General features: G+C 68.8%; 200 protein-coding genes and 1 tRNA gene (1 of these 201 cut by a window edge). 110 read left to right on the plus strand and 91 right to left on the minus strand.

Going from position 1 to position 223,614, the window contains the following annotated elements:
- Positions 1-107 precede the first annotated feature (107 nt).
- The 12 genes from ACE3SG_RS05220 to mobA are packed head-to-tail and all read left to right on the plus strand — an operon-like array spanning position 108 to position 11,230.
- Positions 108-341 carry a formate dehydrogenase gene (locus ACE3SG_RS05220; RefSeq protein WP_374562939.1) on the plus strand — a complete coding sequence of 78 codons (234 nt, stop codon included), beginning with the start codon at positions 108-110 and terminating at the stop codon, positions 339-341.
- Positions 342-389: 48 nt separating this feature from the next.
- Entirely contained in the window at positions 390-3,383 is a 2,994-nt protein-coding gene (locus ACE3SG_RS05225; protein ID WP_374562940.1) for a formate dehydrogenase subunit alpha, read from the plus strand.
- Between the two features lie 12 nt (positions 3,384-3,395).
- Positions 3,396-4,040 (plus strand): formate dehydrogenase FDH3 subunit beta, encoded by a 645-nt coding sequence (fdh3B, locus tag ACE3SG_RS05230; protein WP_374562941.1) that lies wholly within the window; start codon positions 3,396-3,398, stop codon positions 4,038-4,040.
- On the plus strand, positions 4,037-4,324 hold the full coding sequence (locus ACE3SG_RS05235; protein ID WP_374562942.1) for a hypothetical protein: 288 nt from the start codon (positions 4,037-4,039) through the stop codon (positions 4,322-4,324). The genes fdh3B and ACE3SG_RS05235 overlap by 4 nt, the downstream gene beginning before the upstream one ends.
- Before the next feature lie 18 nt (positions 4,325-4,342).
- Positions 4,343-5,464 (plus strand): formate dehydrogenase subunit gamma, encoded by a 1,122-nt coding sequence (locus ACE3SG_RS05240; protein WP_374562943.1) that lies wholly within the window; start codon positions 4,343-4,345, stop codon positions 5,462-5,464.
- Between the two features lie 12 nt (positions 5,465-5,476).
- Positions 5,477-5,878 carry a hypothetical protein gene (locus ACE3SG_RS05245; protein ID WP_374562944.1) on the plus strand — a complete coding sequence of 134 codons (402 nt, stop codon included), beginning with the start codon at positions 5,477-5,479 and terminating at the stop codon, positions 5,876-5,878.
- A gap of 9 nt (positions 5,879-5,887) precedes the next feature.
- Complete coding sequence (locus ACE3SG_RS05250; RefSeq protein WP_374562945.1) at positions 5,888-6,781, plus strand: formate dehydrogenase accessory sulfurtransferase FdhD; 894 nt, start codon at positions 5,888-5,890, stop codon at positions 6,779-6,781.
- A 10-nt stretch (positions 6,782-6,791) separates the two neighbouring features.
- Complete coding sequence (locus ACE3SG_RS05255) at positions 6,792-7,325, plus strand: DUF3305 domain-containing protein (protein WP_374562947.1); 534 nt, start codon at positions 6,792-6,794, stop codon at positions 7,323-7,325.
- On the plus strand, positions 7,322-7,918 hold the full coding sequence (locus ACE3SG_RS05260) for a DUF3306 domain-containing protein (RefSeq protein WP_374562949.1): 597 nt from the start codon (positions 7,322-7,324) through the stop codon (positions 7,916-7,918). The genes ACE3SG_RS05255 and ACE3SG_RS05260 overlap by 4 nt, the downstream gene beginning before the upstream one ends.
- Positions 7,857-9,989, plus strand: a complete 2,133-nt coding sequence (locus tag ACE3SG_RS05265) for a 4Fe-4S binding protein (protein WP_374563326.1) — start codon at positions 7,857-7,859, stop codon at positions 9,987-9,989. Before ACE3SG_RS05260 ends, ACE3SG_RS05265 begins: the two co-directional genes overlap by 62 nt.
- Positions 9,990-9,993: 4 nt before the next feature.
- A complete protein-coding gene (locus tag ACE3SG_RS05270; RefSeq protein ID WP_374562950.1) occupies positions 9,994-10,620 on the plus strand; it encodes a molecular chaperone in 627 nt (208 codons plus the stop codon).
- A gap of 4 nt (positions 10,621-10,624) precedes the next feature.
- Entirely contained in the window at positions 10,625-11,230 is a 606-nt protein-coding gene (mobA, locus tag ACE3SG_RS05275) for a molybdenum cofactor guanylyltransferase MobA (protein ID WP_374562951.1), read from the plus strand.
- Positions 11,231-11,245: 15 nt separating this feature from the next.
- Here the strand turns inward: mobA and ACE3SG_RS05280 are convergent, their stop codons facing one another.
- Positions 11,246-12,781 carry a cellulase family glycosylhydrolase gene (locus ACE3SG_RS05280; protein WP_374562952.1) on the minus strand — a complete coding sequence of 512 codons (1,536 nt, stop codon included), beginning with the start codon at positions 12,779-12,781 and terminating at the stop codon, positions 11,246-11,248.
- 211 nt (positions 12,782-12,992) lie between these two features.
- Here ACE3SG_RS05280 and ACE3SG_RS05285 point away from each other — a divergent pair, with 211 nt between their 5' ends.
- Positions 12,993-13,490 carry an ester cyclase gene (locus tag ACE3SG_RS05285; protein ID WP_374562953.1) on the plus strand — a complete coding sequence of 166 codons (498 nt, stop codon included), beginning with the start codon at positions 12,993-12,995 and terminating at the stop codon, positions 13,488-13,490.
- Between the two features lie 141 nt (positions 13,491-13,631).
- A complete protein-coding gene (locus tag ACE3SG_RS05290; protein WP_374562954.1) occupies positions 13,632-14,309 on the plus strand; it encodes an energy transducer TonB in 678 nt (225 codons plus the stop codon).
- Between the two features lie 83 nt (positions 14,310-14,392).
- Here ACE3SG_RS05290 and ACE3SG_RS05295 read toward each other — a convergent pair whose 3' ends face one another.
- Genes ACE3SG_RS05295 through ACE3SG_RS05305 form a run of 3 tightly spaced genes read right to left on the minus strand, consistent with a single transcriptional unit; the run spans position 14,393 to position 19,019 of the window.
- On the minus strand, positions 14,393-16,285 hold the full coding sequence (locus tag ACE3SG_RS05295; protein ID WP_374562955.1) for a PAS domain S-box protein: 1,893 nt from the start codon (positions 16,283-16,285) through the stop codon (positions 14,393-14,395).
- Positions 16,275-18,020, minus strand: a complete 1,746-nt coding sequence (locus tag ACE3SG_RS05300; RefSeq protein ID WP_374562956.1) for a sensor histidine kinase — start codon at positions 18,018-18,020, stop codon at positions 16,275-16,277. The genes ACE3SG_RS05295 and ACE3SG_RS05300 overlap by 11 nt, the downstream gene beginning before the upstream one ends.
- Positions 18,021-18,032: 12 nt before the next feature.
- Positions 18,033-19,019 (minus strand): ABC transporter substrate-binding protein, encoded by a 987-nt coding sequence (locus tag ACE3SG_RS05305; protein WP_374562957.1) that lies wholly within the window; start codon positions 19,017-19,019, stop codon positions 18,033-18,035.
- Between the two features lie 155 nt (positions 19,020-19,174).
- On the opposite strand from ACE3SG_RS05305, the gene ACE3SG_RS05310 reads away from it, so the two are divergent.
- Positions 19,175-20,578 carry an MBL fold metallo-hydrolase RNA specificity domain-containing protein gene (locus tag ACE3SG_RS05310; protein WP_374562958.1) on the plus strand — a complete coding sequence of 468 codons (1,404 nt, stop codon included), beginning with the start codon at positions 19,175-19,177 and terminating at the stop codon, positions 20,576-20,578.
- A 268-nt stretch (positions 20,579-20,846) separates the two neighbouring features.
- On the plus strand, positions 20,847-22,580 hold the full coding sequence (locus ACE3SG_RS05315; RefSeq protein WP_374562959.1) for a hypothetical protein: 1,734 nt from the start codon (positions 20,847-20,849) through the stop codon (positions 22,578-22,580).
- A gap of 84 nt (positions 22,581-22,664) precedes the next feature.
- Here the strand turns inward: ACE3SG_RS05315 and ACE3SG_RS05320 are convergent, their stop codons facing one another.
- Positions 22,665-23,765 carry a hypothetical protein gene (locus ACE3SG_RS05320; RefSeq protein ID WP_374562960.1) on the minus strand — a complete coding sequence of 367 codons (1,101 nt, stop codon included), beginning with the start codon at positions 23,763-23,765 and terminating at the stop codon, positions 22,665-22,667.
- A 173-nt stretch (positions 23,766-23,938) separates the two neighbouring features.
- The gene (gene glp, locus ACE3SG_RS05325) at positions 23,939-25,225 is read right to left on the minus strand and encodes a gephyrin-like molybdotransferase Glp (RefSeq protein ID WP_374562962.1); all 1,287 of its coding nucleotides are present in this window, start codon (positions 25,223-25,225) and stop codon (positions 23,939-23,941) included.
- 121 nt (positions 25,226-25,346) lie between these two features.
- On the opposite strand from glp, the gene ACE3SG_RS05330 reads away from it, so the two are divergent.
- From ACE3SG_RS05330 to ACE3SG_RS05345, 4 genes are all read left to right on the plus strand, one after another.
- Positions 25,347-26,072 carry an ABC transporter permease gene (locus ACE3SG_RS05330; protein ID WP_374562964.1) on the plus strand — a complete coding sequence of 242 codons (726 nt, stop codon included), beginning with the start codon at positions 25,347-25,349 and terminating at the stop codon, positions 26,070-26,072.
- A complete protein-coding gene (locus ACE3SG_RS05335; protein WP_374562965.1) occupies positions 26,069-26,821 on the plus strand; it encodes a phosphate ABC transporter ATP-binding protein in 753 nt (250 codons plus the stop codon). The genes ACE3SG_RS05330 and ACE3SG_RS05335 overlap by 4 nt, the downstream gene beginning before the upstream one ends.
- Entirely contained in the window at positions 26,818-27,663 is an 846-nt protein-coding gene (locus ACE3SG_RS05340; RefSeq protein WP_374562966.1) for an extracellular solute-binding protein, read from the plus strand. Before ACE3SG_RS05335 ends, ACE3SG_RS05340 begins: the two co-directional genes overlap by 4 nt.
- Positions 27,664-28,183: 520 nt before the next feature.
- The gene (locus ACE3SG_RS05345; protein WP_374562967.1) at positions 28,184-29,551 is read left to right on the plus strand and encodes a neprosin family prolyl endopeptidase; all 1,368 of its coding nucleotides are present in this window, start codon (positions 28,184-28,186) and stop codon (positions 29,549-29,551) included.
- Between the two features lie 85 nt (positions 29,552-29,636).
- Here the strand turns inward: ACE3SG_RS05345 and ACE3SG_RS05350 are convergent, their stop codons facing one another.
- Positions 29,637-31,217: a dipeptidase gene (locus ACE3SG_RS05350; protein ID WP_374562968.1), complete on the minus strand. Its 1,581-nt coding sequence runs from the start codon at positions 31,215-31,217 to the stop codon at positions 29,637-29,639.
- Between the two features lie 63 nt (positions 31,218-31,280).
- Entirely contained in the window at positions 31,281-31,994 is a 714-nt protein-coding gene (locus tag ACE3SG_RS05355) for a GntR family transcriptional regulator (RefSeq protein WP_374562969.1), read from the minus strand.
- Positions 31,995-32,084: 90 nt separating this feature from the next.
- Between ACE3SG_RS05355 and ACE3SG_RS05360 the strand changes: the two genes are divergently transcribed.
- From ACE3SG_RS05360 to ACE3SG_RS05370, 3 genes are all read left to right on the plus strand, one after another.
- Entirely contained in the window at positions 32,085-32,213 is a 129-nt protein-coding gene (locus ACE3SG_RS05360; RefSeq protein ID WP_374562970.1) for a hypothetical protein, read from the plus strand.
- Positions 32,214-32,681, plus strand: coding sequence for a GNAT family N-acetyltransferase (locus ACE3SG_RS05365; RefSeq protein WP_374562971.1), 468 nt, complete (start codon positions 32,214-32,216; stop codon positions 32,679-32,681).
- Positions 32,682-32,836: 155 nt separating this feature from the next.
- Positions 32,837-34,012 carry a DUF1566 domain-containing protein gene (locus ACE3SG_RS05370; RefSeq protein WP_374562972.1) on the plus strand — a complete coding sequence of 392 codons (1,176 nt, stop codon included), beginning with the start codon at positions 32,837-32,839 and terminating at the stop codon, positions 34,010-34,012.
- Positions 34,013-34,066: 54 nt separating this feature from the next.
- Here ACE3SG_RS05370 and ACE3SG_RS05375 read toward each other — a convergent pair whose 3' ends face one another.
- The 4 genes from ACE3SG_RS05375 to ACE3SG_RS05390 form a co-directional block, all read right to left on the minus strand.
- Positions 34,067-35,080, minus strand: a complete 1,014-nt coding sequence (locus ACE3SG_RS05375) for a hypothetical protein (RefSeq protein ID WP_374562973.1) — start codon at positions 35,078-35,080, stop codon at positions 34,067-34,069.
- A gap of 38 nt (positions 35,081-35,118) precedes the next feature.
- Positions 35,119-35,292, minus strand: coding sequence for a hypothetical protein (locus ACE3SG_RS05380; RefSeq protein WP_374562974.1), 174 nt, complete (start codon positions 35,290-35,292; stop codon positions 35,119-35,121).
- 27 nt (positions 35,293-35,319) lie between these two features.
- Positions 35,320-36,108: a hypothetical protein gene (locus ACE3SG_RS05385; protein ID WP_374562975.1), complete on the minus strand. Its 789-nt coding sequence runs from the start codon at positions 36,106-36,108 to the stop codon at positions 35,320-35,322.
- Between the two features lie 980 nt (positions 36,109-37,088).
- Positions 37,089-37,937 carry a LysR family transcriptional regulator gene (locus ACE3SG_RS05390; protein ID WP_374562976.1) on the minus strand — a complete coding sequence of 283 codons (849 nt, stop codon included), beginning with the start codon at positions 37,935-37,937 and terminating at the stop codon, positions 37,089-37,091.
- Between the two features lie 146 nt (positions 37,938-38,083).
- Between ACE3SG_RS05390 and ACE3SG_RS05395 the strand changes: the two genes are divergently transcribed.
- Complete coding sequence (locus tag ACE3SG_RS05395; protein WP_374563328.1) at positions 38,084-39,055, plus strand: zinc-dependent alcohol dehydrogenase family protein; 972 nt, start codon at positions 38,084-38,086, stop codon at positions 39,053-39,055.
- A 42-nt stretch (positions 39,056-39,097) separates the two neighbouring features.
- On the plus strand, positions 39,098-39,925 hold the full coding sequence (locus ACE3SG_RS05400; protein WP_374562977.1) for an SDR family NAD(P)-dependent oxidoreductase: 828 nt from the start codon (positions 39,098-39,100) through the stop codon (positions 39,923-39,925).
- A gap of 157 nt (positions 39,926-40,082) precedes the next feature.
- Here the strand turns inward: ACE3SG_RS05400 and ACE3SG_RS05405 are convergent, their stop codons facing one another.
- Together ACE3SG_RS05405 and ACE3SG_RS05410 are read right to left on the minus strand one after the other, a co-directional pair.
- A complete protein-coding gene (locus ACE3SG_RS05405) occupies positions 40,083-41,015 on the minus strand; it encodes a hypothetical protein (RefSeq protein WP_374562978.1) in 933 nt (310 codons plus the stop codon).
- Between the two features lie 141 nt (positions 41,016-41,156).
- Positions 41,157-41,924: a DeoR/GlpR family DNA-binding transcription regulator gene (locus tag ACE3SG_RS05410; protein WP_374562980.1), complete on the minus strand. Its 768-nt coding sequence runs from the start codon at positions 41,922-41,924 to the stop codon at positions 41,157-41,159.
- A gap of 93 nt (positions 41,925-42,017) precedes the next feature.
- Here ACE3SG_RS05410 and ACE3SG_RS05415 point away from each other — a divergent pair, with 93 nt between their 5' ends.
- From ACE3SG_RS05415 to ACE3SG_RS05430, 4 genes are all read left to right on the plus strand, one after another.
- Positions 42,018-43,184 (plus strand): MFS transporter, encoded by a 1,167-nt coding sequence (locus tag ACE3SG_RS05415; RefSeq protein WP_374562981.1) that lies wholly within the window; start codon positions 42,018-42,020, stop codon positions 43,182-43,184.
- 105 nt (positions 43,185-43,289) lie between these two features.
- Complete coding sequence (gene arsA / locus ACE3SG_RS05420; protein ID WP_374562982.1) at positions 43,290-45,056, plus strand: arsenical pump-driving ATPase; 1,767 nt, start codon at positions 43,290-43,292, stop codon at positions 45,054-45,056.
- Between the two features lie 377 nt (positions 45,057-45,433).
- Positions 45,434-46,078 carry a LysE family translocator gene (locus ACE3SG_RS05425; protein ID WP_374562983.1) on the plus strand — a complete coding sequence of 215 codons (645 nt, stop codon included), beginning with the start codon at positions 45,434-45,436 and terminating at the stop codon, positions 46,076-46,078.
- Positions 46,079-46,121: 43 nt separating this feature from the next.
- On the plus strand, positions 46,122-47,363 hold the full coding sequence (locus ACE3SG_RS05430; RefSeq protein WP_374562984.1) for an aminotransferase class III-fold pyridoxal phosphate-dependent enzyme: 1,242 nt from the start codon (positions 46,122-46,124) through the stop codon (positions 47,361-47,363).
- 30 nt (positions 47,364-47,393) lie between these two features.
- On the opposite strand, the gene ACE3SG_RS05435 is transcribed toward ACE3SG_RS05430, so the two are convergent.
- Positions 47,394-48,068 (minus strand): TetR/AcrR family transcriptional regulator, encoded by a 675-nt coding sequence (locus tag ACE3SG_RS05435; protein WP_374562985.1) that lies wholly within the window; start codon positions 48,066-48,068, stop codon positions 47,394-47,396.
- A gap of 155 nt (positions 48,069-48,223) precedes the next feature.
- On the opposite strand from ACE3SG_RS05435, the gene ACE3SG_RS05440 reads away from it, so the two are divergent.
- On the plus strand, positions 48,224-49,783 hold the full coding sequence (locus ACE3SG_RS05440; RefSeq protein ID WP_374562986.1) for a methyl-accepting chemotaxis protein: 1,560 nt from the start codon (positions 48,224-48,226) through the stop codon (positions 49,781-49,783).
- 111 nt (positions 49,784-49,894) lie between these two features.
- Here ACE3SG_RS05440 and ACE3SG_RS05445 read toward each other — a convergent pair whose 3' ends face one another.
- Positions 49,895-53,242 (minus strand): S41 family peptidase, encoded by a 3,348-nt coding sequence (locus ACE3SG_RS05445; protein ID WP_374562987.1) that lies wholly within the window; start codon positions 53,240-53,242, stop codon positions 49,895-49,897.
- A gap of 292 nt (positions 53,243-53,534) precedes the next feature.
- Here ACE3SG_RS05445 and ACE3SG_RS05450 point away from each other — a divergent pair, with 292 nt between their 5' ends.
- Both ACE3SG_RS05450 and ACE3SG_RS05455 read left to right on the plus strand, forming a co-directional pair.
- Positions 53,535-57,416: a PAS domain-containing protein gene (locus ACE3SG_RS05450; protein WP_374562988.1), complete on the plus strand. Its 3,882-nt coding sequence runs from the start codon at positions 53,535-53,537 to the stop codon at positions 57,414-57,416.
- A gap of 59 nt (positions 57,417-57,475) precedes the next feature.
- Positions 57,476-58,600: a substrate-binding domain-containing protein gene (locus ACE3SG_RS05455; protein WP_374562989.1), complete on the plus strand. Its 1,125-nt coding sequence runs from the start codon at positions 57,476-57,478 to the stop codon at positions 58,598-58,600.
- Between the two features lie 46 nt (positions 58,601-58,646).
- Here ACE3SG_RS05455 and cadR read toward each other — a convergent pair whose 3' ends face one another.
- A complete protein-coding gene (cadR, locus tag ACE3SG_RS05460) occupies positions 58,647-59,102 on the minus strand; it encodes a Cd(II)/Pb(II)-responsive transcriptional regulator (RefSeq protein WP_374562990.1) in 456 nt (151 codons plus the stop codon).
- Between the two features lie 62 nt (positions 59,103-59,164).
- Between cadR and ACE3SG_RS05465 the strand changes: the two genes are divergently transcribed.
- The gene (locus ACE3SG_RS05465) at positions 59,165-61,471 is read left to right on the plus strand and encodes a heavy metal translocating P-type ATPase (RefSeq protein WP_374562991.1); all 2,307 of its coding nucleotides are present in this window, start codon (positions 59,165-59,167) and stop codon (positions 61,469-61,471) included.
- A 28-nt stretch (positions 61,472-61,499) separates the two neighbouring features.
- Here the strand turns inward: ACE3SG_RS05465 and ACE3SG_RS05470 are convergent, their stop codons facing one another.
- The gene (locus ACE3SG_RS05470; RefSeq protein WP_374562992.1) at positions 61,500-62,387 is read right to left on the minus strand and encodes a LysR family transcriptional regulator; all 888 of its coding nucleotides are present in this window, start codon (positions 62,385-62,387) and stop codon (positions 61,500-61,502) included.
- Positions 62,388-62,481: 94 nt separating this feature from the next.
- Here ACE3SG_RS05470 and ACE3SG_RS05475 point away from each other — a divergent pair, with 94 nt between their 5' ends.
- Positions 62,482-63,627, plus strand: coding sequence for a branched-chain amino acid ABC transporter permease (locus tag ACE3SG_RS05475; protein ID WP_374562993.1), 1,146 nt, complete (start codon positions 62,482-62,484; stop codon positions 63,625-63,627).
- 54 nt (positions 63,628-63,681) lie between these two features.
- Positions 63,682-64,125, plus strand: a complete 444-nt coding sequence (locus ACE3SG_RS05480; RefSeq protein ID WP_374562994.1) for a hypothetical protein — start codon at positions 63,682-63,684, stop codon at positions 64,123-64,125.
- Here ACE3SG_RS05480 and ACE3SG_RS05485 read toward each other — a convergent pair whose 3' ends face one another.
- Positions 64,126-65,133 carry an XdhC family protein gene (locus ACE3SG_RS05485; protein WP_374562995.1) on the minus strand — a complete coding sequence of 336 codons (1,008 nt, stop codon included), beginning with the start codon at positions 65,131-65,133 and terminating at the stop codon, positions 64,126-64,128.
- Between the two features lie 241 nt (positions 65,134-65,374).
- Between ACE3SG_RS05485 and ACE3SG_RS05490 the strand changes: the two genes are divergently transcribed.
- The 7 genes from ACE3SG_RS05490 to ACE3SG_RS05520 all read left to right on the plus strand — a co-directional run bounded on the left by ACE3SG_RS05490 (position 65,375) and on the right by ACE3SG_RS05520 (position 72,442).
- The gene (locus tag ACE3SG_RS05490) at positions 65,375-65,845 is read left to right on the plus strand and encodes a (2Fe-2S)-binding protein (protein ID WP_374562996.1); all 471 of its coding nucleotides are present in this window, start codon (positions 65,375-65,377) and stop codon (positions 65,843-65,845) included.
- 10 nt (positions 65,846-65,855) lie between these two features.
- A complete protein-coding gene (locus tag ACE3SG_RS05495; RefSeq protein WP_374562997.1) occupies positions 65,856-68,207 on the plus strand; it encodes a xanthine dehydrogenase family protein molybdopterin-binding subunit in 2,352 nt (783 codons plus the stop codon).
- A 23-nt stretch (positions 68,208-68,230) separates the two neighbouring features.
- Positions 68,231-69,019: a xanthine dehydrogenase family protein subunit M gene (locus ACE3SG_RS05500; RefSeq protein WP_374562999.1), complete on the plus strand. Its 789-nt coding sequence runs from the start codon at positions 68,231-68,233 to the stop codon at positions 69,017-69,019.
- Between the two features lie 60 nt (positions 69,020-69,079).
- The gene (locus ACE3SG_RS05505) at positions 69,080-70,012 is read left to right on the plus strand and encodes an AAA family ATPase (protein WP_374563000.1); all 933 of its coding nucleotides are present in this window, start codon (positions 69,080-69,082) and stop codon (positions 70,010-70,012) included.
- A 317-nt stretch (positions 70,013-70,329) separates the two neighbouring features.
- Complete coding sequence (locus tag ACE3SG_RS05510; RefSeq protein WP_374563001.1) at positions 70,330-71,583, plus strand: VWA domain-containing protein; 1,254 nt, start codon at positions 70,330-70,332, stop codon at positions 71,581-71,583.
- Positions 71,574-72,116 (plus strand): CoxG family protein, encoded by a 543-nt coding sequence (locus ACE3SG_RS05515; protein WP_374563002.1) that lies wholly within the window; start codon positions 71,574-71,576, stop codon positions 72,114-72,116. The genes ACE3SG_RS05510 and ACE3SG_RS05515 overlap by 10 nt, the downstream gene beginning before the upstream one ends.
- Before the next feature lie 134 nt (positions 72,117-72,250).
- Positions 72,251-72,442, plus strand: coding sequence for a CsbD family protein (locus tag ACE3SG_RS05520; RefSeq protein WP_374563003.1), 192 nt, complete (start codon positions 72,251-72,253; stop codon positions 72,440-72,442).
- Between the two features lie 60 nt (positions 72,443-72,502).
- Here ACE3SG_RS05520 and ACE3SG_RS05525 read toward each other — a convergent pair whose 3' ends face one another.
- From ACE3SG_RS05525 to ACE3SG_RS05540, 4 genes are all read right to left on the minus strand, one after another.
- Positions 72,503-73,297 (minus strand): LytR/AlgR family response regulator transcription factor, encoded by a 795-nt coding sequence (locus ACE3SG_RS05525; RefSeq protein WP_374563004.1) that lies wholly within the window; start codon positions 73,295-73,297, stop codon positions 72,503-72,505.
- Complete coding sequence (locus ACE3SG_RS05530; protein ID WP_374563005.1) at positions 73,294-74,370, minus strand: sensor histidine kinase; 1,077 nt, start codon at positions 74,368-74,370, stop codon at positions 73,294-73,296. The genes ACE3SG_RS05525 and ACE3SG_RS05530 overlap by 4 nt, the downstream gene beginning before the upstream one ends.
- A 113-nt stretch (positions 74,371-74,483) precedes the next feature.
- Positions 74,484-75,359 (minus strand): DUF2306 domain-containing protein, encoded by an 876-nt coding sequence (locus ACE3SG_RS05535; RefSeq protein WP_374563006.1) that lies wholly within the window; start codon positions 75,357-75,359, stop codon positions 74,484-74,486.
- 170 nt (positions 75,360-75,529) lie between these two features.
- Positions 75,530-76,654, minus strand: a complete 1,125-nt coding sequence (locus ACE3SG_RS05540) for a DJ-1/PfpI family protein (protein WP_374563007.1) — start codon at positions 76,652-76,654, stop codon at positions 75,530-75,532.
- 144 nt (positions 76,655-76,798) lie between these two features.
- Here ACE3SG_RS05540 and ACE3SG_RS05545 point away from each other — a divergent pair, with 144 nt between their 5' ends.
- From ACE3SG_RS05545 to ACE3SG_RS05560, 4 genes are all read left to right on the plus strand, one after another.
- Positions 76,799-77,788 carry a GlxA family transcriptional regulator gene (locus tag ACE3SG_RS05545; protein WP_374563008.1) on the plus strand — a complete coding sequence of 330 codons (990 nt, stop codon included), beginning with the start codon at positions 76,799-76,801 and terminating at the stop codon, positions 77,786-77,788.
- 117 nt (positions 77,789-77,905) lie between these two features.
- Complete coding sequence (locus ACE3SG_RS05550; protein ID WP_374563009.1) at positions 77,906-78,772, plus strand: alpha/beta hydrolase family protein; 867 nt, start codon at positions 77,906-77,908, stop codon at positions 78,770-78,772.
- A 2-nt stretch (positions 78,773-78,774) separates the two neighbouring features.
- Entirely contained in the window at positions 78,775-80,238 is a 1,464-nt protein-coding gene (locus ACE3SG_RS05555; protein ID WP_374563010.1) for an RNB domain-containing ribonuclease, read from the plus strand.
- Between the two features lie 74 nt (positions 80,239-80,312).
- Positions 80,313-81,206, plus strand: coding sequence for a hypothetical protein (locus ACE3SG_RS05560; RefSeq protein ID WP_374563011.1), 894 nt, complete (start codon positions 80,313-80,315; stop codon positions 81,204-81,206).
- Positions 81,207-81,222: 16 nt separating this feature from the next.
- On the opposite strand, the gene ACE3SG_RS05565 is transcribed toward ACE3SG_RS05560, so the two are convergent.
- Both ACE3SG_RS05565 and ACE3SG_RS05570 read right to left on the minus strand, forming a co-directional pair.
- Positions 81,223-81,687 (minus strand): SRPBCC family protein, encoded by a 465-nt coding sequence (locus tag ACE3SG_RS05565; protein ID WP_374563012.1) that lies wholly within the window; start codon positions 81,685-81,687, stop codon positions 81,223-81,225.
- Between the two features lie 23 nt (positions 81,688-81,710).
- The gene (locus ACE3SG_RS05570) at positions 81,711-82,337 is read right to left on the minus strand and encodes a LysE/ArgO family amino acid transporter (RefSeq protein ID WP_374563013.1); all 627 of its coding nucleotides are present in this window, start codon (positions 82,335-82,337) and stop codon (positions 81,711-81,713) included.
- 159 nt (positions 82,338-82,496) lie between these two features.
- Between ACE3SG_RS05570 and ACE3SG_RS05575 the strand changes: the two genes are divergently transcribed.
- Positions 82,497-82,964, plus strand: coding sequence for an Lrp/AsnC family transcriptional regulator (locus ACE3SG_RS05575; RefSeq protein WP_374563014.1), 468 nt, complete (start codon positions 82,497-82,499; stop codon positions 82,962-82,964).
- 65 nt (positions 82,965-83,029) lie between these two features.
- Here ACE3SG_RS05575 and ACE3SG_RS05580 read toward each other — a convergent pair whose 3' ends face one another.
- The 7 genes from ACE3SG_RS05580 to ACE3SG_RS05610 all read right to left on the minus strand — a co-directional run bounded on the left by ACE3SG_RS05580 (position 83,030) and on the right by ACE3SG_RS05610 (position 88,808).
- Positions 83,030-83,485: a chromate resistance protein ChrB domain-containing protein gene (locus tag ACE3SG_RS05580; RefSeq protein WP_374563015.1), complete on the minus strand. Its 456-nt coding sequence runs from the start codon at positions 83,483-83,485 to the stop codon at positions 83,030-83,032.
- Positions 83,486-83,502: 17 nt separating this feature from the next.
- Positions 83,503-84,111, minus strand: coding sequence for a superoxide dismutase (locus tag ACE3SG_RS05585; protein WP_374563016.1), 609 nt, complete (start codon positions 84,109-84,111; stop codon positions 83,503-83,505).
- 12 nt (positions 84,112-84,123) lie between these two features.
- Positions 84,124-85,320: a chromate transporter gene (locus ACE3SG_RS05590; RefSeq protein ID WP_374563017.1), complete on the minus strand. Its 1,197-nt coding sequence runs from the start codon at positions 85,318-85,320 to the stop codon at positions 84,124-84,126.
- Between the two features lie 21 nt (positions 85,321-85,341).
- Entirely contained in the window at positions 85,342-86,322 is a 981-nt protein-coding gene (locus tag ACE3SG_RS05595) for a chromate resistance protein ChrB domain-containing protein (RefSeq protein ID WP_374563018.1), read from the minus strand.
- 104 nt (positions 86,323-86,426) lie between these two features.
- The gene (locus ACE3SG_RS05600; protein WP_374563019.1) at positions 86,427-86,966 is read right to left on the minus strand and encodes an NYN domain-containing protein; all 540 of its coding nucleotides are present in this window, start codon (positions 86,964-86,966) and stop codon (positions 86,427-86,429) included.
- The gene (locus ACE3SG_RS05605) at positions 86,963-87,679 is read right to left on the minus strand and encodes a molybdopterin-dependent oxidoreductase (protein WP_374563020.1); all 717 of its coding nucleotides are present in this window, start codon (positions 87,677-87,679) and stop codon (positions 86,963-86,965) included. Before ACE3SG_RS05605 ends, ACE3SG_RS05600 begins: the two co-directional genes overlap by 4 nt.
- A gap of 130 nt (positions 87,680-87,809) precedes the next feature.
- Positions 87,810-88,808 (minus strand): hypothetical protein, encoded by a 999-nt coding sequence (locus ACE3SG_RS05610; protein WP_374563021.1) that lies wholly within the window; start codon positions 88,806-88,808, stop codon positions 87,810-87,812.
- Positions 88,809-88,995: 187 nt separating this feature from the next.
- Between ACE3SG_RS05610 and ACE3SG_RS05615 the strand changes: the two genes are divergently transcribed.
- The 7 genes from ACE3SG_RS05615 to ACE3SG_RS05645 are packed head-to-tail and all read left to right on the plus strand — an operon-like array spanning position 88,996 to position 94,809.
- Positions 88,996-89,415 carry an ArsR/SmtB family transcription factor gene (locus tag ACE3SG_RS05615; RefSeq protein WP_374563022.1) on the plus strand — a complete coding sequence of 140 codons (420 nt, stop codon included), beginning with the start codon at positions 88,996-88,998 and terminating at the stop codon, positions 89,413-89,415.
- Positions 89,412-90,488, plus strand: a complete 1,077-nt coding sequence (locus tag ACE3SG_RS05620; RefSeq protein ID WP_374563023.1) for an SRPBCC domain-containing protein — start codon at positions 89,412-89,414, stop codon at positions 90,486-90,488. The genes ACE3SG_RS05615 and ACE3SG_RS05620 overlap by 4 nt, the downstream gene beginning before the upstream one ends.
- A gap of 60 nt (positions 90,489-90,548) precedes the next feature.
- Positions 90,549-91,325: a VOC family protein gene (locus ACE3SG_RS05625; protein WP_374563024.1), complete on the plus strand. Its 777-nt coding sequence runs from the start codon at positions 90,549-90,551 to the stop codon at positions 91,323-91,325.
- Between the two features lie 11 nt (positions 91,326-91,336).
- Positions 91,337-91,546, plus strand: coding sequence for a dodecin (locus ACE3SG_RS05630; RefSeq protein ID WP_374563025.1), 210 nt, complete (start codon positions 91,337-91,339; stop codon positions 91,544-91,546).
- Between the two features lie 60 nt (positions 91,547-91,606).
- Positions 91,607-92,170, plus strand: a complete 564-nt coding sequence (locus tag ACE3SG_RS05635; RefSeq protein WP_374563026.1) for a cytochrome b — start codon at positions 91,607-91,609, stop codon at positions 92,168-92,170.
- A 38-nt stretch (positions 92,171-92,208) separates the two neighbouring features.
- Positions 92,209-94,011, plus strand: a complete 1,803-nt coding sequence (locus ACE3SG_RS05640; protein WP_374563027.1) for an ExeA family protein — start codon at positions 92,209-92,211, stop codon at positions 94,009-94,011.
- Positions 94,012-94,053: 42 nt separating this feature from the next.
- Positions 94,054-94,809 carry a general secretion pathway protein GspB gene (locus ACE3SG_RS05645; RefSeq protein ID WP_374563028.1) on the plus strand — a complete coding sequence of 252 codons (756 nt, stop codon included), beginning with the start codon at positions 94,054-94,056 and terminating at the stop codon, positions 94,807-94,809.
- A 25-nt stretch (positions 94,810-94,834) separates the two neighbouring features.
- On the opposite strand, the gene aroQ is transcribed toward ACE3SG_RS05645, so the two are convergent.
- The gene (aroQ, locus tag ACE3SG_RS05650) at positions 94,835-95,278 is read right to left on the minus strand and encodes a type II 3-dehydroquinate dehydratase (RefSeq protein ID WP_374563029.1); all 444 of its coding nucleotides are present in this window, start codon (positions 95,276-95,278) and stop codon (positions 94,835-94,837) included.
- 179 nt (positions 95,279-95,457) lie between these two features.
- Between aroQ and ACE3SG_RS05655 the strand changes: the two genes are divergently transcribed.
- Genes ACE3SG_RS05655 through ACE3SG_RS05665 form a run of 3 tightly spaced genes read left to right on the plus strand, consistent with a single transcriptional unit; the run spans position 95,458 to position 98,851 of the window.
- On the plus strand, positions 95,458-96,798 hold the full coding sequence (locus tag ACE3SG_RS05655) for a glutamine synthetase family protein (RefSeq protein ID WP_374563030.1): 1,341 nt from the start codon (positions 95,458-95,460) through the stop codon (positions 96,796-96,798).
- Positions 96,798-98,168: an aspartate aminotransferase family protein gene (locus ACE3SG_RS05660; protein ID WP_374563031.1), complete on the plus strand. Its 1,371-nt coding sequence runs from the start codon at positions 96,798-96,800 to the stop codon at positions 98,166-98,168. The genes ACE3SG_RS05655 and ACE3SG_RS05660 overlap by 1 nt, the downstream gene beginning before the upstream one ends.
- Before the next feature lie 11 nt (positions 98,169-98,179).
- Positions 98,180-98,851: a GntR family transcriptional regulator gene (locus tag ACE3SG_RS05665; protein WP_374563032.1), complete on the plus strand. Its 672-nt coding sequence runs from the start codon at positions 98,180-98,182 to the stop codon at positions 98,849-98,851.
- Between the two features lie 208 nt (positions 98,852-99,059).
- On the opposite strand, the gene folE2 is transcribed toward ACE3SG_RS05665, so the two are convergent.
- From folE2 to xseB, 4 genes are all read right to left on the minus strand, one after another.
- Positions 99,060-99,863: a GTP cyclohydrolase FolE2 gene (gene folE2 / locus ACE3SG_RS05670; RefSeq protein ID WP_374563033.1), complete on the minus strand. Its 804-nt coding sequence runs from the start codon at positions 99,861-99,863 to the stop codon at positions 99,060-99,062.
- Positions 99,864-99,958: 95 nt separating this feature from the next.
- A complete protein-coding gene (dxs, locus tag ACE3SG_RS05675) occupies positions 99,959-101,848 on the minus strand; it encodes a 1-deoxy-D-xylulose-5-phosphate synthase (RefSeq protein WP_374563034.1) in 1,890 nt (629 codons plus the stop codon).
- Between the two features lie 196 nt (positions 101,849-102,044).
- On the minus strand, positions 102,045-102,932 hold the full coding sequence (locus ACE3SG_RS05680; protein WP_374563035.1) for a polyprenyl synthetase family protein: 888 nt from the start codon (positions 102,930-102,932) through the stop codon (positions 102,045-102,047).
- Positions 102,929-103,174 (minus strand): exodeoxyribonuclease VII small subunit, encoded by a 246-nt coding sequence (gene xseB / locus ACE3SG_RS05685; RefSeq protein WP_374563036.1) that lies wholly within the window; start codon positions 103,172-103,174, stop codon positions 102,929-102,931. The genes ACE3SG_RS05680 and xseB overlap by 4 nt, the downstream gene beginning before the upstream one ends.
- A gap of 247 nt (positions 103,175-103,421) precedes the next feature.
- Here xseB and ACE3SG_RS05690 point away from each other — a divergent pair, with 247 nt between their 5' ends.
- Positions 103,422-104,543, plus strand: a complete 1,122-nt coding sequence (locus ACE3SG_RS05690) for an SRPBCC family protein (RefSeq protein ID WP_374563037.1) — start codon at positions 103,422-103,424, stop codon at positions 104,541-104,543.
- 33 nt (positions 104,544-104,576) lie between these two features.
- On the opposite strand, the gene ACE3SG_RS05695 is transcribed toward ACE3SG_RS05690, so the two are convergent.
- On the minus strand, positions 104,577-105,095 hold the full coding sequence (locus ACE3SG_RS05695) for a cupin domain-containing protein (protein ID WP_374563038.1): 519 nt from the start codon (positions 105,093-105,095) through the stop codon (positions 104,577-104,579).
- 243 nt (positions 105,096-105,338) lie between these two features.
- Between ACE3SG_RS05695 and ACE3SG_RS05700 the strand changes: the two genes are divergently transcribed.
- The 4 genes from ACE3SG_RS05700 (at position 105,339) to ACE3SG_RS05715 (ending at position 107,802) form a co-directional block, all read left to right on the plus strand.
- Entirely contained in the window at positions 105,339-105,602 is a 264-nt protein-coding gene (locus tag ACE3SG_RS05700; protein WP_374563039.1) for a hypothetical protein, read from the plus strand.
- Positions 105,603-105,769: 167 nt separating this feature from the next.
- Entirely contained in the window at positions 105,770-106,039 is a 270-nt protein-coding gene (locus ACE3SG_RS05705) for a hypothetical protein (protein ID WP_374563040.1), read from the plus strand.
- 132 nt (positions 106,040-106,171) lie between these two features.
- Positions 106,172-107,029 carry a DUF692 domain-containing protein gene (locus ACE3SG_RS05710; RefSeq protein WP_374563330.1) on the plus strand — a complete coding sequence of 286 codons (858 nt, stop codon included), beginning with the start codon at positions 106,172-106,174 and terminating at the stop codon, positions 107,027-107,029.
- Positions 107,026-107,802, plus strand: a complete 777-nt coding sequence (locus ACE3SG_RS05715) for a putative DNA-binding domain-containing protein (protein ID WP_374563041.1) — start codon at positions 107,026-107,028, stop codon at positions 107,800-107,802. Before ACE3SG_RS05710 ends, ACE3SG_RS05715 begins: the two co-directional genes overlap by 4 nt.
- On the opposite strand, the gene ACE3SG_RS05720 is transcribed toward ACE3SG_RS05715, so the two are convergent.
- From ACE3SG_RS05720 to ACE3SG_RS05730, 3 genes are all read right to left on the minus strand, one after another.
- Positions 107,799-108,818: a hypothetical protein gene (locus ACE3SG_RS05720; protein WP_374563042.1), complete on the minus strand. Its 1,020-nt coding sequence runs from the start codon at positions 108,816-108,818 to the stop codon at positions 107,799-107,801. The two genes, ACE3SG_RS05715 and ACE3SG_RS05720, sit on opposite strands and share 4 nt — an antisense overlap.
- A gap of 103 nt (positions 108,819-108,921) precedes the next feature.
- Positions 108,922-110,160 carry an MFS transporter gene (locus tag ACE3SG_RS05725; RefSeq protein ID WP_374563043.1) on the minus strand — a complete coding sequence of 413 codons (1,239 nt, stop codon included), beginning with the start codon at positions 110,158-110,160 and terminating at the stop codon, positions 108,922-108,924.
- Positions 110,153-110,653: a MarR family winged helix-turn-helix transcriptional regulator gene (locus tag ACE3SG_RS05730; protein ID WP_374563044.1), complete on the minus strand. Its 501-nt coding sequence runs from the start codon at positions 110,651-110,653 to the stop codon at positions 110,153-110,155. The genes ACE3SG_RS05725 and ACE3SG_RS05730 overlap by 8 nt, the downstream gene beginning before the upstream one ends.
- A gap of 49 nt (positions 110,654-110,702) precedes the next feature.
- On the opposite strand from ACE3SG_RS05730, the gene ACE3SG_RS05735 reads away from it, so the two are divergent.
- The 3 genes from ACE3SG_RS05735 (at position 110,703) to ACE3SG_RS05745 (ending at position 113,202) form a co-directional block, all read left to right on the plus strand.
- The gene (locus ACE3SG_RS05735) at positions 110,703-111,266 is read left to right on the plus strand and encodes a PaaI family thioesterase (protein ID WP_374563046.1); all 564 of its coding nucleotides are present in this window, start codon (positions 110,703-110,705) and stop codon (positions 111,264-111,266) included.
- Positions 111,267-111,346: 80 nt separating this feature from the next.
- Positions 111,347-111,814: a DUF3717 domain-containing protein gene (locus tag ACE3SG_RS05740; RefSeq protein ID WP_374563048.1), complete on the plus strand. Its 468-nt coding sequence runs from the start codon at positions 111,347-111,349 to the stop codon at positions 111,812-111,814.
- Entirely contained in the window at positions 111,811-113,202 is a 1,392-nt protein-coding gene (locus tag ACE3SG_RS05745) for an MATE family efflux transporter (RefSeq protein WP_374563050.1), read from the plus strand. The genes ACE3SG_RS05740 and ACE3SG_RS05745 overlap by 4 nt, the downstream gene beginning before the upstream one ends.
- A gap of 36 nt (positions 113,203-113,238) precedes the next feature.
- Here ACE3SG_RS05745 and ACE3SG_RS05750 read toward each other — a convergent pair whose 3' ends face one another.
- From ACE3SG_RS05750 to ACE3SG_RS05780, 7 genes are all read right to left on the minus strand, one after another.
- A complete protein-coding gene (locus ACE3SG_RS05750) occupies positions 113,239-114,801 on the minus strand; it encodes an ATP-binding protein (protein WP_374563052.1) in 1,563 nt (520 codons plus the stop codon).
- Positions 114,802-114,888: 87 nt separating this feature from the next.
- Complete coding sequence (locus tag ACE3SG_RS05755) at positions 114,889-115,611, minus strand: response regulator (RefSeq protein ID WP_374563332.1); 723 nt, start codon at positions 115,609-115,611, stop codon at positions 114,889-114,891.
- Positions 115,612-115,705: 94 nt separating this feature from the next.
- Positions 115,706-116,272, minus strand: coding sequence for a Spy/CpxP family protein refolding chaperone (locus ACE3SG_RS05760; protein WP_374563054.1), 567 nt, complete (start codon positions 116,270-116,272; stop codon positions 115,706-115,708).
- A 123-nt stretch (positions 116,273-116,395) separates the two neighbouring features.
- The gene (locus tag ACE3SG_RS05765) at positions 116,396-116,899 is read right to left on the minus strand and encodes a tetratricopeptide repeat protein (protein WP_374563056.1); all 504 of its coding nucleotides are present in this window, start codon (positions 116,897-116,899) and stop codon (positions 116,396-116,398) included.
- Between the two features lie 114 nt (positions 116,900-117,013).
- On the minus strand, positions 117,014-117,406 hold the full coding sequence (locus ACE3SG_RS05770; protein WP_374563058.1) for a hypothetical protein: 393 nt from the start codon (positions 117,404-117,406) through the stop codon (positions 117,014-117,016).
- 457 nt (positions 117,407-117,863) lie between these two features.
- On the minus strand, positions 117,864-118,178 hold the full coding sequence (locus ACE3SG_RS05775) for a hypothetical protein (protein ID WP_374563059.1): 315 nt from the start codon (positions 118,176-118,178) through the stop codon (positions 117,864-117,866).
- Between the two features lie 171 nt (positions 118,179-118,349).
- A complete protein-coding gene (locus tag ACE3SG_RS05780; RefSeq protein ID WP_374563061.1) occupies positions 118,350-119,357 on the minus strand; it encodes a LysR substrate-binding domain-containing protein in 1,008 nt (335 codons plus the stop codon).
- 132 nt (positions 119,358-119,489) lie between these two features.
- Between ACE3SG_RS05780 and ACE3SG_RS05785 the strand changes: the two genes are divergently transcribed.
- From ACE3SG_RS05785 to ACE3SG_RS05850, 14 genes are all read left to right on the plus strand, one after another.
- Positions 119,490-120,971 (plus strand): form I ribulose bisphosphate carboxylase large subunit, encoded by a 1,482-nt coding sequence (locus tag ACE3SG_RS05785; protein ID WP_374563334.1) that lies wholly within the window; start codon positions 119,490-119,492, stop codon positions 120,969-120,971.
- Between the two features lie 345 nt (positions 120,972-121,316).
- Positions 121,317-121,751 carry a ribulose bisphosphate carboxylase small subunit gene (locus ACE3SG_RS05790; RefSeq protein ID WP_374563062.1) on the plus strand — a complete coding sequence of 145 codons (435 nt, stop codon included), beginning with the start codon at positions 121,317-121,319 and terminating at the stop codon, positions 121,749-121,751.
- An 11-nt stretch (positions 121,752-121,762) separates the two neighbouring features.
- The gene (gene cbbX, locus ACE3SG_RS05795) at positions 121,763-122,722 is read left to right on the plus strand and encodes a CbbX protein (RefSeq protein ID WP_374563064.1); all 960 of its coding nucleotides are present in this window, start codon (positions 121,763-121,765) and stop codon (positions 122,720-122,722) included.
- A gap of 32 nt (positions 122,723-122,754) precedes the next feature.
- Positions 122,755-123,831, plus strand: a complete 1,077-nt coding sequence (locus ACE3SG_RS05800; RefSeq protein WP_374563066.1) for a class 1 fructose-bisphosphatase — start codon at positions 122,755-122,757, stop codon at positions 123,829-123,831.
- A 10-nt stretch (positions 123,832-123,841) separates the two neighbouring features.
- The gene (locus tag ACE3SG_RS05805; protein WP_374563068.1) at positions 123,842-124,723 is read left to right on the plus strand and encodes a phosphoribulokinase; all 882 of its coding nucleotides are present in this window, start codon (positions 123,842-123,844) and stop codon (positions 124,721-124,723) included.
- 129 nt (positions 124,724-124,852) lie between these two features.
- Complete coding sequence (gene tkt / locus ACE3SG_RS05810) at positions 124,853-126,919, plus strand: transketolase (protein WP_374563070.1); 2,067 nt, start codon at positions 124,853-124,855, stop codon at positions 126,917-126,919.
- Positions 126,919-127,635, plus strand: a complete 717-nt coding sequence (locus ACE3SG_RS05815) for an HAD-IA family hydrolase (RefSeq protein WP_374563072.1) — start codon at positions 126,919-126,921, stop codon at positions 127,633-127,635. The genes tkt and ACE3SG_RS05815 overlap by 1 nt, the downstream gene beginning before the upstream one ends.
- Positions 127,623-128,417 (plus strand): HAD-IA family hydrolase, encoded by a 795-nt coding sequence (locus ACE3SG_RS05820; protein ID WP_374563074.1) that lies wholly within the window; start codon positions 127,623-127,625, stop codon positions 128,415-128,417. Before ACE3SG_RS05815 ends, ACE3SG_RS05820 begins: the two co-directional genes overlap by 13 nt.
- 247 nt (positions 128,418-128,664) lie before the next feature.
- Positions 128,665-129,759 carry a polyamine ABC transporter substrate-binding protein gene (locus ACE3SG_RS05825; protein ID WP_374563336.1) on the plus strand — a complete coding sequence of 365 codons (1,095 nt, stop codon included), beginning with the start codon at positions 128,665-128,667 and terminating at the stop codon, positions 129,757-129,759.
- Between the two features lie 114 nt (positions 129,760-129,873).
- Positions 129,874-130,965 carry an ABC transporter ATP-binding protein gene (locus ACE3SG_RS05830; RefSeq protein WP_374563076.1) on the plus strand — a complete coding sequence of 364 codons (1,092 nt, stop codon included), beginning with the start codon at positions 129,874-129,876 and terminating at the stop codon, positions 130,963-130,965.
- A complete protein-coding gene (locus tag ACE3SG_RS05835) occupies positions 130,962-131,891 on the plus strand; it encodes an ABC transporter permease (protein WP_374563078.1) in 930 nt (309 codons plus the stop codon). The genes ACE3SG_RS05830 and ACE3SG_RS05835 overlap by 4 nt, the downstream gene beginning before the upstream one ends.
- The gene (locus ACE3SG_RS05840) at positions 131,888-132,748 is read left to right on the plus strand and encodes an ABC transporter permease (RefSeq protein WP_374563079.1); all 861 of its coding nucleotides are present in this window, start codon (positions 131,888-131,890) and stop codon (positions 132,746-132,748) included. The genes ACE3SG_RS05835 and ACE3SG_RS05840 overlap by 4 nt, the downstream gene beginning before the upstream one ends.
- Positions 132,749-132,769: 21 nt before the next feature.
- On the plus strand, positions 132,770-134,143 hold the full coding sequence (locus ACE3SG_RS05845; protein WP_374563081.1) for a DUF3138 family protein: 1,374 nt from the start codon (positions 132,770-132,772) through the stop codon (positions 134,141-134,143).
- Between the two features lie 16 nt (positions 134,144-134,159).
- Positions 134,160-135,332 carry an ABC transporter substrate-binding protein gene (locus tag ACE3SG_RS05850; protein ID WP_374563083.1) on the plus strand — a complete coding sequence of 391 codons (1,173 nt, stop codon included), beginning with the start codon at positions 134,160-134,162 and terminating at the stop codon, positions 135,330-135,332.
- A 79-nt stretch (positions 135,333-135,411) separates the two neighbouring features.
- On the opposite strand, the gene ACE3SG_RS05855 is transcribed toward ACE3SG_RS05850, so the two are convergent.
- The 7 genes from ACE3SG_RS05855 to ACE3SG_RS05885 all read right to left on the minus strand — a co-directional run bounded on the left by ACE3SG_RS05855 (position 135,412) and on the right by ACE3SG_RS05885 (position 144,051).
- Positions 135,412-136,791, minus strand: a complete 1,380-nt coding sequence (locus ACE3SG_RS05855) for a flavin monoamine oxidase family protein (RefSeq protein WP_374563085.1) — start codon at positions 136,789-136,791, stop codon at positions 135,412-135,414.
- Positions 136,792-136,842: 51 nt separating this feature from the next.
- Positions 136,843-138,345, minus strand: coding sequence for an aldehyde dehydrogenase family protein (locus tag ACE3SG_RS05860; RefSeq protein ID WP_374563087.1), 1,503 nt, complete (start codon positions 138,343-138,345; stop codon positions 136,843-136,845).
- Positions 138,346-138,552: 207 nt separating this feature from the next.
- The gene (locus ACE3SG_RS05865) at positions 138,553-139,380 is read right to left on the minus strand and encodes a helix-turn-helix transcriptional regulator (RefSeq protein ID WP_374563089.1); all 828 of its coding nucleotides are present in this window, start codon (positions 139,378-139,380) and stop codon (positions 138,553-138,555) included.
- A 35-nt stretch (positions 139,381-139,415) separates the two neighbouring features.
- A complete protein-coding gene (locus tag ACE3SG_RS05870; protein ID WP_374563091.1) occupies positions 139,416-140,897 on the minus strand; it encodes an aldehyde dehydrogenase family protein in 1,482 nt (493 codons plus the stop codon).
- Between the two features lie 16 nt (positions 140,898-140,913).
- Positions 140,914-141,267 carry a cupin domain-containing protein gene (locus ACE3SG_RS05875; RefSeq protein WP_374563093.1) on the minus strand — a complete coding sequence of 118 codons (354 nt, stop codon included), beginning with the start codon at positions 141,265-141,267 and terminating at the stop codon, positions 140,914-140,916.
- 22 nt (positions 141,268-141,289) lie between these two features.
- Positions 141,290-142,693 carry an NAD(P)/FAD-dependent oxidoreductase gene (locus tag ACE3SG_RS05880; RefSeq protein WP_374563095.1) on the minus strand — a complete coding sequence of 468 codons (1,404 nt, stop codon included), beginning with the start codon at positions 142,691-142,693 and terminating at the stop codon, positions 141,290-141,292.
- A gap of 11 nt (positions 142,694-142,704) precedes the next feature.
- On the minus strand, positions 142,705-144,051 hold the full coding sequence (locus ACE3SG_RS05885; RefSeq protein WP_374563096.1) for an aspartate aminotransferase family protein: 1,347 nt from the start codon (positions 144,049-144,051) through the stop codon (positions 142,705-142,707).
- 403 nt (positions 144,052-144,454) lie between these two features.
- Here ACE3SG_RS05885 and ACE3SG_RS05890 point away from each other — a divergent pair, with 403 nt between their 5' ends.
- Positions 144,455-146,704: an NACHT domain-containing NTPase gene (locus ACE3SG_RS05890; protein ID WP_374563099.1), complete on the plus strand. Its 2,250-nt coding sequence runs from the start codon at positions 144,455-144,457 to the stop codon at positions 146,702-146,704.
- Positions 146,705-146,896: 192 nt separating this feature from the next.
- Here the strand turns inward: ACE3SG_RS05890 and ACE3SG_RS05895 are convergent.
- The 5 genes from ACE3SG_RS05895 to ACE3SG_RS05915 all read right to left on the minus strand — a co-directional run bounded on the left by ACE3SG_RS05895 (position 146,897) and on the right by ACE3SG_RS05915 (position 154,258).
- Positions 146,897-146,988: transfer RNA gene (locus tag ACE3SG_RS05895), tRNA-Ser, on the minus strand.
- Positions 146,989-147,050: 62 nt separating this feature from the next.
- Positions 147,051-151,367 carry an SNF2-related protein gene (locus tag ACE3SG_RS05900; protein ID WP_374563102.1) on the minus strand — a complete coding sequence of 1,439 codons (4,317 nt, stop codon included), beginning with the start codon at positions 151,365-151,367 and terminating at the stop codon, positions 147,051-147,053.
- Positions 151,364-152,674, minus strand: a complete 1,311-nt coding sequence (serS, locus tag ACE3SG_RS05905) for a serine--tRNA ligase (protein WP_374563104.1) — start codon at positions 152,672-152,674, stop codon at positions 151,364-151,366. Before serS ends, ACE3SG_RS05900 begins: the two co-directional genes overlap by 4 nt.
- Before the next feature lie 169 nt (positions 152,675-152,843).
- A complete protein-coding gene (gene ispH / locus ACE3SG_RS05910; RefSeq protein ID WP_374563107.1) occupies positions 152,844-153,815 on the minus strand; it encodes a 4-hydroxy-3-methylbut-2-enyl diphosphate reductase in 972 nt (323 codons plus the stop codon).
- Positions 153,815-154,258 carry a peptidylprolyl isomerase gene (locus ACE3SG_RS05915; RefSeq protein ID WP_374563109.1) on the minus strand — a complete coding sequence of 148 codons (444 nt, stop codon included), beginning with the start codon at positions 154,256-154,258 and terminating at the stop codon, positions 153,815-153,817. The genes ispH and ACE3SG_RS05915 overlap by 1 nt, the downstream gene beginning before the upstream one ends.
- 158 nt (positions 154,259-154,416) lie before the next feature.
- Here ACE3SG_RS05915 and ACE3SG_RS05920 point away from each other — a divergent pair, with 158 nt between their 5' ends.
- The 3 genes from ACE3SG_RS05920 (at position 154,417) to radC (ending at position 157,297) form a co-directional block, all read left to right on the plus strand.
- The gene (locus ACE3SG_RS05920; protein ID WP_374563111.1) at positions 154,417-155,472 is read left to right on the plus strand and encodes a hypothetical protein; all 1,056 of its coding nucleotides are present in this window, start codon (positions 154,417-154,419) and stop codon (positions 155,470-155,472) included.
- Between the two features lie 16 nt (positions 155,473-155,488).
- Positions 155,489-156,523: a hypothetical protein gene (locus ACE3SG_RS05925; protein WP_374563113.1), complete on the plus strand. Its 1,035-nt coding sequence runs from the start codon at positions 155,489-155,491 to the stop codon at positions 156,521-156,523.
- Between the two features lie 99 nt (positions 156,524-156,622).
- Complete coding sequence (radC, locus tag ACE3SG_RS05930) at positions 156,623-157,297, plus strand: DNA repair protein RadC (protein ID WP_374563116.1); 675 nt, start codon at positions 156,623-156,625, stop codon at positions 157,295-157,297.
- Here radC and ACE3SG_RS05935 read toward each other — a convergent pair.
- Both ACE3SG_RS05935 and ACE3SG_RS05940 read right to left on the minus strand, forming a co-directional pair.
- Positions 157,269-157,946: a DUF4386 family protein gene (locus ACE3SG_RS05935; protein WP_374563118.1), complete on the minus strand. Its 678-nt coding sequence runs from the start codon at positions 157,944-157,946 to the stop codon at positions 157,269-157,271. The genes radC and ACE3SG_RS05935 overlap by 29 nt on opposite strands.
- A 142-nt stretch (positions 157,947-158,088) precedes the next feature.
- Complete coding sequence (locus ACE3SG_RS05940; RefSeq protein ID WP_374563120.1) at positions 158,089-158,607, minus strand: hypothetical protein; 519 nt, start codon at positions 158,605-158,607, stop codon at positions 158,089-158,091.
- 167 nt (positions 158,608-158,774) lie between these two features.
- On the opposite strand from ACE3SG_RS05940, the gene ACE3SG_RS05945 reads away from it, so the two are divergent.
- Positions 158,775-159,410 carry a Smr/MutS family protein gene (locus ACE3SG_RS05945; RefSeq protein ID WP_374563122.1) on the plus strand — a complete coding sequence of 212 codons (636 nt, stop codon included), beginning with the start codon at positions 158,775-158,777 and terminating at the stop codon, positions 159,408-159,410.
- A 6-nt stretch (positions 159,411-159,416) separates the two neighbouring features.
- Here the strand turns inward: ACE3SG_RS05945 and ACE3SG_RS05950 are convergent, their stop codons facing one another.
- Positions 159,417-159,947 carry an SRPBCC family protein gene (locus tag ACE3SG_RS05950; protein ID WP_374563124.1) on the minus strand — a complete coding sequence of 177 codons (531 nt, stop codon included), beginning with the start codon at positions 159,945-159,947 and terminating at the stop codon, positions 159,417-159,419.
- Positions 159,948-160,315: 368 nt separating this feature from the next.
- On the opposite strand from ACE3SG_RS05950, the gene ACE3SG_RS05955 reads away from it, so the two are divergent.
- Positions 160,316-161,998 (plus strand): glycosyl hydrolase family 18 protein, encoded by a 1,683-nt coding sequence (locus ACE3SG_RS05955; RefSeq protein ID WP_374563125.1) that lies wholly within the window; start codon positions 160,316-160,318, stop codon positions 161,996-161,998.
- Between the two features lie 98 nt (positions 161,999-162,096).
- Here the strand turns inward: ACE3SG_RS05955 and ACE3SG_RS05960 are convergent, their stop codons facing one another.
- The 4 genes from ACE3SG_RS05960 to ACE3SG_RS05975 form a co-directional block, all read right to left on the minus strand.
- The gene (locus ACE3SG_RS05960; RefSeq protein WP_374563127.1) at positions 162,097-164,592 is read right to left on the minus strand and encodes a glycoside hydrolase family 2 protein; all 2,496 of its coding nucleotides are present in this window, start codon (positions 164,590-164,592) and stop codon (positions 162,097-162,099) included.
- Between the two features lie 241 nt (positions 164,593-164,833).
- Positions 164,834-165,082, minus strand: coding sequence for an acyl carrier protein (locus tag ACE3SG_RS05965; RefSeq protein ID WP_374563129.1), 249 nt, complete (start codon positions 165,080-165,082; stop codon positions 164,834-164,836).
- Between the two features lie 21 nt (positions 165,083-165,103).
- Entirely contained in the window at positions 165,104-165,583 is a 480-nt protein-coding gene (acpS, locus tag ACE3SG_RS05970) for a holo-ACP synthase (RefSeq protein ID WP_374563131.1), read from the minus strand.
- Positions 165,584-165,741: 158 nt separating this feature from the next.
- A complete protein-coding gene (locus tag ACE3SG_RS05975; RefSeq protein ID WP_374563134.1) occupies positions 165,742-166,362 on the minus strand; it encodes an alpha/beta hydrolase in 621 nt (206 codons plus the stop codon).
- Positions 166,363-166,491: 129 nt separating this feature from the next.
- On the opposite strand from ACE3SG_RS05975, the gene ACE3SG_RS05980 reads away from it, so the two are divergent.
- From ACE3SG_RS05980 to ACE3SG_RS05990, 3 genes are read left to right on the plus strand one after another with little or no spacing between them, the layout of a single operon-like run.
- Complete coding sequence (locus tag ACE3SG_RS05980; protein ID WP_374563137.1) at positions 166,492-167,667, plus strand: acyl-CoA dehydrogenase family protein; 1,176 nt, start codon at positions 166,492-166,494, stop codon at positions 167,665-167,667.
- A 4-nt stretch (positions 167,668-167,671) separates the two neighbouring features.
- Entirely contained in the window at positions 167,672-168,589 is a 918-nt protein-coding gene (locus ACE3SG_RS05985) for an amino acid--[acyl-carrier-protein] ligase (RefSeq protein ID WP_374563139.1), read from the plus strand.
- A 4-nt stretch (positions 168,590-168,593) separates the two neighbouring features.
- The gene (locus ACE3SG_RS05990; protein WP_374563141.1) at positions 168,594-169,601 is read left to right on the plus strand and encodes a DUF1839 family protein; all 1,008 of its coding nucleotides are present in this window, start codon (positions 168,594-168,596) and stop codon (positions 169,599-169,601) included.
- Positions 169,602-169,864: 263 nt separating this feature from the next.
- Here ACE3SG_RS05990 and ACE3SG_RS05995 read toward each other — a convergent pair whose 3' ends face one another.
- Positions 169,865-170,830, minus strand: a complete 966-nt coding sequence (locus ACE3SG_RS05995; protein WP_374563143.1) for a 2Fe-2S iron-sulfur cluster-binding protein — start codon at positions 170,828-170,830, stop codon at positions 169,865-169,867.
- Positions 170,827-171,876, minus strand: a complete 1,050-nt coding sequence (locus ACE3SG_RS06000; RefSeq protein ID WP_374563146.1) for a Rieske 2Fe-2S domain-containing protein — start codon at positions 171,874-171,876, stop codon at positions 170,827-170,829. The genes ACE3SG_RS05995 and ACE3SG_RS06000 overlap by 4 nt, the downstream gene beginning before the upstream one ends.
- Before the next feature lie 106 nt (positions 171,877-171,982).
- Here ACE3SG_RS06000 and ACE3SG_RS06005 point away from each other — a divergent pair, with 106 nt between their 5' ends.
- The 4 genes from ACE3SG_RS06005 to ACE3SG_RS06020 are packed head-to-tail and all read left to right on the plus strand — an operon-like array spanning position 171,983 to position 175,170.
- The gene (locus ACE3SG_RS06005) at positions 171,983-172,687 is read left to right on the plus strand and encodes a GntR family transcriptional regulator (RefSeq protein WP_374563149.1); all 705 of its coding nucleotides are present in this window, start codon (positions 171,983-171,985) and stop codon (positions 172,685-172,687) included.
- A 26-nt stretch (positions 172,688-172,713) separates the two neighbouring features.
- Entirely contained in the window at positions 172,714-173,517 is an 804-nt protein-coding gene (locus tag ACE3SG_RS06010) for an MlaE family ABC transporter permease (protein WP_374563151.1), read from the plus strand.
- A gap of 4 nt (positions 173,518-173,521) precedes the next feature.
- Positions 173,522-174,478, plus strand: a complete 957-nt coding sequence (locus tag ACE3SG_RS06015; protein ID WP_374563154.1) for an MlaD family protein — start codon at positions 173,522-173,524, stop codon at positions 174,476-174,478.
- Complete coding sequence (locus ACE3SG_RS06020) at positions 174,475-175,170, plus strand: hypothetical protein (RefSeq protein ID WP_374563156.1); 696 nt, start codon at positions 174,475-174,477, stop codon at positions 175,168-175,170. The genes ACE3SG_RS06015 and ACE3SG_RS06020 overlap by 4 nt, the downstream gene beginning before the upstream one ends.
- Before the next feature lie 23 nt (positions 175,171-175,193).
- On the opposite strand, the gene ACE3SG_RS06025 is transcribed toward ACE3SG_RS06020, so the two are convergent.
- The 4 genes from ACE3SG_RS06025 to ACE3SG_RS06040 are packed head-to-tail and all read right to left on the minus strand — an operon-like array spanning position 175,194 to position 179,380.
- On the minus strand, positions 175,194-175,844 hold the full coding sequence (locus ACE3SG_RS06025) for a DUF2894 domain-containing protein (protein WP_374563159.1): 651 nt from the start codon (positions 175,842-175,844) through the stop codon (positions 175,194-175,196).
- Entirely contained in the window at positions 175,837-176,496 is a 660-nt protein-coding gene (locus ACE3SG_RS06030) for an OmpA family protein (RefSeq protein WP_374563161.1), read from the minus strand. The genes ACE3SG_RS06025 and ACE3SG_RS06030 overlap by 8 nt, the downstream gene beginning before the upstream one ends.
- Before the next feature lie 2 nt (positions 176,497-176,498).
- Positions 176,499-178,589 carry a DUF802 domain-containing protein gene (locus tag ACE3SG_RS06035; RefSeq protein ID WP_374563162.1) on the minus strand — a complete coding sequence of 697 codons (2,091 nt, stop codon included), beginning with the start codon at positions 178,587-178,589 and terminating at the stop codon, positions 176,499-176,501.
- Positions 178,586-179,380, minus strand: a complete 795-nt coding sequence (locus tag ACE3SG_RS06040; RefSeq protein ID WP_374563164.1) for a DUF3348 domain-containing protein — start codon at positions 179,378-179,380, stop codon at positions 178,586-178,588. The genes ACE3SG_RS06035 and ACE3SG_RS06040 overlap by 4 nt, the downstream gene beginning before the upstream one ends.
- Before the next feature lie 156 nt (positions 179,381-179,536).
- Here ACE3SG_RS06040 and ACE3SG_RS06045 point away from each other — a divergent pair, with 156 nt between their 5' ends.
- Both ACE3SG_RS06045 and ACE3SG_RS06050 read left to right on the plus strand, forming a co-directional pair.
- Positions 179,537-181,258 (plus strand): M14 family zinc carboxypeptidase, encoded by a 1,722-nt coding sequence (locus ACE3SG_RS06045; RefSeq protein ID WP_374563166.1) that lies wholly within the window; start codon positions 179,537-179,539, stop codon positions 181,256-181,258.
- Between the two features lie 287 nt (positions 181,259-181,545).
- Positions 181,546-182,499 (plus strand): LamG domain-containing protein, encoded by a 954-nt coding sequence (locus tag ACE3SG_RS06050; protein WP_374563168.1) that lies wholly within the window; start codon positions 181,546-181,548, stop codon positions 182,497-182,499.
- A gap of 124 nt (positions 182,500-182,623) precedes the next feature.
- Here the strand turns inward: ACE3SG_RS06050 and ACE3SG_RS06055 are convergent, their stop codons facing one another.
- The gene (locus ACE3SG_RS06055; RefSeq protein ID WP_374563170.1) at positions 182,624-184,123 is read right to left on the minus strand and encodes a peptide MFS transporter; all 1,500 of its coding nucleotides are present in this window, start codon (positions 184,121-184,123) and stop codon (positions 182,624-182,626) included.
- Between the two features lie 188 nt (positions 184,124-184,311).
- Here ACE3SG_RS06055 and ACE3SG_RS06060 point away from each other — a divergent pair, with 188 nt between their 5' ends.
- The 8 genes from ACE3SG_RS06060 (at position 184,312) to ACE3SG_RS06095 (ending at position 192,061) form a co-directional block, all read left to right on the plus strand.
- Complete coding sequence (locus ACE3SG_RS06060) at positions 184,312-184,794, plus strand: DinB family protein (protein ID WP_374563171.1); 483 nt, start codon at positions 184,312-184,314, stop codon at positions 184,792-184,794.
- A 440-nt stretch (positions 184,795-185,234) separates the two neighbouring features.
- Entirely contained in the window at positions 185,235-185,717 is a 483-nt protein-coding gene (locus ACE3SG_RS06065) for a hypothetical protein (RefSeq protein WP_374563173.1), read from the plus strand.
- Between the two features lie 46 nt (positions 185,718-185,763).
- Complete coding sequence (locus ACE3SG_RS06070) at positions 185,764-186,099, plus strand: hypothetical protein (RefSeq protein WP_374563174.1); 336 nt, start codon at positions 185,764-185,766, stop codon at positions 186,097-186,099.
- A 302-nt stretch (positions 186,100-186,401) separates the two neighbouring features.
- Positions 186,402-187,301: a dienelactone hydrolase family protein gene (locus ACE3SG_RS06075; RefSeq protein WP_374563176.1), complete on the plus strand. Its 900-nt coding sequence runs from the start codon at positions 186,402-186,404 to the stop codon at positions 187,299-187,301.
- A gap of 407 nt (positions 187,302-187,708) precedes the next feature.
- Entirely contained in the window at positions 187,709-188,134 is a 426-nt protein-coding gene (locus tag ACE3SG_RS06080) for a nuclear transport factor 2 family protein (protein WP_374563177.1), read from the plus strand.
- Positions 188,135-188,225: 91 nt separating this feature from the next.
- The gene (locus ACE3SG_RS06085) at positions 188,226-188,831 is read left to right on the plus strand and encodes a hypothetical protein (protein ID WP_374563179.1); all 606 of its coding nucleotides are present in this window, start codon (positions 188,226-188,228) and stop codon (positions 188,829-188,831) included.
- A gap of 48 nt (positions 188,832-188,879) precedes the next feature.
- Positions 188,880-190,100: a LanC-like protein gene (locus ACE3SG_RS06090; RefSeq protein WP_374563181.1), complete on the plus strand. Its 1,221-nt coding sequence runs from the start codon at positions 188,880-188,882 to the stop codon at positions 190,098-190,100.
- A gap of 371 nt (positions 190,101-190,471) precedes the next feature.
- A complete protein-coding gene (locus tag ACE3SG_RS06095; RefSeq protein WP_374563183.1) occupies positions 190,472-192,061 on the plus strand; it encodes a M28 family peptidase in 1,590 nt (529 codons plus the stop codon).
- Here ACE3SG_RS06095 and ACE3SG_RS06100 read toward each other — a convergent pair.
- On the minus strand, positions 192,042-193,067 hold the full coding sequence (locus ACE3SG_RS06100; RefSeq protein WP_374563185.1) for an LLM class flavin-dependent oxidoreductase: 1,026 nt from the start codon (positions 193,065-193,067) through the stop codon (positions 192,042-192,044). The two genes, ACE3SG_RS06095 and ACE3SG_RS06100, sit on opposite strands and share 20 nt — an antisense overlap.
- Positions 193,068-193,219: 152 nt before the next feature.
- Here ACE3SG_RS06100 and ACE3SG_RS06105 point away from each other — a divergent pair, with 152 nt between their 5' ends.
- Both ACE3SG_RS06105 and ACE3SG_RS06110 read left to right on the plus strand, forming a co-directional pair.
- Positions 193,220-193,471: a DUF3297 family protein gene (locus tag ACE3SG_RS06105; protein ID WP_374563187.1), complete on the plus strand. Its 252-nt coding sequence runs from the start codon at positions 193,220-193,222 to the stop codon at positions 193,469-193,471.
- A gap of 13 nt (positions 193,472-193,484) precedes the next feature.
- On the plus strand, positions 193,485-194,297 hold the full coding sequence (locus ACE3SG_RS06110) for a hypothetical protein (protein WP_374563189.1): 813 nt from the start codon (positions 193,485-193,487) through the stop codon (positions 194,295-194,297).
- Positions 194,298-194,344: 47 nt separating this feature from the next.
- Here ACE3SG_RS06110 and ACE3SG_RS06115 read toward each other — a convergent pair whose 3' ends face one another.
- Complete coding sequence (locus tag ACE3SG_RS06115; protein WP_374563191.1) at positions 194,345-196,054, minus strand: hypothetical protein; 1,710 nt, start codon at positions 196,052-196,054, stop codon at positions 194,345-194,347.
- Between the two features lie 224 nt (positions 196,055-196,278).
- Here ACE3SG_RS06115 and ACE3SG_RS06120 point away from each other — a divergent pair, with 224 nt between their 5' ends.
- Positions 196,279-197,721 (plus strand): polysaccharide lyase family 1 protein, encoded by a 1,443-nt coding sequence (locus ACE3SG_RS06120; protein WP_374563193.1) that lies wholly within the window; start codon positions 196,279-196,281, stop codon positions 197,719-197,721.
- A 295-nt stretch (positions 197,722-198,016) separates the two neighbouring features.
- On the opposite strand, the gene ACE3SG_RS06125 is transcribed toward ACE3SG_RS06120, so the two are convergent.
- On the minus strand, positions 198,017-199,897 hold the full coding sequence (locus ACE3SG_RS06125) for an ATP-binding protein (RefSeq protein WP_374563195.1): 1,881 nt from the start codon (positions 199,895-199,897) through the stop codon (positions 198,017-198,019).
- A 108-nt stretch (positions 199,898-200,005) separates the two neighbouring features.
- Positions 200,006-201,340, minus strand: a complete 1,335-nt coding sequence (locus ACE3SG_RS06130) for an NAD(P)/FAD-dependent oxidoreductase (protein ID WP_374563197.1) — start codon at positions 201,338-201,340, stop codon at positions 200,006-200,008.
- 202 nt (positions 201,341-201,542) lie between these two features.
- On the opposite strand from ACE3SG_RS06130, the gene ACE3SG_RS06135 reads away from it, so the two are divergent.
- Complete coding sequence (locus ACE3SG_RS06135; RefSeq protein ID WP_374563199.1) at positions 201,543-203,507, plus strand: AAA family ATPase; 1,965 nt, start codon at positions 201,543-201,545, stop codon at positions 203,505-203,507.
- A 50-nt stretch (positions 203,508-203,557) separates the two neighbouring features.
- On the opposite strand, the gene ACE3SG_RS06140 is transcribed toward ACE3SG_RS06135, so the two are convergent.
- The 7 genes from ACE3SG_RS06140 to ACE3SG_RS06170 form a co-directional block, all read right to left on the minus strand.
- Positions 203,558-206,968: a hypothetical protein gene (locus ACE3SG_RS06140; protein ID WP_374563201.1), complete on the minus strand. Its 3,411-nt coding sequence runs from the start codon at positions 206,966-206,968 to the stop codon at positions 203,558-203,560.
- A gap of 201 nt (positions 206,969-207,169) precedes the next feature.
- Positions 207,170-208,345 carry an FAD-dependent oxidoreductase gene (locus tag ACE3SG_RS06145; protein ID WP_374563203.1) on the minus strand — a complete coding sequence of 392 codons (1,176 nt, stop codon included), beginning with the start codon at positions 208,343-208,345 and terminating at the stop codon, positions 207,170-207,172.
- A gap of 55 nt (positions 208,346-208,400) precedes the next feature.
- Positions 208,401-209,732: a GDSL-type esterase/lipase family protein gene (locus tag ACE3SG_RS06150; protein WP_374563205.1), complete on the minus strand. Its 1,332-nt coding sequence runs from the start codon at positions 209,730-209,732 to the stop codon at positions 208,401-208,403.
- A 106-nt stretch (positions 209,733-209,838) separates the two neighbouring features.
- Positions 209,839-211,173, minus strand: coding sequence for a hypothetical protein (locus tag ACE3SG_RS06155; RefSeq protein WP_374563207.1), 1,335 nt, complete (start codon positions 211,171-211,173; stop codon positions 209,839-209,841).
- A 112-nt stretch (positions 211,174-211,285) separates the two neighbouring features.
- On the minus strand, positions 211,286-212,470 hold the full coding sequence (locus ACE3SG_RS06160) for a tetratricopeptide repeat protein (RefSeq protein ID WP_374563208.1): 1,185 nt from the start codon (positions 212,468-212,470) through the stop codon (positions 211,286-211,288).
- A 9-nt stretch (positions 212,471-212,479) separates the two neighbouring features.
- A complete protein-coding gene (locus ACE3SG_RS06165) occupies positions 212,480-214,000 on the minus strand; it encodes a glycine betaine ABC transporter substrate-binding protein (protein ID WP_374563337.1) in 1,521 nt (506 codons plus the stop codon).
- A gap of 67 nt (positions 214,001-214,067) precedes the next feature.
- On the minus strand, positions 214,068-214,550 hold the full coding sequence (locus ACE3SG_RS06170) for a VOC family protein (RefSeq protein WP_374563210.1): 483 nt from the start codon (positions 214,548-214,550) through the stop codon (positions 214,068-214,070).
- A gap of 230 nt (positions 214,551-214,780) precedes the next feature.
- On the opposite strand from ACE3SG_RS06170, the gene ACE3SG_RS06175 reads away from it, so the two are divergent.
- Positions 214,781-216,115 (plus strand): HD-GYP domain-containing protein, encoded by a 1,335-nt coding sequence (locus tag ACE3SG_RS06175; protein WP_374563212.1) that lies wholly within the window; start codon positions 214,781-214,783, stop codon positions 216,113-216,115.
- A gap of 41 nt (positions 216,116-216,156) precedes the next feature.
- On the opposite strand, the gene ACE3SG_RS06180 is transcribed toward ACE3SG_RS06175, so the two are convergent.
- On the minus strand, positions 216,157-216,369 hold the full coding sequence (locus tag ACE3SG_RS06180) for a hypothetical protein (protein ID WP_374563215.1): 213 nt from the start codon (positions 216,367-216,369) through the stop codon (positions 216,157-216,159).
- 314 nt (positions 216,370-216,683) lie between these two features.
- Between ACE3SG_RS06180 and ACE3SG_RS06185 the strand changes: the two genes are divergently transcribed.
- Positions 216,684-216,902: a hypothetical protein gene (locus tag ACE3SG_RS06185; RefSeq protein ID WP_374563217.1), complete on the plus strand. Its 219-nt coding sequence runs from the start codon at positions 216,684-216,686 to the stop codon at positions 216,900-216,902.
- A 51-nt stretch (positions 216,903-216,953) separates the two neighbouring features.
- Here the strand turns inward: ACE3SG_RS06185 and ACE3SG_RS06190 are convergent, their stop codons facing one another.
- From ACE3SG_RS06190 to ACE3SG_RS06210, 5 genes are all read right to left on the minus strand, one after another.
- Positions 216,954-218,648, minus strand: coding sequence for an ABC transporter ATP-binding protein/permease (locus ACE3SG_RS06190; protein WP_374563339.1), 1,695 nt, complete (start codon positions 218,646-218,648; stop codon positions 216,954-216,956).
- A 294-nt stretch (positions 218,649-218,942) separates the two neighbouring features.
- Positions 218,943-219,941 carry a hypothetical protein gene (locus ACE3SG_RS06195; protein ID WP_374563220.1) on the minus strand — a complete coding sequence of 333 codons (999 nt, stop codon included), beginning with the start codon at positions 219,939-219,941 and terminating at the stop codon, positions 218,943-218,945.
- A 148-nt stretch (positions 219,942-220,089) separates the two neighbouring features.
- Complete coding sequence (locus ACE3SG_RS06200; protein WP_374563222.1) at positions 220,090-220,521, minus strand: group II truncated hemoglobin; 432 nt, start codon at positions 220,519-220,521, stop codon at positions 220,090-220,092.
- A complete protein-coding gene (locus tag ACE3SG_RS06205) occupies positions 220,521-221,342 on the minus strand; it encodes a MinD/ParA family protein (protein ID WP_374563224.1) in 822 nt (273 codons plus the stop codon). Before ACE3SG_RS06205 ends, ACE3SG_RS06200 begins: the two co-directional genes overlap by 1 nt.
- A complete protein-coding gene (locus ACE3SG_RS06210) occupies positions 221,339-222,004 on the minus strand; it encodes a GGDEF domain-containing protein (RefSeq protein ID WP_374563226.1) in 666 nt (221 codons plus the stop codon). Before ACE3SG_RS06210 ends, ACE3SG_RS06205 begins: the two co-directional genes overlap by 4 nt.
- Positions 222,005-222,281: 277 nt before the next feature.
- Here ACE3SG_RS06210 and ACE3SG_RS06215 point away from each other — a divergent pair, with 277 nt between their 5' ends.
- Positions 222,282-223,151 carry a CheR family methyltransferase gene (locus tag ACE3SG_RS06215; RefSeq protein WP_374563227.1) on the plus strand — a complete coding sequence of 290 codons (870 nt, stop codon included), beginning with the start codon at positions 222,282-222,284 and terminating at the stop codon, positions 223,149-223,151.
- 68 nt (positions 223,152-223,219) lie between these two features.
- Positions 223,220-223,614 carry the 5' portion of a chemoreceptor glutamine deamidase CheD gene (gene cheD / locus ACE3SG_RS06220; RefSeq protein WP_374563229.1) on the plus strand. 310 nt of this gene lie beyond the right edge of the window, so the window shows 395 of its 705 coding nt (coding positions 1-395); it begins with the start codon at positions 223,220-223,222; its stop codon lies off the right edge, out of view.

Below are 223,614 nucleotides of genomic sequence, written 5' to 3' on the forward strand. Positions count from 1 at the left end.
GCGGGCGGCTGATTCAATGCTGCCTCAAGGGTATTTACGGGTGCTTCGGCGCCCGACACATGCAAACCTGTACATATCTGGCGGTTGCCACCGCCTGGAGGTTTGTCGTGGCTGACCCGAGCTCTCCGACCCCTGAGACCACCGCTGCACCGGCCGTGTCGCGCCGCCGCCTGTTTGCGGGCGCGGGCACCGCCGGCGCGCTGGCGGCCACCGCCGTGGCCCTGCCGCTGGTGCCTGTGGCGCCCCCGGTGGCGGCCACCGACCCGGCACCGCAATCGCAAGGTGGCGGCTACCGCCTCAGCGCCCACGTCCAGCGCTACTACCAGACCGCCAAGGTCTAGATTCACCCAGGTGCTCCGGCACGGCCGGGGCGGCCGCCAGGAGACACCATGCTGCTGACCCGCAGAGCTCCTTCAAACGACGCAAGCCCCCACCACACCGGCCCGTCCAGCCTGGTGGCCAGCCTGCAGCGCGGCGTGGCCCGCGCGATACCGACGATGGACCGGCGTGCGTTCCTGCGCCGCTCGGGCCTGGGCGTGGGCGCCGGCATCGCCGCCGGCGAGCTGATGCTGGTGCGCAAGGCCCGCGCGGCCGACGAGCCCAAGCCGGCCGATGGCGGCGCACCCAAGGTCGAGGTCAAGCGCACCGTCTGCGGCCACTGCTCGGTCGGCTGCGCGGTCGACGCGGTGGTCGAGAACGGCGTCTGGGTGCGGCAAGAACCGGTGTTCGACTCACCCATCAACCTCGGCGCGCACTGCGCCAAGGGCGCGGCGCTGCGCGAGCACGGCCACGGCGAATACCGGCTGAAATACCCGATGAAGCTGGTCGACGGCAAGTACCAGAAGATCAGCTGGGACCAGGCGCTGGACGAGATCAGCAAGAAGATGCTCGAACTGCGCGCCGCCAGCGGGCCCGACTCGATCTTCATCGTCGGCTCGTCGAAGCACAACAACGAGCAGTCGTACCTGTTGCGCAAGTGGGTCAGCTTCTGGGGCAGCAACAACTGCGACCACCAGGCGCGCATCTGCCACTCGACCACCGTCGCCGGCGTCGCGAACACGTGGGGGTATGGCGCGATGACCAACTCCTACAACGACATGCAGAACAGCAAGGCGGCGCTGTACATCGGCTCCAACGCGGCCGAGGCGCACCCGGTGTCGATGCTGCACATGCTGCATGCCAAGGAAACCGGCTGCAAGATGATCGTGGTCGACCCGCGCTTCACCCGCACCGCCGCCAAGGCCGACGAGTACGTGCGCATCCGCTCGGGCTCGGACATCCCGTTCCTGTTCGGCCTGATGCACCACATCTTCAAGAACGGCTGGGAAGACAAGAGGTACATCGACGACCGCGTCTACGGCATGGACAAGGTGCGCGAAGAAGCGCTCAAGGTCTGGACGCCCGACAAGGTGCAAGAGGCCTGCGGCGTCGACGAGGCCACCTGCTACAAGATCGCGAAGATCATGGCCGACAACCGGCCGAGCACCATCGTCTGGTGCATGGGCCAGACGCAGCACACCATCGGCAACGCGATCGTTCGCGCCTCGTGCCTGCTGCAGCTGACGCTCGGCAACGTGGGTGTGAGCGGCGGCGGCACCAACATCTTCCGTGGCCACGACAACGTGCAGGGCGCGACCGACGTCGGCCCCAACCCCGACTCGCTGCCCGGCTACTACGGGCTGGCCGAAGGCGCCTTCAAGCACTTCGCCAAGGCCTGGGACGTCGACTTCGAATGGATCAAGAAACAATACGCGCCGGGCATGATGACCAAGTCCGGCATGACGGTGTCTCGCTGGGTGGATGGGGTACTTGAAAAAAACGAGCTGATCGACCAGGACTCGAACCTGCGGGGCCTGTTTTTCTGGGGCCACGCGCCGAACTCGCAGACCCGCGGGCTCGAGATGAAGAAGGCGATGGACAAGCTCGACCTGCTGGTCGTGATCGACCCGTTCCCGTCGGCCACCGCCGCGATGGCGGCGATGCCCGGCAAGGCCGAAGACCTGAACCCGAAGCGCGCGGTCTACCTGCTGCCGGCGGCCACGCAGTTCGAGACCAGCGGCTCGTGCACCGCGAGCAACCGCTCGCTGCAATGGCGCGAAAAGGTCATCGAGCCGCTGTGGGAATCGCGCTCCGATCACATGATCATGTATCAACTGGCCGACAAGCTCGGCTTCGGCAAAGAGCTGGTCAAGAACTACAAGATGCAGAAGGTCAAGGGCATGGACGAGCCCGAGCCCGAATCGATCCTGCGCGAAATTAACAAGTGCGTCTGGACCATCGGCTACACCGGCCAGAGCCCCGAGCGGCTGAAGGCCCACATGCGCAACATGAACGTCTTCGACGTGAAGACGCTGCGCGCCCGGGGCGGCATCGACAAGGCCACCGGCTACTCGCTCGACGGTGACTACTTCGGCCTGCCCTGGCCCTGCTACGGCACGCCCGAGCTCAAGCACCCTGGCTCGGCCAACCTGTACGACACCAGCCGCCACGTGATGGACGGCGGCGGCAACTTCCGCGCGAACTTCGGCGTCGAGCGCGACGGTGTCTCGCTGCTGGCCGGTGACGGCTCGCACTCCAAGGGCGCCGACCTGACGATGGGCTACCCCGAGTTCGACCACCTGCTGCTGAAGAAGCTGGGCTGGTGGGGCGAGCTGACCGAGGCCGAAGCCAAGGCCGCCGAGGGCAAGAACTGGAAGACCGACCCGTCGGGCGGGATCATCCGCGTGGCGATGAAGAACCACGGTTGCCACCCGTTCGGCAACGCCAAGGCCCGCGCGATCGTCTGGAACTTTCCCGACCCGATCCCGAAGCACCGCGAGCCGCTCTACAGCACCCGGCCCGACCTGGTGGCCAAGTACCCGACGCACGACGACAAGAAGGCCTTCTGGCGCCTGCCCACGCTGTACAAGACCGTGCAGGACAAGAACGCCGACATCGGCAAGACCTTCCCGTTGATCATGACCTCGGGCCGGCTGGTCGAGTACGAAGGCGGCGGCGAAGAAACGCGCTCGAACCCCTGGCTGGCCGAGTTGCAGCAGGACATGTTCATCGAGATCAACCCGAAAGCCGCCAACGACCGCGGCATCCGCCACGGCGACTGGGTCTGGGTCAAGACCCCGCCGATGGCCGCGGTGCCCGAGTTCAAGGGCCTGAAGGTCAAGGCGCTGGTGACCGAGCGGGTCGACGCCGAGACCGTCTTCCTGCCCTTCCACTTCTCGGGCCGCTGGGGTGGCATGGACATGCTGCCCTACTACCCCGAAGGGGCCCACCCGGTCGTGCGCGGCGAGGCGATCAACACCGCCACGACCTACGGCTACGACAGCGTGACGATGATGCAAGAGACCAAGACCACGGTCTGCCAGGTTGAAAGAGCAACGGCATAGCAGGAGACGAACATGGCTCGAATGAAGTTCATCTGCGATGCCGAGCGCTGCATCGAATGCAACGGCTGCACCACCGCCTGCAAGGCCGAACACGAGGTGCCGTGGGGTGTGAACCGCCGCCGCGTGGTGACGCTGAACGACGGCGTGCCCGGTGAGAAGTCGATCTCGGTGGCGTGCATGCATTGCTCGGATGCGCCGTGCATGGCCGTGTGCCCGGTCGACTGTTTCTACCGCACCGACGAAGGCGTGGTGCTGCACGACAAGGACGTCTGCATCGGCTGCGGCTACTGCTCTTACGCCTGCCCGTTCGGCGCCCCGCAGTTCCCGAGCAACGGCACCTTCGGCCTGCGCGGCAAGATGGACAAGTGCACCTTCTGCGCCGGCGGGCCCGAAGAAAACGGCTCGCAGGCCGAGTTCGAAAAATACGGCCGCAACCGGCTGGCCGAAGGCAAGCTGCCGGCCTGCGCCGAGATGTGCTCGACCAAGGCGCTGCTGGGCGGCGATGGCGACGTGGTGGCCGACATCTTCCGCAACCGGGTGCTGGTGCGCGGCAAGGGCAGCGAGGTCTGGGGCTGGGGCACAGCCTACGGCAAGCCGACGCAAGGCGCGCCATCTACCCCACCGTCGACCACCGCCGCCGAAGGGGCCAAGTCATGACGCGCGTGGCCTGGCCGCTGGCGGTAGCCACCGCCGTGCTGCTGCTGCCGGCCTGCAGCGAGCATTCGCAGGGCGAGCCCGCGGCGCTGAAGAAGGCCGATGCCAAGGCCTCCAGCGGCGCCGCGGCTGCCGACAAGGCCTACATGGCCAGCGGCTGGACGGCCGGCGACGACGCGAGCTGGCAGACCCAGATCCGCGGCCGCAACCAGGGCCAGAACGAGTACGCGCGCATCACGTCGGCCACGGTCGCGCCGCCCGCCGCCGCCCCGGCCAAGGCGCCCTGACGCGCCAGGAGGCACCCCATGCGTCGCCTGATCTGCACCGTCTCGTTCGGCCTGGCCTTGGCGGCCGCGAGCGCCGGCTGGGCCCAGACCCCCGCGGCACCGGCGGCGTCTGCCGCGGCGCCGCCTGCCCCGGCCGGCCTCATTGCCGAGCCCGAGCCACTGCCCGGCGACAGCAACGCCCAGCGCGCCAAGAGCCAGCCCGGCAACAACGCGCCGATGTGGCGCGCGGTCAAAGAGACCGGCGGCACCAGCACGCTGCCCGGCGCCGAAAAAGGCGTGCTGGTGCAGCCCTTCGTGCAGTACCCCGGCTCACGCTTCACCAACGCCGGCGAGGCCTGGCGCCAGGTGCGCAACCAGTGGCTGATCCCGTATGGCGGCGCACTGCTGTTCATCGTGGCGCTGGCGATCGCGCTGTTCTACTGGCGCAAAGGGCCGCTGGGCCATGCCCCGAACACCGGCAGCACGATCGAGCGCTTCACGCCGTTCGAGCGTGCGGCGCACTGGTCGAACGCGATCGCCTTCGTCGTGCTCGCGCTGTCGGGCCTGGTGATGGCCTTCGGCAAATTTCTGCTGCTGCCGCTGATCGGCAGCACATTGTTCGGCTGGCTCACCTACGCGCTGAAGACCGCGCACAACCTGGTCGGGCCGCTGTTCGCGGTGTCGCTGGTGGTGGTGCTGCTGACCTTCGTGCGCGACAACCTGCCGCAGCGCGGCGACCTCACCTGGCTGCGCCGCGGCGGCGGCCTGATGAGCGACCGCGAGGTGCCGTCGAACCGTTTCAACGCCGGCGAAAAGCTGGTGTTCTGGGGCGGCGTGCTGCTGCTGGGCGGCATCGTCGTCGCCTCGGGCCTGGTGATGGACCAACTGCTGCCGGGGCTCGGCTACCTGCGCGGCGACATGCACATCGCGCACATGGTCCATGCCAGCGCGGCGGTGCTGATGATGGCCATGTTCTGCGGCCACATCTACATCGGCACCATCGGCATGCGCGGCGCCTACCGGGCGATGCGCGAGGGCCATGTCGACGAGGCCTGGGCCGCTGAGCACCACGCGCTGTGGCTGGCCGACATCCGCGCCGGCAAGATCCCCGCGCAGCGTTCGGCGCCGTCGGCGCGCCCCCACACCGCGCGCCCTGCCTGAAGGAGTTTCGCGATGAAACACCACACCCTGGGCCTGACGATCGTCGTGCTGTTGCTGACGTTGGTGGCCGTCTCCAGCGTGGCCAAGTTGCCCGCCCCCAGCCCCGAGGCCAAAGCCAAGGCCGACGAGGCCGCGGCCAAGGCCACCTGGTCGACCAACGTGGCGAACTACCAGCTGTGCAAGTCGATGGACAAGGTCGCCGCGGCCTACCAGGCCCAGGCCAAGGCGGCAGGCAAGCCCGCCTCAGCCCCGATGGCCACCCCCGCCTGCACCGACCCCGGCCCCTTCGCCTACGTGGCGCCGAGCGAGGCCAAGCCGCCGCTCGAAGCCTCGGGCGCCCACTCGCCGCCCAAGCCGGCCGCCGAGCCGCCCAGCACCAACAAGCCCGACGCGCAGGCCAACCCGAAGAAGTAAGCTCGCCGAATGACGACCCAGCCTCACGCTGCACCGGCTGACCTGCACCGCGCCCCGCGCATGACCGACGCGCGGCAGCCGCTGCTGCGCGAGATCGAGATCCTCGACGAGTACGGCGCCCGCCGCCGCATCCACATCCCGGCCGAGCGGCCGTTGACGGTGTTCGTCGACAAGCGCGAGCTGGTCACCTTGATGACGCTGGGCGCATGCCCCGAGCTGCTGGTGCTGGGCTACCTGCGCAACCAGCGCCTGGTCGGCCGGATGGACGAGGTCGAGTCGATCACGGTCGACTGGGAGGTCGGCGCCGCCGCCGTCTACACCCGCCACGGCCTGCCCGACCTGGCCGCGAAGACTGCCCGCCGCACGGTGACCACCGGCTGCGGCCAGGGCACCGTGTTCGGCGACCTGATGCACGAGACCGCCGGCCTGACGCTGCCGCCGCCCGAGCGCGCGCGCATCCGCCAGTCCACGCTGGCGGCCATGCTCGAGACGATGCGCCAGCAAGACAGCATCCACCGCAAGGCCGGCTCGGTGCACGGCTGCGCGCTGTTTCGCGGCGCCGAGATGCTGATGTTCATCGAGGATGTGGGCCGCCACAACGCGATCGACACCATCGCCGGCTGGATGTGGCTCCATGGCGTGGGCGGCGACGACAAATGCTTCTACACCACCGGCCGCCTGACCAGCGAGATGGTGATGAAGGCCGCCTACATGAGCGTGCCGATCGTCGTCTCGCGCAACGGCGTCACGCAGATGGGCCACGAGCTGGCCACGCGGCTGGGCATGACACTGTTCGGCCGCGCCGCGAACAAGCACTTTCTTTGCTACACCGGCTTCGAGCGCTTCGATTCAGAGCCGCTGCCCGAGCCGGCGCCGGTGCGGGTGGTGTCATCGGCCCCGTGAGCCCCCCGGCATGAGCACGGCCACTGCCTCGCCCGACACCGAGCGTGTGGTCACGCTGCCTGCCGCGGTGCTGATCGAGCGCGAGGCGCAACCCAACCGCTGGGAAGACTGGCGCTACCGGCTCGCCGGCGTCGAGCTGGACGATGGCCGCCTCGGGCCCGCGGTGGCCACCCAAGCACCCCGCGTGCTGCGCGACGATGGCCAGCACGCGCTGTGGGCCTTCACCGGCTTCGAGGTGCTGCTGCACCCCGACGAAGCCGAGGGCTACCACCTCAACCTCACGAGCGGCGCGCCGGTCTGGTTCGTGATGTGGCGCATCGACGATGAAGACCCGTCGCGCGCCTGGCCCGAGCGGGTGACGCTGTCGTACCACGAGGCCGGCCGCCTGCTCGATGCGCAAGAGCGCGTCGACAACTGGCCGCTGCCGGGTGCGCTGGTGGCGCTGCTGCAGGCCTACACCGACACCCACTACCAGCCCGAGCCCAAGCGGCGCCAGCGGCCGGCGTCGTTCTTGCCGCCCGAGCAACGCGGGGGCCGCCGATGAACGCGCCAGACGACAGCGGCTTTCTGGCCCGCTGGTCGCAGCGCAAGGTGCAGGCGCGGCGGGGCGAGCCGCTGGCGCACGAGCCGCCCGCGGCGCTGCCCACGATCGCCGACGCCGCACCGGCCGATCCACCCGCCGCTCCATCCATCACCGAGCCGCCGCCCACCACGGCGCCGACGCCACCGACGATGGACGAGGTCGCCACGCTGACACCAGCCTCCGACTTCAGCCGCTTCGTCGCCCGCGGGGTCGAGCCCGGGGTCAAGAACGCAGCGCTGAAGAAGCTCTTCACCGACCCGCACTTCAACCTGATGGACGGGCTGGACACCTACATCGAAGACTTCGGCCGCGCCGACCCGCTGCCCGCCAGCATGCTGCAGCAGATGGCGCAAGCGCGCTTCCTGGGCCTGTTCACCGAGCCCGACGCTGCGCACAGCGTCGAACATGACGCAGCCCAACCCGACGCCGGGCCCGCCCCAACCACCGCTGCCGCCCCCCATGAAGACCCTGATCTGCGACTGCAACCGCACGATGCCGCTGGATGCCCAGGCCCTGAGCCAGGCCCTGGCGGCAACGCCGGGCGCCAGCCCTGACGGCCTGCAGCACACCCACAGCCTGCTGTGCCGGCGCGAGGCCGCCGCCTTCCAGCGCGCGGCCACCGACGAACACGACACGCTGGTCATCGCCTGCACCCAAGAGCGCCGGCTCTTCGCCGCGCTGAACGAAGAGACCGCTGGCGCGCCGTCGATCACCGAAAGGCCGATCCGCTTCTTCAACATCCGCGAGACCGGCGGCTGGGCGCGCGACGCGGCGCAGGCCACGCCGAAGATCGCCGCGCTGCTGGCCGCCGCACAGCTGCCGCCGCCCGAGCCGGTGGGCACCGTCGGCTACCGCTCGGCCGGCCGCACGCTGGTGATCGGCGATGCCACCACGGCCAGCCGCGCCGCCGCGTTGCTGGGTGATGGGCTGGACGTCAGCCTGCTGGTCACCGTGCCCGGCGGCGAGCTGCCGCAGGCCCACGACCACGCGGTGCACACCGGCCGGCTGACCGGCCTCAGCGGCTGGCTCGGCGCCTTCGAGGCCGCCTGGCAAAGCCACCAACCGATCGACCTCGACCTGTGCACCCGCTGCAATGCCTGCGTCGAGGCCTGCCCCGAAAACGCGATCGACCTCGGCTACCAGGTCGATCTGTCGCGGTGCCAAAGCCACCGCGACTGCGTGCGGGTCTGCGAGGCCGCCGGCGCGATCGACTTCCAGCGTGAGCCGGTGGCGCACCGTGAGCGCTTCGACCTGGTGCTCGACCTGCAGCCCGCGCCGGCGTTCACGATGCACCAGCCGCCGCAAGGCTACTTTCATGCCGGCGCCGACGAGCGCCGCCTGTTCGACGCGGTGCTGCAACTGCGCGGGCTGGTCGGCGCGTTCGACAAGCCGCGCTTCTTTCGCTACCAGCAGCGCTTGTGCGCCCACAGCCGCAACGAGCAGATCGGCTGCACAGCCTGCATCGACGTCTGCTCGGCACGGGCCATCCGCAGCGACGCATCGGCCAAGGGCCGCTCGAAGAACGACCTGCAGCCGCCCGGCGGCATCGTCGTCGAGCCGCACCTGTGCGTGGGCTGCGGCGCCTGCTCCACCGTCTGCCCGAGCGGCGCGCTGACCTACGCCGCGCCGAACCCGGCCGACCAGGGCAAGCGGCTGCAGACCCTGCTCGCCACCTACGCACGCGCCGGCGGGCGCGATGCCGCCTTGCTGCTGCACAGCGAAGACGCCGGCCAGCACCTCATCGACGCGCTCGGCCGCGCGGCGCGCACCGACCGCAAGCTGCACGGCATCCCCGCGCGGGTGATCCCGGTGCCGGTGTGGCACACCGCCAGCACCGGGCTCGACCTGTGGCTGGCCGCGATCGCGCAAGGCGCGTCGCAGGTCTGGGTGCTGCTGACGGATGAAGAGGCGCCCGACTACCGGCGCGCGCTGGCCGAGCAGATGGCCATCGGCCAGGCCATCCTCGCGGGCCTGGGCTACCGCGGCGAACACCTGCGCCTGATCGACGCTCGCGACCCGCAGGCGCTCGACACCGCGCTGCGCGGCGCACCGGCGCAGGCCGTGGCAAAGCCGGCCACGTTCGCCACCCAGGCCGACAAGCGCTCGACACTCGAACTCGCGCTCGACCATCTGCGCCAGCAAGCCCCCGCACCGGTGCCCGACGCCATCACGCTGCCGGCCGCCGGCTCGCCCTGCGGCACGCTGCAGGTCGACACCGAGCGCTGCACCTTGTGCCTGGCCTGCGTCGGCGCCTGCCCCGAAGGCGCGCTGGCCGACAACCCCGACCGGCCGCAGCTGAAGTTCATCGAAAAGAACTGCGTGCAGTGCGGCCTGTGCGCCGGCACCTGCCCCGAGCGGGCGATCACGCTGCAGCCGCGGCTGTGGCTGGCCGACGAGGGCCGCGCGCGCAAGTCGGCCCGCGTGCTGAACGAAGCCCAGCCCTTCGTCTGCATCCGCTGCGGCAAGCCCTTCGGCACGCTGCGCGCGATCGAGATGATGCTGGCCAAACTGGCAGGCCACGCGGCTTTCCAGGGCGCGGCGGCCGAGCGGCTGAAGATGTGCAGCGACTGCCGCGTGATCGACATCCACACCCACCCCGGCGAAGTCCGGATCACCGACCTGTGATGCGATGACCGAGACGAGCGCCCTGCACTTCACCCGCCCCGACCAGGGCGAAGAACTGGCCCGCGCCGAGCTGTATGGCCTGCTCGCGCGGCTGTGGCTCGCGCCGGCGGACGATGCGCTGCTGGCGCAGTTTCGCGTCGCCGTCACCGAAGCCCCGGTGCCGGGTGGCCACCTCGAAGCGCCGTGGCACGACTTGGTGGCCGCCATGCGCGCCACCACCGCGCCACACGCCGCGGCAGAGCACGACGCGCTCTTCGGCGGCGTCGGCAAACCCGAGGTCTTTCTCTACGGCTCGTACTACCTCAGCGGCTTCTTGAACGAGAAGCCGCTGGCCGCGCTGCGCAGCGACCTCGCCGCGCTGGGCCTGACGCGCGACGCCGACCGCGGCGAAACCGAAGACCACGTCGCCTACGGCTTCGAGGTGATGCGCTACCTGATCGCCGGCGACGATGCGCTCACCTGCACGCTGGAACAGCAGCGCCGCTTCTTCCGCGCGCACCTGCAGCCCTGGGTCGAGCGCCTGTGCGATGCGGTCGACGCGCAACCGGCCGCCATCACCTGGCGCGCCGTCGCCGCGCTGACCCGCGCCTTCGTGCAGGTCGAGGCGCAGGCCTTCGACATGGTCGAATAGCGCCATGGCAATCGACAAGCAAGACATCACCGGCCTGGTGCTCGCCGGCGGCCGCGGCAGCCGCATGGGCGGTGCCGACAAGGGCCTGCAGAACCACCTCGGCATGCCGCTGGCGCTGCACACGCTGCTGCGCCTGGCGCCGCAGGTAGGGCCGACGATGGTCAACGCCAACCGCAACCTGGCGGCCTACGAGGCCATGGGCTCGCCGGTCTGGCCCGACGCGCTGCCCGACTACCCGGGCCCGCTCGCCGGCTTCCTGGCCGGGCTGGAGCGTTGCGAAACGCCCTACCTGGTCACGGTGCCCTGCGACACGCCGAACTTTCCGCTCGACCTGGTCGCCCGGCTGGCCGAGGCGATGGAGCGCGACGACGCTGAGATCGTGATCGCCACCACGCCAGAGCCCGACGGCAGCGTGCAGGTGCAGCCGGTGTTCTGCATGATGCGCACCACGCTGCTGGAGAGCCTGGTGCGCGCCACCACTGCCGGCGAGCGCAAGATCGACCGCTGGGCCAAGCAGCAGCGCTGCAGCGAGGTGCTGTTCGACGACGCCGACGCGTTCTTCAACGCCAACACGCTGGCCGAGTTGCAGAGCCTGCAAGACAAGCGTTAGCGCCGCCTGCCGCGATCAGTAGCAGGCGCTGTTGAAACGCTCGCCACCATCCCAGGCACAGCTGCCCGAGATGCACTGGTACAGGTTGTTGGCGAAGCTGTTGCTGCCGTGGTCGAAGATCTTGAACCAGCCGCCGTCGTCCCACACCGCGGTCGGCATGCCTTTGACCGAGGCATATTGGTGGTCGAGCTTCTGGTACCACAGGCGGATGTTGTTGCACTGCATCACCTGGTATCGGCTGCCCCAGCCGGTGCCCCATTCGCCGATGTAGACCGGCATGCCGCGGCCGGTTGAATTGGCCCAGCCGAGCATCGTGTCCATCGGGTTGTAGACGTCGGCGTCGGTCCAGTTGTCGGCGTAGTCGCCCTGGTTGTCGCCGTTGAACGACCACGGGTTGTAGTGGTGGAACTCGGCCATCAGGTAGGCGTCGTTGCCATTGCCCACGCCGTTCAGGTCGGGCCAGGTCTGCGCCATCTCGCCGGCGCCGAACCACTGGTTGCCGCCGATCACCACGATGCGCTGGGGGCTGACCGCACGGATCTTGGCGTAGGCCAGCGCGGTCATGTTGCGCAGGTTGGCCGGCGGCATCGCGCTTCCGTTGCTCAGGTGCGGCTCATTCAGGATCTCGAAGATCAGGTGCTGGCCCCGGTCCTTGAAAATGTCGGCAATGTCGGCCCACAGCCGCTCCAGCACCGATGCGCGGTTGTTGTCCTTCAGCGCCGATTCGTGGTGGGCGTTGATGACCACATACATGCCCGACAGCGACAGCGCGTAGTCGACCGTCTGCTTGATCTCGCCCAGGCGGGGGTGGCTGCGGTTCACATCACCCACCAGCGCGTTGTTGACCAGCATCGAGCCGTTGGTGACTTCGGTCCAGGTGATCGGGATGCGCACGTTGCGAAAGCCCTGGGCGTAGTAGGCATCGATCTTCGCCTTCGCCGCCTGGAAGTTCGGCGGGTTCTGCGTCACATCGAACATGTTGCCCAGGTTGAAGCCCTGGTGCATGTTCTTGGCGGCCGTCTGGGCCGTTTCGGCGCTGCTGCACTTGGGCACCAGCCGGAACCAGTTCAGGCTCCACCCGCCCTGCGTCACCGCGACGCCGAAGGCCTGGTCGCCCGCGCCCAGCGTCACGTCCTGCACGATGGTCTTCCAGGCCTGCTTGCCGCCGGTGCGCGGCACCTTCACCTGGGCGTAGGTGGTGCCGCCGCCGGCCTTCTCGAAGTTGAAGGTGCCGCCACCGTTCTTGCTGGCCACGCGTGCCTTGAAGGCATACGTTCCGGCGCATGGCAGGTTGACGGCCGCATAGCTCAGCCAGTCGCCGGGGTCGGTGCCGGTCACGTCCTTGCCGCCGCCCGTGTCTTGCGTGGGCTCGACGACGATGCCGTTCATGTAGGCATAACCCTCAGCCTGAACGGTAATCGCGGCGGCCTTCAAGCCCGTCGCGCAGAGTGCCAGCGCCATCAGCGCCCCAGTGCGCAGCGCGATGGCAGGCCGGTGGGGCCGGTGGGGCCAGCAAAGGCGTTGCATGAGGCCGAACTTGACAATCTTCATGGCTCTGCTCCTCGGTGCTCGGGGCTCGAGCACCGCCTCGGTCGTTGTGATGGCGCGCTTGCGGCGCCTGGGGGGCGCGGGCCGAAGGGTAGCAGGCGAACCCCTTCTTCGCCGATTTCGGCCGCGCCCCGGCCCACTTCGTCCGATCCGCCACCGGCCCATGCGCGGGCGCGAGACACTGGGGTCATCACCAACCCGCCACCGTTCACCCATGCTTGCTCGAACCGTCGCTCGACTCACGCTGTCGGCTTGTCTCGCCGCCACCCTGCTTGCCCCCGCCGCAGCCCAGGTGGCGGTCGTGGCAGCGCCGGACCATGCAGCCCTGCTCGCCAGCGCCGACCCGCAGCTCGCGAGAAACAAGCGGCTCGTCTACGACTTCTGGCGCGAGGTTTTCGAAGCCGGCCACCTCGAGCTGGCCGAGAAGTACATGGCCGAGGGCTACATCCAGCACAACCCCGGCGTGCCGACCGGCCGTGCGGCCTTCGTCGACTTCTTCGGCCAATTCAAGAAGCCGCAGGCCATCGAGGCGAAGGTCAGCGCGCCGTTGGTGTCGATCACGGCCGAGGGCGATCTCGTCGTGCTGAGCTTCGTGCGCAACATGGTGGACGCCAAGGACGCGTCGAAGAGCTACACGACCACCTGGTTCGACATGTTCCGCATCGAGAACGGCAAGATCGCCGAACACTGGGACCCTGCGGTCCGGCCTTGATCGCCTCGCCCGGGCCCACGGTGGCGACACGCCTGCGCACGCCCCCATTGGCAAGCCGGGAGACCCCGCGTACGATCAAATAACCGGGCAGACGGATACGGTTGGATCGGTGTAACTTGGCCCGGGTTGGAGGGTCAACCATTGAACTACGCTGAACAGCTTCGCGCCCCGGCCGGTGGGCATTCGACGGGTCTTGCCGTCGTCGTCACGCTTCACCTCTTGCTGGGCTGGGCCTTGCTCAACGGCCTGGGCACGCGGGTCATCGAGATCATCAAGCCACCGGTCGACATCGAGGTCGTCAAGGACGTGCAGATGCCACCGCCACCACCAGCGCCGGCACTGCCCCAGCCCAAGAGCACGGCTCGGCCGGTCTACCTGGCGCCGGTGCCCGAAGAAGTCCGCGTGTCGGCAACGCCAGAGCCGACCATCACCGCCAACCGAGAGGGCAGCAGCGACGCGCAGCCGTGGGCCGACTCGGCGACGAACACCACGCCGGTTGCGCCCCCGCAGCCCCGCGCCGTGGCCAAGCCGGCCATCGCCAACGTGCTGGCCTGCGCGCCGGGCAGCGACGACTACCCCGCCGCCGCCCGCCGCGCCGAGGCCACCGGCCTGACGCGCCTGCGCTTCACCATCGACGCGGCCGGCGCGCTGGTGCGCTCCGAGATCGTCAAGTCGGCCGGGCTCACGCGCGAACATCGCCTGCTCGACAAGGTGGCCGAAAGCAAGCTCGCCAGCTGCCACTTCACCGCCGGCGTCGACGAGAACGGCCGCGCCATCGGCGGCACCTTCGAAGTCGACTACGTCTGGAAGCTCGAGTAGCGGTCAGCCTGCCCGCCCTGGTGCCGCCGGACGCGATCCCGCGGGCACCAGGCGCTTTCCGAGAGGTCGGGCAGCCGCCCGGCTCAGGCCGCGGGCAGCTCAAGGCAGACCGACGTCCCCTCCCCGAGGCGACTCGTGATGTTGAAGCTTCCGCCCATCTGCTCCATCAGGCTGCGCGCGATGACCAGGCCCAAGCCGGTGCCGGGGATCGGCGAGCGCTCCTTGCCAAGGCGATCGAACGGACGAAACAGCCGCTCCATCGCTTCGGGCGCTATGCCGATGCCTGTATCGTCCACGTGAAGGCGCACGCGGCCAGGGATTGAAAGATCGGTTCGGCACTTCAGGCTGCCGCCTGGCTTGTTGTACTTGATCGCGTTCGAGCCCACATTCAGCAACACCTGGCGCAGACGCACGTCGTCGGCCAGGACATGAAGGCCGGGCTCGACTTCGCATTCCATGCGCACGCCATACTGACCTGCCAGCGGCGACAAAAACTCTTGCGTCTGTCGCACACTGGCCTCGATCGACACTCGCGAGACGTGCAGGTTGTTGGCCCCCGCAGACGCGCGCTGCAGATCCAGCACATCGTCGACCAGCATCAACAAGTGCTGCCCCGCCTGCAAGATGTGCTCCGTGTAGGCGGCGGCACTCGAATTTTCCCCGATGCCCTTTATCTTCATCAGTTGTGCGAAACCGAGCACCGCGTTCAGCGGTGTGCGCAGTTCGTGGCTCATGCGCGAGAGAAACTCGTTCTTCGCACGGTTTTCGGCCTCTGCAAGCTGGGCCTTCATGCGTTGCTGGGTGATTTCAGCCAACTGTTCGGCCGCCTTGCGCTGGGCTGTGAGATCGTGAACCTGGTACAGATAGCAGACCGTGTCGTCGCCCTCCCGAAGCAGCGACACGCTGACCAGCGTGGAGACCGGGAGCCCCCCGCCCAGAGGAAGGTAGCGCTTCTCGAACTGCACCACCGTGACACCGCCAATGAGCAACTCGTGCAGGCGATCTCGCTCATGTTCCACATCTTCCTGGTGAGTGAGTTCACCGTGCGAACACCCTTTGAGTCGATTCGCATCGCCGTTGAGCAATCGACACAACGCGTCGTTGACCTGGATGAAATTGCCATCCAGCGCCACCAGGGCCATCCCGAGCGGCGCGTGATCAAACGCGCTGCGAAAACGCTGTTCGCTCGCCCGCAGCCGGTCCTCATGCCGCAACCGTTCGGTGGCATCTCGCAGCACCACGGCGGCATCCAGGCGGTGGCCTCGCGCGTCATCGACGGGCGCCGCCGATTCGTCGACCGCCACCTCGTGGCCATCGCGCGCAATCAGCCGGCGCGCATGCTCGACACCAATCACCCGGCCTTCATGCAGTGCGTGCTCGGCAGACGTCTGCTGGTCTGTCGCGCCTGAAAAGTGCAGCAGGTCGCCAATCGGCCGCCCCCTGGCCTCTTCCATCGGCCAGCCCGTCAGCGCCTCGGCGGCGGCATTCATGAACCGCACCCGCGCGTCGGACTCGGTGATCACCACCCCGTCCTGCACGCAGCGAAGCGTCGAGGTGAACCACCTCTCCGATTCGCGCAGGCGCTGCTCCATCAGCGACTTGTAAAGGGCCACTTCAATCGCGGCACCCAGCTCCTTGATCTCGAACGGCTTGGTGAGGTAGCCATAGGGCCCGGTCTTCGCGGCTCTTCGAACGGTTTCTGGATCACTGAACGACGTCAAGTAGATGACCGGTGCGTTCAACTCCTGCCTCATCACCGCAGCCGCCTGCACGCCGTCCATGGCGCCCTTCAATCGCACGTCCATCAGCGTCAGGTCCGGCTGCCACTCACGAGCAAGCGCCAAGGCCCGCTCGCCGGAATCCGCAATGCCGATCACCGTGTAACCCATGTCTTGAAGCTGCATCTTCAAGTCCAGCGCAACCACGACCTCGTCCTCGACGATCAGGATCCGCGCCTGCTGATGCTCAGTGCTCATGATGGTCTTCCTCGTTCAGAAGATGCGGCACGACCAGCCAGACTGTCGTGCCCGGGCCGGACCGAAAATGGAGCTCTCCTCCCAACTGCCTAGCCAGGCTGGTGGCCAGTTGCAGCCCCATCGAGCGTGTCGACGAAGGATCCAAGCCTGGTGGCAAGCCCACGCCGTCATCGGCCACCGAGATTCGCAGGCCGCTGGGATCGCTCTCGAAAAGCACCTTGATGCAACCACGCCGGCCGTCGGGAAACCCGTGCTTGAAACTATTGCTGACCAGCTCGGTCAGCAGCAGGCCAAGGGGGATGGCGACATCCATGCTGACATCGAGCGTAGGTGCCTCGACGGTCACGCGCACTTCACTGGTCGATCGACCTGAACCCATCGTCAGCTGGTCGGCCAAGGCGCCCACGTACGCCGGCAATGACACGCCGCGGAGGCTGGAAGAGCCATAGAGCTGCTCATGAACCAGCGCCATTGACCGCACCCGCAGCGCCATGTCCTGCAGCGCCGCCCGCGCACTGTCGTCGCGAACATTGCGGCCCTGGAGACTGAGTAGGCTCTGCACCACCTGCAGGTTGTTCTTGACGCGGTGATAGACCTCCTTCAGCAACGTTTCCTTCTCTTCAAGTGCTCTAGCGAGCTTCTGCTCGCTGTTCACCCGCTCGGTCACGTCTGTCACCAGCACGAAGAAGCCGTCGACACGCCCTTGATGCTCGTCGGGGATATAGGCAGCCTGGCTGTGACGCACGACGCCGTCGGGTCCGGGAATGCTGCGTGCAAAGTCCTGTCGTTGACCGGCCAGAGCGGCGTCGATGAACGGCTTGTTCTTCTGGAACAAATCGGGGCCCAGCAAGTCAGCGAGCCTGCGACCACGGATTTCTTCGGGTGACTTGCCAAACCACCGCCTGTAATCGGCATTGGCAAAGCGGTTGGTGAGGTTGCGATCCCAATAGCCGATCATGGCCGGCAGGTTGTCGGTCACGAGCCTCAGCATGGCCTCACTGGATCTGAGGGCTGCGTCGCGCTCCTCGAGCTGGGCAGCCATTTGGTCGAAGCGGCGAGAGAGGTCGCCCAGTTCGTCCTTGGCGTTGCTGCCGGCGCGGGCCGAGAGGCGGCCGGCCGCCACCGCGTCCATCGATCGGCTCAACCTCGTCAGAGGTGACAGCACCTGTCGCGAAAGATGCCAGCCCAAGAGCCCGAATACCAGCGCCAGCAGCGATGGCAGCACGAGGGCGAGCCACATCAAACGCTGCTCGGCAGCGTTGCGCCGCAGCGTAGAGGCTCTTTCACGCTGGTAGGCATTCTCGGCAATGGTCTCGGCGCCCGTGAGGAGGCGATCCACCAGCAACTCCCTGCGCCTGGCCTGCAATGCGGAACCGCCGCTCACGTTCGACATGTCGGTCAGCTGGGCGAATGTCTCCGACAGGCTCGCCACATCGTCACCCGGGGTTTGACTGTGCTCACGCTTCATCTCCACGGCCAAGCTGGCGGCATTGGCCTGGGCAAGCAGCTGATAGCGCGCCAGCCACTGCTGCCGCGCTCGGGGTTCGCCGTACAGCAAGTAGTCCTGCGTGAGAACCAACAGCCCCGTCACCTCGCGTGCTGTGGTCGTCGCAAGTTCCTGTTCGAGCGCAACACGGCTGGCTTCCCGTGCTGACCATGTGAGCGTCACCAAGGCAATGACCCCAACGATCCCGGCCACACTCGCAAGGACGACAAACTGAGAACGTAGCCGCATGGTGCGAAGACCCTAGCGGACGATGCTTACCGCGCCGGCCCGAACGTGCTTGAGGGGCTCAGGCCGCAGATACTCGAGGAAGTTGGGGGTCTTGCCGGTGGCGAGGCCGCCGCGGACGGCCCACCGTGCCTGCCCCTCCAGGCCGGTGATCAACGACTGACGCAGCTCCAGCTCGAAGTCAATGTCTTTCAGCACCCCGTCTACGGTGGGGGTGTCCAGCGCAAGCCGGCGACGCAAGATGGCACGCGCCTCTTCTGGGCTTTCGGCAATGAACTGAATGGCCTTGTCCAGCGCGCGGCAAAGCCCTTGCAGTTCAGCGTCGCGTTGACCGTGCAGGGCGTATGCCGCCACGACGTTCCATGTATCGGTCTGCACGCCATTGCTGGGCAGCATTCGCACTTGCTGCGCTTGGTTGTTCAGCACGCTGGATGCAAAGGGCTCGAAAACGGCCAGCGCATCAACGGCGCCCGACGCCAGAGACGGCCCCACGCTGGACGACTCGACAGGGACGATCTTCACGCGCACGGGATCGACACCCGCGGTCAGCAGGCTCATCTCCAGGAAGTAGTGGGCTGAGGTGCCCACGAAAGTGCCGACCCGTCGATCCTGCAGATCGGCCACGCTGGCGATCCCGAGCCCGCGCCGCGCAATGATCTTGCTGAAGTTGTGCATCGTCGCCATCGTGGCCAGTATCGAGAACTTCGCCCCGCTCAGGCTGGCGAAGACGATGGGCGAATCGGCGCTGGTCGCCAGTTGCGCCTGCCCCTTGAGCATTCGGTCAAGGCATTGACGCCCGATATCGCAATCGGCAATCTGAAGGTCCAGCTTCTCGGCAGAGAAGTAGCCTTTTGCCTCGGCCACATAGATGGGCATGCTGAGCGGCAGCTTGGCGACGGCGAACACCAAGGCCTCGGAGGCTTGAGCAGGGGTCACACCGAAGAGTGTCGCCACGAGCGCCATTGGCGCCGGCCAGACGCCCACACCAGTCTTTGCCCGCATGTACAACCCCTACTTCATGCCATCTCATGGTCCGTCCAAAGGCGGCGGGAGAGCTTGAGGTTCGTCAATTCCGGCCAGGGAGCGCCGCACGGCTCGTGAGCTGGACAACTTGGCATGCTGTGAGACGATGCAATGATCCTGGCTTGCACACCATCATGAAAATCAGCTTCATCGGCGCTGCCCAAGAGGTGACCGGTTCGTGCTTTCTGGTCGAGAGCGGCGAACTGCGTTTTCTGGTCGATTGCGGCATGCGCCAGGGCGGGCGCGAGGCGCGCGAGCGCAACCTGCAGCCCTGGCCCTTCGAGCCGCGCGACATCGACTTCGTGCTGCTGACCCATGCACACATCGACCACAGCGGCCTGCTGCCGCGGCTGTGTGCGCTCGGCTTTCGCGGGCCCGTCTTCACGACCACGGCCACGGCCGACCTGCTGTCGGTGATGCTGCTGGACAGTGCCTTCATCCAGGAGTCGGACTGGGCCCGTGCGCAGCGCGACCATGCGCGCGGCCGCGGCCGGCCGGGCCCGGTGCCCGAGCTGCTGTACACCGTGGCACAGGCCGAAGCCTGCCTCGAACAGCTCGAAGGCGTGGCCTACGACACCGAGGTGCAGCCGCATGAGGCGGTGCGCTGCCGCTTTCGCGACGCCGGCCACATCCTCGGCTCGGCGATCCTCGAAGTCTGGGTGACCGAGCCCGACCGCACACGCAAGCTCGTGTTCTCCGGCGACCTGGGCCAACCCGGCCGGCCGGTCGTGCGCGACGCCACGCCGATCGAGCAGGCCGACGTGCTGCTGGTCGAGTCGACCTATGGCAACCGCCTGCACCGCCCGCTGCAAGAGACGATCGACGAGCTGGCGCAGGTGATCGAAGACACGCTGCGGCGCCGGCAGGGCAACATCATCATCCCGGCCTTCGCGCTCGGGCGCACGCAAGAGCTGCTGTTCCTGCTGGCCGACCTGCGGCGCCAGGGCCGGCTGCCGCCGATGCAGGTCTTCGTCGATTCGCCGATGGCCGACAAGGTGACCGCGATCACGCTGTCGCACCCCGAGTTCCTGGACGACGAGACGCGCGAGATGCTGGCGCTGCGGCGCTCGCCGCCCCAAGGGCTGAGCCTTCGTTTCACCAAGAGCGTCGACGAGTCGATGGCGCTGAACCAGATCAAGGCGGGCGCGATCATCGTCGCGGCCAGCGGCATGTGCGATGCCGGCCGCATCAAGCACCACCTTCGGCACAACCTGGGCCGCGCCGAGTGCGCCATCGTCATCATCGGCTTCCAGGCCGAAGGCACGCTGGGCCGGCGCCTGGTCGATGGTGAGAAGCGCGTCAGGCTGCTGGGCGAAGAACACGCCGTGCGCGCCAGCGTGCACACGATCGGTGGGCTGTCGGCCCATGCCGACCGCGCGGCGCTGCTGGGCTGGCTGGGCCACTTCAAGGCGCCGCCGGCCCGCACCTTCGTCGTTCACGGCGAGGCCAGCACCGCCTGCGGCTTTGCCGACACGATCGCCCAGCAGTTCGGCTGGGCGGTCGAGGCCCCGGCCGCCGGCAGCCACGTGGACCTGTGACGCCAGCGTAGGCGGGCGAGCCCCGTGCGGCACGCCGCGCCCGCAGCGGTGCGGCTTCACCGCAGCGTTGCCCGCCCCGCCCTCTCCGCACAAACCCTGTTCCTGCCGAGAGACCTCGTTACCAAATTGTGGCCAACCGTGAAAGCGGTTTCAATCAGAATGGGTCGGCCGGCCGGTAGGGCGGCCGCCTGCATCGAATGCGTCGATCGAGTGTTGGTTTGGACGAGACACGGGGCGACACGCTCGCCCGATCAAACGAGGAGAGTTCATGAACATGAGACAAGCCCGGCCGACGCATGTCGGCGGCCTGAACTGGATCTGTGCCGCGGCGCTTGCCGCGCTGTCGGTATCGTCGGCGCACGCCGTCGACCTGGGCCCCAACGTCGTGATCTTCGACAACACGATGAGCACGGCCACCGTGCAGGCCAAGCTGGACCAGATCTTTGCCCAGCAAGAGACCAACCAGTTCGGCACGCAGCGCTATGCGCTGATGTTCAAGCCCGGACGCTACCAGGTCAACGCCAACGTCGGCTTCTACACCTCGGTGATGGGCGTGGGCCAGCACCCGCAGGACGTGGCGATCGACGCGGTCACGGTCGATGCCGGCTGGTTCGGCGGCAACGCGACGCAGAACTTCTGGCGCTCGGTCGAGAACGTCAGCGTCACGCCGATCAACGGCGGCACCCGCTGGGCCGTGGCGCAGGCCGCGCCGATGCGCCGGGTCTGGGTCAAGGGCAACCTGAACCTGTCGCCCACCAACTACGGCTGGGCCAGCGGCGGCTACATCGCCGATTCGCGCATCGACGCGCAGGTGCAGCCCTACTCGCAGCAGCAGTGGTTCACACGTGACAGCCAGATCGGCAGCTGGCTCAACGGCGTGTGGAACATGGTCTTCACGGGTGTGATCGGCGCGCCGGCCAACAGCTTCCCGAACCCGGTCTACACGACGATCGCGCAAAGCCCGGTCACGCGCGAAAAGCCGTACCTCTACATCGACGGCGCCGGCGAGTACCAGGTCTTCGTGCCCTTCCTGCGCAACAACTCGGCCGGCACCACCTGGTCGCCCACCGGGCAGACGCCGGGCCAGGCCGTGCCGCTGACGAAGTTCTACATCGCCAAGCCGGGCGTTACCGCGGCGCAGCTGAACACGCAGCTGCAGGCCGGCATGCACCTGCTGTTCACGCCGGGCGTGTACCACCTGGACCAGACGCTGTCGGTCAAGAAGGCGAACACGATCGTGATGGGCCTGGGTTATGCCACGCTGATCCCCGACAACGGCGTGACCGCGATGAAGGTCGCCGACGTCGACGGCGTCAAGATCGCCAGCCTGCTGTTCGATGCCGGCCCGGTCAAGTCGCCGGTGCTGCTGCAGCTGGGACCGAAGAAGTCCGCTGGCTCGCACGCCGCCAACCCGACCTCGGTGCAGGACGTGTTCTTCCGCATCGGTGGCGCCGGTGTCGGCAAGGCCGCGACCAGCCTCGAGGTCAACAGCGACGACGTGCTGATCGACCACGTCTGGGCCTGGCGTGCCGACCACGGCACCGGCGTGGGCTGGACCACCAACACCGCGGCCACCGGCGTCATCGTCAACGGCAAGAACGTGACGGCCTACGGCCTGTTCGTCGAGCACTACCAGAAGTACAACGTGCGCTGGAACGGCAACGGCGGCCGCACCTACTTCTTCCAGAACGAGATGCCGTATGACCCGCCGACCCAGGCCGCCTGGCGCACCGGCGCCAACGGCTACGCGGCCTACAAGGTCAACGACAAGGTCACCAGCCACGAGGCCTGGGGCCTGGGCAGCTACTGCTACTTCAACGTCAACTCGTCGATCCACGCCGATCGTGGCTTCGAGGTGCCGGACGTGGCGGGCGTGAAGCTGCACAGCCTGTCGACCGTGTCACTGGGCGGTGTCGGCGTGATCGACCACGTGGTCAACAACACCGGCGCCCCGGCGCAAGGGCAGAACACCGTGCCCTCGACGGTGACGACCTACCCTTGAGCTGCCGATGAAAAAGGCCGCGGGCCGGCGGGATGCCGGGCCTGCGGCCTGCTCGAAGCCTTCAGTGCGCGTGACAGCGCGTGATCAACGCGGCGTCAAGCGAAACGAATACGAGCGGTAGTCGCTGGGATTGACGGCGGTGGCGATGATGACGCCGTTGTCGTTGATGTCACGGGCGCCGATCAGTTGACGGGCCTGGCCAAACGCGTCGACACAGCCGGCCGGGCCGACCAGCTCGTTCAGGTCGACCGGCTGCGCATCAACCGCAGCCCAGTACAGTGGCACGCCGTAGCTGGCGCCTGGCGCGAGCTCCGAGCCGATCACCACGCCTTGGGCGTTGACCGCCTCGGCATAGGTGTCGGTATCTGCCGATCGCTTGCTCATCGCGACACCCTGGTCGCCTTGCCAGGCGTAGGCCGTCCGGTGCGTGTCGCCTTGCGCGATGACCGAGCCGACGATCGTGCCCGCCGCATTGATGCCCGAGGCCGTGCCGGCGGCACCCGCTGGCAGCGGCAGCGCCGAGATCTTGTGGCCGACCCAGCGCACCGGCACCGCCCCCACCTGCCCCGCCACGTCACTGGCGCCGATGACCACGCCGGCGTCGTTGATGCCGAACGCGATGCTCTCGCCGTTCTTCTTCAGCGCGCCAAGGTCCACGGGCGCGCCATTGAACCAGCGCGTCGCGCGCCACACCAGTTGGCCGGCCAGCAAGGCGTGGCTGCGGCCGACGATCTGGCCCTTCTTGTTGATCGCCAGCGCAGCACCCCCGCCCTGGTCGCCGGCCAGGTTGGGCAGGAAGCTCATCTGCCCGTCGACCCAGGTCACGGCGCGCTCGCGGCCTCCACGTTCGTAGATGTCGCCGACCACCTGGCCGGCGTCGTTGATGTCGTTGGCATCCGAGTGGACCGTGAAGCCGCCGGCCTCGTCGTTCAGGCGCACGGCTTGCCGATCTTTGCCCCAAGTCGCCGCGCCGAAGCCGTATTCGCCCTCGTACGGCGCGAAAGCAAAGCCCACCACCTGCTGGCGGTTGTTGATGGCGCCCGCATGCATCTGCGAATCGCCGGCCGAGGCCGAGCCGTCCATCAGCGGCTTGCAGCTGAAGGTCACCGCCTGGGCCCCGCTGGACGACAGCGCCAGCAACGCGGACAGCACCGCGAAGGCACCGGTATGGATCTTCTCGTTCATTGCATCTCTCCTTGTTGGTATGCAGGCCAGGCGCCGGTCCTCTGCGACACCTAACCCTCGTTTGTGCCGGCAAGCGCCGGCCACGGGCACTCTAGGAAGCCAGGCCCCCGTGCAACACCCCTAACAAGGAAGAAGTGCGGCAGATGCCACACCCTTGGCGCGGCGCTACCGCCTCACACGAGCCCGTCGAACAGCCAGACCTCGACCCACTCGCCCGCCGCCACCGAGCCCTGCTCGTGCCCCAGCACCAGCAGCGCATTGGCCTCGCTCATGCTGCGCAGGATGCCCGCGCCCTGCGAGCCGGTCAGGCGCACCTGCCAGCCGCCTTCGGGCGCGGCTTCGACCACCGCGCGCTGAAACTCGGTGCGCCCCGGCCGCTTGCGGATCGGCGTGGCGCAGCGCGCGCTCAGCCGCGGCATCGGCGGCTGCACCGCGCCGGCCAACGTCCACAGCGCCTCTTGCGCGAAGGCGTAGAAGGTGACCAGCGCCGCCACCGGGTTGCCCGGCAGCGCGAACAGCCAGGCCGGGTCGCCGCCGTCGGGCCGCCGCAAGGGCCCGAAGGCGAACGGCCGGCCCGGGCGCATCGCGACCTTCCAGAACGCCACCTCGCCCATGCTGGCCAGCAGGTCGCGCGTGTAGTCGGCATCGCCCATGCTGACGCCGCCGCTGGTCAGCACCACATCGGCCTCGCGCAGCGCGCGGGCCAGCGTGGCCTCGAGCGCGGCCCGGTCGTCGGCCACCAGGCCGAGGTCGATCACCTCCACGCCCATGCGGCGCAGCGCCGCGGCCAGGCTGTGGCGGTTGCTGTCGTAGATGCAGCCGGCACCCAGCGGCTGGCCCGGCTCGCGCAGCTCGTTGCCGGTCGAGAACAACGCGACGCGCAAGCGCCGCATCACCGGCACCTGCGTCAGCCCGAGCGACGCCGCCAGCCCCAGATCGGCCGGCCGCAGCACACGGCCGCGCCGCAGCGCCGGCTTGCCCTGCGCCAGGTCTTCGCCCCGGCGGCGGCGGTTCTCGCCGGCGTGGATGACGCCGGCCGCGATGTGCACCACACCGCCCTCTTCGCGGCACAGCTCCAGCGGCACCACCGTGTCCAGCCCGGCCGGCATCACCGCGCCGGTCATGATGCGCACGCAGTCGCCAGCGGCCGTGGCCACCGGCGCCGCGTCACCGGCCATCACCGCGCCGACCACCCGGAAGCGGCTCTCGCCATCGGCCTGCAGCTCGACGCCGCGGAAGGCAAAACCGTCCATCGCCGAGTTGTCGTGCGCCGGCACATCGATCGGCGAGACCACGTCGTCGGCCAACACGCGGCCCAGTGCCTCGGCCAACGGCCGTTGTTCGTGGCCGCTGATCGGCGCCAGGCTGGCAGCGATGCGGGCGCGTGCTTCGGCAACGCTGATCTGCGCGTCGCCGCGGGCCAGCGGCGACGGGCCCAGTTCCGGGGTGTTGGTGGCCATGCGGCGGTTCGATGGATGACGGGTTGGCGAACATTGTGCGCCGCGGCCATGCGTGCGAGCCACGATGTATGCAACGGCCTGCATATCGTCAAGCCGGGCGCCGGCGACCCAGAATGCGCCGGTGTCCACCCTCACCGACAGCGTTCAACTCGCCGCCCAACTCGTCTGGCACGGCGATGCCGAGCTGTGGCGCATCGTCGGCCTGTCGGTGCGCGTGAGCCTGCTGGCCTGCGCGCTCGGCGCCGTGGGGGGCCTGGCGCTGGGTGCCTGGCTCGCGGTGGCGCGCTTTCCCGGCTGGCGCGGCGTGGTGTGGGTGCTCAACACCCTGCTCGCGCTGCCGTCGGTCGTCGTGGGCCTGCTGGTCTACCTGCTGCTGTCGCGCGCCGGGCCCTTGGGCGCCTGGGGCCTGCTGTTCACGCCGACCGCGATGGTCTTCGCCCAGGCGGTGCTGGTGCTGCCCCTGATCGCCGCGCTGACGCGCCGCCTGGTGCAAGACGCCCTGGCCGAAGGCGGCGACCAGCTGCGCTCGCTCGGCGCCGGCCCCTTCGCCGCCGCGCTGCTGATGCTGCTGCACGAGCGGCGCGCGGTGCTGACGATCGGCCTGACGGCGTTCGGCCGCGCGGTGTCCGAGGTCGGCGCGGTGATGATCGTGGGCGGCAACATCAACGGCGTCACACGCGTGATGACGACCGCGATCGCGCTCGAGACCAGCAAGGGTGATCTGGCGCTGGCGCTGGCGCTGGGCGCGGTGCTGCTGGGCGTGGTGGCGCTGCTGAACCTCGCGGTGGCCGCGCTGCACGGCGCCGCCCAGGCCGCCGGCCAGAGGCGCGAGGCCTGGGCCGCATGACGCGCATGCCGCCTTCGGCCACGGTGACCACGCCGCCGCTGGTCAGCCTGCAGCGCGCCAGCGTGCGCTTCGGCGCGGTGACGGCGCTGCGCGACATCGACCTGGCGCTGCACCGGGGCGACCGGCTGGCGCTGGTCGGCGCCAACGGCTCGGGCAAGACCACCTTGCTGCGCCTGCTGCACGGGCTGGTGACGCCGAGCGAGGGGCAATGCAGCCGGCATGCGCTGCAACCCGAGGGCCGGCCCGCCACCGGCGCGATGCTGTTCCAGCGGCCGTTCCTGCTGCGCCTGTCGGTGCGGCGCAATGTCTCGCTCGGCCTGTGGTTGCACGGCGTGCCGCGCGCCGAGCGGGCTGTGGCCACCGAGCGCGCGCTGCAGCGTGTCGGCCTGGCCGCGCTGGCGGCGCGGCCGGCGCGAGAGTTGTCTGGCGGCCAGCAGCAGCGCCTGGCGCTGGCGCGCGCGTGGGCGCTGCGGCCAGACATCCTGTTCCTCGACGAGCCGACCGCCAGCCTCGACCCGAGCGCCAAGCGCGAGGTCGAGCAACTGATCGAAGACTTCGCGGCCGAGGGCATGACCGTAGTGCTGGCCACCCACAACCTGGGCCAAGCCAAGCGGCTGGCGCAGCGGGTGGCCTATCTCGAGGGTGGGCGCTTGGTCGTCGAACGGCCGGCGCACGAATTTTTCAGCAACAGCAACACGCTGCCGCCCGAGGCGCAGCTGTTCCTCAAAGGAGAGATGGTGTGGGCATGACGAAGTACAACGTGATGATCAACGCCGGCCGCCGCGCCCTGGTGGCCTTGCTCGCCGGTGCACTGTGGACGGGCGCCACGGCCGCCGACGACCCGTTCATCGTGGTCGCCTCGACCACCTCGACCGAGCAATCGGGCCTGTTCAGCCACCTGCTGCCGGCCTTCAAGCAGGCCAGCGGCATCGAGGTGCGCGTGGTCGCCGTGGGCACCGGCCAGGCGCTGGACCTGGCGCGCCGCGGCGACGCCGACGCGGTGCTGGTGCACGACACCGCGGCCGAAGAGAAGTTCGTCGCCGAGGGCTTCTCGGTCGAGCGCCGGCCGGTCATGTACAACGACTTCGTGCTGATCGGCCCGCGCAGCGACCCCGCCGGCGCGAAGGGCCGCGACATCGCCGCGGCGCTGGCCAAACTGGCCACCAAGCCCGACGCGGTGTTCATCTCGCGCGGCGACAAGAGCGGCACCCACGCCGCCGAGTTGCGCTTGTGGAAGAACGCCGGTATCGACCTCGCCAAGGCCAAGCCGGCGGGCTACCGCGAGTGCGGCTGCGGCATGGGCCCGGCCCTGAACATGGCCGCCAGCAGCAACGCCTACGCGCTGTCCGACCGCGGCACCTGGCTCGCGTTCAAGAACCGCGGCGATCTCGCGATCGTGGTCGAAGGCGACAAGGCCTTGTTCAACCAGTACGGCGTGATGGTGGTCAACCCGGCCAAGCACCCGCATGTGAAGCAGGCCCTGGCCCAGCGCTTTGCCGATTGGCTCACCAGCCCGGCCGGCCAGGCCTCGATCGCGGCCTACCAGGTGGGCGGCGAACAGGCCTTCTTCCCGAACGCCAACCGGCCGTAGGGCCCCTCACGCAGCGCTGCGTCGCCCCTAGGGCCTGTTAACACTACGGAGGCCCGTGCGAACGGGTCGTGCAGGGATGCAGGGGCAAGGCGCCCGCCGCCGCCCAGGCTGCTGCCTGGGCAAGGTGGGCAACGACGCCATGCGCCCTGCACGGCCCGTTCCCGAAGGGTTGCCACCAGAACAGCCGACCGCGGCGTTGCAAAGCCTCGCCGGGGCTGAACCCGGACAGGAGCAGTCCTGAGGACTGGTCCTGCCTGGTGAAGGGACCGAGCGCCGCGAGGTCGCGGCCTGCAAGGCAGCACCCCGGCTTCGTTTTGCGCCTTGCGCTCGACTTGTTCTGGTGACAACGCATCGGGTCTCCGTAGTGTTAGCAAGCCCTAGTTCAAGGCGCGCGCATCCCCCATCTGGGTGCCCTGCCCGTGTCCGGTTTGGGCACCGTGGCTCCGTATTTGTGAAGGAGGCCGCTGACGATGTGTTGGCGGCGCTCCGAGCCTTCACATTCATTCAGGGAGCCACCTACATGACCACCTCGTTCTCTCACGCGCTGCCGCGCCGCCTGCTGCTTGCCGGCTTGATCGCCGCCGCGTTGCCGCTGGCCGCCCAGGCCGCCACGCCCACGCTGGCTGAATCTCTGTCGCAGATGGACGCCGAGCAGATCGGCAACTTCATCGGCCGGCCCGGTGCCCGCGTGCGTGACAACGCCCAGTTCGAACGCATGAAAGCCTATCTGCGCTCGCACTACGACGGCGTCGTCGCCAAGCACCACTTCGAGCTGTCGCCCGGCGAGGTGTTCGACTGTGTCGACGCATTGACGCAGCCCGGCGCGCGCCGACACGGCCTGACCGCGGCCAACTGGGTCAGCAAGCCCAGCATGCTGCCGGCCGAGCCGCTGGCCGAAGCGGGCACTGACGACACCGACCGCGCGATGAACGACCGCCACCAGCGCGACCCCGGCATCTTCCTGTCAGCGGCGAGCACCGATGTCGATGCCGAAGGCCACGCCAAGAGCTGCGCCAAGGGCACGATCCCGATGAAGCGCCTGACGCTGCCGCGCCTGGCTGCGTTTGAGTCGCTCGAGCACTTCCGCAGCAAGCGCGGGCAGGTCACCAACAGCGACGGTTGGAACACACTGGCCAGCGTGCACGAGTACGCCCATGCCTACCAGTCGGTCGCGAACTGGGGGGCCGAGTCGACGCTGAACATCTGGAAGGCGTTCACCGAACTGCCGTCGGAGTTCTCGCTGTCGCAGATCTGGGTCGTCGGCGGCAGCCCGGTCGAGACCATCGAAGCCGGCTGGCAGGTCTACCCGAACCGCGTGTCGTCGCACAAGTCCGATGCGCACCTGTTCATCTACTCGACGCAAGACGGCTACGCCAACACCGGCTGCTACGACCTGACCTGCGACGACTTCGTGCAGACCAACAGCGACGTGGCCATCGGCGGCTACTACACCAACCAAAGCCAGGTCAACGGCACGCAGTACGCCCAAAAGATCCTGATCTACAAGGACGGCACGCTGGGCCACTGGTGGATCAAGGTGGGCGACGTCTACGCCGGCTACTACCCACGCACGCTGTACGACACCAGCGGCATCCGCAACCAGGCAGCCAAGGTCGACTTCGGCGGCGAGATCATCAACAGTTCCCCTAGCGGCCGCCACACCAAGACCGACATGGGCAGCGGCTACAAGCCCGCATCCGGCTTCGGCTACGCGGCCTACCAGCGCACGATCCGCTACGTGAACACCAGCAACGTGTACACCACACCGAGCCTGACCGAGACGCGCACCAAGTCGGCCTGCTACGACATCGACGTTGCCACCAGCACCGGCGCGTGGAAGACCTACTTCTACTTCGGTGGTGAAGGCTACGGCACCGGCTGCCCCTGAGCCTGTGGCGGGGCCGGCGCAGGCCGGCCCGATCGCGTCCCCGGCAGACGGGCCTCTTGCGGCCCGCTTGCCGGGGATGCTGCATTCACACCCACCGGTTGTTGGTCAGGCGCACCAGCATCTGCTCGCGAATCTGCCGGTACAGCAACGGCAGCTCGCCCATCACGGCATGCACGAATGCCGTCGCGGCGTCGGCGCGGCGCCGCGCGTCGGGCTCTTCGGCCAGTTGCTGATCGAGGCGGGCCCAACGCGCCAGCAGCCCGGCTTCGAACGGCTCGCGCAGGCTCTGCAGAATGGGCAGCGCGGTCTGGAACTCGAGCCGCATCAGGTTGTCGACGAAGTCGATGCACCAGCGCGCCGAGGCTTCGCTGAATTGCTCAGGGTCGTGCGTGCTGAAGCTCTCGTGCACGCTGCTCGTGGCCAGCGGGATCGGCACCCAGGTGCTCACCAGCGGGTTGTCGAGGGCCACCCAGTAGACGCCGGCGACATCGTCCGGGCGGTCGCGGCGCAGTTGGCAGAAGGCCGTGTAGTGGCCGAAGTGGCGCGCCACCGGCCGCCTCGGTGTGAGCTTCAGCAGGCGCCGCAACTCGGGGCCCGGGAACGGCGTGGCCAGCGGGCTCTTGGCCAGTTGGCCCTTCTCGTCCATCACGTACCAGGCCGGCTGCTCGGTCGTGTCGTACACCGTGCCTTCGAGCGCCGAGCGGTGAAACCTGGTCAGGTCTTCGCGCGCCAATCGCCTTTCCGGCTTGGCCGACATCGGGTAAATGTCCAGCGGCTCCACCTCCTGGCCATAGGCGTCGAGCGTGCGCCAACTCTGCCCGCTCTCCAGGCGGCGCTGGGGCCAGGCCCGCAGGTTGGGAGTCACGTCGCTGTAGAAGGCCCACAGCCGCCCGGTGGCCCACTCGCGGGGAATCGGGCAGTAGGTATCGCGCCAGTTGAACCGCCGGCCATCGTCGTCGGGCCGGGCCCACCCGCGGGCCTGGGCAAAACTGCGCAGGTGTGCGCAGGCCTGTACGTTCTCGTGATCGTCGACGTCGATCTCGGCCAGCACGCTCCAGTTGGCGGCCATCAGCACATGGTCGTCGGGGATGCGGCGAGCCGCCCAGATGGCACCCGGCTCACCGCTGGCCCGCTGCCAACCCCGCCCCACGCCGACGACCTCGAAGACCCACATCTCGCCGGGATCGGCGGCGACCAGCAACTCGCTGCCATCGCCGCAACTGCTGAGGAAGCCATGGCGCTCCATCAGCTCGCCGACCAGCGCCACCGCTTCGCGCGCACGCCGGCAGCGCTGGAGCGCGAAGACCATCGCCTGCTCGATGGTCATGATCTGCTCGCCTTCGCCGCGGGGGCACTGCAGCTCCGGCCGCTGCGAGGTCGTGCTTTCGGCCAGGGCCAGCTGGTGCTCGTTGATGTGCGAGTAGGCCGAGTGGAAGTAGGCGTGCGTGTGGGCGACCTGCTCGATGTGGCCGATCACCTCGCCGTGGTGCTGCAGGTCGGGGCTGCGAATCTCTTGCAGGCCCCAATGCACCGCGGCGAGCGAGCCCGGCGCATGGTCCTGCGCGGCCACCTTGCGGATGCGGGAGTCAGGCCCGGTGTCCGAATGGGACAGCCAGGTCGAGCCGTCGGCGCTGGCCTGCGGGCCAACGGCAATGACAGTGCACATGCCGAATGTCTCCTGGTGCAAATGGTCGTGACAGAGGCCGTGATGCTAGGGCCTGTTGCACCCTCAAGCCCTGGCATCGCCGGCGTCGACGGTCGGAAATCCGACCCGCTCCATCGTCCCGATGTGGCGATTCAACAGGCTCGTCGCCCGATCTGCATCACCGGCCTTCAAGGCGTCGATGATCAGCTGGTGGTCGTGGTTCGAGCGGGGCCGCCAGCCTTTCGTCCGACCGGCGGCGAAGACGACGCGCGAGTTCGCCAGTTGCAGGTGGTCCAGCATCTGCAGCAAGCGCGGCATGCGGCATGGCGCCACCAGTGCACGATGGAATGCGCGGTTGGCCGCGTCCCAGGCCTCGAGCGAATCCGCAGCGTTGCATTGATGTTGTGCAGCCTCCAGCGCGGCAACATCTTGCTCGGTCATCTGCGGCGCCGCGCTTCGCAACGCCAAACCTTCGAGCGCGGTGCGAATCTCCACCGTCTCGCGTATCGACGCCAGGTCCAGCGGCGCGACGCGCACGCCGCGCCGCGGCAGTGCCACCACCAGCCCCTGGGCTTGCAGCCGCTGAAAGGCCTCGCGCACCGGCACGTGGCTGGAGTCGAACTCCTGCGCGACCTGGTCTTGCCGCAGCGCGCTGTCGGCCGCGATCTCGCCGCAGACGATGCGATCTCGCAAGGCCAGCGCGATGTGTTCTGCGGTGCTGGCGCGCGGCTTCCTCGGCAATCCCATCTGTAGATTATCTAGATCGATCAAACAGCTAACTTCATTGATCAGGAGCATAGACTCGATCGCACTGTTCACGCAGTCGAAGGCCGCGCCGAGTTATCTATTCTTTTCGGGCACGTGTCTTCAAGCCTCAGGAGATCGACATTGACATCGAACGACCACGTGGCGCCCCACACGCAACTGGCGGGGCTCGACCCGGCGCCCGAATCGGTGCCGATCCTGTTCAGCCAGCTCGGCCTGCGTGCGCAGGTGCTTGCGGCAGCAGAGGCCTGAATGCGCATCGACCACCTCGCCGACCATCCGGGCTGGATGCAGACCATCGCCGCCTGGCACCACGAGGCCTTCGGCCATCTCGCACCGGGCAAGACCCTGCAAGACCGATGGCTCACGCTGCAGACCACGGTGCAGCGGGACGCGCTTCCGATGTGCCTGGTGGCGCACTCGGGCGATGGCCACTTGTGGGGCTGTGCCAGCGTGGTTCGCCGCACGCTCACGCACGACCACCTGGGCCCGTGGCTCTCGGCCGTTTACGTGGCGCCAACTCATCGCGGCCGCGGCATCGCCTCGGCCCTGGCCGAGCGCGCCGCGGCCGAGTGCGCAAGGCTCGGCTTCGCCGAGCTGTTCCTCTTCACGCCACGCAACGAATCGCTCTACCGCCGGCTGGGCTGGCAGGCCTTCGATCGCACGCTGATTCGCGAAACCCCGGCGGTGGTCATGAAACGCCATGTCCGATGGCGTTGACCCCTTCGGCAGCGCCGATGAGCGGGCGCGTCATTGGCGCGCGGCTGGCCACCGCCGCACCGGTTGATCCTGCGCAATCTCCACGCACCGGGCCGGTGAGATAAGAGCCAACGATCTCGCAGCCCCCCGGTCGCGAGCAGACGAGGAGCGCCCTGATGCACCCGATCCGACATTGGCTTGCCGCGGCCGCCATCGCCGCAATGGGCACGACACCGATGGCCAGCCATGCGCAGTCGCTTCGCCCCCACCTGAACGACACGGGCCTGACGCTGTGCGCCGATCCCCTGGATCAGTGGACCCACCAGTGCGCCGGCACCGGCCAGGACGCGGCGTTCGGGCGCGACGCCACCCACCCCGGCTCGGCCGACGGCGCCGCCGGCTTCGCCTTCGTCCGGGTGTGCAACAGCGGCGAGCCAGCCGGCACCGGCGACTGCCCGGCGCGCCCGGCGCGGGGCCAAGGGCCCAACGACTGGGGCTGCAACCATGACCGGGTCACCGGGTTGACCTGGGAGCTGAAAACGGACGACGGCGGGCTGCGCGACTGGCGCCGCGTCTACACCCAACGGCAGCCGCAGGACCCGCGCTACGGCAAGCCGTCGGATGCCGCCGGCTACGTCCACGCCGTCAACCGCAGCGGCGGCCTGTGCGGCAGCAGCCATTGGCGCCTGCCCCACCTGATCGAGCTGTTCTCGCTCGTCAACATCAGCGTCGCCTACCCCGGCCCGACCATCGATTCGACGTTCTTCCCCGACACCCAGGCCGGCGGCTACTGGAGCGCTGATGGTGGCGCACCCGACATTCCAGAGGTTGCCGGCCTGGCTTGGTTCGCGTACTTCGGCACCGGCTACGTCGCGCCGTGGGGGCGCAAGGCGCGATTTGCCGTGCGCCTCGTGCGCGGCGAACGGCCGGCCCCGGAGCTCGCCCGATACGTCGTGTCCGCCGACGGCCAGGAGGTGCACGACCGCGTGACCGATCTCGTCTGGCGGCGTTGCAGCGAGGGGCAGGTGGTGCAAGGCGAGACCTGCGTCGGCTCGCCGATCACGCTCGATTGGCACGCGGCCCTGGCGCTGGCGCAGCAGGCCGGCAGTGGCTACCGGATGCCTAACTTCAAGGAGATGCTGAGCATCGTGGACACCCGGCTGACCGGCGTCTCTTTCGACGGCCGGGCCTTCCCCGGCACCCCCGCCGACATCACCTACTGGACGTCCACGACGCAGATGTTCCCCGACACGGCGTCGACCTCGCCGATCGTCTGGGCGGACTACGGCGAATCCGGGCTGTCCGATCACGAGTTCCCCTCCGCCGTGCGCCTGGTGCGGGACGGGCGCTGAAGAAGCGGCGGGAGCGGCGGGAGTAGCCTCGCGCCCCCGCCGCTCTGCCCCCCGTCAGCCCTTCTTCTTCACCCCGCTGCCTTCGGCCACCGGCCTCTGCGGTGATGCCGTGCCGAACCGCGGCACCTCGTAGGTGCTGTTGGTGTCCTTGATCTCGTTCCACCCCGGCTCGAACGAGCCCTCTTGCAGCTCGCCCAGCTTGCCCACCAGGCAGGCCTTGAGCTTGGCCACCTCGCCCGCCTTGTCGCCCTTGAAAGGCCGCGTGAAGAGCACGTTGGGGATCGCCAGCGCGTTGTTGTTGTACACACCCAGGCCGCGGTAGTTGAGCGTGCGCACGTTCATCTGAGGGCTCGGTGTCTGCACGTCGAAGGGCACCAGGGTCAGGCCCGAGTCCTGCTTGAGATGCTTGAGCGTGCCGCTTGGCCAGCCGCTCACCGAGAAGGCGGCCGCCACGCTGCCGTCGCGCACCATGGCGAAGGCCTTGCCGTCGGTCTCGACGTCGACCAGGTCCATCTTGTATTGCAGCGCCCGGTCCAATTGGCGCCCCAGCAGCTGGGCCGAGCCAACCAGGGCGACCCGGCGGCCGCGCAGGTCCGAGAGGCGCTGAATCGTGACGACCTGATCGTCCTCTTTCGACAGGCCACCCCACTTCGCCGCCCCCGTGATGCGAAAACCTCGCGACGCCGTCACCACGTGGAGGTAGTTGAAGTTCAGGGCCAGCACCCCTTGCAGGCCGTTGATGTTCTCGTCGCCCAGCTTCATCGTCGCCCAGGTGTCGATCTGTGCCATCCCGATATCGGCCTCTTTCGTCGACAGCGCGTTGAGGTTGTCCAGGCCGCCTTCGGTGTTGACCTCGCACAGCGGCACCGCCGCGCCGCAGACCGTCTTCATGTCGGCGAACAGCTTGGCGTAACCCTTGCCCAGTGCGCCGGTGGCCACCTTCAGGCCTGTGCAGGCCGCCGCGGGGGCATCGGGGTCGCGCGCGGCCTGCGCGCCGCTGGTCGCGCCGAAGACGATCAGCATGGGGGCCACCAGGCCCGTGAGGTGTTGGATGCGTGGTTGGTTCATGTGTTTTGAATCTCCTGATTGATCTGTGTCGGGTCTGTTCAGAAGTTGAACTTCTTGGGTGGTGGGTTGTCTGGCGGTGCGCTCGGGTTGGCGCTGGTGGCCGGCCCGCCGTCGGGTGTCTCGTTGCCTGAGGCGGCGGCCCGCCACAGCGCCAGGCCGAAGACGACCAGCAGCACCGCGGTGGCGCCCCATTTCAATGTGGTCCAGAACATCGCTTTCCTCCTCTCTTTCGTTGTTCGTCAGTTCTTGATCGTGTTGTGCCGGCGTGGCACCGGTTGTTGCCGCGCCGGGAGGCTGACCGTCGGCAGGCCCCATGCCTCGCCGTCCAGTGGATCGATCGGCGTGCCGATGCTCAGGTGGGCCGACTCGAGCTCCAGCTCGGCGAAGACCTGGTTGAAGTTGTCGCGCACGCTGTCGAAGGCCTCGTCGGCCAGCATCTCTTCGACCAGCTCCTGCCCGCCCGAGGCGTTGAGGCTCTTCAGCGAGGCCTGCCCGGCCTGGCTGAACTTCCACTCGAACTTCTTGTCCTCGACCTTCTCTGCGAGCAACTGCAGCGCGATCTCAGCCCGTTGCAGCTTGTCGATCAGGCGCGCGTGCGCCGCTTGCATCGCCTCGATCTGCCGCTCCTGCTTCGCGGCGTCGTAGTCGCGCCGTTGCTTCTTGCGGTCGGCCACCATCTGCTCGAGCGACTTGATCTGCGTGCCGATCGCAATCACCGAGGCCCTGAACTGCTGCACCCGTTGCGCCTTCTGCGCCATGAAGCTCTGCAGCTGTTCGATCGGGTTGAGCCGCGCCTCTTGCTTGCGCAACGCCAGCAGCTTGTTCTCCCACTTCTGCCCAAGCAGGGGCAGCGCCTGCAGCAAGCCGATGCCGACGATGCAGATGCCGCCCAGCACCAGCAGCCCGGCGCCGGCCACCGCAGCGCTCCAGATGACGTTGCCCAGCAGCCCGAGCGCGACGACGGCGGCACACGCCGCGGCAACCCGCACGCCCATCGCGCGCGTGGCAGGCTCCAGCAGCTGCGTCATGGGGTGGCTGTTCTTTCCCTCGTGATTCATGGCTTTGGTTCTCCTCCGAAGATGTGTTGTTGAAAAGTCGTGCGCACCTCGCTCGGCACGTTCGTCGCGTCGGTGCAGGTCGCGACAACGCGGACGGCGGCCCTCTTGGCGGGGCCGACATCCCATGTCCTGGTGGTGGTGCCGGCCAGGCCCTGGCATTGCGCAGGGCTGGCGGCGGTGGTGCTTCGCCTTGACGATGCGCGGATCACTCGCGCGAGGCGCGAGGCCGCGGCGGCGAAGTGGGCAGAAGGCGGGCGTGGAGCTTCGAGGTCACGTCGAGTCGCCCTCCCGGGCTCTCGCGGTGCCGTGCGCCACGCCAGTGTGGCAACCGGGTCCGGTTGCGTGGCGAAGCCTGGGCGCCGGGGTGAGAAAGTTGCTTCGAGGGATCGTCCAACGGCACTGCCTTGGCGCAACCCCTGGCCGCTCACCCCTTCGGCCCTCCCTCGGTGATGATCTTGTTATGGTTCTTGTTGTTGGTCTTCATCTGCTCCGCACTTTGGCGGCGGTCGCATGACAAAACGATGACAGGTTCAGCCTGTGCGCAACCTTGGCGTGTCGCGGCAGGCAGCACCCGCTGGGGGCTCAGAGTCCGCGCCCTCGGCTAGCAGCCGAGGGTGCCCTGCAGTGCTCGCGCTCGTGGCCGCGGCCGAACTCGCTGCGCTCACTGCGTTCGCTGCGCTCGACCAACGGCCGCGAGTCAGATGACGAGGCTCGCTGGCGCTCGCTGCCACGAACGCTGTGCGCTTCGGCGCTCCCATTCGCCCCCAGCGGGTACCGCCCGCCGCGAAGGCCACGGTGGTGGTTGTTCGCCCTGCCTTACCGCCACGGTTCTGCAAAGGGGCGGGCGGGCTGGCCGCGCCTGAAGCCAAAACCAAGCCCGCGTGAAAGCCGCGCCGTCGCGTGCCCGGAGTTGCGATGCAGCCTGTTCCGGTCCTGCTAAACCCGCCACATCAAGGTGCGTTGCCAAGCCGCTCGATCAGCAGTTCCGTCAATGCACGAAGTCTGGGAAGCCGTCGCAGATCGCGGTGATACCCCAGCCACACGTCGCGCCCGGGCGGGGGCGAATCCAGATCCACACGACGCAGCCCGGGATGGGAGTCGCCCAGCAAACAAGGGAGCACCGCCACGCCGACACCTGCAGCGCAGGCCACCGCCTGCACGTGCCTGCTGTTGCTGCGAAATGCCACGCGTCCCCGCGGGTAATGGCTGCGCAGCCAGATCGCGTCGGGCATCTCGCTGAACCCCACGTCCATGGTCACGAGCCGCTGCTCCTGGTCCGCCAGGGGCGGGCCACTCGTCGACGCATAGAGGGCATAGGACACGTGCATCAGCCGCCGCTGGATGACGTCGGGCTCGTCGAACGGCACGATGCGCACCGCCAGGTCGGCCTCACGGCGCGCAAGGCTGAAGAGCCGGGCGTCCGTGAGCAATTCGACGGTGATGCGGGGATGCAGCGTCGCGAGCTCCGCGCAGACCGGTGCGATCGCGTGCAGGCCGAACCAGTCAGAGGCCGACACGCGCAACATGCCTTCGAGGCGGGAGCCGGCACCTTCGAGTTGCCTCGAGAACGAGAGCGCATCTGCCTCCATCCGCTCCGCGTCCGCGAGTACCGAGGCTCCCTCATCGGTCAGCACGAAGCCTTCTGCCGTTCGCTGGAACAGGGCCTGTCCCAACGACGCCTCCAGCGCATTGAGGCGCCGGCCCATCGTCGGCTGGCTCTGGCCGAGCGCGCGTGCAGCCGCGCTCAGCGTGCCGGCCCGGGCGATGGCCAGAAAGACACGCACGTCATCCCAGTTCATGGCGGAGATCATACAAAACTGAATGGTAGGTCTACATTTTGGTGAATTCCCATTCAACTTCGAATGACCAACACTGGCTCACCTTCAACCGCAAACGAGGAATGTCCATGCCCGCCCTTCATGCTGCCGAGATGCGTGCCATGCTGATGCCCGAAGCCAACGCGCCCTTTTCCGCCAACGCCCTGCCCAAGCCCATCCCGCGCGCGGGCGAAGTCCTGGTCCGAATCCATGCGAGCGGCGTCAACCCGCTCGACACGAAGATCCGGGCTGGCCTGGCCACGCACGCCCGGCATCCGCTTCCGGCCGTCCTCGGCATGGACCTTGCCGGTACCGTCGAGGCCGTGGGCGAAAGCGTGGCGTCCTTCTACGTCGGCGATGAGGTCTACGGCTTCACTGGCGGCATAGGCGGTGTGCAAGGCAGTCTCGCGGACTACGCGGCCGTCGACGCGAAGCTCATCGCACGCAAGCCCGACAACCTCACCATGCGCGAGGCTGCGGCCCTGCCGCTGGTGTTCATCACAGCCTGGGAGGGCCTCGTCGACCGTGCCAACGTGCGCAGCGGCCAGAAAGTGCTGGTGCACGGCGGCGCCGGTGGCGTGGGGCACGTTGCGGTGCAACTGGCACGCGCGCGCGGCGCCGAGGTCTTCGCGACAGGCACCGCGTCCCAGGCGGACTACATCCGCTCCATCGGCGCCACGCCGATCGATTTCGAGACGACACCGGTCGAGACGTATGTAGATCGATACACCGGGGGCCACGGGTTCGATGTTGTCTTCGACACGGTCGGGGGGCCGGTGCTCGATGCATCGCTTGCGGCCGCGCGCCGCTATACGGGACACGTGGTGACGTCGCTCGGATGGGGCACGCACAGTCTGGCACCCCTGTCGTTCCGGGGAGCCACGTACTCGGGCGTCTTCGCTCTCCTTCCGATCCTGACGGGCGAGTTCCGCGAGCACCACGGGGAGATCCTGGCGGAGGCCACCGCGCTGGCGGAAGCCGGGCTGCTCAAGCCGCTGCTTGATCCGATGCGTTTCGCTCTCGATGCCGTCGACGCTGCACACGCGAGGGTCGCCGGCGGCAGTGCGCGCGGCAAGGTCGTTGTTGACGTCCTGCCGTGAACAGCATCCCTCATCCCTCATCCCGTTGAACCTGGAGGCCATATGCCGAAGACATTCATCCTGACGGGCAGTTCGCGCGGCCTGGGCCGCAGCATCGCTCTCGCCGTCCTTGAAGCAGGGCACCAATTGGTCGCGACCGCCCGCGACCCCAGAAGGCTCCAGGACCTCGTGGCGCAGTATGGCGATCGCGTCCTGCCGGTCGCCCTCGACGTGACCGACTACGCCGCGGCGCAGCGCGCCGTCGCGGACGGCGTGGCTCGCTTCGGCCGGCTCGACGTCGTGGTCAACAACGCTGGCTTTGCGAACGTGGGGGCGGTGGAGGACATGCCGCCGGCCGCGATCGAGGCACAGTTCGCGACGAACTTCATGGGAAGTGTGCACGTCATCAAGGCAGCGTTGCCTGTCCTGCGTGAGCAGGGATCGGGTCATGTCATCCAGATATCGTCCATCGGCGCGCGAATCGCGACGCCGGGCGCCGCCGCGTACTACGCAACGAAATGGGCACTGTCCGGGTTCGTGGAGTCCCTCGCGCTGGAGGTAGAGCCGCTGGGCATCCATGTGACGGCGGTCGAGCCGGGTGGCATGAGGACGGATTTCGCGAAGGACTCCTCGGTCACCCTGTATCCCTCGAGCCCCCCGTATGTGGGCACGGCAGGCGCGGTCATCGCGATGATGAGTGCGGACGGATATGCGGACGACTACGCGGATCCTGCCCGCGTAGCCGCCCTCGTCCTCTCCATCGCGGAACTGGAGAACCCGCCGGTTCGCCTGTTGGCCGGAAGTGCCGTGCTGTCGCAGGGCGTTGACGCGAATCGCGCCAGGGCCGAAGCAGACGGGGAGTGGGCGTGGCTGAGCCGGAAGGCGGATTGAGCGACGTCTGAGGTCGACAGGGGTGCGTTGCGTCGACTGCTGATGGAGTCCCTTCCCGCCGGCACCATCCGATGCGGCTGCAAGCTCACACGGGCAATCCGCCTCGCCGGCGGACAGCACCAACTCACCTTCGCCGACGGGTCGCCGACCGCCCGGCTCAGGCCGTTCGCTTGGGCCCACAGCGAAGAGCGATCAATTGCGAGCCGAGGCCGCTTCCCACGAAGACCGCGCGCCGGTTGGCCGCGAGTTGCTGCAGCCAATCGAAGGTCCCGCCATCGGCGAGCGGCAATTCTTCGTCCTCGCAGCCGGGCACGCTCACCCAGATCCCGCTCACCCAGATCCGGTAGCGCAGGCCGCCGGAGTAATAGGGGTGTTCCAGCGGGCGGTGCTCGGCATCGAGCAGACGGGCCAGGTGGTCGCCCAGGGGGCGTCTTTCGGTGGACGACAGGATTTCCACGCGCCGTTGGCCCAGGGCGTATCCGGCCTGCTCAAGCCGAGTGAAGGCCGCGAGAAGCGTGCGCACATGCAGGGCCAGCGTGTCGATCGTGAAGGCGTGATCCTTGCGCTCGACGCCTGCGCTGGCGAGGGCGAACAGCCGGAAGTGCTGCGCATAGCCTGGTTGCTTCGGCACCGGCTGTGCGCGAACCACCCGGTGGCTCGTTGCGAGGTGAACCTCCGTCTTCGGGCTCGCCTGCAATTGCTGCGCACACTCGAGCGCCAGAACGTTGGTCGGGTCGGAGACGACCTCGCTGGCCCTCAACGCCGACAGCACCCGGTTCTGATCCGTCAGCCCGACGACCGAGCATGTTCCCAAGGGCGCAACCGGCGAGACTTCGATCGCCTCGAAGCGCTCTGCGGCTGCCAGCAGGTGGCTGTCGATCGCCAGCATCGCGCGCTGGTCGACCGGCGCCGGTGCGCAGAAAGGGTCGCGCCGATATTGAGCGGCGAGGTCCTTCGCGGTGCGCGCCGAGGCGCGCGCGTGCATCACTTCGAGCAGAAGCGACTGGAGCTCCGACCCCGTGAGCCCTTCGACCAGCCGGTCGAATGTCGGTGCGCCGACGGCGTCGACGATCCAAGCGCGATGTGGCATCGTCAAAAGGATACATGCCCGTGGCCAAGGCATGGCCCAGCGGCCGAACCGCTCCCCTGCTTCGGGGGCCACGCAGTCTGCAACTTGGCGCGTTAGGGTGACATTGAATAAGTCCCCGCGAGGGCCTTGTTCGGCCTTGCCTCAGTCCGCCACCACCACCCTGACCCCCAGCGCCTCCACATCGGGCCACGGCCGGTCGCTGACCAGCGTGTGCACGTCGGGCCAGCGCGCCACGCCGAAGGGCGACACGTTGTGCAGCTTAGAGTGGTCGGCCAGTACCAGCGTGCGGGAAGCGGCGGCGATCATCGCGCGCTTGGTGGCGGCGTCGGCTTCGTCGGTGACCGTCACGCCCATCGCCAGGTCGACCGAGCAGGCGCCGGGCACGGCCCAGTCGGCGCGGCAGTTCTGCAGCATCTCGCGCGCGGCGGGCCCCCACAGCGCGCGCGACTGCGCGTGCCAGGTGCCGCCGGTCAGTACCAATTGAACGCCAGGGTCCTGGTCGAACAGGGCCGCGACGTCGAGCGAGTTGGTGATCACCGTCACCGGGCGCACCGTCAGCGCGCGCGCCAGGCTGAGCGAGGTCGAGCCCGCGTCGATGATCACCGTCTGGCCGGGCTCGATCAGCGCCGCGCCGGTGCGGCCGATGGCCCGCTTGGCATCGGCCAGCACGCCCGAGCGCTCGGCAAAGTTCAGCCGCGCCGTGTCGAGCGACACCGCGCCGCCGTGGGTCTTGTGCAGCGCCCCCTGGGCCTGCAGGTCGAGCAGGTCGCGGCGGATCGTGTGCTCGGAGACCCCCATCATTCGAGCAAGACCGAGCACTTCCACGCGCCCCTTTTCCTGCAGCTGCTTCAGGATGCGGGCGTGGCGCTCTTCGCTGAAGCGCGGCGGCAATTTCGGCTGTCGGGTCATTGCCAGATTCTACTTGGACGCGCCACCGCGCCATGCTCTAATGTGCTCGACTTTGAATGTATTTGCTCGATCATTGATGAGCAGGAGCCCCGCTTGACCGACTCTGCCTCCCCCGTCCGCCGCGCCGAGCATTGGGCCTGCGCGGCGGTCTTCTTCGTCAACGGTTTTGGTTTTGCGAGCTGGGTGTCGCGCATCCCCGCGGTGCGCGACGCGCTGCTGCTGAGCGAAGGCCAGCTCGGCATGGCGCTGCTGGCGATGGGCCTCGGCGCGCTGTGCTCGTTTCAGCTCGCCGGCCGCGGCCTGGGCTACCTGAGCGCCCGCACGCTGACGCTGGCGACCGGCTTTCTCTACTGCTATGCGCTGCCGCAGCCGGTGATGGTGGGCTCGCTGCCGGTGCTGGCGCTGACGTTGTTTCTGCTCGGCGCCGGCAGCGGCGCGATGGACGTGGCGATGAACGCGCTGGCGGTCGAGGTCGAGGCGCGGCAGGGCAAGCCCATCATGTCGGGCCTGCACGGGCTGTGGAGCGCCGGCGGCCTGTGCGGCGCGAGCCTGGGTGGGCTGATGGCGCAGCACGGGGTCACGCCGCAGAACCACATCATCGCGGTGGCCTGCGCGCTGGCGGTGGTGCTGCTGCTGGCGCGCCCCTGGCTGCCCGACCTGGCGGCCAAGCCAGCCGAAACCGGCCCGCGCTTCGCTCTCCCCGAGCCGGCCATGCTGGGCCTGGGCGCGATCGTGTCGTGCGCGTTCTTGATCGAAGGGGCGATGGCCGACTGGAGCGCCGTCTACCTGAAGGACACGCTGGGCACCACCGCCGCGAAGGCCGCGCTCGGCTACGCCGCGTTCTCGTTCGCGATGATGGGCCTGCGCCTGGCGGGCGACAAGCTGGTGGCGCGCTGGCGGGCGGCCAGCATGCTGCGGCTGGGCAATGCGGCGGCGGCCGTCGTGCTGGCGCTGGCGATCGGTACCCAGCACCCGGGCCTGACGATGCTGGCCTTCGTGCTGGTCGGCCTCGGTGTGGCGGTGGTGGCGCCGCTGGTCTTTGGCGCCGCGGCCCGGCGCTCGCGCCACAGCCCCGGCCACGGCATTGCCGCGATGGCCACGCTCGGGTATGGCGGCTTCTTGCTCGGCCCGCCAGTCATCGGCTGGCTCGCGCACCTGACCAGCCTGCGCATCGCGCTGCTGCTGGTGGCGCTGCTGGCCGCGGCGATCGCGCTGCTGTCGCGCCATCTCGACGAGCCGGCACCGCAAGCCGCCGCGTGACCCGCGCTGGACACGCCCGCGCGAACCGGTGCACAGTGGCCCGGCCGCCGGCCCCCTGTTGACTGGGCTGGCGCCCTCGAACACCCAGCGAAGGGACCCGTTGCCATGCCGATCAAAGCCCTGGGCTTGAACCAGCCGACCAGGCATTTGTTCTTCACCGGCAAGGGCGGCGTCGGCAAGACCTCGCTGTCGACCGCCACCGCACTGGCGCTGGCAGATGCGGGCAAGCAGGTGCTGCTGGTCAGCACCGACGCCGCATCGAACCTCGATGAAATGCTCGGTATCGAGCTGCGCAACAGCCCCGTGCCGGTGCCCAGCGCGCCGGGGCTGTCGGTGCTCAACATCGACCCCGGCGTGGCCGCCGAAACCTACCGCCAGCGTGTGCTGGCGCAGATGCAGGCCCACGCCACCGAGGCCGAGTGCGCCACGGTGCGCGAGCAGTTGTCGGGTGCGTGCACGACCGAGATCGCCTCGTTCGACGAGTTCTCGAGCCTGTTGGCCGGCGACGCCGCCGCGTACGACCACATCGTCTTCGACACCGCGCCGACCGGCCACACGCTGCGCCTGCTGAGCCTGCCGCAGGCCTGGAGCGGGTTCTTGAAGGACAACGACCGCGGCGCATCATGCCTGGGGCCGCATTCGGGCCTGAAGATGCAGGAGGCGCGCTTCAATGCCGCGCTCGCCGCGCTGTGCAACCCCGCGCTCACCACCATCGTGCTGGTGGCACGCCCCGAGCACAGCGCGCTGGCCGAAGCGGCCCGCACCTCGATCGAATTGCGCGCGCTGGGGCTCACCCACCAGCAGTTGGTGATCAACGGCCTGTTCAAGGCCACCGACCCCCATGACCGCGTGGCGAGCGCGATCGAGGCCCTGGGCCAACAGGCGCTGGCCGCCATGCCCGCCGACCTGCGCGCCCTGCCCCAGAGCACCGTGCCCTTGCGGGCCTTCGACACCGTGGGCCTGCCCGCCCTGCGCGCACTGCTGACCGATGCGCCACCCGCCGGCGAGCACGCACGGCCCCTGGGTGATGCGCCGCCGCTGCCCGCCGCGCACTTGAGCGCGTTGGTAGACGAGCTGGCGGCTGCCGGGCGCGGGCTGATCATGGTGATGGGCAAAGGCGGCGTGGGCAAGACGACCATCGCCGCGGCCTTGGCCATCGGCCTGGTGCAACGGGGCCATGCGGTGCACCTCAGCACCACCGACCCGGCATCGCACCTGGCCATCACGCTCGACGGCGACATGCCGGGCCTGCAGGTCGGGCGCATCGACCCCAAGGCAGAAACGCAGCGCTACATCGACAAGATCATGGCGGCCCGCTCGCCGGGGCTCGATGCGCAACAGCAGGCCCTGCTGCTCGAAGACCTGCAATCACCGTGCACCGAAGAGGTGGCCGTGTTCCACGCGTTTTCGCGCACGGTGGGCGAGGCGCGCAGTGCCTTCGTGGTGCTCGACACGGCCCCCACCGGGCACTCGCTGCTGCTGATGGACGCCACCGGCGCCTACCACCGCCAGATGACGCGCGAGTTCGAGGGCAAGGCCTCGGCGCGCGTGGTCACGCCGCTGATGCGGCTGCAAGACGCCAGCTACACCCGCATCATCCTGGTCACCCTGCCCGAGGTCACGCCGGTGTCCCAGGCGGCCGCACTGCAAGACGACCTGCGCCGCGCGCGCATCGAGCCGTATGCGTGGGTGGTCAACAAGTCCATCCTCGCCGCTGGCACCCACGACCCGCTGCTGCAGGCCCGGCTGGACGGCGAGCGGCGGCAGATGGCCCGCCTGGCCGCCGGCTTGGCGCAACGCACGTTCGCCGTGCCCTGGGTGCCGCAAGCGCCGGTCGGTTTGCCGGGGCTGTCGAGCCTGTTGGTGCCGTGAGTTCGGCGCACCGCGCGGCGGCCCGCACGGACGCTGTTATGCTGTGCCTCGTGAACACGCGCCTGCCCAGCCCGCTCTCGCTGCGACGAAACGCCCGACGACTGACCGTCGAGCGGACTCGTCCAGCCTGAACGTCGCCCCCAGCAGAACGGCGTTCACCCCCAAGGCCACGAGACCCCTCGTGGCCTTTGTCGTTTCCGGCCCGCGGTGCAGCACATCGCAACAGGCCGGGCGCGGCGGCCACGCCGGGGTCTGGTGGTTCCCTCAGCCTCTCGCCATGAAGGAACACACACCATGCCCAGCCGTCCGCGTCGGCCCGCCCACCCGACCGCTCACCCGGCCGCCCGCTCCGCCGCCACCGTCGAGGGGGCGGCACCATGAACACGGCGCTCTACCTGTCGTTCCTGGTGGCCAGCTGCGTCATCCTGGCCCTGCCCGGCCCGTCGTTCGCCTATGCCGTGGCCGTGGGCGCCCGGTCGACCAGGCGGGCCATCTTGCTCAATGCGGTGGGCATGGCCGTCGGTGGCCTGGCGATCGCCGGCGCGCTGGCCTTCGGTGCCGGCGAGTTGCTGGCCGCCTCGCCGTGGGCCGATGCGGCGCTGCGTGTCCTGGGCTGCGCCTACCTGATCGGCCTGGGCATTCGGACCTTCTTCGCGCCCGTCGCTGAAGCGGCCGACACGCCGGTGCCGGCGCCACGGGCCCGCGCGGGCGGCGCACTGCTGCAAGGCTTTCTGGTCGAGACGGCCAACCCCAAGGCGATCCTCTTTTATGCGTCGCTGATGCCGCAGTTCGTCGATCGGCAGCTCGGCCACCCGCAGCAGCAGCTGCTGGTGCTCGGCGCCAGCTTCGTCGCGCTGCAGCTGGCCTGGGACCTGGCCTTGATGCTCGGCGTGATGCGCCTGCGAACGCGCCTGCTGCGCCTGCGCTCGGCCCGCGCCCAGCGCGCCACCAACCGCCTCAGCGGTGCCACGTTCGCCGCGATGGGCGCCGCCCTGTTGTGGCACGAACACGGCCAGCCCTGAGCAGATGAACACGCCCCACCTTCACGAACCGAAAGACGCCCCGATGCTGCAGACCCTCCCGCCCGTGGCCGGCTCGATGCCCCTTGCCCCGCTGCAGGCCTTTGCCGACTTCCCGATCCACGCGCTGATGCCGTTCACGCAGCGCCCGCAGCTGGTCTTCACCGAAGGCCGCGGCAGCTGGCTGCAAGACTCACAAGGCCGCCGCTACCTTGACCTGGTGCAGGGCTGGGCCGTCAACACGCTCGGCCATGCACCGCCCGAGATCGCCGCCGCGCTGGCCGACCAGGCCGGCCGCCTGCTGCACGTGGGCCCGGGCTTGCACAACGCCCCGGCGATCGCGCTGGCCGAGCGGCTGACCGCGTTGAGCGGGCTCGGCCGCTGCTTTCTCGCCGGCAGCGGCGCCGAGGCCAACGAGGGTGCGATCAAGCTGGCGCGCAAGTTCGGCCGCAAGAAGCGCGGCGGTGCGCACGAGATCATCACTTTCCGCAACGCCTTTCACGGCCGCACGCTGGCCACGATGAGCGCCAGCGGCAAGCCCGGCTTCGACACGATGTTCGCGCCGCAGGTGCCGGGCTTTCCGAAGGCCACGCTCAACGACATCGGCTCGGTCACCGCACTGATCGGCCCCGGCACGGTGGCGGTGATGCTGGAGCCGATCCAGGGCGAGGCCGGCGTGGTCGAGGCGACCCCCGATTTCCTGCGCGCGCTGCGGCGGCTGTGCAACGAGCTGGGCCTGCTGCTGATCGTCGACGAAGTGCAGACCGGCATCGGCCGCACCGGCACCTTGTTTGCGCACCAGCGCGCCGGCATCACGCCCGACGTGATGACGCTCGGCAAGGGCCTGGGCGGCGGCGTGCCGATCGCTGCGCTGCTGGCGAAGGACGAGGTCTGCTGCTTCGAGCCGGGCGACCAGGGCGGCACCTACACCGGCAACCCGCTGGTCTGTGCCGCCGCGCTGGCGGTGCTGCAGGTGGTGACGGCCACGGGCTTTATCGACGCGATGAACGAGCGGGCCACGCAGTTTCGCGACGGGCTGGACGCGCTGGCCTTGCGCGAAGGCGGCCCGCCGTGCAGCGGCCAGGGCCTGCTGCTGGCGCTCGAGCTGCCGCAGCCCGGCCGCGCGCAGCGGCTGGCCGACGCATTGCGCGAGCGCCCCGGCCAGGGCCTGCTGCTCAACGCGGTGCGGCCCGAGCGCCTGCGCCTGATGCCGGCCCTGAACGCCACCACAGCTGAGCTGGCTTTGGCCCTCGCCTGGCTGGACGAAGCCTTGCACGCGACGGCTTGACGACCAGGGCGAGGACGGGGACGACGCCGGTCAAGCCGGGCACAGGCAGGCCCTGGCGGCATCGACGATGGTGTCCACCGTCTTGGCCCGCAGCGCAGCCTGATCGGCCCACGGGTAGCGCCGGTTGATCAGCCGCGCGTGCAAGTAGCCCACCATCATCGACATGCGCAGGTCACGCGCCAGCAGGCAGCCGGCGCGGTCGCCGCCCAGCTCGTCGGCCCAGGCCTCGAGAATGCCAAGCGACAGGTCGACGACCCGGTGGTAGCTGGGCAGGTCGGTCACGCTGGTGGCCTTGCGCGGCGCCAGCGTCTGCTCGGTCATGAAGACGAGGCGAAAGTGATCGGGGTGCGTTTCCCAGTAGGTCATCGCCGCCTCGGTGCAGGCGCGCAGCCGCGCGCTTGGCGACGCGCCGGCGGCGTCGACCGCCGCGCTGACGTCGGCAAAGACGTCTTTCATGACGAAGTCCCACAGGCCCTGCACCAGCTCGGACTTGTCGGCGAAGTAGCGGTACAGCGCCATCGCCGACAGGCCCACCGCCGACGCCACCGCCCGCATCGTCAGCGCGTTCAGGCCGTCGCGGCCGTAGATCTCGAAGGCGGCATCGAGGATCTCGCGGCGCAGCTTTTGCTGGTCGTCCACGCTGCCGCGGCGGACCCGCTCATGCCGGATCGGCCGTGCAACCGATTCCACTGTGGTCTTGTTCATGTCACAAAGACCATATCCGGCTGACATGTATGTTTACAAGTAAGTTTGTGCAGTTTTTCGCACGCTTTTCCGCCTCTCGTGGCTTGGCTTGATATCCGATAAACGAGGCTGTGCGGGTTGACCCTGATGCCCGCGTCCAACAGTCGGAGACAGAAATGGGTTTTCTTTTGAACATGAAGATCGGTACGCGGCTGAGCCTGGTGCTCGGCGGCGTGCTGTTGATGATGGCGGCGATGGTCGGCACGGGCATGTGGGGCTTGAACTCGCTGTTCAGCATGACCAAGCAAACGCTGGAGCAAGACGTGGTCCTGGCCCAGCATGCGGCCGACCTGCAGATCCTGGTGCTGCAAGAGCGCCGCTTCGAGAAAGACGCGTTCATCAACCTGGCCGATGCCGACAAGCGCAGCGGTTATGTGAAGAAGTGGAAGGACGCGGGCGCCAAGCTGCAGGCCATGCTCACGGCCATCGGCGCACTGCAACTGGCCGACGAGGACAAGCAGGACGTGGCGCGCATTGGCGAGTCGTTCAAGGCTTACGCGGCGGGCTTCGAATCGACCGTGGCCGGCATCGAGGGCGGCCAGATCGCCTCGACCCAGGACGCCAACACCGCGCTGGGCAAGTTCAAGGAAGCGGTGCACGGCATGGAGAAGGCCGTCGATGCGGTCAACGAGCGTGCGATGAAGCGTGCCGAGGCCGTCGTCGGCCATGTGGATGAAGTGCGGGGCCGCAGCGCGTCGATCCAGATCGCGCTGGCGGCTGTCGGCATGCTGCTGGCCGCCGTCAGCTGCTGGTTCGTCACCCGCTCGATCACCGGGCCCCTGAAGCAGGCCGTGACGGTGGCCGAGACCGTGGCCGCCGGCGACCTGAGCTCACGCATCGAAGCCCGCTACCGCGACGAGCCCGGCCAGTTGCTGGCCGCGCTGCAGCGCATGAACACCAGCTTGGTCGACATCGTGGGCCGAGTGCGCCATGCCAGCGAATCGATCGCCACCGGCTCGACGCAGATCGCCAACGGCAACGCCGACCTGAGCCAGCGCACCGAAGAACAGGCCAGCAACCTGCAGCAGACCGCCGCGTCGATGGAAGAGCTGACGGCCACCGTCAAGCACAACGCCGACACCGCGCGCCAGGCCACCCAGCTGGCCACCAGCGCCTCGACCGTGGCCGCCCAGGGCGGCACGATGGTCGGCCAGGTCGTGCAGACGATGGACGACATCAGCGCCAGCTCGAAGAAGATCGCCGACATCATCGGCGTGATCGACGGCATCGCGTTCCAGACGAATATCCTGGCGTTGAACGCCGCCGTCGAGGCGGCACGCGCCGGCGAGCAGGGCCGCGGCTTCGCGGTGGTGGCCGGCGAGGTGCGCTCGCTGGCCCAGCGCAGCGCCCAGGCCGCCAAGGAGATCAAGACCCTGATCGGCGAAAGCGTCGAGAAGGTGGAAAACGGCACCCGGCTGGTCGCCGATGCCGGCCAGACGATGGACGACATCGTCAACCAGGTCAAGCATGTGAGCGACCTGATCAGCGAGATCAGCAGCTCGAGCCTCGAGCAGAGCAGCGGCATCGGCCAGATCGGCCTGGCCGTGACCCAGCTCGACACCGTGACGCAGCAGAACGCCGCGCTGGTGGAAGAAAGCGCCGCCGCCGCCGACAGCCTGAAGGTGCAGGCCGGCAGGCTGGCCGAGATGGTGGCAGTGTTCAAGCTCGCGGCCTAAGGCAACGCCGAACAAGTCCCTCGCGGGGACCTGTTCAGCGTCGCCCTGAGCGCCACCCCACGAAAAAGGGCACCCTCGCGGGTGCCCTTCTGCTTGACGAAGCCTGAAGGTTCAGCGCTTCTTCAGCAGCTCGTTGACGGCCGCTTCGGTCTGCAGGTCGCGGCCGGTGGCCAGCAACGCCGGGTCGTGCGGCACCTTGATGTCCGGCTCGATCAGCGCCTTCTCCATGAACTCGCCCTTCGCGTCGCGGAAGCCGACCTCGGGGATGCCGAAGTACAGCGTGCTGTCTTGCAGCGTCTCCCACCACACGGCCGTGCCGGTGCCGGCCACCGGCATACCCAGCAGCTTGCCGATGCCCAGCTTGCGGTAGGTCCACGGGAACAGGTGGGCGTCGGAGTAGTTGCTCTCGCTCATCAGCACGATCGACGGCTTGACCCACTTGCCGGTCGGCTCCCAGCCCAGCTGCTGGCCGCGCGGCAGGAACTCGAGGTACTGCTTGCCCGACAGGAAGGTGGCCAGCTCGTCGTGCAGGTTGCCGCCGCCGTTGAAGCGGGTGTCGACGATCAGCGCCTCTTTGCCGCTGTGGCGGCCCAGCACCTCGGAGAACACGTCGCGGTAGCTGTCGTCGTCCATGCCGCGCACGTGCACGTAGCCCAGGCGGCCGTTCGACAGCTTCTCGACCATCTCGCGCTCGGTCTTGACCCAGCGCTTGTAGAGCAGCTCGTTCTGCTCGGGCAGCGCGATCGGCTTGACGACCTGCTCGAAGCGCTTGTTCTTCGCCGGGTCGAACACGCTCAGCTCGATGCGCTTGCCGGCCTTCTGGTTCAGCAGCGAGTCGACCTCGGCGCCGGCCGCGATGGCCACGCCGTCGATCTTCTCGATCACCATGCCAGCCTTCAGCGAGACCTTGGCATTGACCAGCGGCCCGCCTTCGATCACCTCGGCGATCTTCAGGCCGGCGCCGGTGTAGGCCTCGTCGTAGAACGCGCCCAATGCGGCGGTGGCGTCGGCGTCTTTCGGGTGCGGGCGGTAGCCCGAGCCGGTGTGCGACACGTTCAGCTCGCCCAGCATCTCGCTCATCGCCTCGGCGAAGTCGTGGTTGTCGGCAATGAACGGCAGCTGGCGTTCATACACCTTGCGGTAGTAGCCCCAGTCGACGCCGCCCATGTCGGCCACGTAGAGCTTCTCGCGCGTCTGGCGCCAGATGTGCTCGAACATCTCTTGCCGCTCGGCCACGCGGTCCAGCCGCATCTCGGCGCTGAACTCCATCGGCTCGGCCTTGACCTCGCCTTCTTCCTTGGGCACCTTGAACTTCTTGATGCTGCCGCTGACGAGCACGAAGCCGTTCTCGCCCTTCGCGTCGAGCTGGATGTCGACACCGTCGGGCTCGCCGCGCTCGGCCTTGCCGGCCGGGAACTCGGCCACCTTCTTGACCGCCTTCTGGCGCGGCTTGAGCGACCACAGCTCATAGGCCTCGGCCGTCTGCACGAGGTAGAACAGCGTTTCGCCGTCGGGCGTCGTCGCCGCAGCGCGCAACGGGCCCGAGTTCGGCGTCAGGCGCACGACGCGGTCTTCCAGGCCCTCGCGCTCGACCTTGACCGGCTCGGGCAGCTTGATGACGTCTTCGTCATCGTCCTTGCCCTTCTTCTTGTCGTCGGGCTTGGCCTTGTCGTCCTTCTTGTCGCCGTCTTTCTTCTCGTCCTTGTCTTCTTCCTGCTTCTTCAGCAGCGCGAACTCGCTCTTCTCCAGGTTGAAGCGGTCGAACGCCTCCTGGGTGAAGAACATCGCGAACAGGTCCAGCTGCGCCGCGCCGCCGGTGCCGTGCAGGCCCATGCGGTCGCTGTACCAGAGCATGGCCTTGCCGCCGTGGGTGAACAGCGGGTGCACGTCTTCGTAGCCGCTCTTGGTCAGGTTCAGCAGCGGGCCCTTGCCTTGCGCGTCGATCAGGCCGACCTCGTTGCTCCAGCGGTTGTGGTCGACGAAGTTGACCAGCAGTGACTTGCCGTCGGGCGACCAGTCGAACCACTGGTCGCCGTCGGCGTACGAGTAGTTCATGTTGCCCGGCAACACCTCGCGCAGCTTGCCGCTGGCGATGTTGAGCACCTTCAGCGTGGTGCGGCCTTCGAGGAACGCCACCTCCTTGCCGTCGGGCGAGTAGCGGGGCTGGAAGTTCTCTTTGCCGTTCTTCAGCAGCGTCTTGACCTGCACGTTCGAGGCGCTGAAGAAGTAAGGCGTGTCCTTCTTCTTGCCCGGCAGGTGGGCTTCGTAGAGGTTCCACGACCCGTCGCGCTCGCCGGCAAACACCAGGCGGCGGCCGTCAGGGCTGAAGCTGAGCGAGCGCTCTTGGGCCGGCGTGTCGGTGATGCGGCGGGTGTCGCCGAATTCGGTCGACGCGACGAAGACCTCGCCGCGCACGATGAAGGCCACCTCCTGCCCGTCGGGGCTGACGGCGATCTCGGTCGCGCCTTCGCTGAGCTTGACGTTCTCGATCCGGTCGACGCGGGTGTCGGCCGCGATCTGCACCGCCACCTTCCTCGGCTCGGTGGCGCCGGGCGCCAGCGTGTACAGCTCGCCGTCGTAGCCGAAGCTCAGCGTGCCGTTCTTGGCGATGCTCAGAAAGCGCACCGGGTTCTTCGTGAACTGGGTGACCTGGGTCGCCGCCTCGGGCTGGTTCAGCGGCATCTTCCAGACGTTGAACGAACCGCTCTTTTCGCTCAGGAAGTAGACCGACTGATCGTCCGGCGCCCAGACCGGGTTGCGGTCTTCACCGCCGAAGTTGCTGAGCTGGCGGTGCTGGCCGGTCTTGGCGTCATACAGCCAGATGTCGCGCGCCACCGGCGAAACGTGATGCTTGCGCCACGCGTTTTCGTAGCCCTTCACGTCTTCATAGACGAACTGCGTGCCGGCGCTGTTGAACTGACCCGCCATCGCCGGCGTGGTCAAGACCTGCGTCGGCCGCTTGCCACCGTCGACCGAGACCTTGTAGAGCTCGCTCATCAGGCCGCTGGGAAACTGCACGTTGGTGCGCGCATCCATGCGCGATGCCCTGAACAGCACCTCTTTGCCGTCCGGCGTGAACGACAGCGGCACCTCGCCGGCCGAATGCGTCGTCAAGCGGCGCGATGGGCCACCGGCCGCATCGACCACGAAGACGTCGAAATTGCCGTGCGTGTCGCTCGCATAGGCGATGCTGCGGCCATCGGCCGACCAGACCGGCGAGAAGCTGTGGTGGCCATTGCCGACCAGCAGCCTGGCCACGCCGCCGCCCGCGGGCACGACGAACAGGTTGCCCTGGAAGGCAAAGGCAATCTCCTGCCCGCTGGGCGAGATGGCCGAGTAGCGCAGCCACAGCGGGTCCTTCAAGGGGCCCAGCGGGGCGGCCGCGGCCTGCGCCTGCGTGGCCAGGGCCGTGGTGAGCATCAGCGCCGCCAGGCGGCAGGGGGTCAGTCGTCGTTGCATGGTTCTTGAGGGAGCGCCGGATTTCGAAGGGCGCCAATATGCCTCACGGCGAGGATGGAATAGACCCCGGTCCGACGAAATGCGCCTTCGCGGGGATGAACCGCCAGTGCCCCGGCGCCCCACCCCCGGGTGAACCCGAGGTTCGGTGCGCCATCGACCGTTGCTCGGGCGCCGCGCAAGCCCACGGCAGGGTGCATGGATTGAAGCCCCGGCGCACAATCACCGCAGACGCCCGCACAGACCGGGTGCCCAGGGAAGGCTGGTGCCAAGAACCGTTTTCACGCCACGCGCCGTGAAGCGCAGTTCGCCACTGCAGTGGGGGTGGCCGCCGCTGATCGCCTTTGCGGTCGCGATGACGGTCGCCGCCGGCGCGGTGATCTGGCGCGAGTTCGATGCCGAGGGCCGGCAGGCCGACGCCCAGCTGCACGCGCTGGCCGAGCTGCGCGCCACGCAGGTCGAGGCATGGGTGCAGCGGCAGATGACGCTGGCCCGGTTCCTGTCCACCGGCCCGGCGGTGGGCGAGCTGTACCAGCGCTGGACCACCCATCACGACGCCGATGCCGGCCAGCGCCTGCTGGCGCGGGCGATCGACTTTCGCCGCGCCAACGACGAAGACAGCGTGCTGATCGTCGACGGGCAGGCCCGCGTGATCGCCAGCGAGCACCCACAGGCCAACGGCAGCAGCCCCGAGCTGGGCGCCGCGTTGCGCGCCGCGCTGGCCAGCGGCACGCCGTCGCACACCAGCGTGTACCGCGAAGACGGCTCGCCCATGCCGCTGCGCTTCGACGTCGTCGTGCCGCTGCAAGACGCCGGCGCGGCGCCACCGGGCGCGATCGTGCTGCGGATCGACCCGCGCCGCGCGCTGTTCCCGATGCTGACGACCTGGCCGGTGCCCAGCACCAGCGGCGAATCGGTGCTGTGGCGCATCGACGGCGCGCTGGCCGTCAACCTCAACGACGTGCGCGGCCGGCCTGACAGCGCCGGTCAACTGACCCAGCCGGTGGCCACCTCGTCGCTCGCCGTGGCCCGCGTGAGGCGGGCCGAGGTCGGTGTCGGCCAGGTCATGCGCGCGCTCGACTACCGCGGCGTGCCGGTGCTGGCCACGGTGCGCGCGATCCGCGGCACCGACTGGTGGCTGGTCTCGAAGATCGATGTCAGCGAGGTCGAGGCGCCGGCCTGGCGCATCACCTGGTGGACGCTGGCCACCGCGGCCCTGTCGCTGTTCGGCCTGGGCCTGACCAGCCGGCTGTGGACGCAGCGCCAGGCGCTGCGGCTGGCCCACCACGACCGGGCGCAGCAGGAGGCGCGCATCGAGGCGCTGGGTCTGCTCGAGGCGATCGCGAAGAGTTCGTCCGAGGCCATCTTCGCGAAGGATCTGCAGGGCCGCTACGTGTTCGTCAACCGCGCCGCCTGCGTCGAATTCGGCAAGCGGGCCGACGAGGTGATCGGCCAAGACGATGCGGCCCTGTTCGGCCCGGCCTGGGCCGACGAGATGGCCGCGCACGACCAGGCGGCCTGGCGCGCCGGCACGCCGCAGGTGTTCGACGAGCGCCTGCCCGGCCCGAATGGCGAGCGTGTCAAGCTGTGCACCCGCGGCCCGCTGTTCGGTGCCGACGGCCAGCGCATCGGCGTGTTCGGCGTGTCGCGCGACATGACCACCGCACGCCAGGCCGAGCGTGCGCTGCGCGACAGCGAGGCCCACTACCGCACGGTCGTCTCGGTGCTGAACGAAGGCGTGCTGGTGTGCGACCCGCAGGGCGCGGTCATCAGCTGCAACCCGGCGGCCGAGCGCATCGTGGGGGCGTTGCAGCGCGACTGGCAGGGCCGCTCGGTGGTGGCGCCCGGCTGGACGCCGCTGCGCGCCGACGGCACGCCGATGCCGCCCGAAGAAACGCCGCCCGGCCGCGTGCTGAGCGGCCAGCCGGCGCAACAGGGCGTGCTGCTGCACACGGTCAGCCCCAGCGGCGCCAAGACCTGGTTCGAGGTCAGCGCCCTGCCGGTGCTGAGCCCCGACACCGGCGCGCTGATGGCGGTGGTCACCTCGTTCTTCGACGTCACCAAGCGCAAGCAGCAAGACGACGCGATCGCCCGCCACCGCGACGAGCTGGAAGAGGTGGTGGCCGCACGCACGCGCGAGCTGCAAGAGGCGGTCGAGCGGCTCGAGGGGCTGGCCCGTTTCAACCGCACGCTGACCGACACGCTACCCGGCCGCGTGGCCTATTGGGACCGCGAGCTGCGCTGCCGCTTTGCCAACCGCGGTTTTCTCGAGTGGTTCGGCCGGTCGGCCGACGAGGTGCTGGGCCACACCGACGCCGAAATCTTCGGCCCCGAGTACCGCCAGCGCAACCGGCCGCGCCTGCTGGCCGCCCTGCGCGGCGAGGCCCAGCACTTCGAGCGCGAGCAGACCACCGCCAGCGGCGAGACCGTCGTCCACCAAGTGCACTACCTGCCCGACGAGGCCACGCCGGGCCAGGTGCTGGGCGTGTGCGTGATGGCCTTCGACATCACCGCGCTCAAGCGCGCCGAGACCGAGTTGCGCAGCGCCAATGCCGAGCTGCAACGCTCGCGCAACGAGGCCGAGGCGGCCAGCCGCGCCAAGAGCGCGTTCCTGGCCAACATGAGCCACGAGATCCGCACGCCGATGAACGCGATCATCGGCCTGACCCACCTGATGTCGCACGAAACGCGCGACGTGGTGCAGCAAGAACGCCTGGGCAAGGTGGACCACGCGGCCAAGCACCTGCTGCAGGTGATCAACGACATCCTCGACCTGTCGAAGATCGAGGCCGGCAAGATGAGCCTGGAGCTGACCGACTTCGGCCTGGCCACGCTGCTGGAGCAGACGGCCGAGCTGGTGGCCGAACGCGCCCGCGAGAAGGGCCTGGCGCTGACGCTGGACACCGGCCAGCTGCCCGCGCGCCTGCGCGGCGACCCGACCCGGCTGTCGCAGGCGCTGCTGAACCTGCTGTCGAACGCGGTCAAGTTCACCCAGCACGGCTGGGTGCGCCTGAGCGGCCAGGTGCTGCTGCGGCAAGCCCAGCGCGCGCAGCTGCGCTTCGAGGTGCAGGACACCGGCGAAGGCATCGCCCCCGACCGCCAGGCCGCGCTGTTCAACGCCTTCGAGCAGGCCGACAGCTCGATCGCCCGCCGCCACGGCGGCACCGGCCTGGGCCTGGCGCTGACACGCCACCTGGCCGCGATGATGGGCGGCGAGGCCGGCGTGCACAGCGAGCCGGGTGTCGGCAGCACCTTCTGGATCACCATCTGGCTCGACGAGGCGCAAGAGCCCGCGGGGGATCTGGCCTTGCCATCGCCGATGGCCGAGAGCGAAGCCCTGCTGCGCCGGCATCACGCCGGCCAGCGCGTGCTGCTGGTCGAAGACAACGCGATCAACCAGGAGGTGGGCGGCGAGCTGCTCGACCGGGTCGGCCTGGCGGTCGAGACCGCGTCCGACGGGCGGCGCGCGGTCGAGCTGGCCAGCACCCGCGCCTACGACCTGATCCTGATGGACATGCAGATGCCGGTGATGGACGGCCTGGCCGCCACGCGGGCGATCCGCCGCCGCCTGGGGCCCGGCCTGCCGATCATCGCGATGACCGCCAACGCCTTCGGCGAAGACCGCAGCGCCTGCCTGCAAGCCGGCATGAACGACCACGTGGCCAAGCCCGTCGACCCGGCCGGGCTGTACACCACGCTGTTGCGCTGGCTGCCCGAGCGGGCGCCGCGGCCCGAACAGGCGCCCACCACGGTGCCGATCTGGCAGCGGGCGGCCGCGCGCCCGGCCCCGCAGGCGCTGCGCCCGATCGTCGAGCGGCTGGCCTCGGTGCCCGCGCTCAACCTGCCCCAGGCGCTGGACAACCTGGGCGGCAGCCCGGTGGCGCTCGAGCGCGTGCTCGCCAGCTTCGTCAAGGCCTATCGGCACGGTGTGCCGGGCCTGCTGGGCGAGCCCGCCCCCGATGCCGAGCCATGGCGCGCGCTGTGCCATTCACTGCGCGGCGCCTGCAGCGCCATCGGCGCCGAGGCCCTGGCCCGGCAGACCCAGGCGCTGGAGCAGCAACTGCAAGCCGGGCACGACCCGGCCACGCTGCGGCCCCAGGCCCAGGCGCTGCACGACGAGCTGCTGCGCCTGGCCGGCCTGCTCGATGCCCGCCTCAGCAGCGACCGGGTCAGTTAGGGCCCGCCGCCGGCCACCGGCTTCGTACACTGCGGTGAACGGGGCACGGTTATCCAGGCATGCAGTCGCGCGGCGTTCACCTTCAATACAGCTTCGAGGCCCAGGGCCAGCGTGGCGCGGCGCTGGACAACCCACTGTTCGACCTGCTCACCGCCGTGCACGAGCAGGGCTCGATCCAGCATGCGGCGCGGGCCACCGGCGCGTCTTACCGCCATGTGTGGGGCGCGCTCAAGCGCTGGGAGGGTGTGCTGGGCGAGCCGCTGGTGCATTGGGTGCGCGGCCAGCCGGCGCGCCTGACGCCGTTTGCCGAGCGCCTGCTGTGGGCCGAGGCGCGCGCCCGCGCCCGCCTGACGCCGCACATCGAGGCCTTGCGCGCCGAGCTGGAGCGCGTCGTCGCCGAGGCCCTGGACGGCAGCCAGCAGGTGCTCACCGTCTACGCCAGCCACGACCTGGCGCTGCCGCTGCTGCGTGAACAAGCGAGCGCCGCGCAGCGGCTGCACATCGACCTGCGCTTTGCCGGCAGCATGGACGCGCTGCGTGCCCTGGCCGAGGGCCGCTGCCAGGTGGCGGGCTTTCACGTGCCGCCGCTGGCCGACAGCCGGCACCTGTTTGCGCAGGCGCTGAAGCCGCTGCTCAAGCCGGGGCGGCACAAGCTGATCGGTTGCAGCCGACGCAGCCAGGGCCTGATCGTGGCGGCCGGCAACCCGCTCGGCCTGCGCAGCCTGGCCGACGCGGTGGCGCTGAAGCTGCGTTTCGTCGACCGCCAACCCGGCTCGGGCACCCGGCTGCTGACCGAGCACCTGCTGGCGCAGCACAAGCTGGCCCCCACGAGCCTGCACACCGGCGCGCCCGAAGACAGCCACAACGCGGTGGCCGCGGCGGTGGCCAGCGGCGGGGCCGATGCGGGGCTGGGTGTCGAGGCCGCGGCCCGCGCCTATGGCCTGGGCTTCGTGCCGCTGGTGCAGGAAGACTACTTCCTTGTCTGCCTGAAAGACGCACTGGCGCACCCCGGCGTCGTGAAGCTGCGCGAAGCGCTGGCCGCGCCGGCGTGGCGCCAGGCGCTGGGCACCCTGCCCGGCTACGACAGCGCCGAGGGCCCGGGCGAGGTGCTGTCGCTGACCCGTGCGCTGCCGTGGTGGCACTACCGCGCGGCCAAGGCCAAGGCCGCCGCTGTGAGCCGCTGATCCGCCGGCATGTGAATGAAGGGGTCAGTGCGCCCCGCGAAAGCGGTCAGTGCGCCCCGCGCACGTGCTTGGCGGCCGAGGTCTTGGCCTTGGCCTTGGCGACCTTGCCGGCCGCCCCGTCGATGCCCTGCAAGATGCCGCACTCGGCGATCGCATGCGGCGCGGTGCAGCGTGCGCGCAAGGTGCGCAGCTCTTTTTCCAGCGCTTTCAGCTCGCGGATGCGCCGGGCCACGTGTTCGATGTGCTCGTCCAGCAGCAGGTTCACTTCGCCGCAGTCCGCCTGCGGCGAATCCCTGAACCGCAGCAGCGCGCGCACCTCGTCCAGGGTCATGTCCAGGTTGCGGCAATGGCGGATGAAGCCCAGCCGCTCGGCGTGGGCGGCAGCATAGATGCGGTAATTGCCCTCGGTTCGCGCGGGCGCGGGCAGCAGGCCCTCTCGCTCGTAGAAGCGGATGGTCTCGATGGGTGTTCCGCTGGCCCGGGCCAGTTCACCGATGCGCATCGACAAGCCCCCTCGACACGGAAGGTGTCGCGCTTGACTCTACACCCGCTACAGGGTTTTGAATGGCGGTCATGAAGCACCAGCATCAGGGCGGCGACCGCGGTCATGCGCACCACGATCACCACGGTCATGACGACGACCACGGCCACGACCATGCACATGCCTCGCCGGCCCCTGCAGCCAGCTGCGGCAGCTGCGGCGCCGACGACCACGCGGCACCCCGCGCCGAGGCGCCGTTGCCGTCGGGTTTCACCGGCCTGCGCTTGCGCATCCCGGCGATGGACTGCGCGGTCGAAGAGGCCGAGATCCGCCGTGCGCTGGAGCCGATCGCCGGCATCCGGGGCCTGCGCTTTCGGCTGGCCGAACGCAGCCTGGCGATCGACGCCGAGCCGGTGGTGGCCGAGCAGGCGGCGGCGGCCATCCGCCACGCCGGCTTCGACGCCACGCCGTGGCCGCAGGCGCCCGCAGGCAGCGCGCAGGCCGACGACCACGACGCCACGGCCGGTGGCCTGCCGCGGCTAGTGGCAGCGCTGGCCCTGGCCGCCGCGGCCGAGTTGCTCGCGCTGGCCCCATGGACCGGCGCGTGGGTCGCGCCGCTGGGCATGGCGCTGGCCGCCGCGGCGATCGCGCTGGCCGGCCTGGGCGTGTTCAAGAAAGGCCTGACCGCCCTGCGACACCTGCGCCTGAACATCAACGCGCTGATGAGCGTGGCGGTGGCCGGCGCGTTCGTGCTCGGCCAGTGGCCCGAGGCAGCGATGGTGATGGCGCTGTACTCGATCGCCGAGCTGATCGAGGCCCGGGCCGTCGACCGCGCCCGCCATGCGATCACCGGCCTGCTGGCGATGGCGCCCGAAGAGGCCGCCGTGCGCCAGGCCGACGGCTCGTGGCAAGCCATGCCGGCCGCCCAGGTGCAGGTCGACGCCACGGTGCGCGTGCGCCCGGGCGAGCGGGTGCCGCTGGACGGCGTGGTGGTCGAGGGCAGCTCGGCCGTCAACCAGGCGCCGGTCACCGGCGAGAGCATTCCGGTCGACAAGGCCGTGGGCGACCCGGTCTTCGCCGGCACCATCAACGAAAGCGGCACGCTGTCGGTGCGGGTGACCGCGCTGGCGACGAACTCGACGCTGTCGCGCATCATCCACGCGGTCGAACAGGCGCAAGGCAACCGGGCGCCGACCCAACGCTTCGTCGACCGCTTTGCGGCGATCTACACCCCCGCGGTGTTCGTGATGGCGCTGGCGGTGGCGCTGCTCGGGCCGCTGGCGCTGGGCTGGAGCTTCACGGCCGCGGCCTACAAGGCGCTGGTGCTGCTGGTGATCGCCTGCCCCTGCGCGCTGGTGATCTCGACCCCGGTCACCGTGGTCAGTGGCCTGGCGGCCGCCGCGCGACGCGGGATCCTGATCAAGGGCGGTGCGTACCTGGAACTGGCGCGCCAGCTCAAGGCGGTGGCCTTCGACAAGACCGGCACCATCACCGAAGGCCAGCCCAGCCTCGTCAGCTGGTCGATGCTCGACCCAGCGCAAGACCAGGCGCAGGCCGAGCGGCTCGCCGCCGCGCTGGCGGGCCACTCGGACCACCCGGTCTCCAAGGCGATCGCCGGCGGCCTCACGCCCACCACCGTCGAGCCCAGGGGCTTCGTGGCGCTGGGTGGCCGCGGCGTGCAAGGCGAGATCGACGGCACCGTCTACGTGCTCGGCAACCACCGGCTGGTGCACGAGCGCGGGCAATGCTCGCCAACGCTGGAGGCCACGCTGCAAGCACACGAGAAGGCCGGCCAGACGGTCAGCCTGCTGGCGTCGGATGCCGGCGTGCTGGCGGTGTTCGCGGTGGCCGACAAGATCAAGGCCACCTCCCAGGCCGCGGTGGGCGACCTGCGCTCGCTCGGCATCACCCCGGTGATGCTGACCGGGGACAACCAGCTGACGGCCGAGGCGATCGCGCGCCAAGCCGGCATCGACGAGGTGCAGGGCAACCTGCTGCCCGAAGAGAAGCTGGGCGCCATCCAGGCGATGCAGGCGCGGCACGGCCCCACCGCGATGGCCGGCGACGGCATCAACGACGCCCCGGCGCTGGCGCAGGCCGACATCGGCATCGCGATGGGTGGCGCCGGCACCGACATCGCGATGGAAACCGCCGACGTGGTGGTGATGAACGACGACCTGCACCGCATCGCCGACACGGTGCGACTGTCGCGCCAGACACATGCGGTGCTGCTGCAGAACATCACGCTGGCACTCGGCATCAAGGCGGTGTTCTTCGTGCTGGCGGTGTTCGGCTCGGCCACGATGTGGATGGCTGTGTTCGCCGACATGGGCGCCAGCCTGCTGGTCGTGGGCAACGGCCTGCGGCTGCTGCGCGCGGCCCGGCGGTGAGCGCCCGACCCGCGCTGCCATCGCCGCCCTAACCCGCCAAGTGCTGGCCCAGGTGGTCGACGAAGGCCCGCACTTTCGGCGAGAGCTGCCGGCTCGATGGCCACAGCGCGTTGAACCGGCCGCCGGCGCTGAGTTGCTGGTCGAGCAGGCTCACCAGTTGGCCCTCGGCCAGCGCGTCGCCAACCAGAAAGTCCGGTAGGCAGGCGATGCCCAGGCCGCGCCGCGTGGCGCTGAGCACCGCCTCGATGTTGTTGCAGGCGAGCACGGTTCGCAGCCGGGCGTCGATGTCGGGTGTGGCCTGCAGCATCGGCCAGTCGAGCAGCTTGCCGGTGTTCGGGTGCCGAAAGCGGATCGACGCGTGGCCCTGCAACTCACCCACCTGCGTCGGCGTGCCGTGCCGCGCCAGGTAGGCGGGTGAGGCACACAGCAACAGCCGAAACGGCTGCAATGGCCGCGAGACCAGGCGCGAGTCGGGCAGGTCGCCGCTGCGGATCGCGATGTCGATCGACTCTTCGATCAGGTCGACGCTGCGGTCGGTGAAGTTGATGTCGAGCTCGACCTCGGGGTAGCGGGCCAGAAAGTCGGGGATCAGCGGCATCAGGAAGTGGTGGCCGACGATCGGCGCGCTGACGCGCAGCCGGCCCCGCGGCGCTTGCCGCGTGTGCACCAGCATCGCCTGCGCGTCGTCGAGGTCGTCGAGCACGCGCCGGCAGCGCTCGTGGAACAGCCGGCCCTCGTCGGTCAGTTGGACACGGCGGGTGCTGCGGTGCAGCAGCCGCACGCCGACCTCGTGCTCCAGCCGCGCCACCGCCTTGCCAACCGCCGAGGCCGAGATCTCCAGCGCCCGCCCCGCCGCGACGAAGCTGCCCAGGTCGGCCGTTTTCACGAAGGCCAGCAGGCCGCTGAGCTTGTCCATCGCCATAGATCGATCTCAATTGAAGCGAATCATTCCGCAATGAACGGATTCTGAGGCTGTTTCCGATTCATTCAGGCTCGAATAGCCTTGGTTGATGATTCCGCCAAGCAAGACCGCCCGGGCCGCCGGCATCGCCGCGCTGTTGTTGCTGCCGCTGCTGCTGCAGGCCGGCGGCACGCACTGGGTGCGCTCGGTCGACACCTGCCTGCTGTACCTGATGCTGGCGCTGGGCATGAACGTGGTGGTCGGCTGCGCCGGCCTGCTGGACCTGGGTTACGTGGCCTTCTACGCCATCGGCGCCTACCTGTTCGCGCTGTTGAACTCGCCGCACCTGAGCGAGAACTTCGCGGCGATCGGCGCGGTGTTTCCCACCGGCCTGCACACGCCGTGGTGGCTGGTGATCCCGCTCGCAGCCGTGCTGGCCGCCGTGCTCGGCATGGTGTTGGGGGCGCCCACGCTCAAGCTGCGCGGCGACTACCTGGCCATCGTGACGCTGGGCTTCGGCGAGGTCGTGCGGATCCTGATCAACAACCTGGGCGGCGCGCCCGTCAACATCACCAACGGCGCGCAGGGCGTGGGCCCGATCGACCCGATGCACCTGCTGGGGGTGGACCTGGGCCAGCCGCTGGCCATCGGCGGCCTTCACCTCGCTCCGGTCACGCTGTACTACTACCTCTTCCTCGCGCTGACGGTGGCCACGGTGGTCGTCTGCCACCGCCTGGAGCGCTCGCGCATCGGCCGCGCCTGGATGGCGATCCGCGACGACGAGGTCGCCGCCGAAGCGATGGGCCTCGACACCCGGCGCCTGAAGCTGCTGGCCTTCGGCATCGGCGCAAGCTTCGGCGGCGTGGCCGGCGCGATGTTCGCGGCCTTTCAAGGCTTCGTGTCGCCCGAGGCGTTCAGCCTGCAGGAGTCGACCTTCATCGTCGCGATGGTGGTGTTCGGCGGGCTGGGCCACATCCCGGGTGTGGTCCTCGGCGCGGTGCTGCTGACGGCGTTGCCGGAGGTGCTGCGCTACGTGGCCGGGCCGCTTCAAAGCATGACCGACGGCCGGCTCGACGCGGGCATGCTGCGCCCCTTGCTGATCGCGCTGACGATGATCGGCACGATGCTGCTGCGGCCCCGGGGCCTGTGGCCCGCGCCGGAGCATGGCGCCGCGCCTCGACGGCCGGCCGGACACCCTCGGCAGCGTGCGGGCCTGCCGGCCTATCGTTTACAGCCGCCGAGATCTCCGCAATGATGCGGCTCACGCGTCGGCCGCCGGCCGACCCGCCCGCCTCTCGAAGGAGCCCCCATGAGGCGCCTGCCCACTGCCTGTCTGCTTCTGTTGCTGCCTGCGCTCGCCGCGGCCGACGCCAACTGGCGCCGCCCGATCACCGCGCCGCAAGACTTTCTCGGCGGTGAGCCCGAGCCCGCCATCGAGTTGAGCGAGGCGTGCAAAGCCACCGTCGCGCCCAGGTTGGCCAGCGTTCGCCACGTTCGGCTCGCCGACACCGAGGTGCAGGCCCTCGAAACCTGCATGAAAGAGCCGATCGGCCAGACCGGCAAGATCATCCATGCGCTGAGGGCGGTGCGCATCGGCACCAGCGGCGGCTCGTACCAGGTCTACTTCAACAAGACCCAGGCTTTCGTCTTCCACGGCTCGTTCGACAAGCTGCCGCTGACCGACGCGATCGTGCTGGTGGCGACCGACGGCGAGATCACCGACTCGTTCGCCGACGCGGCCACGCTGGACTGATCAGACGGCGCAGCCGGCTTCCGGCGCCGCGTGCCCGTCGCCGAGGAACACCGGCTCCGGGATCCGCCAGCCATAGCGCACGGCCGTCAGCTCGGCCAGGATGCTGACCGCGATCTCGGGCGGCGTGCGCGCGCCGTTCTTGATGCCGACCGGCCCGTGCAGCTTGGCCAGCGTCGGCTCGTCGAGGCCGAAGTGTTCGGCCAGCCGCTGCTTGCGCTTGGCCTGGTTCACGCGAGAGCCAATGGCGCCGATGTAGAACGCGGTCGAGTGCAGCGCCTCCATCAGCGCCAGGTCGTCCAGCTTGGGGTCGTGGGTCAGCGCGATCACGGCGGTGTGCGGGTCGGGCTTGAGCGCCTGCACCGCGTCGTCGGGCATGTCGCGCACATAGCGCACGCCGGGCAGCGGCTCGGCCGGGGTGTATTCGTCGCGCGGGTCGCACACCGTCACCTGGTAGTCCAGCGCCTGCGCCATCTGCGCCAGGTAGTGCGTCATCTGCCCCGCGCCGACGATCAGCAGGCGCCAGTTCGGGCCGTGCGTCGTCACCAGCCGGGTCTCGTCCAGCACCACCACGTCGGCGCCTTCGGGCTCGCTCAGCGTGACCACGCCGGTGGCCAGCACCAACTCGCGCCGCACCTGCTCGCCGGCCTGCAGCAGCTTCAGCAGCGGCTCGATCTGGCTGTGGTCGGCCAGCGGTTCGAGCACCAGTTCGAGCGTGCCGCCGCAAGGCAGGCCGAAGCGCGCGGCCTCGTCGCCCGAGACGCCGTAGCGAACGACATCCGGGGCGGTGGCGAGCATCACGCGGGCCTTGGTGCGCTCGATCAGGTCGTCTTCGATGCAGCCGCCCGAGACCGAGCCGGCGATCGCGCCGTCGTCGCGCACCGCCACCACCGAGCCCACCGGCCGCGGCGCCGAGCCCCAGGTGCGGGTGACCGTGCCCATGACCACGCGGTGGCCGGATTCGCGCCACGCCACCACCTGGCGCAGGATGTTCAGATCGACGTTGTCCATGGCGCCAGTGTGGCGGATCTGCGTTGCCCGTGCAGCGCAGCGGATTCCCCAAGCCCACGCCCCAGTTGCTCCGTTCTGGAACACACCCGGGTGAAACCCTGATGCCCCGCCCCATCCCTTGCAGGACAGTGGTAGGTGTTTGTGGCACCAGCCAGCGGCGCTCCGGCTGCCTAAGATGCAGCGCACCCGGGGGCGTCCGCAGTCCGGCGTTCTTTCCTGGATGCTTGTCAAAGGAGACGACATGACCATGCTGACGCTGAAGGTCAACGGGCGCGAATTGACGCGCGACGTCGAGCCTTCCACCCTGCTCGTGCAGTTCATCCGGGAGGGGCTTCAGCTCACCGGCACCCATGTCGGCTGCGACACCGCGCAATGCGGCGCCTGCACCGTGCACATCGACGGCCGCGCCGTGAAGAGCTGCAACATGCTCGCCGTGCAAGCCGCCGGGCACGAGCTGACCACCATCGAAGGCCTGGCCGCCGCCGACGGCACGCTGCACCCGATGCAGGCCGCCTTCAACGAGTGCCACGGCCTGCAATGCGGCTTCTGCACCCCGGGCATGGTGATGAGCGCGGTCGACCTGGTGAAGCACCACGCGTGCAGCACCGACCAGGAGGTGCGCGAGGGGCTGGACGGCAACTTCTGCCGCTGCACCGGCTACCAGAACATCGTCAAGGCGGTGCGCCAAGGCGCCGCTTCGATGAAGCCTTGAGGAGCACACCATGAACGCACGTCAAGGTTTCGTTGGCCAGAGCGTCAAGCGCCGCGAGGACGCCCGCTTCCTGACCGGCACCGGCCGCTACACCGACGACATCACGTTGCCGGGCCAGACCTACGGTTATTTCCTGCGCTCGCCCTATGCGCACGCGACGCTGAAGAAGGTCGACACCGAGGCCGCGAAGGCCGCGCCTGGCGTGCTGGGCGTGTTCACCGGCGAGCACTTCAAAGATGTGGGCGGCCTGCCCTGCGGCTGGTTGATCAACTCGATCGACGGCACGCCGATGAAGGAGCCCAAGCACCCGATCCTGGCCGATGGCAAGGTGCGCTACGTGGGCGACCGCATCGCCCTGGTCGTCGCCGAGACGCTGGAGCAGGCGAAGCAAGCCGCCCAGCTGATCGACGTGACCTTCGACGAGCTGCCGGCCGTCGTCGACCCGACCGAGGCGCAAAGCGCCCAGGCGGCGCTGCACACCGAGTCGCCCGACAACCGCTGCTACCAATGGCACATCGGCGACGCCGCGGGCACCGAGGCGGCGATCAAGAGCGCGGCCCACGTCACCACGCTGACCTTCCGCAACAACCGGCTGATCCCGAACGCGATCGAGCCGCGCGCGGCCAATGCGTCGTACGACCGCGCCGGCGACAGCTACACGCTGTACGTGGCCAACCAGAACCCGCACGTCGAGCGCCTGCTGATGTGCGCCTTCGTGCTCGGCATCCCCGAGCACAAGATGCGCGTCGTCGCGCCCGATGTGGGCGGTGGCTTCGGCTCGAAGATCTTTCTCTACGGCGAAGAGACCGCGCTGGTCTGGGCCAGCAAGCGCATCAACCGGCCGATCAAGTGGACGGCCGAGCGCAGCGAATCGTTCCTGTCCGACGCGCACGGCCGCGACCACGCCACCACCGCGCAACTGGCGCTCGACAAGGACGGCAAGTTCCTCGCGCTGAAGGTCGACACCACGGCCAACCTCGGCGCCTATTTGTCGACCTTCTCGAGCTGCGTACCGACCATCCTCTACGCCACGCTGCTGGCCGGCCAGTACACGACGCCGAAGATCAGCGCCACCGTGACGGCCGTGTTCACCAACACCTCGCCGGTGGACGCCTACCGCGGCGCCGGCCGGCCCGAGGCCACCTACGTGGTCGAGCGCATCGTCGAGACGGCCGCCCGCGAGCTGGGCATGGACCCGGGCGAGATCCGGCGCAAGAACTACATCCACGAGTTCCCCTACGCGAGCCCGGTCGGCCTGACTTATGACATCGGCGACTACGACGCAACGCTGAACCGCGCCGAGCAGCTGGCCGACGTCAAGGGCTTCCCGGCCCGGCAAAAGGCCAGCGAGGCCAAGGGCCTGAAACGCGGCATCGGCTACTCGGCCTACATCGAGGCCTGCGGCATCGCGCCGTCGAGCGTGGCGGGCGCCCTGGGCGCGCGGGCGGGCCTGTTCGAGGCCGGCGAGGTGCGCGTGCACCCGACCGGCAAGGTCACCGTCTTCACCGGCAGCCACAGCCATGGCCAGGGCCACGAGACGACCTTTGCGCAGGTGGTGGCCGACAAGCTGGGCATCGCGCTCGAAGACGTCGAGATCGAGCACGGCGACACCAGCAAGGTGTTGTTCGGCATGGGCACCTACGGCTCGCGCTCGCTGGCCGTGGGCGGCACCGCGATCGTCAAGGCGCTCGACAAGGTCATCGCCAAGGGCAAGAAGATCGCCGCCCACCTGCTGGAGGCGGCCGACACCGACATCGAGTTCGAAGGCGGCCAGTTCAAGGTGGCCGGCACCGACAAGGCGGTGCCTTTCGCCTCGGTGGCGCTCACGGCCTATGTGCCGCACAACTTCCCGCACGACAAGCTGGAGCCGGGGTTGAACGAGAACGCGTTCTACGACCCCAGCAACTTCACCTACCCCGCCGGCACCTACATCTGCGAGGTTGAGGTCGACCCCGCCACCGGCGCCACGCGCATCGACAAGTTCACCGCTTGCGACGACTTCGGCAACGTCGTCAACCCGATGATCGTCGAGGGCCAGGTGCACGGCGGGCTGGCCCAAGGCATTGGCCAGGCGCTGCTCGAAAACGGCGTGTACGACAAGGAGACCGGCCAGCTGCTGACCGGCAGCTACATGGACTACGCGATGCCGCGCGCCGACGACCTGCCGACCTTCACGGTCGAAACGGTCAAGGGCACGCCCTGCACCCACAACCCGTTGGGTGTGAAGGGCTGCGGCGAGGCCGGCGCGATCGGCTCGCCGCCGGCGCTGATCAACGCGATCTGCCATGCGCTGGGCGTGAAGGACGTGCCGATGCCGGCCTCGCCCTACAACGTCTGGCAAGCCATCAAGAACAACCGTTGAACTGACAAGGAAAGGAACACACCATGCAAGCCTTTGCTTATCAGAACCCCGGTTCGGTGGCAGACGCGGCCAAGGCCGCGTCCCACGGCGGTGCCAAGCTCGTGGCCGGCGGCCAGTCGCTGCTCGCGGCGATGAAGCTCGGCCTGGCCGCGCCCGAGACGCTGGTCGACCTGGGCAAGATCGCCGAGTTGCGCGGCATCACCGTGGCCGGCGGCACCGTGACGATCGGCGCGATGACCACGCACGCCGAGGTCGCCGCGTCGAAAGACGTGCAGAAAGCCATCCCCGCGCTGGCCCAACTGGCCAGCGAGATCGGCGACCGGCAGGTGCGCAACCGCGGCACCATCGGCGGCAGCCTGGCCAACAACGACCCCGCGGCCGACTACCCCGCCGCGGCCCTGGGCCTGGGCGCGACGATCCAGACCAACCAGCGCAGCATCACGGCCGACGACTTCTTCACCGGCCTGTACGAGACCGCGTTGAAAGATGGCGAGGTCATCACCGCAGTCAAGTTCCCGGTGCCCGAGAAGGCCGGCTGGCAGAAGTTCAAGCAACCCGCGTCGCGCTTTTCCACCGTCGGCGTCTTCGTCAGCAAGGGGTCGGCCGGCACCCGCGTGGCCGTCACCGGCGCCAAGGCCTGCGTCTTCCGCGTCAATGCGCTGGAGACCAAGCTGCAGTCAAGCTGGGACGCTGGTTCTTGCAACGGTGTCTTCGTGCCGCCCGCCGACATGACGACCGACCTGCACGGCACCGGCGAATACCGCGCCGCGTTGATCCCGGTGTTGGCCGGCCGCGCGGTGGCCGCCAGCTGACGGCCCAGCGCCGTGACCCCAAACGCCGCACTCGCTGCGGCGTTTCTTTTCGCACCGCCCATGAGCCTGGACCCCACTCCCCTGCCAACCTCGATCGACGCCACCGCCGAGGCGCTACTGGCCCACGACTACGTGGCCGAGCGGGAGTTGGCCACCACTGTCTTCCTGGCATTGAAGCTGCAGCGCCCGCTGTTTCTCGAAGGCGAGCCCGGCACCGGCAAGACCGAGATCGCCAAGACGCTGGCCGCGATGCTGGGCCGGCCGCTGATCCGCCTGCAATGCTTCGAGGGGCTGGACCTGGCCGGTGCCGCCTACGAATGGAACTACGCCCGGCAGATGATGGCGATCCGCGTGGCCGAGGCCGAAGGCACGGCCGCGCACGGCCGGCTCGACGACGAGTTGTTCGGCGAGCGGTTCCTGATCAAGCGCGCACTGCTGCAGGCCATCGACCCGGCCAACCTGGTGCCGCCGGTGCTGCTGATCGACGAACTCGACCGCGCCGACGAACCCTTCGAGGCCTTCTTGCTCGAGGTGCTGTCCGACTTCCAGATCACCGTGCCCGAACTCGGCACCGTGCGCGCCGTCGAACCGCCGATCGTCGTGATCACGTCGAACCGCACCCGCGAGATCCACGACGCGGTGAAGCGCCGTTGCCTCTACCACTGGGTCGGCTTTCCGGATGCGGCGCGCGAGCGCGCGATCCTGGCGCGGCGCGTGCCTGGCGCGCCCGAGGCGCTGTCGGCTCAGATCGTGGCTTTCGTGCAGAAGCTGCGTGGCATCGACCTCTACAAACTGCCCGGCGTGGCCGAGACCATCGAATGGACACGCGCGCTGATGGCGTTGGATGCCATGGTGCTGGACCCGCAGACGGTGCAGCACACACTGGGCGTCATCCTGAAGTACCAGGACGACATTGCCCGCATGCAAGGCGGCGAGGCGGCGCGGTTGTTGGCCGAGGTGCAGGATGCGATGCGAAACGCTGGGCACGCATGAGATGAAGCCGTTCTGGGCCGAGGTGGGAGCTCGATCAGGGCGGTGGGGCACTCTGTTCCGCGAATGTCCCCCGCTGCCAGCCGCAGGCTGTCAGCTCCTCCTAATATTTCGCTGCACAGAGCACCCCACCGCCCTGATCGGGCACCGTCGTGCCTGTTCAACGAAGGGCAAACCACCGAGGTGGCCGAAGCTGTCGGGCAACCGCCGCAGCGAAATATTAGGAGGAGGGGCCGGGCCAGGCCCGGCCCCGGGGGACATTCGCGGAGGCGGTTGCCCGGCAGCTTGGGCTCGCGCCCGGCTCACCCATTGAGGCCGACGTGTTCGCGGCCACGTCCACATCAAGCCTACCCGGCCACCTCGCCGACAACGTGCTGCACTTCGCCCGCGTGCTGCGCGATGCCGGCCTGCCTGTCGGCACCGATCGCATTCAGCTCTCGCTGCAAGCCCTCGCCGCCGGGGCCCTTCAAAGCCGGCGCGATTTCAAGGCGGCCCTCGCCGCCTGCTTCATCGACCGCGCCGAGCACCGCGCGCTGTTCGACCAGGCCTTCGAACTCTTCTGGCGCGACCCCGACCTGCTGGGCCGCATGATGGCGATGCTGCTGCCCAAGGTGCATGCGCGCGACGGCGGCACCGCGCCGCTGCCCATGCAAGAAAACCGCCGCCTGGCCGACGCGCTCTTCCCGCCCGGCAGCGCGCCGCCGCCGCCACCCGCCGCGCAGCAGCCACCCGACGCGGTGGAGATCCACGCGCCCTTCACCGCCAGCGAGCGCGAGGTGCTGCGCCACCGCGATTTTGAGTCGCTGACCGCGGCCGAATGGCGCGAAGCCAAGCGCCTGGTGATGCGCATCGCCACCTTCACGCCACCGCTGCCCACACGCCGGTTCGCGCGCGACCCGCGCCCCGGCCACATCGACTGGCGCGCCAGCCTGGCCGCGATGGCCCGCCATGGGGGCGACGCGGGTGCGCTGCGCTGGCGCCGCCCGCGCGAGCAGCCGGCGCCGCTGGTCGTGCTGGCCGACATCTCCGGCTCGATGACCAGCTACTCGCGCATGCTGCTGCACTTTGCCCATGCGCTGGCCCAAAGCGACCTGCGCGTCGCCAGCTTCGTCTTCGGCACCCGCCTCACGCCCATCACCCGCTCGCTGCGCCAGCGCGACCCCGACATCGCGATTGCCGATGTGGCGCGACAGGTGCAAGACTGGTCCGGCGGCACGCGCATCAGCGAGAGCCTGCATGCCTTCAACCGCCACTGGGCGCGCCGCGTGCTCGGCGGTGGACGCGCCACCGTGCTGCTGGTGACCGACGGCCTGGAGCGTGGCGACACCACCCAGCTCGCCTTCGAAACCGAGCGCCTGGCCAAGAGCTGCCGGCGGTTGGTGTGGCTGAACCCGTTGTTGCGCTACGCTGCGTTCGAGCCCAAGGCCGCCGGCATTCGCGCGATGCGGCCGCACGTCGATCTCTTCTTGCCCGCCCATAACCTGGCCAGCCTCGAACAACTCGCCGCCGTGCTCGCCCAGGCAGGCACACGGCGCCTGCCACCTCCCTTCACCGCCCACCCCGAATGGAACTGACCAGCCAGCAAGCCCTGCCCGTGTCCCAGCAAATCGCGTGGGGCGCGTTGAACGACACCGCGATGCTGCAAGCCGCGATCCCCGGCTGCGAGGCCATCACGCCTGGCGATGGGCCCAACCAGTTCGAAGTGGCCATCATGGCCGCGGTCGGCCCGGTGAAGGCGCGCTTCAAGGGCAAGCTCAGGCTCGAAGACCTGCAACCGCCCCACAGCTACACGCTGCACTTCGAAGGCCAGGGCGGCCAGGCCGGCCACGGCAAGGGCCACGCCACCGTGCGGCTGGAGCCCAATGGCCCCAACGAGACCGTGTTGCACTACACCGCACACGCCACCGTGGGCGGCAAGATCGCGCAAATCGGCTCGCGCCTGGTCGACATGGCCGCGCAGAAGATGGCCACCGACTTCTTCGCCAATTTCAACCAGGCGCTGATCGACCAGTACGGCAGGCCCGAGGCCATAGCCCAGCCCGAGGCCGAGCCCGCCGGCCTGATCGCGCGCCTGGTGGCGTGGATCAAGAAGCTGTTCAAAAGCTGACCCGGTCGGACGCGGCCTACACAAGGCTGCGCCCCTGTCGGATGGCGGCCGACGCCCCGCCTGCCTACGATGGTTTCCAACGCAGCGCCTTGGCGCACTGCGTGTCATCGCAACAACCGACAGAGGTGAAACACATGAACAGCAACCAAGTGAAGGGCAGCATCAAGGAAGCCGCCGGCAAGGTCCAACGCAAGACCGGCGAGCTGATCGACAGCCCGAAGCAACAAGTGCAAGGCACCACGCGCGAAATCGCCGGCAAGGCGCAAAAGCAGCTGGGCAATGTCGAAGAGCGCATCAAGGACGCCGCCGACAAGAACCAGGGCTGAGCCTGAGCTGACACCCTCAAAGGCCGCGCCGAGGCGCGGCCTTTTTGCGCTTGGCCTGGCCTACATCTGCTTGAACAAATGCAGGTAACTGCGGCTGACCGGCAGCACCTCGCTGCGGCCCTTGAGGTAGATGTCGGCCGTCTCGTTCAGCCCGCGGGTCACGTGGCTGATGGCGCGCAGGTTGACGACGACCGAGCGGTGCACCTGGGCGAACTGCGTGTCGTCGAGCTGCCCCAGCAGCTCCCGCAATGGTGTGCGGATCAGGGCCTCGGCCGGCTTGCCACCATCGCCGCGCCAGGCGATCAGCGTGTACTTCTCGTCGGAGCGCAAGAAGTCGATCTCGTCGACCGCGATCATCTTCACCGTCTGGCCGACCATCGCGCGAATCCAACGCAGATGGGCCGGGGCCGCGCCGCGCTGCAGTTGCACCGCCAGCTGCTGCAGCAAGGCTTCGGTCGCCTGCGCGGGCTGGGCGGTGCCCACGCGCTCTTGCAGCCTGGCCACCGTGTCGGCCAGCCGCGCCGGCTCGACCGGCTTGACCAGGTAGTCGAGCACGCCGTGCTCGAACGCCTTCAGCGCGTATTGGTCGAACGCGGTGACGAACACCAGGTGCGCGCGGCGGCCGATCTCGCGCGCGGCTTCGACACCCGACAAGCCCGGCATGTGCACGTCGAGGAAACAGATGTCGGGCTGTTGCGCCTCATACATCTCGACCGCCTCGCGGCCGTTGCGCGCCTGCGCAACGATCTGCAGCTCGGGCCAGGCCAGGGCCAGCAGGCGCGTCAGCTCCTCGCGCAGCAGGGGTTCGTCGTCGGCGATCAGCGCCGTGGGCCGGCGTGGGGGTGATGGCGTCATGAAGTGCCTTGGTGGGCCGGAAAGTCCAGCTCGGCGCACACACCGTGCGGCACGACGCCGGTCAGGCTCAGGCGCGCGTCGCCGCCGAAGGCCAGCTGCATGCGCTCGCGCAGCGTCGACAGGCCCGTGCCCAGGCCGTCGCCGCCTGGGCGCAGCCCCACGCCGGTGTCGATGACGCGAGCGCTGCATCGCCCGTCGCGCAGCGTGATGCTCACCTCGATGCGCCCGCCCTCTTCGCTCGGGTCGATGCCGTGTCGAACGGCATTTTCGACCAGCGTCAACACGGCCATCGGCGGGCAGCGCAGGGCCAGCGCAGCATCGTCGGCGTGCAAGGTGTACTGCAGTCGGTCGGGAATGCGCATGTGCATCAGATCGAGGTAGGCGCGCACCAGTTGTACCTCTTGGCCCAGCGTGGTGGCCGGCTCGTCCAGGCGCGGCACGGCGGCGCGCAGGTAGGCGATCAGGCTGTCGAGCACGGCGCTGGCGCGCGGCGAGCCGGTGTTGACCAGCGCCCGCACATTGGCCAGCGTGTTGAACAGGAAATGCGGTTGCACCTGGGCCTGCAGCAGGCGCATGCGGGCATCGAGCGCCTGCCGCTCGAGCTCGCTGCGCTCGAGCTGAAAGGCCAGCGCCTGGTGCCGCGCCAGCGCGTCACGCTGGCGCACCATCGCCCCCAGCGCGACCCAGGGGCCGAACAGAATGCCGCTGAAGCACATCGCGAAATAGCCGGTCAGCCGCAGCTTGTCTTCGGCGAAATTCGGGTGGCCGCCGGTCGTCCAGTAGTAGGCCAGGAGGGCGCCGAACGGCACCGAGATCACCACGCCGATCAACTGCCAGACCCAGCGCGCCAGCCAGCGCGGCGGCTGCACCGGCCGTTGCTCGCACAGCCCGAACGCCAGCATCGCCACCAGGCCCACCGTGATCGCCCGGGCCACCCAGGTGCCGGCCGGCGTGGCCGAGCCGATGCTGTGCATCAACCCGATCGGCACCGCGAAGATCAGCGTGGTGCGAACCCGCTGCCAGCTGACGATGCGGCCCAGGCCACGCGGCGAAGAGGTGTCGGCGGCAATCATGCAAGGCGCTCGGGTTGGGGGCGACGCCGTGCGCACGGCGTCCAGGTCAGCCAGTAGATCATGGTCGGTGCGGCGGCACGGCCCGAGGCCAGGGCGTCTGCATCACCCGGGCCTCACATCCGGGGCAGCCACATGATCATCGTCGCCGCGCCGATGCCCAGCGCGGTCAGCAGCGTCAACGCGCCCAGGCCCGCGGCCATCGCCAGGTGGGTGCGCGGGCCGGCCTTCTCGCGCGTGCGCAGGTAGGCCTCCAGCACCGCCAGCGGCAGCAGGTACTGCGCGAAACCGAGAACGCTGAGGAAGGGGCCGGTGAAGGTCTGGGGGTCGAAGCCGGCCGGGCCCTGGTTGAGCACGATCCACGCCATCAGCCCGATGCGAAAGAACCAGACACCGCTCACCGCCAGAAACAGCCGCAGCGCCCAGCGGCGGTGCTGCTCGAAGCGCCGCGCGGCCGCCAGGCGCCACGCCATCAGCGCAAACGCGATGATCAACACGCCGTTGAGGCTGACGGCCAGGTGCTGCGGCCAGTCGCCCACGGTCTTGCGCGTTGCCACCATCCACAGCCCACTGCCGGCCATCAGCAAGGCCGAGACGACGTAGAAGCGGCCGTTCCAGCGGTGCAGCACCGGCGCACGCCGGCGCACCACCGGCAGCAGCTGGACGATGGCGCTGGCGATGATCAGCACCGTGAACAGCAGGTGCAGGCTGGTCAGCACATTGGCCGGCGTGTCGCCCGGCACCCAGCCATGCGGCAACACCTTGTTCCAGCGCTGCGGTTCGCCGGCCACGGCGGCGGCGCCATAGAAGCGCAGCACATAGGCGGTGAAGATCAGCTGGCCGATGACCGCGACCGCGCACCATGCGGTGGCGGCCCAAGGCAGCGCCCGGCCTGCAACGCGGCCCAGGGGGCCCAGGCCATCGGCAACAACGGCAGTGGCCTGGCGGCCTGCCACGCCGGCCAGCGCGGCCGGGCTGAACGAAGAGGGCATCGGTCGTCTCCTGCGGTGGGGGCACCGGCGCCTCGGGTCAGGGCCCGAGCCATCGGTGCGGCGCAGTGTGTCGACCACCCTCGTCGGCGCCAAGCCGATTCAGACCGGCCACGGGTCGCAGGGGCCGAGCCACGGTCTGCGGCGACGGGCGGCGGGGCCCGCGCGCCGCGTCAACGGGCCGGCCGCGGGTACTCGAGCTGCAGGCGCACGAAGTCGGCGGTCGTGCGGCCGTAGCGGCCAGCGATGTCGTCCAGGCTGCGGTCCAGCGCCTGGGCCGGCGCCGCAGCGAGCAGCGGTTGGCGCAGGGCCGGTGCGGCAGCCGGCGCGCCGGGCACGATGGTGATGCCCCCCAGCGAGCGGACCGGGCCCGCCGTGTCCGCCGTGGCCTCGACCTTGGTTCGCATCGTGCGCCCCCACGCGTCCACGCTCAACGCCAGCGCGATCTCGTCGACATCGGCGGCCACCGGCCATTCGACTGTGTCGTCGGTGGACAACCAGCGGTTGCGCGCAAAGACCCATGCGTCTTGCACACGCAGGTGAAAGCCCTCGCTGGCATGGGCGCTGTCCCAGCGATCGATGCCCAGCTGCGCGGCCAGGTCGATGGCCTTTTCACGCCCGCCGATCGCCTCGACCAGGGCCAGCGACAGTGGCAGCGCCGCCGTCACACCCGCGCTCGAGATCACGGTGCCATCGTCGACATAACGCACGTTTCGCAGCCACCGCGTGTCGGGGTAACGGCTTTCGCGCATCGCCTGCGTGGCCCAGTGGCCGGTCGCGCGATGGCCCTTGAACAGGCCCGCTTCGGCGACCACCAGCGCCCCATCGCAGATGCTGACGATGACCGCGCCCCGGCTCGCCTGGCCTTGCAGCCAGCGCTGCAGGCGCGGGTCGGCCACGTTTTGCTCCAGCACGGCGGGCACGACCACGTAGTCGGCGCCTTGGGCGTGCTGCTGGTCGAACTGGTCGATCGTCGCATCGGCCTGCAGCGTCAGCCCCGGGCGCATCTTCATCGGCCCGGCGTCGGTCGACACCGCCACCACCTCGGCCACGCCCGAGCGGCGCAACACCCCATAAGGCACCAGAAAGTCGACCAGCTCTGTGCCGGCGTTGTGCCCCACCACGGCCACCAACGGGCGCTCGTGGCCGGGCCGCGGCCGGTACGGCGCCACCTGCTCGGCCGCGCCGGCCGCCGGCGGCAAGGGCGTGGCCGGCAGCTCGCTGCAACCCGACAGGGCCGAGGCCAGCCACGAAGCAGCCACCAGAGAAACAAGACGCAGGCGATTCAACATCAGCATGGCACGGGCATCTCCATCATTCGGGGCCGTCGAGTCTGCCGCTGCAGGCACCGGCAGAACTGACATTCAGCCCTTGAAAACTGCCAAGCTCCGCAAAGCTGGCGCGGTCACAATGCCTCGGCCACTGCGCTTGCCACCCCGCCGATGAAACACCGCCCTGCCCGCCCCCACCGCATCGCCATCGCCGGCTTCGCACCGGCCCAGGCGCTGGACATCACCGGCCCGCTGGACGTGTTCGCCACCGCCAACATCATCGCCACGACGGCCGGCCAGCCGCCGCCCTACCAGCTGGAGCTCGCCGCCCCGCGGCGCGGCGCACTGGCCACCACCAACGGCGTGGCGATGCTGGCCACGCGCAGCCTGCGCGAGGTCGAGGCCGACACGTTGCTCGTCGCCGGTGGCCCCGGCGCACGCGCCACCATCGGCAACCGCCGCGTGGTCAATGAGCTGCGCGCGCTGAGCGAGCGCGTGCCGCGCGTCGGCTCGATCTGCACCGGCGCCTTCATGCTGGCCGCCGCCGGCCTGCTGGACGGCGCGCGCGCCACCACCCACTGGGCCCACTTCGACGAGTTCGAGTCGGCCTTCCCCGGCGTGCAGCTGGAACGCGACGCGCTGTTCGTCAACGCCGGCCGCTTCCACAGCTCGGCCGGCATCTCGGCCGGCATCGACTACGCGCTGTCGCTGGTCGAAGCCGACCTCGGCCGCCCGACAGCGCTGGAGGCAGCGCGTGGGCTGGTCGTGTTCATGAAGCGGCCGGGCGGTCAGTCCCAATACAGCGCGCAGCTGGCCGCCGAATCGGCCGCCGACGACCCGCAGCGCTTTGCGCCGCTGCTGCGCTGGATCGCCAGTCACCTGACCGCCGACCTCTCGGTGCCGGCGCTGGCCGAGCGGGTGGCGATGAGCCCGCGCAACTTCGCCCGCAGCTTCCTGGCCACGATGAAGACCACGCCGGCTCGCCATGTGCGCCTGCTGCGCATCGACGCCGCACGCCGCCTGCTGACCGACTCACGCCTGTCGATCCCGCGCATTGCCGAGCGCTGCGGCTTCGCCTCGGACGAGGCGATGCGCGTGGCCTTCCAGTCGCAGCTGAAGGTGTCGCCGAGCGACTTCAGGGCCCGCTTCGGCGGCGGCTGAGCCCCCTGCTCAGGGGTGCTATGCGACCCGGGCGGTGTGAACGGCGGCCGGTAGGCCCTGGCCGTGCGGGCGCGCCGTTTGCCCTGTGCTGCGGCATCGCCCCTCGCCGCCGCCACATTGAACAACGACGCCCCGGTCACCCACTTCAACCTGCCGGCCGACCCGCGCTTTGCCTGCGCGCTGGCCGCCCCCCAACTGCCGGCCGGCGGCCCGCCACCCGGCTTGCTGGTGACGGTGCACGACAGCACGCGCAACCACACCGACTGTGCCCGGCGGTTCGCGCCGTTCGGGCAGGCGCACCGGCTGGTGGTGCTGGCCCCGCTGTTCCCGCGCGACGTGTTCGGCGACGGCCAGGCCGATGGCTACAAGTTCCTGCGCGAGCACGACCTGCGCTACGACCAGCTGCTGCACGCGATGATCGACGAGGCGGTGCGCCGCACCGGTTGCGACGGCACGCGCTTCTTCCTGCAGGGCTACTCGGGCGGCGGCCAGTTCGTGCACCGCTACCTGCTGCTGCACCCCGAGCGCCTGCACGCCGTGTCGGTGGGTGCGCCCGGCGTCGTCACGGTGCCCGACGAGACGCTGGACTGGTGGGCCGGCGTGCGCGACACCGAGAGCCTGTTCGGCCGCCCATTCAACCCGGCCATGCTGTGCAACGTGCCGATCCAGCTGGTGGTGGGTGACGCGGACACCGAGACCTGGGAGATCCGCGTGCAGCCACCGAGCCGCCACTGGCCAGTCGACGCCGATCGCCTGCACTCGAACCGCATCGACCGGCTGCGGGTGCTGCACCGCGCGCTGCTCGGGCTCGGGGCGCACGCGCAGCTGGTGATGATGCGCGGCCTTCGGCATGGCCAGGGCCCGGGGCCGGCGGCGGCGCTGGCGCAGCGCTTCTTCGCCGCGCACCTGGTGGTTGCCAATGTGACACCGGCCGCGAAGCCCGCAGAATGTGCGCTGCCCTACCAGCCCACGGACCTTGCCTGACCATGGACGCCGCCGAACTCGCCCACATCGCCGCGCTCGAAATGCAAACCCATGGCCTGCTGCCCGAGTTCGGGCCCGATGTGCTGCGCGAGGTGCAGGCCCGCGCCGACCACATCGAGAGCCAAGGCCCCGAGCGCCATGGCGACATCCGCGACCTGCGCCAGCGCCTGTGGTTCTCGATCGACAACGACGACACGCAGGACCTGGACCAGTTGAGCTGGGCCGAGCAGCGGCCCGACGGGCAGGTGCGCCTGGCCGTGGCGGTGGCCGATGTCGACACGCTGGTGCACCAGGGCAGCGCGACCGACGCGCACGCGGCGATCAACACGACCTCGGTCTACACGGCGGCCGGTGTATTCCCAATGCTGCCGACGCGGCTGTCGAACGACCTCACCTCGCTGCACGAAGGGCGCGAGCGCCTGGCGGTGGTGGTCGAGATGGATGTCGACGGCGACGGCGCGGTGACCGGCTCGCAGCTGTACCGCGCGGTGGTCCGCAACCAGGCCAAGCTGACCTACGACAGCGTCGCCGCGTGGCTGGACGGGCAGGCAGGGGCACCGGCTGCCGTGGGCGCCAGCCCGGCGCTGCAGGCCCAGCTGACGCTGCACGACCGCGTCGCGCGTTCGCTGCGGCACTGGCGCACCCGGCGTGGCGCACTGAATGTGATGACGGCGCAGGCCCGGCCGGTGTTCGCCGACGGCCAGCTGGTCGACCTGCGCGCCGACCGCAAGAACCGCGCGAAGGACCTGATCGCCGACCTGATGATCGCGACCAACGGCGCCACCGCGCGCCACCTGGCCGACAACGGCCAGCCCTCGCTGCGCCGCGTGCTGCAAGAGCCCAAGCGCTGGGACCGGCTGGTCAAGCTGGCGGCCGAGCATGGCGCCAGCCTGCCCGCGGCGCCCGATGCGCTGGCGCTCGACCAGTTCCTCACCGCACGTCGCCAGGCCGCGCCGGCCGAGTTCGAAGAGCTGTCGCTGTCGGTCGTCAAACTGCTGGGCTCAGGGGCCTATGCCGCGGCCTTGCCGGGCGCCCCGGCGTCTGGCCACTTCGGCCTGGCGGTCAACGACTACGCCCACTCCACCGCCCCCAACCGCCGCTTCGTCGACCTGGTGACCCAGCGGCTGCTCAAGGCCTCGCTGGCCAAACAGCCTCCGCCCTACACGATCGACCAGCTGACCGTGATCGCGCAGCAGTGCACGATGCAGGAAGACAGCGCCTCGACCGTCGAGCGCCGCGTGCTGAAGGCCGCTGCCGCCTTCTTGCTGCACGACCGCATCGGCGAAAGCTTCGACGCCATCGTCACCGGCGCGGCCCCCAAGGGCACCTTCGTGCGCATCGTCTCGCCGCTGGTCGAAGGCCGCGTGGTGCGCGGCTTCGAAGGGCTGGACGTCGGCGACACGCTGCGCGTGACGCTGCGCAGCGTCGACCTCGAGCAGCGGTTCATCGACTTCGAACGGGCCTGAGCGAGGCATCGTCCGACAAAGGCTTGCGCGCTGGGCCGACCAGCGGCCTGCGCGGCGCTGCCTAAGCTGGCGGCATGACTCGCTTTTGCCCACCCTGGTTGATCGCGTGGGCCGCGCTGGCGGCGGCCGGTGGTGCGTCGGCCCAGAGCGCGCAGGCGCTGCAGGCCCAGCATGGCCAACTGCAGCAGGCGCTGGCGCAGAGCCCGTTCGAGCGGCCGCTGGTGCTGCAGGCCAATGCGTCGACCCAGCAGCCGCAGGGTGACATCTACGCCGTGCTGGACCACCCGTTCGGTGCGGTCGGCAGCGCGTTCCAGAAGCCCGCGCATTGGTGCGATGTGCTGATGCTGCAGCTCAACGTCAAGCACTGCGAAGTGGCCGAGCGTGGCGGGCAGCGCAAGCTGCAAGTCGCCATTGGCAAGAAGGCCGAACAGCCGCTGGAGGACGCGTTCCGGGTCGATTTCGACTACCAACTGCGCGCCGCGCAGGCCGACTACCTCTCAGCCGAGATCCACGCCGCAGACGGGCCGCTGGGCACCAGCGACTACCAGCTCACGCTCGAAGCGGTGCCGGTGGATGCGCGCCACAGCTTCATCCACATGTCGTATTCGTATGCCAACGGCCTGTCGGCGCGTTTGGCCACGCGGGCCTACCTGGCGACATCGGGCCGGGACAAGGTGGGTTTCACCGTCGCCCGCCAGGACGAGGCCGGCCGGCCCGTCTACGTGGGCGGCATGCGCGGCGTGGCCGAGCGCAGCGCGATGCGCTACTTCCTGGCGATCGATGCCTTTCTCGACGCCCAGTCTGCCCCGCCCGAACAGCGCACCGACAGGCGCCTGCGCGGCTGGTTCGGCGCGACCGAGCGCTACGCGCGCCAGTTGCACGAGATGGACCTGGCCGACTACCTGAAGATGAAGCGGCGCCAGCTGCAGCCCTCGTGGCTCGGCGCGTTCTACGACCCGGGCGGTTGACCTGGCCCCGCGATGGTCAGCGGATCTGCGCGGTCAGCAGCGTGGCCCGGCGCGCTGCGATCTCTTGCCCCCAGCCGTCGATCATCTCGGCGAAGCGCTCGCCCTCGAACGCCTGCAGCGCCTCGGCACCGGCCGGGCTCAGGGCCGTCAGGGCATAGCTGACCTCGACCTCAGTGCGCGCCGCATCGAGCGCGCGGCAGCGCACCTCGACCGTGCCGGTGCGTGAGCCCGGCGTGCAGCGCAGGTAGCGCGAGCGGTGTTGCGCGCGGTCGAAATCGGCCATCAGCCAGATCGTGTGGTCAGCGCCCTCGCCGGTGGTGAAGACCATGCCGGCTTCGGTGCGGCCGTCGGCTGGGTTCAGGTAGGTCGGCTGCCAGCCGTCGACCCACAGCTCTTCGCCGGCGGGCGTGAAGAACATGAAGGCCTGGTCGATGGGGGCCGCCACCACGATGCGGTGGCTGGCGTGAACGTGATGGGGCATGGTGAAGGTCAAGGTCGAAGCGATCAAGAAAGAATCTGGGCCAGTTGCCACAGCGCCAGGCCAGCCAGCAGCGCAGCCGAGCACCAGTTGACGGCGCGTTGCCAGCGCTCGTCGAACCGGTCGCGCAACAGGCCCACCACACCGGCCAGCACCAGCCACCACAAGGCCGACCCCACCAGCACACCCGAGACCATGGCCCACGGCGAGGCCGCCGGCGCGCGGCCGGCCAGGGCCCCGAAGACCGCCATGAATGACAGGATCGTGGTCGGGTTGGACAAGGTCAGCACGAAGGTGCCGGTGACGAAGCGCAGCAAGGTGCCCGGCGGTGCGTGCGCCTCGCTGCGGCGCACCGGCGGCTTGGTGGCGATGCGCCAGGCCAGCCACAACAAGAACGCAGCGCCGAACAGCCCGAGCCACAGCTTCAGGCCCAGCAACCAGGCGATCAGCCCGGTGACGCCGAAGGCGCCGATCGCGCCGTAGACCGCGTCGGCGAAGGCCGCGCCCAGCCCCGTGGCCAGGCCCGCGGCGCGGCCATGGTCGAGCGTGCGCTGGATCGCCAGCACGCCGATCTGCCCCACCGGCGCGGCGATCGACAAGCCGATCAGCAGCGACTGGGCAAACAACACGAGGGCGGGCGATGGCGTTTCCATGACCGGAATTTTCCGGGCCTGCCGCGACGTTTGCCAGCGGCCACATCAGGTGATTCGCGACACGGCTTTCGATTTTTCAGGCCAACCCGGCCATTGACCTGATGAGGCGGCGCGACAATCGGTCGCCGCGCCGCGTTGGCGCCATGGGGGACACCTGCGATGGCCGATACCCTGACCCTCGATACCAAGGCCTGGCAGCTGCTGCTGGCGCTGCAACAAGACGGCCGCGCGCCGCTGAAGACACTGGCCGCCGCGGCCGGCCTGTCGGTGCCGGCCACGGTCGAGCGGCTGAAGCGCATGGTGGACGCTGGCGTGGTGCGCTCGGTCAGCGCTGAGCTGGACGCCGCGCTGGCCGGCTACAGCGTGCGCGCGATCGTCGGCATCACCGTGCTGCAGCCGGGCAAGAAGGCCTTCATCGACAAGCTGCGCCGGGCCGCCGAGGTGCTGGAATGCCACCACGTGGCCGGTGCCGACTCGTACCTGATGACGGTGGTCACGCGCAGCCTCGAAGACCTGGAGCGGTTTCTCGCGTCGATCAACAGCTACGGCGAGACACGCACGTCGATCGTCTTCTCCACGCCGATCCCGCGCCGCGGCCTGGTGCCACCGGGCAGCACCCGCAGCTGAGCCGGCGGCGCGTCAGTGCCGGTGCCCGTGGTGGACATCGGGCACGTGCGGGTTGCGACGGGCGATCAAGCCACGACCGGTGGCCAGTTGTGGGTCTCGTCCTGGCACGAGCGGCACCAGGCGTACAGCGCGTCGTACATCACCATACCGTGGGCCAGCATCTCGTGGTCGTCGCGAAAGTTCTGCGACAGGCCCAGCGACAGCGCGTACAGCCCGGCAGACTGCGGCGTCAGGTCCAGCCGCGAGGTGTCCGCGCCGCGCACGATCGCGGCCAGTTGCTGCAGCGCCGGGTCGTCGAGCTGGTGCTTGGCCAGGAACGCGTCGAAGCTGCACAGCTCGCCAACGTGGCTCATCTCGACGCCGGGGATGTCGTAGGGCACGGCGCCGGTGGCCTCGGCCACCGCCAGCACCTCGGCGGCCGGCACGTAGAGAAACTCGGGCGCATCGTCGATGAAGCGCGCGATCAGCCACGGGCAGGCGATGCGATCGATCTTCGGGCGTTCACGGGTGACCCATTTCATGGCAGCCTCCGGTCGGTTCAGGGGGTGGGTTCACTGGCCACGACAGCGGCAAGGCGCTCGGCCACGCGGCCCCAATGCACGTTGCCCATGAACGCGTCGACATAGGCCGCAGCCTTGGCGCCGTAGTCCATGTGGTAGGCGTGCTCGTACATGTCCAGCGCGAGGATCGGCGTGGCGCCGGCCAGCAGGTGGGTGTGGTCGGCCGCCCAGTGGTTGATCAACCGGCCCTCGCGCGCCGACCACGACAGCAAGGCCCAGCCCGAGCCGCCACCCATCGCCTTGGCCAGCGCGCTGAACTCGGCACCCCAGCGGTCAACCGAGCCGAAGTCACGCTTGAGCGCAGTCGCCAGCCCTTGCGGCCCAATGGCACCATCGCCGCCCAGGCTGTCGAAATACAGCTCGTGCAGCCAGGCCGAGTTGGCGGCGATCAGCTCTTCGCGCTTCAGGCCGTTGACCATGAACACCGGCGCGGTGGCCCAGTCCAGCTCGCTCAGCTGTTTGCGGATCGCGTTCAGCCGCTTCACGGCGCCGCTGTAGTTGTTCTCGTGGTGGCTGGCCACCAGCTTCGGCGACAGGCCGTGCAGTTGGTCCAGTGCCAGGGTCAAGGGGCGGATCTGAAAGTCCATGCGAATCTCCGGTTAGACAGGTGCCACCAGCGGGTGCACCACCAGCCCGATCACGGCGGCCACGGCCACGATCACCGGCTCGGGAATCTTCTTGAAACGCCACAGCACCACGGCGGTGGCAATGGCCAGCGCGGCGGTGATCCCATCGGTGATCGAGCGCTGGCCGATCACCAGCACGGCACCGGCGATCGCGCCGATCGCCGCCGCGGTGACGCCATCGACGAAGGCGACGATGGCCGGGCGCTTGCCGTGCTTCTTGAAATAGGGTGCCGGGATCACGGTCAGCAGGTAACACGGCAGGAAGGTGGCCAATGCGGCCACCGCCGCCCCCCAGAAGCCCTGCACCAGAAAGCCGATGAAGCCGGTCGTGATGACCACCGGGCCGGGCGTGATCATCGCCACCGCGACCGCGTCGACGAACTGGCGGTCGGTCAGCCAGCCGTATTCCTTGACCACGCCGCTGTACAGGAACGGCACGATCGCCAGGCCGCTGCCGAAAACGAAGCTGCCGGCATAGGTGAAGTAGGTGGCGATCTTGGCCAGCTTGGCGGGGTCGACCGCGTCGAGCGCGAACATCGCCACCAGCGGCGAGGCCACGGCGTTGGCACCATTGCGCTGGAGCCAGGCCGGCGGCACCCGCCACAGCCAGACCAGCACCCCCGCCCCGACGAACAGCCAGAGCTCTTCGGACTGGGTGGCGACGGTGATCGCGGCGCTGACCACGAAGATCGCCCACAGCAGCTTGTCCTTGCCGATGTTCTTGGTGGTCAGCTTGTAGGCGCTCATCGCGATGATGCCGATCACCGCCGCGCCGACACCGTAGAACACCGACTGCATCCAGCCGATGCCGCCATAGCTGACGTAGGCCATGCCGATCGCGATGACCATGAAGAACGACGGCAGCACGAAGGCCAGCCCCACCAGCGTGGCACCCAGGAGCCGGTGGTGCACGAAGCCAAGGTAGATCGCCAGCTGGGCCGCCAAGGGCCCCGGCATCAGCTGGGCGATGGCCATGCCCTCTTTGTAGTCGCTCTCGCTGATCCAGCGGCGCCGCTCGACCAGGTCGCGGTACATGTAGCCCACCAGCGCCACCGGGCCGCCGAAGCCCCAGGTGCCCAGGCCCAGCATGTAGCCGACCAGCTGCCACAGCGTGTAGCTGGCCGCGCTCGGCGCTTCGGCGGGTGGGGTGGTTGTCATCGCATCACTCATCCATCGTCCTCGCCTGGTGTCTCAGGCCTTGCTGGTGCGCGAAGGGTCGCGCCCGAAATGGGCATACAGCGAATCGAGCACGGTGCCGATCTCGGCCAGCAGCGCGTCGTCGTCGTCGGCCAATCGCTCGCGGGCACCGGCCATCACCGCCTCGAAGCCCACCGCTTCGGGCACCGGCTCGCCGCCCACGTCCAGCTGGTGCACCAGCGCGCCCAACCGCAGCAGCGCCCGGTCCTCGTCGAGGCCGAAGCTGGCGAGCAGCGTCTCGAAGGTCACGCGGTCGCCCACGTGCGTGAAGGTGGCGCCGTCGAAGTCGAAGCCGAGCGCGCTCTTCGGGCAGTCGGCCGGCCGGGCCAGCCACTTGAAGCGGGCCTCGGGGTCGATGAAGCGGCGGATCAGCCAGGCGCTGGCGACGCGGTCCACCCACAGGCGGCGGCGGGTGGCCCAGGTGCGGCCGCGGTACTTGGCAGGGTCCAGCCGCAGCAGCTCGCCATCGGCTTCGTGCGGCTCGTCGGGCGAGACCAGCGCGTCGATGCGGCGGCTGAGCTCGACCCAGGCCGCTTCAGTCTCGGCACTGCTGTCGGACGGGAAGTAGTCGGTCGCCTTCAACGCGTCGTACTCGCGCTGCAGGCGCCGCTGCAGGCGCAGCAGCTCGGCCGGCGCCAGCGCAGCGAGCCCGCGGTTCGTGTCCTTCCAGGCCTTGCGCATCTCGGCCAGCTCTTCGCGGCGGTCGAACAAGGCACGGTAGGCGGCCTCATCGTCGGCCGAAGCGGGCTGCACCAGCATCAACCAGGCGGTGCCGCCCTCGCGCAGGCAGTCTTCCGCCAGTTCACGCAGCGCCTGGGGGCGCTCGTCGCCCGCGGGCAGCAGGTAGGCGCCGTCGCGCAACGCCGCGCAGCCCAGCGCCTTCAGCGCTCGCCAGATGCGCATGCGCGCCGTCGCGCCCTGCGTGGGCAACGAGACGACGAGCAGGCACCAGGCGTGGTCGCGGGCAGCAGTCATGTAGAGAATGATACATACACGTATCGATCTCTACAAAACCATTGCCGCCACCATGGGCGGGCGGGCGCCTCAGCGGTGCCCCGGGCGCTCGCCCGCGCGCCGCGTCAGGCGCCCTTGTCGATCGCCGGGTGCAGGTCTTCGAGCCAGACCACGTTGTCGGCGTATGACTGCAGGTCGGCCGAGAGGTTGGCCTGCGAGCCGCAGACCCAGACCTCCTTGTGGCGCTCGGACTTGACGTAGTCGATCGCGTCTTCGAAGTCGCCGTCGCCGGCCGCGAGGATCAGCCGGTCATACAGGTTCTGCGCCGCCAGCTTGACGATCAGCGTGGCGATGCCGACGTCGACCCCCTTCTGCACTTCGCGGTCGAACTGGTGGTTGCAGTTCACGCAGGTGAGGTGCACGTCCTTCAGCTGGTACAGCTGCACGCGGATCTTCGGCCCCCGCGGCGGCGCCGATTTCAACCAGGTGTGGAAGGCGTTGCGCGCATCGTCGGCCGGGTCGCGGGTGGAATTGAGGTAGTAGCTCTCGTGGATCGGCCCGCCGCTCAGGCGCACCAGCTCGTTCTTCAGCTTCAGGTAGTCGAACGGCCGGCTGCGGCCATAACTGAACAGGTACGCGCCATCGATGACCCAGACGGTCTTCATGAACCCTCCCCTGGCACGCCTGCGCCGGATGACTGAAGACGCTGTTGCATGGCCTGCCGGAACCGCACCACCGTCGGGCGGATCAGCGGCCGGTACAGATGGCGCAACAGCCAACCCGGCACCCATTGGCCACGCTCTTCATGGGCCACGCGTGCCCTGGGGTGGACCATGAAGCGCAGGCCGAACGGCCGGTAGTTTTCGCTGCTGCGCCAGAACTCGATGCGGCTCAGATGCTTGACGCTCTTGTAGCCGTAGTGGGCCGGGGCCACCAGGCGCAGCGGCGCACCGTGCTCGATCGTCAGCGGCTGGCCGAACAGCTGGTCCGCGAGCAGCACGTCGTCAGCCAGCAGGTCTTCGAGCGGCAGGCTGGTGCGGGCGCCGTCCTGCCCGCGCAGCACCACAAAGCTCGCCTCGGGTGCCGCGCCGGCCATCGGCACGACGACCTCGCGGTAAAAATCTGCAAAGCGGACACCGCCCCAGTGCAAGCGCCGGTGGGTCCAGGTGGTGACGCAGTGAAAGTCAGAACGCTGCTCGACGCGAGGCAGCGATGCCAGTGCCGGGCCAACGTCCACCGGGGTCTTCACATCGCCGCCGATCTGCAGCGAGACCGTGTCGATGACGGTCGGGAAACGCACCGCGAACGGCGTCAGGCCGAAGCGTGGAAAGTCTTCGGTCTCATGTTGGCCGGGCGGCAAGGTCGACCGCGTGTTCATCGGGCGACCTCGGCGCGCGTGCGGCAAGGGCGGGGGCGGCGCAGGCAGTGGCAATCAGGCATCGCCCGATGGTAGTCGCCCCCCGATGTTGGCCGTCAGCTTCGGTGCGGAGGTCTCGCCGCCCGATCGGTCAGCGCGGCTGCCCGCTCAACCAGGCCGCGCGGATCTGGCGCCCGCAGTACAGCGATTCGGCCGCCGGCGTCGCGGTCTTGTCGGCCCGGCCGAGATTGACGATGCTTTCTCGGGCCAGCACGCCCCACCAACGCTTGCCGGCGTCGATCCACGGGTAGAAGCCGAAGGCGCCGGGGCTGCTGAACGCGCCGTCGCCCACCACGGGATCGTCTTCGACCCAGTGGCCGACCGAGTAGTGCCAGCTCTCGTCCGACGGGATCGGGCTGTAGACCGCCGTCGGGCAGGTGGCCGGGTTGGTGCACACGGCATGGGTGCCAAGCAGCGCACGGATCTTCAGCTGGCCGTCGACGATGTGCTGCAGGAAGCGCCCGTACTCGGCGGCATTCGTCTTCACACCACCGGCCAGCTGCGGCTGGGTGTACTGGAACGCGGTGCCGCCCAAGCCGGCGTTGATGTGCGCGGCCAGCGCGGTGTTGTCGTCCGGGCCCAGGCCGACCAGCGTGGCCTGCTTCTGCATGTGGCCGCCGCTGTAGTAGAAGCGGCCCTTGTTCTCGGGCACGTAGCCACCGTTGTGGATGCGCCGGCTCTGGTACGACTGGCACTCGGCCACCGTCTGGTCTTTCAGGCAGCGGTCGAACTCGGTGTAGCCGCTGGTGAAGTTGAGGTAGCTCACCTCGTCGTCGGTCAGCCGCACGCCGAGCTGCTCGACCACGTAGGCGCCGTCGATCAGCTTCGAGGCAGAAGCGATCGACATCATCGTGTGGGCGCCGGGCGCCATCAGGCCGACGCGGCCATCGGTGCGTGGGCCGGTGGCGTCGCCCACCGACCAGTAGAACGGCCGGACGGCCTGGCACAAGGCGTTGTTCTCGGCCGTGCTGTGCGCAGCCGCGATGCGCTCGGCCATCGTCGGCTCGCGCTGGCCGGCACGGGCCGCGCCGCAGGCGGCCGTGGCGGCCAAGGCCAGCAGCAGGATCTTGTCAAAGCGGGTGTCGATCATCGGTGCTCCGTTCGGGGCTGGTTCGGGTGACCACACTGTGGGCCGCTTCGACCGGGCGAGGTGTCACGGGTCATGGCAATCGGTGACGCAGCCGCCGGCGCTGTCATCGTTTGTCATCAACGCGCGACCGCCGCGCCGATCGCGAGCGTCGCTTGACTTTCATTTAACCAAATCATTAAATGAAACCATGCCACCCGCCGCCGACCCGCTGAGTTCCGCCTTCGCCGCACTGGCCGACCCGACGCGCCGCGCCATCCTGGCGCGGCTGGCGCAGGGCCACACGCACGTCGGCGATCTCGCGCAGCCTTTTGCGATCTCGGCGCCTGCCGTGTCGCGCCACCTGCGCGTGCTCGAGCAGGCGGGCCTGATCGAGCGCCAGGTCGACGCGCGCTGGCGCATCTGCCACCTGCGGCCCGAGGGCTTGCAAGGTGCGCACGACTGGCTGGCGCAGTACCGCCGCTATTGGGAGGCCAGCCTCGACCGGCTGGCCGAGCTTCTTGAAGCGCCCCACCCTGCCCCCGAACCTGCGCAGGCGCCCACCCGCCCGCGCCGCCCCTCCACCCGCGCCCCGCGCACCCATGCCCCGCTGAAAAGGAAGCCGCGATGAATGCCCCGACCGAGACCTTCGAGCTGACGATGACCCGCTTCTTCCGCGCGCCGCGCGAGAAGGTCTACGCCGCCTTCGTGCAGCCGGAGTTGATGGCCGCCTGGCAGTGCCCGCGCGGCATGGCGGTGCAGGTGAGCGCCGATGTGCGGGTCGGCGGTGCCTACCATCTGCAGATGCGCTCGCGTGAGGGCCGCCAGTTCGCGGTCGGCGGCCAGTTCGTCGAGCTCGATCCGCCGGGCCGGCTGACCTACACCTGGGCATGGGAGGGCGAGCAGTCGCCGCTCGCGGGCCTGCAGACCGTGATCGAGGTCGACCTGATCGCCCGCGATGGCGGCACCGAGATGCGCATGCGCCACAGCGGCTTCCGCAATGCGATGGAGCGTGGCAACCACCGCCACGGTTGGGATTCGTGCTTCAACAAGCTCAACGACCTGGTCGACCAGCAAGGCACGGCCGGCACGCTCACGCTGCTGGGCGATGCGCGCAGCCCGTATGTGCGCACCGCGCGCATGGGCTTTGCGGAAAAGGGCGTGGCGGTCACACTCAAACCCGTCGCTGCGCATTCGCCCGAGTTGCTGGCCGTGCACCCGTTCGGCCGCATGCCGGCCCTGCTGGACGGCAAGGCCGCGATCTGGGAGACAGTCGCGATCCTGCGTTTCGTCGATGAATCGTTCGGCGACGGCCCGTTGCTCACGCCCGGCCGCATCAGCGACCGGGTGCAGTGCGACCAATGGGTCAGCGCCGTCAACTGCTACCTGTACGACACGATGGTCAGACGCTACGTGACGCAGTACATCTTCCCGACAGGCGAAGGCGGCCAGCCCGATCGCCGGGTGATCGACCAGGCCGTCAGCGAGATGCCGGCGCAGCTGGCCGCGCTGGAGAAGGTCTACGAGCGCGGCGACTTCATCGCCGGCGAAAGCCTGTCGTTTGCCGACCTGTTCGTCGCGCCGGTCCTGCACTACCTGGAGCAGATGCCCGAAGGCAAGCGCTTGTTGACCGACATGCCGAACATCCGCCGGGCCCAGGGCGTGATCCGCCAGCGCCCTAGCTTCATTGCGACCACCGCCTGACCCACATACCCCTTCCACCACCAACCGCGCCACCCGCGCCGACAAGGAAAGGACCCCACGATGGACCCGAACACCAAGACCCCGCACCTGCCCGGCAAGTTCATCTGGTTCGAGCATGTGGCGAACGACCTGGCCAAGGCCCGCGCGTTCTACGAGCCGCTGTTCGGCTGGCACGCCGAGGCGATGCCGATGGGCGGCCAGACCTACCACATGCTGATGAACGGCAACCAGGGCATCGGCGGCCTGCGCACCGCCGATGCCGGCACGCCCAACCACTGGATCAGCTACATGTCGGTCGACAACGTCGACGACGGTGTGAAGGCCGCCAGCGCCGCCGGCGCCAAGGTGGTGATGCCACCCACCGACTTCGCGCCGGTGGGCCGCGGCGCCGGCCTGGTCGACCCGACCGGCGCAGCCTTCTGCCTGTGGACCAGCGCCAACGGCGACGAGCCCGATGCCGACGTGCCGGCCGGCAGCTTCGTCTGGAACGAGCTGTCGACGAGCGATGCGAAGAAGGCCCTGGCGTTCTACGAGAAGGCCTTCGGCTACACCCACAGCACGATGGACATGGGTGAACAAGGCGCCTACTACATCCTCAACACGGCGGGCGACAAGGGCCGCGCGGGCCTGTTCCAGCCCAAGCAGCCGATGCCGACGATGTGGCTGCCCTATGTGCGCGTGGACGATTGCGACGCCACCTTCGCCAAGGCGCAGAAGCTGGGCTCGGGCTTCACCGCGATGGCGCCGACCGACATCCCCACCGTCGGCCGCATCGCGATCTTCGGCGACCCGCTCGGCGCGGCGATCGGCATCATCCAGACCGACCCGACGATGTGAAGGAGCAAGCGATGGCCAACCACGTCTACAAGCTGGTCGAGATCGTCGGCACCTCCACCACCGGCAGCGACGACGCGATCCGCAACGCGATCGAGACTGCCGCCAAGACCATCCGCCGGATCGACTGGTTCGAGGTGCTGGAGACCCGCGGCCACGTGGCCAACAACAAGATCGAGCACTTCCAGGTCACGCTGAAGGTGGGCTTCCGCGTCGAAGACTGAGCGCCCGGGGCCGGCGCCAGGGTGGGCGCAAAATCGGGGCATCAACCAGGGTCAAGACGCATGAACCAGAACGCCCGCTACGACACTGTCAGCCAGATCCTCCATTGGGCGACGGCGGTGGTCGTGACCATCGCCTTCATCCTTGGGCCAGAGCGCTTCGGCCGCCTGATGCACCAAGGGGTCGACCCCGCCACGCGCAGCGACATCGTCTGGCATGAATCCCTGGGCATGCTGGTGCTGGCCTTGACGCTGTTCCGCCTGGTCTGGCTGGCGCTGCGCCCGGCCCCGCCGCAGATCCAGATGGCCGGCTGGATGCGGCTGGCGGCCCGGCTGGCGCACGTCGCCCTGTGGGCGCTGCTCGTCGCCCTTCCCGTCACGGCGGTGCTGGCCCTGGGCGGCGAGGATCATCCGCTGACCTTGCTGGGCGGGCTGCGGGTAGACCACATGCCGGCCATCGCCGAGTCCACCATCGCCGGGCTGGCCGACTGGGGCGAGGTGCACCAGCTGCTGGGTGACGCCATCATGTGGCTCGCCGGCCTGCACGCCGTGGCCGCCCTCGCCCACCACCTGGTGCTCAAGGACGGCGTGCTCATCGCCATGCTGCCCTGGACGAAGCCTCGCTGAGCGGCCCGCGCGCGTACCGCGGGGTATCCTCCCGCCCCATGTACGCGAAGTTCTTCGGCCTGAAACAGCCGCCGTTTTCGATCGCGCCGGACCCGCGCTATCTGTTCATGAGCGAGCGCCACCGCGAGGCGCTGGCGCACCTGCTGTATGGCGTCAAGGGCGGTGGCGGCTTCGTGCTGCTGACCGGCGAGATCGGCGCCGGCAAGACCACCGTCTGCCGCTGCTTTCTCGAGCAGGTGCCGCCGCGCTGCAACGTCGCCTACATCTTCAACCCCAAGCTGACGGTGCCCGAGCTGCTGCAGACGGTGTGCGACGAGTTCCGCATCCCGCTGCCGGCGCTGCCGCCTGCGCACGAGGGCACGCCGCGGTCGATCAAGGAATTCATCGACCCGCTCAACGAGTTCCTGCTGCGCACGCATGCGGTCGGCCAGACCAACGTGCTGATCATCGACGAGGCACAGAACCTGTCGGCCGACGTGCTGGAGCAGTTGCGCCTGCTGACCAACCTGGAGACCGCCGAGCGCAAGCTGCTGCAGATCATCCTGATCGGCCAGCCCGAGCTGCGCGACATGCTGGCCCGGCCCGAGCTGGAGCAGTTGGCGCAGCGGGTGATCGCGCGCTACCACCTGAGCGCGCTCGACGAGGCCGAGACCGAGCGCTACGTGCAGCACCGGCTCGGCGTGGCCGGTGGCGAAGGCGCGTCGCCGTTCGACAAGGCGGCGCTGAGACGCATCCACCAGCTCTCGCGCGGCGTGCCCAGACGGGTGAACCTGCTATGCGACCGCGCCCTGCTGGGCGGTTATGCGACCGGCCAGGCCAAGATCGGTGTCGAGGTGATCGAGCGCGCCGCGGCCGAGGTGTTCGGTGGCCATGTCTCACCGGCATTGACCGGCTGGCAGGCGCAGGCCCGCCGCGCCGCGCCCTGGGCCGGCGGCGTGCTGGCCGGCGTGTCGATCGCAGCCGCGGGGACCTGGGTGATGCGGCCCGCCGCGACCGTGCCCGCCGCGCCCCCCGTCAAGACGGCGGCCCTGGGCGCCACGGCAGCCAGCGGCACGCTGCGCAGCGCCGCGGCCAGTGCCCCGGGCGCGACCGTGGCCAGCGCACCGGCCGTCACGCCAACGCCCACCACCGCCGCAGCCGCCCCGCCCGCCGTCACGCCCCCCACGGCCAAGCCTGCAACGCTCAGCGCCGCCGAGTTGCGCGCCACTTTCAATGCCGAGTTGCACGGCGAGGCCGACGCCTGGCGCGAGCTGGCCGCCGCATGGGGCGCCGACCTGGGCAACGGCGCCGACTACTGCGGCAGCGCGATGCGTCAGGGCCTGCCCTGTTTCAAGGGCCCCGGCAGCCTGGCCCTGCTGCGCCAGATCGACCGGCCCGGCGTGCTGGTGCTGCGCGACGGCGACAACCGCCCGTTCCACGTCTTGCTGACCACGCTGACGGCCGACACCGCGACGCTGCGCCGCGGCAAGGCCAGCGTGACCGTGCCCTTGGCCACGCTGGGCGCCGCCTGGCGCGGCGAGTTCGGCACCTTCTGGCGTGCGCCGCCGGGCTACGCCGGGCCCGGCACGCTGACCACCGCCAACTCCGAGGCCAGCGCCTGGCTGATGGGGCGCCTGGGCCAGGCGCTGCGCGGCGAGCGCCGGCCCGGTGGTGCGGCCGAGCCGGCGAGCGAGCTCTTGACGGCGCGGGTGGCCAGCTTCCAGGTCGCGCAAGGCCTGCCGCCCGATGGCGTGGCCGGCCCGATGACGGTGATGCTGCTCAACCGCGCCACCGGTGTCGACGAGCCCCGGCTGCTGCCGCCGGCCACGACGACCGCCGCCGTGGCCACGGCGCGCCGCTGACCACGCCGCCGACGCCTCTTTCGACGAATCCGATCACCCACGATGTCCTACATCCTCGACGCCCTGAAGCGGGCCGACGCCGAACGCGAGCGCGGCCAGGTGCCGGGCCTGCATGCGCAATCCATCGAGAGCGCGCCCGCCAGTGGCCGCGGCAACGGCCTGCCGCGCTGGGCGCTGGCGGCCGGCGGCGGCACGGCCTTGGTGGTGGTGGCCGCACTGGCGTGGCGCATGGGCGCCGACGCACACGCGCCGCTGCCTGCCCCGCTGAATGCACCCGACGCGACGCCAGCGGTGGCCGCTGCGCCGGCCCCGGCACAGACCGCAGCCCCGGCGCCCGCGCCTGTTCTCGCCCCCGCCCCGGGGCCGGAGCCCACCGCCGCCGCACCGGCCATCGCGCCGGCGCCCTTGCCGACACCCACCGTCGCCCCTGCGCCACCGCCGGTCGCCTACGTGGCACCACCACCGCGCGCGCCCAAGCCGGTGCGCGAGGCCAAGCCAGCGGCGCCGCGGCCCGCCCCACCCGTGCCGGCACCTGCCGTGGCACCCGCGACCGAGGCGGCAGCCACCGCACCCATCCCGCTGCTGGCCGAACTGCCCGGCTCGCTGCGCCAGCAACTGCCGAAGCTGATGGTGACCGGCTCGGTCTATTCCGAAGACGCCGGCAGCCGCTTCGTGATGCTCAACGGCGACGTGGTGAAAGAAGGCGGCCAGCCCGCCCCGGGGCTGGTGCTCGAGCGCATCGAACCCAAGAGCGCGGTGCTGCGCTTCAAAGGCCAGCGCTTCCGCCTACCCTACTGACGCCGGCCGGCCCGGCGAGACCGGGTCAGGGCTTGGCCGCCAGCCTGGCCGCGAGGTAGCGCAGCGCGGCGCCGTAGCCCATCACGCCCAGCCCCGCGATGACGCCCTCGGCAACGGCCGAGATGAACGAGTGGTGGCGGAACTCTTCGCGCTTGTGCACGTTGCTGATGTGCACCTCGACCACCGGCAGCGCCACGCCGGCCAGCGCATCGCGCAACGACACGCTGGTGTGGGTCAACCCGCCCGGGTTGATGACGATCGCCTGCGTGCCATCCAGCCGCGCCGCGTGGATGCGGTCGATCAGCGCGCCCTCGTGGTTACTCTGGAAGCACGCCGCCTTCAGGCCGAGCGCAGCCGCCTCGTCGACGAAACGGCGCTCCACATCGGCCAGCGTGTCGGCGCCGTAGATGTGCGGCTCGCGCGTGCCCAGCAGGTTCAGGTTCGGCCCGTTCAGCAAGAGGATGCTCATGGGGCGTGATGCTAATGCGTGAGGCGGTTGCAGTGGTGGCCGTGACGCTTCGGCACATCATCCGGTGGCTTGCCGACCATGCCATCAACGTGATCACACTGTCACCACCGATTCCTAATCACCCACGAAAACACGATGGTTTGTGATCACATCCATCAAGACTGGCTAAGATCGGGGGCATGAACCACGCCAGCCTCGAAGAATTCCTTGCGCGCCACCGCATCCATGAGGTGGAGTGCGTGATCCCCGACATGACCGGCATCGCCCGCGGCAAGATCCTGCCGCGCGACCTGTTCCTGGCCGCGGGTGAGATGCGCATCCCGAAGAGCGTGCTGCTGAACACCGTCAACGGCCAGCAGCCCGACAACGGCCCCTTCGTCGGCGACACCGACCCCGACATGGTCTGCCGGCCCGACCCGGCCACGGTGCGCGTGGTGCCCTGGGCGGCCGAGCCGGTGGCGGTGGTGATCCACGATTGCCACGAGTGGGACGGCCGCGCGGTCGAGCTGTCGCCACGCGCCGTGTTGCGGCGGGTGCTGGCGCTGTACGAGCAGCAGGGGCTGAAGCCGGTCGTCGCGCCCGAGATGGAGTTCTACCTCGTCGCCCGCCAGCAGAACCCGCACGAGCCGCTGCAGCCGCCGCTGGGCCGCACCGGCAAGCCCGAGGTGGGCAGGCAGAGCTACTCGATCGACGCGGTCAACGACTTCGACCCGTTCTTCCTCGAGCTGTCGCAGTTCTGCGAGGTGCACCAGTTGGGCGTCGAAACGCTGATCCACGAGGCCGGCCCGGGCCAGATGGAGATCAACTTCAGCCACGGCGAACCGATGGACCTGGCCGACCGCGTGTTCCTGTTCAAGCGCACGGTGCGCGAAACGGCGCTGCGCCACGGTGTCTTCGCCACCTTCATGGCCAAGCCGATGGAGCAGGAGCCGGGCAGCGCGATGCACATCCACCAAAGCCTGCTGAGCGCCGAGACCGACCGCAATGTCTTCAGCCATGAAGACGGTTCGGCCAGCGCGCTGTTCATGCACTACCTGGCCGGGCTGCAGACCTACATCCCACAGCTGATGCCGATGTTCGCGCCCTATGTGAATTCGTATCGCCGGCTGGCGCCGTTCATGTCGGCACCGATCAACGTGCGCTGGGGCCACGACAACCGCACCTGCGGGTTGCGGGTGCCCAAATCAGGCCCCGAATCGCGCCGCATCGAGAACCGCGTGCCGGGTGTCGACGTGAACCCCTACCTCGCGATGGCCGCCACGCTGGCCTGCGGCTGGCTGGGCATGCGCGACAAACTGCAGCCCAGCGAGCCCACGGTCAACAGCGCATGGAACGTGAGCCACGAGCTGCCGCGCCACCTGGAAGACGCGATCGAGGCGATGCGCGCCTGCGACGCCGTGAAAGAGGTGCTCGGCGCACACTTCGTCGATGCCTTCTGCGCGGTGAAGGAGCTCGAATACGCCACCTACAACCGGGTGATCAGCTCGTGGGAACGCGAGCACCTGCTGCTGCTGGTCTGATGACGACGACACCTACCCGCACCGGCGTGGCCGATGCCCGCGTGCGCCACCTGGCGCAGGCCGAGCGCGCCCGCTACGAGGCCGCCAACCCGCGCTCGCGCGCGCAGGCCGAACGCGCGGCCGAGCACCTGATGTTCGGCGTACCGCTGCACTGGATGAACGACTGGGCGACGCCGTTCCCGCTGCAGGTAACGCAGGCCCAGGGCGCGCGGCTGGTCGATGCGGACGGCCACGAGCGCATCGACTTCTGCCTCGGCGACACCGGCGCGATGTTCGGCCACTCGCCGCCGGCGGTCAGCGCCGCATTGCAGCGCCAGGCCGGGCGCGGCCTGACGACGATGCTGGCCAACGAAGACGCGGCGGTCGTCTCGGCCTTGCTGGCCGAACGCTTCGGCTTGCCGAAGTGGCAGTTCGCAATGACCGCCACCGACGCCAACCGCTTCGTGCTGCGCTGGCTGCGCGCGGCCACCGGGCGCCAGGTGCTGCTGGTCTTCAACGGCTGCTACCACGGCACCGTCGACGACGTGTTCGTCGACCTGGTCGACGGCCGCCCGCAGCAGCGCGGCAGCCTGCTCGGCCAGGTGCACGACCTGACCCACACCACCCGTGTCGTCGAGTTCAACGACCTGGCCGCGCTGGAGGCGGCGCTGGCCCCGGGCGACGTGGCCTGCGTGTTGGCCGAGCCGGTGATGACCAACATCGGCATGGTGCTGCCCGAGCCTGGGTTCTGGGAGCGGGCGATCGAACTCATTCACCGCCACGGTAGCCTGCTGGTGATGGACGAAACGCACACCATCAGCAGCGGCCCGGGCGGCTATGCGCGCGCCCACGGCCTGGTGCCCGATGCGGTGGTGGTCGGCAAGCCGCTGGGCGGCGGCATGCCGTGCGCAGCCTATGGCTTCAGCGCCGAGCTGGCGGCGCGGGCCGAGGCCGCCAAGCGCGCCGCACCGCCGGGCCATTCAGGCATCGGCACGACCCTGACCGCCAATCTGCTGGCCATGGCGGCGATGCGCGCGACGCTGACCGAGCTGATGACGCCGGCCGTGTTCGCCACGCTGCATGCGCGCTGCACGCGCTTGGCCGAAGGCTTGCGCGCGGCGATCGCCCGCCATCGCCTGCCCTGGTGCGTGACGCAGGTGGGTGCGCGCTGCGAGTTCCAGTTCTGCGCCACGCCGCCACGCAACGGCAGCGAAGCCGGCGCGGCGATGGACGATGCGCTGGAGCAGGCGCTGCACCTGTTTCTGCTGAACCGCGGCGTGATGATCACGCCCTTCCACAACATGATGCTGGTCTGCCCCGACACCACCGATGCCGACATCGACCGGCTGCTGGCCGCGTTCGACGACGCATTGGCCACGTTGACCGCGTGACGACGCCCGCGATGCCCACCGCCGACACCGACACGCCGCTGACGACCCAGCAAGACAGCATCTACGCCACGCTGCGCCAGTGGATCACCGTCGGCCGCTTCCTGCCCGGCGAGCGGCTGAAGATCCGCACGGTGGCGGCCGAGATGGGGGTGGGCCAGATGCCCGTTCGCGCCGCGCTGCAGCGGCTGGCGGCCGAGGGCGCGCTGGTCAACGTGCCGCACGCCGGCGTGACCGTGCCGAGGCTGTCACTGCCCGAGTTCGACGACCTGCTGCAGATGCGCATGCTGCTCGAAGGCGAGGCTGCCGAGCGCGGCGCCGCGCGGCTTGACGCTGCCGGCACCAAGAACCTGACGGCCCTGTGCCGGCGCATGGAGCGCGCGCTGGCCAAGGCCAACCCCAGCGACTACCTGGCCGCCAACGAAGACTTCCACGTCATGCTCTACAAGGCGGCGGGCTCACCGCTGCTGTTCGAGCTGATCGACACGCTGTGGCTCAAGGCCGGCCCGATCTCGAACCAACTCTTCGACACGCCCGACGCGGCTGCGGTGCTGAACGACGCCCACGAGGACCTGGTGAAGGCCCTGGCCCGCCACGACAGCGCGGGGGTGCGCCGCGCGGTCGAGAAAGACATCTTCGTGGCGGGGCAGTTCTTGCGGCGGCGTCTCAAGTCGAACGGCCGCTGAGGTGGTTGCGGTGGAGCGAGATCAGGGCGGCGGGCGGCTCTGTTCCGGCACGCTTTTGCGGACGTGTGCGATTCAGACCCCGGTGGTGGCCGAGTGGGGCGGGTGACTGCCGCAGCGAAATATTAGGAGGAGGGGCCGGGCTGTGCCCGGCCACGGGGGACATTCGCGGAGGCGGTCACCCGCCACGCTCGGCGCGCGCCAGCCGAGATCAACCCCGCTCGATGCGCGCCCAAGCCGAGTGGTTGTGAATCGACTCGAAGTTCTCGACATCCACCACGTAGCGGCCGATGCGCGAATCTGCGTTCAAGGCCAGCGCCACATCACGCACCAGGTCCTCGACGAACTTGGGGTTCTCGTAGGCGCGCTCGGTGACCCACTTTTCGTCGGCCCGCTTGAGCATCGGCCAGATCTCGCTCGACGCAGCCTCTTCGGCAAAGCGCACCAGCTCATGCCACTCGATCGGCGCCGTGTCGGGCGATGCCACTTCAACGCGGATCGTGACCAGCGAGCGCTGGTTGTGGGCGCCGTAGTCCGAGATCTCCTTCGAGCAGGGGCACAGACTTTTCACCGGCACGCCCACCTCGGCCCAGACCGAGGTCTTGCCGTTGCGCTTTTCGGCGACGAGCGCGCCGGCATAGTCCAGCAGGCTCTGCAGACCAGACACCGGTGCACGCTTGCGGATGAAGAACGAGAACTTGGCCTCGATGCGGCCCTCGGTGGCGTGGAGCTTGTCGAGCATCAGCGCCAGCTCACGCGACAACTCGGCCGCGTCCAGCGCCTTGTCCTGGCCGTCGAGCCAGGCGACAAAGCGCGACATGTGGGTGCCCTTCTTGTCGGCGGGCAGCGCGACGTCGAGGTTCCACAACGCGGCAGTACTTTGCTCGGCACCGGCCACCTTCAGCGTCAGCGGGTAGCGCACGTCTTTCACGCCGACACGCTGGATCGCCAGGTGGCGCTCGTCGCGTTCGCTCTGGGTGTCGGGGATGTGCAGCGCTTCGGTCGGGTGATTCATGGGGAAACAGCGGGGAATCAGCCGCGTAGCTTCGCAGCTTTCGACAGCGCGTGCTGTCGCCAGGGTGAATGCCGATCCGTGCTAGGTCCAGCCAACTAGGCGGCCGCCGGTGTCACCAGCGACAGCGGCGCGCCGAAACGCTTGATCACGGCCTGCTCGATGCCGGCAGCGTCCAGCCCGCACAGGGCCATCAGCTTGGCCGGGTCACCGTGCTCGATGAACTCGTCGGGCAGGCCCAGGCGCAGCACCGGGGTGGTCAGGCCGGCAGCGGCCAGCGTCTCCAGCACGGCGCTGCCGGCGCCGCCGGGCAGGCAGCCTTCTTCGATCGTCACGATCGCTTCGTGCGTGCGGGCCAGTTGCAGCACCAGCTCGGTGTCCAGCGGCTTGGCGAAGCGCATGTTCGCGACCGTCGCGTCCAGCTTGCCGGCGGCCGCGAGAGTAGGGTACAGGATGGTGCCGAAGGCCAGCATCGCGATGCGGCGGCCTTCACGGCGGATCTCGCCCTTGCCCCAGGGCAGCGTCGTCAAGCTCGGCTGCACCGCCACGCCGGCGCCGCTGCCGCGCGGGTAACGCACGGCGACCGGGCCTTCGTGCTTGAACGCCGTCGTCAACGCCTGGCGGCATTCGTTCTCGTCGGCCGGCGTCAGCATCGCCATGTTCGGCACGCAGCGCACATAGGCGATGTCGTAGGCCCCGCAGTGGGTGGCGCCGTCGGCACCGACGATGCCGGCGCGGTCGAGCGCGAACATCACCGGCAGGTTCTGGATCGCGACGTCGTGGATCAGCTGGTCGTAGCCACGCTGCAGGAAGGTCGAGTAGATCGCGACCACCGGCTTCAGCCCCTCGCAGGCCAGGCCGGCACCGAAGGTGACCGCGTGCTGCTCGGCGATGCCCACGTCGTGGTAACGCTTCGGGAAACGCTTCTCGAACTCGACCATGCCCGAGCCTTCGCGCATCGCCGGCGTGATGCCGACCAAGCGCTCGTCGGCCTCGGCCATGTCGCACAGCCACTGGCCAAAGACCTGGGTGAACGTGGCTTTCGGCGCGGTGGTGGGCTTTTGCAGGCCGACCGCCGGGTCGAACTTGCCCGGGCCGTGGTAGTTGACGGGATCGGACTCGGCCAGCTTGTAGCCGTAGCCTTTCTTCGTCACCACGTGCAGGAACTGCGGGCCCTTGGCGTCGCGCAGGTTCTCGAGCGTGGGCACCAGCGAATCGAGGTCGTGGCCGTCGATCGGGCCGACGTAGTTGAAGCCGAACTCCTCGAAGATCGTGCCCGGCACGACCATGCCCTTGCTGTGCTCTTCGAAGCGCTTAGCGAATTCGTACAGCGGGGTGTTCTTCAGCACGCTCTTGGCGCCCTCGCGTGCGGCGGCGTAGAACTTGCCGCTCATCAGGCGGGCCAGGTAGCGGTTCAGCGCCCCCACCGGCGGGCTGATCGACATGTCGTTGTCGTTCAGGATCACCAGCATGTCCGGCAGGCCATGGCCGCCGGCATAACCGCCGTGGTTCAGCGCCTCGAAGGCCATGCCGCCGGTCAAGGCGCCGTCGCCGATGATCGCCACCGCCTTGCGGTTCTCGCCCTTGAGCTTGGCGGCGTGCGCCATGCCGAGCGCGGCCGAGATCGAGGTCGACGAGTGGCCGACGCCGAAGGTGTCGTATTCGCTCTCGCAGCGGCGCGGAAACCCGCTGATGCCGCCCAGTTGCTTCAGTGTCGCCATCGCCTCGCGGCGGCCGGTCAGGATCTTGTGCGGGTAGGACTGGTGGCCCACGTCCCACACCAGCCGGTCGTATGGCGTGTTGAACACGTGGTGCAGTGCCACCGTGAGCTCGACCGTGCCCAGGTTCGACGACAGGTGGCCGCCGGTGCGGCTGACGCTGTCGAGCAGGAAATCGCGCAACTCGCCGGCCAGCGTCTTCAGCTGGGCGCGGCTGAGCTTGCGCATGTCCTGCGGCGTATGGATGGTCTGCAACAAGGCTTGGGTCATGGCTTGCTCGCGATCCGGCGTTGGCACGGTCGGGTCAGAGGCTGAGAGTTTTTCGGCCGTGCCCGAAAGGCGCGTCAAAACGCCCACGATCTAGACGCAAGGCACAGCCATAGCTCGGGCTACGGCGAGCATTTGCAACGACGAGTGGGGGCGTTTTGGCGTGCAAGGCGGGCATGGGCGAAAGACTCTCGGCCTCTCAGTGATGGCGGTCGACCACTTTGTCGGCCAGCCAGGCCAGGCGGTGGGTGCGGGCCAGGCCGCTGCGCTGCAGCGCAGCGTGCGCCTGCTCGCGCAACTCGTCGGCATGGCGGCGCGCGGCGGCCATGCCCAGCACGGTGACGTAGGTCGGCTTGTTGTTTTCCAGGTCCTTGCCGGCGGTCTTGCCGAGCGTCTCGGATTCCTGCGTCACGTCGAGGATGTCGTCGACAACCTGGAAGGCCAGGCCGATCGCGGCGCCGTAGTCTGCCAGCGCCTGCCAGGCCGTGGAGGTGACGGCGCCGCAGGCGGCGCCCATCAGCACGCTGGCTCGCAGCAGCGCGCCGGTCTTGCGGCGGTGCATGTCGCGCAGCGCCGCTTCGTCCAGCCGCTGGCCGACGCTGGCGAGGTCGATGGCCTGACCGCCGGCCATGCCTTCGTGGCCCGCGGCCCGGGCCAGCAGGCCGACAAGCTTGGCCTGCAGTGCCGGGGCCACCCCTTGTTCGGGCGTCAAGACCTCGAACGCCAGCGCCTGCATCGCGTCGCCGGCCAGCATGGCCTGGGCTTCGCCGTATTTCACGTGCACGGTCGGCTTGCCGCGGCGCAGCGCGTCGTCGTCCATGCAAGGCATGTCGTCGTGCACCAGCGAGTAGGCATGGATCAGCTCCACCGCGACCGCGGCGCGCATCGCGGCGGCCGACTGGCCGTCGACGGCCTCGCAGGCGGCCAGCACCAGCAGCGGACGCAGGCGCTTGCCGCCGTCCAGCACCGCGTAGCGCATCGCGTCGCCCAGGCCCGCCGGTGGGTCGGCCGGCACCAGGCTGTCCAGCGCGGTTTCGACGGCCGCCAGCTCCGAGCGCACCCAGTCATCAAAGTCTTCTGGTTTCATGTGTTCGTCCAGGGCTTTTGCAGCCCTTCCTCCAGGACCTTCACTTGGGTTTCGACGCTGGCCAGGCGATCGCGGCAGAAATCGAGCAGCACCGCGCCACGGCGATAGCCCTCGAGCAGCTTGTCCAACGGCAGCTGACCGCCCTCCATGGCCTGGACCAGGGTGTCCAGTTCCGTCAGCGCGGCTTCGTAGCTGACGGGCGCGTCAGCGGCCGGTGCTGCGGAGGGGGCGGCGCGAGGCATCGTGGGATTGTTACGAGCAAATGGCGATTGTAGTCAGCGCGTGTCACGTAAACCCGTATCCGGCCCGTCAGACAAGGCAAAAGCCGCAGCAAATTGCCCTTGGCGTGGCCCGGACCCGACAGCCCCGGCTAGAATGTGTGCCCCCGCTGCCCAACCTCACAGGTGAGAAGCGGGGTTTCATTTTTCAGACCCACCCGCGGGGCCACCGGGTGGGGGGCAGACATGCTTTTTGGAGATCCTGGGGATCATGTCGGACCTGAGCATCACGCTGGAAGCTCTGGAGCGCGCGCGCTCGCAACTCTCCGTATCCACCTATTTCAACGAGGATCTGCTCCGTAGGGAGCAGGAACTCATCTTTCAGCACGGACCGCGCTACCTGGCGCATGAACTGTCCGTGCCTGAACTGGGCGACTACTACGCGCTCCCGCAAGAAGGCGAGGGGCGCGCGCTGGTGCGCACCCGCCAGGGCGTCGAACTGGTGTCCAACGTCTGCCGCCACCGCCAGGCGGTGATGCTGCGTGGGCGCGGCAACACGCGCTCGAACATCGTCTGCCCGCTGCACCGCTGGACCTACGACCTGCACGGCCAGCTGGTCGGCGCACCGCACTTCGACCACGACCCCTGCCTGCACCTGAACAACTACAAGGTGCGGACCTGGAACGGCCTCGTCTTCGAAGACAACGGCCGCGACATCGCCGCCGACCTGGGCCAGCTGGGGCCCCGGGCCGATCTCGACTTCACGGGCTTCGTGCTCGACCACGTCGAGCTGCACGAGTGCAACTACAACTGGAAGACCTTCATCGAGGTCTACCTCGAGGACTACCACGTCGGCCCCTTCCACCCGGGGCTGGGCCAGTTCGTCACCTGTGACGACCTGCGCTGGGAGTTCGGCAAGCACCATTCGGTGCAGACGGTGGGGGTGCGCAGCGCACTGGAGCGCGCCGGCTCGCCGGTCTACCAGCGCTGGCACGACCAGGTGCTGCGCTCGGGCAACGGCCGGCCGCCCAAGCACGGCGCGATCTGGCTGACCTACTACCCGAACATCATGATCGAGTGGTACCCGAACGTGCTGACCGTCTCGACGCTGTACCCGTTGGGGGCCCAGAAGACGCTGAACATCGTCGAGTTCTACTACCCCGAGGAAATCGCCGCGTTCGAGCGCGAATTTGTCGAGGCCCAGCGCGCCGCCTACATGGAGACCTGCATCGAGGACGACGAGATCGGCGAGCGCATGGACGCCGGCCGCAAGGCCTTGTTCGAGCGCGGCGACGACGAGTCAGGCCCGTACCAGAGCCCGATGGAAGACGGCATGCAGCACTTCCACGAGTGGTACCGCCGGGTCATGGGCCTGGGCCGGCCGTCCTGGTAAGCCCCTCACGGGCCGTTCGGGGCGTGGCGCCGGTCAGGCGCTGGCGCCGCCGGCGTGGTGGGCTTCCCCTTGCCACAGGCGGTTGACCCTGCGCCAGGCGCGCACCAGCAGGTTCGGCCGGTGCAGCGTGTAGGCCTTCTTGGCGCGTGTGGGCACGTGCCAGATCGCCTTGGTGCCGGCATGGAAGGTGGCGGTGCCGCCAGGCGCGATGCTGAACCGGCGCCCCATGTATTCCACGTCGACCCGGCCCTCGAGCAGGTGGACCGTCTCGTCGCTGCCGAAATGCCACTCGAAGGTGGTCGGGCCTTCGCAGGCCCACAGGCCGCTGACCGAACTGCCGTCTGGTGAGCGCGCCAGCTCGGTGCCCGAGAACACCGGGTCTCCCGCCAGGATCCAGCGCGGATCGACATCGAACTCGCCCAGCGGTTTCTGGACCGCCCGGGTCGACGGCTGCGGGCTGCCCATCAGATAGCGGACCGATTCGTAGGCGCCCAACACCGCCACGGTCATGGCCGCGCCACCTGCGCCGGCCACCAGGGTTCGTCTTTTCATGGCCGGCGATTTTGCGGGCCGGCCGCTGTTTCAGGGGCGTGCGGCCCGCAAGCAATCGGCCGGTCTGTGCAAAGTGCACTGCGTCCAATTTCAATTCATTTGCGTATGGGCTGTAAGAACTCGGCCACCCCCGCGACGAACCGCGGCAAGGTCGATCTGGAAGCCGCTTGCGCGCTGCCGGACCGGCCGGGCTCTTCGGGGTCCCACCCGATTCATCTACCCGTCAAATCAATGGAGCTCGACATGAATCTCACCACCACCAAGTCCGGCCTGGCCATCGCCGCTGCTGCTGCCGCCCTGTTCACGCTCGGCGCCGCCCCGATGGCCCAGGCGGCCACCGACGCCAGCGTCAAGTGTTCCGGCGTCAACAGCTGCAAGGGCACCTCGGAGTGCAAGACCGCCAAGAGCGAATGCAAGGGCCACAACAGCTGCAAGGGCCAGGGCTGGGTCAACAAGAAGTCCGCCGAAGAGTGCACCAAGGAAGGCGGCACGGTCGTCAAGGGCTGAGTCTCGTCACCTGCCGTGCGTGCGAAGCGTTCGGTTGCAGCTCGCAATCTTCGAACGCACCACCCACGGCCGTCGCCCAGTACAAACCAACTGGCGTGCGGCGTGCGCCCATTCCGGGCCCGCGCCGTACCCAACGCCTCAGTTCAATTGACCACCAGGAGAAACCCATGAACATGATCAACAAGACCACCAAGTCGGGCCTCGCCGTTGCTGCGGCTGCTGCAGCCCTGTTCGCCCTGGGCGCTGCCCCGATGGCGCAAGCGGCCGAAGACGGCAGCGTCAAGTGCTCGGGCGTCAACAGCTGCAAAGGCACCTCGGAATGCAAGACCGCCAAGAGCGAATGCAAGGGCCAGAACAGCTGCAAGGGCCAGGGCTGGGTCAACAAGAAGTCTGCTGACGAGTGCACCAAGGCGGGTGGGACCATCGTCAAGGGTTGACCCCAAACAGTTGACCCCCACGCCCCCTTCCGGGGGCTGCCCCCCGAGGGGGCTCGCGCAGCGGACCGGCAGAGCCGGATCCGCGCACGCCACTTGAATGCGGCGGCTCCTGCGGAGCGCCGCGTGCAAACAATGAGCCAACTCATCGGCTTCGGCCTCGGACTGCGGACCGATCACTACGCGGACTTTCGCGCCACGCCGGCGCCGAAGCTCGGGGTCGATTGGCTCGAGGTCATCAGCGAAAACTACATGGTGCCGGGCGGCAAGCCGTTGGCGCACCTCGATGCGATCCGCCGCGATGTGCCGATGGTGATGCATGGCGTGTCGCTGTCGATCGGCGGGGCCGATGCGCTGGACCGGGGTTATCTGCGTGACCTGCGGGCGCTGGCCGATCGCATCGAGCCGGCCTGGGTGTCCGATCACCTGTGCTGGACCGGCGTCGACCGGCACAACCTGCACGACCTGCTGCCGCTGCCCTACACCGAGGCGGCGCTGCGCCATGTGGTCGATCGCGTGCTGCAGGTGCAAGACGCGCTCGGCCGCCGCTTGCTGCTGGAGAACGTCTCCAGCTACGTCACCTGGTCGGCCGACGAGATGAGCGAGTGGCAGTTCATCGCCGAGCTGGCCCGGCTCGCCGACTGCGAGCTGCTGCTGGACGTCAACAACGTCTACGTCAGCGCCACCAACCACGGCTTCGATGCCAAGGTCTTCATCGACGCGATGCCCGCCGAGCGCGTGCGCCAGATTCACCTCGCCGGCCACGAGACGGGCGACGACGGCTTCCTGATCGACACCCACGACCACCCGGTGTGCGAGGCCGTCTGGGATCTGTACCGCCACACCATCGCGCGCCTCGGCCCGGTGCCGACGATGATCGAGCGCGACGACCACATCCCGCCGCTGGCTGAACTGGTCGACGAATTGGCGCGCGCGCGGCGAGAGGCCGCGGCGGCCCTGGCCAACCGGGCGGTGCCGGAGTTGGCGGCATGAGCAATGCCGCACCCATCGATTTGCTGGACCAGCAGCGCGCCTTCGCGGCCCTGCTGCTGGCCGACGAACCACCGGCGACCACGCCGCTGCTGCGTGCCGTCAAGGGCCAGCCGCCACGCGTCGGCGTCTACCACCACGCCTACCGAGCCCGCCTGATCGAAGCGCTGCGCAGCAACCTGCCGGTCCTGCACCGGGTGCTCGGCGACGACGATTTCGCCGCGCTGGCCCTCGCCTACCTGGCTGAGCAGCCTTCGCGCCAGCCATCGATCCGCTGGTTCGGTGACGCCCTGCCCGCCTGGCTGGCCCCCCACCCCGAGGCCCTACCCCACCCGGCCTTGGCCGACCTGGCCGCGATGGAGTGGGCGCTCGGCTGCAGCTTCGATGCGGCCGACGCCACGCCGCTGGCCTTTGCCGACCTCGCCGCGTTGCCCCCCGAGCAATGGCCCGACGCAAGTTTTGCGGCGCATCCTTCGGTCCACCTGCTGGCGCTGCAATGGGCCGTCGAGCCGATCTGGCAGGCGCTGACGAATGACGAAGAGGCGACGACCGACGCGCCCGAGGCTTTGGAGCACCGCCTGCTGATCTGGCGCCAGGGTCTGGAAACCCGGTGGCGTTCGCTGCAGCCGGACGAGGCCACCGTGCTGTCAGCCTGCCTCGCCGGCGCAACCTTCTCCAGCTTGAGCGAACTCGCAGTCATCCACCACCAGGACAACGCGTCGGCCTGGATGGCCGGAGCGCTGCGACGCTGGGTCAACGACGGCCTGCTGGTCTAGCGGACGGGTGTCACCAACACCGCGACGGACGCGCCGTCGGAGCGGCGCCGCGCCGTGGCCGCAATCTGACCATACGGACTGACGTCGTTCGCCACAAGCAAGGTGTAGGCTTTTCGATCCTTGGCCCGGACCACTTCATTCAGGTCACGCCAACCGTAGCCGTTGCCCCAGTGGATCGCCGCGCGGGTTTCCGGCGCCGACGGCTTGAGCACCCAACCCACCATCGAGTCGTAGCCATGGTTGGACAACACGCAGCCTTGTGTGTCGGGCCCATACAGGGAATCCAGCAACGTGACTTCAATGGACATCTGGAAAAGCACCGGCCGCATGGCCGAACTGCCGGGGGCATCGTTGGAACAGCCGCCCACATAACCGCTCCCACGAGCGGACATGGCGATCGACGAGTCCCCTCCCGGCAAGACGCCGACGTCGACCAGCTCGCCACCGATCGAGTACAGCATCGCATGCATCGCCCCCTGTGTTGTCAGCGACGCACCGCCCACCAGCCCATCAAAAATCGACATGGCAATGGTGCGCTCACCACCCAAAGTCGGCAGGAAATGCAGGCTGTCGTCAAAGTAGAACGCCCGCCCCGCCGCGGTTTCGCCGATGACGGTTCGGCCATCTTGGTCGATCCCTCGGGCGATCCCCTTGACCAGCTTCTCGGTGGTGCCATTTCCTTGACGAATGGCCCAGTCCGCGTCGCCATACTTCGCGCTGCCTGCGTAGCTGACATAGTCCCCATTGCTTTCCATGGCCTGGTAGCTGACGGACCTGCCCTTCGGCCCCAGCTTCGTGCAGCCATCCGTGCTGCAAAGCAGGCTGATGGTCTGGCCCGTCGGCTTGTCGAGGTTGACCAGGATCCGACCGCTCCAATCGATCGCGGCCGCACGCGCCTCGCCATTGCCGGCAGGCATCTCCAAGACCTTGTAAGTCTGGCCAAAGGCACCGGCCGACGCGCCCACCATCCCCAGCAGCGCGACCGAGTGCGCGACCACTTTGACTCGAATGCTCATCGATTCCTCCCACATCGGATTGCTAACGCCGCCCTACTGGACAGCTAACGCTAATGTAGCAAGGACATCATGCAACAACCGTCGATTCGACGGTAAGCACCTGTCAAGTTGGAGCCAACACCGCCACCCGCCGCAGCGGCGCCTCGCGAATCGGCAGGTGGATCAGTGCGGCGCCCACCGCCAGCACGATGTCGATGATCCAGACCAGGTCGTAGTTGCCGCTGCGCTCGAACACGCGGCCACCCAGCCACGCGCCGAGGAAGCCGCCGACCTGGTGGCTCAGCATCACCAGGCCGAACAAGGTGGCCATGTTGCCGAGGCCGAAAAACTTGGCGACCAGGCCGGCTGTCGGCGGCACGGTGGACAAGAAGGTCAGGCCCATGAAGCCCGCGAACACCAGCACCACCACGCCGGACTTCGGCGCCAGCATGAAGGCCAGCACGCCCAGTGCGCGGGCCGCGTAGACCAGCGACAACAAGGTTTTCATGCGCCAGCGGCCCACCGCCCAACCCATCGTCAGGCTGCCGACGATGTTGAACAGGCCCAGCACCGCCAGCGCCCACGCGCTGTACTGCAGCGGCAACCCGCAGGCTGCGACCACGCCTGGCAAGTGGGTGGCCAGGAACGCCACGTGAAAGCCGCAGACGAAGAAGCCGGCCGCGAGCAGCAGGTAGCTGGGCGTGCGCAACGCCGTGCCGATCGCCTCGCGGGTCGACACCGGCTTGGTCGCCGCCGTGGCTGCATGCGCCGAGTTGCCGCGCAGCACCCACGCGGCCGGTAGCGCCAGCAGCACCAGCAGGCCCATCACCTGCATCGCGCTGGCCCAGCCCAGCCCCAGCGTCAGCGCGCCGGCCAGCGGCGCCATCACGAACTGACCGAACGACCCGCCCGCATTGACGATGCCGGTGGCCAGGCCGCGGCGGGCCGCGGGGATCAGGCGCGACGCGGCCGACATCAGCACCGCCGGCCCGGCCATGCCGGCGCCGCCGGCGGCCAGCACGCCGATCGCGAAGACCAGGCCGGGCGTGCTGCTCATCAGCGGCGTCAGCACCGTGCCGAGCGCCACCAGCGCCATGCCGGTCAGCAGCACGCGGCCCGCGCCCAGCTTGTCGGCCAGCGCACCGGCGAACGGTTGGGTCAGGCCCCACCACAGCTGGCCAAAAGCGAACGCGAGGCTGATGTTGGCCAGGCCGAGCCCGGTGCTGCTGTTGAGCGAGCCGAGGAACAAGCCCATCGTCTGGCGCACGCCCATCGTCAGCGCGAAGGTGCCGGCGGCCGCCAGCAGGATCCAGCCCCAGTGCAGGCTGGGCAGGCCGGGTGGCGCGGTGGAAGAGTCAGTCATCCTGTGCTCCGTCTTCGGGCTCATGGGCTGGCAGCAAGGCCAGGGATTCGTCGATCAGCGCATGCAGCGCGGTGACGCGCTCGGCGCCCAGTTGCACCGCCAGCGCCGCCTGCGCCTCGCGCCAGGGCACCCGGGCCTCGAGCAGCTTGGCGCGGCCGGTGTCGGTCAGGCTGACCAGGCGGCTGCGGGCGTCCACGCCGGCATTGACCGTGAGCCAGCCGGCCTGCGCCAGCGGCTTCAGGTTGCGCGTCAGCGTCGACGCGTCGAGCCCCATCGCCTCGGCCAGGTCGGCCGGGCGCACCGGCCCGAGGTGGCCGACCCGCGCCAGCAGAGAGAACTGCGTCGTCTTCAGGCCAACCTGGCGCAAGCGTGCGTCGTAGTGCGCCGACATCCGGCGCATCAAGCGGCGCAGCTTGTCGTGCGTGCAATCTTTGGGGCGCGGCGCCGGGGGTGTCGCCGCGGTGGCAGCAGGGTTGGCAATCGGCTGTGTCATGATTTATATTGCATCTGCAACTATTGTAGCTACAACAAAAGGATCACGCATGACCCCGCAGCACACCTTGGATCTGTGGACCCAGCAGTACGACGAGCTGCAGGCCCGGATGAACGCCGGCCGCGGCGCCGGCCTGGCCGCGCCGGCCGATGTGGCCGGGCTGACCGGCCTGCAGACGCTGAACGCGATGCTCGCCGGTGAGCTGCCCTACCCGCACATCGCCGACACGATGGACTTCGGCCTGGTCGAGGTGGCGTTCGGCAAGGCCGTGTTCCAGGGCACGCCGGCGCTGAAGCACTACAACCCGCTCGGCTCGGTGCACGGCGGCTGGTACGCCACGCTGCTCGACTCGGCGCTGGGCTGCGCGGTGCACACCACCATGCAGGTCGGCATGGGCTACACCACCGCCGAGCTGAGCGTGAACATCGTGCGCGCCGCATCGGCCAAGAGCGGCCCGCTGCGGGCGATCGGCCAGGTGGTGCACAGCGGGCGCCAGATGGCCACGGCCGAAGCCCGCATCGTCGGGCCCGATGGCAAGCTCTACGCGCACGGCACCACGACCTGCCTGGTGTTTCCCTTGCCCGGCGTGGGGGCCTCGGCCGCAGCATGCTGAGCGAGCGCCGCGCCAGCCCTAGAATCGCGCTCCCCTGGCTGGCCGCCCACGGCCACCAGCGCCCCACGAACCCAGCGCGCATGGCCGGCATCCACATCCATGACATCGAGCTCGCCATCAACTGGTGGCGCGAGCGCTCGCCGTCGCCCGATGGCGTGACCGCCTGCGCCGAGGTGCGCGCGCTGGCCGAGGTGTACGCCTACATGGTGTACTACCGCGAGAACGAGGCCGACGAGCACAGCATGCCGCCGAAGGCCCGCGACGCCTGGCTGGCCTGGTATGCCAGCACGCCCGACGCCCCCTGCATCGCGATCTGCTCCACCGCCCAGGGCGACGCCATCTGCAAGGGCTGCGGCCGCACCGAAGACGAGGTGCAGGACTGGCCGGTGCTGAGCCCGGGCGAAAAGCGCATGGTCTGGCGCCGCATCACGCTCGAGGCCAAGGCCTGGCGCTTCAACCGCTACGCCGAGCGGGCGCGCGCATCGACCGGATCCGACCACCCGGCTGCCGAGACGTTCCCGCCGCACCCTCCCGAAGGCGCGGCGTGAGCAGCGCCCCGGCCCGCACGATCAGCCAACGCGGCCAAGGCTTCTGGACCGACGTGCGGCGCATCACGCCGCTGGCCTGGCCGGTCGTCGTCGGCCAGATCGCGGTGCTGGCCTTCAGCACCATCGACACCGTGCTGGTGGGCCGCCACTCGCCGGCCGACCTGGCGGCGTTCGCGGTCGGGGCTGCGGCCTACGTCACCATCTTCGTCGGCTTCATGGGCATCGTGCTCGCGGTGTCGCCGATCGCCGGCCAGCTGTTCGGCGCGCAGCGGCTGGAAGCCGCCGGCGACGAAGCCCACCAGGCCGTCTGGCTGGCGCTGGTGTTGTCGGTGCTGGGCTGCCTACTGCTGCTGTTCCCGCAGCCCTTCTTGTGGGTCGCCAAGGCCAGCCCCGAGATTGCCGAGCGGGTGCGCGGCTACCTGCTGGCGCTGACCTTCGCGCTGCCGCCGGCGATGCTGTTCACCGTCTTTCGCGGTTTCAACACCGCCGTCTCGCGGCCCAAGGCGGTGATGGCCTTGCAGCTGGGTGGCCTGGTGCTCAAGTTACCGCTGTCGGCCGCGCTGGTGTTCGGCGTGCCGTCGCTGGGCGTGCCCGAGCTGGGGGTCACCGGGGCCGGCATCGCGACCGCGCTGGCGATGTGGGTGCAGGTGCTGCTAGCCGCGGTGCTGTTGCGGCGCGATCCGTTCTATGCCCCGTTCAAGCTCTGGGGCCGCGGCGTGCACGAGCCCAACCGCAAGGCCTTGTGGGGCCTGCTGCGGCTGGGTGTGCCGATGGGCCTGGCCATCCTCGTCGAGGTGACCGGCTTCAGCATGATGGCGCTGCTGATCTCGCGCATCGGCACGCTGCCGGTGGCCGGCCACCAGATCGCCGTCAACATCGTCTCGCTGATGTTCATGCTGCCGCTCGGGCTGGCCAATGCCACCGGCACGCTGGTGGCCCAGCGCATCGGCGCGGGCGACCTGGCCGATGCACGCCGGCTCGGCTGGCACGGCATTGCGCTCGGTGCGGCGCTGGCCACGGCGCTGGGGTTGTTGATCTACCTGACGAGCCAGCAGGTGATCGCGCTGTACACCACCGATGCCGCGGTGGCCGCCGCAGCGCTGCCGCTACTGGCCTGGCTGGTGGTGTTTCACCTGGCCGACGCGGTGCAGACCATTGCCGCCTTCGTGCTGCGGGCCTGGCGCATCGCCACGCTGCCGATGTTCATCTACGCCGGCACCTTGTGGGGCATGGGCCTGGCCGGGGGCTACACGCTGGCGTTCAACCTGCTGGGCAACACGCCGCCGGCGCTGCAGGGCGCGCCGGGTTTCTGGGCCGCGGCCACCTCGGGCCTGGTGGTGGCCGGCGTGGCGCTTGCGGCGCTGATGCAGCTGAAGCTCAGAGCCTGAGAGTTTTTCGGGCATGACCGAGAGACTGTCGGGCTCTCAGGTCGCCACCGGCAGCGTGATCACGAAACAGCTGCCGCCGCCTTCGCGCGCCTCGCAGCTCACGGTGCCCTGGTGGGCCGACGCGATCTGGCGCACCAGCGCCAGCCCCAGGCCCACGCCGCCTTCGCGCTCGGCATGGCCGGGCAGGCGGTAGAAGGGCTCGAAGATGCGCTCACGCTCGGCCTCGGGCACGCCGGCGCCCCGGTCGCAGACCCGCAGCGCCACATGGCCGCCGGCGGCATCGGCCAGCTCGACGCTGATCTCGCCGCCGCCATAACGGCGCGCGTTTTCCAGCAGGTTGCGCGCGGCCCGCCGCAGCAGGCGCTCGCTGCCGCGCACCCGCAGCGTCGAGCCCTGCGGCGAGGCCGTCAGCTCGGCGCCGAAGCGGGCAGCCTCTTCGGCCAGCAGGCCGGCCAGGTCCACCTGTTCGCCCAGGTCGTGCACCACGCCGGCATCGAGCCGGCTGGACAGCAGCACCTCTTCGACCAGCGAATCCAGCTCGCCGATGTTGGTGTTGATCTCGCGTTTCAGGCCGGCCAGCATCGCCGGCGGCGCGTCGTCGAGCATCGCCACCGCCATCTTCAGCCGCGCCAGTGGCGAGCGCAGCTCGTGGCTGGCATTGGCCAGCAGGCTCTGGTTCGACTTGACCAGCGCCTCGATGCGCGCGGCGGCGCGGTTGAAACTGGCGGCGACAGCGGCCACCTCGTCTTCGCCATCGGCGGCCACGCGGTGGTGCAGCGCGCCGGCGCCGAAGGTTTCGACACCCTGCTTCAAGGTCTCCAGGCGGCGGGTCAGGCGGCGCACCACCGGGTAGGCGCCACCGGCCACGGCCAGAAACAGCATCAACAACAGCGCCACCAGGCCCAGGCTGGCCAGCCAGTCGGCCGCCGGTGTCGGAACGGGCAGGCCGATCCGGAAACCGCCGCCGGTGCGCCCGGGCCCCAGGTCACCGGGGCCCCCCGGCCCGCCAGGCCCGCCCGGCCCACCACCGACCAGCACCACATCGGGTGGCGGCCCCGGCGGCGCGCCCGGGGGCAGGTCGATACGGTCTTCACCACCCACGCTGTGCACGACGACGCCCGATGCCGGCCCGCCAGGCCCGACCACGGTGCCCACGACCAGCGGCGGGCGCTCACCTTCGGGCCCCGGCTCGCCACGCTGCACGCGTGCCAGGTTCGGCCGCATCAGCCACAGCGTGCGGCCATCTTCGAGGTGGATCGAGAACGGCCGGCGCGGCCCGTTCGGGCCTTCGGCCTCGCGCCGCATGTACGACTCGGACGCGCCGATGCGCTGGCCTTGCGCGTCGTGCAGTGCCAGCGGCACACGCAGGCGGCGCGACCATTCGCGCAAGGCGTTGGTCTGCTCGTCGGTGCTGGCGCCGGGGCCGGGGATCGAGTTCTGGATCAGGTCGCCCCAGGCCGCCATCCGCTCGGTGATGATGGCCTCGGCGCGCTGGCGCTCTTGCTCGAGATGGCGTTGCACCAGCCAGCCCGACGCCAGCGCGAACAGCGCCAGCGCGGTCACCACCGTGAGCCAGATGCGCAGGTAGAGCGATTTCAAGGGCGCGGTCGGCGCCGCCGGCGCGCAGGGCTAGGGTCGTCCAGCGCCGTCCAGTTCAGGCGGCCGGGGTGCTGACACGGCACCGCCTCAATCATTGCCGGCGGATTCCTGGTCTTGCTTGCGGGCGAAGACATAGCCGGTGCCGCGCACCGTGAGCACCCGCTTCGGGTTCTTCGGGTCGTCTTCGATCACCGCGCGGATGCGCGAGACGTGCACGTCGATCGAGCGGTCGAAGGCTTCCATCGGGTGGCCCTTGAGCGCGTCCATGATCTGGTCGCGGCTGAGCACCCGGCCGGGGCTGTTGGCCAGCACGGTCAGCAGCTCGAACTGGTGGCCGGTGAGGTCGCAGCGCTTGCCGTCCAGCCGCGCCTCGCGCGCGCCGAGGTCGATCTCCAGCCGGCCGAAACGAAGCAGCTCGTCGCTCGCCGGCTCGGGCGCGGCACGGCGCAGCAACGCCTTGATGCGGGCCAACAGCTCGCGCGGCTCGAAGGGCTTGGGCAGGTAGTCGTCGGCGCCGATCTCCAGGCCGATGATGCGGTCCATCGGCTCGCCGCGGGCGGTGAGCATCAGCAACGGCAAGCGGCGGGTGCGGGCGTCGCCGCGCAGTTCGCGGGTCATCTCGAGGCCGTCGCCATCGGGCAGCATCAGGTCGAGCACCAGCGCGTCGTACAGGCCGCTGCGCAGGCGCTCGCGGCCAGAGGCCAGCGAGCCGGCGGTGTCGACATCGAAGCCATGCCCACGCAGGTACTCGCCCACCATCGAGGTCAGGCGGGAATCGTCATCGATCAGCAACAGCTTGGCGGGGCTCATGTCGGGGGCGGAGAAGGCGCCGGGGGCCCCTTCACGCGCGGCGCGCGGCGCGCGCACCGTCGTCAAAGCATACGTCATGACAGGGCCTTCGTGATCACTGCGCGGGCGCATCGGCGGGGGCGCCGGCACCCATGCGTTCGGCGTGGTGCTCGGCGCGGCGCTCGGCATGCTGCTTCATTTGCGCGGCCATCTGCTGGCGCTGCTCGGGCGTCAGCACCTGGGCCGCGTCGAGCATCGCCACGTTCATCCGCTTGGTGACCTGGTCGTGCCGGGCCAGCATCTGCTTGCGCAGCGCTTCGATCGCGGCGGGGTCGAGCGTCGGCTGGCCGAACAGTTCGACCATCCGGGCGTGGTCGGCACGCGCCGCCGCGCCAGGCGCCTTCAGGTCGGCCTGGGCCGATTGGGCGATCTTCTGCAGCTGCTCGCGCTGGGCGGGCGTGGCCTGCAGCTCGTCGAGCATGCGGTCCATCATCGGGCCGGCCAGCGGCAGGCCCATGCCGGGCATGCCGAAGCCCGGGCCGCGCTGCATGCCGGCCGGCGGCGGCGAGTCGGGGCGGCCATGGGCCGAGGCCAGGTTGACGATGCCGAACGCAGCGGCGGCCGACAGCGCCAACCCTGCGGCGATATAGCGCCAGGCGGTCGGCAGGGTGGTTTGCTTCATCACGGCTCCTTCCAGGTCTCTCGTGTCGATGAGAGGCATGGTCGGCGGGCCATGTCAGAAGCGTTTGCCGGCCCGGTAAAGAACGGTAAACCGGTCGGCCAACCGCCCGGCCTACCCTGGCGATCACGGCTTGGCCATCGACAGGCCCTGGTTGGTGCGGTAGGCCGCCACCGCCGTCTTCAGGTCGCTGTATTCCTCGCAGGGCAGAAGGCACAGCTTGTCGAGGATCTTCAGGTGCTCTTCGGCCTTCGCCAGGTTGCCCACCATCAGGTAGGCCTCGCCGACATATTCGTGTGCGCCGCGGTGGTTGGGGTCGATCTTCAAGGCCTTGGCGTAGTGCTCGAACGCCGGGTCCAGCTGGCCAGACTTGCGGTAGGCATAGGCCAGCCAGTTCTCGCCGTTCGCATCGTCGGGCGTGCGCGCCACGTAGCGCTGCAGCAGCGGGATCGCCTGCTCGAAGCGCTTGTCCTGGATGGCGCTGACGGCGTTGTTGTAGTCGGGGTCGGTGTTGGCGCTGCTGCGGCCACTGCCGCCGCCCCCTCCCCCGCCGCCACCGGCGGCGTGTGTCGTGGCAGACGCCATGGCCAGGATCAACATCATCGGCATCAGGCTGGGGCGCAATTTCATCGGGCTTCCTTCGCATCGCGGCGTGCGTGTCCAAAACGGTGGATAGGGCCACACGGCACCAGCCTCGCCGATGCCGCCAACCCGTCCGCCCTACACCGCGATCGCGACGGACGCTCAGTGAGTGCCGGTTTGCAGCGTCAGGGTTACGGCGTCGACATTGCCGTTGGCGTGGGCGTTGAACACCAGCTGCATCGCGCCATCGGCGCTGACGTAGCGATTCGGGCCCAGCGCGACCAGCCCGACCGGCGCCTGGTCATTCAAGGCCACCACTGGCCGGTGGCGCGGCCCTTCGACCATCAGGCGGCGGCCATCGGCCAAGCGATATTCACCGCGTATCGCCGCGAACTCGGCGCTGCCGATGCCCTGCGCATGGGCGGTGACCTGGATTTGCGGCCTCGACGTGGCCGAAGCCCCGGCGGACGCCGCAGCCAGGTCACCCGGTGCGGCGTGGGCGGCGCCCAGCGGCAACAGCGCCAGAGCGGTCAGCGCCAAAACAAGACGGGGCATGGGATCTCTCCTTGGCTTGAATCGAGCGCCCAGTCTGGCCACCACGCCGATTCGCGTCGCGCAGGCTGCGACAGACTGCCAAGCTGAAGGAACAGGCTGCACCGTGCCGCGCTGGCGCCCAGGCTTCGCCCCTCTTGCAACGGCAGCCCTGGTCGATATACTGTATGTCCATACAGCACTCAAGTGGCTCGCTATGCAACCCGCCTTCCGCAGCACCTACCGCCCCGCCCGCCCCGTGCAGGTTCCCCGCTGGTTGCGAAGCTTCTGGTATTGGCTTTGAGCCAACGACCCGGGCGCGGTGAGCGCCGGGCAACAGTCGGCCAGTTGGCCGTTGCGCTGGCCCTGGCCAACGCTAACCTTCGAGCTGCACACCTGCCCTGAAGGGCGTGCACCTCAAAGGCACGCAGCCCCAAGGGCCACCGTGACGAGCGAGCCTGCCTGAAAGCCTCTCAGGCTCTCAGGCCATCGGCGGCACCTTGGCGAGCGAATAGGTCCGCAGCCCCTCGTCGTCGACGCTCTGCAACTCGGCGTGCGGGCCGACCACGCGCACCTCGTCGCCGTAGATCCAGTCACCGTGGTGGTCCTGCACGCCCACATAGACCGAATGGCCACAGGCGATCAGGTTCGCGATGCTGGCCGCGCCCCAGTGCTGCTCGTCCATCAGCCCGAGCACCTTGTCGCCATCGGGCGCCAACTCCATCTGCCGCATCACCGCCTCGGTGAGCTGGCCGCCCGGTGCGGTACGGGCCTTGATGATCAGGTAGCTGCTCATGGCTGACGCTTCCTTGGTTCGAGCCTGACATTCGATCCGGCGCATGCCGCCACGACGAGGTGGTGGCCCGCCCAGTATGAACCGATCCTCGCCGGCGCTTGGGCTCGATGCGCGTGGTCTGATGTTCGATCATCTCCGAGGCCGCTTCCGCGCAAGTACCGCCCCGCAGCGTCAGGCATCACGCCGGGGCCCGCTCGCCGCGGCAGGCTCGCCGCCGTTGGCGATGGCGCCGGCGGTGGTCGACGCGCCGCGCGCCTTGAACAGCGGCGCATCGTGGGCAGACAAGAATGCCTCGCCCCGCTCCAGCATGAAATAGCGAAAGGCTTCTGCAGCCGGCGACAGCACCTTCGACGGCAGGTGCACCACGTTCCACGTGCGCAGCACCGGCGAGCCCTCTACATCGATCAGGCCGAGCACGCCGGCGCGCAGCTCCAGCCCCAGCGTGTGCAGCGAGAGGTAGGCCAGCCCCATGCCGGCCATCACGGCTTGCTTGATGGTCTCGTTGCTCGGCATCTGCATGGCCACGTGCGGGTGCACGCGGTGCTCGCGAAAGAAGGCTTCCATCCCGGCGCGTGTGCCCGAGCCCGGCTCACGCACGATGAACGGGTACGCCTGCAGCGCCGAGGCCGGCACGCCCTGCAAACCCAGCAACGGGTGCCCCGGTGGCGCCACGAACACCTGCGGGTGCGCCGCGAAGGGCTCGGCACGCGTGGCGAACTCTCTCGGCGGCCGGCCCATGATCGCGAGATCGCATTCGCCGGCCTGCAGCATCGCCACCAGCTCTTCGCGGTTCTGGCACACCGAGAGCTTCAGCTCGACCGCCGGGTGCTCCTCGCGAAAGCGCGCCAGCAGTTGCGGCACGAAGTACTTCGCGGTGCTGACCAGCCCCACCTGCAGCAGGCCGGCCTCGACGCGGCGAAACCGCGCCATCGCATCGTCGGCCTCTTTCAGCGTCGCGAGCAGCCGCTTGGCGTAGACCAGGAAGTACTCACCCGCGGTGGTGAGCGACACCTTGCGGCCTTCGCGGGCGAACAGCGGCAGCTCGATCTGCGCCTCCAGCTCTTTCACCTGCATCGTCACCGCCGGCGGCGTGAGGTGCAGCGCCTCGGCGGCGCGGGCGAAGTTGAGGTGGCGGGCCACCTCGGTGAACACGCGCAATTGGCGGAAAGTGACGTTCATTAAGGCTTCACTTAATCGTCAGCGAATAATTTCTTAATTCCATTTAATCATGAAGCTTCCTAGAGTGGGTTCACCGCGCCCCACCCGGCGCCAGCCGACCACCAAGGAGCCGCCGTGAACATGCCCGTGGACATGCCTGTCGCCCGCGACCTCGCTCGCGAGGCCACGCAGATCACCGACACCCGCCAGCGCTATTCGGCCGGGGTGCTCAAGTACCGCCAGATGGGCTACTGGGACGCCGACTACCAGCCGCGCGAGACCGACGTGTTGTGCCTGTTTCGCATCACGCCGCAGGAGGGCGTGGACCCGATCGAGGCGGCCGCCGCCGTGGCCGGCGAATCGAGCACCGCCACCTGGACGGTGGTCTGGACCGACCGCCTCACTGCCTGCGACAGCTACCGCGCCAAGGCCTACAAGGTCGAGCCGGTGCCGGGGCAGCCGGGCCAGTTCTTCGCCTGGGTGGCCTACGACCTCGTTCTCTTCGAAGAGGGCTCGATCGCCAACATGACGGCCAGCCTGATCGGCAACGTGTTCTCGTTCAAGCCGCTCAAGGCCGCCCGGCTGGAGGACATCCGCATCCCGGTGGCCTACGTGAAGACCTTCAAGGGCCCGCCGACCGGCCTCGTCGTCGAGCGAGAGCGGCTCGACAAGTTCGGCCGCCCGCTGCTGGGCGCCACCACCAAGCCCAAGCTGGGCCTGTCGGGCCGCAACTACGGCCGCGTGGTCTACGAGGGCCTGAAGGGCGGCCTGGACTTCATGAAGGACGACGAGAACATCAACTCGCAGCCCTTCATGCACTGGCGCGACCGCTTCCTCTACGTGATGGACGGCGTCAACAAGGCCAGTGCGGCCACCGGCGAGGTCAAGGGCTCGTACCTGAACATCACCGCCGCGACGATGGAAGACATGTACGAGCGCGCCGAGTTCGCCAAGGAGCTGGGCTCGGTGGTGGTGATGGTCGACCTGGTGATCGGCTGGACGGCGATCCAGAGCATGGCCCACTGGTGCCGCAAGCACGACATGGTGATGCACATGCACCGCGCGGGCCACGGCACCTACACGCGGCAGAAGAACCACGGCGTGAGCTTTCGCGTGATGGCCAAATGGCTGCGCCTGGCCGGCTGCGACCACCTGCACACCGGCACCGCAGTGGGCAAGCTCGAAGGCGACCCGATGACGGTGCAGGGCTACTACAACGTCTGCCGCGACAGCTTCACCAGGCAGGACCTGCCGCGCGGCCTGTTCTTCGACATGGACTGGGCCGACACCAAGAAGGTGATGCCGGTGGCCTCGGGCGGCATCCACGCCGGCCAGATGCACCAGCTGATCGACCTGTTCGGCGACGACGTGATCCTGCAGTTCGGCGGCGGCACGATCGGCCACCCGGCCGGCATCCAGGCCGGCGCGGTGGCCAACCGCGTGGCGCTGGAGTGCATGGTCAAGGCGCGCAACGAAGGCCGCGACATCAAGGCCGAGGGCCCCGAGATCCTGCAGAAGGCGGCGCAGTTCTGCACGCCCTTGAAGCAGGCACTGGAGACGTGGAAGGACGTGTCGTTCAACTACGCCTCGACCGACACCTCGGACTTCGCGGTGACGCCGGGAGTGGCGGCCTAGGAATACATGCGGCGAATACATGCGGCGGCGTGAGCGTGTCGAGGCGCCAGGGGGCTTCGCTCCGCTCATGTCCCCCGCCGACCGCCTGAGGGCGCTCGGCTCCTCCTAATACTTCGCTGCGCGAAGCCCCCTGTCCCCTCGACCGGCCACCGGCGTGGCTGTTGAAGGCAAGCAGTGCAGAAGCGGTGACGGGCCGAGAGTGCCGGGTGACTGGCGCAGCGAAGTATTAGGAGGAGGCAGCGGCCCTTGGGCCGCTGACGGGGGACATGAGCGGAGCCAGTCACCCGGCGATCTCGGCAAGCGCGAACGGCAGCAAGAGACAAACCCTCAACGGAGCACCAAGCCATGATGACCAACCCCACCGGCCACATCACGCAAGGCCAGTTCAGCTTCCTGCCCGATCTCACCGACGCCGAGATCGCGCTGCAGGTCGAGTATGGCCTGGCCAAGGGCTACGCCTGGAGCATCGAATACACCGACGACCCGCACCCGCGCAACACCTTCTGGGAGATGTACGGGATGCCGATGTTCGAGCTGCGCGATGCCGCCGGCGTGCTGATGGAGCTGAACGCCTGCCGCGCGGCGTTCCCCAACCACTACATCCGCCTGATGGCCTTCGATTCGACGCGTGGCGTCGAGTCGATCGCGATGAGCTTCATCGTCAACCGCCCCGCCGACGAACCCGGCTTCGGCCTGGTGCGGCAGGAAGGCCCGGGCCGCACGATGCGCTACACGGTGCATTCGTACGCCACCGACAGGCCCGAGGGCCAGCGCGCCTGAAGGAACCTGCGATGGGCCAGCCGCTCTACGCCATCCCAGGCAGCGCAGCACCCGCGCCGCTGCCGGCTGCGCCATCCGCTCCGGCCGCGCCCGCCGCGGCAGAGCGAACCGTCGCCGAGGTGCTCGCGAGCAGCCAGGTCGAGCCGGTGCTCGACGAGCTCGAGCGCGACCTCGTCGGCCTCGCGCCGGTGAAGCAACGCATCCGCGACATCGCCGCGCTGCTGGTGATCGACAAGCTGCGCTTGAACCTGGGCCTGGCCGCTCAATCCCCGAGCTTGCACATGTGCTTCACCGGCAACCCCGGCACCGGCAAGACCACCGTTGCGCTGCGCATGGCCGAGATCCTGCACCGCCTGGGCTACGTGCGCAAAGGCCACCTGGTGGCGGTGACGCGTGACGACCTCGTCGGCCAGTACATCGGCCACACCGCGCCGAAGACGCGCGAGGTGCTGAAAAAGGCGATGGGCGGCGTGCTCTTCATCGACGAGGCCTACTACCTCTACCGGCCCGAGAACGAGCGCGACTACGGCCAGGAGGCGATCGAGATCTTGCTGCAGGTGATGGAAAACCAGCGCGACGACCTGGTGGTGATCCTCGCCGGCTACAAGAACCGGATGGACACCTTCTTCCAGTCCAACCCCGGCATGGCCTCGCGCATCGCGCACCACATCGACTTCCCCGACTACGCGCACGGCGAGCTGCTGCAGATCGCCGACCAGATGTTGGCCGGCCTGAACTACCGCTTCGGCGACGGCGCGCGCGAGGCCTTCGACGACTACCTGGCGCGCCGCGTGGTGCAGCCGCATTTCGCCAACGCGCGCAGCGTGCGCAACGCGCTCGACCGCGCCCGCCTGCGCCAGGCCAGCCGCCTGTTCGCCGACCGCGAGCGCGCGCTGACGCGCGACGACCTGAGCACCATCGCGCCGGCCGACATCCGCGCCAGCCGCGTCTTCGCGGCACCCGCCGCCTGAACAACGACAAGACACCCACACGAGGAGACCCCATGCCTGCCACCCACCGCTGGACACTGACCCGCTACCTGATCGAGCAGCGCCGCCGCTTCCCACAGGCCAGCGGCGACCTGAACGCGCTGATCCTCGACGTCTCGCTGGCCTGCAAGGCCATCGCCCGCATCGTCGCGCAGGGCCGGCTGGCGCAGGCGCCGGCCACGGCCAGCGTCAACGTGCAGGGCGAAGAACAGAAGCCGCTCGACGTGACCAGCAACGAGCTGTTTCTGCGCATGAACGAGTGGAGCGGCCACCTGGCCGGCATGGCCTCGGAAGAGATGGACGAGCCGCGCCAGATCCCCGCTGCCCACCCGCGCGGCAAGTACCTGCTGGCCTTCGACCCGCTCGACGGCTCGTCGAACATCGACGTCAACGTGTCGGTGGGCAGCATCTTCTCGATCCTGCGCGCGCCGGCCGAGTTGGTCGACACGGGGCGCGACGTGGTCGAGGCCGATTTCCTGCAGCCCGGTGCGGCGCAGGTGGCCGCGGGCTACGCGCTCTACGGCCCGGTCACGATGCTGGTGCTGAGCGTGGGCGACGGCGTCGCCGGCTTCACGCTCGACCCCAACCTGGGCGAGTTCGTGCTCACGCACCCCCACATCCAGGTGCCGGCCGACACGCGCGAGTTCGCCATCAACAGCTCGAACAGCCGCTTCTGGGAGCCGCCGGTCAAGCGCTATGTCGACGAATGCCTGGCCGGCGCGGTGGGCCCGCGCGGCAAGGACTTCAACATGCGCTGGATTGCCAGCCTCGTGGCCGAGGCGCACCGCATCCTGATGCGCGGCGGCGTCTTCATGTACCCGCGCGACACGAAAGACCCGGCCAAACCCGGGCGCCTGCGCCTGCTCTACGAAGCCAACCCGATCGGCTTGCTGATCGAGCAGGCGGGCGGCCGGGCGAGCACCGGGCGCCAGCCGCTGCTGGGCGTCAAGCCGGGCGCGCTGCACCAGCGCATCGGGCTGGTCTTCGGCTCGAAGCACGAAGTGGAGCGCATCGAGCGCTACCACCACGAGCCGGCCACGCGCGAGGCCGAAGTGCCGCTGTTTGCCGCGCGCAGCCTGTTCAGAGACTGAAGGAGCGGCCATGTCAGAACGACACCCCATCATCGCCATCACCGGCTCGTCGGGCGCGGGCACCTCCTCAGTCACGCGCACCTTCGACAACATCTTCCGCCGCGAAGGCGTGAAGGCCGCGATCGTCGAGGGCGACAGCTTTCACCGCTTCGACCGCAAAGAGATGCGCGCCCGCCAGGCCGAGGCCGAGAAAGCGGGCAACGGCCACTTCAGCCACTTCGGCCCCGAGAACAACCTCTTCGCCGAGCTCGAGCAGCTGTTTCGCAGCTACGGCGAAACGGGCACCGGCACCACGCGCAAATACCTGCACGACCCGGTCGAGGCGGCGCCGTTCAAGCAGGAGCCGGGCACCTTCACGCCCTGGCATGCGCTGCCCGAGGGCACCGACATGCTCTTCTACGAAGGCCTGCACGGCGCGGTGGTCACGCCCGAGGTGAACATCGCGCGCCACCCCGACCTGCTGATCGGCGTGGTGCCGGTGGTCAACCTCGAGTGGATCCAGAAGCTCTGGCGCGACAAGAACGTGCGCGGCTATTCGGCCGAGGCGGTGACCGACACCATCCTGCGCCGCATGCCCGACTACGTGAACTACATCTGCCCGCAGTTCACCCACACCCACGTCAACTTCCAGCGCGTGCCGGTGGTCGACACCAGCAACCCCTTCATCGCGCGCGACATCCCCTCGCCCGACGAGAGCATCTGCGTGATCCGCTTCGCGAACCCGAAGGGCATCGACTTTCCCTACCTGCTCAACATGATCGACAACTCGTGGATGAGCCGGGCCAACACCGTGGTGGTGCCGGGCGGCAAGATGGACCTGGCGATGCAGCTGATCTTCACGCCCTTCATCTGGCGAATGATCGAGCGGCGCCAGCGTGCACAAGCACTGTGAGCCCCCACGCTCCCTTCCGGTCGCTGCCCCCCGAGGGGGCTCGCGCAGCGGCCCGGCAAAGCCGGATCCGCGCACGCCACTTGAATTGCGGCGGCTCCTGCGGAGCGCCTTCCCTCCCTGGAGCTGCCCATGAGTTTTGATTCCACCGAACGCGTGCTGCGGCCTGACAGCGGCCGCTTCGACCCGCTGGCCAATGCGCTGCGCGCGCTGGCGATCGATGCGGTGCAGGCCGCCAACTCCGGCCACCCCGGCGCGCCGATGGGCATGGCCGAGATGGCGGTGGCGCTGTGGCATCGCCACCTGCGCCACGACCCGGCCGACCCCGCGTGGCCCGGCCGCGACCGCTTCGTGCTCAGCAACGGCCATGCGTCGATGCTGCTCTATGCGCTGCTGCACCTGAGCGGCTACGCGCTGCCGCTGGACGAACTGAAGCGCTTTCGCCAACTTCACAGCCGCACGCCGGGGCATCCAGAGCTTGGCGTCACCCCCGGCGTCGAGACCACCACCGGCCCGCTCGGTCAGGGCCTGGCCAACGCGGTGGGCATGGCGCTGGCCGAGAAGCTGCTCGCCGCCGAGTTCAACCGGCCCGGCCACGCCATCGTCGACCACCACACCTTCGTCTTCCTCGGCGACGGCTGCCTGATGGAAGGCATCAGCCACGAGTCCTGCTCGCTGGCCGGCACCTGGGGCCTGGGCAAGCTGATCGCGCTGTACGACGACAACGGCATCTCGATCGACGGCCCGGTCGCCGGCTGGTTCGCCGACGACACGCCGCGGCGCTTCGCGGCCTATGGCTGGAACGTGATCGGCCCGATCGACGGGCACGACGTCGACGCGTTGGACGCGGCCATCACCGAGGCGAAACGCTCGGTGGGCAAGCCGACGCTGATCGCCTGCCGCACGACGATCGGCCGCGGCTCACCCGCGCGCGCCGGCACGGCCAAGGCCCACGGCGAGCCGCTCGGCGCCGACGAGGTGCAGGCCACGCGCGCAGCGATCGGCTGGCCGCATGCGCCGTTCGAGATCCCGCCCGAGATCGCGTCGGCCTGGGACGCCCGCCGGCGCGGCGCCGAGGCGCACGCCGACTGGCGCGCCCGCATGACGGCCTACCGTACCGCGCACCCGGCGCTGGCGGCCGAGCTGCAGCGGCGCCTGGCCGGCGAGCTGCCGCACGACCATGCCGAAGCGGTGTTCGGCGCAATCACCGAGTTCGCCGCGTCCACAGCGCCGGTGGCCACGCGCAAGGCCTCGCAGCAGGTGCTGGCGAGGCTCGCGCCGACCTGCCCCGAGCTGCTCGGCGGCTCCGCCGACCTGACCGGCTCGAACCTCACCGATTTCCCCGGCAGCGGCGCCGTCAAGGCGGGTCAGCTGCAAGGGGGTGGCCGCCACGTGCACTACGGCGTGCGCGAGTTCGGCATGGCGGCGATCATGAACGGCCTCGCGCTGCATGGCGGCTTCGTGCCCTATGGCGGCACCTTCCTCACCTTCAGCGACTACAGCCGCAACGCGCTGCGCATGGCGGCGTTGATGAAGCTGCGCGTGGTGCACGTCTTCACCCACGACTCGATCGGCCTGGGCGAAGACGGCCCGACGCACCAGCCCGTCGAGCACGCGGCCAGCCTGCGCCTGATCCCCAACCTCGACGTCTGGCGCCCCTGCGACGCGGCCGAAACGGCGATCGCCTGGACCGAAGCCCTCGCGCAGCGCCAGCGCCCCTCGGCGCTGCTGCTGTCGCGCCAGGCGCTGCCCGCGCAGGCGCGCGAACCCGGGCAGGTGCCGGCCATGCGCCGCGGCGGCTATGTGCTGACTGACCGGCCCGGGGCGCGCGCGGTGATCCTCGCCACCGGCTCCGAGGTGGCGCTGGCGATCGAGGCGCAGCGCCTGCTCGATGCGCGCGGCATGCCGGTGCGCGTGGTCTCGCTGCCGTCGAGCACGGTGTTCGACCGGCAAGAGGCCGCGTGGCGCGAGGCCGTGCTCGGCCGCGGGCTGCCGCGCATCGGCGTCGAGGCCGGCGTCACGCGCTGGTGGGGGCAATACGGTTGCGCCGCCGCGCTGGGGATCGACTGCTTCGGCGAATCGGCTCCGCTGGCGGCACTGGCCACGCACTTCGGCCTCACCGCCGAGGCGCTGGCCGATCTCGTGCAAGCCCATGCCGCCGCGCCGAAGACGGCGCTGATCGACCAGGGCTGCATGTGATGGCCTACGACCTCATCAGCTTCGACCTCGACGGCACGCTCGTCGACTCGGCCGCCGAGATCGCCGAGGCCGCCAACCGCGCGCTGCAAGACCACGGCATCGCCCGCCGGCCGGTGCACGAGATCACGCTGCTGATCGGCGCCGGCACACGCGAGCTGATGCTCAAGCTGCTCGCCCGCGCCTTTCTCGACCAACCGGCGCTGGCCGACCGCACCGATGTCGACGCGGTGCTCGCCAGCCTCGACAGGCACTACGCACAGACCGCCGGCAGCTCGGCTGCGCCCTACAGCGGCGCGCGCGCCGCGCTCGTGCAGTTGAAGCACGCCGGCGTCAAGCTCGCCTGCGTCAGCAACAAAGAGCTGCGCCACCTGACGCGCGTGCTGCAAGCCACGCGGCTCGACGCGTATTTCGACCTCGTCGTCGGTGGCGACAGCTACGAGCACAAGAAGCCGCATGCGGGCGTGTTGACGCGCGTCGCCCTCGAGCTGCGTGTGGACACCGCGCGCATGGCCCACGTGGGCGACTCGGCGCTCGACGTGCAGGCCGCGCGCAACGCCGGCGTTGCCGCCTGGGCCGTGCCGTATGGCTACAACGCCGGGCAGCCGATCGAAGACGCGCAGCCGCAGCGCATCTTTTGCAACCTGCTCGAAGTGGCCGCGCACGCGCTGGCGCAGCGCCGCGCGAGCCCGCTGGAGACAACGGCATGCAAGACCTGAAAGCCTTGCTCTGGGACGTGGACGGCACGCTCGCCGAAACCGAGCGCGACGGCCATCGCGTCGCCTTCAACCTCGCCTTCGAGGCGCTGGGCCTGCCCTGGTGCTGGAGCGAGTCGCGCTATGGCGAGCTGCTGCGCGTCACCGGCGGCCGCGAGCGCCTGCTGCACGACATGGCCGGCCGCACCGATGCGCCGGTGCCGCCCGCGCAGCGCGAGGCGCTGGCGCGCGAGCTGCATGCACTGAAGAACCGCTTCTACGCCGACATCGTGCACAGCGGCGCCCTGCCCTTGCGCCCCGGCGTGGCCGGCTTGATCGCCGAGGCCCGCGCGGCCGGCGTGCGCCAGGGGATCGTCACCACCACCAGCCGCAGCAACCTCGACGCGCTGCTGACCCAAGCCTTCGGCCCGCGCTGGGCGGCCGGCTTCGAGGTCACCGTCTGCGGTGAAGACGTGCAGCACAAGAAGCCCGACCCGCAGGCCTATCTCGCCGCGCTGGCGGCGCTGCGCCTGTCGCCGCTGGAGACGGTGGCGATCGAGGACTCGCCCGGCGGCGTGGCTGCGGCGCGCGCCGCCGAGGTGCCGGTGCTGGTGCCGCTCAGCCGCTACTTCGCCGACGCGATCATCGACGACGCGATCGCCATCGGCCCCGACCTGGGCCAGCGCCGCGGCTGGCGGCCCCGGCTCGAAGACGCTTGCGGCGACGGCCCCGTCACGCTGAGCGACATCGCCGCCTGGCGCGCCGAGATGAACTCGCTGTCCCATCCGCAGCCGCACCCGGCCTGACCGGCCCATCGATGAGCCCCCGTGCCTCGGCCGTGTCGACGGCCTGAGGCCGCTGGCGCCATCGGTGAGGCACTGCAACGCACCGTGATCCGCCCGCCGCGCCCTGCGGGCCGACCGTCGCCACCAGCGCTACCCCGTCTGTCCTCCAGCGGGCCGACATACAGCGCCGCGCCGCGCCTTTACCGTGAGGCACCGGCCATCGCACCACGGAGATACCCAGATGAAACTCCCGTCCGCCCGCTCGGGCATGACGCTCTTTGCCACCACGCTGCTGGCCATCTTGAGCAGCCCTGCGCAGGCTCAGGAGGAAGAGAAGGTCCTGAACATCTACAACTGGTCCGACTACATCGCCGACGACACGATCCAGAACTTCGAGAAAGAGACCGGCATCAAGGTCCGCTACGACAACTTCGACAACAACGAGATCCTGCACGCCAAGATGGTGGCGGGCAAGACGGGCTACGACATCATCGTGCCGTCGTCGAACTGGGGCGCGCTGCAGATCTTCGGCGGCCTGCTGTTGGAGCTCGACAAAGCGCAGATCCCGAACCTGAAGAACGTCGACCCCGGCATCAACGCGCAGCTCGGCAAGATCGACCCGGGCAACAAGTACCTGGTCGACTGGCTGTGGGGCTACACGACGATCGGCATCAACGTCGACAAGGTCAAGGCGGCCATCGGCGGCCCGCTGCCCGACAACGCGTGGGACCTCGTCTTCAAGCCCGAGTACATCAGCAAGCTGAAGTCTTGCGGCGTGTCGTTCCTCGATTCGGCCGACGAAGTGGTGCCCGCTGCGATGCACTACCTGGGCCGCGAACGCATCTCGAAGAACCCGGCCGACTACGCCGCGGCAGCCGGCCTGCTGAAGGCGATCCGCCCGTACGTGACGCTGTTCAGCTCGTCCGGCTACATCAACGACATGGCCAGCGGCTCGATCTGCGTGGCGCTCGGCTGGTCGGGCGACATCAACATCGCGCGACAGCGGGCGATCGACAGCAAGAACGGCCAGAAGCTGCAAGCGCTGCTGCCCAAGAACGGCGGCCTGCTGTTCTTCGACACGATGGCCATTCCCGCCGACGCGCCCCACCCCGGCAACGCGTACAAGTGGATCAACTACATCCTGCGGCCTGAGGTCAGCGCCTCGCTGACCAACAAGGTCTTCTACGCGAACCCGACCTACGGCGCCTCGAAGAAGTTCGTCAGACCCGAGGTCGCCAACAACCCGACGGTGTTCCTGTCGGAAGACAACCTGGCCAAGATGAAGGGCGCCTCCGACCAGTTGAACAACGAGATCCGGCGTCAACAGAACCGCGTCTACACCTCGTTCAAGACCGGACTCTAAAAACCAAGTGGCGTGCGCGGATCCGGCTTGGCCGGTCCGCTGCGCGAGCCCCAGAGAGCTGAAGGATCTCTTCGTGATCCTGGGGGCAGCGACCAGAGCGAGCGTGGGGCAACTATGAACGACAACGCGAAGTTCCTTCAGATCCAGGACGTGGTGAAGGACTTCGGCGGCTACAAGGCCGTCAACCATGTGAACCTCGACATCGCAAAGGGCGAGATCTTTGCGCTGCTGGGCTCGTCCGGCTGCGGCAAGACCACGCTGCTGCGCATGCTCGCGGGCTTCGAGACGCCCACCTCCGGCCGGATCGTGCTGAACGGCGTGGATCTCGCGGGCATGCCGCCCTACGAACGCCCGCTGAACATGATGTTCCAGTCGTACGCGCTGTTCCCGCACCTCACGGTGTGGGACAACATCGCCTTCGGCCTGCGGCGCGATGGGCTGCCTGCCGAGCAGGTGGCGGCGCGTGTCGAGGCGATGCTCAAGCTGGTGCAGCTGGGCCGGTACGCCAAGCGCAAGCCGCACCAGCTCTCGGGCGGCCAGCAGCAGCGCGTGGCGCTGGCGCGCAGCCTGGCCAAGCAGCCGCAGATGCTGCTGCTCGACGAGCCGCTCGCGGCACTCGACAAGAAGCTGCGCGAGGAAACCCAGATCGAGCTGGTCAACATCATCGAGCAGGTCGGCGTGACCTGCGTGATGGTGACCCACGACCAGGAAGAGGCGATGACGATGGCCACGCGCATCGCCGTGATGAGCGAAGGCCGCTTCGTGCAGGTGGGCGCGCCGAAGGCGATCTACGAGACGCCCGCGACCCGCTTCGTGGCCGACTTCATCGGCAACGTGAACCTGATGGAAGGCACGCTCGCCGTCGACGAGCCTGATCACGTGGTGGTCGAGTGCGCGGACTGCCGGCATTACGTGGGCCACGGCATCACCGGCACGGCGGGCATGCCGGTGGCCATGGCGCTGCGCCCCGAGAAGATCCACCTGAGCCCCAGCGAGCCGGCGGGCGAATTCAACAAGGCCCGCGGCACGGTGCAAGAGCTGTCGTACTTCGGCAGCTTCACGGTCTACCGCATCAAGCTCGGCAGCGGTCTGCTGATGGCCGTGAGCCAGGCCAATACCGCGCGCCACCGCGAGCACGATTTCACCTGGGGCGACACCGTGTGGGCCCAATGGACGGATGCGACGCAGGTCGTGTTGACCCAATGAGTCGAGCCGTGTCGAAGCCCCGCTTCAGAGGCGGCCGCGCCGTGGTGGTCGGCATCCCCTTCGCCTGGTTGCTGGCGTTCTTCTTCGCGCCGTTCCTGATCGTGCTCAAGTACTCGGTGTCCGAGATGGGCGCCGTCACGGTGCACGACGTGGCGACCGTCGCCGAGGGCACGGTCAAGCTGGCACTGAAGTACGCCAACTACGTCTTCATCGTCTCCGACGACCTGTACTTCAAGGCCTACGCCTCGAGCGTCAAGTACGCCGCGATCACGACCGCCTGCTGCCTGTTCATCGGCTACCCGTTCGCCTATTTCATGGCCCGCTCGCGTGCCACGCTGCAGCCGACGCTGCTGATGATGGTGATGCTGCCGTTCTGGACCTCGTTCCTGCTGCGCGTCTATGCCTGGAAGGGCCTGCTCGACGAAGGCGGCTGGGTGGCCAGCCTGCTCACCGCGCTGCACATCGACACCGTCTTGCAGTGGGCCGGGCTGATCGACGCGGCGGGCCTGTACATGCACACGCCCTTCTCGCTGCTGGTGGGCATGACCTACACCTATGTGCCGTTCATGATCCTGCCGCTGTATGCCCACCTGGCCAAGATGGACCTGCGCTTGCTCGAAGCCGCGGCCGACCTCGGCGCCACGCCGTGGGCCACCTTCTGGCGGGTGACGGTGCCGCTGTCCAAGGCTGGGGTCATCGCCGGCTCGATGCTGGTGTTCATCCCCTGCATCGGCGAGTTCGTGATCCCCGAGCTGCTGGGCGGCCCGCAGACGCTGATGATCGGCCGCGTGATCTGGGACGAGTTCTTCAGCAACAACGACTGGCCGATGGCCTCGACCGTGGCGGTGGTGCTGATCATGCTGATCGTCGTGCCACTGGCGGTCTTCAACAAGTACCAGGCCGAAGCGCGGGAGCTTGCGTCGTGAGCCGCGCAGTCTTCAGCGGGCGGTTCGCGTCCGGCTTCGGCAGGGGCTGGCTGGTGGGGGGCTTTCTGTTCCTCTACCTCCCGATGCTCACGCTGATCGTCTATTCGTTCAACAAGTCGCCACTGCCCACGGTCTGGGGCGGCTTCACGCTCGAGCTCTACGTCAAGCTGGCCAACGACGGCGAGATTCTCTCGGGCCTGTGGCTGTCACTGAAGATCGCGTTCTGGTCGGCCACGCTGTCGGTCGTGTTCGGCACGATGGCCGCGTTCGCGCTGGTCAAGTACAAGCGCTTCTTCGCCCGCACCTTCTTCTCGGGCATGGTCAACGCACCGCTGGTGATGCCCGAGGTGATCCAGGGCCTGTCGCTGCTGTTGATGCTGGTGGCGATCCAGAAGGCCGTGGGCCTGCCCGAACGCGGCTTCATGACGATCCTGCTGGGCCACATGGTGCTCGGCCTGGCCTATGGCGCGGTGGTCATCTCGGCTCGCCTGCAGGAGCTGAACCCCCAGCTCGAAGAAGCGGCCATGGATCTCGGCGCCAGGCCCTGGGCGGTGTTCTGCCTGGTCACGCTGCCGATGATCGCCCAGTCGCTCGCCTCGGCCTGGCTGCTGACCTTCAGCCTCTCGCTGGACGACGTGGTGACCTCGGCCTTTCTCTCGGGCCCGGGCGCCACGACGCTGCCACTGGTCATCTTCTCGCGGGCCCGCCTGGGCTTGAGCTCCAGCAGCATCAACGCGGTGGCCACCGTGACGATCGTCGTCGTCGCCCTCTGCGTCACGGTCGCCAGCCTCATCGTCGCCCGCGCCGAGCGCCGGCGTGCCGCCGAGATCAGCGCCGCCCAACGAGACCAGCGCTGAAGCCCTTCACCTGGAGACCCCATGAAGTACGTTCGATCGACTGCCCTGTCCGCGGCCCTCGCTGCCGCCTTTGCCGCGCCCGGCGCCCAGGCCCAGAGCAACGAGGCCTTGCTCAAGGAGCTGAAGGCGCTGCGCGCCCGCGTCGAGGAACTGGAGCAGAAGGTCGCCACGCCGCCCAAACCGGCCGAGCCCCGATGGGGCATGACGCCCGAGCAGGTGCAGGAGTTCAACCGCCTCTCGGTCAAGACCGAGGCGCTGGAGGACCAGCTCGAGAGCCAGGGCTACAAGGGGCTGAAGATCACCGGCTTCATGGAGCCGGTGTTCATCTACAACCAGCGCCGTGACCGCGCCGGCTTCCAGTTCTTGAACCAGCAGGCGGACGGCTACAACTACGACACGTCGTTCATGGGCTCGGTCTCGCTCGACCTGCTGAAAGAGACCGAGGGCGGCACGCTGTGGCACCTGACGCTGACGCCCAACCGCGGCGCCGGCGCGGCCATCGACGGCCTGAGCATCGTCCAGGAGGCCAGCGTCTCGGTGCCGCTGGGCAGCCTGCAGACGCGCCTGATCGCCGGCCAGATGCCCGACTGGTCCGGCTACGAGTACCAGCAGCCGACACTGAACCCGTTCACCACGCACAACCTGCTGTTCGACTTCACGCTGCCGGTCAGCTACACGGGCGTGGGCCTGGATCTGAAGGACGGCCAGTGGTGGGTGCGCACGGCGATCGCCAACGTCAACGCGGCGATCCGCCAGGACCATGAAAAGTCGCCGGTCTGGGTCTTGCGGGTCGACTATGCCAAGGGCGAATTCGGCGGCTGGGGCTTCGCCAGCCTGGTCGGCAAGTCGCCCAACTTCAACACCGGCGGCAACACCATGGCCGTGATGGCCGAAGCCGACGGCTACTTCATCCGCGGTGACTGGACGCTGCAAGGCCAGATCAGCGCCGGCAGGCAACAAGACGGCGCGATCACGCCGGCAGCCGATGGCCGATGGCGCGATGCCCAGTGGGTGGGCCTGTCGGGCCTGGCCGGTTATCTCTTCACGCCGCGCCTGCAGGGCCTGGTGCGCGCCGACTACATCAACAACGACAAGAACGGCGGCGGCCTGTTCACCTACAACGGCTACACCAGCGTCGACAAGACGACGGGCGCACCGATCTACGGCAACGACGACCGCAACGGCCTGGGCCCCGACCTCTCGGGCAACGTCGACAAGGGCGCCAACCGCTATGCCGTGAGCCTGGGCATGAAGTACGCTTTCGACCAGGCGACGACGCTGAAGTTCGAGTACCGCCTGGACGGCGCCGACCGCGCCGTCTTCCTGGAGGTGAAGGACGGCCGCCACAAGAAGACCAACGCCCTGCTGGGCGCATCGATGGTCGTGGCGTTCTAGCGCCTGCCGCAGCGCCATGCGACAAGGTCATGCCGAGCGCCGCCGATTCTTGACCGGCACGGCGGCGACGGCGGTCGCTGCCAGCCTTTCGAATCTGTCGCATGCCGCCGGGCAGAACAACATCCGCCTGGGCCAGTCGGTGCCGCTGAGCGGCCCCGCGCAGGAGCTGGGCATCGAGTACCAACGCGGCCTGCGGCTGGCCTTCGGCTTCGCCAATGCCCAAGGGGGCGTGGAGGGCCGGTGGATCGAGCTGGTCAGCTACGACGACCGCTACGAGCCCGAGGCGGCCCTCGCCAACACGCGCGACCTGCTCGAAGTCGAAAACGTATTCGCCCTGATCGGCTACGTGGGTGCCGAAAGCGTCAACCGCTGCCTGCCGCTGGCGGTGAGCGCCGGGCTGCCCTTCATTGCGCCGCTCACCGGCGCCGAAAGCCTGCGCCGCAGCCCGCCACGCGCCCTGTTCCATCTGCGCCCCGGCCTGGCCGCGGAAACCCGGCTGATCGCCCAGGCGATGCAGACCTTGGGCATCGCGCGTGTGGCGGTGCTGCAGCAAGACGATGCCGATGGCGCCGCCGGGGTGCTGGCGCTGCTCGAGGCCATGCATGCGCAAGGCATGCCGCTGCCGACCGCCATGGCCAAGCTCGGCCGCAATTCCACCGGCAACGTCGAACTCGGCTCGCGCGACATCCGGGCGGCCGCCGAGGTGCTGGCCGCCGCCCATCCGCAGGCGCTGGTGTGTCTTTCGGCCTATGCCACGACCGCCGCGCTGCTCAGGGCCCTGCGCGACGCGGGGTTCGCCGGCCCCTGCTACGCCACCAGCTTGTCGAGCGCGGCGGCGATCGGCCCGTTGCTCGGCACACGTGTGGCGGGCTTGTGCGTCACGCAGGTCGTGCCTTCGCCGTTCGATGCCTCGAAACCGGTGGTGGCGAGCTACCAGCAGCAATTGCGCGCGGCCGGCGGCACGCCCGAATACGTGTCATTGGAAGGGTGGATCGCCGGCCTGGCCACCGTGCAGGCCTTGCGGCGCATGCAGCGCAGCGCCACGCGCAGCGCGCTGATGGGCGCGCTGGAATCACTCGGTGGCACCGACCTCGGCGGCTTCACGCTGCGCTGGGATGCCGCACACCGGCAGGCATCCGGCCAGGTCAGCCTGACGATGCTCGACGACACCGGCCGGCCGCGCCGCTGAAGCGCGGCCCGGTGCGGCGGTGGGTGGGATAGAAGTGGGATTGAGGGCCGCGCCGACCCCAGCTCGGCGCGGCCGTGCACTACAGCGCCATGATCTGGTTGGCGGCGCGTTCGCCGGTCAGATAGGCCCCGTGCGTGGTCTGAGGGTAGTCGCGGTTGGTGTGCTCGCCGGCGAAGAACAAGCGGTTGGACACGCCGGTGGCCAATGAATCGATCATCGCCCGGGTCGAGCCCACGGCGTAGAAGGAGTAGGAGCCATAGCTGAACGGATCCTGGTCCCAGCGGGTGAGCTGGTAGTCCACCGGGTCCGGGATGTCGTTGCCGAACATGTCGCGCAGCACGGCCATCGCCGTGTCCACGGTCTGCTGGTTGGTGAGGCTTTCGGTCTGCTGCCCGTAGAAGCCGGCGGTGAAGCCGATGATCACCGGCATGCCGTGCAGGCCGGGCGAGGGGTTGAACCAGTCGTGGAACTTGCCGAGCTCGGTGGATGACGGCACGTAGGCGAGCCAGTCGGTGGTGGGCCAGAAGACATAGGGGAAGCGCAGGACCACCTTGTCGAGCACCCCGGTGCCCATGCCCAGCTTGTTGATGGCCGTCTGCTTGGCACTGGGCAGTGCGGGGCTGAAGGTGATCTTGTTCTTCTTCAGCACCCCGAGCGGCACGGTGACGATCACCCGGTCGCCGGTGAAGGTGCCGGCGTTGGTGGTCACCGTGACGCCGCTGTTGGTGTAGGCCACCTTGCTCACGATCTGGTTGAGGCGAATGTCCTGCCCTTGCGCCAGGTAGGTGATGATCGGCTCGTAGCCGGTGTCGGGCATGTAGACCTCGGGCCCGGGAAACTCCTTGCCGGTGTCCCAGTACCACGCCGAGAGTTCGGCAGTGTCGCCGGCATATTCATAGCCGCCCAGCTCGCGCATCCAGTAGTCGGACAGCCGCTTGTCGTAGGCGTTCATGTTGTTGTAGCCGATCTTGCTCTTGGTGTACTGCATCAGCGACATCTCGGTGTTCGAGTCCGAGGCGTTGCCCATCGCCGTCTCGACCTTGTCGCCGATCTTGTTGAAGTAGGTCACCTGCGAGCTGGTCATCTGCCCGCTGCCGGCGAGGTAGTTGGTGTTGCTGTTGTACGAGTCGGAAACCAGCCGCAGGCCGAGGGCCTTGGCGATCGGCGTGAGTGGGTTGCCGCTGCCCGATTCGTGGATCCAGTGGGCGCCGAGGTCCATCGGCAGGTCGGCCCATTGGTGGCTGGTGTAGCAGCGCCCGCCAATGCGGTTGCGCCCTTCCAGGATGGTCACGTTGTGGCCGTTGGCCTTGAGCACTTGGCCGGCCCGCAGCCCGGCCATGCCGGCGCCGATGATCAGCACGTTCTGCCGGGCCGCAGCCTTGGCCGCGCCAGGCATCGCGACCGCAGAGGCTGCCACGGCGGCGCTGCCCGCCAGCTGCATCAATTGACGACGTTTCATCTGAGGTGTCTCCTACCGGTGGGTATAGAAAAAGAACACGGCGGTTTCTCCCTAAGAGGCCAAGGTGTGCCGAAACACGGTGGCTTTGATTTCGGTGTATTTGTCCAGCGCGTGCAGCGACTTGTCGCGGCCATTGCCCGATTGCTTGTAGCCACCGAACGGCACGCAGTAGTCGTCGCCGCCTTCGTCCCACCCGTTGACGAACACGGTGCCGGCGCGAAGCCGGCGGGCCACCGCGTGGGCGGTGCCGAGGCTGCTGGTCCACAGGCCCGCAGCCAACCCGTAGGGGCTGTCGTTGGCCTGGCGAATGACCTCGTCCGTGTCGATGAAGGTCTGCACGGTGAGCACGGGGCCGAAGATCTCTTCCCTCACCACCGCCATGTCGCCGTGAGGGCAGAGCAGGATCGTGGGCTCGTAGTACGAGCCGCCACGGCCCACGCGCGCGCGCCGGCCGCCGCACAGCAGCATCGCGCCGTCGCGAAGGCCACGCTCGACATGGCGATGCACGGTCTCGAGGTGGGGCTCGTCCACCAGCGCGCCCATGGTGGTGCTCGGGTCGAGCGGGTTGCCGGGCACGTGGTCTTGCGCGGCGTCGACCAGCTTGGGGATGAAGGCATCGGCGATCGACGCGTGCACGAACAGGCGCGAGGCCGCCGAGCACACTTCGCCCTGGTTGCCGAAGATCGAGCCCGCGGCGTTCTCGGCGGCGGCGTCCAGGTCCGGGCAATCGGCAAAGATGATCAGCGGCGACTTGCCCCCCAGCTCGAGCCAGGTGCGCTTGAGGTTGGACTCGGCGCTGTAGCGCTGGATGGCCTTGCCCACCTTGGTGGAGCCCGTGAAGACGATGCAGTCGACGTCCATGTGCCGGCCGAGCTGCTCGCCGATGGCGGCCGGCCCGGGCAGCACCTGGAACACCCCATCCGGTACACCCGCCGCGCGGCACAGCTGCCCGAGCTTCAGGGCGGACAGCGGCGATTTGCTCGAAGGCTTGAGCAGCACGCTGTTGCCAGTGGCGAGCGCCGGCGCCACCTTCCACACCGCCATCTGCAGCGGGTAGTTCCACGGCACCACCGCGGCCACCACGCCCACCGGCTCGCGCGTGGCCAAGCCCAGCAGGTGGGGCGCAAGGGGCAGGACCTCGTCGTTGCGCTTGTCGATGGCCTCGGCATACCAGTCGATGCAGGCGGCTGAATCCTGCGCGTCTTCGATGCTCTCTGTCAGCGGCTTGCCCATGTCGAGCGTGTCGAGCAGGGCCAGTTCGTTCACGTTCACCCGAACCAGCTCGGCCAGCCTCTTCAGCGTGGCCTTGCGCTCGCTCGGGCTCAAGCCCGACCAGGCACCACGCTCGAACGCCGAGCGCGCCGCCTGCACGGCGTCGTCGACATCGCTCGGGCTGCAGGCCGTCACGTGCGTCAGCAGGCTGCCGTCGATCGGGCTGTGCTTGGCGAAGGTCTTGCCATCGCTGGCGCTGCGCCACTGGCCGTTGATCAGCGCACGCGTCTCCATGTGAAGGTCTTGACCCACGGACGGCCAGTTGGCCGGGGCGTTGTGCATCGGTGCTCCCTGGTAGCTAGAGGCCGTGCAGTTCACTGGCCTGGTGCGCACACGGTAGGGGCACGGCGCGCCGCTGTATGTCGGCCAGTTGGATGACAGACCTGGCCAGCCAGGTGAGGTCGGCCCCGGTGGCGCTATGCTCACCGGCGCCCTGCGTCGGCCCCCTTGCAGGGCCAGCGCCGGCCTATCCCGAAGCCCGGCAGCCCCTCAGGGGTTTGGCGACGTGAAGCACCAGCTGAACAACTCGCCCTTGCCGCTCACGCCGATCTTTTCGAACGCACGGGCGGTGTAGGTCTTGACCGACGAGGCTTGCAGCCCCAGGTCGTCGGCCATCTGCGCCAGCGGCTTGCCCGAGAGCACGGCCAGGCACACGTCGAACTCGCGCGGCGACAGCTCGACGCCGTGGCGTTCGAGCTGGCGGGTGAGATGCTTGCGCAGGGTCGGGTTGTGGTCGAGGATGCTCAGCCGCGCCGGCAGGATCTCGGCGTGGTTGCGCAGCAGCGGCAATGCAAAGTCCGCCATGTGGTGCAGGGCGGCTCGCTCTTCTTCGCTGAACGGCGGCTGCTGCGCGGTGCGCATGAAATAGAGCACGTAGATGAAGTCGCCGAAGGCTTCGCAGATCGCGTAGTGCTCGGGCACCAGCCCACCGTCGAACCATTCTTGGCGTGCTTCTTCGGTGCGCACCTGGTCGGGGGTGATCTGGTGGCCCCGCGTCCCTTCGAGCCCGATGACCAGCGGCATCAGCGGGTCGAGGTGCCAGTGGCTCTCGAGGTAGGTCTTGGCTTCCTGCTCCAGGTCGTCATCGGGGTAGCCGGCGCCCGAGGCCGTGCCCAGCCATTCGATGTTGACCATCTTGGTGCGGGCCGTGTTGCGGGTGTGGCAGCACAGCTCGAGACACGCCACGGGCACACGTGCGTTGAAGAACGCCCACAGGAACTGCGGAAACTCCGGGTGGCCGAGCGCCCGGGTGAGGCGAACCAGCTCGTCGAAGCCGGGCAGAAGGTGGCGGCTGGGTTCGTGGTCGGCGGTCGGCATGGCCCATGCTACCGAAGCCGACGACGATCTGCACCTCAGTTCCGGTACCAGCCCACCACCCCCGGCTGCAGGTTGATGCTCACCTGTTTGACCTGTTGGTATTCCAGCAGGCCGTTGACCCCAAGGTCGCGGCCGTAGCCGCTCATCTTGTAGCCGCCCCAGGGCGCCTCGTTGAACGTCGGGTTGTAGCAGTTGATCCAGGTGACGCCTGCGCGCAGCTCCTTGATCACCCGCAGCGCCCGCGCGCCATCGGTGGTGAACACGCCGCCGGCCAGGCCGTAGGGCGTGTCGTTGGCCATCGCGATGGCCTCGGCTTCGGTCGTGAAGGTCTGCACCGCCACGACCGGGCCGAACACCTCTTCGCGGACGATGTCCATCTCGCGCGTACATCCATCGAACACCGTGGGGCGCACGAAGAAGCCTTGCGCGCAGCCGCCCTCGGTGTAGCGCTCGCCACCGCACACCAGGCGCGCGCCCTGAGCCTTGGCGCGCTCGATGTGCGCCAGCACCTTGTCGAGCTGGGCCTGCGAGACGATGGCGCCGATGTCCGGGTTGCCCATGCCGTCGCCGATCGTCATCGCGTTGGCGCGCTCGGCGAGCCGTGCCACGAAGCGCTCCGCGATGCCGCGCTCGACGAGGATGCGTGAGCCGGCCGAGCAGACCTCACCCTGGTTGAAGAACACGCCGATCATGGCCCACTCGACCGCGCCTTCCAGGTCAGCATCGGCGAAGATGATGTTGGGCGACTTGCCCCCCAGCTCCAGGCCCACCTTCTTCAGGTTGCCCACCGCGGCCGACGCGATGATCTGGCCGGTGCGGGTGCTGCCGGTGAAGGTGAGCATGTCCACATCGTGGCTCAGGGCGAGTTCGTGGCCGGCGGCCGGGCCGGTGCCGAGCACGAGGTTGGCCGTGCCCGCGGGCAGGCCCACTTGCTCGAAGATCTCGAACAACGCCACCGCCGACAGCGGTGTGATCTCGCTGGGCTTGAAGACCACGCAGTTGCCCGCCGCAAGCGCGGGGGCGAGCTTCCAGGTGGCCATCAGCAGTGGATAGTTCCACGGCGTGATCAGGCCGCACACGCCCACGGGCTCGTGCATCGCGAACGAATGCATCGGGCCGAAACCATCGCCCACCTCGTAGACGCCGCCCTGCGGCTTGCCGATCAGGCCGGCGTAGTACCTGAAGCAGGCAACCGCATCGTCGACATCGGCGCGGGCCTCGCGCAAGGGCTTGCCGTTGTCGCGCGTGTCGAGCTCGGCCAGCTCGTCGGCACGCGCCTTGACGGCATCTGCCACGCGGTAGAGCAGCTCGGCGCGGCGCGGGCCGCTCATGCGGCGCCATTCGCCCCGGCCGTAGAACGACGCCCGCGCAGCGGCGATGGCCAGGCGCGTGTCTTCGGCCTGGCTGTCGGTGACGATGCCGATCACCTGGCCATTGGCGGGGTTGATGACCTCGCGCGTGGCGCCGCCCACGGCGGCCTGCCAGCGGCCGTTGATGAAGTTCTGGTGGATGGTCATTGGCACGCTGTTTCGGTCAGGCGATGTAGACCTTGCGCAGGGTCTCGGTCACCGTCCAGGTGGTGGCCGTGCCCGGGGCCAGGCGACCGAGGCTGCCCGCCTTCAAGTGCAGCGGCGCGCTGCCATCGGCGAACGTGACGGTGGCCTCACCCGACAGCACGATGAAGAACTCGTCGATCTCCACATCGGTGCTCACGCTGGGGGACATCTCCCACACGCCGATCGCGCAGTCACCCAGTTGCGCGAGCTCGGCGGTGCCCACCCGGGGCGTGCCGGAGACCGTCTGCTCCGCGGGCAGCGTGCGGTACGCCAGGGTCAGCCGGGCCGCGTCGACGCAGTGGTTGGCCAACAGGCGAAAGTAGTCACTCATGGTCAATGGTCAAGAGAAGGGTTCAGGAATCGAAGCCCAGGCCGAGGGCATCGAGCGTGCGCAGCAGCAGGTTGCGCCGGCCATCGCGATGGTCCGCACGGTTCAGCGACCAGCGCACGGCCTGCACCGTCGGGTAGGTGAGCGGCTCTGGCGGAAACGGCATCGGCACCTCGCGCACCATGCGCAGCCGCGTGCGCTCGGTCTGCAGCCCGTCGCTCTTGTCGAGCAGCACGTTGGCAGCGAACCGGGTGGCGCCCACGCCCAGCCCGGTGAAGCCCGCGGCGTATGACACCTTGCCGCCGCAGGCCTGGGTGAAGAAGGCGCAAAAGCGCGTGGAGGTGTCGATGGCGCCGCCCCAGCGGTGCGTGAAACGCAAGCCTTGCAGCTGCGGGAAGGTGGTGAAAAAGTGGCTGGCCAGGCGCTCGAACGATTCGCGGCGCTCGTCGTGCTTCGGGTCGACCTTGCCGCGAAAGCGGTACACCGCGTCGTAGCCGCCGAACAGGATGCGGTTGTCGCGCGTGAGGCGGTAGTAGTGGAACTGGTTGGCCATGTCGCCGATGCCCTGGCGGTTCTTCCAGCCGATGGACGCGAGCTGCGCGGCGCTCAGCGGCGCCGACATCAGCGCGTAGTCGTACACCGGGATGGTGTGGAAGCGGTAACGCCGCAGCAGCGACGGAAACGCGTTCGTGGCGAGCACCACGCGCCAGGCCTCGACGCTGCCCTGCTCGGTGCGCACGCGCATGCCGCCGGGCAGCTCTTGCAGGCCGGTGGCAGCCGAGTGTTCGTACAGCCGCACCCCGAGATCGCGCGCCACGCGCGCCAGGCCCACCACCAGCTTGCCGGGGTGGATCATCGCGGTGGTCTTGCGGCGCCATTGGCCGGACAGAAAGGTCGGCGAGTCGACCTCGGCGCGAATGCGCTCGGCGCTCAGGTAGCCTTCGCCGCGCAGCGCCTCGTCCTGGTAGGGCTCGACCGCCACCGTCAGCACGCCGGTGCGTTCGAAATCGCAGTCGATGCCATAGCGCCGGATCGTGGCCTCGATCTCGTCCAGGTTCTGGTGGCCCAGGGCCTCCAGCTGGTCGAACTCTTCGGGCCAGCGGGTGCGGCCGTTTTCTTCGCCGTGGGTGATGCTGTGGTCGCAGAAGCCGCCATTGCGGCCCGAGGCCGCCCAGCCGATCGTGTGGCCCTCGAGCAGCACCACGCTGCGCGCGGGGCTTCGCTCCTTGGCGAGGATGGCCGTCCACAGCCCCAGGAAGCCGCCACCCACGATCACCAGGTCGGCATGCTGCGGCCCCTTCAGCCGGGGAAAGCTCGGCCGCTCGTCCGCCACATCGTCGAGCCAGAACGGGCGGTTGATGCTGCCCTCCAGCGCGGCATGGATCACCTGGGCGCCGGGAGCCAGGCGTTCGAAGACAGTCTGTCGCATGGGAGAAGACATCAGGGTTGCTCGGCCAGAGCGGCGCCGAGCGCGTGCACCATCGCCTGGATGTCGCCAAGCTCGCTGACGAAGGGCGGCGCGAGCTGGATCGTGTCGCCGCCGAAGCGCACGTAGTAGCCCTTGCGCCAGCAGCGCATCGCCACTTCGAACGGGCGGCGGGTGGGATCGCCGGGCGCCGCGGCCAGCGTGATGCCGGCAGCCAGGCCGAAGTTGCGGATGTCCGTCACGTGCGGTGCGCCCTGCAGGCTGTGCACCGCCGCCTCGAAGGCCGGCGCCAGCGCACGCACGCGGGCCGGCGCGTCCTCGCGTGCCAGCAGGTCGAGCGTGGCCAGGGCGGCGGCGCAGGCCACCGGATGGGCCGAGTAGGTGTACCCGTGCGGGAACTCGATCTGGTGGTCCGTGCCGGCCGCCGCCATGAACGCATCGTGGATCTCGGCCTTGGCCACCACGCCGCCCATCGGGATCACGCCGTTGGTCATCTGCTTGGCGATGTTCACGATGTCGGGCGTCACGCCGAAGGCCTCGGACCCTGTCCACGCGCCGGTGCGGCCGAACGCGGTGATGACCTCGTCGAAGATCAGCAGGATGTCGTGCTGCGTGCAGATCTCGCGCAGGCGCTGCAGGTAACCCTTGGGCGGCACGATCACGCCGGCCGAGCCCGAGAAAGGCTCGACGATCACCGCCGCGATGTTCGACGCATCGTGCAGCGCGATCAGCTCGAGCAGCTCGTCGGCCAGGTACACGCCGTGCTCGGGCTGGCCGCGGCTGAAGGCGTTGGACGCCAGCTGCGTGTGGGGCAGGTGGTCCACCGCCACACCTTCGCCATAGAGCTTGCGGTTGCCCGCGATGCCACCGACGCTGATGCCGCCGAAGTTGACGCCGTGGTAGCCCTTGGCGCGCCCGATGAAGCGGGTCTTGCCGGGCTGGCCCTTCAGGCGCCAGTACGCACGCGCCATCTTCATCGAGGTGTCTGCGGCCTCGGAGCCCGAGCCGCAGAAGAAGACATGGTCCAGCCCCGCCGGCATCAGCCGCACGAGGCGCTCGGCCAGCTGGAACGACAGCGGCGTGCCGAACTGGAAAGGCGGCGCGTAGTCCAGCCGCGCCACCTGGCGCGACACCGCGTCGACGATCTCGCACCGACCGTGCCCGAGACCGCAGGTCCACAGGCCCGACAGCCCGTCGAAGACCTTGCGGCCATCGGCGTCGACATAGAAGCAACCGGCGGCCTCCACCAGCAGCCGCGGGTCGCGTTTGAACTGGCGGTTGCCGGTGAACGGCATCCAATGCGCCTTCAATTGCGCATCGCTGATCGAGAGCGTGGTGGGCGGCGGGGAGACGAGGTTCATGGGTGGGGGTCGTGGCCTCGGCGCGATCGGCCGGCCACTTGAAATGGATGCGTCGCCACACTGCTTCGGACCATCGACGTGTCACGGCCGTAGCGCATGACCTGCAGACATCGTCGAGTGGCCGGGTGCTTCAACGGCGTCAACCGGCCACAAGCCCACACGGTACGGGGGGGCCGCCGGGCTGTATGTCGGCCTGCTGGAGGACAGACGCGGAAGTTGAGGGGGCGACGAACAGCCCCAGAAACAACAAAGCCCCGACATGCGGGGCTTTGAGCCATTGACGGCGTACCTGGCTAGGTTTTGTCAATCGACACGCCCACACCGTCAGTGTGTGCAACGTTGGCGCTCCCGGTACTTGCGCAGTTAGCATCGGCGCCTCATCTGGCTTCCTCTGCAAACTGCCATGGCGTCAACCTGGAAATCGCTTGAAGACCACGTTCGCGGCGTCGCAACACTACGTTGGGCTGCACCTTGCAAACCGGAGCATCTCGACGGCGTGGATTTCGACGGAGTTTGCCGAGTTACGGCGGACGAAATCGTAATCATTGAGATCACGAAAGAGCGAACTCTGCAAAAGGTTAGAGACGACCTTAACAAGATTCTTCCAACGAAAATCCGACTGGCAACCCAGGGACTAATATGCAGGGCATTCATTGTTCTCGAATCGGACCCCACCGACAGCATGGTCGAAGCGGGAAGCAAGAGCCACATAACTGTCTGCTCGGCAAGCGATTTTGAGCGAGCCTTTTTTGACTTCAAGAGTTATCATGCACTCAGGAAAGACTTGCCATTCGGCAGCGCCGTCGATTCCAAAACTGGAGCAAATGACACTCGTCAATTTATTCAAGTCAAATACATCGACCCCACAAGGGATAAGAGATACGGAATCCAGGACATACGAGCCATGCTCCAGCGAGGCTCTCATGTCATTCTCTCAGGCGACTACGGAACCGGAAAGAGTCGGTGTGTTCGCGAAATATACACCCTTCTCAGTGGCGACATAAGAGGTTCAGCAGCATTCCCGTTAGCCATCAATCTTCGAGATCACTGGAGTAGTTCCAGCGCACTCGAAATCGTCGCTGGTCACCTTGGGAATGTCGGACTCGGGAATTCCGTCGACAACGTCATGAGGTTGTTGAACTCCGGCCACTTGATACTCCTACTTGACGGCTTCGACGAAATAGGCACGCAAATTCACGACACCCGAATTGAAGACAGAAAGACGCTGCGAAAGCGAGCAATTCAGGGGGTTAGGGATCTAATACATAAATCCAAGGCAGGAGTCCTCATAACCGGTCGCTCCCACTTCTTCGACAGCAGTGAAGAGATGATAGAGAGCCTCGGGCTCTTGCAGTCTCACGATCTAGCTTGCCTGGAGGTGCCGGAGACCTTCTCCGCAGTCGAAGGTAGTCAATACCTCAACGCACTGGGGATTACTGTTAGTCTGCCGGACTGGCTCCCGCGAAAGCCACTTGTATTTCAAATGCTAGTGGAACTCGACAAAGACGACACAGAATATCTATTGAGTCGCGAGTACGGGCAGTTCGAATTCTGGGCAGCCTTTATTTACGCCATTTGCCGACGGGAGTCGAAAGGCGTTGGGGACTCCATTGCCCCCCAAACCATTCAACTCATCCTTCAGTTCCTAGCTGCAAAAACACGTTATTCCAGGAGCTTTGCTGGTCGACTAACCCCTACCGATATAGATTCGGCATATCAATTGGTGGTGGGCTCAGTTCCGGACCAAAGCGGACGCCAACTCCTCGCTAGGATGTGCACCCTGGGTAGAATTGAACCTGAATCTCCAGACCGCCAGTTTATCGATCCCAACGTACTAGATGTACTCAGGGCCGACGCTCTTCTGGGAGATGTTGTCTCCATGTCCGAAGGCTCCGGGGCATCCCAGTGGATTCAGTCATTGAGCGTGCATGGAACGCTTCACGCGGCGCAAATGATCCGAGCATACGATTTGGATCAGCATTGCTTCGCCTATCTTCGAAAATTTGGCAACAGCCAAAACTCAAAAAGACTCGGGGAGATTGTTGCCGCCCTATGCTTCTTCGGCGAAGAACCACTAGATTTTAGATCGTTAACTTTGAATCGATCAGTCCTCCCCATTCTCAATCTGAGCAATCGAAAGGTCTCAAACCTAGTAATAAGAGAGTCGGAAATGGAACTCCTAATACTGGACAGATCGCCGATCAGTGATGAGGACAATTTCGTTATAGATGGCTGCATAGTTTCAACAGTTGCGGGCGTTTCCGCGCAGTCTGGACTCCCATCCTGGATAAGAGATACGGAAGTAGTGACGTTCGACCGGATGTCCAACGCTTCTCGGATAAAAGAGAGCCCTCTAACGCCGGCACAAAAGCTCTTTCTGGCAATCGTGCATAAGATATTCTTTCAGCCTGGGGCCGGACGCGAGGAGGCTGCGCTTCTCAAAGGTGGCTATGGTCAAAAGTACAGCCCCAAACTGGCCGACGCGATCATCAAACTGCTCATGAAGCGCGGCGTGGTTGAAAGATTCAAGGGAGACGACGGCTGGGTGTACAAGCCCATTCGTCGGTACACCGATCGGATGAACAAGATCCGATCGGAACTCACGTTGTCAGAAGACGAGATTTGGAAGGAAGTTTCATCAATCCCGTCTTGAGCGTCTGGGCACCTAGTTACGAAGCACCGACCAAGGCAAGCCCTATCGGTCATCCGCTGTAGGCGCGGTGTTCATGCCTCAAGCTTAGAGCGGCGGGTCTTCCGGCTCGTCGCCAAGCACTAGCCCGAACGATGGACTCTGGAGATGGGTACAAAGCAAAAACGGGCCCGAAGGCCCGTTTTGCTACTGCTATGGCGGAAAGGGGGGGATTCGAACCCCCGATACGGGAGGACCCGTATGCCGGATTTCGAATCCGGTGCATTCGACCACTCTGCCACCTTTCCTGAACTCTCTGGCACCCGTGGTCACTGGGTGAAGCCGCGCATTCTAGCCCAGATCCTGAGGCTCACTCGTAGATTGCGGCGCGGTCGTCGTCGGCGCGCATCAGCGCGAGCAATTCGTCGGCGGGCGGCAGGCGCGCCGGGCCGTCTGCGCCTTCGAGCAGCAGGTCGGCCAGCTCGCGTTTGTCGCGGTGCAGCGTGAGGATCTTTTCTTCCAGCGTGCCCTGGTTGACCAGGCGGTAGACCGTGACCGGGCGCAGCTGGCCGATGCGGTGCGCACGGCCGCTGGCCTGGTCTTCGGCGGCCGGGTTCCACCACGGGTCGGCGATGACCACGTAGTCGGCCACCGTCAGGTTCAGGCCGAAGCCGCCAGCTTTCAGGCTGATCAGGAACAGCTCGCCCTCGCCGGCCTGGAACGCGTCGACACGTTTCATGCGCTCGGCCGCTGGCGTGCTGCCGTCGAGGTACTGGTAGTGGATGCCGGCCGCATCGAGCGGCTCGCGCAGCAGCGTCAGAAAGTCGACGAACTGGCTGAAGACCAGCGCCTTGTGGCCGTTGGCGACCAGCTCGGTCGCGAGCTCGGCAAAGGCCTGCACCTTGGCGCCCTTGGCACTCAGGTGCGGGCTGACCAGGCGCGGGTCGCAAGCGGCGCGGCGCAGGCGGGTCAGGCCGGCCAGCACGTTCAGCTGGGCCTGCCCGGGCGCGTCGCCTTCCATCGCGCGTTCGGCGGCGATCAGCGCGTCGCGCCGCAGGGCCTCGTAGTGCGCGGCTTCGGTCTCGTCGGGCTGCACGCGCAAGACCAGCTCGGTGCGGGGGGGCAGGTCGTCGAGCACCTGAGCCTTGGTCCGGCGCAGCACAAAGGGCGCGATCAGGCGCCGCAGCTGCTTTTGCGCATGCTTGTCGCGCTGGCGCTCGATCGGGCCGGCGAAGCGCTCGGCAAAGCGCGCGGCGCTGCCCAGCAGGCCCGGGTTGCAGGCGCGCATGATCGACCACAGCTCGCCCAGGCGGTTTTCCACCGGCGTGCCCGACAGCGCCAGGCGAAAGCCCGCCTTCAGCGCGAACACCGCCTGGCTGCGTTTGGCCGCGGCGTTCTTGACGGCCTGCGCCTCGTCGAGCACCAGCGTGCCCCACTCGCGCTTGGCAAAGGCCTCGGCGTCGATCTGCAGCAAGGGGTAGGACACGAGCAGCAGCGTGCCGGCGAGCGCCTCGTCGATCAGGCGCTCGCGCTCACCCGGCGGGCCGCCCTCGGCATAGACCTGCACCTTGAGCGACGGCGCGAAGCGCAGCGCCTCGGCGCGCCAGTTGCCCACCAGCGACGTGGGCGCCACCACCAGTGCCGGCCCCTGCCCCGCTCGCGCCAGCAGCACGCCCAGCGCCTGCAGCGTCTTGCCCAGGCCCATGTCGTCGGCCAGGCAGGCGCCCAGGCCCGCATGCGACAGGCGCATCGCCCATTCGAAGCCTTCTTCTTGGTAGGGCCGCAGCGTGGCCTGCAGGTTGGCGGGCAGCTTGGGCACCAGGGTGCGCGCTTCGTCCAGCCGCTGCAGGCGCGCCGCGAACTCGCTGTCGAATTCGACCTGCGTGCCTTCGAGCGCCTGCTGCAACCACGGCGCAGCGACTGTCGGGATGCGCAGGGCGGCCAGCGTGGCGTTGGCGCGCTGGGCCTCGGCCACTGCGGCGAGGTCGCCCAGGCGCTCGCGCAGCTCTTGCGTCAGCGCGAGGTAGCGGCCTTCGCCCAGGGGGATGAAGCGGTTCTTCGTTGCCGCAGCGCCAATCAACTGCTGCAGCCCGAGCACCAGACCTTCATCGACCTTCAGCTCACCCTGCACGGCCAACCATTCCTGCCGCGTGTGCACGTTCAACGCCAGCTGGTTCAGCCCCGCCGTTTCGACGCGCATCGCGCGGCCTTGCGGCCAATCCAGGCTCACCGCACCGGCCAGGCGGTGCAGGGCCTCGACGACCGCGAGCGCGGCGTCGGTCTCGTCGATCTGCCACTCGCACGGCGCGCCCGGCGCCGGCACGGGCAGCATCGGGCAATCGTCGAGCACGGCTTCGAGATTTGCCTGCTCGCTGGCAAGGTCGCGTTGCACGCCCAGCGTCTCGCCGCGCAGCGTCGCCACGACCCGCGCGCGCCCGCGGCCGGGCACCAAGCGCGGGCCGTCGGCGCGGTAGTCGGCGCCGAAAGGCGCGGCCACGATGCGCACTTGCAAGCCGGTGCCGACGGGTGTCAGCTCGGCCCGCAGGCGCGCGTCGGCAGGCAGCTCGCGCGCGGCTTGCGCGGTCGCGCTGTCGTCGGCATGGATGCGGAAGTGCGTGCCCAACCCGGCCAGCACCTGCTGCAGTTGCGCGGCGCCTTCGCGAGGGATCTCCAGCCCATTCGGGCCCAGCAGCTGCGCGACACGCTTTTGTGCCGGTGTCAGCCGCACCAGCTGTGCCCGCTGCGGCGACTCGCGCAGCACGCAGATCAGGCGCAGCGCGTCGAGCTCTTTTTGCTCAGCGGCGCTGCCGGCCCAGCGCGGCGCAGCGGCGTCGTGGCCGATGTTCATCTGCGGCAGCATGCGCACACGCAGCATCTCGCCTTCTTGCACCACATCGAGCTCGGGGCCGGCTTCGGTCAGCTCAATGATCTGCTCCGGCGCATCGGCAAAGGCCACGGCCGGATGGCCGACCAGCGCGGCCACCGCAGCGGCCAGGTCCAGCCGATGCGCACGGCCATAAGCCTCTTGCCGGATCGTGCGCGCGACCGCCGCGTCGTACGGCGCCAGCGCTTCAGCACTCTGCTGAAGGCGCGCGATCGATGCTTCCTTCGGCTTGCCCCAGCCACGGGCGCCTTGCTTCTGATCGTGCGGGACCAGGTCGAGCACACGGCCATCGGCATCAACATCGAGCAGCCACAGCAGGCGGGTCGGCGCGGCCTCTGTCGCCGCCGGCGTGGTGCCGTCGGTGGTTGGCTGCAGTACGGCGCCCAGTGCGGCCAGTGCCGCCTGCCAAGGCTCTTGCGTGCCGGGCACGAAGAACCAGGCTGGCGCGCGTTCGCCGGCCAACACCTGCATGGCCGCGTCGAACTCGGCTTCGAGACGGGTCAGACCGGCGGCGCGCAACTTGTCTTTCAGACGCGCGGCCGCATCGGCCTCGGCCGGCAGCAGCGGCTCCGGCATGGCGCCCTGCTTCAACCACGCGCGCATCTGCCAGCGCCAGTAGTCCAGCGGCGAGACGTGCTTGGGTGTGGTGTAGCGGGCAGGCTGGAAGGGCTGCAGCTGGCGCGGCGCCTCGCCCTGCTGGATCAGGATCGCCAGCGCGGCGAAGCCGAAAGGCCCGTCGAGCACCGGCTCGCGCTTGCCGCCTTCGGCCAAGGCGTACTTCAAGGCCTTGGCATCGGTCGCCGGTGTGTACTGCGCCAGCAGGCACAGCACGTAGGCCATGCCCAGCGTGGGCGGCAACAGCTCGCGGCGCTTGCCGGTGGCCTGTCGCAAAGTGGCGAGCGCGGCGTCGAAGCCGGCTTCGGCCTCGGCCCAGCGGCCATCCTGCCCAGCGATCGCCGCCTGGTAGGCGGAGCGCACGGCCAGGTGCTCAGCCGGCACCGGCACCTCACCACCATCGGCCAAGGGCATCAGCGTGGCCAGGCGCGTGGTGTCGCCGGTGGCCAGCAGGTAGTCGCCGTAGGCCCAGCGCAGCAGTTCAGCGCCACGGTCGGCCGGGCCGCTGCGCGCGAGCAGCTTCTCGGTCCAGGCCTGCAGGTCCCAGGCTTCGGGGGGCAGCCAGACGCTGACCCACTCGTGCCACGCGCGCTGCAGCTGGGCGCGTTGCCAGTGCGGGTGCAGGCGCTCGAACAGCGCGTCGTCCAGGCAGTAGGCGAGCGCGGGCTCGATCAGCGTGTCGGTCTGGACACCCCATGGCATGCGCTTGTCCAGCGCTTGCAGTGCGTCGGGCGATGCGCCGCTCAGCAGCTCCAGCCGCACCAGCGCCAAGCTGGCCTCGATGCTGGGGATGCGCTCGCCGGTGATGCGGCCGGCCGCCGCCAGCGCGGGGTAGCCGTCGGCCCGCGCAAGCGCGCTTCGCAGCAGCGAGGTCTCGGCCCGGCGCAGCAGCCGCTCGTAGACCACGGGCAACGCGGGCGCCGCCACGCCCCAGAAGCCGGGCTTGCGTTCGCTGGATTCGATCCAACCGGCCTGCTGCAGCGATTGCAGGCCAGAGCGAACGCTGTCGAGCGTTGGCCGCACGGTTGCGGCCTCGCGCACACCCGGTGCGGCCAACAACTCGGCCACCCAATCACGTGGCCGGGGTGCTGCCCCCAACGCGAGCGCGGCCAGCAGGTCGCGCTCGATCGTCGTCAGCGCATCGAGCCGGCTGCGCAGTTCGGCGCCATCGGTGAACTCGCTCGTCACGCGGCCTTCAGCACGGCCAGCCCGCCCATGTAGGGGCGCAGCACATCGGGCACGGTGATCGAGCCGTCGGCGTTCTGGTAGTTCTCGAGCACGGCCACCAGCGTGCGGCCCACGGCCAGGCCCGAGCCATTGAGCGTGTGGACCAGCTCGGGCTTGCCCTGCGCGTTCTTGAAGCGCGCCTGCATGCGGCGCGCCTGGAACGCGCCCATGTTCGAGCACGAGCTGATCTCGCGGTAGGTGTTCTGCGCCGGCAGCCACACTTCGAGGTCGTAGGTCTTGACCGAGCCGAACCCCATGTCACCGGTGCACAGCAGCATGGTGCGGTACGGCAGGACGAGCTTTTGCAGGATGGCTTCGGCGTGGCCGGTCATCTCTTCCAGCGCGGCCATGCTGTGCTCGGGATGCTCGATGCGCACCATCTCGACCTTGTCGAACTGGTGCTGGCGGATCATGCCGCGCGTGTCGCGCCCGGCCGAGCCGGCCTCCGAGCGGAAGCAGGGGCTGTGCGCGGTCAACTTGATCGGCAGTTGGTCGGCTTGCAGCATCTCGCCGCGCACGGTATTGGTCAGCGAGATTTCCGAGGTCGAGATCAGGTACTGCTCGGCCTGCTCTTCGTCGCCACCGCGCAGCACCCAGAACATGTCTTCCTTGAACTTGGGCAGCTGGCCGGTGCCCTCGAGGATCTCGCGGTTGACGATGTAGGGCGTGTAGCACTCGGTGTAGCCGTGCTCTTGCGTCTGCACGTCGAGCATGAACTGGGCGAGCGCGCGGTGCAGGCGGGCGACGGGGCCCTTCATGAAGGTGAAGCGCGAGCCGCTCAGCTTGGCGCCGGTCTCGAAATCGAGGCCCAGCGGCGCGCCCAGGTCCACATGGTCCTTGACCGGGAAATCGAAAACGCGCGGCCCCTTGTCGTCAGGGCTCCAGCGGCGCACCTCGGCGTTGCCGGTCTCGTCAGCCGCCACCGGCACGCTGTCGTCCGGCAGGTTGGGGATGCTCATCAGCATCAGCGACAGCTCGGCCTGCAGGGCCTCGAGCCGCTCGGCGCCGCTCTTCAGCTCGTCGGCGATGCCGGCCACCTGCGCCATCAGGCCCGACGCATCTTCGCCCTTGCCCTTGGCCATGCCGACCTGCTTCGACAGGCTGTTGCGCTGGGCCTGCAACTCCTCGGTGCGCATCTGCAGGCGCTTGCGCTCGGCTTCGAGCGCGCTGTAGGCCGGCACATCGAGAAACGGCTGCGGGGTCTTGCGGGTTTCGAGGCGCTTGACGACGGCGTCGAGGTCTTTGCGCAGCAGGGTGATGTCGAGCATGGTGATCTCTTTCGCGAAACTGGGGCGGATTGTAGGAAGGCCACAGACCGGCTCGCCGGTTTGCGGTGCAGGCTCAGGTCGCAGGGCGGCGTGATGCCAGGTGCCAAAACGAAGAAAGGCGCCGCATGAGACTCATGGGCGCCTGTCGCAGGGGGTTGCGAAGCCGCCGTCAGGATCGAGACGAAGAGAACTCGGCCATCGACTTGTCGCCCAGGCCCATCGGCAGCGGGAACTGGATGGTTTCTTCGACGCCCGGCAGCTTGCGCACCGCCAGCGCGCCCAGCGCCTTCAGGCGCTCGACGATCGCGTTGACCAGCACCTCGGGGGCCGAGGCGCCGGCTGTCAGGCCCACGCGCGGCCGGTTGTCGAGCCAGCTTTCCTGCAGGTCTTCGGCCGCGTCGACCATGTAGGCCGGCGTGCCCAGGCGCTCGGCCAGCTCGCGCAGGCGGTTGCTGTTCGAGCTGGTCGGGCTGCCGACGACGATGACCACGTCGACCTGCGGCGCCATGAACTTGACCGCGTCCTGCCGGTTTTGCGTGGCGTAGCAGATGTCTTGCTGCTTGGGCTCGCGCACCTGCGGGAAGCGCGCCTTCACGGCCGCCAGAATCTCGGCCGCGTCGTCCACGCTCAGCGTGGTCTGCGTCACCACGGCCAGCTTGTCGGGCCGGGTGACCGGCGCGGTGGCCACGTCGGCCACGTCTTCAACGAGGTAGATGCCCTGATGCAGCTGGCCCATCGTGCCCTCGACCTCGGGGTGCCCCTTGTGGCCGATCATGATGAACTCGTAGCCTTCCTTGGACAGCTTGGCGACCTCGACGTGCACCTTGGTGACCAGCGGGCAGGTCGCATCGAAGACCTGGAAGCCGCGCTGGGCCGCCTCGGCGCGCACGGCCTTGGGCACGCCGTGGGCCGAGAAGACCAGCGTCGCGCCGGGCGGCACGTCGGCCAGGTCTTCGATGAAGATCGCGCCCTTGGCCTTCAGGTCGTTCACCACGTAGGTGTTGTGCACGATCTCGTGGCGCACATAGATCGGCGCGCCGAACTTGGTCAATGCCCGTTCGACGATCTCGATCGCGCGGTCGACGCCGGCGCAGAAGCCGCGCGGCTCGGCCAGCAACACCTCATGCGGCTGAATCGCCATCAAAGCACTCCAATCAGCCGGACCTGGAAGGTCACGGCCTGGCCCGCCAGCGGGTGGTTGAAATCGAACAGCAGCCAGTCGTCGCCGCATTCGCGCACGACGCCGGCGAAGCGGCCGGTGCCGTCGGGGGTGGGGAATTCGACCACATCGCCGATGCTGTACTCGGCCTCGGGGTCGCCATGCTGAGCCAGCAGGCTGCGCTTGACCCGCTGCAGCATCTCGGGGTTGCGCTCACCAAAAGCCTCGCCCGGCGCGAGCACGAAGGTGGCCTCGGTGCCCTCTGCCAGGCCGATCAGCTTTTGCTCGATGGCCGGCGCGAGCTGGCCGGCGCCCACCGACAGCGTGGCCGGCTGGTCGTTGAAGGTGGTGACCACGTCGGCCCCATCGGGGCCGGCGAGCCGGTAGTGGAGGGTCAGGAACGACCCTTGTCGGACGGTATTCACCAAACGATTTTACCGGCCCACTCAGCCGGCGGGCGCACCTGGAAGCCGGCCGACCTGGGCGACGCGCGCCACAGTTGCGCTGGCGCAAGGCACCTGCGCGCGACGGGTTCACATTGGGCAAGGCAGTGCGCCGAGCGCCGCGCTTTCGAGGAGTACTCATGTTGTCGTCGACCCCGAGTCGCCGTCGCCGGGTTCTGGCGCTGTTCGCTGGGCTGCTGTGCGCCGTCAGCCTGGGCGCGGCCGCCCAGACCCCCTACCACTTCACCGCCCTGCACGGCCCCGGTGGCACCGACGGCATCGCACGCGACCTCAACGGCCATGGGGCCATCGTTGGCTACGGCCACCCAGAAGACGCCCACATCTCGCACGCCATGCTGTGGCGACGGAACGCGCCGTTGGACCTTCACCAACTGGGCGTGGCCAGCATCGCCAGCGGCGTGAACCGGCTCAATGAAGACGGCGTGATCACCGGGGTGACCATCGACGAATGGCACCCCGCGCTCTGGCAGGAAGGCACCGCGGCGCTGCTGCCGACACTCGGCGGCAACCTCGGTGGGGCCAATGCGATCAACAACGCCGGCCACATCGTCGGCTACAGCGCATTGGCGGGCAACACCGCCTACCACGCCACGCGCTGGACCGGTGGGCAGCCTTTCGACATGGGTACGCTCGGCGGCGTCCACAGCTCGGCGAACGCCGTCAATGCCCTGGGCGACGCTGCGGGCTACGCCGATGCCCCCGGCAACGTGCCGCATGCCGCGCTCTGGACGGCGGACGGTGACCTCATCGATCTCGGCACGCTCGGCGGCCAAACGAGCCAGGCCACCTCGATCAACCGCAGGCGTTGGGTGGCCGGCTACAGCGAAGTCCCCGCCTACTTCACCACCCATGCCGCGCTGTGGCACGACGGCGTCGCCATCGACCTGGGCACCCTGGGCGAAGGCCGGAACAGCTTCGCCTGGGGCATCGACGCCGAGGGCACCGTGGTGGGCTACAGCCACACGACGAATCACAACCACATGAAGGACCGCCGGGCCACGCTGTGGCGCGACGGCCTGATCATCGACCTCAACTCCTGGCTCGACGATGCCACGCGCGCCGCGGGCTGGGTGCTGCTCGAAGCGCGCGCCATCAATGAAGACGGCGTGATCACCGGGCTGGCCAAGAACTCGATCACGGGCAAGGAACGCGCCTTCCGCCTGACACCCCCTTGAAGCGAGGAGCAAGACCGTGACGCGGATAGCGATTTCGATTCTGGCCGCCCTGGTCGCCGCATGGCTGCCCGCGCTCGGCACCGCAGCCCAGGCTCAGGCCTACACCTTCACCGATCTCGGCAGCCTCGAGAAATCGTTCAGCCTCGGCTGGGGCATCCAGCAGCGCGGGGCGGTCGTCGGCTACAGCGGCGTCGATGGTGGCTCGAACTGGCGTGCCACGCTCTGGCACCGCGGAAAAGCCACCGCCCTGGGCCCGACCGACGTGACGAGCCGAGCCTTCGCCGTCAACAAGCACGATGACGCGGTCGGCGAGAGCACCGCCATCGGCACCGCCAAATGGCGTGCAACCCTGTGGCAAGGCGGCACCACCACCGACCTGGGCACCCTCGGCGGCACCACCAGCCACGCCTACGGCATCAACAACGCCGGCGGGGTCGTCGGGGAAGCCAGCCTAGCCAACGGGGAAACCCACGCCACCCTCTGGGCGGGTGACGGCATCGTCGACCTCGGCACGCTCGGCGGCCCCGGCAGCACGGCGCTGGCCATCAACAGCACCGGCAAGATCGTCGGCTCGGCGATGACCGCCGACGGGCGCATCCACGCGGCCCGTTGGCGGCGGGGCCATGTCACCGACCTGGGCACACTCGGCGGCCCCTATGGCACCGCCACCGCCATCAACGACCTGGGCCAGATCGTCGGCTACGCCCAGGACGCCAGAGGCCGCTACCACGCAGCCCTGTGGGTGGACGACATCGCGTTCGACCTGGGTTCGCTGGCCGGCGACCACGGCTATGCCTGGGGCATCAACGACGCGGGGGTCATCGTCGGGCAAAGCTACCTGACGCGCAAGCCGACGCCCCGCGACAGCCGGGCGGTGATGTGGGTCGACCGCGTGATCCTCGACATGAACACCTTGCTGGACGACGCCACGCGGGCCGCCGGCTGGGTGCTGCTGGACGCGCGTGCAATCAACGACGCCGGGGAGGTGACCGGCACCGCCAAGAACACGCTTTCGGGCAAGACGCGGGCCTACCTGCTGACACCCCCTTAAGCGGGAGGGAAAGCGCCGGCGGCGCTTGATATCCTCGGCGACGCCTGCACCGGCCGCACACCTGATGACGGCCGGGCGATTGAGGGAGGATGCAACAAGATGACGATCAAGGATCTGCCGGCCGCGCTGCGGCCGCGCGAGAAGCTGCTCGCGCACGGGCCGGCAGCGCTGGCCGACGCCGAGCTGGTGGCCCTGCTGCTGCGCACCGGCATGAAGGGCAAGGGCGTGCTGACGCTGGCCGAAGAGCTGCTCGGCGGCTTCAAGGGTGTTTCCGGGCTGCTGCACACCAAGGCCGACGACTTCAAGCGCGTCAAGGGCATGGGCCCGGCCAAACGGGCCGAGATGACCGCGGTGATGGAGCTGGCGCGCCGCGCGCTGGCCCAGCAGCTGCGCCACGCGCCGGTGTTCGATTCACCCGCCAAGGTGAAGGACTTCGCCGCGCTGCAGCTCGGTGGCCTCGGCCACGAGGTGTTTGCGGTGCTGTTCCTCGACAGCCAGCACCGGTTGATCGAATGGCGCGAGCTGTTTCGCGGCACCCTCACGCAGACCAGCGTCTACCCGCGCGAGGTGGTGCGCCATGCGATGGACCTGAACGCCGGTGCGGTGATCCTGGCCCACAACCACCCCTCGGGCGTGGCCGAGCCGTCACGCGCCGACGAGTTCCTGACCCAGTCGCTGAAAAGCGCGCTGCGGCTGGTCGACGTGCGGGTGCTGGATCACCTGGTGATCGGCGTCGGCCAGGTGGTCAGCTTTGCGGAGCGAGGTTTGCTGTAGGCGAGCGGTCGCCGCGCAGCATCACCACACCGAGACCAACGAACCAGGGGATCTGGCCCAGCCCGAAGATCATCACCAGATCCTTCAGCGGCGAAAACACGGTGAGGATGCCGGCCACGCCGACGATCGCACCGAGCACATTGAGCGCCTGCGGCAGCGCGCCGGTCCGCCAGGCCACGGCACTGACCATCAGCGACCAGACGCCGCCGACGATCTCGATGCCGCCGCCCAGGCCGTTTTGCACGACGCCGACGGCCACCCAGGTGGAGACCGCCAGTGCAGGGTCCTTGGCCTGAAGCGCAGCCACCGACTGCAGGCCGCAGATGGACACCATCCCGCTCGCGATGACCAGGCCGGCCCAGATCACGCCGACGGGCGTCGCGATCTGCATCGTGGGCGATCGCTCCTTCAGCCGCTCATGCAGCGCGACCGCCAGCACCAGCAAAGCGCTGCTGGCCACGACGTAGATGAGCACGGTCCACAGCTCGAACAGCGTCCGGCGCTCCAGCACGAACGCCAGCTTGTCGGCCGCCGTCCAGCCCTGCGTGTCGCCGGGGTTGAGCCATGTCGCCATGACGGCGAAGCCGACGATGTAGGCCAGGGCTTCGACGCCCGCGGCGATGCCGCCCGCCCGTTGCAGATTGCGCATGTGCAGCTCTCTCGGTGATGGAGGTCCGCCACCTTAGTGCCACGGCGCAGCGTCATGGCGGCCGCGCGACACACTGCAGATGGGCGCGACAGACGGGAGCTGCCGCCCGCCCGGTGGCGCCCTGGTCAGAGGACGGCAGCGCTCACTGGCTGGCCTCGATCTTGAGCATCTCGAACTCGACGCGGCCACTGACCGGCTTGATGCTGACGATGCGCTGCTGGTTCGGCGTGCCGACCTTGTAGAGCTTGCCGCCCGGCTCGCCCTTGTCGTCCTTGTTGCAGGCCAGGACCTTCGTGTCCGCCGGTGGGGCGGTGGCGGGCCGCGGCCCGGTGCAGTCGAGCACGTTGCCGTAGCGGCCCATCGCATCGCGATAGAAATTCGCCACCTTGTCCACCGAATCACCGGTGGTGAACTTCATCAGCGACAGCCTGAAGCCGAGAGAGCCGCCCCACAGCGCCAGATTCAGCCCGTCCCCGTCGCCGCCCTTGTCGCGCCGGATGGTCGCGCCCGGGTACGCGGGCAGGCCGACATCAGCCACCGACAGCTTGTCGTTGAGCTCGATGCCGGCACCAGCCGCCAGTGCGCCGGCCGAAACGCTGGACGCGGCCACGGCGATCAGCGCCGAGGCCAGCATCGTGGGAAATGTGGTGGAGGTACGCATGGTGTCGGTCCGCTGGTGGTGAATCAACGCCAGCGTAGAGGCACGGCCCCGTCGCGCCCAGTGGCGCGCGACGCACTGCAGCGGCGGCCGACGGACCGCCGGCGTGCCGGAACCGGCCGAACCGACCAACGAGGGAACGCAAACGCGCCGCGACAATCGACCCCATCGTGAAGTCCAACAGCCTGAAAGACCTGGGCGCCATGCGCGACGCGATGCGCGCCGCCCAGGCCGAAGCCGCCGCCATTCGCGCGCGCGAAGCCGCCGAGGCCGCGCGGCGCGAACGCGAGCGGCATGCGTTCGCGCACGCCGTGGGGCCGGTCAAACCGGTGAAGGCCGCGCCGAAGGCCGCCCCCACCACGCCGCTGCCCACGCCCGAGCCGCGCCAGCGCGAGCTGGACGAACAGGCCGCGCTGCGCGAGGCGCTGTCGGACGAGGTCGACATCGAGACGCTGCTGCTGACCGACGACGGGCTGAGCTACCGCCGACCGGACATCGGCATCGACGTGCTGAACAAGCTGCGCCGCGGCCAATGGGCCATCCAGGGCCAGGTCGACCTGCACGGCCTGCGGCGCGACGAAGCGCGCGAGGCGCTGGCCAGCTTCATCCGCCAGGCGCACCAGCAGGGCCGGCGCTGCGTGCGGGTGGTGCACGGCAAGGGCCATGGCTCGCCTGGCAAGACGCCGGTGCTCAAGGCCAAGGTTCAGCGCTGGCTGGCCCAGCGGCGCGAGGTGATCGCCTTCGCACAGGCCCCCGGGCCGCAAGGCGGTGCGGGGGCGTTGGTAGTGCTGCTCGGCTCGAAGTAGGCGCCGTCAGGGCGCCTCGGCCACGGCCTTCAGGTTGGCCAGGCCTTTTTCGAAGTCCTTGCCGACCATGCTGTCCATGCTCGCGAACACGCCCATCAGCTTGGTCAAGTAGTCGGCCGGGCCGTACATCGCCCAGGTCACCTCGGTGCCGCCGCCTTGTGCGCTCAGAATGAAATCGGTCTGGTTGTGCGACTCGATCGGCTGCAGGAAGTCGAGCTGAATGTGGATCTTCGACGCCGGCACCGACTCTTTGATCTCCATCCGGCCGGCGCCCACGTCCTTGTTGCCCTCCCACGCATAGGTCGAACCCAGGCCCGAGTCAGGCCCGCCGAGCGTGCGCTTCATCGCCGGGTCCAGCTTCTCCCACGGCGACCACTGCGGCCAGCGATGGAAATCGTTGATCAGGCCGTACACCTTCTCGGGCGGCGCCTGGATCGTGGCCTTGCGCTCGACGCGGAAGCTGTCGGGCCGCGTGGCCGCGAACAGCAGCAGCGCGGCCACGGCAACGACGACCACGATCGCAATCTTCTTCAGCATGCTCATCCTCCTGCGGGGGTGCGCGCGGCAACGGCGCCGGCCGCATGATGCCCAAGCTTGGCGCGCTTGCCTACGCCCGACGGCCAGCGTGGCCGCGCCGCGCACCGAAGTGGACTCTTATTGGTATCTACAGCCGCCGCGCCTCACCCGCACCGTGCGAGGTCATACAAAACCATCCATTCCCATGGGTCAATGGTGAAAAGTTGAGCCACCAGCACTCGCCTGAAACGTCCCTTTACACTTCAATGGCGCCTCAACTGGTTCTATACTGGTTTTAACTGAGCCCCTTGGCGAAAGCCCCGACGCAGACTGCTGCCCGAGTCGATCGAAAGCCGACCGACCGGGTTCACTCAAAGGAGCAATTCGCCATGAACAACCCCGAGAGCGCGGCCAGGCGCTTCAGTCGCCTGGACTGGCTGGCCGTCTTGTCAGCCGCCGTGGCGGCCACCGCCACGCTGGCGCCGGCCACCGCCAGCGCCGCCGGCGCCTACAACCTGCAGGCCATGGCCCCGGCCTGCCAGCCGTGGGATGCGGCCGTTGCCTACGTCAAGGACGACACCGTCACCCGCAACGGCGTGAGCTACATCGCCAACTGGTGGACCCAGGGCGAGGACCCGGCCACCCACAGCGGCCCGGTCGGCAGCGGCCAGCCCTGGACCCAGATCGACGCCTGCTCGGGCACCCCGCCCCCGCCGCCTCCCCCGCCGCCGCCGCCCGAGCCCTGCGACCCCTGGCGCAGCGACTACAAGTACCTCAAGGGCAACCTGGTGACCGAGAGCGGTGTCGGCTACAAGGCGATGAAGAAGTCGCTCAACAAGGAGCCGGCGACCAACAACGGGCCCAAGGGCAGCGGTGAAGAGTGGATCAAGTCCGCCAAGTGCGATGGCGGCACCCCGCCCCCGCCGCCTCCCCCACCGCCGCCGCCGCCCCCGCCCGACCTGCCGCCCGAGGCGCTGAGCGCCAACCAGAACACGCGCACCTACGCCGGCTACTACCCGAGCTGGAGCGACAACTGGTTCGACGCCACCGGCAAAACGCCGGCCCAGGTCTATGCGCTCAGCAAGCTGGCCCGCATCCCCGCCAACTACAGCCACGTGATGGTGGCGTTCGCCAACCCGAACTTCTCGTGGGGTGGCATCGCGGTCAACAGCTGGTCGGGCACCGGCATGAGCTTCAACGGCCGGCCGAGCGACATCAAGGCCGCGATCGACGTGCTGCACATGCGCAACATGAAGGTCATCCTCGCCGTGGGCGGCGCGACCTACAACGACTGGGACGGGCTGGCCGGCGAAGGCCAGGCAGGCTCGGGCTCGCGCATCACCGCGCTGGCCAACATGATGAAGGACCTGGGCTTCGACGGCCTGGACGTCGACTACGAAGCTGACGCCAATGTCGACCGTTATGCCAACGCCAGCAAGGCGATGCGCAAGGCGGTGGACCTGGCCGGTGGCGGCCGCTGGTTGACGGTGGCCGGCTGGTCGACCGGTGCAGACTGCATCGCCGCCACCTCGGGCATGCCGGACTGCGCGGGCAAGCTGTCGTACTGGGGCGGCAACGCCGGCCGCGAGCGGCTGCTGGCGAAGAACTACCCCACCGTGGCGGCCAGCTTCGACATGGTCAACGTGATGTCGTACGACGCGCGCTACGAGCACTACGACGGCGTGACCGCGTGGACCGACTACCGCACGCTGTTCCCGTCCAAGACCATCGTCTCGATCGGGCTGGAGACCTCGCCCGAGGGCTGGTCGGGCGCGAACCTGGTGGTCAACGACGCCGACGCGCAGTGCGAAGGCTCGCGCAACCTGCAGAACCAGTATGGCGCGACGCTGAACCTGCCCTACTCGGTGAACCGCTACACCACGGCAGTGAAGAACAGCAACCACGCCAACCGCAATGCGCGCGACGGCTCGATGCTGTGGAGCATCTTGAAGACGGCCAACGGCAGCTGCGGCAGCGCCGCGCTGGCATCGCCCGGCACGCTGGGCAAGAAGGTCGTGCAAAACATGGGCGGCACCGACGACCCCGTGTTGCAGCAAGACGGTTGGAAGTGAGGAGAGCGGCCCGGGTGGCACCCGGGCCGCCACGAGAGGCCTGAAGAGCCAAGGGCGACCACGAGGTCGCCCTTTTTTGTGGGCGCCGCAGCGCCGGGTCAGCCGGCCTGGCGCACCGTGACCGGCACCAGGGCGTTGATCGCCGACACAGTGGCGCGCCACGGGCGACGCGGCGCGCCCACCACGGGCGTGAAGCGCAGCCGACGCTCGCCGCCGGGCGCGAGGTGAAAGCCCTCGTCGTCGGGCTGCCAGCCGTCGACCTCGAAGTGCACGAAGCGAGCGGCCGCGCGGCTGCGCACCGTCACCTCGATCACACCCTCGACCACCGGCCCCGCTTCGGCGCTCAGGCCGATGTCGCGGCGCTGCAGCGGCAGGCCTTCGACGTCGATGAAGTGCACCCGTTCGACCACGCCCTGCGGGCCTTGCCAACGCGCCACCACCACGTCGGCCGGCGGCGGGCCGAAGCGGTAGGCCCACGACAGGTCGGTGAAGCCATCGAGCCAGTCGGTGATCGCCCAGCCCTGGCTTGAGCGGGCGGGCAGTTGCAGCGCGCGCTCGCCCTGCGCCACCGGCCACTCGCCTTCGCGGTAGAGCGCCACGCTGAGCGTGCCGTCTCTGGCCTGGTCCTGCTCATTCACTGCGTGCAGCGTGAAGCCGTTCAGGCCGTCGTCGGTCAGGCCCAGGTGCAAGGGCTGGCAGACGCGGGCCAGCGCGTGGAACACGGCCTTCGGCTGGCACTGGTCGTCGAGATAACCCCAGCCGGCCCCGGCCCACAGATCGCGCAGAAACCAGACCATCGCACCACGGCACGCCGAGCCGGCACTGCGCCATTGGCTGAACGCGGCGGTCACGGCCTCGGCCGCCGCTGCCCGGCCGAGCACCAGGTGGCGCGCCGGGTCGCTCATGCGCAGCGCCATCGGGTCTTCGCCGAACAGGTGCTTGACGTAGTGGTCGCGCACGTCGTCGAAATCCCAGCCGGCGCCCAGATCACGCGGCGCGCGGGCCTTCCACAGCGGGCTGTGGGTGCGCACCGCCACGTCGCCGTTCAGCGCCCGCAGGCGGGCCAGCGTGCTGTCGGGCGGCACCTGGGCGAAGGCCAGGCACTCGGTGGCAAACCGCAGGCCGCTGGCGCGCGCATCGGCCAAGGGCCGGCGGTAGGCGCCAACGCCGTAGTACGAGGTGCTGCCGGCGTGGGGCTGGAACGGGAACGCACCGCCATGCGCGCTCGACGGCCAGTAGACGACGCCAGGCAACTGCTCGGCCACGGCAGCGGCAATGCGCTCGTGGAACAGCGGCGGCTGCCAGTACTCGCGCGACGCGCCCCACATCGCCGCCTGCTGCTCGACCTCGGAGTTGCCGCAGACCACGACCACACAGGCCCGCGCGGCCCAGGCCGGCAGCTGGCTGGCCAATTCGGCATCGACCTCGGCCGCGAAGCCGGCATCGTCGGCCGGATAGTCCATGTTGGCGAACATCAGCTCCTGCCAGACCATCAGGCCCAGCTCGTCGCAGAGTTCGAAGAACACATCGGCCTCATAGGCCATCGTGCCGCCGACGCGGACGAGGTTGACCCCGGCGTCGCGCAAGCGGGTCAGCACCTCGCGGTACTGCGCCGGCTCGGCATGCAGCTTCAGCGTGTCCAGCGGCACCCAGCAGACGCCGCGGGCGAAGACCGGCTCGCCGTTGACCTTCAGCCCCAGGCCCGTGTCGCCGGTATCGGCCTCGACCCTGCGAAAGCCCACGGCGCCGAGGTCCATCGACCAGTCGCCACCGGCCGCGCGGCCTCGCAACTGCGCCCGGTGCCGGGCCGGCTGGCCATGGGTGTGCGGCCACCACGGCTCGACCTCGTCGACGCACAGCGTGCCGTGCCATTGCGGGCTGCCGTCGACCACGGCGGCCTGCAGCGAAACCTCGTGTGTGCGGCCGCGATGTTCGAGCGCCAGCTGCAGCTCCTCGACCGCAACGCCGGCGTCGAAGCGGCAGCGCACCGTCAGTTCGCCCCGCCCGTCGACCAGGCGCGGTTGCAGCTCGACCGACGCCGGCCGCGCATCGCCGGCCGGCCGCAGCCACACCTCGCGCCACGGGCCGACCACCACGGCGGGGGGCGACCACCCGGGCGTGCGGCCCAGCAACGTGGTGCGCCAGAAGCGCAGCTGCTGCTGCGCCAGCATCGGCGAGCGCCAGCGTGGGCGCGGCTTGCGCTGCGCCAACGCGTCGGCCAGCGGGTCGAAGCGGATCAGCAGTTCGTTGCCTTGCGCGCGCAGGCGTTCGCCCACGGCCAACGCGTGGCTGCGGAACATGCTGCGGCTTTCCAGCAGCGGCTCACCGTTGAGCCACACGCTGGCGATCGTCGCCAGGCCGTCCAGGCCCAGCGTCCAGTCGCTGGCGGCGCCCGCCGGCCGGTCGAAGCGGCAGCGGTACCACCAGCACTCGCGGTCGAAATCGCGCGCCGGGCCGTCCAGGCTCCATGTGCCGGCTGCGGCCAGGGCGGCCGCCACGGGCATCGGCGCTTCGAGGGGCCGCCAGGCCGCCTCGTCAGGCACTGGGCCTCCAGGCTCGCCGGGCGCCAGCGCCCAGGCACTGGTCAGCCTCATGCGGCCTGGGTTCATTCGGCCCCCACGGCCCTGCGGGCCTCCCCCTCGAGGGGGAGCGAGCGCCTGCGGAGCGGCCGAGCGGCGGGCAATGCCCACCCCCGGGCCCTGCGGTCCTTCCCCCCGAGGGGGAGCGAGCGCCTGCGGAGCGGCCGAGCGGCGGGCAATGCCCACCCCCGGGCCCTGCGGTCCTTCCCCCCGAGGGGGAGCGAGCGCCTGCGGAGCGGCCGAGCGGCGCTCAGGCTCATGCGCCCGTCAGTTCCTCGACCGCCGAGCGGATCGCGCCGACGCTGGAGAACACGCTGCGGGTCAGCATGTGGTCGGGGAACTCGATGTCGAAGGCGCCTTCGAGCGCCAGCATCACGTTGACGCTGGCATGCGAGCTCATGCCGGCCTGGTACAGATCGGCGTCTTCGGTCAGCGACGAGGCGTCTTTGGCCAGCTTCGCGTGCTGGGCCAGGATGGTGCGGATACGGTTGGCGGTGTCGCTCATGGTCAGGTTCAAAAAGAAAAGTCAGAAATCGGAAACAGGGGTGGCAGTGGTCGGGGCGGGCCCCAACAACGCCACCACCACGGCACAGGCTTGCTCACGCTCGTGGCTGATCGAAACCGCCCACTCGCGCACGCCCACGCGCTGCGCCACCTCGGCCGCGCGGCCATGCAGCGCCAGCGCCGGCCGACCGTTGGCACCGCGAATCAACTCGATGTCGCACCAGACGATGCCGGCCTCGGGCAGGTCCAGCGCCTTGATCACGGCCTCTTTGGCCGCAAAGCGCGCGGCCAGCCGCTCGTGCAGCGCCGCCTCGCCTTGCACGGCGTGGGCATCGGCAGCCTCCTGGGCGGTGAAGAACCGCTGCAGAAAACGGTCGCCGAAAGTGCCCAGCGATTCAGCGATCGACGGCACGCTGACCGTGTCGATGCCCACGCGCACGCCGGCGGCCGGCGTCTGCAGCGCAGGCGTCAGCTGGTCAACGATGTCGGCGGCGTTGAGCATGTCAGAAAGCGGGGGTTGGAGGGCCGTGGAGCCGGCCCGCGAATGCGGCTGCAAATGATACCGGCGCATGCCCCGTCCGCGGCTCGCGCACGGGCATAGTTCACAGCCAAATGGGCTGATCCCCCACGCTTTTGGGGAGTGCTCAGCCGCCAGCCGGCTCAGCCCGCCTGAAGCGCTAGCACGAAACGCCGCAAGGCCCGCCAGACCACCAGCGGCATCTCATGACCACCGTCAAAAGGCAGCCACTGCACCTGGGCGCCCGCCGCTTGCAGCAGGTCACGCAGGCGCTCACCGGCGCTGAAGCCGAGGTCGCCATCGCTGCGGCCATGGGTGACGAGCGCCGGCAGGCCTTTCAAGCGGTCGACATGCGGCAGCCACTCATCCAGCGCGATGCAGGTCGACGACAGCAGCGCGATGCCGGCCACGTCGGGCTCGCCCTGCATCAGCAGGTGGTCCATCAGCAGCATGCCGCCCTGCGAGTAGCCCACCAGCACGAAGCGGCAGCCGGGATGCGCGGCGCGCGCGTCTGCCAGCGTTTGCGCGAGCACGGCGCGCGCGGCAGGCCGATCCTTCGGGTGACGGTCGAACAGGTCGCTGGGGCCGGCGGCCAGGCGGGCGGCGCGGTGCGCGGGGTCGACCGCCCACCAGGAATGGGTGCCGTCGTCGTTGCGCACCGGGCCGGCCGGCACGACCGTGGGCAGGCTCAGCGCAAGGGCGTCGACCATCGGCCGCAGCACGGCCGGATCCATCGTCAAACCGTGCAAAAAGACCAGCACCATCCGTTGTTCTTGGGGGGTATTTACGGCGCGAATTGTGAATCGGCTATGCGACACTTTGTTGCAGGACAGCATCACGCGGCGGTGCCGCCGATGCCGCCGCCCCTTTTCCCCTCTCGCCAAAGAAGAACCATGAGCCAGACCGCGCCCAGCTATGCCACCTTGCACGACGCCGTGCGTCGCATTGCCCAAGAGGTGGCCGCCAAGCATGCCGATGACGTCGACAGCAAGGCCCGCTTCCCCGCCGAAACCGTTGCCGCGCTGCGTGAAGCCAAGGCGATGTCGGCCCTGATCCCGAAAGACCTGGGCGGCAGTGGCCTGACGATGCGCGAGCTGGGCATGCTGGTGGGCGCACTGGCCCAGACCTGCGCCTCGAGCGCGATGGTGCTGGCGATGCACTACAACCAGTTGTGCTGTGTTGTGCGCCACCATGCTGGCAGCCCGTTCTTCAACCGCTTCATGCGCGACATGGTCGAGCAGCAGTGGCTGATGGCGTCGATCACCTCCGAGGTCGGCACCTTCGGCGACACGCGCTCCAGCATCTGCGCGGTGCAGACCGAAGGCGACCGCTTCACGCTGGTGAAGGAGGCCACCACCGGCTCGTACTGCGCGCATGCCGACGTGATCGTCGTCACCGCCCGCCGCAACGCCGAGGCCGGCGCCAGCGACCAGGTGCTGGTGCTGCTGCGCGAAGGCGACTACAAGCTCGAGCAGACCACCTCGTGGGACACGATGGGCATGCGTGGCACCTGCAGCCCCGGCTTCAAGCTGACCTCGGGTGCACCGGTCGAGCAGATCCTGCCCGAGCCCTATGGCGACATCTCGGCCGAATCGATGGTGCCGTACTCGCACATCCTGTGGTCGGCGCTGTGGTGGGGCATCGCCGCCGGCGCGCATGGCAAGGCCGCCACCTATGTGCGCGGCGTGGCCCGCAAGAACCCCGGCACGACACCGCCCACCGCGGTGGCCCTGGCCGACCTGACTGTCGAGTTGCAGACCATGCGCCTGCAGTGGCAGGCCATGGCCGACGAGTTCGACGCGATCGTTGCCGCCGGCACCGACGAGAAAGACCTGACCTCGATCGGCTGGGCGCTGAAGATGAACAGCCTGAAGACGGCGTGCTCCGACGCCGCGCCGCGCATCGTCCACGGTGCGCTGCAGATCGTCGGCATCCTCGGCTACAAGAACGACAGCCCGTTCGCGATGGGCCGCGCCTACCGCGATTCGCTTTCCGCCTCTTTGATGATCTCCAACGACCGCATCGCCGCCAAGAGCGCCGCGCTGCTGCTCGTGTTCAAGGACGAGTGACACCATGACGACCGACAAGAACTACGACCCCGCCGTCTTCTACGCCGAGCTCGTCGAAGCCGGCCTGATCTACCCGACCACGGTGAAGGGCGGCTACGGCCGCAGCGCACTGTTCGAGGACATCCTCGAGCGCTTCGACGCGCTGGTGATGCGCAACGCCGCCGGCGACGGCGCCGAGGCGATGACCTTCCCGCCGATCGTGGCGCGGGCCATGATCGAGAAGCTGGGCTACCTCGACAACTTCCCGCAGCTGGCCGGCAGCGTGCACAGCTTCTTCGGCAGCGACCTGCAGGCGCGCGAGATCTCCGAGAAGGTCAAGGCCGGCGAGCGCTGGGAGAACCTGCTCGACATCACCGAGGTGATGCTGCTGCCCGCCGCCTGCTACCCGGTCTACCCGGTGTTCAGCGGCCTGCTGCCCCAAGGCGGCCGCCTGGTCACGACGAAGAACTGGTGCTACCGCCATGAGCCGTCGGACGAGCCGACGCGCCTGCAGTCGTTCCGCATGCGCGAGTTCATCCGCGTGGGCGCGCCCGACGAGGTCGAGACCTGGCGCGACGGCTGGCGCGACCGCGCGCTCGAACTGCTGCTGGGCCTGGGCCTGCCGGCCGCCAGCGACGTGGCCAACGACCCGTTCTTCGGCCGCGTCGGCAAGATGATGGCCACCAGCCAGCGCGAGCAGAAGCTCAAGTTCGAAATCATGGTGCCGGTGATCTCGCTCGAGAAGCCGACCGCGATCTGCTCGTTCAACTGGCACCAGGAGCACTTCACCGGCAAGTACGGCATCCGCCAGGGCGATGGCGCCACGGCGCACACCGCCTGCCTGGGCTTCGGCCTCGAGCGCTGCACGCTGGCGCTGCTGAAGACGCATGGGCTCGACCCCGCCAAGTGGCCCACCGAGGTCCGCGCGCAGCTGTGGCCCTGACGACATGGCATTGAGCGACATCCGCCGCAGGGCCAGCGCCCTGCCCGGCCTCGACCCCACGAGCTACCAGCGCCATGCGCTGCACGGCGAATCGGCTCAGTGGCCCGAGAAGAACTGCTACATCGACCTGTGGATCGAGCTGGTCCACGCGATGGGCTGCGACCCGCATGCGATGCTGGGCCACACCTTGCCGATCGATTTCGAAGGCGACCAGTGGACCTTCTTCAAGCCCTCGCATGACCAGCTGCGGCGCCTGTACGGCATCGACGTGCAAGAGCTGACGATCTGGCGCCCGCTGGCCGATCATGCGCTCGAGCACCTGTCGGCCGGCAAGCTGATCAGCGTCGAGGCCGATGCCTGGTGGCTGCCGGACACCGCCGGCACCGACTACCGCAGCAAGCACACGAAGACAACCATCGTGCTGGCCGACATCGACCTCGATGCGCAGCGCCTGGTCTACTTTCACAACGCCGGCTGCTTTGCGCTCGAAGGCGAAGACTTCGTCGAGACCTTCCGGTTGAACAAGCCCGAAGACCCGGCCTACCTGCCGCTGTTCGCCGAGGTCGTCCGTTCGGATCGCCGCATCGTGCGTCCGCTGGCCGAGTTGCGTGACGCGGCACGTGCCGACCTGCGCGAGCAGTTCGCCCGCCGCCCGTCGACCAACCCGGTTCAGCGCTTTGCCGACACGTTCGAGCGTGATCTGCCGCTGATGCGCGAGCGCGGGCTGGCGCACTACCACGCGTGGGCCTTCGCCGGCACGCGCCAGGTTGGCGCCGCGGCCGAATTGACGGCCCGCTGGCTGGCGTGGATGAGCGACACGCCCAGCCCGGCACAGCAGCGCGCCATCGAGGCATTCGACCGCCTCTCGGCCGGCGCGAAGACCTTCATCCTGAAGGGAGCGCGGGTCGTGTCGTCATCGAAACCCGCCGACCTTGGCGCGCTGTTCGGCGGCATGGTCCAGGCCTGGGATGAGGGCATGGCGGCCATCGGCGAGACGCTGGCGGCGGGCTAGACGCACTGCTGGCCACGGTTGTGGCGGCAGGGCGGCGGCGGTGCCCCCGGTCGCCGTCCGCTCGCGGGCCACCGTTGGCGCGTGACGACGTCCGTCTCCATCAGCGCCGCTTGTAGCTCGCCTCGGTTGGGGCGACCGCGGCACGAGAACACGGCGCCGATCGAGAGACCCTGGCCAGCGCACCCCGGCTCCCCGCGAGCAGGGCCGCCGCTCGCGCCCCGGGCCATCGGCCCGGTCACCACGTCGGCCCGCCTTCAAAAAACTCAAAGATCCAGCACCAACCTCGCCGACTTCGCCCGCGAACAGCAAGGCGTGAACTGGTCGTTCGCTGCATGCTCCTCGGGGGTGAAATACAAATCCTTGTGGTCGGGGGTGCCACTGAGCACACGCGTGATGCAGGTGCCGCACACCCCCTGCTCGCACGAGGTCTGCACCTCGACCCCCGCGGCCGCCAGCGCCTGCACCACCGTCTTGTCTCTCGGCACGACGATGATGCGCCCCGAGCTCGCGAGCTGAACCTCGAAGCCGTCATCACCGGCCGAAGGCGCCACGTCGGCGCTGAAGAACTCGTAGTGCAGTTGTGCTTCAGGCCAGCCTCGGGCACGCGCTGTCGACAAGACCGCGTCCATGAACCCCTTGGGGCCGCAGACGTACAGGTGAACACCCGGCTGGGGCTCGGCCAACCGAGCGGCGATGTCGAACTTCTGCGCCGCCGGACCATCGTCGAAATGGAACTGCACGTGTGGCGCAAAACGCGAAGCGGCAATGCGGTCGTGAAACGCCATCCGCTCACGCGAGCGCGTGCAGTAGTGCATCTCGAACGCAGCGCCCATCATCGCCAGGCGCTCGGCCATGCACAAGATCGGCGTGACGCCGATGCCGCCGGCCAGCAGCACATGGCTGCGCGCATCGTGTGCCAAGGCGAAGTGGTTCTTCGGCGCGCTGATCTGGATCACGTCGCCCACCCGAACCTGGTCGTGCATGAAGGCCGAGCCACCGCGCGTGGCCGGGTCACGCAGCACCGCGATCAGGTAGCGGTGGCTTTCCGCGGGGTCGTTGCACAGCGAGTATTGGCGCGTCTTGTCGCCCGCCATCACATCCACATGCGAACCGGCCGAAAACGCCGGCAAGGGCTGGCCGCTCACCCCGACCAGTTCGAAGCTGCAGATGTCCAGCGCCTCGGTGGTCTTGGCGGCAACGCGCACGTGCAGGCCGCTTGCAGCGCTCATGCAGGCGTCTCCGCCGGCGTGCCCCGCTCTGCCGCGATCAAGCGGTCGATCACCTTGCGCGACTGCACGCCACCCGCATCGATGTTGAGCTTGAGCAGTGGCCGATCGGGCCAGGCCAACAGGTTCTTCTGCTGCCGCTCCAGCATCTCCAGGTCTTCACTGAATATCTTGCCCTGCCCTTCGCGAATGCTCGCGGTCAGCGCCTGGTCTTGCGGCTGGAAGCGGCGCGCCATGCCCCAGAAGTACCAGATCGAGGTCTCGGTCTCGGGCGTGATGAAGTCGACCACGATGCTCGACGCCTTCACCTTCGGGTCGGCCTCGTAGCCACCCTGCCCCGCCAGCGCCACGCCAACCTCGATCATCACGTGGCTCGGCGGCGAGAAGCGGCAGATCTGCCAGCGGTCCACCGGCTGGTCGTCGGGCAGGCCATTGCCGCGCAGCGCCATGCGCCAGAACGGCGGCGCCATGATGTTGTTCATGAAGCGGCTGGTGATCACCTCGTCGCCTTCGGTGCGCGTGTTCACCGGCGTCTCGTCGATCTCTTTCTGGCCGATGCTGTTGGCGTGCACGTAGGTCTCGTGCGTCAGGTCCATCAGGTTGTCGACCATCAGCCGGTAGTCGCAGGCGATGTGGTACAGGCCGCCGCCATAAGCCCAGTCGGGGTGGTGCGCCCATTCGAGGTGGTGGATCCTGGCCGGGTCAGCCTGCGCCGCATCACCCGGCCAGACCCAGACGAAACCATGGCGCTCGACCACCGGAAAGCTGCGGATCGCCGGGAACCCACGCACCCGCTGCCCCGGCATCGCCACCGTCTTGCCATCACAGCCCATCTCGAGCCCGTGGTAGCCGCAGACCAGCTGGCCCTCAACCACCCGGCCCAGCGACAGCGGCGCGCCCCGGTGCGGGCAGAAGTCTTCGAGCGCCGCCACCGTGCCGCCCGGCCCCCGGTAGAACACGATCGCCTCGCCGCAGATCCGGCGGCCCAGCGGCTTGCCGTCGATCTCGTCCGGCGTGCAGGCCACGTACCAGGCGTTTTTTGGAAACATCGAGGCGCTCCGTGATGACTCAAATTGGATCCAATTATCAGCATAATTGGCCATCCAATGCCAGAATACCTGCCATATTGGATCCAGCATAGCCAATCACTCCGCCATGGCATCACCCGAGCCCCGGCCCGACAGCGGCAGCGTCATCGCCACGCTGCGCCAGCTGATCGTCGACGGCCACTACTCAGCCGGCACGCGGTTGGCCGAGATCCCGGTGGCCACCGCGCTGGGCGTATCGCGCACACCGGTGCGGCTGGCGTTTCGCAGCCTGCAGCAAGAAGGCCTGCTGCAGCTCACCGGCAAGCGCGGCTTCGTGGTGCGTGCGTTCTCGGAAGAAGACGTGCACTGCGCGGTCGAGGTGCGCGGTGCGCTGGAAGGGCTGGCCGCCCGGCGCCTGGCCGAGCGCGGCCTGTCGGACGAGGTGCGGGCCACGCTGCGCGCCTGTGTCGACGAGGGCGCGCAGCTGCTGGCCAAAGGCCACCTGGGCGAAGACGACATCGGTGCCTGGGCCCAGATGAACCACCGCTTCCACCGCACCATCGTCGAATCGACCGGCAGCCAGGTGATTGCCGATGCAATCGCCCGCAACAACCACCTGCCGCTGGCGTCGGCCGACTCGATCACCATCGACCGGCAGGCGCTGGACCGCGAATACCAGAAGCTGCGCTTCGCGCAGGCACAGCACCAACTGGTGTTCGACGCGCTCGAGCGGCGCGAGTCGGCCCGTGTCGAGATGCTGATGCGCGAACACGCCTACATCGGCCTGCGTTACGCCAGTCTGTTCGGGCTCAAGCCCGCAACCACAGGCTGATCGCCACACGCCCCTATGATCGGGCCATGGGACTCACTGCCTACGAGCCCGGCGCGATGGCCGAGCTGCGCCGCGCCGCCTGGCGCTGGCTGCACGGCTGGTGGCGCATCGTCCACCTCGGCACCACGCTGATCGTGCTGGCGTTGTCGCCGGCCAGCTACGACGCCGAGCAGCGCACGGCCCTCGCGCGCCACGTCTACCTCGGCAGCGCGCCGGCGCTGGCCTGGTTCAGCGTGCTGTCGGCGCTGCTGAGCCTGATCGTGATCCGCATCGTGCTGGTCACCTCGCTCAGCTACGGCCTGTCGCAGTACGCGATCGAGATGGTCGTGCGGGTGCTGGTGCTCGAGTTGATCCCGCTGACCGCGGCGCTGTTCGCCGCGCTGCGCTGCACGCTGCCACAGGCGGCCGACGTGGCCGCCCTGCGGGCCGATGGCCGCTGGGCCGAGCTGATCGAGCAGGGGCAGGACCCGGTGCGGCGCGAGGTGCTGCCGCGCGTGGCCGCCGGCGTCTTCGCGGTGTGCCTGCTGGCCGCCGTGAGCTGCGGGCTGACGCTGGTGCTGGCCTACCTGTCGGTCTACGGCTTCAACACCACCGGCTTCGCCGCCTACACCCGCACGGTGGGCCATGTGTTCGGCCCCGCCGTCGCGCTGATCTTCGGGCTGAAGATCGTCTTCTTCGCACTCGCCGTCGCGCTGATCCCGGTGGCCTCGGTGCTCTACGATCGTCCGCACCCGCGCCTGGGGACCAGCACCGAGCTGCAAGGCCTGGTGCGCATGTTCCTGCTGATCCTGCTGATCGAAGCGGTCTCGCTGGTCGGCAACTACTACTGACGCGATGAACGAGTCACCCTCACCGCCACCGGTGCGCAACGTGGAGTTCAAGGCCCGGCTGCTGTTGCTGCTGCTGGTCACGCTGGTGGCCGGCGCTGCGGTGTACCTGATGTATGCGCGTGGCCTGTTCGAAACCACGCAACGCCTGGTGCTCGTCGCCGAAGACGCCGAGGGCGTGCGGGTCGGCATGGACCTGAGCTTCTCGGGCTTTCCGATCGGCCGCGTGCGGCGGGTCGAGCTGGGTGCCGACGGCAACGCGCGCATCATTGTGGACGTGCCGGTGGCCGACGCGCACTGGCTGCGCCAGACCAGCGTCTTCACGCTCGTGCGCAGCGTGATCGGCGGCACCAGCCTGCGCGCCTACACCGGCGTGCCGACCGACCCGCCGCTGCCCGACGGCGCCGAGCGCAAGGTGCTGATCGGCGACACCGCGGCCGAGCTGCAGCGCGTGGTCACCACTGCCAGCGAGCTGCTGCAGAACCTGAACCGCATGACCACCGAAGACTCGTCGCTCGGCGCCACGCTGGCCAACCTGAAGGACGTGACCGAGCGCCTGAAAGGCCCCAAGGGCGCGCTCGGCGTGTTGATGGGCAGCGACGAAGAAGCCGCGCGCATCGGCAAGACGCTGGACCGCACCAACGCGCTGCTGGCCCGCCTGGACGGCCTGGTCGAGCACGCCGACAGCCAGCTGTTCGGCCCGCAGGGCGTGTCGACCGACGCTCGCGCCGCCATCCGCCAGCTCGACGGCCTGCTGCGTGATGCGCGCCAGTCGCTGCAGCAGCTCGACGCGGTGCTGAAAGAGGCCGAAGGCGTGGCCGCCAACGCCCGCGTGGCGACCACCGACCTGGGCACGCTGCGCGCCGAGGTCGAGTCGAGCCTGCGCAAGGTGCAACGCCTGGTCGACGAGCTGAACCGCAAGTGGCCGTTCGCCAGCGACAACAAGGAGCTGAAGCTGCCATGAAGCGATCTTGGCTGACGACAGCGCTTGGGACAGCGCTTGGCGGCATGCTCGCGGTGGCCGGCTGCGCCAGCGGCCCCACGCCACCCGACTGGCAGGCCGACGCGCTGCAGGCGCTGCAAGACACGCAGGCCGCCTACCTGAAGGGCGACACCGCCGGTGAGGCGCGCCAGTTCGAGCGCGCCCGCGGCGAGATCGCCCGCACCGGCCAGCTCGCGCTGATGGCACGCGCCGAGCTGATGCGCTGCGCCGCCCATGCCGCGAGCCTGGTGTTCGAGCCATGCGCCGGTTATGACGCGTTGCAGGCCGATGCCGCACCGCCCGAGCGGGCCTACGCGGCGCACCTCGCCGGACGTGCGTCCGCCGCCGACCTGGCGCTGCTGCCCGAGGCGCAGCGCGCCGTCGCGGCCGCCAGTGCGAACCCCGAAGCTGCCCTCGCCGCCCTGAAAGGCCAGGCCGACCCGCTGTCGCGCCTGCTCGCCGCGGCGCTGCTGTTCCAGGCCGGCCGCGCGAGCCCGGCGACCATTCAGCTGGCTGTCGACACCGCGTCCGAGCAAGGCTGGCGCCGGCCCTTGCTGGCCTGGCTGTCGGTGCAGCGCGAACGGGCCGAGAAAGCGGGCGACACGGCCGAGGCCGCGCGGCTGCGCCGGCGCATCGACTTCGTGCTCGGCCCGCCGGTCAAACCGGCGCCGTGACCCTGCTCCGCCCTGCCGCGCCACTATGCGCGAGGGCCGTCCTTGGTCGCCACGGCGCCTGCGCCGTTGAGCTGATCGAACCACAGCAGCGCGTCGACATAGGCCATGAACTTGTCGAGGTAGCCGGGTGACAGGTCGCGCATCAGCGTGAGCGAGCGGTGCACCAGGTGGTGCGAGTTGAGTGGGCCGGCATTGCCCGGCAGCCTGGCCAGCGATTGCGCCAGCCGCTGCTCGGTGTTCAGCTTGGCCCAGGTGCTTCTGAAATAGCTCAGCGCCTTCAGCTCTGGCGGTGCCGGCAACGACGGCGCTGACACCCGGCCCGTCGCAGGGGTGGCCTCTGGCGGCGGCGCCGACCGTGCGATGTGGTCGACGAGCTCGGCCAGCGCGCTGCGCACCGCAGCGGGGTCGCCGCGGTCGTGACCGCTGGGCTCGCCCGCCGACGAAGCCCGTTCGACCAACGTGGCATACGCCGCCACCAGCCCGACGAGCCTGTCGTCGAGCAGCCGCCGCGCGTTGCCCCCAAGGCCGCTGGCCCGCCGCGCCAGCGCCTCGATGAAACGAAAGCGGACGGGGTCGACGCGGTCGGCGCCGCTGGCGCGCCACGCGGCGATCGTGGGGCCAACGTCCACGCCGCGCGCCGCAGTCACCGCATCGGCGACGCCGTCGTCACTCATGTGCTGCGGCGTTGCCACGCGATGGCCTCGGCGTCGGCGCCATCTCAACCCGCCGGTTCTTCGACCGGCCCTGCGCGTCGGCGTTCGACGCCACCGGCTGCTCGGAGCCGAACGCGGCCGCGAACACCGACGACGACGGCATCCCTTCTTCGATCAGGGCCCGCGTCACCGTCAATGCGCGCTGGGCCGACAGCTCCCAGTTGTCGGCGAAACGGCGGCTGTCGCCACGCACCTGCCGGTCGTCGGTGAAGCCGCTGACCATCAGGATCTCGTCGCGGCCATTCAGGTAGGCCGCCAGCGGGGCGGCCAGGCTTTGCAGCAGTTGCCGGCCGTCGGGCTGCAGCTCGTCGGAGCCGAGCGCGAACAACACGCTGCCGCTGATGCCGATGCGGCCGTTGTTCAGCGTCACGCGGCCAGCGGCCAGCGGCCCGGCCAGGGCTTTCTCGAGCGCTTCGAGGCGTTGTGCCTCGGCCTGCCGCTGCTTGACCTCGGCCTCCAGCTTGGCCGCCAGCTCGAACTGGATGCCGAGCGCGCACATCAGGATCAGCGCGAAGGCGCCGAGCAGCCCGGCCATCAGGTCGCCGAAGACGGCCCAGACCGGCACCGACGGCTCCATGCCGCCGTCTGCGCCCATGCTCGCGTCGTCCAGCATCGTCAGGCCTCGCTGGCTTCGGTGGTGCGGCTGCTGGCGAGCTGCTGCAGGTCGTCGACGATCTGCTTCTGCGACATGATGCTCAGGTCGATCACCTCGCGCGCCTGGGCCACGTAGTAGGCCAGTTGCTCGTCACTGCGCGCCATCGACTTGCCCAGCGCCGCCTCGATGCGCTGCAGATGCGCCACCAGCTTGTCGTTCGACTGGCTGAACAGCTCGACCGCGAAGCCGAAGGCCTCGCCCAGGCTGGACACCTCGACCGCGCTGCCGGTCACCTGCGCGGCCACGCCGGCCAGCTTCTCGGTCTGCGCCTCGACCTGCTCAGTGAAGCGGCTGCCGACACGGTCCAGCAGATCGGCCGACGTGCCGACCAGCGCGTCGATCGCCGCCCGCTGCTCGGTCGACGCGTGGTTCACCGCGTCGAGCAGCGCGCCCAGCGTTTCGAGCAGGCGTTGGCGTTCTTCCAGCATCGTGTTGTCGCGGGCCATGCTGTCGGACAGCTTCTGCCGCAGCTCGGCCACCACCTCGGCCGCGGTGCGCGGCGCTTCAGAGGCGGCCTGCACCAGGCGCGCGATCTCAGAGATGGTGTTCTTCGCGTGCGCCTCGGCCTGGGCCGACATCTCGCGCGCCGTGAGGGCCAGCGTTTCGCAGATCTGCTGCTGCTGGCCCAGCGTGCTGGCGCCGGCCTGCTGCCACTGCTGCTGCAGCGAGGTGGTCATCGCCTGCAAGGCATCGGCGAACGCCGCCAGGCGCTGCTGGTCTTGCGACGCCACCTGCGACTGCAGGTCGGCCTGCGATTGGCCCAAGCTGCGCAGCAGCGACGCCGCATGCTGCTCGAAGATGGCGGCCGCCGCGGCGAGCGCTTGATGGGTGTCGCTCGACAAGGCCTGGCTCGCCTGCTCGTGCTGCGCGAGGGCCTCGCGCCACTGGCCCGACACTCCGTCGACCGCCTGTTCGAGGCGCGCCGAGACCTTGTCCACCAGCGTGGCCGAGCGTTGCTCGAACGTCTCGGCAAAGTGGCCGAGCGAGGCGCGCAGCTCGGTGGACATCGCGGCGTTCGCCTGCCGGTGCTCGGCGAGCGCGGTGGTCCAGGTGTCGGCCGCGGCCGTGCTGCTGGTTTCGAGGCGGGCCGACAGGCCGTCCAGCTGCTGCTGCACGGTCTGGGCCATGGTGGCGTGCAGCGACGCCGCCTCGCGCGCGATGCCGGCCATCGTCGCCTCGACCACCGGCTGGATCGTGGCCCCGGCCACGCGGGCGCCTTCGGTCAGGCTCGTCTGCAACGAACGATCGACGGACGCGGCCAGCGCGACATACGCCGCCTCGGCCTGGCGATGGAAATTCTCCTGGCCGGCCACCAGCCGCTCGTTCGACACCTGGCTCTGCCGCTCCAGCGCGGCCATCATCGCTTGCAGGCCGTTGACCAGCTCGGGCATCACCTGGGTCTGCTGCTGCAGCAGCTTGAACGATTCTTCGCGCTGGTGCGCGAGCGAGAACACACGCAGGGTCGACGCGATCTTCGCGTCCAGCACCTGCGCGGTGAGCAGGCGCTCGCGCCGGCACAGCGCCGACATCAGGCCCAGCATCGCCGAGGCGGCCACGCCCGCCACCGAGGTGCCAAAGGCCAGCCCCAGGCCCTTCACCGGGGCCGACAGCGATGCGCGGATGGCCGCCAGGTCGGTCGCGCTGTCGAGCGCCGTGCCGGTGCCGTTGAGCGTGACCACCATGCCGAGAAACGTGCCCAGCATGCCCAGCAACACCAGCAGCCCGGCCAGGTAAGGCGTCAGCGCCGGGCCCGGCAGGCCCACGCGCTCACCTTCGACACGCAGGCGCACCGCGTTCTGCAGCGATGGGTCGAGCTGGTCGAGCCATGGCCCCAGGCTCGGCGGCGCGCTGGCCAGGCCTGAGAGGGCCTTCGACAACGTCGACGTGGCCTGGTGGAAGCGGTGCAGTTCCAGCGCACCCATCAGGTAGAACGCACCGACCAGCAGCGTGACGACCAGCGCCAGCGGGTTCGAGCCGATGTAGCCCGCGCCAACCCAGCCGACCACGGCCAGGCCGACAGCGAAGGCGGCGTGATGAAGAATTCTCGTCATGGCATGCGAAGGGCTTCCAACAGCCCTTCGACCGGTTGCATTCGAAGGTCCAGTTCAGCGAGCAGCACGCTGCGCATGTCCTGGCGAAAGGTGTCCAGCCAGGCGCCGGGCGGCGCCGCGCTGGGCTCGAAGGGGGCTTGGGCGACGTCGGGCGCGTTGTCGGTTGCGTCGTCGGGCACCACCGCGCTGGCTTGCGCCGCCTGGTCGGCCTGTTCAGCCTGGTACAGGCGCTTGAAGTGTTTTTCCAGCAGTGCCGGCACGGTCGACAGTAGTTGGTACTCGCGTGCGCCCAGCACCTGCTCCATCACCGCGTCGACCGCCGCCAGCTGCGCCATCGCCGCCGACCGGCCCGCCAGCCTGGCCCGCAGGCGCTCGCGCAACGGGCCGATGCCGGCTTCCATCGCCTGTTGCTGGGCGAGGTAGCGGCGGCGGTGGGGCGAGAAGTCGGCGGTGTTGGTCATCGGGGCGACATCGGTCGCGGCGTGCAGGTTCATCCGTTTCTGATCGGTGTTGGCCGCACCGTCGTCGGCCACGGCCCGCGCCAGCGCGGCCCGCACGCGCTGCACCTCGGCCTCCTCGGCGCTCACCGACGCGCGCGCGCCAGGGCGCCCCGTCGCCGGACCACCATTCAGCGCTGCAGACAGCGAGATGGCGTCGGTCCAACCGAGCCATTGGCTCAGTCGTTCGGCGAAGGCTTGTTTGGATTCAGGGGCGTCGGCGTCGGACAGACGCGCGAGCAAGCGAATGAGCGCCGTGCCGGTGAGACCGTTGCGCTGTGAGCCTCGCACCATGCAGCCAGCAGAGGTTCAGATGGAAAACCGCGCAGTCTACTACCGATCACCCGGCCGGCCTGGCTGGCCCTGCGTGGCGCCGCCCGATCGGGCCGGGTTCGCGTGATGTTCTGCCTCATTCAAAATCGCCGCCAACCACCCACGAGGCAAACCGGCATGAACACTGATTGGGCCACCCCGTTCGAGCAGGGCAACGGCAACCAGACCACCACCTGGCAGGCGTGCATCGCCTTCCACCAGCGGCTGGCGCAAGCCTTTGCGCCGTGGCTGAAGTTCGAAGAGGCGGGCCGCTCCGACGGCGGCGTGCCGATCCATGTCGGCGTGTTCTCGGCCGATGGCGTGTTCGATCCGCAGGCGATCAAGGCCGCCGGCCGGCCGGTGTTCTTCAACAACAACGGCATCCACCCCGGCGAGCCCGAGGGCATCGATGCCTGCATGGCGCTGCTGCGCGACCTGTGCCTCGACCCCGCCCGGCGCGCGGCACTCGGGCGCACGGTGCTGGTCTACATCCCCGTCTACAACGTCGATGGCGCGCTGAACCGCGCCGACACCAGCCGCGTCAGCCAGAACGGGCCCGAGGCTTTCGGTTTTCGTGGCAACGCGCGCCACCTCGACCTGAACCGCGACTTCATCAAGGCCGACAGCCTGAACGCCCGCACCTTCGCGCAGGTCTTCACCCGCTGGGACCCCGACGTGATGGTCGACACCCACACCTCGAACGGCGCCGACTACCAGCATGTGCTGACGCTGATTGCCACCCAGCCCGACAAGCTGGGCGGCCACACCGGCGCGCACCTGCGCGAGGCAATGCTGCCGGCGCTGTATGCCGACATGGCGGCGCGCGGCTTTCCGATGTGCCCTTACGTGAACCCGGTCAAAGAGATCCCGGACGACGGCATTGCCGACTTCCTGGACCTGCCGCGCTTTTCCACCGGCTACGCCGCGCTGCACCACACGATCGGCTTCATGCCCGAGACGCACATGCTGAAGCCCTTCGAGGCGCGCTACCACAGCACCCGCGCGCTGGTGGACAGCGCGCTGGCCTACACGGTGGCGCAGGGTGAGGCCATCCGCGCCGCGCGCGCGGCCGACCGCGCGAGCGTCTCGGGCGGCGCGCCGGTGGCGCTGGACTGGCGGCTCGACGAGCAGCGCAGCCGGCCGTTCCGGTTCAGCGGGTTTCAGGCCGTGTACGAGCCGAGCCGGCTCGGCACCTACCAGCGCCTGCGCTACGAGCGCAGCGCACCGTGGCAGAAGGACATCCCGTACTTCGACCGCTACGAGGCCACCGCCACCGCCACGCCACCGCCCGCCTACCTGTTGCCGCAAGCCTGGCACGACGTGGCACTGCGCCTGCAGGCCCATGGCGTGCCGCTGCAGCGGGCCGCCCGCGCCGGCCGCGTGCCGGCCCAGGCCTGGCGCATCAGCCACTTCGAAAAACGCGCGCTGCCCTTCGAAGGCCGGCATCTGCACGACGTGCTGGAGGTGCAGGCCGAATCACTGGTTGCCGAGGTCGCCGAGGGCGACTGGCTGCTGCCGCTCGGCGGGCCGCACGACCGCTTCATCGTCGAGGTGATGGAGCCCTTGGGCCGCGACAGCTTCTTTCGCTGGTCGTTCTTCGACAGCGTGCTCGACAAGAAGGAAGACTTCAGCGACTACGTGTTCGAAGACGAAGCCGAGCGCCTGCTGGCCACCGAGCCCGGCCTGCACCAACGCTTCGACGCCTGGAAGGCCGCGCACCCCGACCAGCTTGGCGACCCGCAGGCCGTGCTCGGCTTCATCTTCCTCACCGCGCAGCGTTATGCCGAGCCCGAGTGGCGGCGGTATCCCGTGCTGCGCCTGCTCGAACGCCCGGCCGGCTTGCTCACCGCCACCGCCTGACGCGCCTAACGCACCAGAAGAGCGCACAGCAACGTGCCGCGGCAGCGGGTCTGGGCACGTTCACCGCGCGCCCGCGCCGGCCCCTGCAGACAAGGGGGGCCACGCCGCGCAAGCCCGCGCGCATTGACGCAGCGCAATGCCGCGCGATGGGCCGGGCATAGAGTGCCTCGCGCACCTCCGGGGTCTGCGCCGTCGGCCCACTCCGTTCGCAGGTGCGCTGGGGAGCCAGCTTGCTCTCGTCGTTCCAGCGGAGGTACCCGATGACCCCTCTTGATTCAGCGGTTCGAATGGAACCACTCGCCACGCCCAAGCCACCCCACGCACCTCGGCGCTGCCGGCCCGCTGCGCTGGCCATGGCCGCCGCCCTGCTGCTGTTCGCCCCGCTGTGCAACGCGGGCCTGGACGACGGGCTGATGGGTTACTGGAAGCTCGATGGCAACGGGCTGGACAGCAGCGGCAACGGCAACCACGGCACCTTCCATGGCGGCGCCACCCCCACCACCGACCACGCCGGCAAGGCCGGCATGGCCTACCAGTTCGACGGGGTCAACGGCTACATGAGCGTGCCGGACTCACCCACGCTGCACTCGCTGAACCAGCGCACGCTGTCGATGTGGTTCCGCTTCGATGGCGGCAACGTGCTGAACATGCCGATGATGCACCAGGGCAGCCACGACCAGATGCCCGATGGCTGCGAGGCAACGCGTGAGTTGGGGGTCCAGTTCTACCCGCGCGACCATGCGGTTCAAACCATCTCTGCCGGTGATGGGAAGTGCCAGCGGGTGGTGGCCGGGGTGGCGCCGAAAGACCCGGCCTGGCACCAGTTCACGACCGTCATCGACCGCCTGGTGGCACACCGGATCCAGGTCTATATCGACGGTGAACTGGCCGCCACCATCGCCGACCCGTACAGCAGCTTCAACACCTCGTCCGAAGAACTGCGCATCGCGTGGACGGTCGAGGAAAGCCGCTACCAGCCTTTCCATGGCGCGCTGGACGAGGTTCGTTTGTACAACCGCGCCTTGAGCAAGGCCGAGGTGCGCGAGCTCTACGAATCCACGCTGCCCATCAGCGGCGAGGCGCACGGGCTGGGGCAGTTCGGCGTGCACTGCCTCAACCGCACCACCGGGCAAACCGTGAACATCCCGAACAGCCGCGGCCCGTGGGACTGCGCAGCGGCCGGGCTGCTCACCTCACCCGGCGACAACGTCACCGTGCGGATCCACGGCCAGGCGCAGTAAGGGGTCGCTCCCCCTGGCCACCGGCGCCGAGATGCCCGGTGGCCTGCTGGTCGAGATCAACACCCGGGCCGGCGCGCACGCCTCGGTGCGCGGCTGACCGCGCAGCACCGCCGGCCCGCTGCCCTCAGCGCGGCGCCACGGCCGGCACCGGCTCGTCGGCCGCTGGCGTGTCCTTGTCGCGGATCAGCTTGCGCAGGAACGGGATCAACACGACCAGCGCCACGCCGACCGCCAAGCTGCCCAGCCCCAGCTTCATGAACTGGTCGGCATAGGCCGGGTTGCTGGCCACGGCGGTGCTGCCGCTCGGCTCGGGCAGCATGCCCGAGAAATCACCCGCGTAGACCGAGGCCAGGCCGGTCACGAGCATCCACGCACCCATCATCACGCCCTGGTACTGGCGCGGCGCGAGTTTGCCGATCATCGCGTAGCCCACCGGCGAGATCAGCAGCTCGCCCAGCGACTGCAGCACGTAGCTCAAGAACAGCCAATGAAAGGCCACCATGCCGCGGCTGTCGGCGCTTGCAATGCCGGCCGGCAAGATCATGAAGGCCAGCCCCATCAGCAACAGCGACACCGCGAACTGCTGCGGCACATCGATCCGCCAGCCCCGCGCGCGCAGCCGCACGAACAGCACCGACATCAGCGGGCCGCCGATCACGATCACCATCGTGTTGATGTTCTGGATCCACTGCGGCGCAATCTCGATGCCCCAGACGATGCGGTCGACGTTGTTGTCGGCAAAGGTCTGCAGGCCGTTCGGCGACATCTGGTACAGCGTCCAGAACACCAGCGAGCCGATCGACAGCACCAGGTAGGCCCACATGTTGTTGCGCTCGGCACGGTCGGTGTGGCGCAGCGTCAGCCAGACCAGCACCGCGGTGATGAGCGCGCAGGTCCACTTGACCAGGTCGCCGGTCGAGTCGGGCCGCTGCAGCATGTACCAGACGACCGGCACCAGGCCGACGAGGATCGCCATGCCGGCCGCGAAGCGCAGGCGAAACTGCTGCGGCGTGGCCTGCAGCAGCGGCGTGCTCAGGTCGGCCAGCGATTTCCAGTTGAGCAGCGCCAGCACGATCGCCGCCACGTTGCCCAGCGTCGCGAAGATGAACAGCTGGCTGTAGCTTTCGGTCAGCTGGTAGTGGCCGGCCGCGGTGAAGCCGATGAAGAAACCCACGTTCATGCCAGCGTAGTTCCAGAGGAACGCGCCCTCGCGGCGCATGTCGTCCGGCGCAAAGCGCTGCGTCAGCATCATGTTCAGGCAGGTCACGTTCAGCCCGCTGCCGGTCAAGAACAGCGCCAGGCCCCAGTACAGCAGCTCGGTCGTGCCGCCCGCGATGCAGGCGCAGCCGAACACCTGCAGCACCATGCCGCCGATGAACAGGTTGCGGTTGCTCATGAAGCGCCCGCCCAGGTAGCCGCCGAACAGGTGCAGGCCGTAGTTGAAGGCGCCGAACACGCCCATGATCGCGGCCGCGTCCTTGGCCGCGAAATGCAGGTGCTTGGTGGCATAGAGCACCAGCGTCGAATACAGCACCGCGAAGCCCAGTGTCGAGAACATCTGGACGAAGAACAGCGCGCCTGAACCTTCAGGAATCTGCGCCAGGCGGCTCTTGAATGTGGTCATGGTTCCCTCCAAGGCGTGCGGCTGCGGCTGCGTGGCACACCAAAAGTGGCGCGGATCATAGCCACCGCGCGCCCTGCGCCGGCGCCGCACGAGCTAGGGTCAACCCGGGTGGAGCGTCGGCTGGCGGCCAAAATGCGGCCATCCAGATTTCGATTGGCCGCCTGCCGGCTTCATCCATGCAAGACCCCGTGTACACCGCCCTGCTCGCCACTTTGGAAGAGATGCCCAAGTTCCTGCGCCACGCGCTTGCCGGCGTGTCGCGCGAGGCGCTGCTGCGCATGCCAGCGAACGACCGCTCGCACCTGCTGGAACACCTGTGGCACACGCGCGACTGCGACACCGATCTCTACGGCTTGCGCGTCCGGCGCATCCTGCGCGAAGACCGGCCGCAGCTCGAACCGGTCGACGTGGTGGCATGGCTCGAAGCCCGGGGCTACGAGTCACGCGAGGGCGACCAGGCCATCGCCGAATTCGAGCACGAGCGGGCCAGTCTCTTGTCCGAACTGAGGGCGCTGACACCAGCGCAACTGGCCCGGGTCGGCATTCGCGCGGATGGCACCGAAGTCTCGGTCCTCGACATCATTCAGCAACTGGCGCTGCACGACCAGGACCATCGCCAGAGAGTGGCCACGATCCTGCGGGGCTTCATGGAGGCTGCTGTACCTGCATGAGGATAGGGCGACGTTGAACCAGTCCCCGCGGGGCGGCGCGTTGGCGTGCTCTGCGACGGGCTCAAGTCGACCCGTTGCAGCCAGTCGCATTGGCGAAGGCTCGGCACGCGCCGAGGCTGCCGGGCGACCGGCTCCGTTCATGTCCCCCGGCGCTGGCCTTGCGGCCATCGCCTCCTCCTAATACTTCACTGCGCCGGTCACCCGACACCCTCGTCAAATCCAGCGGGTCTGCCCTGCGTTGATGGGCCACGACGGCGCCCGATCAGGACGATGGGGCGCTCTGCGCAGCGAAGTAAAGGAGGAGCCGACAGCCGCAGGCTGTTGGCGGGGGACATGAGCGGAGCAGAGTGCCCCGTCGTCCTGATCCCGCTGCTCCCGTTGTCGCCATCGAGCGACTGCAACGGGCCACCTGCAGTCGGCCGACCGACAATCGCCGCACGATGGCTCTCTGGCAGTTTGACCTCTTCCTCATTCCGCAACTTGGTTCAGCTCCAACGCTGGGCGCCGACGGATGGGTCTTGCCCTTGGTTCCGGCACGGGCAGTTCACTCCGCCCGCGGGCTGATCTCATCGTGGCTCGGTGAGCCCCGGTTCATCTGCGAAGACATCGCCGTGTTTGGCGCCGAAACAGGCAACAGGATCGACATCCTTCCGGGGCAGGATGGTGGCGCGGAAATCTGCGCCCGCATCGACGCTCGGGCGGAAAGCCTCCAATTCTGCCGACTCCTGAACGAGCTAGCGTCAGGCCTCGATTGCAAGTTCTTCTCGCCGGAGTTCGCATGCGAGATCGGCACAGAAACACAAGACTTGGTCGAGGCGTTGATGCGCTCACGCGCTTGGAGCTATGCGTTGAGCCCTGCCGCAACGCTTCGCCGCCTGGCCAATGGACCCCAGGTTCCGCAGGCTGATAGCAGACGCTCGTGAATGTACGCAGCGCATCTGCCAAACCTCCAGCCGCTAGACTCGGCCAATGCCGCGTCGTGAAGCACGCCACCATCACCATGTGTACGTGATCGAGTTGTCCGACCGCGTGTGGAACGAGCCGAGCTTCCGCAAGGCCAACCCGGATTACCAGCTGGGAAAGCCGTTTGTTTACGTCGGCATGACGGGACTCGACCCCGACCTGCGCTTCGACAAGCACAAGGCCGGCATCCAGGCCAACCGCTTCGTCCGCGAGTACGGCCTACAACTGCTGCCGCGCTTGTACGAGGTCTACAACCCGATGCCCTACGAGGCCGCTCGTGAGATGGAAGTGGAGCTTGCGATCGGCTTGCGCGAGGCCGGCTTCGGAGTTTGGCAGGCCTGAGCGAGCCCGCAGCGACGGGGTGGCCGCGAGCATCGCAACACCGGGCTGTCGTCGGCGAACGGCAGCTTCCACGGTGATGTGCTCCGGAAGCACGCCTCCATCCCCAACCTTCTCCGCGCGGCGTCGCGATCAGCTCGCGCAGTTCGCCCCGCGTCACCGAGGGCGCGCCTGTTCGGCCTGGCCACATCGTCAATGCCGTGTGCCGCGTGATCTTGGCGAGATCGATGCAAGCATTCAGAATGGTGCCGCCCATTCGTTTGGGCTCGATCTACTCACCGCTGATTCCCTCGGAGAGAAGAGATATGCAAACTTGGACGACTTGGCGGATGGCAAGAAATGCATCCTTGGCTGGCGTATTGGCGATGCTCACCCTGTTGGCGCCAATCGAAGTCGCTGCCCAAGAACTTGTGCGCATCCCCACAATTGCCCCCAATGCCGGGCGCGACATTGTTGAGGGGTCGTTGGCGTACCCAAGTTCCGCCGACGCGGTGAAGCCGTTTCCAGCAGTGATCCTCCTTCATGCAGGCGGGGGTTGGGAAGTACCCGTCACTGGTCAGTACGCAACAGCCCTCAATCGGGCTGGATTCGTCACGCTCGAGCTTCGGCTCTTCAGGAACGAAGCCGAGCGTGCGCCTTCGCGCATGGGATATCTCCAGAATCTTTACGACGCACTTCGCTTTCTCGGCGAACAGAAAGATGTCAACGCAGATCGCGTGTCCGTGGCAGGGTACTCGTTCGGAGGGATTCTTGCGTTGACATCTGCAACTTCGTGGGCCTACGAACGATTCGCCAGGAGCACCGGTCCCAGGTTTGCCGCCCACGCTCCGTTCTATCCAATTTGCTACCAATATGCGGCGTTCGCGAGAGCCGGGCGCCCTACAGCAGACTTGCCGGCTGACTTGCTGGCCAGGTGGACCGGAGCGCCAGTTCGAATCTTTGCCGGAGGACGGGATGACTACGACGATCGAGATCCACGTGCGTGCGAAGAGTTTGTCTCTCTCATTCCCGAGCCAAATAGAGCGAAGTTTTCGGTAACCGTGTATTCCGATGCGACTCACGGGTGGGATCAACCGAACGCGACGTTTTTCGAGAAGCTGGCTTGCAAGGGGCGCGGTTGTACGAATCGCAATGTTGCGAGCCCATCGATTACAGAGAGAAGCGTCGCAGACCTGGTTGCGTTTCTAGCCGCGTTCGGCCGTTAACGCTGCGTGCCGCAGCTCAAGCGCTAGCCGCGGGCACCTCGGCCCCTGCCATCTAGCGTCAGCTCGAACGGAAGCGGCCAACGGCATCGAACGAACGAGTTGGGTCGGGTACAGCCAACCGAGGCGGGCACAAGGCGTCGTTGGCGAGCCATCCATCGGCCGGCAAGGTCCAATGGCCGGTGACAAGGTGCAGCGGCCTACGAAGTGTGGACCCTCGAATGTCCGCTGACCGCCCCCGCTGACATCCAGGCCAGTCGCGGCGAATGACTGAACCCAGTCTGCGGCAGCACCCTCCCCCTGCGCATCCGCCGATCCAGCCAAGGCCGACAGAGGCCATTGTCGAAATCGACTGCGGTCGATCGTCGTAGGGATTGGAGGCCTCTTCCTCCGTCATCCGCCCTACCCCCATGCACCCCAACGACCCCGTCACCGCCGCCCTGGCCGCCTACCGCGATGCCGTCCTCGCCAAAGATGTCGACGCTTTCTGCGCGCTCTACGACACCGACCTTCACGTCTTCGATCTGTGGGGCCAGTGGCAACACCAGGGCCTTGCGGACTGGCGCGCCATGGCCGAGGGCTGGTTCGGCTCGCTCGGCGATGAACACGTCGTCGTCGAGTTCGCCGACGTCCACGCCGACCTGGCGCAAGACCTGGCCGTCGGCCACGCGTTCGTCCGCTTCTCGGCGCAGTCGGCCCAGGGGCAGACACTGCGTTCGCTGGACAACCGCCTGACGCTCGTGATGCGCCGGCGCGAGGGCGCCTGGAAGATCGTGCACCAGCACACCTCGGCGCCGATCGAGCACGCCTCGTGCAAGGCCATGCTGCAACGTTGACGGGTTAGGGAACTCCGGCCCGGCGCCCGGGTCTGTCTGCGCTGTCTCACCGCCGCAGCGAGCGTGCATGCCCGATCACCGTCGAACCCTCGTGCCGGCGCGCGCCCGTTCGCAGAAGCTGGCGCTGTTGTTGATGATTTCGGCATCGCATGTCGGGCTCTTGTATCTGCTGCGCCAGGCCATCACCACCAAGACGGCGCCCAAGGCCCCAGAGCGCACCATCGCCTACCTCTCGCTGCCGCTGGAGCGCGCACACGCCTCTCCAGGCGCGATCCATCGGCGGCCCGTGCCTCATCGCTCCAGCCCGTCGTCATCGGCGATCACCCTCTTTCGGCCGTCGATCGATTCGCCTGCGTCGTTGGCGGCCGGCCCATCCGAATCAGGCCCGGCGTCACCCGAGCCCACTGCCCCGGCGGCTTCTGCTCCGCCGCCTGCCCTTGATCTGAGCCTGCCTGCGCGGCCAGCGCGGGCCTACCGGCCCACGCCTGCCGAACTGGCGTTGCATGACCCGCGGGCCAACACCTTGCGGCTGTCCCGCAGCGAGCGCTTCGGCATGGCCATGGGCGAGTACGAGTGCATCTTCGAGCGTCTGGAGCCCGACGGCTCGCTCACCCGCGGCCCCGGCCACAGGGCGGCCGTGCCAGGGCTCTCGCCCAATGCGCACACGGGCAAGCCGGTGATGGAGTGCGTGCCTTGACGGCAGGCGGACAATGCCCGCCCACCCCACCATTCGCCACGCCGTCGCATGCTCCACGAACCCGACCGCCACGAAGCCCTGCAGACGATCGCGTGGGACGAAGCCCGCGCGCGGCAGGAGATCGAACGCATCGTCGCCGATGCGCTGGCCCGCTTCACGCCCGAGGCGCTGTGGCCGCCGCACGCGCAAGACATCGACGCCGGCGACGACCCGCACCAGCCGTTCACGCCGCTGTATTTCGGCGCGGCGGGGGTGATGTGGGCCATCCAGTACCTGCAGGCGGTGGGCGCCGCGCCGGGCGAGAGCCGCTTCGACGAGCATTTCGGCGCGCTGATCGAGCGCAACCGTGCCTGGCTGGCCGCCTCGTCGGCCAGCGACTCGCACGCCGCTTTCCTGATGGGCGACACGCCGGTGCTGATGATGGCGCAAGAGCACGCCGCCAGCGAAGCGCGCGCGACGCAGCTGCTGGCGCTGATCGACGGCAACCTCGACCACCCCGCGCGTGAGCTGATGTGGGGCGCGCCCGGCACGATGCTGGCCGCGCTGTTTCTGCACCGGCGCTTTGGCGACCCACGCTTTGCCGACGCCTTTCGCCGCAACGCCGCGCAGCTGCGCTCGCAGCTGAAGTGGTCTGAAGAACACGGCTGCCATTACTGGGACCAGGATCTCTACGGTGGCCACTACACCTTTCTCGACGCGGTGCACGGTTTTGCCGCCACGGCCGCGGTGCTGATCCGCGGCCGCGATCTGCTGCCGGCCGAAGACTGGGCCGCCTGGCAAGACCTGATCGTCAACACCGTCGACAAGACAGCGCTGCGCGAAGACGGCCTGGCCAACTGGCCGGCCTACCTGGTCAACCCCGGCACGCGCCCGCAGAAGAAGCTGATGCAGTTCTGCCATGGCTCGCCGGGCTTCGTGATCTGCCTGGCCGACCTGCCCGATGCGCGGCTGGACGAGCTGCTGCTGGCCGCCGGCGAGGCCACCTGGGTCGCCGGGCCGCTGAACAAGGGCTCGAACCTGTGCCACGGCACCGGCGGCAACGGCTACGCGTTCTTGAAGCTGCACGAGCGCACGGGCGACGCGCGCTGGCTCGAGCGCGCCCGCGCGTTCGCGATGCACGGCATTCAACAGACCATGAACGACGAGCGGCGCCACGGCCAGCCGCGCTACTCGCTGTGGACCGGTGACCCGGGCTTTGCGGTCTACCTGTGGGACTGCATCCGCGCGAAAGCAGCCTTCCCAACGCTGGACGTCTTCTTCGCCAGCTGATCGACCACCGGGCGGCCGCAGCGCTTGCGGCCGCCTGCGGGATCGGATGGCCGCGGACCTCGGCCGTTAGGCCGAATCATCAACAGGTGTCAACAAAGGCGCGCCTTCTCTGGGCATGGCCGCTCGCATGGCGAATACTCGCGCAAACACCACCCCGCCGCGTGGACCATGCGGCAGTCCAGGACGACCTGGACAATGGTCCGGTCCTGTTCGCCGAGCCCAGTCGCTCACGCCGTTGCCGCCGCCGGCTGTTGTTGCCCCCTCCGCATGCCTTGGCCTGTGGGGGCGGCGTGGCTCGGCAGCAGCGAATCAACTGGACGCCTGGTGACCCAAGGACCTTGAAATCCAACATTCAGGAGACAAGGTTGACCATGAACCCGTTGCTTCGCCCCACCTCGGCCACCCTCTTGGCCGCGCTGCTCTGCGCCACCCACGCCTGGGGCCAGACACCCGAGCAGCCCAGCGCTGAAGCGCCCGCCACCGGCCCCACCAACAAGGAGTGCGAGGCCCGCGCCAACGACACCGTCGCCAAGCTGCTCGAGTGCATCCGCAAGGACCCGCTGTGGAAGACGCTGAGCGCCTTTCAGGACATCTCGGACGCCCATCCCGGCTCAGACGGCCACGGCAACCGCGACACCGGCACCGCCGGCTACAAGGCCTCGGTCGACCATGTGGCGGCCAAGATGAAGAAGGCCGGCTACAAGGTCACGGTCCAGAAGTACAACTACACGACCTCGGTGATCGACGGCGTGCCGCACTTCGGCGCGTCCGACCGCGAGTTCACGCTGGGCAAAGAGTGGTTCGTGGCCCGGCTGTCTGCCGGCGGCACGCTGGCCGCCCCGATTCAGCCGCTTGGTGGCACCGGCACCGGTTGCCACGCCGACGACTTCGCCGGCTTCGTGCCCGGCCACATCGCGCTGCTGCAGCGGGGCCCGTGTGCCTATGACACCCAGGTCGCGCGGTCGCAAGCGGCCGGCGCCAAGGCCGTCATCGTCTACAACAACCGCCACCAGTTACCCGCGGCCACCGAGGCCGAGGCGCTGGCCGAGCCCGCCGGTGCGGGCGGCGGCGGCGCGTTCGAGTTGCGGCTCACCACGCCGGCCACGATCCCGGTGATCGGCGCCGTCTCGTACGCGGTGGGTGCCCGCCTGGCGCAGGCGCATGCCCGGGGCGAGGCACCGCTGGCGCGGGTCGACATCCGCACGCGGGCGCAGGCCGGCGTCGACTACAACCTGATCGCCGAGTCACCGTTCGGCGACACCAACTCGGTGGTCGTCGTCGAAGGCCACCTCGATTCGATCTACGGCGCCGGCATGCTCGACAACGCCTCGGGCTCGGCCACCATCCTCGAGATCGCGCTGAAGCTGGCCAAGACGCCCACCCGCAACCAGCTGCGCTATGTGTGGTTCGGTGGCGAAGAGATCGGCCTGCTGGGCTCGCGCTACTACACGAAGAACCTGACCACCGCGCAGCGCAACCGAATCGCCTTCGATGTCGATGCCGACGTCACCGCCACGCCCAACTTCGACTACCTGGTGGCCGACCCGGCCAACGCGTCGAACGTCGACCGGTTCCCCGACAACGTGGTGCCCGAGTCGAAGATCGGCAACCAGTTCTTCGCCGACTACTTCGCCTCGGTCGGCATCCCGTCACGCGCGGCGTCGTTCGGCAACGATGGCACCGACTCCAACTCGTTCAGCCTGGTCGGCATCCCGAACACCGGCATCCTGACGCAGCAAAACTGCTGCAAGCGGTCCTGGGAGGTCGACATCTGGGGCGGCGTCACCGGCAACTACGAAGGCAAGATCCCGGGCACCGATGGCGGCTGCGTCGACCGCTCGCACCGCTGGTGCGACAACCTGTCGAACAACGACCCGGTGGTGCTGGAGGTGGCGTCGAAGGCCACCGCCTACGCGGTGTTCAACCTGGCCAACCACACCTTCACCGCCCGCCAGCGCTGAGGGCTGCGCCGCGTGGGGCCGCCACCATGCCGGCGGCCTCGGCAATGCGCTCGATCGAGCGGCGCCGCAGGGCGGGGTCGAACACCGCCGAGACGATCATCAGCTCGTCGGCCTGGGTCTCGTCGGCAAACCGCTGCAGCCCGTGGCGCACCGTGTCGACCGAGCCGACGATCGAGCAGGCCAGCATGCCGGCGGCGTGGTGCTTCTCGGCCGGTGTCCAGTAGCTGTCGATGTCGTCGATCGGCGGCGGGAACAACCCGCGCCGGTTGCGCACCATGTTCGTGAACGCCTGCTGCTGCGAGGTGAACAGCCGCCGCGCTTCGTCGTCGGTCTCGGCCGCGATCACGTTCAGGCCGACCATCGCATACGGCTTGGGCTGCCGCGCCGACGGCCGGAACGTGCTGCGGTAGACCTGCAGCGCCTGCTGCAACGCGGCCGGCGCGAAGTGCGAGGCAAACGCATAGGGCAGGCCCAGCGCCGCGGCCAGTTGCGCACCGAACAGGCTGGAGCCGAGGATCCACAGCGGCACGCGCAGCCCGGCCCCCGGCACCGCGCGGATCGCCTGGCCCTCTTGCACCGGCTCGAACAGCGCCTGCAGCTCCTGCACGTCTTGCACGAAGGTGTCGGCCGCGTGCGGGTCGCGCCGCAGCGCCTGGGCGGTGTGCTGGTCGGTGCCCGGGGCACGGCCCAGGCCCAGGTCGATGCGGCCCGGGTAGAGCGATTCGAGCGTGCCGAACTGTTCGGCGATCACCAGCGGCGAATGGTTGGGCAGCATCACGCCGCCCGCGCCGACCCGCAGCGTGGTGGTGCCGCCGGCCAGGTAACCGATGACGACCGAGGTCGCCGCGCTGGCGATACCGGTCATGTTGTGGTGCTCGGCCACCCAGTAGCGGGTGTAGCCCAGCCGCTCGGCGGTCTGCGCCAGGGCCAGGCTGTGGCGCAGCGCGTCGGCCGGCGTGGCGCCGACGGTCACCGGCACGAGATCGAGGATGGAAAGTGGTGTCATGGCCCAATGTAGGGCCAAGCCATGAACCCCACGGGGTGTCGGCCCTTGCCGATCTGTGCTTGCATTCGGCCGGCCTGGGCAGCGGGGCGCGCGAATCCTCGACAATGCGCGCCTTCGCGGCCCCATCGCGAGCTGAGCATTTCGAGGACCCCATGAGCCAAGACGACAAGACGCCCCCGCCGCTGCCCGACCACCTGTCGGTCGACCCGAAGAGCCCGCACCACGTGGCCGCCGTGTTCGAGCATGACATCGGCATCCGCTTCAACGACAAGGAGCGGCACGACGTCGAGGAATACTGCGTCAGCGAAGGCTGGATCAGGGTGCCCGCCGGCAAGACGCTGGACCGCAAGGGCAAGCCGATGCTGATCAAGCTGAAGGGCAAGGTCGAAGCCTTCTACCGCTGAAAGGCCAGCGCATATGACGAGCTCACCGAGAAGCCCCCGCACCCGGCGGCCCGCACGATCGGCCTCGACGACTGCCACCGAGCCCCACCCGCCCGAGGTATTGGCCGGCCAGGCGCCGCACGCGCAGCGCGACGGCGTCTACTTCGAATCGGCCTTCGCGAGCGCGGCCAAGAAGCCCATCGACGGCGTGGCGCTGCAGGCGGCGCTGGCCGCGCTGGGCTGGTCGGCGCTGGCGCTGGACGGTGACCCGAAGCGGCCGTCTCGAAAGCCGCAGACGCTGGAGGCCACCTGGCTCGTCAGCGCCCGGCACTCGCAGGCAGCGCTCGAAGCCGCCGTGGCGACGGCCGTGGCGCAGCTGTCGGCGTCGGACGAACTGGACGACTGGCTGCAAGACTTCACCCAGTCCGGCCAGGGCGCGAGCTTCGAGCTGGAACACTTCAAGGGCTGGTCGGCGCTGCAGTGGTTCAGGCACGAGTTCGGCGACGGTGGTGATGGCGACGACAACGGCGACGACAGCGACGATGACGCCGACGAAGACGACGACGACGACGGCGACGGCGATGACGATGGCCCCGCGGCCACCGTGCACGCCGACGCCGCGGCCACCAAGCCTTTCGCCACCTTCCCCGCCGCGTTGCAGGCCACCCTGGCCCGCTCGCGCCAGGTCTATGCGCTGCGCAGCGAGCAGGCCAGCGACGACAGCGCCGCCTGGCAGCCGGCGCTGGCCGAGGCCTGCGAGGCGATGGCCCGCGCGCTGGGCGCGAGCACCGCATCGGTCGAGCTGTTCGAACGCGACAGGCGCGACTGGGCTTACCGCATCTGGTGAGCCGCCCGGGCGGCGCGGGCCGGTGAGGCCAGGCCCGCGCGCCGGCGTCAGTAGTGCCCCGGCCCTGCGAAGTGCGGCGCGCTGCGCAGCGCCTGGGCGCCGGTGAACGGTGTCAGGCCGCCACCGGCCGGCGCGAACTTCTTGAAGTAGTCGAGCACCGTCAGGTCCTGGCGAAAGTTGTTGTCCTGCGGCAGCGGCTCGCTGATGTTGGCCGTGCAGTCGCGGCCGAGGAAGCTGCGGCAGTTTTGCTGCGCCGAGTCGCTGACCTGCGTCAGCGGGGCCCAGATGTAGCCCGCGTCGCTGCTGTCGATGATCGGCACCGAGACGTTGCCGAAGTGGTTTCCCTCGACCAGCACGCGCGCCGGCTGGTGCGCGTCCAGCGCGTGCCAGAAGCCATCATCGAAGGCGTTGTTGACCAGGTGCATCAGGCTGCTGCCGGTGCCTGCGCCCACGTCGGGCGCACGGCCCGAGAAGTGCCGCACCCAGTTGTTGGCGAAGGTGATGCTGTCGGCGTTGCCGATCAGCAGCAGGTTCCAGTAGTGCTTGCCGTTGCAGTAGGGCGAGTAGTCGTTGGTGCCGTCGAAATCGTTCCACGAGATCGTCACGTTGGCGGCCTTGCCGTAGCCCGCGACGATCATCTGACGGCCGATGCGGTTGAAGCGGTTGTGGTCGATCCAGACGCGGTCGGCATCGTTCAGCGTGATCGCATCGCCGGCGAACACCACCCCGGCGTTCAGGTCGCGGAAGGTCAGGTTGCGGATCACAACGTTGGACGCGCCGCGGCCGACGATCACGCCCTTGCCGCGGATCGTCGCCTGGTTGCCCTCGCCGACCAGCGTCTTGTTCGAGCCGATCAGCAGCGGCGTCGCGCCGGCCTTGTCGAAGGTGACATCGAACTTGGTCTTGCCGTCGCAGTGGGTGTCGGCATCGTTCAGCAAGGCCAGGCGCTCGCTCTTCATCGGCGCGGTGCACTGCGCGGTGTAGCAGCCGAGCTTGGTCTGCGTGCCTTCGCTGCCGGTGAAGTCAATCGTGCCCTTGACCTTGACGATGCGGGGCGTGTTGTCGGTGCAGGTACCGTTGCTGCTTGCGCCGCACAGCGCATCGCGCAGGCCTTGCGGGGTGGTGACCACGACCTTCTCGCCGCCCTCGCCGCCGGTCACCTGGCTGCCGAAGCCGCGTGGCACGGACGACAGCGCATCGGGCACATAGACCGTGGCGCGCAGCAGCACCGTGCCGACCGCGTTGTCGCCCACCCAGACCTTGTGCGCCGGCCCACCCTTCGGGAAGCCGCTGGGCAACTGGCCGTTCAGCTCGGTGGCCATCGGCCAGCTGCTGTCGTCGTAGCCGAGGTTGGCCCAGGGGCCGGCCGGGCCGCCGGTCTCGCTGCCCACCGCGAGCCTGGCCCGCCACAGCAGGCCACTGCCCATGCGGCCGAAGGCGCCGTTCAGGTCGGCCACCGCGAAGCGCGACTTGGCGCTGCCCGCCGTGGCCCGCAGCGCGATGGCGTTGTCGCCGATCACCAGCGCCCGCGCATAGGCCGCCAGGCGTGTCGCGTCGGCCGAGCGGCCCATGTACTGGCCGTTGATGTAGACCTCGACCTGCCCGCTGCCTTGCACGGTGATCTTGCTCTGGCCCGGGTCGAACGCGTGGGCGCCGGGCGCCAGGCCCAGCGCCGCGCCAGCCAGCACACAGGCCAGCCGGCGGCGTGGGAGCAGCCCACGAAGGCACACGATCGCTGCGCTGAAAAGTAAATCCATTTGATGAATTCGGGTTGGCCGATGACGGCGCCGACTGTAGGCGTTTGCACCCGTGAGACGTCGTAAGAGATTGAAAACATATGACTATATTGATGGCCAGCGTTGTCATTCATCGCGATACTGCGGCCGCCTCGGGGCACCCCCTCGCCAGGCATTCGCCGACGCCAGCCCACCCCACGGCGGCGGCCTCATTCATCACCCATCACAAACCCGGAGAACATTGGATGGACCATCGCCGTGAATGGCTGGTAGCCGCTTTTGGCCTCGTGGCCGCGACGCAGGTGCAAGCCCGCGACTGGCCGGAGGGCTACTCGAAGTGCGCCGACGAACACGAGACCTGCAAGGTGGGCACCGCGCCCCGCCCGGTCTCGTACGGCATCAAGGACCGCTGGGTCATCAAGACCCTGACCGGCAACCCCGTGTGCGAAACCGCCACCTTCGGCAGCGACCCGTATCCCGGCGTGGTGAAGAAGTGCGCGGTCGGGCCGATCGGCACACCGCCGCCGCCTCCTCCGCCTCCTCCGCCTCCTCCGCCCCCTCCTCCTCCGCCGCCCCCGCCCCCGCCGCAAGACGCCAGCCGTGAAGTCGCGCCCACCTCGGGCTGGGCCGGCCAGGCCGGCGGCACCGCCGGTGGCAGCAAGGCTGCCGACAGTGCGGTCTACACCGTCAGCTCACCCTACAGCCTGCTGAAGGCGCTGAAAGACCAAGGCTCGAACCCGAAGATCATCAAGGTCTCGGGCACGATCGACATGACCGCGGCTGACAACGGCGGCCCGTTCAAGAGCGGGTCGGACCAGGCGGCGCGCAACGCGATCCGCCTGCCGTCGAACACCACGCTGATCGGCGTCGGCAACAGCGCGCAGCTGCTGAACGCGACGGTGATGATCTCGGGCGTGGACAGCGTCATCGTGCGCAACCTGCGCATCGTCAACCCCTGCGACATCGCGCCGGTGTGGGACCCGAACGACGGCGACAGCGGCAACTGGAACTCGCGCTTCGACGGCATCACGGTCGACAACGCCCGGCACGTGTGGATCGACCACAACCTGTTCACCGATGCGCCAGTGACCGACGACACGCTGCCGGTCGTCAACGGCAAGACCAAGCAATGCCACGACGGCGCGCTGGACATCAAGAACGCGGCCGACTATGTGACGGTGTCGAACAACATCTTCGACCAGCACGAGAAGAACAACCTGGTCGGCTCGTCGGACAGCAGCAGCGGCGACGATGGCCACCTGGCCATCACCTTCGTGCAGAACCTGTTCCACTCGGTCGGCGAGCGTTCACCGCGGGTGCGCTTTGGCAAGGTCCACATCTACAACAACTCGTACCAGGGCAACCGCTCGGCGAGCGTCTATGCGCACGAGTACAGCATTGGCGTGGGCTACAAGGCGCGCATCATCTCGCAGGCCAACGCCTTCGACATCGGCGGCGCCAGTAGCTGCCCGCAGGTGGTCACCAACCCGGGCTCGTCGAGCAAGACCGGCGCCATCACCGACAGCGGCTCGCTGCTGAACGGCGCCGCGCTGTCGTTGTCGAGCAAGTGCAGCTTCAGCAGCGCGGTGGGCTGGACGGTGCCCTACAGCTTCCCGCTGTTGTCGGCCAGCGTGGTGCGCACCACTGTGGAGGCCAACGCCGGGGTCGGCAAGCTGACCGTCAAGTGACGGCCTGTTGAGCGCGGCGGCCTGGGGCACACCGCCCCGGGCCGCCGGCCCAAGCCCGTGGGCTCAATGGAAGAACAGGTACAGCACGATCAGCACGATGCCCGGTACGCCCAACAACCATGCGAGGAAATACTTGCCCATGATGTGCTCCGTGTCGGAAAGTGTTGAAGTGACACGAGCGTAAAAGCGGCGCGCTCAGCCGGCAGGCAGCCGGCAGCGCAAGTTGGCGTAGGACAGTGCCGATGGTGAGGCATCGCGAGGCATTGCAAAGCGCTGCGAGGCCGGGCCCCGCCGCTCACCACTTGGTCGGTGGCGGCATGCCGCGGCCCGTCCAGCGCTCGACCACCGCGGCCAGCAGCGCGGTGCTGATCGGCTTGGTGACGAAGTCGTCCATGCCGGCGTCGATGCAGCGTTGGCGGTCACCGGCCAGCGCATCGGCCGTCAGCGCCACGATCGGCGTGTAGACGCCGCGCAGGGTCTCGGCCTCGCGGATGCGGCGGGTGGCGTCGTAGCCGTCCATGCCCGGCATGTGCAGGTCCATCAGGATCAGGTCGTAGCGGCTGCCGTCGGCGGCCTCGGCGGCGGCGGCACCGTCGTTGACCACCTCGACCTTGCAGCCGAGCTTGGCCAGCATGTTCTCGACCACCATCTGGTTCACCGCATCGTCTTCGACCAGCAGCACGCGCGCGGCCACCTTGTCGGCGTCGGCCGCCGGCTCTGGCATCGGGGCCGGTGCGGCTGGCTCGGCCAACACCGGCGGCTCGGCCGACTTGCGCAGGCTGAGGTCGAACCAGAATGTGGAGCCCTCACCCAGCCGGCTCGTCACGCCGACCTGGCCGTGCATCAGCTCGACCAGATGCTTGACGATCGACAGCCCGAGGCCCGAGCCGCCGTAGCGCCGCGTGCTGGAGGTGTCGGCCTGGGTGAACGACTCGAAGACCAGCTCGAGCTGGTCGCTGGCGATGCCGATGCCGGTGTCGCGCACCGCGAAGCGCAGGTGCACGGTGTCGCCGGTCTCCCCCAGACGGGTGATCTCGAGCAGCACGCTGCCGCGCTCGGTGAACTTGACGGCGTTGTGCAGCAGGTTGACCAGCAGCTGGCGCAGGCGGATCGGGTCGCACTCGACATGGCCGGGCAGGTCGGGCGGCACGTGGCAGGCCAGCTTGACCGGCTTTTCGCGCGCCGCCACGGTCATCAGGTCGACCGCCTCGATCGCCAGCGCGCGCAGGTCCACGGCCGTGGGGTGCAGCACCAACTTGCGGGCCTCGATGCGCGAGAGATCGAGCACGTCGTCGATCAGCGCCAGCAGCACCATCGCCGAGCGGTGCGCCGTCTTGGCATAACGCCGCTGGTCAGGTGACAGCTGTGAACCCAGCAGCAGCTCGGTGGTGCCGAGGATGCCGTTCATCGGCGTGCGGATCTCGTGGCTCACCACCGCCAGGAACTGCGACTTGGCCTGGTTGGCCTGCTCGGCCTGGCGGCGCGCCAGGTCCAGCTCGACCGTCTGCACCTCGAGCGTGCGGGTCTCGTGCTCGAGTTGCTCGACCAGGTCACGCGCCGCATGCACCGCCGTGCGCAGCCGGTCGCGCAGGCGCTCGATCACCAGGCCGGTGAGGGCCAGGTAGGCCCCCAGCAGGTACATCGTGCCGGCGATGGCCAGCCGGTCTGCCCAGCCGGCCAGCGCCGGGTTGACCGCCAGCATGACCAACGAATAGCCGAGGTAGGCGCCGAAGATGACGTGGTTGAAGTACAGCGCGCGCCGAAAGCCGAAGCCCACCTGGTCGGCCACCCGCACCAGCAGAAAGAAGGCGAAGAACAGGTTCGACTGCTCGAAGTAGTACAGGTGGGGCAGCCACACCAGCACGTCGGCGTGGAACAGCAGGTGGCTCAGGTTCAGCTGGCGCCAGCGGTCGTAGCCGAAGCGCAGCACGACCCAGGCGAGCGCGGCGTACAGCAGGCTGATCGAAACCAGCATCGCCAACTGCGGCAGCGGCAGCGCCGCCGGGTTGCGCGCGTGCTGCAGCACCGCCATCACGGCGACGATGCCGAAGCCCACCGCGCGCACGGCGGGGATCTGGACGGTGTACAGACGCCGCGCGTTCTCAGCCTTGCGAGCGCCCAGCAGCGCAGCGTCGAGCGTGAAGCTGGACTCGAAGGGGGCTTCGGGCGCGTCCAAGTCGACTCATCTGCCAGGTGGTCGGCCGATGGTACGCCAACGCCTTCATCGGCGCCGGTCCCTCGCATGCGTGACGGCCGCGCATGGCCGCCACGCTTCAAACATGCCCTACAGGCGCTGCAGCGCCGCCGCCGGCGGGGTGCGGGCTTCGTCCCACAGGTCGCGTGCCTGCATCCACCAGTACGCCGCCTGCGTGGCCGCGCGCCCCAGCGGGCCACCGGCCCAGCGCAGCGGAAACGCCTGGTAGCGGCGCCACTCGTCGTCGCCCTCGGTGATCGCATTGGCCAGCAAGATCGCGCCGGCGGCGGTCTGCCCGACACCGTGGCCGCCATAGGCCGACGACATCCACAGCCCCGGCTCCAGCTGGCCGATGAAGGGCATCTTGTGCACCGCGTAGCCCATGATGCCGGGCCAGGCGAAGGCGATCTTGACCTCGCCGTGCGCACGCAGCTGCGGAAAGACGGCCAGGATGTGGCGCCGCATCAGCCGGCGCAGGCCGCGCGGCTCGCGCGTGTCGGTGGTGATGCGGCCGCCCCAGAGCAGGCGGTCGCCATCGACCACGCGAAAGTAGTCGCACGCGCGCCGGGTGTCGGTGATGGCGCCGGGCCAGCGCACGCACTCGCGCAAGGCCGGCCCCAGCGGCTCGGTCACCGCCACGTAGGTGGCCACCGGCAGCACCGAGCACGACAAGCCACCGTGCAGCGGCCCCAGGTCGGCGTTGCCGGCCAGCACCAGCTCGGGCGCCTCGACGCTGCCCTTGGCGGTGCGCGCCGTCCACAGGCCGCCCTGGCGATGGATCGACTGCACCGCACTGCCTTCGAAGACCTGGCCGCTGCGGCGCGCAATGTCGGCCGCCAGTGCGAGCGCAAAGTTCAGCGGGTGGATCTGGAACGAATCGGGGTCGTGCACTGCCTGGTGGTAGCGCGGCGTGGCCAGCACCGACTGCACCTGCGCGGCGGACCAGGGCTCGAACCGCGCCCCCAGCGCCTGCGCCAACGCCGTCACCTGCTCGGCAAAGGCCGGGCCCTGCGCGGTGCGGCAGCAGGTGAGCTGGCCACGGCCCATCAGCAGGTCGGGCCGCTGCAGCTCGTCGATCGTCGACTCGACCAGCCGCACGCCGGCCTGGCTGTGGGCGAACAGCGCGCGGGCAGCGGCCGGGCCGAGCTGTTGCAGCAGCGCGGCCGAGCTTTCGGCGAAACCCGCGCTGACGAAGCCGCCGTTGCGGCCCGAGGCGCCCCAGCCCACGCGCTGGCGCTCGAGCACCACCACCCGCCGGCCCCGGGCGACCAGCTGGCGCGCCAAGTGCAGGCCGGCGAACCCGCCGCCCACGATGGCCACATCCGCCTGCTGGCGGCCCTTGAGCACCGGCCAGGCTTCGCCATGGGTGCGCGTGGCGGCGTACCAGCTGGCCGGGTAGTGGGCGATCAGGGATGACGGAGGCATGGCCCGAATTCTCGGGCCCGCGGGGCCGAATTTTCTTCGGCGCCCGCTGCCACGGCGGCGCCCTGGAGCATTCAGCGTGCCTGGGCATGGCCGCGAGCGGCCGGGATAGTGGCCGTCCAGGCCCGTTCATCCGGCGACCACCCTTGGCGGCCCACCCGCACACTGGCTGACATCGCGATCCACGCCCTGGCCCTTTGTCCCCATGACTCTCTGGCAGAAATTTCTGAAGCACGGCCGTGCCCACCCCCGCACCGCGCTGGCCCTGGCCGCCGCCGTGCTGTCGCTGGCCGGCATGGTGTGGCTGTGGCAACACGCCAGCGCCGAAGCCGAATCGCGCAAAGACCCCGCCGCGCAACCTTTCGAGGCCGACCCCGATGCCTGGCTGAGCCGGCCGCGCTCGGTGTCCGACTTCATGCAGGCGGCCAACCAGGGCCAGCTGGCCGCAGTCGGCCTGGCCAACGGCAAGTCCGGCTTGGTGCTGTACACGATGAAGAACGGCGACAAGGCCAGCACCCAGGTGCCGGGCTGTTCGGCGCTGGGCTGCGCCGGCACCGCGCTGGACCGGCTGGGCGAGCGCAGCGCCGCGGCCGGCTTTGCGCTGGTCGGCGTCGAGATCGACGGCCGCACGCAGAGCCAGCGTGCGCTCGGCGCGATCGAGGCCGGCGTGCCCACCGTGCTGCTGGTGCTGCTGCTCGGCGGCGGCCTGCTGATGATGGCCCGGCTGCAGACCAACGCCGGCAACAGCGCCACGACGATCGCCACGCGCCCCGAGACCCGCTTTGCCGACGCGATCGGCAACGACGAGGCCAAGGCCGCGCTGAACCGCGTGAAGGCCTTTCTGCACGACCCGGCGCAGTACGCCAAGCTGGGCGCTGCGGCGCCGCGCGGCGTGTTGCTGGTCGGCCCACCCGGCACCGGCAAGACACTGCTGGCCAAGGCGCTGGCCGGCGAGAGCAAGGCCCACTTCATCGCGGTCGACGGCTCGTACTTCACCGCCACCTACTACGGCGCAGGCGTGGCCAAGGTCAAGGCGCTGTTCAAGCTGGCGCGTAAGCAGGCGCCCTGCGTGCTGTTCATCGACGAGGTCGACGGCATCGGCAAGCGGGCCCAGGGTGGCCCGGGTGGCGGCGCCGAATCGGAGATGAACCGCATCATCAACCGCGTGCTGGTCGAGATGGACGGCTTCGACGCGATGGACAACGTGGTGGTGGTCGCCGCGACCAACCACGAAGACAACATCGACGAGGCACTGCGCCGCCCCGGCCGCTTCGACATGCTGGTGCGGCTGAACAAGCCGACGCTGCCCGAGCGCGAGGCGCTGTTCGCGCTGTATCTCAACAAGGTCAGGCACGACGGCCGCGCCGATTGCGCCGCGCTGGCCCGCATGGCCACCGGCCTGTCGCCGGCCGAGATCGCCAACGTCGTCAACAAGGCCGCCTCGACCGCCGCCGAGCAAGGCGCCGACAGCGTGACCGCCGACCACCTGGTGCGCGCGGTCGAGACCCAGCTGCTGGGTGGCGACGTGTCGCCGCTCAAAGACCTGCTGACCGCCGGCACGCGCGATCGCCTGGCCTTCCACGAGGCCGGCCATGCCCTGGTGGGCCACTGGACCGGCGCCGGCCGGATCGAACGCGTGACGATCGAGCCGCGTGGCCCGGGCCTGGGCGTGACCTACATGACGCGCGAGACCGAAGACCCGCTCTTCGCGCAAGGCGAGCTGGTCAGCCGGCTGGCGATGATGCTGGGTGGCCGCGAGGCCGAGCTGATGGTGCTGGGCAGCGTGTCGTCCGGTGCGTCGGACGACTTGAAGCGCGCGTCCGAGCTGGCGATCCAGATGGTCGGCCAGCTGGGCTTCTCGGAGACCTTCGGCCTGCTCAGCATCGCTGGCGTGCCGAAAGAGCTGCTGGGCCCGGACGTGCAAGCCGGCGTGCTGAACGAAGCCCGCTCGCTGCTCGAACAGGCCCAGGCCACCTGCCGCGCGGTGCTGACGACACAGCGCCAGCGGCTCGACGCGATGGCCCAGGCGCTGCTGAGCACCGAAGTCCTGTCGGGCGATGCGCTGACGGCGCTGCTGGGTGAACGCGCGGCCCCACAGGGCGAACGCACGGCACGGCTCGGTGCGCCGGTCAAGCAGACCCTGCGCGCCGAGGAACCGATGCCGGCCTGATTACTCTTGCAGCGTGAGCATCCGCCCCGCCGCTGCCCGGCTTGGCACGCTTATGGAATGACCACCGCCTGGCCGGCAGAATCAACGATGGGTCGACCATCGAGGTAGTACAGGGTGTCCGTTTCGGACCGAACGATTGGCATCAGCTTCGTCAGTTCCCCCCCGGTGCCCGGCCACTCGGCGATCTGACGACGACAGGCGACCACTTGCAGCGCCTTAGGCAGCCAGGTGGCTGCACCGTAGCTTCGCAGGCCATTCCCCCACAGATCTCTGCCTTCATAGGACGAATCCACGAAGTCGGCAGACCTGAAGACCACCGAGCCGTCAGCTTGAACGAATGCGCCGCCGGTCAATGACCGCGCCGGGCCCACCGAAGACGTGAGGTTGGTCGCTGCGCTGACCTTGGCCTCAGACGTGTCGCTGATCCCTCGCACCACGTAGGAGGTGCTTTCGACGGTTCCCCACCCTCGCAGGTTGGTCGCGTCGGTGGCCATGGACGCGTCACGTTCAGCAAAGACGGGCGTGGGCCCGACGAAGTTCGAATACGTCGGCGAGCCAGCCATGTCGAATTGGACGGACTGGGTCTGGAAGAAGTCATGCCAGCCCGTCTGGTTGAGCACCGGGTCGCCGACCTGTCCTTTCGAATTCGAACCTTCGCCGTAGATCGCGCCGTTTGCCTTTGTCAGCACGAGGTGTTCGGCACCGGCACTGATCGCCTGAAATACGCCGGGCAACTTCGCTTCGTGGACGATGTCCGATGCATTGAGCGCGCGATCCAGTTGCGCCGGCATCGCGAGCCGATGAACAGAGCCGTCCTCGGTAAGCACATACAACAGAACCGCCGCCGGTTTGCTGTCGGCACTCGCTCGGTATACCAAGGCGGCTGCGGTCGCCCTGCCGGCGGTCGGCTGGACGATTGGCGTCACGGCACGCGCCGGGTCGTACAGGTCCTGCAAGCGGATGACGAGCAACTCTCCGAACGAGATCGCGGCCACGTACTGCGTCTCGTTGCTCACTGTCTGGCTCTGCGAGAGATCGGTCAATCCGGTCAAAAAAGGTACCTGGCGCGCCGTTGCGGCAGAGATGAAACCAGTGCGACCGATGTCATCACGAATCACGTCGTAGTCAAGAAGATGGCCAGCCGACGAAATGGCACGGAACTGGACAGTGATTCCGTGGGGACCCCACGGATATGCCAACAAGCGCTTGGCAACCGTCGCCGCACGGCCGATTGTCACGAGGCGAGACGCCGTGACGTCGCGTCCACTCGCAGCATCACGGGCCGTCGCCGTCACCGTCGCCCACGACTCACTCGCGCTGGACGGCGCGGCAACGATCGTAAGAACGTTGCCGTTGCCTGCAAGCCGCTGGTTGTTCGAAGTGAGCGTCGCGTCGCCGACCTCCTGGTCGAATTGGCGCCCCAGCTTCGAGTACCGGCCAATCACCTTGACTGTGGTCCCGCTAGGGCCAGGCTCGACGAAGTCGAAGTTGCCGGGCAATGTGATCGACGACAGCATCGGCTCCACCCATGCGATGGCCACGTCCAGATTGGCCTCCAATGCCTTCGTCACTGGGCGATCGTTGGCATCGCGATAGGTGTAGTTCAGCGACGCGGTGATCTTGACCTGCTGTGATTGCGTCGGCTTCTGTGCATACTCCCCGGCGCGGAACGATGCAGCGCCAACCGACTGCAGCATGGCGCTGTCGGCCGACACCCAGGTCGCGGTCGTTTCGTCCTGGCTGTCATCAGAATAGGTGATGAATGCCTGGTAGGTCGCAGTCGCTCCCTCGGTCAGCTCAACCGCACCATGAATGACCAGCGCTGTGGGCTCCTTGATCAGGGGCTTCACGGTCAGGGCGGTGCTCGTCACCACCGGCCCGTCGCTGTTGCCGCCATAGCTTGCCGTAACGAGAAACTGGTCGGGCGCGCGCGCCGTCTGATCTGCGTCCGGCGGAAGATAGAACGCGGCCGAACTCAGGTACCCGGTCTGCGAGATGGCAACGGCAATGCGGCCCTGAATCCCGCCCGTTTGGCGAACGCTCCAGTCGGGCGAGACCGTCGATTGAGTGCCGTCGTTCCAGTGCGCAACCGCAATCAGGTCGGCCGTCGCACCGGCCAGCAGCGTCGTGCCGCCAGTGAATCCGTTGATTTCCAAAGAAGTCACCACGCGGACGAACTTGGTGACGGTGATGTCTTGGGTCGATGCGACAGTCACGCCTTGGGACGTGAAACTGCTGCGCACCTCGATGGGTTGATCGACCGTCGGTGCACCGGCGAAGAGATGACCATCAGTACCCAGTTGCCGCACGGCCGATGCATCACCCGACCACGTCCAGGTGGCGCTGGGGGTTGTGATGGTTCCATCCGACCAGTGGACCTTGGCGGCCAGTGCCACATCGGCGTTGGCTGCCACGGTCCCCGTGTCGGCACCGGTGATCTCCAGGGACACGGGCCTCAACAAGGGCACCACGTTCAACGTGATTTCGCTTGTCAGCGTTTGAGTGCCGTCAAACCATTGAGCGCGCACGGGGATCTTTGTCGCCGCCGTCACGGCCGGCGCCACGAACTTCCCATTGGCATCGATTTGCCCGTCGCCGAGCATAGTCCAGGTAACCGGCACGACTTGGACCGCATTGTTGGTGAACGTGGCCTGTGCGGTGAGTTGCGTAGCCGAGCCTGCCGCCACGTCGGCCGTCGAGCCCAATATGGCCAGTTGCTTTCCACTCGCCCCTGCAGTGTCACCGCGTGACACCACGGCAGCGACGCCGGCAGCCACATCGGTCTGCGTGGCCAGTTCGATCCCCTCGGCGCTGATCGACATGCGGATGGGGTAAAGATCCAACAAGCGATCAACTGCATCGCCAACCGTCAGCCGCGTCGCATATGGGTCGTAGGACGGCGCAGAACCGGGCTTCGAACCGGGCAAGCCTGACACAAACGCCGGCATCAATCGACCAAGAGCCACTGCGCCGGCGTCGTGCAACGCAGTGCCGGTCAGCGCGGACTTGAACAGGCTCGGCGACGCATAGAGCGCGGCGGGGCCCTTCAGATTGTTCTGCGCCGCCAGCCTCATCAGGCTGACATGCGTCATTGGCGTAACGTTGACGCGCCCGGCAGCAGCAGCCGCCGAGTACAAAACCGTCTTGCCGTCACCGCTCGTCGCCTTGAGCACGAAGGGCGCCACCAGGCCGGTCGCGCTGACACTGAACTCCCCGCTCGTTCCGGAAATGGGTGTCGAAACGATGCGTCCAGCGCTGTCTTCAATGCTGACCGTTCCATCCATCGCTGCGCCCTGCGCTGCGATGCCATAGATCAACGGCGTATCGGGCGTGGTCGGCGGTCCCTCACCGCCGCCGCCACCACCGCAAGCCACCAGCGCGACGCTGGCTGAAGCGGCCAGAACAAGATCAAGTACCTTGCGAGCGCAGAAGCGCAACCCACAATATGCTGCTTTGGTCATCGTGGAGCGCGGTGCTTGAGCCCGCGTCGATCGTGTTGACGGCATGGCGCCGCCCACTTCACAAAGCAGTCGACTCCCCCCAAGCAAGATGTTAACCGCGCACCGCCAGGCTGCCACGCAGGTGCTGGGCGCCGTTCTGCCCAAAAGATGCAGTACCGCCCTCCGTGTCTTTCTGCTCGACCGTGACAGTTGTCGAGAAGGTCAGCCGAACAACTGCGCCAGCCGCCCCACCGCCGCTTCGGACAAGGCGCGGTCGGGCGTCGTGTCGTCGTTGCCGTAGTCGTGCTCGCCCTGTGCCTGCACCAGCAACCCTTCGCGGCGCGACACCATCACCAGGTTGTGGCCGCGGTAGATCAGGTTGTAGTGGACCTCGGGCTGCGGGACGAGCCGCGCCGTCTGGCCGCGCACCGGCACGATCGATTCGTCGCCGAACAACGCGCGCGCACCGTAGCCGGTGGCGTTGACGACCACCCGCTCTTTCAGCGCCACGAACTGGCGCGGGTGCGAGAACTCGCGCTGCTCGATCTCGCCGCCTTCGCGCAGGAAATCGTCGAACAACAGGCGCGAGTAGGTCGCCAGGTTGTAGGTCATCTGGCTGTAGCGGCGCACGTGCGGCACACGAAACGGGTGCTCGTGCGGCAGCAGCACCTGCGAGCGCGGCCAGAGTTCGCGGATACGGGACTCCAGGTCCGGGTAGTCGGGCTCGTGGTCTTCGATCGCCGGCGGCGGCAAGGGCTGGTCGAACGGCAGGTCGGACAGCAGGTAACCGTCGTGCCACGCCACCGGGTCACCCGGCAGCCCGAGCAGGCTTTGGTAGACCTTGAACGACGCGCGTGCCATCGCCTCCCAGCGCTGGGTGAATTCGGGGGTCGCATGCGCTTCGGTGCAGATGCGCGAGTCGGGTGACCACACGCCGGTGGCGGCCGACGAGCGCACCTCGGGCGGCCGCTCTTTCGCGTAGATGCGCACCCGCAGCCCGGCCCGTTGTGCCACGCGTGCGGTGGTCAGCCCGATCGCGCCGCAGCCGATGACCGCCACGTGCTTCTCGCGCGCGGCCTGAATCATCGGCAGCGCCAGCTTCGCCGAGCCCCACGAGAGCGACCAGCCACTGCCGCCGTGGCCGTAGTTGTGGACGATGGTCTTGCCATGGCGCCGCTCCGCCTCGATGCGCGGGCCTTGCGGCCTGAACGGCCGGGTGCAGACCGAGATGTCGATCAGGCGGTCTGGCCGCGCCCGCACGGCCGCCAATGGCGCCGGCGCCGCGAACGCGGGCCGCTCGCCGGCTACCGGCGCCGTATCGCCGTCGGCCCGGGCGGCGCCGAGCGGTGACAGGCTGGCCAGCGCAGCACCGCTGCGCAAGAAATGACGACGTTGCATGGAAACACCGGGATCGGAAGCGGCGCGCATTATCGCGGCGGCCCCGCCGGGCCCACTACGGCGTGGGCGCGCCGAACACCTCGAGCTCGCGGTACGGCGTGGGGCTGTCGATGCCGATGAAGCCGAACTGGCGCAGCGGCGGCTGCGTGAAGCGGAACTGGACCTTTGCCACCCGCGTGGCCAGCGGCGCGCCGCCGGTGCGCGTCAGCGTGATCTGCGACGCGCGCTCGGCCACGTTGACGAGCACGTGGTGAAAGTCACCGAGCTGGGTGAAGGTGTCGGGTGCGTCGACCGACGACCACCACACCTCGTAAGACTGGTGCGAGCGCTCGTCGCCGTTGGCGGCCGTGGGCAGGCCGGCGGCGCTGCGGATGCGGGTGAGGTCGTAGCCATTCGGGGCCTGCGCCGTGGCCAGCGTGAACGTGGTCGTCGAGAGGTAGTCCTGGTCGTTGGAGAAGGCGCCCAGTGAGCCGTCGTTGAGCAGGGCCGGCGCATGGCTGCCGCTGTAGCCGCTGGTCTGCACGCCGGCCAGGCTGGGCGAGCCGGCGCGCAGGAGGTTGGCCTGCGGCGACCACGGCGTCGACGAGGTGGTGCTGAAGCGGTCGGCCTGGTGCAGGCCCCAGAAGCGGCCCGGGTCGGGGTTCTTCGGCACCACGCCCAGCGCCATCAGCGCCTGGAACCACTGCTCGGCCATCACCGCGTAGCCTTCGGCGCCGGGGTGGATGCCGTCGGGGTTCGGGTGCGCCAGCATCGGCGTGTACAGGTCGACCAGCGACACCCGGTGGCCCAGCGCCTGGTGCCGCTCGACCAGCGCCGGGATCTTCGCGTTCAGCGCGCGGATGTAGGCCTGCGTGGTCTCGGTGGCCGGCGCGTTGGCCGGGATGATCTGCGCCACGACGATGTAGATCTCGGGGTTGAAGGCGACGATGCGCGAGACCAGGTCGTCGAGCCGGTCGACCACGCCGGGAAAGCCGGTCTTCGGGTTGCCGTAGAAGTAGTAGTTCTGCTGTGCGTCGTTGGTGCCGGCGTGAATGGTCACGACCGCCGGGTCCCAGGCCTTCAGCCGTGTCTCCAGCGGCGGCGCATTCCAGAAGCCCTTGCCCGAGGTGATCTGCTCGATGCGGTAGGCCGAGTAGCCGTCTTCGTCGTGGTCGACGACATCCACCGGGTCGCTCTGGCGCATGTTGCGCGAGCCGACGAAGTTGGGCATGCCCCAGGCGGCGGTCAGCTTGTCGAACAGCGGCTTGCGAAAGCCGCCGGTGCCGTCGCCGCCTTCGGTGATCGAATCACCGATGGGCATGATGCGCAGCGGCGCCGGCTGGCTGCGCTGGGACCAGGCGGGCAACGAAATCAGCAGCGCCAGCGCCGCAGCCAAGACACGATGCATCGGGAAGCTCCTCGCAAGCGAAGGCCCGATCGTGCCAGAGTCGCCGCCGGGCGGTCGCCCGCAGGTGCCGGCGTGGTGGCCGCTTCAGGTGCCACCCACTCGCGGGTCAGGGCTTTCGTCTCGTCGGCGGTGGCGCCGGCGCCGGTGTGCCGCCGGCCGGGCAGGTGGTGGTGAACACCCGCTGGTCGAGCACCGCGCGCACGAAAGGCACCAGCTCGGCGTAGGCCGCCTCGACGTTGTCCTTGCCCACGTCCACGCAGCGGGTGATGCGCTGCGGCACGCCGCGGTCGGCGTAGGCCTGCGCAAAGTACTGGCTGTAGTTCGGGTCGTGCAGGTCGAACATCGGCCGCGGCCCGTCGCCGGCGGGCGGGCATTTCGGCAGCTGGTCGATGTCGTAGACCGGCGGCGTGCTGGCGTCGTTGTCGTCGTCGAACTCCTGGTAGGCGCGGTTGCGGTTGCTGCTTTCGTAGCACTGCGGCTGGATGCTGCGGCCGTCGGGCTCCAGCGCCAGCGGCTGCTCGTAGGCCATGTGCACCGGCACCAGCGTGTCCAGCGCCGCGTTGCGGGCCAGCTGCACTGCGCTGCCAGGGATGTTGCGCGCCAGGTCGATGATCACGTCGGGCGCGTCCTGGTGGTACCAGTAGCGGTAGGGCTCGCCGTCGGGGCCGGTGCCCTTGACGAAGACCGGGCCGATCTCGGCTTCGAGGTAGGTCGTCTGCGCCTGCACCACGTAGGCCCCGCGCACGCTCGACGAGCGCGAGCGCCAGTCGGTGAACTCGTTTTGCGCGGGCTCGTTCAGCAGCGCGTTCAGCAGTGCCGCCGAGCCCCGGGATTGGCCGACGAGGAAGATCTTGCCGGCGTCGATGCCGAAGGTGCGGCGGTAGAACTTCAGCCAGCGCACCGCGGTGGCGATGTCGTTGCTGGGCAGCGCGGCGGTGGTGGGCGCAGGCCAGTCGGGCTTGTCATGGCCCGGTGGGCGCTTGACGATGAAGCTGCTCAGCGGGTGCCGCGATTCGAGCGATGCCAGTGCGTAGCCGGCCTCCAGCACCTTCACCAGCAAGGCGTTGTACAGCGTCGAGTCGGCGGCGATCTCTTCGTTCTGGCCGTTCGGATGGGCGTACAGCACCAGCGGGGTCGACTCGCCGAGCGGGATGTCGGCGCGGCGGTAGTAGTCGAGCCGGCGCGTCAGCGTCTGCGTGCCGGCGTCCCAGTCGTTGCCTTCGGCCCATTCGGTCCAGCTCAGCGCCGGGCCGCCGTAGCAGTAGTCGTCCCACTTGAAGTAGGCGAAGTCGCCCCGGCTGCCATGGACCAGGACCGGCGGCACCGCCGGCAACTGTGCCGGCAAGGGGTCGCAGCTGGCCCCGGCCCGGGCCGCCAAAGGCAGGCACAAGACCAGCACCACGCCGCGCAGCCACGCGCCCGCTTGCCACGATCGAGACATGTCGCACCCCCAACACCAGCGCCGGCCCTCGTTGCGGGGCCGCGGACACGGCGGCGATTCTGCCGCCGAAAGATGGCGATGGAATGCGCGCCGCCTGGGCCGGGCGGCGCAGTCAGCGCGCCGGGGCGCCCGCGGCCGCCAGCCGCTGCAGCTTCATCGCATAGGCGGCCTGCTGCTGCCGGGTGGTGCTGTTCTGCTCGGCCTCGTGCAGGTGCCTGAGCGCCTGTTCGCGCTCGCCCAGGCGCAGGCAGGCCAGCGCCATCCAGTAGTGAAATTCGTGGAAGTCGTTCGACAGCGCCAGCGCGCGCTCGAACTGCTCGCGGGCCTGCGCGTAGTCGCCGCTTTCGTAGGCCCGAAGACCCCGGTTGAAGCTGGCGAACGGTGACTTCGCGCGCAGCCGCGCCAGTTGCTGGTCGACGCTGCCGGCCTCGGCCTCACGCCCTTGGCGGTGCAACAGCAAGGCCAGGTTGCCCAGGGCTTGCGGATGCTCGCTGCGCTGGGCCAGCGCGGCCCGCAACGCGGCCTCGGCCGGCTGGGGCAGGCCGTGGCGCATGTAGACCACACCGAGCGTGTTGTACAGGTCGGCAAAACGCCGGTCTTCGACGATCGCGGCGCGGACCCACCAGTAGGCGTCGTCCCGGCGGCCACGGGCCAGCGCCTCGGCGGCCTTGTTGTTGAGGTACATCGCGACGATGCGCTCTTCGGCCACCGGCAGCGCCCGCTGGCGCTGGATGTCGGCCTGCGGCAGGAAATCGACCGTCCACCAATCGGGGCTGTGCTCGACCGTGCGCACCACCGGCACGCGCTTGCCGATCGAGACATTGACGTGGCCGACGAACAGCGCGAGGTCACCATCGCGGCCCCAGCTGTCGTCGATCTGCACGGCCTGGTAGCGCACCGCCAGCCCCAGCGCCTTGGCAAACGCGCCGGTCATGATCGCCAGCGACAGGCAGTTGCCGGCCCGCGCATCGAAGGCCTCGGCCGCGTTGCGGGTGAACTCGGCGTCGTAGTCCAACGCGAGCCGCTGGCTCGAGTACAGCGCGTCGATCAGCCCACGCTGCAGGCCATGAAGCTGGACCTGATCGTCGATCTCGTGCGCCAGGTAGCGGCGCATCTCGGCGCTGAGCGCAAAGACCTGGGCGGGCTCGACCGGCCGGCTCGGCGGCGCGAAGGCCGAGTCGACGAACAACGAGGCGCCGCCCGGCGCGGCCACCGGCAGCGGCGCGCAAGCGGCCAGGCCAATGATGGCCAGCGCCGTGGTGATCAGCGTGGCGCATCGTTGGCGCAGCGTGTTCATGGTCGTCTCCTAAACCTCGGCCAGGCGGCTGCGCCGCAGCCAGCGCTCGGCCAGGCCGAAGCTGGCTTCGAACAGCAGCGCCAATGCCGCAGCCGGCAGCGCACCGGCCAGCAGCAAGGCCTTGTCGTTCAGCGCCAGGCCGGTGACGATGCGCTCGCCGAAGCCGCCGGCGCCGATGAAGGCGGCGATCGTCGCGGTGCCGACCGAGATCGTGGTGGCCGTGCGCACGCCGGCCACGATGACCGGCAGCGCCAGCGGCAGCTCGACCACCCGCAGTTGCTGGCCGCGGCGCAGGCCCAGCGCCTGGCCCGCCAGCTTCAGCCCAGCCGGCACCTCGGCCAGGCCGGTGCAGGTGTTGCGCATGATCGGCAGCAGCGCATACAAGGTCAACGCCACCAGCGCCGGCACGGTGCCGATGCGGCCGAGCCACGAGATCAGCACCGCGAGCAGCGCCAGCGAGGGCACGGTCTGCAGCAGCCCTGTCGCCCCCAGCACGGCAGACCGCGCGCCGGCATGCGAGGCCACCGCCACCGCCAGCGGCACGCCGATCAGCACCGCCAGCAGCACCGCGGCGGCCACCAGGCCCAGGTGCTGGGCCGCCAGGCGCGACAGATCGGGGCCCCAGAGCTTGGACCAGACGCCGGTGTCGACCGGCGCACTCGTCGCCCTGCGCTGCGCCAGGTGGTCACGCGCGATCACGTCGAACGCCGCGCCCTGCAGCTCGGCGCGCGCGTTCATCGCGATCATCTGCGCCTCGCCGATGCGGCCCTCCAGCCCTTGCAGTGCGGCCCACGCCGCCGGGAACCGCTGCGGCACGTCGAGCCGGTACAGCAGCACCGCGTCATAACGCGGGAAGTGGCCGGCGTCGTCTTCGAGCACACGCAGGCCGAGGTGGCCGATCTTCGCGTCGGTGGTGTAGATGTCGATCACGTCGACCTGGCCGCCGGCGATGGCGTCGTAGGCCAGGCCATGGTCCAGCCCCGCCGGCTGCTGCGCCAGGTGGTAGCGCTCGGCCAGGCCCTGCCAGCCGTCGGCCCGGCCGATGAACTCGTTGCTCAGGCCCAGGCGCAATGCGGGTTGTGCGGCGAGGTCGCTCAGCTTGCGCACGCCCAGCCGCGCGGCGGTGTCTTCGCGCATCGCCAATGCATAACCGTCGTTGAAGCCCAGCCGCACGGCGACGCCCAGGCCCAGGGGCTTCAGTTGCTCGCGCATCGCCGCCAGCGTCATCGCACCGGGGCTTTTCAGGATCTCCAGCCCGATCGTGCCGGTGTACTCGGGGTAGAGGTCGATGCTGCCGGCGCGCAGCGCCTCGTAGACGATCGCGGTGTTGCCCAGCCCCTGCTTCACCTCGACCGCCGCGTGCGGCGCGGCGGTCTGCGCCAGCACCTGGGCCAGGATGTACGACTCGGTGAACCGCTTCGAGCCGATGCGCAGCGTGTCGCCGGCCGCGTGGGCAACGGTGCTGCCGAGCAGCCCCACCACCACGCAGGCCGCCACGACGAGAAAGGGCCGGAGCCGGCGAGCAAACATCATCATCGACATCATGCTCGCCAGCTTCGGCCAAGCGCGCGGCCGGGTCAATCCCGGCGCCGGGGCGTCAGCCGCCGCAGCCGGCGCCGTGCTGCGCCATCGCGGTCTGGAAGCGCTCCTTCAATTGCGCCGAGCTCAGGTCTTCCTTGTGCGTGGCGATCATCCAGCTGTGGCCGAACGGGTCGATCACGCCACCGGCGCGGTCGCCCCAGAACTGGTCCATCAGCGGCATCGTCGGCTTCGCGCCGGCGTCGAGCGCCCGCTGCACGATCTTGTCGCAATCGGGCACGTAGAAGGTCACCGCGGTCGACGTGCCGCCCACGCTCATCGGGCTCAATGCGCCCATCTGCGGCCGCTCTTCGGTCAGCATGAAGCTGGCCGGGCCGACCTGCAGCTGGCAGTGCACGACCGCACCGGTCGGGTCGTCCAGCCGCTCGACGATCTCGGCGCCGAAAACGCGCTGGTAGAAAGCGATCGCGTCGCTCGCGCCGCGGATCGTCAGGTAGGGGATCGCGCCGATCGCCGGCGGTACGGGGGTGGCTTTGCTCATGTTCGCTCGCTCCTGTCGTTGAATGGGTCGAAGCGCCGTGGCGCCTCATCATCACGACGAAGCTGGCATGGCGGAATCGACAGGCGGCACGCGCCGCGGATGTAACAGAGGCCACACGCATGGCGCCCGCGCGACAAAGGGGCGCCGCATCGTGCTGTACCGCCAGGGGGCCCCCGGCTAAGATCAAGCCCAGAGCCCGCCATGCCACGGGCCAGGGAGCCCAGCCGCCTGTGAACGAGACCGTCGAAGACCCCGGTCAAGTCAACCCGCACTATCTGGACCATGTGGTCGCCACCACGGCCCACCACGCGGTCGAGGTGACGGAAGACATCGTCACCGGCAATGGCATCAAGCTGATGGCCAAAGGCGCGCGCATCGACCCGGCCATGCGCGAGCGCCTGCTGCAGCACAAGCTGCAAAAGCCGCTCGAAGACTGCGTGCAGGTCGTTGGCGGCGTGGTGCCCGAGCGCTTCGGCCCGATCGCCAACGCCCTGCTGACCGAATACCCGCTGGTGGCCACGCTGTGCCAGCCCGAGGGCACGGCGCAGCCGATCCCGGCATCGTTGATGCGGCTGAAGTTGTCGGCACCGGTGCAGTCGCTGTTGACCGTCTACAGCGAGTACCAGGGCGACCGGCTGCGCCACACCGTGGGCGTGGCGATGCTGGCGATGGCGCTGGGGCGCAAGCTGGTGCCGGGCGACATCGACCGGCACCGTCTGCTGGCACTGGCCGGCCTGCTGCACGACGTGGGCGAGCTGTACATCGACCCGCAGCACCTCAAGCGCGGCACCCGGCTGGCGCCCGAGCAGTGGCGCCACATCGTCAGCCACCCGGTCATCGGCCAGCGCGTGCTGAAAGACATGGAGGGCGCGGGCGCCGCGATCGCCAACGCCGTTTTGCTGCACCACGAGCGGCTCGACGGTTTCGGCTACCCGCGCGGTGTGGCCGGCGGCGCGCTGTCGCTGGACGGCCAGATCCTCGGTGCGGCCGAGTGGCTGATGGCGCTGCTCGAATCGGGCCTGATGCCGCTGGCGCGTGCCAGCGTGGCCACCCGCATCATCCCGGGCGAGTTCAGCCCCGAGCTGGTGCAGGCCATCAGCGACGCGGCGGCCCGCAGCGACCCGAGCCAGGGCGGTGCGCCGACGCCGATGGAAGACGCGGTGCCGCGCGTGGCCCGCATTGCCGCGACGATGCGCCGTTTCGCGCAGCACCGGGGCTGGATCGAAGAGCAGATCGGCAGGTCGCGCGGCGAATTGCAGCGCGCATTGGCCTCAGGGCTGGACCGCATGCAGCGCCTGCAGACCGCGTTCTCGAGCACTGGGCTCGATGCGGCCGACCCCGAGGTGCTGCTGCGCGAACTCGCCGCGCTGCACGACCCGCAGATCCACCAGGAGGTGATCACGATCGTGCGCGAGATCGAGTGGCGCCTGCGCTCGCTGGAGCGCGAATCGCTGTTGCGCAGCGGCCTGCTCAAGCCCGAGGAAGACGCGGTGATGCACGAGCTGATCGGACGCCTGACGGGCAAGGTGGCACCGGCCGCCGGTGCCCCGCCCGCGGCGGGCTGAGGCCTTGGCCGTTCTGGCCGGCGCAACGGCCGCCACCGGCGTCAGTGCCAGGCCTGCCGGACGGCCGGGCAGCTGAACTCGCGACCGATCGCCGAGCGGGCGAAGAAGTAGTTGGCCCGGGCCCGGTCGCTCAGGCGATCCAGGTCGACCCGGCCAGCGCGGTCGCACGGAAACGACAAGCCGCGGCCTTCGTCGAACAGGTTGGCAAACCGCAGCTCGTACTGGTCGGCGTTGTGAGGCAGGCGGGTCGACATGGCGGGGCTCCTTGCGAGGCGCCGTCGCCATGAGCGGCGGCGGTGGAGTTCGGTCCGGGTCTCGATGAACGTGGTCATCGATAGGTCGTGTTTCGGTGCGGCTTCCTTACTGGGCGACGACCCCACGCGCTCACCAGCGCCACCACGGTCGCGCGTCTGTGCGTTAGGTCACACCGGAAATGAACATTTGCTGACGAATGTTGAATGATTCTGTAAGCCAAGAACGGCAAGCTGTGTGCCTGTCGACCAGCCCTCAAAAGAGCGGCTTTCCAGACCGCCTTCACACCGGTCGACAGCTTTGCCGGAGGGATGTTGTGCTTACTCGCCTCAGTGTTTCGACCGATGGTGACGACCACCAGTTTGAGCTGCGCTTCGCCTCGTTGTTCGACAAGGGCCGCGCGCTGGCCTTCCCGTGTGACAGCACCGGCCGCGTCAACCTCGACCAATTGAGCGACCGCGCTCGTAACAACTATTTTCTGGCGCGCTCGGCCATCGGCCGCGAGTTCGCCTGCCCCGACGTGCGACGACGGTAAACGTCAGCCGCGCTGCACACTCGGGGCGCAGCGGAGCCGGTGCCCGCGAGGTCAGCCGTCGAATTCGTAACCTTCGGCGTCGTGCACTTCCCAGGCGCCGCCGCCGGTGAGCTTGAGCACCTGGCTGTGGTAGCGCAGCACCGCCGCGCGGTGGGCCACGCTGATCAGCGTGGCGCCACTGTCGCGAAGGCGTTTGTACAGCGACGCCTCGCTGGCACTGTCGAGCGCGCTGGTGGCCTCATCGAGGATCACCACCTGCGGCGCGCGCACCAGCACCCGCGCAAAGGCCAGCCGCTGCTGCTCGCCGACCGACAGCAGCTTCTCCCAGTCGTGCACCGCGTCGAGCCCGCCGACGCGCTCGGCCAGGTCTTCCAGCCGCACCTGCTGCAGGATCTCGAGCAATCGTTGTTCGCCCAGCCCGGTGTCGTTGCTGGGGTAGATGAGTTGGCTGCGCAGCGTGCCGTGCTGCAGGTAAGGCCGCTGCGGCAAAAAGAACACCTGGTCCATCGGCGGGTGCTGCACCACGCCCGAGCCGGTGTGCCACAGCCCGGCGATCGCGCGCAGCAGCGAGCTCTTGCCGCAGCCGCTGACACCGGTGATCAACAGGCCCTCGCCGGGCTTCAGGGCGAGGCTCAGCTCCTTGACCAGCAGCCGCTCGGCCTGAGGCGTGTACAGCGTGACCGCGTCGAGCTTGAAGCTGTCGCCCTCACGGCTCTCGATCCACGGCAGCTCGGTCGCCGGCTCGGCAGCGCCTGGCTCTTTCAGCACCAGCTCGGACAAGGCATGCAAGCGCCCGATGCCGGCAACGAAACGGCTCAGGCTTTCGAAGTTGTCGACGATCAGCGCGACCGCGCCCAGCACCGCGGTGAAGGCGCCCGCGGCCTGCACGGCCCGCCCCACTTCGAGCTGGCCTGACAGCACCCCATCGGCCAGGATCACGCTGGGCACCACCAGCGTCAGCTGGCTGAACCCACGCTGGAACAGGTTCAGAGAACGCTGCTTCTTGATCAGCTTGGCGTAGTTGGCGAACACCGCATCGAAGCGACGCTCGATCTGCTTTCGCTCTTGCGGCTCGCCGCGGTAGAAGGCAATCGACTCGGCGTTCTCACGCACCCGCATCAGGCCGAAGCGGAAGTCGGCCTCGCGCCGCAGTTGCCAGAAATTCAGCTGGATCAGCGGCGAGCCGAAGACCCACAGCGCCACCACCGTGCCGACCGTGGCGTAGACCGCCAGAAACGCGACCAGCGTGTGCGAGATCGACCACAGCACCGCGCTGAAGGCCACCAGCTGCATGCCCGAGCCGAGAAAGATCAGCAGGAAGTGGATCGAACGGCCTGTGAAACTGTTGATGTCTTCGCTGATGCGTTGGTCAGGGTTGTCGATGTCGCCGCTGTTGTTCAGCTCGTAGTACTTGCGACCGCTCAGGTAACCGTCGAGAAAGCGGCCGGTCAGCCAGCGCCTCCAGTGGTTGGAGAACGCATCGCGCATGTAGTAGTAGAAGGCGTAGATCGGCACCGCGAACACCAGCACCATCAAGCACGCCCGCACATTGCTCCAGAAGCGCGGGCCGTCCTTGGCCGACAGCGCCGAGGTCATCTCGCCGGCCTGGTTGTTGAGCATCACCGCGAACTGGGTCTCGCCCAGCATCAGCACGATCAGCAGCGCCAGCAGGCCCCAAGCCGCTTTGCGTTGGTCGCCCAGCCAGTAGGGCTTGGCCACGCTGATGAACTGGCGCCACGCCGCCATCGACAAGCCGGGCGGGCGGCGCAAGCGCAAACGCGGCCGCACAGGCGGCGGCGGCGAGGCCGAGGGGGCGTTGGTCGCCGGTACCGCAGGAGTGGGAATGGGCATCGGAACGCCTTGTGACGGCCCTCGCATCTGGCGACATCGCCAGGGGCATCGTAAGGTCGGGCGCGCGGGGCCGGTGTCGGACGAGACGCCTGCGGTTTGTCCGATGTCAAGCGCAGAGCCGGCGCTGAGCGCAAAAAAGCCGGCCAGCCTGACGAGACTTGGCCGGCTTTTGAATCGAACCGCGAAACGTCAGGGCACCAGCTTGATCGTCGTCGAGGGAAAGTATGTGCTGAAGTCGGTTTGACCACCGAAGACTGTGCTGTACCAACTCTTGCTGTTGCCTGCAAAGTCCACCACCATCACCGACTGAAGAACGTAGTCGCCCGGCTGGTTCATGTCCTGCGAGACACGCGTCCCGAGCCGCAGGTTTGCACGGGACGCCAGTGGGTCCGTCTCGCTGCTGTTGCTCATCGTGGAGATGCAGGCGGAACTATCGATCGTGCAGAAGACGGCGCTCGCGTACTGGACACCCGACACTGCCGAGTTGCCCGCATCTGTCGCGCTGACGGCCACTTGCACGAAAGCCGGGTCGTATTCAGTTCCAGCATGAGGAATCGACAGGTCGACGCGAGGCGTCACTATCTTGCCGCTGACGAGGGTGGGCGGCGTGGTATCGAATCCCTTCTTGTTCTTGACGGTGAAGCTGACCTTGCCGAGCGTGGCCAGCGTCGCTCCATCGATGTTCTGGCCGTTGCCTGCAAAGTCTTCGATGTAGGCGCCGATGAAGGTGTAGACGCCGGGCTCCAGGAAGGCCGGGATGCCATGGGAATGCATTTTCCCGCCGAACTTGGTCAGTGGCACGAACTCCGCGAAGCTGACATCGACCATCTGGCCGCTCGGGCCGTAGGCCCAGGCATTCACCCAGCCAACGCCCGACATGTCGTCCGTTGCCTTGAATGAAACGCTCAGCGCGCTGCCCGGCACGCCGACGTCCACCAGGGCCATAGCGTCGAAGGCAGTGAGCGTGGGAGGAAGCTTGTCCAGCGTGCCGGCAGTCTGCTGAAAAGTCGAAGCCCGCCTCGCGCTCGCGCGGGCGGCGATCTGAGCGCGGATGTGTGGTGGCACGGCCTGCAGGCCGGCACCAGCGACATTGGCCGACTGAGCCGCCGGCGTAGCCTGGGCCCAGATGCATAGACCGGCGGCGAGCAGCGCTCCCGTCAGCGCGCTGCGAAGTAACTTGGAATGCATGTTGATAGAGCTTTCTTCTGATGAAGCGGGGATCCACGACGCGCCCAGCCCCCCATTTCACCGGCCATGGACGCCGCCGCTTTGTATCCCAACAAAGAAAGCGAATCACCAACAAATTGGTGAGCCGCGAGGCACCGGGCAGTTGGCTTCAACCCGCCCTATTGCGCATCCAGTCCGCCGTGTCGAACAGCGACTTCTCCAGCCGCTCGCGCAGCGCGGGCTCGACGTTGCATTCGGCCATCGCTTGGTACATGCAGGCCAGCCACTGGTCGCGCTCGATCTGGCCGATCGAGAACGGCAGGTGGCGGGCGCGCAGGCGCGGGTGGCCGAAGCGTTCGATGTAGTGGCTCGGGCCGCCGAGCCAGCCGCAGAGGAACCAGAAGAGCTTCTGCCGTGCGCTGTGCAGGTCGGAGCCGTGCACGCCGCGCAGCACCGCGTAGGCGGGTTCCAGGTCCATCAGGTCGTAGAACCGGTCGACCAGCGCTTGCACGCCGGGCTCGCCGCCGAGGCGGTCGAACGGCGTCGGGCCCGCCGGGGGCGCGTCGTCTTCGGCGTCGCGCGTGTTGTCGGCGCCGCTCATCAGGCCACGAGCCGGGTGGCCGCGGCCACCACGCCTTGGGCGGCCAGGCAGCCAGGAAAGGCTTCGAGCAGCAGCTGGCGCCGGGTCACGGCCTCGCGCACCGTCTTGTCGGTGCCGACCTCGCCGAGAAATTCGAGCTTGACCGGCGACTCGAGCCCCGGTGTCACATAGCGGTCGACCACCTGCTGCAGCTGGCCGCGGATGGTGCGGCCGTCGCCCGGGCGGGTGACCTGGTTGACCAGCAGGCGGATGTCGCGCCGGTGCTGCGTGGTGGCCAGCACCTTGATCGTCGCGTAGGCATCGGTCAGCGCGGTGGGCTCGGGCGTGGTGACGACCAGCACCTCGTCGGCCAGCGAAACGGTGTAGAGCACCACGTCCGAGATGCCGGCGCCGGTGTCGAGCAGGATGCGGTCGAACTGCGGCCGCACCTTGGCCACCACGTCGACCAGCAGGTCGCGCACCTCGGGCGTCAGGCGCGAATACTCGACCATGCCCGAGCCGGCCAACAGCACATGAAAGCCGCCGGGCGCGGGCACGATGGCCTGGTCGAGCGTGTTCTTGCCGGTGAAGACATCGTGCAGCGTGATCTTGGGGAACAGGTTCAGCACCACGTCGAGGTTGGCCAGGCCCAGGTCGGCGTCGAGCACCAACACGCGCTCGCCCTGGCGGGCCAGCGCCGCGGCCAGGTTGGCCGACAGAAAGGTCTTGCCGACGCCACCCTTGCCGCTCGTGATGGCGGTGATGCGCGCACGCTTGGGCGATGACGACGCTGGCGGTGCGGCGGCGCCCGCCGCGTCAGGCCGGCTGGCAGCGGTGTTCATTCAAATTCCCCGAAATTCGACGTGCCAAAGAGCAGACCCTTTTCTTCGGGGCTGACCAGCGAGACGGGCGTGGGCTCGAGGCAGGTGCGGTTGCGCCCTTCGGCCTTGGCCCGGTAGAGCTGCAGGTCGGCCCGCTCTTTCCACAAGGTGGCGGTGGAGCGCACCCATTGCGGCGCGTAGGCGCCCCCCACGCTGACCGTAACGCCCAGGGTTTGCGACGGGCCGATCTTGACGGACTTGGCCTCGATGCGCAGCCGCACCCGGTCGGCCACCGTCTGGCCGAAGGCCGGCGCGCAGTTGGGCAGGATGATGGCGAACTCTTCGCCGCCGATGCGGGCCGGCAAGTCCATCGGCCGCACGGTCTCGCGCAGCACGTCGGCCACCGCCTGGATGACGAGGTCGCCCACGGCGTGGCCGTGGGTGTCGTTGACGCGCTTGAAATGGTCGATGTCCAGCAGCAGCAGCAAGGCCGGCTCGCCGGATCGGGCGACGCGGTCGATCTCTCGGCCCAGCGCCGCCTCGAAGCTGCGGCGGTTGGCCAGGCCGGTCAGCGCGTCGCGGCTGGACAGGTCGCACAGCGCGTCGATCAGCCCTTGCAGCCACGCCACGCTGCCCGGCGCGCCCGGCGGCAACGGGTGCCCCGACTGCTGCAGCAATTGCATCGCCTGCTCGACGCGCAGAGTCGGCCGATCGGCTGCTGGAGGGGGGGTGGGGGCGCTCACGCGGCGTGAAATATGAAGCAAGCCTGGGAGGTTTGGCGCAGTCTAGCAGTGCGGGTTTGGGCCGCAGCTGCCGAAATAGCTGGGGGAACCGGGCTCAACTCCAGCCGCTGTTTTGGTCTGGCGTGGGCAGACTTGCCGAGGTGTCCCCCGCCCTGCCCGTGGTCCGACGCCGGATCGCGAGGCCATCGTTCAACGTAGCCGCTGCCCGTACAACAAGATGAGCTCATTGCTTGACGCCCCCAGCCGCCCCGGCGATATCGACGCCATCGACCAGGAGTTCACCTTCGCGGCGGCCGATTTCGAGCGGGTGCGCAAGCTCATCTACCAGCGCGCCGGCATCAGCCTGCACGACGGCAAGCGGGCCATGGTCTACAGCCGGCTGTCGCGCCGCCTGCGCGAAACCGGGCACCGCAGCTTCAAGGACTACCTGCAGTGGCTCGAAGGCGCCAGCGGCCTGGCCGGCGACCAGGAGTGGCAGGAGTTCATCAACTGCCTGACCACGAACCTGACCTCGTTCTTCCGCGAGGAACACCACTTCCACGCGTTTGCCGACGCGTTGCGCGGCCTGAACGCCACCGTGCGCAACCCGCGCATCTGGTGCAACGCCGCGTCGACCGGCGAAGAGCCCTACTCGATCACGATGGTGCTCAGCGAGGTGCTGGGCGCCAGCACCGGCGCCCGCCTGCTGGCCACCGACATCGACACCAAGGTGCTGGCCACCGGCCAGCGCGGCGTCTACCCGGCCGATTCGCGCGGCCTGTCGCCCGAGCGGCTGAAGAAGCATTTCATGCGCGGCACCGGCGCTAACGCGGGGTTCATCCGCGTGAAGCCCGAGCTGACCAAGATGATCGACTTCAAGCCGTTCAACCTGATGAGCACCCACTGGGCCATGGGCGAGCCCTTCGACATGGTGTTCTGCCGCAACGTGATGATCTATTTCGACCACGCCACCCAGCGCAAGGTGCTGGAGCGCATCCATGGCGTGATGAAACCGGGCGGCCTGTTGTTCGTCGGCCATTCCGAGAACTTCACCGACTCACGCGACCTGTTTCACCTGCAGGGCAAGACGATCTACAAGCGGGTGTAGCCCGGCGCCACTGCCAGCGCCGCCGCACCCGCCGTCATTCGAATATTCACGCGAACCAGGTTTCACCCATGGCCACCTTGCCTTCCGCTTCCTCGCCCGGCGCCACCCGCGTCGCGCCACCGCCCTTCAACAGCGCCGGCACCAGCAACACCCTGGGGCGCACACCGCGGCTGGACCTGCTCAAGGCCCAGGCCCGCAAGCCGGGCGAAGCGTCGTTCTTCTTCTACGACGCGCACTTCAAGAACGAAGCGGTCAAGGTCTTGCCCGGCGAGTACTACTGCGACACCGAAGACCTGCTGGTCATGACCACGCTGGGCTCGTGCATCGCCGCCTGCCTGTGGGACCGCCAGGCCCGCGTCGGCGGCATGAACCACTTCATGCTGCCCGACGGCGCCGGCGACTCGGGCCGCTATGGCTCGTACGCAATGGAACTGCTGATCAACGAGATGATGAAGCGCGGCGC

The sequence above is a fragment of the Ideonella sp. genome (assembly GCF_041914305.1).
GTDB lineage: Bacteria > Pseudomonadota > Gammaproteobacteria > Burkholderiales > Burkholderiaceae_C > Ideonella.

What these genes read in the sequence shown, in the direction of transcription:
- ACE3SG_RS05640 (WP_374563027.1), top strand. Translation starts at nt 92,209, where the DNA reads ATGTACGCGAAGTTCTTCGGCCTGAAACAGCCGCCGTTTTCGATCGCG.
- ACE3SG_RS05690 (WP_374563037.1), top strand. Translation starts at nt 103,422, where the DNA reads ATGTCGGACCTGAGCATCACGCTGGAAGCTCTGGAGCGCGCGCGCTCG.
- ACE3SG_RS05580 (WP_374563015.1), bottom strand. Translation starts at nt 83,485, where the DNA reads ATGAAATGGGTCACCCGTGAACGCCCGAAGATCGATCGCATCGCCTGC.
- ACE3SG_RS05395 (WP_374563328.1), top strand. Translation starts at nt 38,084, where the DNA reads ATGCCCGAAGCCAACGCGCCCTTTTCCGCCAACGCCCTGCCCAAGCCC.
- ACE3SG_RS05860 (WP_374563087.1), bottom strand. Translation starts at nt 138,345, where the DNA reads ATGCACAACGCCCCGGCCAACTGGCCGTCCGTGGGTCAAGACCTTCAC.
- ACE3SG_RS06045 (WP_374563166.1), top strand. Translation starts at nt 179,537, where the DNA reads ATGAACACTGATTGGGCCACCCCGTTCGAGCAGGGCAACGGCAACCAG.
- ACE3SG_RS05835 (WP_374563078.1), top strand. Translation starts at nt 130,962, where the DNA reads ATGAGTCGAGCCGTGTCGAAGCCCCGCTTCAGAGGCGGCCGCGCCGTG.
- ACE3SG_RS05335 (WP_374562965.1), top strand. Translation starts at nt 26,069, where the DNA reads ATGACGCGCATGCCGCCTTCGGCCACGGTGACCACGCCGCCGCTGGTC.
- ACE3SG_RS05555 (WP_374563010.1), top strand. Translation starts at nt 78,775, where the DNA reads ATGGACGCCGCCGAACTCGCCCACATCGCCGCGCTCGAAATGCAAACC.
- ACE3SG_RS05345 (WP_374562967.1), top strand. Translation starts at nt 28,184, where the DNA reads ATGACCACCTCGTTCTCTCACGCGCTGCCGCGCCGCCTGCTGCTTGCC.
- ACE3SG_RS05380 (WP_374562974.1), bottom strand. Translation starts at nt 35,292, where the DNA reads ATGTTCTGGACCACATTGAAATGGGGCGCCACCGCGGTGCTGCTGGTC.
- ACE3SG_RS05610 (WP_374563021.1), bottom strand. Translation starts at nt 88,808, where the DNA reads ATGATCGACACCCGCTTTGACAAGATCCTGCTGCTGGCCTTGGCCGCC.
- ACE3SG_RS05950 (WP_374563124.1), bottom strand. Translation starts at nt 159,947, where the DNA reads ATGCTGAAGAAGATTGCGATCGTGGTCGTCGTTGCCGTGGCCGCGCTG.
- ACE3SG_RS05850 (WP_374563083.1), top strand. Translation starts at nt 134,160, where the DNA reads ATGCGACAAGGTCATGCCGAGCGCCGCCGATTCTTGACCGGCACGGCG.
- ACE3SG_RS05520 (WP_374563003.1), top strand. Translation starts at nt 72,251, where the DNA reads ATGAACAGCAACCAAGTGAAGGGCAGCATCAAGGAAGCCGCCGGCAAG.
- ACE3SG_RS05305 (WP_374562957.1), bottom strand. Translation starts at nt 19,019, where the DNA reads ATGCGGGCAAAGACTGGTGTGGGCGTCTGGCCGGCGCCAATGGCGCTC.
- ACE3SG_RS05445 (WP_374562987.1), bottom strand. Translation starts at nt 53,242, where the DNA reads ATGCAACGACGACTGACCCCCTGCCGCCTGGCGGCGCTGATGCTCACC.
- ACE3SG_RS05505 (WP_374563000.1), top strand. Translation starts at nt 69,080, where the DNA reads ATGAGCCTGGACCCCACTCCCCTGCCAACCTCGATCGACGCCACCGCC.
- ACE3SG_RS05310 (WP_374562958.1), top strand. Translation starts at nt 19,175, where the DNA reads ATGAAAATCAGCTTCATCGGCGCTGCCCAAGAGGTGACCGGTTCGTGC.
- ACE3SG_RS05830 (WP_374563076.1), top strand. Translation starts at nt 129,874, where the DNA reads ATGAACGACAACGCGAAGTTCCTTCAGATCCAGGACGTGGTGAAGGAC.
- ACE3SG_RS05600 (WP_374563019.1), bottom strand. Translation starts at nt 86,966, where the DNA reads ATGAAGACCGTCTGGGTCATCGATGGCGCGTACCTGTTCAGTTATGGC.
- ACE3SG_RS06090 (WP_374563181.1), top strand. Translation starts at nt 188,880, where the DNA reads ATGCTCCACGAACCCGACCGCCACGAAGCCCTGCAGACGATCGCGTGG.
- ACE3SG_RS05410 (WP_374562980.1), bottom strand. Translation starts at nt 41,924, where the DNA reads ATGACCCGACAGCCGAAATTGCCGCCGCGCTTCAGCGAAGAGCGCCAC.
- ACE3SG_RS05615 (WP_374563022.1), top strand. Translation starts at nt 88,996, where the DNA reads ATGCCACCCGCCGCCGACCCGCTGAGTTCCGCCTTCGCCGCACTGGCC.
- ACE3SG_RS05355 (WP_374562969.1), bottom strand. Translation starts at nt 31,994, where the DNA reads ATGCTCCTGATCAATGAAGTTAGCTGTTTGATCGATCTAGATAATCTA.
- ACE3SG_RS05270 (WP_374562950.1), top strand. Translation starts at nt 9,994, where the DNA reads ATGACCGAGACGAGCGCCCTGCACTTCACCCGCCCCGACCAGGGCGAA.
- ACE3SG_RS05665 (WP_374563032.1), top strand. Translation starts at nt 98,180, where the DNA reads ATGCCCACCGCCGACACCGACACGCCGCTGACGACCCAGCAAGACAGC.
- ACE3SG_RS06180 (WP_374563215.1), bottom strand. Translation starts at nt 216,369, where the DNA reads ATGTCGACCCGCCTGCCTCACAACGCCGACCAGTACGAGCTGCGGTTT.
- ACE3SG_RS05470 (WP_374562992.1), bottom strand. Translation starts at nt 62,387, where the DNA reads ATGGACAAGCTCAGCGGCCTGCTGGCCTTCGTGAAAACGGCCGACCTG.
- ACE3SG_RS05870 (WP_374563091.1), bottom strand. Translation starts at nt 140,897, where the DNA reads ATGACCATCCACCAGAACTTCATCAACGGCCGCTGGCAGGCCGCCGTG.
- ACE3SG_RS05960 (WP_374563127.1), bottom strand. Translation starts at nt 164,592, where the DNA reads ATGAGGCTGACCAGTGCCTGGGCGCTGGCGCCCGGCGAGCCTGGAGGC.
- ACE3SG_RS05730 (WP_374563044.1), bottom strand. Translation starts at nt 110,653, where the DNA reads ATGACACAGCCGATTGCCAACCCTGCTGCCACCGCGGCGACACCCCCG.
- folE2 (WP_374563033.1), bottom strand. Translation starts at nt 99,863, where the DNA reads ATGAATCACCCGACCGAAGCGCTGCACATCCCCGACACCCAGAGCGAA.
- ACE3SG_RS05935 (WP_374563118.1), bottom strand. Translation starts at nt 157,946, where the DNA reads ATGCGCAATCTGCAACGGGCGGGCGGCATCGCCGCGGGCGTCGAAGCC.
- ACE3SG_RS06005 (WP_374563149.1), top strand. Translation starts at nt 171,983, where the DNA reads ATGGCATCACCCGAGCCCCGGCCCGACAGCGGCAGCGTCATCGCCACG.
- ACE3SG_RS06010 (WP_374563151.1), top strand. Translation starts at nt 172,714, where the DNA reads ATGGGACTCACTGCCTACGAGCCCGGCGCGATGGCCGAGCTGCGCCGC.
- ACE3SG_RS05245 (WP_374562944.1), top strand. Translation starts at nt 5,477, where the DNA reads ATGAAACACCACACCCTGGGCCTGACGATCGTCGTGCTGTTGCTGACG.
- ACE3SG_RS05475 (WP_374562993.1), top strand. Translation starts at nt 62,482, where the DNA reads ATGATTCCGCCAAGCAAGACCGCCCGGGCCGCCGGCATCGCCGCGCTG.
- ACE3SG_RS05605 (WP_374563020.1), bottom strand. Translation starts at nt 87,679, where the DNA reads ATGAACACGCGGTCGACCTTGCCGCCCGGCCAACATGAGACCGAAGAC.
- xseB (WP_374563036.1), bottom strand. Translation starts at nt 103,174, where the DNA reads ATGCCTCGCGCCGCCCCCTCCGCAGCACCGGCCGCTGACGCGCCCGTC.
- ACE3SG_RS05800 (WP_374563066.1), top strand. Translation starts at nt 122,755, where the DNA reads ATGCCTGCCACCCACCGCTGGACACTGACCCGCTACCTGATCGAGCAG.
- ACE3SG_RS05300 (WP_374562956.1), bottom strand. Translation starts at nt 18,020, where the DNA reads ATGCGGCTACGTTCTCAGTTTGTCGTCCTTGCGAGTGTGGCCGGGATC.
- ACE3SG_RS05265 (WP_374563326.1), top strand. Translation starts at nt 7,857, where the DNA reads ATGCCGCTGGATGCCCAGGCCCTGAGCCAGGCCCTGGCGGCAACGCCG.
- ACE3SG_RS05440 (WP_374562986.1), top strand. Translation starts at nt 48,224, where the DNA reads ATGGGTTTTCTTTTGAACATGAAGATCGGTACGCGGCTGAGCCTGGTG.
- ACE3SG_RS05635 (WP_374563026.1), top strand. Translation starts at nt 91,607, where the DNA reads ATGAACCAGAACGCCCGCTACGACACTGTCAGCCAGATCCTCCATTGG.
- ACE3SG_RS05285 (WP_374562953.1), top strand. Translation starts at nt 12,993, where the DNA reads ATGCTTGCTCGAACCGTCGCTCGACTCACGCTGTCGGCTTGTCTCGCC.
- ACE3SG_RS05765 (WP_374563056.1), bottom strand. Translation starts at nt 116,899, where the DNA reads ATGAAATTGCGCCCCAGCCTGATGCCGATGATGTTGATCCTGGCCATG.
- ACE3SG_RS06115 (WP_374563191.1), bottom strand. Translation starts at nt 196,054, where the DNA reads ATGGATTTACTTTTCAGCGCAGCGATCGTGTGCCTTCGTGGGCTGCTC.
- ACE3SG_RS05965 (WP_374563129.1), bottom strand. Translation starts at nt 165,082, where the DNA reads ATGAGCGACACCGCCAACCGTATCCGCACCATCCTGGCCCAGCACGCG.
- ACE3SG_RS05515 (WP_374563002.1), top strand. Translation starts at nt 71,574, where the DNA reads ATGGAACTGACCAGCCAGCAAGCCCTGCCCGTGTCCCAGCAAATCGCG.
- ACE3SG_RS05315 (WP_374562959.1), top strand. Translation starts at nt 20,847, where the DNA reads ATGAACATGAGACAAGCCCGGCCGACGCATGTCGGCGGCCTGAACTGG.
- ACE3SG_RS06200 (WP_374563222.1), bottom strand. Translation starts at nt 220,521, where the DNA reads ATGAGCGGCGCCGACAACACGCGCGACGCCGAAGACGACGCGCCCCCG.
- ACE3SG_RS06095 (WP_374563183.1), top strand. Translation starts at nt 190,472, where the DNA reads ATGAACCCGTTGCTTCGCCCCACCTCGGCCACCCTCTTGGCCGCGCTG.
- ACE3SG_RS05890 (WP_374563099.1), top strand. Translation starts at nt 144,455, where the DNA reads ATGGCGTCAACCTGGAAATCGCTTGAAGACCACGTTCGCGGCGTCGCA.
- ACE3SG_RS06210 (WP_374563226.1), bottom strand. Translation starts at nt 222,004, where the DNA reads ATGCAATTGCTGCAGCAGTCGGGGCACCCGTTGCCGCCGGGCGCGCCG.
- ACE3SG_RS06120 (WP_374563193.1), top strand. Translation starts at nt 196,279, where the DNA reads ATGGACCATCGCCGTGAATGGCTGGTAGCCGCTTTTGGCCTCGTGGCC.
- ACE3SG_RS06075 (WP_374563176.1), top strand. Translation starts at nt 186,402, where the DNA reads ATGCAAACTTGGACGACTTGGCGGATGGCAAGAAATGCATCCTTGGCT.
- ACE3SG_RS05710 (WP_374563330.1), top strand. Translation starts at nt 106,172, where the DNA reads ATGAGCCAACTCATCGGCTTCGGCCTCGGACTGCGGACCGATCACTAC.
- ACE3SG_RS06040 (WP_374563164.1), bottom strand. Translation starts at nt 179,380, where the DNA reads ATGGTGCGAGGCTCACAGCGCAACGGTCTCACCGGCACGGCGCTCATT.
- ACE3SG_RS05990 (WP_374563141.1), top strand. Translation starts at nt 168,594, where the DNA reads ATGGCATTGAGCGACATCCGCCGCAGGGCCAGCGCCCTGCCCGGCCTC.
- ACE3SG_RS05985 (WP_374563139.1), top strand. Translation starts at nt 167,672, where the DNA reads ATGACGACCGACAAGAACTACGACCCCGCCGTCTTCTACGCCGAGCTC.
- ACE3SG_RS05375 (WP_374562973.1), bottom strand. Translation starts at nt 35,080, where the DNA reads ATGAACCAACCACGCATCCAACACCTCACGGGCCTGGTGGCCCCCATG.
- ACE3SG_RS05630 (WP_374563025.1), top strand. Translation starts at nt 91,337, where the DNA reads ATGGCCAACCACGTCTACAAGCTGGTCGAGATCGTCGGCACCTCCACC.
- ACE3SG_RS05705 (WP_374563040.1), top strand. Translation starts at nt 105,770, where the DNA reads ATGAACATGATCAACAAGACCACCAAGTCGGGCCTCGCCGTTGCTGCG.
- ACE3SG_RS05490 (WP_374562996.1), top strand. Translation starts at nt 65,375, where the DNA reads ATGACCATGCTGACGCTGAAGGTCAACGGGCGCGAATTGACGCGCGAC.
- ACE3SG_RS05760 (WP_374563054.1), bottom strand. Translation starts at nt 116,272, where the DNA reads ATGAAGCAAACCACCCTGCCGACCGCCTGGCGCTATATCGCCGCAGGG.
- ACE3SG_RS05885 (WP_374563096.1), bottom strand. Translation starts at nt 144,051, where the DNA reads ATGAACCTCGTCTCCCCGCCGCCCACCACGCTCTCGATCAGCGATGCG.
- ACE3SG_RS05280 (WP_374562952.1), bottom strand. Translation starts at nt 12,781, where the DNA reads ATGAAGATTGTCAAGTTCGGCCTCATGCAACGCCTTTGCTGGCCCCAC.
- ACE3SG_RS05700 (WP_374563039.1), top strand. Translation starts at nt 105,339, where the DNA reads ATGAATCTCACCACCACCAAGTCCGGCCTGGCCATCGCCGCTGCTGCT.
- ACE3SG_RS05525 (WP_374563004.1), bottom strand. Translation starts at nt 73,297, where the DNA reads ATGACGCCATCACCCCCACGCCGGCCCACGGCGCTGATCGCCGACGAC.
- ACE3SG_RS05295 (WP_374562955.1), bottom strand. Translation starts at nt 16,285, where the DNA reads ATGAGCACTGAGCATCAGCAGGCGCGGATCCTGATCGTCGAGGACGAG.
- ACE3SG_RS05980 (WP_374563137.1), top strand. Translation starts at nt 166,492, where the DNA reads ATGAGCCAGACCGCGCCCAGCTATGCCACCTTGCACGACGCCGTGCGT.
- ACE3SG_RS06035 (WP_374563162.1), bottom strand. Translation starts at nt 178,589, where the DNA reads ATGACGAGAATTCTTCATCACGCCGCCTTCGCTGTCGGCCTGGCCGTG.
- ACE3SG_RS05785 (WP_374563334.1), top strand. Translation starts at nt 119,490, where the DNA reads ATGCCTGTCGCCCGCGACCTCGCTCGCGAGGCCACGCAGATCACCGAC.
- ACE3SG_RS06070 (WP_374563174.1), top strand. Translation starts at nt 185,764, where the DNA reads ATGCCGCGTCGTGAAGCACGCCACCATCACCATGTGTACGTGATCGAG.
- ACE3SG_RS05530 (WP_374563005.1), bottom strand. Translation starts at nt 74,370, where the DNA reads ATGATTGCCGCCGACACCTCTTCGCCGCGTGGCCTGGGCCGCATCGTC.
- ACE3SG_RS05815 (WP_374563072.1), top strand. Translation starts at nt 126,919, where the DNA reads ATGGCCTACGACCTCATCAGCTTCGACCTCGACGGCACGCTCGTCGAC.
- ACE3SG_RS05435 (WP_374562985.1), bottom strand. Translation starts at nt 48,068, where the DNA reads ATGAACAAGACCACAGTGGAATCGGTTGCACGGCCGATCCGGCATGAG.
- ACE3SG_RS05260 (WP_374562949.1), top strand. Translation starts at nt 7,322, where the DNA reads ATGAACGCGCCAGACGACAGCGGCTTTCTGGCCCGCTGGTCGCAGCGC.
- ACE3SG_RS05365 (WP_374562971.1), top strand. Translation starts at nt 32,214, where the DNA reads ATGCGCATCGACCACCTCGCCGACCATCCGGGCTGGATGCAGACCATC.
- ACE3SG_RS05540 (WP_374563007.1), bottom strand. Translation starts at nt 76,654, where the DNA reads ATGCTGATGTTGAATCGCCTGCGTCTTGTTTCTCTGGTGGCTGCTTCG.
- ACE3SG_RS05770 (WP_374563058.1), bottom strand. Translation starts at nt 117,406, where the DNA reads ATGCCCCGTCTTGTTTTGGCGCTGACCGCTCTGGCGCTGTTGCCGCTG.
- ACE3SG_RS05240 (WP_374562943.1), top strand. Translation starts at nt 4,343, where the DNA reads ATGCGTCGCCTGATCTGCACCGTCTCGTTCGGCCTGGCCTTGGCGGCC.
- fdh3B (WP_374562941.1), top strand. Translation starts at nt 3,396, where the DNA reads ATGGCTCGAATGAAGTTCATCTGCGATGCCGAGCGCTGCATCGAATGC.
- ACE3SG_RS05455 (WP_374562989.1), top strand. Translation starts at nt 57,476, where the DNA reads ATGCAGTCGCGCGGCGTTCACCTTCAATACAGCTTCGAGGCCCAGGGC.
- ACE3SG_RS06000 (WP_374563146.1), bottom strand. Translation starts at nt 171,876, where the DNA reads ATGTTTCCAAAAAACGCCTGGTACGTGGCCTGCACGCCGGACGAGATC.
- ACE3SG_RS05250 (WP_374562945.1), top strand. Translation starts at nt 5,888, where the DNA reads ATGACGACCCAGCCTCACGCTGCACCGGCTGACCTGCACCGCGCCCCG.
- ACE3SG_RS06080 (WP_374563177.1), top strand. Translation starts at nt 187,709, where the DNA reads ATGCACCCCAACGACCCCGTCACCGCCGCCCTGGCCGCCTACCGCGAT.
- ACE3SG_RS06205 (WP_374563224.1), bottom strand. Translation starts at nt 221,342, where the DNA reads ATGAACACCGCTGCCAGCCGGCCTGACGCGGCGGGCGCCGCCGCACCG.
- ACE3SG_RS06190 (WP_374563339.1), bottom strand. Translation starts at nt 218,648, where the DNA reads ATGGCGGCGTGGCGCCAGTTCATCAGCGTGGCCAAGCCCTACTGGCTG.
- ACE3SG_RS05405 (WP_374562978.1), bottom strand. Translation starts at nt 41,015, where the DNA reads ATGCCACATCGCGCTTGGATCGTCGACGCCGTCGGCGCACCGACATTC.
- ACE3SG_RS05855 (WP_374563085.1), bottom strand. Translation starts at nt 136,791, where the DNA reads ATGAAACGTCGTCAATTGATGCAGCTGGCGGGCAGCGCCGCCGTGGCA.
- ACE3SG_RS06100 (WP_374563185.1), bottom strand. Translation starts at nt 193,067, where the DNA reads ATGACACCACTTTCCATCCTCGATCTCGTGCCGGTGACCGTCGGCGCC.
- ACE3SG_RS05390 (WP_374562976.1), bottom strand. Translation starts at nt 37,937, where the DNA reads ATGAACTGGGATGACGTGCGTGTCTTTCTGGCCATCGCCCGGGCCGGC.
- ACE3SG_RS05320 (WP_374562960.1), bottom strand. Translation starts at nt 23,765, where the DNA reads ATGAACGAGAAGATCCATACCGGTGCCTTCGCGGTGCTGTCCGCGTTG.
- ACE3SG_RS06025 (WP_374563159.1), bottom strand. Translation starts at nt 175,844, where the DNA reads ATGAGTGACGACGGCGTCGCCGATGCGGTGACTGCGGCGCGCGGCGTG.
- ACE3SG_RS06195 (WP_374563220.1), bottom strand. Translation starts at nt 219,941, where the DNA reads ATGCATTCCAAGTTACTTCGCAGCGCGCTGACGGGAGCGCTGCTCGCC.
- ACE3SG_RS06160 (WP_374563208.1), bottom strand. Translation starts at nt 212,470, where the DNA reads ATGAACACGCTGCGCCAACGATGCGCCACGCTGATCACCACGGCGCTG.
- ACE3SG_RS06130 (WP_374563197.1), bottom strand. Translation starts at nt 201,340, where the DNA reads ATGCCTCCGTCATCCCTGATCGCCCACTACCCGGCCAGCTGGTACGCC.
- ACE3SG_RS05790 (WP_374563062.1), top strand. Translation starts at nt 121,317, where the DNA reads ATGATGACCAACCCCACCGGCCACATCACGCAAGGCCAGTTCAGCTTC.
- ACE3SG_RS05720 (WP_374563042.1), bottom strand. Translation starts at nt 108,818, where the DNA reads ATGAGCATTCGAGTCAAAGTGGTCGCGCACTCGGTCGCGCTGCTGGGG.
- ACE3SG_RS05565 (WP_374563012.1), bottom strand. Translation starts at nt 81,687, where the DNA reads ATGCCCCATCACGTTCACGCCAGCCACCGCATCGTGGTGGCGGCCCCC.
- ACE3SG_RS05625 (WP_374563024.1), top strand. Translation starts at nt 90,549, where the DNA reads ATGGACCCGAACACCAAGACCCCGCACCTGCCCGGCAAGTTCATCTGG.
- ACE3SG_RS06065 (WP_374563173.1), top strand. Translation starts at nt 185,235, where the DNA reads ATGGCTCTCTGGCAGTTTGACCTCTTCCTCATTCCGCAACTTGGTTCA.
- ACE3SG_RS06215 (WP_374563227.1), top strand. Translation starts at nt 222,282, where the DNA reads ATGAGCTCATTGCTTGACGCCCCCAGCCGCCCCGGCGATATCGACGCC.
- ACE3SG_RS05680 (WP_374563035.1), bottom strand. Translation starts at nt 102,932, where the DNA reads ATGAAACCAGAAGACTTTGATGACTGGGTGCGCTCGGAGCTGGCGGCC.
- ACE3SG_RS05875 (WP_374563093.1), bottom strand. Translation starts at nt 141,267, where the DNA reads ATGAGTGACTACTTTCGCCTGTTGGCCAACCACTGCGTCGACGCGGCC.
- ACE3SG_RS05595 (WP_374563018.1), bottom strand. Translation starts at nt 86,322, where the DNA reads ATGACTGCTGCCCGCGACCACGCCTGGTGCCTGCTCGTCGTCTCGTTG.
- ACE3SG_RS05695 (WP_374563038.1), bottom strand. Translation starts at nt 105,095, where the DNA reads ATGAAAAGACGAACCCTGGTGGCCGGCGCAGGTGGCGCGGCCATGACC.
- ACE3SG_RS05465 (WP_374562991.1), top strand. Translation starts at nt 59,165, where the DNA reads ATGGCGGTCATGAAGCACCAGCATCAGGGCGGCGACCGCGGTCATGCG.
- ACE3SG_RS05570 (WP_374563013.1), bottom strand. Translation starts at nt 82,337, where the DNA reads ATGGAAACGCCATCGCCCGCCCTCGTGTTGTTTGCCCAGTCGCTGCTG.
- ACE3SG_RS06140 (WP_374563201.1), bottom strand. Translation starts at nt 206,968, where the DNA reads ATGACCAAAGCAGCATATTGTGGGTTGCGCTTCTGCGCTCGCAAGGTA.
- ACE3SG_RS05940 (WP_374563120.1), bottom strand. Translation starts at nt 158,607, where the DNA reads ATGCGTACCTCCACCACATTTCCCACGATGCTGGCCTCGGCGCTGATC.
- ACE3SG_RS05820 (WP_374563074.1), top strand. Translation starts at nt 127,623, where the DNA reads ATGCAAGACCTGAAAGCCTTGCTCTGGGACGTGGACGGCACGCTCGCC.
- ACE3SG_RS05655 (WP_374563030.1), top strand. Translation starts at nt 95,458, where the DNA reads ATGAACCACGCCAGCCTCGAAGAATTCCTTGCGCGCCACCGCATCCAT.
- ACE3SG_RS05585 (WP_374563016.1), bottom strand. Translation starts at nt 84,111, where the DNA reads ATGGACTTTCAGATCCGCCCCTTGACCCTGGCACTGGACCAACTGCAC.
- ACE3SG_RS06145 (WP_374563203.1), bottom strand. Translation starts at nt 208,345, where the DNA reads ATGCAACGTCGTCATTTCTTGCGCAGCGGTGCTGCGCTGGCCAGCCTG.
- ACE3SG_RS05255 (WP_374562947.1), top strand. Translation starts at nt 6,792, where the DNA reads ATGAGCACGGCCACTGCCTCGCCCGACACCGAGCGTGTGGTCACGCTG.
- serS (WP_374563104.1), bottom strand. Translation starts at nt 152,674, where the DNA reads ATGCTCGACATCACCCTGCTGCGCAAAGACCTCGACGCCGTCGTCAAG.
- cadR (WP_374562990.1), bottom strand. Translation starts at nt 59,102, where the DNA reads ATGCGCATCGGTGAACTGGCCCGGGCCAGCGGAACACCCATCGAGACC.
- ACE3SG_RS05480 (WP_374562994.1), top strand. Translation starts at nt 63,682, where the DNA reads ATGAGGCGCCTGCCCACTGCCTGTCTGCTTCTGTTGCTGCCTGCGCTC.
- aroQ (WP_374563029.1), bottom strand. Translation starts at nt 95,278, where the DNA reads ATGAGCATCCTCTTGCTGAACGGGCCGAACCTGAACCTGCTGGGCACG.
- radC (WP_374563116.1), top strand. Translation starts at nt 156,623, where the DNA reads ATGACGATCAAGGATCTGCCGGCCGCGCTGCGGCCGCGCGAGAAGCTG.
- acpS (WP_374563131.1), bottom strand. Translation starts at nt 165,583, where the DNA reads ATGCTCAACGCCGCCGACATCGTTGACCAGCTGACGCCTGCGCTGCAG.
- ACE3SG_RS05500 (WP_374562999.1), top strand. Translation starts at nt 68,231, where the DNA reads ATGCAAGCCTTTGCTTATCAGAACCCCGGTTCGGTGGCAGACGCGGCC.
- ACE3SG_RS06015 (WP_374563154.1), top strand. Translation starts at nt 173,522, where the DNA reads ATGAACGAGTCACCCTCACCGCCACCGGTGCGCAACGTGGAGTTCAAG.
- ACE3SG_RS05735 (WP_374563046.1), top strand. Translation starts at nt 110,703, where the DNA reads ATGACCCCGCAGCACACCTTGGATCTGTGGACCCAGCAGTACGACGAG.
- ACE3SG_RS05485 (WP_374562995.1), bottom strand. Translation starts at nt 65,133, where the DNA reads ATGGACAACGTCGATCTGAACATCCTGCGCCAGGTGGTGGCGTGGCGC.
- ACE3SG_RS05920 (WP_374563111.1), top strand. Translation starts at nt 154,417, where the DNA reads ATGTTGTCGTCGACCCCGAGTCGCCGTCGCCGGGTTCTGGCGCTGTTC.
- ACE3SG_RS05660 (WP_374563031.1), top strand. Translation starts at nt 96,798, where the DNA reads ATGACGACGACACCTACCCGCACCGGCGTGGCCGATGCCCGCGTGCGC.
- ACE3SG_RS06105 (WP_374563187.1), top strand. Translation starts at nt 193,220, where the DNA reads ATGAGCCAAGACGACAAGACGCCCCCGCCGCTGCCCGACCACCTGTCG.
- arsA (WP_374562982.1), top strand. Translation starts at nt 43,290, where the DNA reads ATGCCGATCAAAGCCCTGGGCTTGAACCAGCCGACCAGGCATTTGTTC.
- ACE3SG_RS05620 (WP_374563023.1), top strand. Translation starts at nt 89,412, where the DNA reads ATGAATGCCCCGACCGAGACCTTCGAGCTGACGATGACCCGCTTCTTC.
- ACE3SG_RS06110 (WP_374563189.1), top strand. Translation starts at nt 193,485, where the DNA reads ATGACGAGCTCACCGAGAAGCCCCCGCACCCGGCGGCCCGCACGATCG.
- tkt (WP_374563070.1), top strand. Translation starts at nt 124,853, where the DNA reads ATGAGTTTTGATTCCACCGAACGCGTGCTGCGGCCTGACAGCGGCCGC.
- cbbX (WP_374563064.1), top strand. Translation starts at nt 121,763, where the DNA reads ATGGGCCAGCCGCTCTACGCCATCCCAGGCAGCGCAGCACCCGCGCCG.
- ACE3SG_RS05845 (WP_374563081.1), top strand. Translation starts at nt 132,770, where the DNA reads ATGAAGTACGTTCGATCGACTGCCCTGTCCGCGGCCCTCGCTGCCGCC.
- ACE3SG_RS06050 (WP_374563168.1), top strand. Translation starts at nt 181,546, where the DNA reads ATGGAACCACTCGCCACGCCCAAGCCACCCCACGCACCTCGGCGCTGC.
- ACE3SG_RS05545 (WP_374563008.1), top strand. Translation starts at nt 76,799, where the DNA reads ATGAAACACCGCCCTGCCCGCCCCCACCGCATCGCCATCGCCGGCTTC.
- ACE3SG_RS06135 (WP_374563199.1), top strand. Translation starts at nt 201,543, where the DNA reads ATGACTCTCTGGCAGAAATTTCTGAAGCACGGCCGTGCCCACCCCCGC.
- ACE3SG_RS05425 (WP_374562983.1), top strand. Translation starts at nt 45,434, where the DNA reads ATGAACACGGCGCTCTACCTGTCGTTCCTGGTGGCCAGCTGCGTCATC.
- ACE3SG_RS05235 (WP_374562942.1), top strand. Translation starts at nt 4,037, where the DNA reads ATGACGCGCGTGGCCTGGCCGCTGGCGGTAGCCACCGCCGTGCTGCTG.
- ACE3SG_RS05340 (WP_374562966.1), top strand. Translation starts at nt 26,818, where the DNA reads ATGACGAAGTACAACGTGATGATCAACGCCGGCCGCCGCGCCCTGGTG.
- ACE3SG_RS05995 (WP_374563143.1), bottom strand. Translation starts at nt 170,830, where the DNA reads ATGAGCGCTGCAAGCGGCCTGCACGTGCGCGTTGCCGCCAAGACCACC.
- ACE3SG_RS05775 (WP_374563059.1), bottom strand. Translation starts at nt 118,178, where the DNA reads ATGAGCAGCTACCTGATCATCAAGGCCCGTACCGCACCGGGCGGCCAG.
- ACE3SG_RS05400 (WP_374562977.1), top strand. Translation starts at nt 39,098, where the DNA reads ATGCCGAAGACATTCATCCTGACGGGCAGTTCGCGCGGCCTGGGCCGC.
- ACE3SG_RS05535 (WP_374563006.1), bottom strand. Translation starts at nt 75,359, where the DNA reads ATGCCCTCTTCGTTCAGCCCGGCCGCGCTGGCCGGCGTGGCAGGCCGC.
- glp (WP_374562962.1), bottom strand. Translation starts at nt 25,225, where the DNA reads ATGGCCACCAACACCCCGGAACTGGGCCCGTCGCCGCTGGCCCGCGGC.
- ACE3SG_RS06150 (WP_374563205.1), bottom strand. Translation starts at nt 209,732, where the DNA reads ATGCATCGTGTCTTGGCTGCGGCGCTGGCGCTGCTGATTTCGTTGCCC.
- ACE3SG_RS05370 (WP_374562972.1), top strand. Translation starts at nt 32,837, where the DNA reads ATGCACCCGATCCGACATTGGCTTGCCGCGGCCGCCATCGCCGCAATG.
- ispH (WP_374563107.1), bottom strand. Translation starts at nt 153,815, where the DNA reads ATGGCGATTCAGCCGCATGAGGTGTTGCTGGCCGAGCCGCGCGGCTTC.
- ACE3SG_RS06030 (WP_374563161.1), bottom strand. Translation starts at nt 176,496, where the DNA reads ATGCTGGACGACGCGAGCATGGGCGCAGACGGCGGCATGGAGCCGTCG.
- ACE3SG_RS05825 (WP_374563336.1), top strand. Translation starts at nt 128,665, where the DNA reads ATGACGCTCTTTGCCACCACGCTGCTGGCCATCTTGAGCAGCCCTGCG.
- ACE3SG_RS05715 (WP_374563041.1), top strand. Translation starts at nt 107,026, where the DNA reads ATGAGCAATGCCGCACCCATCGATTTGCTGGACCAGCAGCGCGCCTTC.
- ACE3SG_RS05725 (WP_374563043.1), bottom strand. Translation starts at nt 110,160, where the DNA reads ATGACTGACTCTTCCACCGCGCCACCCGGCCTGCCCAGCCTGCACTGG.
- ACE3SG_RS06055 (WP_374563170.1), bottom strand. Translation starts at nt 184,123, where the DNA reads ATGACCACATTCAAGAGCCGCCTGGCGCAGATTCCTGAAGGTTCAGGC.
- ACE3SG_RS06170 (WP_374563210.1), bottom strand. Translation starts at nt 214,550, where the DNA reads ATGAGCAAAGCCACCCCCGTACCGCCGGCGATCGGCGCGATCCCCTAC.
- ACE3SG_RS05880 (WP_374563095.1), bottom strand. Translation starts at nt 142,693, where the DNA reads ATGCGACAGACTGTCTTCGAACGCCTGGCTCCCGGCGCCCAGGTGATC.
- ACE3SG_RS05495 (WP_374562997.1), top strand. Translation starts at nt 65,856, where the DNA reads ATGAACGCACGTCAAGGTTTCGTTGGCCAGAGCGTCAAGCGCCGCGAG.
- ACE3SG_RS05955 (WP_374563125.1), top strand. Translation starts at nt 160,316, where the DNA reads ATGAACAACCCCGAGAGCGCGGCCAGGCGCTTCAGTCGCCTGGACTGG.
- dxs (WP_374563034.1), bottom strand. Translation starts at nt 101,848, where the DNA reads ATGACCCAAGCCTTGTTGCAGACCATCCATACGCCGCAGGACATGCGC.
- ACE3SG_RS06155 (WP_374563207.1), bottom strand. Translation starts at nt 211,173, where the DNA reads ATGTCTCGATCGTGGCAAGCGGGCGCGTGGCTGCGCGGCGTGGTGCTG.
- ACE3SG_RS05385 (WP_374562975.1), bottom strand. Translation starts at nt 36,108, where the DNA reads ATGACGCAGCTGCTGGAGCCTGCCACGCGCGCGATGGGCGTGCGGGTT.
- ACE3SG_RS05805 (WP_374563068.1), top strand. Translation starts at nt 123,842, where the DNA reads ATGTCAGAACGACACCCCATCATCGCCATCACCGGCTCGTCGGGCGCG.
- ACE3SG_RS05740 (WP_374563048.1), top strand. Translation starts at nt 111,347, where the DNA reads ATGGCCGGCATCCACATCCATGACATCGAGCTCGCCATCAACTGGTGG.
- ACE3SG_RS05755 (WP_374563332.1), bottom strand. Translation starts at nt 115,611, where the DNA reads ATGAGCCCCGCCAAGCTGTTGCTGATCGATGACGATTCCCGCCTGACC.
- ACE3SG_RS05430 (WP_374562984.1), top strand. Translation starts at nt 46,122, where the DNA reads ATGCTGCAGACCCTCCCGCCCGTGGCCGGCTCGATGCCCCTTGCCCCG.
- ACE3SG_RS05350 (WP_374562968.1), bottom strand. Translation starts at nt 31,217, where the DNA reads ATGTGCACTGTCATTGCCGTTGGCCCGCAGGCCAGCGCCGACGGCTCG.
- ACE3SG_RS05975 (WP_374563134.1), bottom strand. Translation starts at nt 166,362, where the DNA reads ATGGTGCTGGTCTTTTTGCACGGTTTGACGATGGATCCGGCCGTGCTG.
- ACE3SG_RS05590 (WP_374563017.1), bottom strand. Translation starts at nt 85,320, where the DNA reads ATGAGTGATGCGATGACAACCACCCCACCCGCCGAAGCGCCGAGCGCG.
- ACE3SG_RS05645 (WP_374563028.1), top strand. Translation starts at nt 94,054, where the DNA reads ATGTCCTACATCCTCGACGCCCTGAAGCGGGCCGACGCCGAACGCGAG.
- ACE3SG_RS05560 (WP_374563011.1), top strand. Translation starts at nt 80,313, where the DNA reads ATGACTCGCTTTTGCCCACCCTGGTTGATCGCGTGGGCCGCGCTGGCG.
- ACE3SG_RS05780 (WP_374563061.1), bottom strand. Translation starts at nt 119,357, where the DNA reads ATGAACGTCACTTTCCGCCAATTGCGCGTGTTCACCGAGGTGGCCCGC.
- ACE3SG_RS06165 (WP_374563337.1), bottom strand. Translation starts at nt 214,000, where the DNA reads ATGTTTGCTCGCCGGCTCCGGCCCTTTCTCGTCGTGGCGGCCTGCGTG.
- mobA (WP_374562951.1), top strand. Translation starts at nt 10,625, where the DNA reads ATGGCAATCGACAAGCAAGACATCACCGGCCTGGTGCTCGCCGGCGGC.
- ACE3SG_RS05225 (WP_374562940.1), top strand. Translation starts at nt 390, where the DNA reads ATGCTGCTGACCCGCAGAGCTCCTTCAAACGACGCAAGCCCCCACCAC.
- ACE3SG_RS05865 (WP_374563089.1), bottom strand. Translation starts at nt 139,380, where the DNA reads ATGCCGACCGCCGACCACGAACCCAGCCGCCACCTTCTGCCCGGCTTC.
- ACE3SG_RS06020 (WP_374563156.1), top strand. Translation starts at nt 174,475, where the DNA reads ATGAAGCGATCTTGGCTGACGACAGCGCTTGGGACAGCGCTTGGCGGC.
- ACE3SG_RS05575 (WP_374563014.1), top strand. Translation starts at nt 82,497, where the DNA reads ATGGCCGATACCCTGACCCTCGATACCAAGGCCTGGCAGCTGCTGCTG.